General features: G+C 45.9%; 200 protein-coding genes, 5 tRNA genes, 3 pseudogenes and 1 riboswitch (2 of these 209 cut by a window edge). Of the genes and pseudogenes, 107 read left to right on the forward strand and 101 right to left on the reverse strand.

Features of this window, described 5'->3' with window-relative positions:
* Together M1D72_RS16985 and M1D72_RS16990 are read right to left on the reverse strand one after the other, a co-directional pair.
* Nucleotides 1-1919, reverse strand: partial view of a glycosyl hydrolase family 28 protein gene (locus M1D72_RS16985; RefSeq protein ID WP_456295963.1) — the 5' portion only. It extends 163 nt beyond the left edge of the window; the window shows 1919 of its 2082 coding nt (coding positions 1-1919); its start codon is at nt 1917-1919; the stop codon falls past the left edge of the window.
* A gap of 326 nt (nt 1920-2245) precedes the next feature.
* Nucleotides 2246-3373, reverse strand: a complete 1128-nt coding sequence (locus M1D72_RS16990) for a 2Fe-2S iron-sulfur cluster-binding protein (RefSeq protein WP_456295964.1) — start codon at nt 3371-3373, stop codon at nt 2246-2248.
* Nucleotides 3374-3695: 322 nt separating this feature from the next.
* Between M1D72_RS16990 and M1D72_RS16995 the strand changes: the two genes are divergently transcribed.
* On the forward strand, nt 3696-4961 hold the full coding sequence (locus M1D72_RS16995) for an aromatic ring-hydroxylating oxygenase subunit alpha (RefSeq protein WP_390189194.1): 1266 nt from the start codon (nt 3696-3698) through the stop codon (nt 4959-4961).
* Nucleotides 4962-5266: 305 nt separating this feature from the next.
* Complete coding sequence (gene tnpA / locus M1D72_RS17000) at nt 5267-5728, forward strand: IS200/IS605 family transposase (protein ID WP_456295965.1); 462 nt, start codon at nt 5267-5269, stop codon at nt 5726-5728.
* A 122-nt stretch (nt 5729-5850) separates the two neighbouring features.
* Here the strand turns inward: tnpA (M1D72_RS17000) and M1D72_RS17005 are convergent, their stop codons facing one another.
* From M1D72_RS17005 to gbdR, 9 genes are all read right to left on the reverse strand, one after another.
* Nucleotides 5851-6075 (reverse strand): hypothetical protein, encoded by a 225-nt coding sequence (locus M1D72_RS17005; protein ID WP_390189192.1) that lies wholly within the window; start codon nt 6073-6075, stop codon nt 5851-5853.
* Nucleotides 6076-6107: 32 nt separating this feature from the next.
* Nucleotides 6108-7703: a BCCT family transporter gene (locus M1D72_RS17010; protein WP_390189191.1), complete on the reverse strand. Its 1596-nt coding sequence runs from the start codon at nt 7701-7703 to the stop codon at nt 6108-6110.
* Nucleotides 7704-7848: 145 nt separating this feature from the next.
* A complete protein-coding gene (gene etfB / locus M1D72_RS17015; RefSeq protein WP_456295966.1) occupies nt 7849-8640 on the reverse strand; it encodes an electron transfer flavoprotein subunit beta in 792 nt (263 codons plus the stop codon).
* Nucleotides 8630-9874, reverse strand: a complete 1245-nt coding sequence (etfA, locus tag M1D72_RS17020) for an electron transfer flavoprotein subunit alpha (protein WP_456295967.1) — start codon at nt 9872-9874, stop codon at nt 8630-8632. Before etfA ends, etfB begins: the two co-directional genes overlap by 11 nt.
* 9 nt (nt 9875-9883) lie before the next feature.
* On the reverse strand, nt 9884-11851 hold the full coding sequence (locus tag M1D72_RS17025; RefSeq protein WP_456295968.1) for a (Fe-S)-binding protein: 1968 nt from the start codon (nt 11849-11851) through the stop codon (nt 9884-9886).
* A gap of 12 nt (nt 11852-11863) precedes the next feature.
* The gene (dgcA, locus tag M1D72_RS17030) at nt 11864-13927 is read right to left on the reverse strand and encodes a dimethylglycine demethylation protein DgcA (protein ID WP_456295969.1); all 2064 of its coding nucleotides are present in this window, start codon (nt 13925-13927) and stop codon (nt 11864-11866) included.
* Nucleotides 13928-14009: 82 nt separating this feature from the next.
* Nucleotides 14010-14543: a DUF5943 domain-containing protein gene (locus M1D72_RS17035; protein WP_456295970.1), complete on the reverse strand. Its 534-nt coding sequence runs from the start codon at nt 14541-14543 to the stop codon at nt 14010-14012.
* Between the two features lie 66 nt (nt 14544-14609).
* Nucleotides 14610-15587 (reverse strand): dipeptidase, encoded by a 978-nt coding sequence (locus M1D72_RS17040; RefSeq protein WP_390189181.1) that lies wholly within the window; start codon nt 15585-15587, stop codon nt 14610-14612.
* A gap of 246 nt (nt 15588-15833) precedes the next feature.
* Entirely contained in the window at nt 15834-16994 is a 1161-nt protein-coding gene (gene gbdR, locus M1D72_RS17045) for a choline metabolism transcriptional regulator GbdR (protein WP_456295971.1), read from the reverse strand.
* Between the two features lie 805 nt (nt 16995-17799).
* Between gbdR and M1D72_RS17050 the strand changes: the two genes are divergently transcribed.
* Nucleotides 17800-19386: an RICIN domain-containing protein gene (locus M1D72_RS17050; protein ID WP_456295972.1), complete on the forward strand. Its 1587-nt coding sequence runs from the start codon at nt 17800-17802 to the stop codon at nt 19384-19386.
* Between the two features lie 217 nt (nt 19387-19603).
* Nucleotides 19604-21604, forward strand: coding sequence for a methyl-accepting chemotaxis protein (locus M1D72_RS17055; RefSeq protein ID WP_456295973.1), 2001 nt, complete (start codon nt 19604-19606; stop codon nt 21602-21604).
* A gap of 55 nt (nt 21605-21659) precedes the next feature.
* Here the strand turns inward: M1D72_RS17055 and M1D72_RS17060 are convergent, their stop codons facing one another.
* From M1D72_RS17060 to M1D72_RS17080, 5 genes are read right to left on the reverse strand one after another with little or no spacing between them, the layout of a single operon-like run.
* A complete protein-coding gene (locus M1D72_RS17060) occupies nt 21660-22502 on the reverse strand; it encodes an ABC transporter ATP-binding protein (RefSeq protein ID WP_456295974.1) in 843 nt (280 codons plus the stop codon).
* 58 nt (nt 22503-22560) lie between these two features.
* A complete protein-coding gene (locus M1D72_RS17065; RefSeq protein ID WP_456295975.1) occupies nt 22561-23415 on the reverse strand; it encodes an ABC transporter ATP-binding protein in 855 nt (284 codons plus the stop codon).
* An 8-nt stretch (nt 23416-23423) separates the two neighbouring features.
* The gene (locus M1D72_RS17070; RefSeq protein WP_456295976.1) at nt 23424-25259 is read right to left on the reverse strand and encodes an extracellular solute-binding protein; all 1836 of its coding nucleotides are present in this window, start codon (nt 25257-25259) and stop codon (nt 23424-23426) included.
* A gap of 30 nt (nt 25260-25289) precedes the next feature.
* Entirely contained in the window at nt 25290-26333 is a 1044-nt protein-coding gene (locus M1D72_RS17075; protein ID WP_456297418.1) for an ABC transporter permease, read from the reverse strand.
* A 4-nt stretch (nt 26334-26337) separates the two neighbouring features.
* Nucleotides 26338-27360: an ABC transporter permease subunit gene (locus M1D72_RS17080; RefSeq protein ID WP_456295977.1), complete on the reverse strand. Its 1023-nt coding sequence runs from the start codon at nt 27358-27360 to the stop codon at nt 26338-26340.
* Between the two features lie 820 nt (nt 27361-28180).
* Between M1D72_RS17080 and M1D72_RS17085 the strand changes: the two genes are divergently transcribed.
* The 7 genes from M1D72_RS17085 to M1D72_RS17115 all read left to right on the forward strand — a co-directional run bounded on the left by M1D72_RS17085 (nt 28181) and on the right by M1D72_RS17115 (nt 35785).
* Complete coding sequence (locus M1D72_RS17085; RefSeq protein WP_456295978.1) at nt 28181-30751, forward strand: TonB-dependent receptor plug domain-containing protein; 2571 nt, start codon at nt 28181-28183, stop codon at nt 30749-30751.
* Nucleotides 30752-30821: 70 nt separating this feature from the next.
* Nucleotides 30822-31586 carry a DUF3450 domain-containing protein gene (locus tag M1D72_RS17090; protein ID WP_456295979.1) on the forward strand — a complete coding sequence of 255 codons (765 nt, stop codon included), beginning with the start codon at nt 30822-30824 and terminating at the stop codon, nt 31584-31586.
* On the forward strand, nt 31586-32947 hold the full coding sequence (locus M1D72_RS17095; RefSeq protein WP_456295980.1) for a MotA/TolQ/ExbB proton channel family protein: 1362 nt from the start codon (nt 31586-31588) through the stop codon (nt 32945-32947). Before M1D72_RS17090 ends, M1D72_RS17095 begins: the two co-directional genes overlap by 1 nt.
* Before the next feature lie 9 nt (nt 32948-32956).
* The gene (locus tag M1D72_RS17100) at nt 32957-33484 is read left to right on the forward strand and encodes a MotA/TolQ/ExbB proton channel family protein (RefSeq protein WP_456295981.1); all 528 of its coding nucleotides are present in this window, start codon (nt 32957-32959) and stop codon (nt 33482-33484) included.
* 25 nt (nt 33485-33509) lie between these two features.
* Nucleotides 33510-33917 (forward strand): ExbD/TolR family protein, encoded by a 408-nt coding sequence (locus M1D72_RS17105; protein WP_456295982.1) that lies wholly within the window; start codon nt 33510-33512, stop codon nt 33915-33917.
* Nucleotides 33918-33921: 4 nt separating this feature from the next.
* Nucleotides 33922-34554, forward strand: coding sequence for an energy transducer TonB (locus tag M1D72_RS17110; RefSeq protein WP_456295983.1), 633 nt, complete (start codon nt 33922-33924; stop codon nt 34552-34554).
* Nucleotides 34555-34564: 10 nt separating this feature from the next.
* On the forward strand, nt 34565-35785 hold the full coding sequence (locus tag M1D72_RS17115; RefSeq protein WP_456295984.1) for a tetratricopeptide repeat protein: 1221 nt from the start codon (nt 34565-34567) through the stop codon (nt 35783-35785).
* 122 nt (nt 35786-35907) lie between these two features.
* Here the strand turns inward: M1D72_RS17115 and M1D72_RS17120 are convergent, their stop codons facing one another.
* The 3 genes and pseudogenes from M1D72_RS17120 to M1D72_RS17130 form a co-directional block, all read right to left on the reverse strand.
* A complete protein-coding gene (locus M1D72_RS17120) occupies nt 35908-36465 on the reverse strand; it encodes a methyl-accepting chemotaxis protein (protein WP_456297419.1) in 558 nt (185 codons plus the stop codon).
* A 27-nt stretch (nt 36466-36492) separates the two neighbouring features.
* Nucleotides 36493-37209, reverse strand: a pseudogene (locus M1D72_RS17125) (PAS domain-containing protein); the annotation flags it as partial.
* A gap of 166 nt (nt 37210-37375) precedes the next feature.
* Nucleotides 37376-38296 (reverse strand): histone deacetylase family protein, encoded by a 921-nt coding sequence (locus M1D72_RS17130; RefSeq protein ID WP_456295985.1) that lies wholly within the window; start codon nt 38294-38296, stop codon nt 37376-37378.
* A gap of 186 nt (nt 38297-38482) precedes the next feature.
* Here M1D72_RS17130 and M1D72_RS17135 point away from each other — a divergent pair, with 186 nt between their 5' ends.
* Nucleotides 38483-39169, forward strand: a complete 687-nt coding sequence (locus M1D72_RS17135) for an SDR family oxidoreductase (protein ID WP_456295986.1) — start codon at nt 38483-38485, stop codon at nt 39167-39169.
* A 66-nt stretch (nt 39170-39235) separates the two neighbouring features.
* Here the strand turns inward: M1D72_RS17135 and M1D72_RS17140 are convergent, their stop codons facing one another.
* The gene (locus tag M1D72_RS17140) at nt 39236-41182 is read right to left on the reverse strand and encodes a DNA topoisomerase III (RefSeq protein WP_456295987.1); all 1947 of its coding nucleotides are present in this window, start codon (nt 41180-41182) and stop codon (nt 39236-39238) included.
* 86 nt (nt 41183-41268) lie between these two features.
* Nucleotides 41269-41604: a Grx4 family monothiol glutaredoxin gene (locus tag M1D72_RS17145; protein WP_390189170.1), complete on the reverse strand. Its 336-nt coding sequence runs from the start codon at nt 41602-41604 to the stop codon at nt 41269-41271.
* 269 nt (nt 41605-41873) lie between these two features.
* Between M1D72_RS17145 and sodB the strand changes: the two genes are divergently transcribed.
* The 3 genes from sodB to M1D72_RS17160 all read left to right on the forward strand — a co-directional run bounded on the left by sodB (nt 41874) and on the right by M1D72_RS17160 (nt 43957).
* Complete coding sequence (gene sodB / locus M1D72_RS17150; protein WP_456295988.1) at nt 41874-42458, forward strand: superoxide dismutase [Fe]; 585 nt, start codon at nt 41874-41876, stop codon at nt 42456-42458.
* A 131-nt stretch (nt 42459-42589) separates the two neighbouring features.
* Nucleotides 42590-43093: a VC2046/SO_2500 family protein gene (locus M1D72_RS17155; protein WP_456295989.1), complete on the forward strand. Its 504-nt coding sequence runs from the start codon at nt 42590-42592 to the stop codon at nt 43091-43093.
* A gap of 195 nt (nt 43094-43288) precedes the next feature.
* Entirely contained in the window at nt 43289-43957 is a 669-nt protein-coding gene (locus M1D72_RS17160; protein WP_390189167.1) for an SDR family oxidoreductase, read from the forward strand.
* Here the strand turns inward: M1D72_RS17160 and M1D72_RS17165 are convergent.
* Nucleotides 43954-44424, reverse strand: a complete 471-nt coding sequence (locus M1D72_RS17165; protein WP_390189166.1) for a low molecular weight protein-tyrosine-phosphatase — start codon at nt 44422-44424, stop codon at nt 43954-43956. The two genes, M1D72_RS17160 and M1D72_RS17165, sit on opposite strands and share 4 nt — an antisense overlap.
* Before the next feature lie 388 nt (nt 44425-44812).
* On the opposite strand from M1D72_RS17165, the gene M1D72_RS17170 reads away from it, so the two are divergent.
* Nucleotides 44813-45859: a hypothetical protein gene (locus M1D72_RS17170; RefSeq protein ID WP_456295990.1), complete on the forward strand. Its 1047-nt coding sequence runs from the start codon at nt 44813-44815 to the stop codon at nt 45857-45859.
* Nucleotides 45860-45907: 48 nt separating this feature from the next.
* Here the strand turns inward: M1D72_RS17170 and M1D72_RS17175 are convergent, their stop codons facing one another.
* Nucleotides 45908-46270 (reverse strand): EF-hand domain-containing protein, encoded by a 363-nt coding sequence (locus M1D72_RS17175; RefSeq protein ID WP_456295991.1) that lies wholly within the window; start codon nt 46268-46270, stop codon nt 45908-45910.
* Nucleotides 46271-46437: 167 nt separating this feature from the next.
* Between M1D72_RS17175 and cobO the strand changes: the two genes are divergently transcribed.
* Complete coding sequence (gene cobO, locus M1D72_RS17180; protein ID WP_456295992.1) at nt 46438-47043, forward strand: cob(I)yrinic acid a,c-diamide adenosyltransferase; 606 nt, start codon at nt 46438-46440, stop codon at nt 47041-47043.
* Between the two features lie 101 nt (nt 47044-47144).
* Here the strand turns inward: cobO and M1D72_RS17185 are convergent, their stop codons facing one another.
* The 3 genes from M1D72_RS17185 to apbC all read right to left on the reverse strand — a co-directional run bounded on the left by M1D72_RS17185 (nt 47145) and on the right by apbC (nt 51281).
* Nucleotides 47145-49280 carry an AsmA family protein gene (locus tag M1D72_RS17185; RefSeq protein ID WP_456295993.1) on the reverse strand — a complete coding sequence of 712 codons (2136 nt, stop codon included), beginning with the start codon at nt 49278-49280 and terminating at the stop codon, nt 47145-47147.
* A 104-nt stretch (nt 49281-49384) separates the two neighbouring features.
* Nucleotides 49385-50026 carry a uridine kinase gene (gene udk / locus M1D72_RS17190; protein WP_390189160.1) on the reverse strand — a complete coding sequence of 214 codons (642 nt, stop codon included), beginning with the start codon at nt 50024-50026 and terminating at the stop codon, nt 49385-49387.
* Between the two features lie 175 nt (nt 50027-50201).
* Nucleotides 50202-51281: an iron-sulfur cluster carrier protein ApbC gene (gene apbC, locus M1D72_RS17195; protein WP_456295994.1), complete on the reverse strand. Its 1080-nt coding sequence runs from the start codon at nt 51279-51281 to the stop codon at nt 50202-50204.
* Between the two features lie 293 nt (nt 51282-51574).
* Here apbC and metG point away from each other — a divergent pair, with 293 nt between their 5' ends.
* Nucleotides 51575-53647, forward strand: coding sequence for a methionine--tRNA ligase (gene metG, locus M1D72_RS17200; RefSeq protein ID WP_456295995.1), 2073 nt, complete (start codon nt 51575-51577; stop codon nt 53645-53647).
* Between the two features lie 223 nt (nt 53648-53870).
* Complete coding sequence (locus tag M1D72_RS17205) at nt 53871-54680, forward strand: hypothetical protein (protein WP_390189157.1); 810 nt, start codon at nt 53871-53873, stop codon at nt 54678-54680.
* A gap of 48 nt (nt 54681-54728) precedes the next feature.
* Here M1D72_RS17205 and udp read toward each other — a convergent pair whose 3' ends face one another.
* The 8 genes from udp to moaA form a co-directional block, all read right to left on the reverse strand.
* Nucleotides 54729-55487, reverse strand: coding sequence for a uridine phosphorylase (gene udp / locus M1D72_RS17210; RefSeq protein ID WP_390189156.1), 759 nt, complete (start codon nt 55485-55487; stop codon nt 54729-54731).
* A 228-nt stretch (nt 55488-55715) separates the two neighbouring features.
* The gene (locus M1D72_RS17215; protein WP_456295996.1) at nt 55716-58019 is read right to left on the reverse strand and encodes a zinc/cadmium/mercury/lead-transporting ATPase; all 2304 of its coding nucleotides are present in this window, start codon (nt 58017-58019) and stop codon (nt 55716-55718) included.
* A 125-nt stretch (nt 58020-58144) separates the two neighbouring features.
* Entirely contained in the window at nt 58145-58561 is a 417-nt protein-coding gene (locus M1D72_RS17220) for a CBS domain-containing protein (RefSeq protein ID WP_390189154.1), read from the reverse strand.
* 222 nt (nt 58562-58783) lie between these two features.
* On the reverse strand, nt 58784-59239 hold the full coding sequence (gene moaE / locus M1D72_RS17225; protein WP_390189153.1) for a molybdopterin synthase catalytic subunit MoaE: 456 nt from the start codon (nt 59237-59239) through the stop codon (nt 58784-58786).
* 1 nt (nt 59240) lies between these two features.
* A complete protein-coding gene (gene moaD / locus M1D72_RS17230) occupies nt 59241-59486 on the reverse strand; it encodes a molybdopterin synthase sulfur carrier subunit (RefSeq protein WP_456295997.1) in 246 nt (81 codons plus the stop codon).
* Nucleotides 59483-59962 (reverse strand): cyclic pyranopterin monophosphate synthase MoaC, encoded by a 480-nt coding sequence (gene moaC, locus M1D72_RS17235; protein WP_456295998.1) that lies wholly within the window; start codon nt 59960-59962, stop codon nt 59483-59485. Before moaC ends, moaD begins: the two co-directional genes overlap by 4 nt.
* A 10-nt stretch (nt 59963-59972) precedes the next feature.
* Nucleotides 59973-60485: a molybdenum cofactor biosynthesis protein B gene (moaB, locus tag M1D72_RS17240; RefSeq protein ID WP_456295999.1), complete on the reverse strand. Its 513-nt coding sequence runs from the start codon at nt 60483-60485 to the stop codon at nt 59973-59975.
* A 69-nt stretch (nt 60486-60554) separates the two neighbouring features.
* Entirely contained in the window at nt 60555-61544 is a 990-nt protein-coding gene (moaA, locus tag M1D72_RS17245) for a GTP 3',8-cyclase MoaA (protein WP_456296000.1), read from the reverse strand.
* Nucleotides 61533-61670: riboswitch (molybdenum cofactor riboswitch) on the reverse strand. Its footprint overlaps the gene before it by 12 nt.
* Nucleotides 61671-61836: 166 nt before the next feature.
* On the opposite strand from moaA, the gene M1D72_RS17250 reads away from it, so the two are divergent.
* Nucleotides 61837-62724: a YvcK family protein gene (locus tag M1D72_RS17250; protein WP_456296001.1), complete on the forward strand. Its 888-nt coding sequence runs from the start codon at nt 61837-61839 to the stop codon at nt 62722-62724.
* Here the strand turns inward: M1D72_RS17250 and luxU are convergent.
* The 3 genes from luxU to uvrB all read right to left on the reverse strand — a co-directional run bounded on the left by luxU (nt 62713) and on the right by uvrB (nt 66756).
* Entirely contained in the window at nt 62713-63051 is a 339-nt protein-coding gene (luxU, locus tag M1D72_RS17255; RefSeq protein ID WP_390189146.1) for a quorum-sensing phosphorelay protein LuxU, read from the reverse strand. The genes M1D72_RS17250 and luxU overlap by 12 nt on opposite strands.
* 6 nt (nt 63052-63057) lie before the next feature.
* Nucleotides 63058-64452, reverse strand: a complete 1395-nt coding sequence (gene luxO / locus M1D72_RS17260) for a quorum-sensing sigma-54 dependent transcriptional regulator LuxO (RefSeq protein WP_456296002.1) — start codon at nt 64450-64452, stop codon at nt 63058-63060.
* Between the two features lie 270 nt (nt 64453-64722).
* Nucleotides 64723-66756, reverse strand: a complete 2034-nt coding sequence (gene uvrB, locus M1D72_RS17265) for an excinuclease ABC subunit UvrB (RefSeq protein ID WP_456296003.1) — start codon at nt 66754-66756, stop codon at nt 64723-64725.
* Nucleotides 66757-67298: 542 nt separating this feature from the next.
* Between uvrB and M1D72_RS17270 the strand changes: the two genes are divergently transcribed.
* Nucleotides 67299-67374: transfer RNA gene (locus tag M1D72_RS17270), tRNA-Asn, on the forward strand.
* Between the two features lie 80 nt (nt 67375-67454).
* Here M1D72_RS17270 and M1D72_RS17275 read toward each other — a convergent pair.
* Genes M1D72_RS17275 through M1D72_RS17290 form a run of 4 tightly spaced genes read right to left on the reverse strand, consistent with a single transcriptional unit; the run spans nt 67455 to nt 73520 of the window.
* On the reverse strand, nt 67455-68120 hold the full coding sequence (locus M1D72_RS17275) for a 4'-phosphopantetheinyl transferase family protein (RefSeq protein WP_456296004.1): 666 nt from the start codon (nt 68118-68120) through the stop codon (nt 67455-67457).
* Nucleotides 68121-68168: 48 nt separating this feature from the next.
* Nucleotides 68169-71123 carry a condensation domain-containing protein gene (locus tag M1D72_RS17280; RefSeq protein WP_456296005.1) on the reverse strand — a complete coding sequence of 985 codons (2955 nt, stop codon included), beginning with the start codon at nt 71121-71123 and terminating at the stop codon, nt 68169-68171.
* A gap of 32 nt (nt 71124-71155) precedes the next feature.
* Nucleotides 71156-71404, reverse strand: a complete 249-nt coding sequence (locus M1D72_RS17285) for a phosphopantetheine-binding protein (protein ID WP_456296006.1) — start codon at nt 71402-71404, stop codon at nt 71156-71158.
* 52 nt (nt 71405-71456) lie between these two features.
* A complete protein-coding gene (locus tag M1D72_RS17290) occupies nt 71457-73520 on the reverse strand; it encodes a TonB-dependent receptor (protein ID WP_456296007.1) in 2064 nt (687 codons plus the stop codon).
* Between the two features lie 459 nt (nt 73521-73979).
* Between M1D72_RS17290 and M1D72_RS17295 the strand changes: the two genes are divergently transcribed.
* Nucleotides 73980-75329 carry a condensation domain-containing protein gene (locus M1D72_RS17295; RefSeq protein WP_456296008.1) on the forward strand — a complete coding sequence of 450 codons (1350 nt, stop codon included), beginning with the start codon at nt 73980-73982 and terminating at the stop codon, nt 75327-75329.
* A gap of 106 nt (nt 75330-75435) precedes the next feature.
* Here M1D72_RS17295 and M1D72_RS17300 read toward each other — a convergent pair whose 3' ends face one another.
* Nucleotides 75436-79899 (reverse strand): amino acid adenylation domain-containing protein, encoded by a 4464-nt coding sequence (locus M1D72_RS17300; protein WP_456296009.1) that lies wholly within the window; start codon nt 79897-79899, stop codon nt 75436-75438.
* Nucleotides 79900-80157: 258 nt separating this feature from the next.
* On the opposite strand from M1D72_RS17300, the gene M1D72_RS17305 reads away from it, so the two are divergent.
* Nucleotides 80158-81228, forward strand: a complete 1071-nt coding sequence (locus tag M1D72_RS17305) for a 3-deoxy-7-phosphoheptulonate synthase (protein WP_456296010.1) — start codon at nt 80158-80160, stop codon at nt 81226-81228.
* Nucleotides 81229-81306: 78 nt separating this feature from the next.
* Here M1D72_RS17305 and M1D72_RS17310 read toward each other — a convergent pair whose 3' ends face one another.
* Nucleotides 81307-82083, reverse strand: a complete 777-nt coding sequence (locus M1D72_RS17310; RefSeq protein ID WP_456296011.1) for a 2,3-dihydro-2,3-dihydroxybenzoate dehydrogenase — start codon at nt 82081-82083, stop codon at nt 81307-81309.
* A gap of 177 nt (nt 82084-82260) precedes the next feature.
* Between M1D72_RS17310 and M1D72_RS17315 the strand changes: the two genes are divergently transcribed.
* Together M1D72_RS17315 and M1D72_RS17320 are read left to right on the forward strand one after the other, a co-directional pair.
* The gene (locus M1D72_RS17315) at nt 82261-83448 is read left to right on the forward strand and encodes an isochorismate synthase (protein ID WP_456297420.1); all 1188 of its coding nucleotides are present in this window, start codon (nt 82261-82263) and stop codon (nt 83446-83448) included.
* A gap of 6 nt (nt 83449-83454) precedes the next feature.
* Nucleotides 83455-85083 (forward strand): (2,3-dihydroxybenzoyl)adenylate synthase, encoded by a 1629-nt coding sequence (locus M1D72_RS17320; protein WP_456296012.1) that lies wholly within the window; start codon nt 83455-83457, stop codon nt 85081-85083.
* Between the two features lie 106 nt (nt 85084-85189).
* Here the strand turns inward: M1D72_RS17320 and M1D72_RS17325 are convergent, their stop codons facing one another.
* Complete coding sequence (locus M1D72_RS17325) at nt 85190-86011, reverse strand: siderophore-interacting protein (protein ID WP_456296013.1); 822 nt, start codon at nt 86009-86011, stop codon at nt 85190-85192.
* 36 nt (nt 86012-86047) lie between these two features.
* Entirely contained in the window at nt 86048-86929 is an 882-nt protein-coding gene (locus M1D72_RS17330) for an isochorismatase family protein (RefSeq protein ID WP_456296014.1), read from the reverse strand.
* A gap of 246 nt (nt 86930-87175) precedes the next feature.
* On the opposite strand from M1D72_RS17330, the gene M1D72_RS17335 reads away from it, so the two are divergent.
* The 10 genes from M1D72_RS17335 to M1D72_RS17380 all read left to right on the forward strand — a co-directional run bounded on the left by M1D72_RS17335 (nt 87176) and on the right by M1D72_RS17380 (nt 96694).
* The gene (locus M1D72_RS17335; RefSeq protein ID WP_456296015.1) at nt 87176-88531 is read left to right on the forward strand and encodes an MATE family efflux transporter; all 1356 of its coding nucleotides are present in this window, start codon (nt 87176-87178) and stop codon (nt 88529-88531) included.
* Between the two features lie 225 nt (nt 88532-88756).
* A complete protein-coding gene (gene rsxA / locus M1D72_RS17340) occupies nt 88757-89338 on the forward strand; it encodes an electron transport complex subunit RsxA (RefSeq protein ID WP_390189128.1) in 582 nt (193 codons plus the stop codon).
* Nucleotides 89338-89928: an electron transport complex subunit RsxB gene (gene rsxB / locus M1D72_RS17345; protein WP_390189127.1), complete on the forward strand. Its 591-nt coding sequence runs from the start codon at nt 89338-89340 to the stop codon at nt 89926-89928. Before rsxA ends, rsxB begins: the two co-directional genes overlap by 1 nt.
* 8 nt (nt 89929-89936) lie before the next feature.
* Entirely contained in the window at nt 89937-92663 is a 2727-nt protein-coding gene (gene rsxC, locus M1D72_RS17350) for an electron transport complex subunit RsxC (RefSeq protein WP_456296016.1), read from the forward strand.
* Nucleotides 92663-93709 carry an electron transport complex subunit RsxD gene (gene rsxD / locus M1D72_RS17355; RefSeq protein ID WP_390189125.1) on the forward strand — a complete coding sequence of 349 codons (1047 nt, stop codon included), beginning with the start codon at nt 92663-92665 and terminating at the stop codon, nt 93707-93709. The genes rsxC and rsxD overlap by 1 nt, the downstream gene beginning before the upstream one ends.
* A gap of 3 nt (nt 93710-93712) precedes the next feature.
* Nucleotides 93713-94348, forward strand: a complete 636-nt coding sequence (gene rsxG / locus M1D72_RS17360) for an electron transport complex subunit RsxG (protein ID WP_456296017.1) — start codon at nt 93713-93715, stop codon at nt 94346-94348.
* Nucleotides 94341-95030 carry an electron transport complex subunit E gene (locus tag M1D72_RS17365; protein WP_390189123.1) on the forward strand — a complete coding sequence of 230 codons (690 nt, stop codon included), beginning with the start codon at nt 94341-94343 and terminating at the stop codon, nt 95028-95030. Before rsxG ends, M1D72_RS17365 begins: the two co-directional genes overlap by 8 nt.
* Before the next feature lie 43 nt (nt 95031-95073).
* Nucleotides 95074-95715 (forward strand): endonuclease III, encoded by a 642-nt coding sequence (gene nth, locus M1D72_RS17370; RefSeq protein ID WP_456296018.1) that lies wholly within the window; start codon nt 95074-95076, stop codon nt 95713-95715.
* Nucleotides 95716-95724: 9 nt separating this feature from the next.
* Nucleotides 95725-96141, forward strand: coding sequence for a lactoylglutathione lyase (gloA, locus tag M1D72_RS17375; protein WP_390189099.1), 417 nt, complete (start codon nt 95725-95727; stop codon nt 96139-96141).
* Nucleotides 96142-96256: 115 nt separating this feature from the next.
* Nucleotides 96257-96694 (forward strand): DUF2753 domain-containing protein, encoded by a 438-nt coding sequence (locus M1D72_RS17380; protein WP_456296019.1) that lies wholly within the window; start codon nt 96257-96259, stop codon nt 96692-96694.
* 29 nt (nt 96695-96723) lie between these two features.
* Here the strand turns inward: M1D72_RS17380 and motY are convergent.
* A pseudogene (motY, locus tag M1D72_RS17385) lies at nt 96724-97542 on the reverse strand (flagellar protein MotY); the annotation flags it as partial.
* A gap of 247 nt (nt 97543-97789) precedes the next feature.
* Here motY and rnt point away from each other — a divergent pair.
* Nucleotides 97790-98443 (forward strand): ribonuclease T, encoded by a 654-nt coding sequence (rnt, locus tag M1D72_RS17390; RefSeq protein WP_390189095.1) that lies wholly within the window; start codon nt 97790-97792, stop codon nt 98441-98443.
* A 24-nt stretch (nt 98444-98467) separates the two neighbouring features.
* The gene (locus tag M1D72_RS17395) at nt 98468-99796 is read left to right on the forward strand and encodes a Na+/H+ antiporter family protein (RefSeq protein ID WP_456296020.1); all 1329 of its coding nucleotides are present in this window, start codon (nt 98468-98470) and stop codon (nt 99794-99796) included.
* A gap of 70 nt (nt 99797-99866) precedes the next feature.
* Here the strand turns inward: M1D72_RS17395 and sucD are convergent, their stop codons facing one another.
* The 8 genes from sucD to sdhC all read right to left on the reverse strand — a co-directional run bounded on the left by sucD (nt 99867) and on the right by sdhC (nt 109470).
* The gene (gene sucD / locus M1D72_RS17400) at nt 99867-100739 is read right to left on the reverse strand and encodes a succinate--CoA ligase subunit alpha (RefSeq protein WP_456296021.1); all 873 of its coding nucleotides are present in this window, start codon (nt 100737-100739) and stop codon (nt 99867-99869) included.
* On the reverse strand, nt 100739-101905 hold the full coding sequence (sucC, locus tag M1D72_RS17405; RefSeq protein WP_390189092.1) for an ADP-forming succinate--CoA ligase subunit beta: 1167 nt from the start codon (nt 101903-101905) through the stop codon (nt 100739-100741). Before sucC ends, sucD begins: the two co-directional genes overlap by 1 nt.
* A gap of 194 nt (nt 101906-102099) precedes the next feature.
* The gene (gene odhB / locus M1D72_RS17410; RefSeq protein WP_456296022.1) at nt 102100-103308 is read right to left on the reverse strand and encodes a 2-oxoglutarate dehydrogenase complex dihydrolipoyllysine-residue succinyltransferase; all 1209 of its coding nucleotides are present in this window, start codon (nt 103306-103308) and stop codon (nt 102100-102102) included.
* 28 nt (nt 103309-103336) lie between these two features.
* Nucleotides 103337-106147: a 2-oxoglutarate dehydrogenase E1 component gene (gene sucA / locus M1D72_RS17415; protein WP_456296023.1), complete on the reverse strand. Its 2811-nt coding sequence runs from the start codon at nt 106145-106147 to the stop codon at nt 103337-103339.
* A 100-nt stretch (nt 106148-106247) separates the two neighbouring features.
* Entirely contained in the window at nt 106248-106958 is a 711-nt protein-coding gene (locus M1D72_RS17420; protein WP_390189089.1) for a succinate dehydrogenase iron-sulfur subunit, read from the reverse strand.
* A 14-nt stretch (nt 106959-106972) separates the two neighbouring features.
* Nucleotides 106973-108739, reverse strand: coding sequence for a succinate dehydrogenase flavoprotein subunit (sdhA, locus tag M1D72_RS17425; RefSeq protein ID WP_390189088.1), 1767 nt, complete (start codon nt 108737-108739; stop codon nt 106973-106975).
* On the reverse strand, nt 108740-109084 hold the full coding sequence (sdhD, locus tag M1D72_RS17430; protein ID WP_456296024.1) for a succinate dehydrogenase, hydrophobic membrane anchor protein: 345 nt from the start codon (nt 109082-109084) through the stop codon (nt 108740-108742).
* Entirely contained in the window at nt 109078-109470 is a 393-nt protein-coding gene (gene sdhC, locus M1D72_RS17435) for a succinate dehydrogenase cytochrome b556 subunit (protein WP_390189086.1), read from the reverse strand. The genes sdhD and sdhC overlap by 7 nt, the downstream gene beginning before the upstream one ends.
* Before the next feature lie 396 nt (nt 109471-109866).
* On the opposite strand from sdhC, the gene M1D72_RS17440 reads away from it, so the two are divergent.
* On the forward strand, nt 109867-111156 hold the full coding sequence (locus M1D72_RS17440) for a citrate synthase (protein ID WP_390189085.1): 1290 nt from the start codon (nt 109867-109869) through the stop codon (nt 111154-111156).
* 82 nt (nt 111157-111238) lie between these two features.
* Here the strand turns inward: M1D72_RS17440 and M1D72_RS17445 are convergent, their stop codons facing one another.
* A complete protein-coding gene (locus tag M1D72_RS17445) occupies nt 111239-111994 on the reverse strand; it encodes a Nif3-like dinuclear metal center hexameric protein (RefSeq protein ID WP_456296025.1) in 756 nt (251 codons plus the stop codon).
* A 93-nt stretch (nt 111995-112087) separates the two neighbouring features.
* Here M1D72_RS17445 and M1D72_RS17450 point away from each other — a divergent pair, with 93 nt between their 5' ends.
* A complete protein-coding gene (locus tag M1D72_RS17450) occupies nt 112088-112852 on the forward strand; it encodes a DUF1853 family protein (RefSeq protein WP_456296026.1) in 765 nt (254 codons plus the stop codon).
* A gap of 80 nt (nt 112853-112932) precedes the next feature.
* Here the strand turns inward: M1D72_RS17450 and pgm are convergent, their stop codons facing one another.
* Nucleotides 112933-114579: a phosphoglucomutase (alpha-D-glucose-1,6-bisphosphate-dependent) gene (gene pgm / locus M1D72_RS17455; protein WP_456297421.1), complete on the reverse strand. Its 1647-nt coding sequence runs from the start codon at nt 114577-114579 to the stop codon at nt 112933-112935.
* A 96-nt stretch (nt 114580-114675) separates the two neighbouring features.
* Nucleotides 114676-115239 carry a replication initiation negative regulator SeqA gene (gene seqA, locus M1D72_RS17460; protein WP_390189081.1) on the reverse strand — a complete coding sequence of 188 codons (564 nt, stop codon included), beginning with the start codon at nt 115237-115239 and terminating at the stop codon, nt 114676-114678.
* A gap of 94 nt (nt 115240-115333) precedes the next feature.
* Between seqA and M1D72_RS17465 the strand changes: the two genes are divergently transcribed.
* The 3 genes from M1D72_RS17465 (at nt 115334) to fldA (ending at nt 117026) form a co-directional block, all read left to right on the forward strand.
* Nucleotides 115334-116101: an alpha/beta fold hydrolase gene (locus tag M1D72_RS17465; RefSeq protein WP_456296027.1), complete on the forward strand. Its 768-nt coding sequence runs from the start codon at nt 115334-115336 to the stop codon at nt 116099-116101.
* A 124-nt stretch (nt 116102-116225) separates the two neighbouring features.
* On the forward strand, nt 116226-116447 hold the full coding sequence (locus M1D72_RS17470) for a DUF2788 domain-containing protein (RefSeq protein ID WP_456296028.1): 222 nt from the start codon (nt 116226-116228) through the stop codon (nt 116445-116447).
* A gap of 45 nt (nt 116448-116492) precedes the next feature.
* Complete coding sequence (gene fldA, locus M1D72_RS17475) at nt 116493-117026, forward strand: flavodoxin FldA (RefSeq protein WP_390189078.1); 534 nt, start codon at nt 116493-116495, stop codon at nt 117024-117026.
* A gap of 55 nt (nt 117027-117081) precedes the next feature.
* Here the strand turns inward: fldA and M1D72_RS17480 are convergent, their stop codons facing one another.
* Nucleotides 117082-117576, reverse strand: a complete 495-nt coding sequence (locus M1D72_RS17480) for a DUF4442 domain-containing protein (protein ID WP_390189077.1) — start codon at nt 117574-117576, stop codon at nt 117082-117084.
* A 197-nt stretch (nt 117577-117773) separates the two neighbouring features.
* Here M1D72_RS17480 and fcrX point away from each other — a divergent pair, with 197 nt between their 5' ends.
* Nucleotides 117774-118223 (forward strand): ferric iron uptake transcriptional regulator FcrX, encoded by a 450-nt coding sequence (fcrX, locus tag M1D72_RS17485; protein ID WP_390189076.1) that lies wholly within the window; start codon nt 117774-117776, stop codon nt 118221-118223.
* 72 nt (nt 118224-118295) lie between these two features.
* On the opposite strand, the gene glnS is transcribed toward fcrX, so the two are convergent.
* Both glnS and nagE read right to left on the reverse strand, forming a co-directional pair.
* Complete coding sequence (gene glnS / locus M1D72_RS17490; RefSeq protein ID WP_456296029.1) at nt 118296-119960, reverse strand: glutamine--tRNA ligase; 1665 nt, start codon at nt 119958-119960, stop codon at nt 118296-118298.
* A gap of 303 nt (nt 119961-120263) precedes the next feature.
* A complete protein-coding gene (gene nagE, locus M1D72_RS17495) occupies nt 120264-121763 on the reverse strand; it encodes an N-acetylglucosamine-specific PTS transporter subunit IIBC (RefSeq protein WP_390189074.1) in 1500 nt (499 codons plus the stop codon).
* Between the two features lie 466 nt (nt 121764-122229).
* Between nagE and nagA the strand changes: the two genes are divergently transcribed.
* From nagA to asnB, 4 genes are all read left to right on the forward strand, one after another.
* On the forward strand, nt 122230-123360 hold the full coding sequence (gene nagA / locus M1D72_RS17500) for an N-acetylglucosamine-6-phosphate deacetylase (protein WP_456296030.1): 1131 nt from the start codon (nt 122230-122232) through the stop codon (nt 123358-123360).
* A gap of 9 nt (nt 123361-123369) precedes the next feature.
* Nucleotides 123370-124584 carry a DNA-binding transcriptional regulator NagC gene (nagC, locus tag M1D72_RS17505; RefSeq protein ID WP_390189072.1) on the forward strand — a complete coding sequence of 405 codons (1215 nt, stop codon included), beginning with the start codon at nt 123370-123372 and terminating at the stop codon, nt 124582-124584.
* 83 nt (nt 124585-124667) lie between these two features.
* Nucleotides 124668-126254, forward strand: a complete 1587-nt coding sequence (locus M1D72_RS17510; RefSeq protein ID WP_390189071.1) for a cation:proton antiporter domain-containing protein — start codon at nt 124668-124670, stop codon at nt 126252-126254.
* A gap of 244 nt (nt 126255-126498) precedes the next feature.
* A complete protein-coding gene (gene asnB / locus M1D72_RS17515) occupies nt 126499-128175 on the forward strand; it encodes an asparagine synthase B (protein ID WP_390189070.1) in 1677 nt (558 codons plus the stop codon).
* Nucleotides 128176-128262: 87 nt separating this feature from the next.
* On the opposite strand, the gene rfaH is transcribed toward asnB, so the two are convergent.
* A complete protein-coding gene (gene rfaH / locus M1D72_RS17520) occupies nt 128263-128757 on the reverse strand; it encodes a transcription/translation regulatory transformer protein RfaH (protein ID WP_390189069.1) in 495 nt (164 codons plus the stop codon).
* Between the two features lie 281 nt (nt 128758-129038).
* On the opposite strand from rfaH, the gene M1D72_RS17525 reads away from it, so the two are divergent.
* On the forward strand, nt 129039-130433 hold the full coding sequence (locus M1D72_RS17525) for a peptide MFS transporter (protein WP_390189068.1): 1395 nt from the start codon (nt 129039-129041) through the stop codon (nt 130431-130433).
* A 65-nt stretch (nt 130434-130498) separates the two neighbouring features.
* On the opposite strand, the gene hemH is transcribed toward M1D72_RS17525, so the two are convergent.
* The 3 genes from hemH to htpG form a co-directional block, all read right to left on the reverse strand.
* A complete protein-coding gene (hemH, locus tag M1D72_RS17530) occupies nt 130499-131464 on the reverse strand; it encodes a ferrochelatase (protein WP_456296031.1) in 966 nt (321 codons plus the stop codon).
* Between the two features lie 125 nt (nt 131465-131589).
* The gene (gene adk, locus M1D72_RS17535) at nt 131590-132234 is read right to left on the reverse strand and encodes an adenylate kinase (protein ID WP_390189066.1); all 645 of its coding nucleotides are present in this window, start codon (nt 132232-132234) and stop codon (nt 131590-131592) included.
* 306 nt (nt 132235-132540) lie between these two features.
* The gene (htpG, locus tag M1D72_RS17540) at nt 132541-134445 is read right to left on the reverse strand and encodes a molecular chaperone HtpG (RefSeq protein WP_456296032.1); all 1905 of its coding nucleotides are present in this window, start codon (nt 134443-134445) and stop codon (nt 132541-132543) included.
* 254 nt (nt 134446-134699) lie between these two features.
* Here htpG and M1D72_RS17545 point away from each other — a divergent pair, with 254 nt between their 5' ends.
* The 3 genes from M1D72_RS17545 (at nt 134700) to M1D72_RS17555 (ending at nt 136483) form a co-directional block, all read left to right on the forward strand.
* Nucleotides 134700-135602 (forward strand): winged helix-turn-helix domain-containing protein, encoded by a 903-nt coding sequence (locus M1D72_RS17545; RefSeq protein ID WP_456296033.1) that lies wholly within the window; start codon nt 134700-134702, stop codon nt 135600-135602.
* 11 nt (nt 135603-135613) lie between these two features.
* Entirely contained in the window at nt 135614-136129 is a 516-nt protein-coding gene (locus tag M1D72_RS17550; RefSeq protein ID WP_456297422.1) for a regulatory protein ToxS, read from the forward strand.
* Nucleotides 136130-136192: 63 nt separating this feature from the next.
* Nucleotides 136193-136483, forward strand: a complete 291-nt coding sequence (locus M1D72_RS17555) for a SelT/SelW/SelH family protein (protein ID WP_456296034.1) — start codon at nt 136193-136195, stop codon at nt 136481-136483.
* Nucleotides 136484-136509: 26 nt separating this feature from the next.
* Here M1D72_RS17555 and yfcE read toward each other — a convergent pair whose 3' ends face one another.
* The 5 genes from yfcE to M1D72_RS17580 are packed head-to-tail and all read right to left on the reverse strand — an operon-like array spanning nt 136510 to nt 139384.
* Complete coding sequence (gene yfcE / locus M1D72_RS17560) at nt 136510-137067, reverse strand: phosphodiesterase (protein ID WP_456296035.1); 558 nt, start codon at nt 137065-137067, stop codon at nt 136510-136512.
* Nucleotides 137068-137111: 44 nt separating this feature from the next.
* On the reverse strand, nt 137112-137486 hold the full coding sequence (locus M1D72_RS17565) for a CBS domain-containing protein (protein WP_456297423.1): 375 nt from the start codon (nt 137484-137486) through the stop codon (nt 137112-137114).
* A gap of 32 nt (nt 137487-137518) precedes the next feature.
* Nucleotides 137519-137869, reverse strand: a complete 351-nt coding sequence (locus M1D72_RS17570; protein ID WP_456296036.1) for a P-II family nitrogen regulator — start codon at nt 137867-137869, stop codon at nt 137519-137521.
* Nucleotides 137859-138650, reverse strand: coding sequence for a DUF1538 domain-containing protein (locus tag M1D72_RS17575; protein WP_456296037.1), 792 nt, complete (start codon nt 138648-138650; stop codon nt 137859-137861). The genes M1D72_RS17570 and M1D72_RS17575 overlap by 11 nt, the downstream gene beginning before the upstream one ends.
* On the reverse strand, nt 138647-139384 hold the full coding sequence (locus tag M1D72_RS17580; RefSeq protein ID WP_456297424.1) for a DUF1538 family protein: 738 nt from the start codon (nt 139382-139384) through the stop codon (nt 138647-138649). Before M1D72_RS17580 ends, M1D72_RS17575 begins: the two co-directional genes overlap by 4 nt.
* Before the next feature lie 212 nt (nt 139385-139596).
* On the opposite strand from M1D72_RS17580, the gene M1D72_RS17585 reads away from it, so the two are divergent.
* The 3 genes from M1D72_RS17585 (at nt 139597) to M1D72_RS17595 (ending at nt 142523) form a co-directional block, all read left to right on the forward strand.
* Nucleotides 139597-140511, forward strand: coding sequence for a TIGR01777 family oxidoreductase (locus tag M1D72_RS17585; protein WP_456296038.1), 915 nt, complete (start codon nt 139597-139599; stop codon nt 140509-140511).
* 19 nt (nt 140512-140530) lie between these two features.
* Nucleotides 140531-141373, forward strand: a complete 843-nt coding sequence (locus M1D72_RS17590) for an SDR family oxidoreductase (protein WP_456296039.1) — start codon at nt 140531-140533, stop codon at nt 141371-141373.
* 292 nt (nt 141374-141665) lie between these two features.
* Nucleotides 141666-142523, forward strand: a complete 858-nt coding sequence (locus M1D72_RS17595) for a co-chaperone YbbN (RefSeq protein ID WP_456296040.1) — start codon at nt 141666-141668, stop codon at nt 142521-142523.
* Between the two features lie 532 nt (nt 142524-143055).
* On the opposite strand, the gene M1D72_RS17600 is transcribed toward M1D72_RS17595, so the two are convergent.
* The 4 genes from M1D72_RS17600 to zipA form a co-directional block, all read right to left on the reverse strand.
* On the reverse strand, nt 143056-143865 hold the full coding sequence (locus M1D72_RS17600) for a hypothetical protein (RefSeq protein ID WP_456296041.1): 810 nt from the start codon (nt 143863-143865) through the stop codon (nt 143056-143058).
* 74 nt (nt 143866-143939) lie between these two features.
* Complete coding sequence (gene chiP / locus M1D72_RS17605; protein ID WP_456296042.1) at nt 143940-144977, reverse strand: chitoporin; 1038 nt, start codon at nt 144975-144977, stop codon at nt 143940-143942.
* Nucleotides 144978-145468: 491 nt separating this feature from the next.
* A complete protein-coding gene (ligA, locus tag M1D72_RS17610) occupies nt 145469-147478 on the reverse strand; it encodes an NAD-dependent DNA ligase LigA (RefSeq protein ID WP_456296043.1) in 2010 nt (669 codons plus the stop codon).
* 152 nt (nt 147479-147630) lie between these two features.
* Nucleotides 147631-148500 (reverse strand): cell division protein ZipA, encoded by an 870-nt coding sequence (gene zipA / locus M1D72_RS17615; RefSeq protein ID WP_456296044.1) that lies wholly within the window; start codon nt 148498-148500, stop codon nt 147631-147633.
* A 218-nt stretch (nt 148501-148718) separates the two neighbouring features.
* Between zipA and cysZ the strand changes: the two genes are divergently transcribed.
* From cysZ to crr, 5 genes are all read left to right on the forward strand, one after another.
* Nucleotides 148719-149474, forward strand: coding sequence for a sulfate transporter CysZ (gene cysZ, locus M1D72_RS17620; protein ID WP_456296045.1), 756 nt, complete (start codon nt 148719-148721; stop codon nt 149472-149474).
* A 163-nt stretch (nt 149475-149637) separates the two neighbouring features.
* Nucleotides 149638-150606 carry a cysteine synthase A gene (gene cysK, locus M1D72_RS17625; RefSeq protein ID WP_390189050.1) on the forward strand — a complete coding sequence of 323 codons (969 nt, stop codon included), beginning with the start codon at nt 149638-149640 and terminating at the stop codon, nt 150604-150606.
* 301 nt (nt 150607-150907) lie between these two features.
* A complete protein-coding gene (locus tag M1D72_RS17630; protein WP_390189049.1) occupies nt 150908-151165 on the forward strand; it encodes an HPr family phosphocarrier protein in 258 nt (85 codons plus the stop codon).
* 135 nt (nt 151166-151300) lie between these two features.
* Nucleotides 151301-153025 (forward strand): phosphoenolpyruvate-protein phosphotransferase PtsI, encoded by a 1725-nt coding sequence (gene ptsI / locus M1D72_RS17635; RefSeq protein ID WP_456296046.1) that lies wholly within the window; start codon nt 151301-151303, stop codon nt 153023-153025.
* A 104-nt stretch (nt 153026-153129) separates the two neighbouring features.
* Nucleotides 153130-153639, forward strand: a complete 510-nt coding sequence (crr, locus tag M1D72_RS17640) for a PTS glucose transporter subunit IIA (RefSeq protein WP_390189046.1) — start codon at nt 153130-153132, stop codon at nt 153637-153639.
* Nucleotides 153640-153716: 77 nt separating this feature from the next.
* Here the strand turns inward: crr and M1D72_RS17645 are convergent, their stop codons facing one another.
* Nucleotides 153717-154871 carry a 2-octaprenyl-3-methyl-6-methoxy-1,4-benzoquinol hydroxylase gene (locus M1D72_RS17645; RefSeq protein ID WP_456296047.1) on the reverse strand — a complete coding sequence of 385 codons (1155 nt, stop codon included), beginning with the start codon at nt 154869-154871 and terminating at the stop codon, nt 153717-153719.
* Between the two features lie 249 nt (nt 154872-155120).
* Between M1D72_RS17645 and miaB the strand changes: the two genes are divergently transcribed.
* The 5 genes from miaB to lnt all read left to right on the forward strand — a co-directional run bounded on the left by miaB (nt 155121) and on the right by lnt (nt 160785).
* On the forward strand, nt 155121-156545 hold the full coding sequence (gene miaB, locus M1D72_RS17650; protein WP_456296048.1) for a tRNA (N6-isopentenyl adenosine(37)-C2)-methylthiotransferase MiaB: 1425 nt from the start codon (nt 155121-155123) through the stop codon (nt 156543-156545).
* A 71-nt stretch (nt 156546-156616) separates the two neighbouring features.
* Nucleotides 156617-157729: a PhoH family protein gene (locus M1D72_RS17655; protein ID WP_456296049.1), complete on the forward strand. Its 1113-nt coding sequence runs from the start codon at nt 156617-156619 to the stop codon at nt 157727-157729.
* Complete coding sequence (gene ybeY, locus M1D72_RS17660) at nt 157729-158193, forward strand: rRNA maturation RNase YbeY (RefSeq protein ID WP_456296050.1); 465 nt, start codon at nt 157729-157731, stop codon at nt 158191-158193. The genes M1D72_RS17655 and ybeY overlap by 1 nt, the downstream gene beginning before the upstream one ends.
* A gap of 125 nt (nt 158194-158318) precedes the next feature.
* On the forward strand, nt 158319-159218 hold the full coding sequence (gene corC, locus M1D72_RS17665; protein WP_390189041.1) for a CNNM family magnesium/cobalt transport protein CorC: 900 nt from the start codon (nt 158319-158321) through the stop codon (nt 159216-159218).
* A 28-nt stretch (nt 159219-159246) separates the two neighbouring features.
* A complete protein-coding gene (gene lnt / locus M1D72_RS17670) occupies nt 159247-160785 on the forward strand; it encodes an apolipoprotein N-acyltransferase (protein ID WP_456296051.1) in 1539 nt (512 codons plus the stop codon).
* A gap of 39 nt (nt 160786-160824) precedes the next feature.
* On the opposite strand, the gene M1D72_RS17675 is transcribed toward lnt, so the two are convergent.
* Nucleotides 160825-161295 (reverse strand): zinc ribbon-containing protein, encoded by a 471-nt coding sequence (locus M1D72_RS17675; RefSeq protein ID WP_390189012.1) that lies wholly within the window; start codon nt 161293-161295, stop codon nt 160825-160827.
* A gap of 142 nt (nt 161296-161437) precedes the next feature.
* On the opposite strand from M1D72_RS17675, the gene leuS reads away from it, so the two are divergent.
* From leuS to M1D72_RS17740, 13 genes are all read left to right on the forward strand, one after another.
* Complete coding sequence (leuS, locus tag M1D72_RS17680) at nt 161438-164011, forward strand: leucine--tRNA ligase (protein WP_456296052.1); 2574 nt, start codon at nt 161438-161440, stop codon at nt 164009-164011.
* Nucleotides 164012-164172: 161 nt separating this feature from the next.
* Nucleotides 164173-164805, forward strand: a complete 633-nt coding sequence (locus M1D72_RS17685; protein WP_456296053.1) for an LPS-assembly lipoprotein LptE — start codon at nt 164173-164175, stop codon at nt 164803-164805.
* 9 nt (nt 164806-164814) lie between these two features.
* Complete coding sequence (gene holA / locus M1D72_RS17690; RefSeq protein WP_456296054.1) at nt 164815-165834, forward strand: DNA polymerase III subunit delta; 1020 nt, start codon at nt 164815-164817, stop codon at nt 165832-165834.
* A gap of 54 nt (nt 165835-165888) precedes the next feature.
* Complete coding sequence (gene rsfS, locus M1D72_RS17695) at nt 165889-166206, forward strand: ribosome silencing factor (RefSeq protein WP_390189008.1); 318 nt, start codon at nt 165889-165891, stop codon at nt 166204-166206.
* A gap of 3 nt (nt 166207-166209) precedes the next feature.
* Nucleotides 166210-166680: a 23S rRNA (pseudouridine(1915)-N(3))-methyltransferase RlmH gene (gene rlmH / locus M1D72_RS17700; protein ID WP_390189007.1), complete on the forward strand. Its 471-nt coding sequence runs from the start codon at nt 166210-166212 to the stop codon at nt 166678-166680.
* Between the two features lie 6 nt (nt 166681-166686).
* Complete coding sequence (gene mrdA / locus M1D72_RS17705; RefSeq protein WP_390189006.1) at nt 166687-168573, forward strand: penicillin-binding protein 2; 1887 nt, start codon at nt 166687-166689, stop codon at nt 168571-168573.
* A complete protein-coding gene (rodA, locus tag M1D72_RS17710) occupies nt 168573-169694 on the forward strand; it encodes a rod shape-determining protein RodA (protein ID WP_390189005.1) in 1122 nt (373 codons plus the stop codon). Before mrdA ends, rodA begins: the two co-directional genes overlap by 1 nt.
* Nucleotides 169695-169697: 3 nt before the next feature.
* Complete coding sequence (locus M1D72_RS17715; RefSeq protein WP_390189004.1) at nt 169698-170486, forward strand: septal ring lytic transglycosylase RlpA family protein; 789 nt, start codon at nt 169698-169700, stop codon at nt 170484-170486.
* Between the two features lie 96 nt (nt 170487-170582).
* The gene (locus tag M1D72_RS17720; RefSeq protein WP_390189003.1) at nt 170583-171764 is read left to right on the forward strand and encodes a serine hydrolase; all 1182 of its coding nucleotides are present in this window, start codon (nt 170583-170585) and stop codon (nt 171762-171764) included.
* Nucleotides 171765-171904: 140 nt separating this feature from the next.
* Nucleotides 171905-172183 (forward strand): DUF493 family protein YbeD, encoded by a 279-nt coding sequence (gene ybeD / locus M1D72_RS17725; RefSeq protein WP_390189002.1) that lies wholly within the window; start codon nt 171905-171907, stop codon nt 172181-172183.
* 175 nt (nt 172184-172358) lie between these two features.
* On the forward strand, nt 172359-173021 hold the full coding sequence (lipB, locus tag M1D72_RS17730; protein WP_390189001.1) for a lipoyl(octanoyl) transferase LipB: 663 nt from the start codon (nt 172359-172361) through the stop codon (nt 173019-173021).
* Nucleotides 173018-173983, forward strand: a complete 966-nt coding sequence (lipA, locus tag M1D72_RS17735; protein ID WP_390189000.1) for a lipoyl synthase — start codon at nt 173018-173020, stop codon at nt 173981-173983. Before lipB ends, lipA begins: the two co-directional genes overlap by 4 nt.
* 151 nt (nt 173984-174134) lie before the next feature.
* The gene (locus M1D72_RS17740) at nt 174135-174461 is read left to right on the forward strand and encodes a hypothetical protein (protein WP_456296055.1); all 327 of its coding nucleotides are present in this window, start codon (nt 174135-174137) and stop codon (nt 174459-174461) included.
* A 51-nt stretch (nt 174462-174512) separates the two neighbouring features.
* Here the strand turns inward: M1D72_RS17740 and glyA are convergent, their stop codons facing one another.
* Entirely contained in the window at nt 174513-175763 is a 1251-nt protein-coding gene (gene glyA, locus M1D72_RS17745) for a serine hydroxymethyltransferase (RefSeq protein ID WP_390188998.1), read from the reverse strand.
* 346 nt (nt 175764-176109) lie between these two features.
* Here glyA and M1D72_RS17750 point away from each other — a divergent pair, with 346 nt between their 5' ends.
* Nucleotides 176110-176709 carry a YitT family protein gene (locus tag M1D72_RS17750; RefSeq protein WP_456296056.1) on the forward strand — a complete coding sequence of 200 codons (600 nt, stop codon included), beginning with the start codon at nt 176110-176112 and terminating at the stop codon, nt 176707-176709.
* A 68-nt stretch (nt 176710-176777) separates the two neighbouring features.
* Here the strand turns inward: M1D72_RS17750 and vexH are convergent, their stop codons facing one another.
* Complete coding sequence (gene vexH / locus M1D72_RS17755; RefSeq protein WP_456296057.1) at nt 176778-179888, reverse strand: vibriobactin export RND transporter permease subunit VexH; 3111 nt, start codon at nt 179886-179888, stop codon at nt 176778-176780.
* Nucleotides 179888-180940 (reverse strand): efflux RND transporter periplasmic adaptor subunit, encoded by a 1053-nt coding sequence (locus M1D72_RS17760; protein WP_456296058.1) that lies wholly within the window; start codon nt 180938-180940, stop codon nt 179888-179890. Before M1D72_RS17760 ends, vexH begins: the two co-directional genes overlap by 1 nt.
* Nucleotides 180941-181220: 280 nt before the next feature.
* Here M1D72_RS17760 and M1D72_RS17765 point away from each other — a divergent pair.
* The 7 genes from M1D72_RS17765 to M1D72_RS17795 all read left to right on the forward strand — a co-directional run bounded on the left by M1D72_RS17765 (nt 181221) and on the right by M1D72_RS17795 (nt 186398).
* Nucleotides 181221-181305: transfer RNA gene (locus tag M1D72_RS17765), tRNA-Tyr, on the forward strand.
* Nucleotides 181306-181384: 79 nt separating this feature from the next.
* Nucleotides 181385-181469 (forward strand) — tRNA-Tyr (locus M1D72_RS17770).
* Nucleotides 181470-181549: 80 nt separating this feature from the next.
* Nucleotides 181550-181634, forward strand: a tRNA-Tyr gene (locus M1D72_RS17775).
* Nucleotides 181635-181714: 80 nt separating this feature from the next.
* Nucleotides 181715-181799: transfer RNA gene (locus tag M1D72_RS17780), tRNA-Tyr, on the forward strand.
* Between the two features lie 654 nt (nt 181800-182453).
* Nucleotides 182454-183209, forward strand: coding sequence for a trehalose-phosphatase (gene otsB, locus M1D72_RS17785; RefSeq protein ID WP_456296059.1), 756 nt, complete (start codon nt 182454-182456; stop codon nt 183207-183209).
* Nucleotides 183196-184992: a glycoside hydrolase family 15 protein gene (locus M1D72_RS17790; protein WP_456296060.1), complete on the forward strand. Its 1797-nt coding sequence runs from the start codon at nt 183196-183198 to the stop codon at nt 184990-184992. The genes otsB and M1D72_RS17790 overlap by 14 nt, the downstream gene beginning before the upstream one ends.
* Nucleotides 184989-186398, forward strand: coding sequence for an alpha,alpha-trehalose-phosphate synthase (UDP-forming) (locus tag M1D72_RS17795; RefSeq protein ID WP_390188992.1), 1410 nt, complete (start codon nt 184989-184991; stop codon nt 186396-186398). Before M1D72_RS17790 ends, M1D72_RS17795 begins: the two co-directional genes overlap by 4 nt.
* A gap of 79 nt (nt 186399-186477) precedes the next feature.
* On the opposite strand, the gene M1D72_RS17800 is transcribed toward M1D72_RS17795, so the two are convergent.
* Together M1D72_RS17800 and gmhB are read right to left on the reverse strand one after the other, a co-directional pair.
* On the reverse strand, nt 186478-186819 hold the full coding sequence (locus M1D72_RS17800; protein ID WP_456296061.1) for an MliC family protein: 342 nt from the start codon (nt 186817-186819) through the stop codon (nt 186478-186480).
* Between the two features lie 58 nt (nt 186820-186877).
* Nucleotides 186878-187429 (reverse strand): D-glycero-beta-D-manno-heptose 1,7-bisphosphate 7-phosphatase, encoded by a 552-nt coding sequence (gmhB, locus tag M1D72_RS17805; RefSeq protein WP_390188990.1) that lies wholly within the window; start codon nt 187427-187429, stop codon nt 186878-186880.
* Between the two features lie 231 nt (nt 187430-187660).
* Here gmhB and metN point away from each other — a divergent pair, with 231 nt between their 5' ends.
* The 3 genes from metN to M1D72_RS17820 are packed head-to-tail and all read left to right on the forward strand — an operon-like array spanning nt 187661 to nt 190225.
* On the forward strand, nt 187661-188695 hold the full coding sequence (gene metN, locus M1D72_RS17810) for a methionine ABC transporter ATP-binding protein MetN (RefSeq protein WP_390188989.1): 1035 nt from the start codon (nt 187661-187663) through the stop codon (nt 188693-188695).
* The gene (locus M1D72_RS17815) at nt 188685-189362 is read left to right on the forward strand and encodes a methionine ABC transporter permease (protein WP_390188988.1); all 678 of its coding nucleotides are present in this window, start codon (nt 188685-188687) and stop codon (nt 189360-189362) included. The genes metN and M1D72_RS17815 overlap by 11 nt, the downstream gene beginning before the upstream one ends.
* Before the next feature lie 53 nt (nt 189363-189415).
* Nucleotides 189416-190225: a MetQ/NlpA family lipoprotein gene (locus M1D72_RS17820; protein WP_456296062.1), complete on the forward strand. Its 810-nt coding sequence runs from the start codon at nt 189416-189418 to the stop codon at nt 190223-190225.
* A 66-nt stretch (nt 190226-190291) separates the two neighbouring features.
* Here M1D72_RS17820 and M1D72_RS17825 read toward each other — a convergent pair whose 3' ends face one another.
* Nucleotides 190292-191068, reverse strand: a complete 777-nt coding sequence (locus tag M1D72_RS17825) for a Zn-ribbon-containing protein (RefSeq protein WP_456296063.1) — start codon at nt 191066-191068, stop codon at nt 190292-190294.
* Between the two features lie 2 nt (nt 191069-191070).
* Entirely contained in the window at nt 191071-191616 is a 546-nt protein-coding gene (gene syd, locus M1D72_RS17830; RefSeq protein ID WP_456296064.1) for a SecY-interacting protein, read from the reverse strand.
* 108 nt (nt 191617-191724) lie between these two features.
* Between syd and queF the strand changes: the two genes are divergently transcribed.
* The 5 genes from queF to xni all read left to right on the forward strand — a co-directional run bounded on the left by queF (nt 191725) and on the right by xni (nt 198892).
* Nucleotides 191725-192570, forward strand: a complete 846-nt coding sequence (gene queF, locus M1D72_RS17835) for an NADPH-dependent 7-cyano-7-deazaguanine reductase QueF (RefSeq protein WP_456296065.1) — start codon at nt 191725-191727, stop codon at nt 192568-192570.
* A 10-nt stretch (nt 192571-192580) separates the two neighbouring features.
* Entirely contained in the window at nt 192581-194851 is a 2271-nt protein-coding gene (locus M1D72_RS17840) for a tetratricopeptide repeat protein (protein ID WP_456296066.1), read from the forward strand.
* Nucleotides 194852-194958: 107 nt separating this feature from the next.
* A complete protein-coding gene (locus M1D72_RS17845; RefSeq protein WP_456296067.1) occupies nt 194959-196527 on the forward strand; it encodes a GGDEF domain-containing protein in 1569 nt (522 codons plus the stop codon).
* A gap of 151 nt (nt 196528-196678) precedes the next feature.
* The gene (gene ppnN / locus M1D72_RS17850; protein ID WP_390188981.1) at nt 196679-198049 is read left to right on the forward strand and encodes a nucleotide 5'-monophosphate nucleosidase PpnN; all 1371 of its coding nucleotides are present in this window, start codon (nt 196679-196681) and stop codon (nt 198047-198049) included.
* A 69-nt stretch (nt 198050-198118) separates the two neighbouring features.
* Nucleotides 198119-198892 carry a flap endonuclease Xni gene (gene xni, locus M1D72_RS17855; RefSeq protein WP_390188980.1) on the forward strand — a complete coding sequence of 258 codons (774 nt, stop codon included), beginning with the start codon at nt 198119-198121 and terminating at the stop codon, nt 198890-198892.
* A gap of 52 nt (nt 198893-198944) precedes the next feature.
* Here xni and rlmM read toward each other — a convergent pair whose 3' ends face one another.
* The 7 genes from rlmM to pomA form a co-directional block, all read right to left on the reverse strand.
* The gene (rlmM, locus tag M1D72_RS17860) at nt 198945-200036 is read right to left on the reverse strand and encodes a 23S rRNA (cytidine(2498)-2'-O)-methyltransferase RlmM (protein WP_390188978.1); all 1092 of its coding nucleotides are present in this window, start codon (nt 200034-200036) and stop codon (nt 198945-198947) included.
* Nucleotides 200033-200431 carry a DUF423 domain-containing protein gene (locus M1D72_RS17865; RefSeq protein WP_456296068.1) on the reverse strand — a complete coding sequence of 133 codons (399 nt, stop codon included), beginning with the start codon at nt 200429-200431 and terminating at the stop codon, nt 200033-200035. The genes rlmM and M1D72_RS17865 overlap by 4 nt, the downstream gene beginning before the upstream one ends.
* Nucleotides 200421-201044, reverse strand: coding sequence for an alpha/beta fold hydrolase (locus M1D72_RS17870; protein ID WP_456296069.1), 624 nt, complete (start codon nt 201042-201044; stop codon nt 200421-200423). The genes M1D72_RS17865 and M1D72_RS17870 overlap by 11 nt, the downstream gene beginning before the upstream one ends.
* Nucleotides 201025-201945, reverse strand: coding sequence for a transcriptional regulator GcvA (locus M1D72_RS17875; RefSeq protein WP_456296070.1), 921 nt, complete (start codon nt 201943-201945; stop codon nt 201025-201027). Before M1D72_RS17875 ends, M1D72_RS17870 begins: the two co-directional genes overlap by 20 nt.
* A gap of 408 nt (nt 201946-202353) precedes the next feature.
* Complete coding sequence (gene thiI, locus M1D72_RS17880) at nt 202354-203802, reverse strand: tRNA uracil 4-sulfurtransferase ThiI (RefSeq protein ID WP_456296071.1); 1449 nt, start codon at nt 203800-203802, stop codon at nt 202354-202356.
* A 163-nt stretch (nt 203803-203965) separates the two neighbouring features.
* A complete protein-coding gene (locus M1D72_RS17885; RefSeq protein WP_456296072.1) occupies nt 203966-204922 on the reverse strand; it encodes a flagellar motor protein MotB in 957 nt (318 codons plus the stop codon).
* Between the two features lie 9 nt (nt 204923-204931).
* Nucleotides 204932-205696, reverse strand: a complete 765-nt coding sequence (pomA, locus tag M1D72_RS17890) for a flagellar motor protein PomA (RefSeq protein ID WP_390188972.1) — start codon at nt 205694-205696, stop codon at nt 204932-204934.
* A gap of 270 nt (nt 205697-205966) precedes the next feature.
* Between pomA and xseB the strand changes: the two genes are divergently transcribed.
* The 3 genes from xseB to dxs are packed head-to-tail and all read left to right on the forward strand — an operon-like array spanning nt 205967 to nt 209004.
* A complete protein-coding gene (gene xseB, locus M1D72_RS17895; protein WP_390188971.1) occupies nt 205967-206209 on the forward strand; it encodes an exodeoxyribonuclease VII small subunit in 243 nt (80 codons plus the stop codon).
* Between the two features lie 23 nt (nt 206210-206232).
* Entirely contained in the window at nt 206233-207117 is an 885-nt protein-coding gene (ispA, locus tag M1D72_RS17900) for a (2E,6E)-farnesyl diphosphate synthase (RefSeq protein WP_390188970.1), read from the forward strand.
* A 21-nt stretch (nt 207118-207138) separates the two neighbouring features.
* Nucleotides 207139-209004: a 1-deoxy-D-xylulose-5-phosphate synthase gene (dxs, locus tag M1D72_RS17905; RefSeq protein ID WP_456296073.1), complete on the forward strand. Its 1866-nt coding sequence runs from the start codon at nt 207139-207141 to the stop codon at nt 209002-209004.
* Between the two features lie 53 nt (nt 209005-209057).
* Here the strand turns inward: dxs and truC are convergent, their stop codons facing one another.
* A complete protein-coding gene (gene truC / locus M1D72_RS17910; protein ID WP_456296074.1) occupies nt 209058-209783 on the reverse strand; it encodes a tRNA pseudouridine(65) synthase TruC in 726 nt (241 codons plus the stop codon).
* Complete coding sequence (locus tag M1D72_RS17915) at nt 209783-210100, reverse strand: YqcC family protein (protein WP_456296075.1); 318 nt, start codon at nt 210098-210100, stop codon at nt 209783-209785. The genes truC and M1D72_RS17915 overlap by 1 nt, the downstream gene beginning before the upstream one ends.
* 77 nt (nt 210101-210177) lie before the next feature.
* Here M1D72_RS17915 and M1D72_RS17920 point away from each other — a divergent pair, with 77 nt between their 5' ends.
* Together M1D72_RS17920 and M1D72_RS17925 are read left to right on the forward strand one after the other, a co-directional pair.
* Nucleotides 210178-211227, forward strand: a complete 1050-nt coding sequence (locus M1D72_RS17920; RefSeq protein ID WP_456296076.1) for a DUF3549 family protein — start codon at nt 210178-210180, stop codon at nt 211225-211227.
* Entirely contained in the window at nt 211217-211516 is a 300-nt protein-coding gene (locus M1D72_RS17925; RefSeq protein ID WP_390188965.1) for a DUF3301 domain-containing protein, read from the forward strand. Before M1D72_RS17920 ends, M1D72_RS17925 begins: the two co-directional genes overlap by 11 nt.
* On the opposite strand, the gene M1D72_RS17930 is transcribed toward M1D72_RS17925, so the two are convergent.
* Complete coding sequence (locus M1D72_RS17930) at nt 211476-211982, reverse strand: GNAT family N-acetyltransferase (protein ID WP_456296077.1); 507 nt, start codon at nt 211980-211982, stop codon at nt 211476-211478. The two genes, M1D72_RS17925 and M1D72_RS17930, sit on opposite strands and share 41 nt — an antisense overlap.
* Before the next feature lie 767 nt (nt 211983-212749).
* On the opposite strand from M1D72_RS17930, the gene M1D72_RS17935 reads away from it, so the two are divergent.
* A complete protein-coding gene (locus M1D72_RS17935) occupies nt 212750-213037 on the forward strand; it encodes a hypothetical protein (RefSeq protein WP_456296078.1) in 288 nt (95 codons plus the stop codon).
* A complete protein-coding gene (locus M1D72_RS17940) occupies nt 213034-213483 on the forward strand; it encodes a YaiI/YqxD family protein (protein ID WP_456296079.1) in 450 nt (149 codons plus the stop codon). Before M1D72_RS17935 ends, M1D72_RS17940 begins: the two co-directional genes overlap by 4 nt.
* Nucleotides 213484-213543: 60 nt before the next feature.
* Here the strand turns inward: M1D72_RS17940 and M1D72_RS17945 are convergent, their stop codons facing one another.
* Nucleotides 213544-215130 (reverse strand): AbgT family transporter, encoded by a 1587-nt coding sequence (locus M1D72_RS17945; protein ID WP_390188960.1) that lies wholly within the window; start codon nt 215128-215130, stop codon nt 213544-213546.
* 358 nt (nt 215131-215488) lie between these two features.
* Between M1D72_RS17945 and tsaA the strand changes: the two genes are divergently transcribed.
* The gene (gene tsaA / locus M1D72_RS17950; protein ID WP_456297425.1) at nt 215489-216184 is read left to right on the forward strand and encodes a tRNA (N6-threonylcarbamoyladenosine(37)-N6)-methyltransferase TrmO; all 696 of its coding nucleotides are present in this window, start codon (nt 215489-215491) and stop codon (nt 216182-216184) included.
* Between the two features lie 96 nt (nt 216185-216280).
* Nucleotides 216281-217996 (forward strand): proline--tRNA ligase, encoded by a 1716-nt coding sequence (locus tag M1D72_RS17955; RefSeq protein WP_456296080.1) that lies wholly within the window; start codon nt 216281-216283, stop codon nt 217994-217996.
* Between the two features lie 51 nt (nt 217997-218047).
* Here the strand turns inward: M1D72_RS17955 and M1D72_RS17960 are convergent, their stop codons facing one another.
* Together M1D72_RS17960 and lpcA are read right to left on the reverse strand one after the other, a co-directional pair.
* Nucleotides 218048-218893 (reverse strand): class II glutamine amidotransferase, encoded by an 846-nt coding sequence (locus M1D72_RS17960; RefSeq protein ID WP_456296081.1) that lies wholly within the window; start codon nt 218891-218893, stop codon nt 218048-218050.
* Nucleotides 218894-218929: 36 nt separating this feature from the next.
* On the reverse strand, nt 218930-219508 hold the full coding sequence (lpcA, locus tag M1D72_RS17965) for a D-sedoheptulose 7-phosphate isomerase (protein ID WP_390188956.1): 579 nt from the start codon (nt 219506-219508) through the stop codon (nt 218930-218932).
* Between the two features lie 310 nt (nt 219509-219818).
* On the opposite strand from lpcA, the gene fadE reads away from it, so the two are divergent.
* Nucleotides 219819-222269, forward strand: coding sequence for an acyl-CoA dehydrogenase FadE (gene fadE, locus M1D72_RS17970; RefSeq protein WP_456296082.1), 2451 nt, complete (start codon nt 219819-219821; stop codon nt 222267-222269).
* Between the two features lie 66 nt (nt 222270-222335).
* On the opposite strand, the gene M1D72_RS17975 is transcribed toward fadE, so the two are convergent.
* Both M1D72_RS17975 and dnaQ read right to left on the reverse strand, forming a co-directional pair.
* Nucleotides 222336-223586, reverse strand: coding sequence for a TIGR03503 family protein (locus M1D72_RS17975; protein ID WP_456296083.1), 1251 nt, complete (start codon nt 223584-223586; stop codon nt 222336-222338).
* Nucleotides 223587-223612: 26 nt separating this feature from the next.
* A complete protein-coding gene (dnaQ, locus tag M1D72_RS17980; RefSeq protein WP_390188953.1) occupies nt 223613-224356 on the reverse strand; it encodes a DNA polymerase III subunit epsilon in 744 nt (247 codons plus the stop codon).
* A gap of 56 nt (nt 224357-224412) precedes the next feature.
* Between dnaQ and rnhA the strand changes: the two genes are divergently transcribed.
* A complete protein-coding gene (rnhA, locus tag M1D72_RS17985; protein WP_456296084.1) occupies nt 224413-224889 on the forward strand; it encodes a ribonuclease HI in 477 nt (158 codons plus the stop codon).
* A gap of 5 nt (nt 224890-224894) precedes the next feature.
* On the opposite strand, the gene M1D72_RS17990 is transcribed toward rnhA, so the two are convergent.
* Nucleotides 224895-225608 (reverse strand): class I SAM-dependent methyltransferase, encoded by a 714-nt coding sequence (locus M1D72_RS17990; RefSeq protein ID WP_390188951.1) that lies wholly within the window; start codon nt 225606-225608, stop codon nt 224895-224897.
* Nucleotides 225609-225665: 57 nt separating this feature from the next.
* Here M1D72_RS17990 and gloB point away from each other — a divergent pair, with 57 nt between their 5' ends.
* The 3 genes from gloB to M1D72_RS18005 all read left to right on the forward strand — a co-directional run bounded on the left by gloB (nt 225666) and on the right by M1D72_RS18005 (nt 228755).
* A complete protein-coding gene (gene gloB, locus M1D72_RS17995; RefSeq protein ID WP_456296085.1) occupies nt 225666-226424 on the forward strand; it encodes a hydroxyacylglutathione hydrolase in 759 nt (252 codons plus the stop codon).
* A gap of 70 nt (nt 226425-226494) precedes the next feature.
* The gene (locus M1D72_RS18000) at nt 226495-228066 is read left to right on the forward strand and encodes a LysM peptidoglycan-binding domain-containing protein (protein WP_456297426.1); all 1572 of its coding nucleotides are present in this window, start codon (nt 226495-226497) and stop codon (nt 228064-228066) included.
* A complete protein-coding gene (locus tag M1D72_RS18005; protein WP_456296086.1) occupies nt 228063-228755 on the forward strand; it encodes a YIP1 family protein in 693 nt (230 codons plus the stop codon). The genes M1D72_RS18000 and M1D72_RS18005 overlap by 4 nt, the downstream gene beginning before the upstream one ends.
* A gap of 4 nt (nt 228756-228759) precedes the next feature.
* Here M1D72_RS18005 and M1D72_RS18010 read toward each other — a convergent pair whose 3' ends face one another.
* The 3 genes and pseudogenes from M1D72_RS18010 to glnB all read right to left on the reverse strand — a co-directional run.
* Complete coding sequence (locus M1D72_RS18010) at nt 228760-229602, reverse strand: endonuclease/exonuclease/phosphatase family protein (RefSeq protein ID WP_390188948.1); 843 nt, start codon at nt 229600-229602, stop codon at nt 228760-228762.
* Nucleotides 229603-229726: 124 nt separating this feature from the next.
* A pseudogene (tnpA, locus tag M1D72_RS18015) lies at nt 229727-230187 on the reverse strand (IS200/IS605 family transposase).
* Nucleotides 230188-230375: 188 nt separating this feature from the next.
* Nucleotides 230376-230686, reverse strand: partial view of a nitrogen regulatory protein P-II gene (gene glnB, locus M1D72_RS18020; RefSeq protein WP_390188947.1) — the 3' portion only. It continues 28 nt past the right edge of the window; the window shows 311 of its 339 coding nt (coding positions 29-339); the start codon falls outside the window, past its right edge — the gene reads right to left on this strand; its stop codon occupies nt 230376-230378.

Raw genomic sequence — 230686 nt, forward strand, 5'->3', positions numbered from 1 at the left:
CGAATGGAGACATGGTCAAACACAATGTTTTGATGGTAGTTTGCTGAATATGGCAGAGTATTAATTGACCCATCATAAGCATCACTTTGAATCACGGCTTTGGCATTACCGCTTGGGTCCACATTATCTAATGTGACATTCGTGACCGTGATATCATGAAAGTAAGCCGCCTCATTGGCATTGGTGTAGACATTATCACCTGCTGAATAAGACAGCGTAAAGATAAACGCATTCCCCTGGCCCCCTCGGTTATCGATTTCCACCCCGTTGATGTCATGTGTATTGTTGGTACCAATATCTTTCATCGCATTATCTCGAAAGACAATATCTCGCGCACCACCGCCCGTCGCCGGGGTACTTTTCAGGCGTAATCCATTGTCCGTCATAAAGGCCACATTTTCTTCAGCAAGAATGTCTTGAATCCAAGCGCCAGTATGGCTACCCGCGACCAACACTCCATGGCCCTCACGCGTGTAGTTATTAAACACCCACCCATCTTCCGTCGGATTAATCTCATCATTGGCTTGGTCATACTCTTCTCCCTGCCCAGCCGCGAAATTGATACAGTCATCGCCACTGTCAATAAAGTTCGCGTACACATGGAAGTTTGAGGTATTGCCAAACTCAACGCCATCAGCATTATTAATGTCAAAAGTCTGGGTGGTGGTATAAGCAAAGACGATGTTTTCACCTTCTAAAAACATCACGCCATGATACGCCGGGTTCCTGAAAGTAAGGTCCGCCACGTACATATTCGTTACTCCGCGAAAGGTTGTCAGGCTAGAGCGCCGGTCGGCATATAAGTCACGATTGACTTGCCCTTGGAAATCAATGTCCGCCATGCTTCCCGTCCAACTCTCAGGTGCATATTCTTGGTAACCCGCGAGCATTTGATTCATGGCCAAGACGCCAAGCGTATACACTTTCTCGCGACTACCAGGCTCATGGTAAGGCAAGGTGTTTCCCACTTCATCTTGCGTCGTTCCACTGACCACCCAACCGTTGCCATCGAGTACGCCTTTACCAACGACTCGAATGTTCTCAAACACGCCCCGTCTTCCGTCGTAGCCATCCTGAGTGCCATTGCTAGTATTACGATGATCCTCACTTAATACATTTAATAAAGAAGGTGGCCGTCTTGAGTCAGTGTCATGGGTGCGATAGCTATAGAGTTGGTAACCCTCACTCAATGGATAATCGGCGCTGCGAATCGAGCCAGCTAAGGTCGCCCCTTGTTCTATTTCAAACGTCATATTACTTTTTAAATACAGCGCGCCCGTCATGAAGACGGCACCATTCGAATTCGCCGGTATCACCACTTTGCAACCATATGCACTGGTTGAATCGCCTGAGCATTGGTCAATTGCTTGCTGAATCGCCACAGTGTTATAGGTTTCACCATCACCGACCGCACCGAAGTCGGTCACATCAACGACATGGGTAAACTGGGCAGTCGTCACGCTTACTGCTGGGCTCGGGTTTGACTCATGGCCATCAGCATAAACCGCAGCAACCGAAAACTGATAGTCAGTCGCTGGGGTTAACCCCTCAACTTTGTAATTCAAATACGTAGGGCGATGATGAAAGCCAGCACTGTCTTGCTCAGCAAATGCATCCATGTAGGGTTTGGCTGGGTTAAATTGGCTGTTGTTTTCGCTGGCCAACCCCAAAGACTCACCATTCATGTAGACACGATAATCGACGATATCGCTGTAATCACTGGGTTTGTTCCAAACAAGGCTAACACTTGTATCATCATAAGCGAGCGTCGGTACGTAAGGCATTTGCATAACACTGGATGGTGCACTCGGACTCTCAGGTGTATCAAGATCGGAATCCGTATCCAAGTCCAAATTGCATCCAACAAGGACAGTACTTGAGGTAAATAACAGTAGAGCAATCTTGTTCAACAGTTTCATTATCCCACCTTTCTAAAATATGGTTTTATAAATTATTCAACCCTATTTCATACACTAAACAGATGGATTTAAAACGGATAAAAAAAGGATATGGCGGTGCCCTCTCACTCTACAAAATGCTCTATGCCGAGTTTGTGATCAACCAGAATAAAAGATATGACCAACTGTAAAAATATCTTTTATTTTCAAATAAATAAAATTAGACAGCACATTGATAACAACGAACCATGTCACCGTTCGATGGGTCATTCATTGGATAAAAACAAAAAAGCCGAACGTTGTACGCCGGCTTTTTTACGATTCATACCAAAGGTCAAAGGTCGATATTAAAATTCCACTTTCACATCACTTAAGGGCACACTGCAGCACGAAAGAATATAGCCGTCTTCGACATCCTCATCGGTGATACCACCGTTGTGTGACATCTCTACCTCACCTTCAATTCGCTTAACTTTACACGTACCACAAATCCCCATCCCACACGCTTTAGGAATATGTATACCCGCTTTGGCTGCGGCGGAATGGACCGTTTCCCCCGGTGCCACCAACGCGCTTTTATCGGTATCTAAAAATGTAACTTCAAGCAGATCACTGGGGTGCATCGCTTCGGCGGCTTCTTCTGCGGCCTCAGCATCTTGTGCCGCCTGCTCTTCAATGGTTTCGGGGGTCGCACCAAACGATTCTTCATGGTAACGACGCATATCAAAGCCGAGGTGTTCTAACAAGAAACGGATGGCTTTCATATAGGGAGCAGGCCCACAGCAGAATACCTCACGCTCAAGAAGATCCGGCACCATGATTTGCATCTTAATGTTATCAAGGTAGCCGCGATAACCTGACCACTCTTGCCCTGACTCAATGCGCTCACAGATAAGGTGCAAGTCAAAGTTGGCTATACGTGATGACATAAACTCCAACTCATGGCGAAAGATAATATCACGCGGCGTTCTGGCACTGTGAATAAAGACCATGTCGAGATCGGTATTGGTATCGTACGCCCAGCGCGCCATCGACATCACTGGAGTAATCCCAACCCCGCCGGATAAGAACAGGGCTTTGTCTGATGGATAATCGATACTGTTAAACTGCCCCACCGGCCCGTGAGCGGCAAGATCCATCCCTTCAAACAAATTGTCATGCAGCCAGTTAGAGACCAAACCACCGGGTACACGCTTAACCGTAATCGAGAAACTGTAAGGCACGGAAGGCGAGCTGGAAATCGTATATGAGCGAAAGATCTGTTCCCCGTCAATTTCCAGTTCTAAGGTGACAAACTGACCCGGCTTAAAAAAGAACATGATCGGCTGTTCCGCCATAAAGCAATAAGTGCGTGTATCCCAGGTTTCCTGGATCGTTTTCACGCAACGAACGACATGGCGACCATTGCTCCAAGTTTGCGTTGTCACTGGGACAAACGCGTCGTTATTGACGACCGAAATATTGGCGTTGCTCATTGGGCTCGTTCCTCTCGAGACGGGGTGTAAAGTGTTTTCCCTAACACGGGTATCTTGGCGCTATTGTTGAATTAACCGCTCGATTCCATTTATCTTTTCACGACAAAAAATTATCCAAAAACAACCACTGAAAATAAAAATTCATTCCGCTGTCTCAAACAGCATGGTTTTGTGTCGTGAACAGAATCGTCAATATCATTACAACTAGGCAGGATATTGTCTCAAACTCCTTCCCCATAGCCAGCGGTTACGGGTAAGTCGTTTACGCATGGACGCCCAACAGGGCAATTTACACCCACATTACACCGGGAAGATAGCTCAAATGACACAAAACGATTTGCTTAACCTCAACTACTCCAGCATTGATGATGCTCGAGAAGAAATGACTCGATTACTCAGTGATCGCAATCCTAACTACTCTTTAGCGCAACCCTTATACAACGACCCGTATATGTTTAGAGTTGACATGGAAGAGGTTTTTCAGAAGGAGTGGTTGTTCGTCGGCATGAGCAGTGAAATTCCAACCAAAGGTGATTACTTCACTGTCGAGATTGGCCAAAATCCTGTTCTTATCGTGCGCGCGGCCGATGGCACCATTAATGCCTTTCACAATACCTGTCGTCACCGTGGGTCTCGTATCTGCTTGGAACACCGAGGAAAAGTCGCTAACCTCGTTTGCCCATACCATCAGTGGACATACGATACCAAAGGCAATTTGCTATTTGCTGGCACCGAGATGGGCGAAGGTTTTGACATGAAGCAGCACGGCTTACGCACAGCGCAGTGCAAAGTGGCGGGCGGCTTCATTTTTATTTGCCTATCGGAAGAGCCTCCAGAAAGCGATTTCGAAGAGTTCTTAGCCACACTGGAAGAGTACATGGAACCGTATGATGTGGATAACACTAAACTGGCGGTAGAATCAAACATGTACGAGAAAGCCAACTGGAAATTGGTGCTTGAGAATAACCGTGAGTGTTACCACTGTGCAGGCAGCCACCCAGAATTACTCAATACGCTTCTAGAGTGGGATGACACCAATGACCCACGGGCGACACCTGAATTTTTGGCACATTACGCCAAGCAAGCAGAGGCTTGGGATGCAGAAGGCATTCCTCATCAACACAAATCGTTCGGACACCGCAACCGTATCGTACGTATGCCGCTCAAAGAAGGCACCGAAGTGATGACAATTGACGGCTTAAAAGGCTGTGAAAAACTATTAGGCCGAATTAAGAGCCGTGAGTTGGGGTCAATGCGTATTCTTCACCTGCCGAACTCTTGGAACCATATGCAAAGCGACCACTTTATCGTGTTCCGCGTGCTGCCAATTTCAGCTCAAGAGTCATTGGTCACCACCAAATGGTTTGTGCACAAAGATGCCGTAGAAGGTATTGATTACGACCCTGAACGTCTGCGTCAGGTCTGGGATGCAACCAACGACCAAGACCGAATTCTCGGTGAGGAGAACCAGCGTGGTATTAACTCAATGAGTTACCAGCCAGGCCCTTATTCCACGACCTTTGAGTTTGGTGTCATCAACTTCATTGATTGGTATGCCAGCAGCGTTTTGAATAACCTTAATAAATAATCAGCATTGATTGGATTAAGCCTCGCGATAGCGGGGCTTTTTTACCCTTGGTGTTTTTCTTTAATCTCGCCCCACCAGGCGCGCAAAGTAAACCCATTCTCAACTTAAAAAAGCCACCCGGTTGAGAGACAAAAAAGCCAGCCCTAAAAGGCTGGCTCTGATTGTATAGAGAAAACCCCCAGCTAGGCTGGGGGTTCCGTAAAGCTTATAGCTATAAGTCAGTTATATAACCCCTTTCAATTTGATAAAAACGTCTTGTGGTCTGGCAACTGCAAGAGTTAATTAAGAATTGAAAGGGGGTCCCAATGGGGGACGAAAAGAGCTTAGCGCACACGCGCTGGAACTGTAAATACCACATAGTCTTTGCACCGAAATATAGAAGGCAAGTTTTCTACGGAGAAAAACGTAGAGCGATAGGTGAAATATTGAGGAAACTATGTGAATGGAAAAATGTGAACATTCTTGAAGCGGAATGTTGCGCGGATCATATCCACATGCTTTTAGAAATACCGCCCAAAATGAGTGTTTCAGGGTTTATGGGGTACTTGAAAGGCAAAAGTATCCTAATGCTTTATGAACGATTCGGCGATTTGAAGTTTAAATATAGAAATCGAGAGTTTTGGTGCCGAGGTTATTATGTAGATACGGTAGGTAAGAATACGAGCAAGATACAAAATTACATCAAGCACCAATTAGAACAAGATAAAATGGGAGAGCAATTATCGCTCCCGTATTCAGGTAGCCCGTTTACGGGCCGCAGGAAATAGTCATATGCAAATGTCAGATCACTACGCGCCTGCTAGGGCGCTGCCAGTAGGAGAGCCTTATAGGCGCATATGAAAAACCACCGGCTATGCCGGTGGATACTTTTTTATCCTTACAGCGGCGCTTAACGTGCTAACAAGGGCTCCACTTCGGGAAGAACCTCCGCATCAACCGCCAATTCACGGCTCATGGTTTTAAAGGCTTTGACCTCATTAGGCGTTGCGGTTGCAAGCCATTGTGTCAATTGCGCTTTCACTTGTTCGACGTTTGCATTTGGCGCAACTTCAATACCCAGTTGCTTCAACTGGAAAATGAAGTCCTCCAAGTCAACTAAATTTGCATACATCATTGTTCTTCCCTCTCTTCTCTGTGTTGAAAGATTTAACGAAGTTCAGTCTGTAAGCCGCGATATAAGCTGACACACATCAGAATCAACACTAAAGTAAACGGCAATCCTGTCGTAATTGCCCCGGCTTGTAAAGCGGTCAGCGCTTCATTACCGCCTCCTACTAACAACGCACAAGCAATAATCCCCTCAACTGATGCCCAAAATAAGCGTTGTGGAACGGGCGCATCCAGTTTTCCGCCTGCGGTAATACTATCAATGACAAGTGACCCAGAATCCGATGAGGTGACAAAAAACACCAAAACCAACACAATACCAATGATCGACAACAGTCCACTCAGGGGTAAATGTTCAAACATCTGGAACATCGCTTGCGCAACATCGCTGATACCGTCAGCCAGTTGACCAACACCGTGTGTGGCTTGGTCCATCGCGGTTCCCCCCATCACGGCCATCCATACAATGGTCACCACCGTCGGGATAAGCAGTACCGCAGTCACAAACTCTCGTACTGTACGCCCCTTTGAAACGCGGGCAATAAACATGCCGACAAACGGTGACCAAGAAACCCACCAAGCCCAGTAAAAGACAGTCCAACCGTGATACCAGGTGCTGTCATCACGGCCTATCCAGTTCGATAGCGGTAAAAAGTTTTCAGCATAGGCAGAGGTCACGGTCGCAACTGAGGAGAAAATGGTCAGTGTCGGGCCAACCACAATAATCAGTGCGATCAGGGCTGCAGCGATGATCATATTTATGTTACTGAGCAGCTTAACACCGCCATCTAAGCCTCGTGCGACCGATACCATCGCAATGGCGGTGACCAAAACAATGAACCCCACCTGAGTGGTGAGATTGTTTTCAATCCCAAATAAGAAACTTAACCCACCAGCCGCTTGCTGCGCGCCAAGGCCAAGTGAGGTGGCTAATCCAAAGATGGTGGCTAAAACTGCAAGAATGTCGATGAGATGGCCTATCGGCCCCCAACAACGGCTTCCGAGTAGCGGATAGAAGGCAGAGCGAATGGTTAATGGCAACCCTTTATTGTACGCAAAAAATGCCAAGGATAATCCAACGACCGCATAAATGGCCCAAGGGTGTAAGCCCCAATGGAACATGGTTGCGCCAAGGGCAAGTTCCATACCTTGCTCAGTACGCGCAGCAACGTTAAGCGGTGTTCCGTACCAATCGGTATAATAGGCAACGGGTTCTGCTACGCTCCAGAACATCAGCCCAATCCCCATTCCTGCGGCAAATAGCATTGAAAACCAAGAGAGGGTCGAATATTCCGCTTTTGCGGTTTCACCACCAAGGCGAATTTTACCAACGGGCAGCACAATCAGCGCCAAACAAAACAACACAAAAAGATTGCAGCCAATCATAAATAGCCAATCAAAGTTATCGATTGACCAAGTTCGAGCGCCCATAAGCACTTCTTTACTGCCAGCGGGAAACAAAAGGGTGGCAACGATAAACAGCAATATCAACCCCGCAGCAATACCAAACACCGGATTATGTACATCCATGCCAAACACCTTTACGTTGTCTTGGCCGATGACATAATCGGTATCATATTTCCCCGGGCCGCTGTTATCCTTAACAACCCGTTTTGCCTGTATAACATCTTTCATTGAAGACTCTCCTGAGACCTCCCTACCCGGTCAACCGCTATGGATATGTCGAATAAACCAGGCAGAGAGAAACTTCCTTAGTTAACTGTCATTATGGTTATGTGAGTAGACGATCTTAGTCTCCAGCGTGTTGGCTGAATCCGCTTCAGCGCACCACGCCTTCCTCCAACAACAGATCAAATACGGCCTGCGCCATTTCCTTCGCGGGCAGGTCGCGTAATACTTTTCCTTCATCTCCGGATGATTTTTGTGTCGCAGCTTTCAAGCGATCCGCTGCGGATTTCGCTTTAACCACTTTGAGACGTTTTGGTCTGTTACGCGCCGGGCTAACTTGCCACTCAGCTTGCTGCGTGTCGGTAATACTGGCTTCGGTCATGCTGTGATCAATCTGCGCACGCTGGCCAGGGCCAAAGGCACTTTGCCGCGGCTCTTTTGCCGCCATATCCACACTGGCAATAAATGGCATCGGCACTTTGAGCTTGCGACGTTGTCCACGTGGTTGAGCTTGCAGCACTTCTGCCACGCCTTTTTCAATACTGAGGATCTCGGTAATACCGCTGACCACCGTGCAACCGAGATGTTCAGCCAACAAATACGGCATCATGCCGGAGGACTCACCTCGCTCAGCTCGCACTCCGGTTAAAATTACATCTGGAACATCGGCAGCGAGGTAGTGAAGTAAGCTTTCCAGCGCGTCGTCTTGCTCGCGCTGTTCAATGACCCTTAATGATTCAAGACCCATACCTGCATAGCTGCGTAAAGTGGCATCATAAGGATTGCCAGCGTGAAGAACTTCAAGAATACCTGGCTGCAAATTCAGCCCTAGTTCAACGGCTCGAGCATCGGTTTCTGCTCGGCGCGCTCGCTGAGAGCTAGGGTGCAGACCAATTGACACCAACACACGAACATCAAGATCGGGAAAACGACTATGCGGCATGACGCGCCTCCTGTTGTCGATAGGCTTGGACCAATTCCACTAACGCTTGCATTACCTCGCTACTGTCACCAATCACACTCAGTGCCGCCCGTTTGACCATGTCACAGCCCAAATCGGTATTAATCGCGATGACCTTATCGCATTGACCAATGCCTTGTAAGTGCTGAATAGCGCCAGAGATACCAACCGCGACATACACTCGCGCCGTAACCCAAGTGCCCGTTGCGCCGACTTGACGAAAACGTGGCATATTCCCGTCATCCACTGCCACCCGGCTAGCCCCTTCCGTCGCCCCAAGCTCTTGCGCGGCAAGATGGAACAGAGACCAATCATTGACGCCATTACCCGCAGAGAGAATAAATTCCGCCTCGCTCAAAGGAATTGCGTTCGGATCAACCTCAATAAAGCCAAGATCGCGAATGCCTGTATGAATTGCCTCAGGATCATCCAGCGCCACCGTCAAGGCTTGGTGACGCGTTTCATCAATCGGTTCGGCACATTCTTCAAGCATCAATAGGATTTTTGGTGTTTGACGATGAATGTCCGTCAAACCACCAGCACCTCGCCCTGTGCATGTATTGACTTCAGCATGCCAAACTTGGGTAGCAGGTCGTTCGCCAAGTCTTGCGGCCAAACGACGACCCAGTTCAAAACCGCCAGCGCTGCTGTCAGGAAATAACCAAAAACGCGGCTGATACTGGGCATCGACTTCGCAAAGCAGTGCAGTTTTGCGCTCTGGTACATAGCTTTGAAACTCATTGCCGCTCAGGTGTAGTAAGCGATCGACTCCGGCTTTTTCAAAGCGGTCTTCTCGGTGCTCCCCAAACACAACAGCCATCACGGCGCCAGCGCCTTCACTCTCTCGCACAAGCTTGTGGGCTTGCCCCAACACATCGAGATCGTGAGAAGTGAAACGCCCACCAACCATGTCTGGAACAACGACGACATAAAAATCTGGGTCACTGACGGTATGCAGCGGTAATTCAACTTCGGCATTCGCCGCGCCGCGCATTCGGTGACCAGAAAGCGACATCGGGTGTTGAGTATTCAAGCGGTCAATACGCTTGATGCCATTCGGGCCAATAAACCCTTGTTGATGAGGATTGCGGCGTTCAAGGCCGGTTGGCCCGTATACTTTACCGCCAGCCTGCGCCAGAGCTTGATGCTCAGGATGAAGGCGATTGCGCGCAATCCATTCAAGACGCGGGTCGCGGCGAATAATATCGTCACTCATAATCTTCTCCTAAGCACTGATTGGCAGTGGTTCATTGGGATCAAACTCAATCGGTTGAGAGTGAGGTTCAACCTGCTCGACCAACGACTCAGCGACAATTTCTGCAATGTCTTTGACTTCAGGACGTGGCTCGACCACCCCTTCAAGCATGGCCGTACATTGCTGGCAACCCACGGCGACCAGTTCGGCCCCTGTCGCTCGAATGTCATCCATGCGCATGTCAGCAATTCGGCGTTCGCCTGGAATGTCGGTAATCGGAGCTCCACCGCCACCACCACAGCAGCGAGAGCGAAAACCACTACGCTCCATTTCCACCAACTCAATCCCAAGCTCAGCCAGCAGTTCACGCGGTGAATCGTATTCACCGTTGTAACGACCAAGATAACAAGGATCGTGATAGGTCACGCGTTCCGCTTTAAACGCGGTCAACGCAATTTTCTGATGTTTGACTAGCTGGTTAATAAAGGTCGTATGGTGGAGCACTTCATAATCGGCGACTTGCCCTTCTGGATAAAAATCGGGGTATTCATTTTTCAAACAATGAAATGCATGTGGATCGGTGGTAACAAGTTGCTTGAACTTATAACGGCTAAGTGTGGCGATGTTTCGTTTCGCTAAACGCTGGAAGGTCGCGTCATCACCCAAACGGCGCGCTAAATCACCACTGTCCAATTCTTCATCACCCAAAATCGCAAAATTGACGTTGGCGTTTTTCAGCACCTTGACGAACGCCCGTAAAATTCGTTGGCTACGCATATCAAACGCACCGTCAGAAATCCAAAACAGAACATCGGCTTGCTGCACGTCTTTCATCAGCGGTAAGTTTTGATCCGCGGCCCAGTTCATTCGGTGATTCGGATTAAACCCATTTGGATTATCGGTAACGATAAGGTTTTCAAGCACCTCTGCCCCTTTGTTCGGCGTTGCCCCTTTCTCTAGCGTCAAAAAGCGACGCATATCGACAATCGCATCGACGTGCTCAATCATCATCGGGCACTCTTCAACACAAGCGCGGCAAGTGGTGCATGACCATAACGTTTCGTCACTCACCAACCCGTTAGTAATCACTTGGTCTGAACCGCCTTTGGCACACCCCACTTCTTTGCCTGGATAAGGGCTGCCAGCGTATTTCGCGTCACTGCCACCGGCAAGGCCTACCACCATATCTTGAATCAGCTTTTTCGGGTTGAGTGGCTGGCCTGCAGCAAAGGCAGGACACATGGCTTCACATTTCCCGCATTGTACACACGCATCAAATCCCAGTAGCTGATTCCATTTAAAATCACGTGGCTTCTCTACACCCAGTGTCGGTTGTTCCAAATTCAGCGCTTTAAGACCCGTGGAACGGCCGCCACCAAAGCGTTCGGGGCGACGGTGAAACGCCAAGTGAAGCGCACCGGCAAACGCGTGTTTCATCGGCCCGCCCCAGGCCATACCAAACACCAGCTCGCCTAAACCGATGATGACGCCAAACGCTAAAATGGCCGAAATCAATCCATTACCAAAATGTTCAGGAAGAAGCCCTGCTGTAGGGAGCGTCAACACAATGAACGTTAAGGAAAACGTGAGCAGGCTTTTAGGCAAGCGCATCCACGGACCTTTCGATAGACGGGAAGGTGGGTTGCGGCGGCGATAATAAACAAAGCTCGCGCCAATCGTCATCAGGACCAACGCCCCAAGTAACGCCCAACTTAACCACTGTGCCTGCAAACCAAACAGATGCACAGCCAACACCAACACCATCGATAGCACAAAACCACCCGCCGTAGCGACGTGTGTGCGCGACATGTATTTGTCGCGTTCTACCACGTGATGCAAGTCTTTAAGATAGCGGCCCGGCATCGCCATTAAGCCGCCCAAAAAGTGGACTGGTTCAGGTTGACCCGCGCGCCACAATCGAACGCGGCGGACCATCCCTATCAGAGCGAGTGCCAACACTGCCACCAGCAACGTTGGAATCAACCAATCGAAAATCATGACCGGCTCCTATTACAAATCTTTGCATAACCGAAGTGCGTCATAGATAGCCGCATGGGTATTACGCTGTGACACGCAATCACCCAAACGCCATAAAATCATACTCTCGGTTTCTTGCTCCAAAATGGGTTGCGGCTTAGAGGCAAACAGCGCTTCGTTATCAATTTGACCACGATTACATGACTGCGCTTTAAGCTCGTAATACAAGCCCTCATTAGGACGAGTGCCATTTTCGACCACGATTTGGTCGACCACCCGCTCTTCTTTTTGTCCGGTATACTCGTTTTCTAGTACGGCCACGAGTTTGTCACCCTCGCGATAGACTTTCTCTAACATCAAGTCAGGGGTCATGACGACTTCTTTTTCATACAGGCTACGGTAGTACGTTGGGAAGGTAGTGCCTCCAATGCCGACGCCAGGTTTGATGTCATCGGTCACCAATTCGACCAATGAACCTTTTGATGTCAGATAATCGGCAGCGGACATACCGGAAAACTCACAGATGGTGTCGTAAATCAGCACATTTTTTCCTGGCTCAACCACACCATTGAGGATATCCCAAGTAGACACCACGAGGCCCTCTTCGGCGCCCCACGCTTTATTTTGCTCTAGGAATGGCGTTCCCCCCGTGGCAAGAATGCACACATCAGGGTTAAGCTCAGCAATCATATCGGTCGTTACATTGGTATTAAGCAACACTTCAACCCCGAGGCGATCAAGTTCCATCGCTAGCCAACGCGTAATCCCTGCCATTTGGTCACGCTGCGGCGCTTTCGCGGCGATCGTCACTTGTCCGCCAAGCTCGGCATTTTTTTCCAAGAGCGTGACTTTGTGTCCGCGCTCCGCCGCAACACGAGCGGATTCAAGCCCACCGGGTCCGCCACCAACGACCACCACATTGCGAATCGCACCTGCAGTTTTTTCAATTTGATGTGGCATGCCCATGTATTCGCGTGAGGTCGCTGCGTTTTGAATGCACAATACATCGAGACCCATATATTGACGGTCAATGCAGTAGTTCGCACCCACACATTGGCGAATTTGGTCAACTTGATTCATCTTGATTTTGGTGATGAGATGCGGGTCAGCAATGTGCGCGCGCGTCATACCGACAAAATCAACGTAACCCTGTTCCAGAATACGTTTAGCTTGGTTCGGATCCTTGATGTTTTGCGCATGGATCACCGGCACCGACACCACTTCTTTTATACCTGCGGCAAGGTGGATAAATGGCTCGGGTGGATAACTCATATTTGGAATGACATTGGCTAACGTGTTGTGCGTGTCACAACCGGAACCTACGACGCCAAAGTAATCAATCATGCCAGTTTGGTCGTAGTAAGCGGCAATCTGCTTCATGTCGTCATGGTTAAGGCCATCAGGGTGGAACTCATCCCCGGCAATACGCAGACCAACAACAAAATCATCGCCAACCGCTGCACGCACCGCTTTAAGGACCTCCATACCAAAACGCATTCGGTTCTCAAAGCTTCCGCCCCACTCGTCAGTACGCTGGTTAACGCGGGGTGACCAAAATTGGTCAATCATATGCTGGTGTACGGCAGAAAGCTCCACCCCATCTAGCCCACCTTCTTTGGCTCGCACAGCCGCTTTGGCAAAGTCACCGATCACACGCCAAATGTCTTCTTCTTCAATCACTTTACACGTCGCGCGGTGCACCGGTTCGCGAATACCCGATGGTGACATTAGGTTTGGCCAGTTTTCACCATCCCAACGCGAGCGACGCCCCATATGAGTAATTTGGATCATGATCTTACCGCCATGCTTGTGTACGGCATCGGCAAGATTCTGAAAATGGGGAATGATGCGGTCGGTGGATAAGTTCACCGAACTCCACCAGCTTTGTGGGCTATCAATAGCGACCACACTCGAGCCGCCACAGATACACAGGCCGCAGCCTCCTTTGGCTTTTTCTTCGTAATATTTAACGTATCGATCGGTGGTCATACCGCCGTCGGTGGCATATACCTCAGCGTGAGCTGTACTCACGATACGGTTACGGATAGTCAGCTTATTGATGTTCAATGGCTGAAAAAGGATATCGAACTGCGACATGATTCACTCCAACTCGTGTAAGTCGGCTTTTGGCATCCGGCCAAGCCTTATTGTTTTGTGTCTTTTTGCTAGGAATATCGAATTAGCTCAGTGGGCCAACTTCAAATACACCGTACTCACAGCCGGCTTGCGCACCGCTTTGAGTTTGTATTGCTTGGGTTTTTACGTTGTAACCGAGACTTTGTGCGATTTGATCCATCGCCCCAGCAAACCAGCCGGTAAACATGTAATCGACTTTGCGGTCGACTTTGCCGTACTGATACACAAAGGCTGAGTTCTCTAAACGGATTCGGGCTGTGCCCTGTTCAATATCCAAGTCTTCGATAATAAAGAAGCCCCAGCCGCGTTGAGAAATACGCTTCATATAATGTTCAAAGACCGCAACCCCAGACATTCCATGCAGCTCGGCTTCTTTTTCACACCAGTAGTACGCAGATTTATACCCTGCATCGTAGAGCAGTTCAGCGTATCGCTCAGGGCCAATCTCTTTCTCTATCGCCATGTGATTGTTGACGAAGAAATGGCGAGGCACGTACAGCATAGGTAGTGCATCGGTTGTCCATACGCCCGTTTCATCATCGACCACAATCGGCATTTCAGGTGCGTGTCCAGCCATGATAATTACTCCCTTAATTATTGAGTTGGTTAAGACTTTATTCAGTGTGAGTCCTAGGTATTGCGGTTATTCACCCCAAACGTCGGCTAACACCCGAACCCAGTTTCCACCCATGATTTTGCACACTTGGCGTTCACTGAATCCGCGGCGTAATAACGCGTCGGTAAGGTTGGGGAATTCGCCCAAAGTACGAATGCCTTCTGGATTGATGATTTCGCCGAAGCGAGTTAAGCGGCGTGCGTATCCTTTATCGTGCGTGAGCCACTCGAAGAACGCTTGGTCTTGCCCTTGAGTGAAATCGGTCCCGATACCGATTTGGTCCTCACCAACGAGGTTATAGATGTACTCAATCGCTTCGACGTAATCTTCAATTGAGGAATGGATGCCATTTTTCAAAAACGGCGCAAACATGGTGACCCCAACAAATCCGCCATGGTCAGCAATGAACTTCAATTCCTGATCAGACTTATTGCGTGGATGATCTTTCAAGCCACTAGGCAGGCAGTGGGAATAACATACTGGCTTTTTCGATGCCAAAATCACCTCTTCAGAGGTTTTCGCTCCGACATGGGATAAGTCACACATCACGCCCACACGATTCATCTCGGCGACAATTTCATGCCCAAACCCGGACAAACCACCATCACGTTCATAACAGCCAGTACCCACAAGGTTTTGCGTGTTGTAGCACATTTGTACAATGCCGATACCGAGGTCTTTAAAGACCTGAACATAACCGAGCTGATCTTCATAAGCATGAGCATTTTGAAAGCCCATCATGACGCCGGTTTTTCCGAGTTCTTTGGCACGGCGAATATCATCAGTACAGGTGACTTTCATAACCAGATCGCTGTTATCATCAATTAAGCGGTTCATGTCCGAAATATTGTTGACCGTGTTTTGGAACCCTTCCCATACCGACACGGTACAGTTAGCAGCGGTCAGTCCACCGCGGCGCATATCTTCAAACAATTCGCGGTCCCATTTCGCAATCACTAAGCCATCGATGACAATTGCGTCGTTATGTAACTGTGTAGAATTCATCTTTTCACCTGTCCCTAGGTTGTATGTAACCAGTAGGCTCAGAATAAAAAGAAAGCATCGTGGTCAATGTTCTGAAAGCGTCACTGACAAAACCCAAAACGTAACCACAATAAAAAAACTGAAATTCGCCACAAAGCCAGGCACAGCCTGTACTGTGAGCTAACTTATGATAGTGAAAACAACAAAAACGCCGCATTCGAAATCCGAAAGCGGCGTTATTTATGCACTGATATTTAGTCGTGAATGTTACACGGCTACCGAACCATAAGTCGGTTCAAATTGCGCTTCGACCAGCGCTTGCATCGATTTTGATTGGTGCCCCATATTGGCAGGCTCTGGGTAGAGTTCACTGAACGCATTTAACCCCGCCGCCATTGGTACAATCACGCGATCGCTGCTGCTGGCATGATACGGCGTTTGTGCAGATCCACTGCGCTCTTCCCGAGGGGGAATACCGATATGTAAACGATAACATTTGCTAAAGTGAGGTGATGATACAAAGCCACAGGCCATCGCGATCTCGATGATAGACATCGAGGTTTGCTTAAGCAATTGGCGCGCTCGAAACAGTCTCAATTTGAGATAGTACTTTGATGGCGGGCATTGCAAATATTTTTGGAATAAACGCTCAAGCTGGCGACGAGAAAGACCGACGTAGCTCGCGAGTTCATCCAACTCAATGGTTTCTTCGATATTGGCTTCCATGAGGGTTATCGCTTCAACCAATTTTGGCTGAGCTGTACCTAAAACATGTCGCAATGGGACTCGCTGGTAATCCGTTTCACTGCGTACTCTATCGCAGACAAACATTTCAGAAATACTGGAGCTAAGCTGATGACCAAAATCACGCTTGATCATATACAACATCATGTCCATCGGCACCGAACCCCCACTGCATGTCATTCGATCACGGTCGATAACAAACAGCAAGTTGGTACAACGTACACGCGGGTACGCCTCTTGAAGCGCCGCGATGCACTCCCAGTGAGCACTGCACTCGTAGCCATCAAGCAGCCCGGCCACAGCCAGCAGATAAGGCCCTGTACATACACCGCCTAGCTGAACATTTTTACGTGCTAAAGACTGGACCCAGGCTAATTGCTTGCGTGTATAACTGCGTGTGATATTGACACCACCGACGATGATAAGCGTGTCGATATCAGGTACACGCGCCATTGAGCAATCCGGAGTCACGGTAACGCCATCACTGGCGGTAACGGGGTGCCCTTCTTCACTGATGGTGTACCAATCGTAAAGATCGCGCCCACTTAATTGGTTCGCCATGCGTAGCGGCTCTACGGCAGAAGCCAATGCAATTAGCGTAAAATTATCTAGCAGAAGAAAACCGATTCGACGACCTTTTCCTTCGACAACTGACTTTTGAAGCGAATTCGTAAACTCAGACATTGCGCATACCTCAATTATAATCATTTTCCCTAGGAGGCTGTAACACACGCACAACTTCTTGCCATCCCTTCGTAACAAAATAGCAATAAATATGCCCCTCGCTGTGAGTTGTATACAAAATCGAAATCCGATGTCGCAAATAGAATGTTTTATGCCGATCTTGGCTCATGTGTGAGCCACTTACGTCACCTTTTTCATACTAAAGCACTGAATAAACAACTGGTTGCACATCGAATTTGCGTAATTTTCTGCTTTATTTTTGCACCGTTTTAAATCAGCGTGACCTAAGGTGAGCAGCCGATGCTGAAGCCTTGCTATGGCTGAATATCCTATGCACTTACTTGACAATATGTCGTTAAATTTTAGAAAACTCTCAATATATCTCCATGATTTATATAGGTTATAAATCAACCAATTCGACGCACCAAAAATGGGCATAACTGCCTGCCTCTAACCTCTCCGTAATACCAATATTAAGCAACTCGCGTTCAGCCTATAAAATTTAAAAAAGGCGATTTTTCATACAACGTAACGATGTTAACTAATTCACCAATAACCACTAGGTTATTTTTTGACCACCTTTGCAATTTTGAATCTTAATCCATTGATATGACATATATTTAACATCACCCGGTATCATATTTACGCGAAATATTCTTACAATAAGCAGTCGTATTAACTCCCCTTAATACGATTTAGAAGTAAAAAAATTGCTTCTAGTAACAAACACGAATTAGCGAAGCGATAAAGCAAGGAAATTACCCATAAAACCATAGTTAAAAATGGTCTAACTAGGAAAAAGATAATGGAAATTATAAGAAAAATACGTCGATGGCATAGGAACTTAGCAGTACTAACCCTCACTTTTGCCAGCTTTGCGGCGCTTGCAGACAACTGTACGGTAACCCCCACTTCTGGTGGTACTTATTCGATCATCAATCGAGGCTCTGGACTCGCTCTGGATATCAATACCAGCGACTCAACAACCGCCCCTAATGTCATTACCTATGAGTACTGGCAAGGCAATAACCAACATTTTGTGTTAACCAGAGAAAATGATGGTTATTGGATTATTCGCTCTGTCTACAACAATAAAGTGTTGGATGTATTGGACTCTTCCAACTCCAACGGAGCGAATGTTATTGTTTATGATGATTGGCAAGGTGATAACCAGCGTTGGGAGCTTAAAGCCTCGTCCTCTGGCGGCTTCAATATCGTCAACAAGCTCACTCAAAAATCGCTCACCGTTGCTGGGTCAGAAAACGTCTCTAATGTGTATCAAAACGACGATCAAGCAGAAAGCTCTCAGCGTTGGTATATCAATCCAATTTCTGGTGACTGTGGCAGCGGATCAGGCTCCAGTGATCTGGTGGGTTTTGCCGCGCAATCAGGTAACGATGGCCATTCAACCACCACCGGCGGCGGCAACGCGACACCCATTGTGGTCACCAGTTGTAGTGCATTGAGCTCAGCGCTGAGTTCGTCGTCTGCAGCGGTTATCCAAATCCCTGATAACACCACCATCAACTGCCACACGGCGAACCGTACCGTTCAGGCATGCCCGCTGGATTGTGCCACCTGGGGGGATAATGGCAAAACTTGGTATCGGCTTCCTGTCGGTAATCAAACCTGCAGCGAGCTAGGTAGTAGTTCGAACTCAACTGTCAGCGTTACTCGCAACGACACCACGCTCACTGTACGTTCAAACAAAACCCTAGAAGGCCTAGGGCGCAATTCGAAGATCTCTGGGGCCAGTTTAAATATTAACGGCCAAAGTAATGTGATTATTCGTAACCTAATGCTAGCAGAAATTAACCCCGCTCTTGTGGAAGCTGGTGATGCGATTTCTGTCGATAACAGCAGCCATGTTTGGGTTGACCATGTGTCCTTCAGCGAAATCAGTGATGGCTATGTCGATGTCGGTGACAGCCAAAACGTGACCCTAAGTTGGAACCGCTTTTACGGCTATAACAATCAGGTCTGTGCAAATCAGCATTGGTACACGCACTTGGTTGACAATTCGCAAGTGACTTTCCATCACAACTTTTGGGATACCGCAGCGGGACGTAATCCGAAAGTCGACGGCTCAAACGCACGAGTGCATTTGTTCAATAATTACTGGAAAGACATCACCTACTTTGCGATCGGTGCCGACCACGGTGCAGAAGTTCTGGTCGAAAACAATTACTTTGAAAACAGTGCGCGGCCACACTGGAACCAGGGTTCGGCTTATTTCAGCGCATCTGGTAATGTCTATACTGGCGTATCTGCAACCGACCAAAACCGTGACAGCGGCGCGACGGTATTTTCGGATATCTCGATGTACCCATACAGCCTAGATGATGCAAACTCACTCGGTAGCCAAGTCGATGGCGGTACTGGCCCTCAGTAAGTCGCTTAGAGACTTGAATTCAAGGCAGCCTAGGTGCTGCCTTTTTTATTAGTCATCGCCACCGTAAATTGAATGGCGTTCCTGACACAATACATTATGATTTAGTTGATATCTCAACAAAAATAGCCACGACTCCTGACTACCCTGCGAGTACGCAAACGACTCGGATAGCACGAGATGGATTGGCAGACATACCATGTATTCATAGGACTCGCCGATGTTTTTTAGTAAAAAAGCCGCCAAATCAAAGGAAGAATCGTCACAGCGACTTTCTGCCACCTGCTGCGTAAGTAGCACTCAGCTCTCTGCCGAGCATTTAAAACCTCTCGATGTAGAGGGTGGGACCGCACTGGTATTGGCTTTTGTGTCCCCGCACATTGGTTTTGAAGATGTGAGTAAAAAGCTGAAAATGGCCATGCCCTTTGCCCAGCATATCATCACCATCATGACCGCTGGGGAGCTAGGCGGGGGAACCAATAAGCTTTATCACGATACAACCACCACTTGGGATGGTATCGTGCTTCATAGCTTCTCTAAGCGAATATTTAGCCAGTTGTCTGTGCACTGCGTCCCTTTGTTCAATCAAGACGTCGTCAGTCAGCAAGATATCACTGCAGCATCCAAACAGCGAGTAAAAAAGATTCAAAGTGAATTAGACAAAATCCAAGTCCCTTTTTCCATCGACAGCAAAGATACCATTGCCTTAACTTACTTTGATGGTATCACTGGGTGCGAAGACTTTTTCACTCAAGCGCTCTATCAGAGTAAACGCTTTCCCTGCTACTTCATAGGCGGCAGTGCCGGTGGAAAACTCGATTTTCAACAGGCCGATGTTGCGTTAGATGGCGTCGTACAAAAGAATCAAGTTCTCCTTTGTTTTGCAAAAATCGCCAAGGGCTACCGATACGGTTTAATGAAAAGCCACAACTTTGAATCCACAGGTCGTGGTTTTGATGTGGTGGATTTCAACCCTTTTACTCGGACCTTACATTCCGTACTCGATGACAACATGAACCTTATGTCACCGGTGGCTTGGTTAACCCAATACTTCAACTGTACCGAATCCGATCTCACATCGCGCCTCAATAAGCATTCATTTGGCGTCGAGATCGAAGGTGATTTATTTATTCGCTCAGTTGCCTCTATTAATCCAGATGGCAGTATTTCTTTCTTTAGTGATTTCAACTTTGGTGAACACTTATGGTTGGTCAAAGCGCGTAACTTCGCGGAATCTACCAGCCGAGATTATCAAGCATTCATTAAAGGCAAACCCAGTGCACCTGTTGCTTTCATTGCCAATGATTGCATTTTACGTCGGCTCAATAATAGCAGTGAACTCTCTCAAGTTTCAGCGTTTGATGGCGTGTGTCTCTCTGGCTTCTCAACCTTTGGAGAGTTTCTTGGTGTCCACCAAAACCAGACCATTACCTCCGTGGGCTTATTTAAGGTCGATGAAGGGCAACCCTTCTTTGATGATTATGCCGATAATTATCCGTTTCACCTCGCTTCGTTCATTAATTACTACTTGAGAGCCAAATTGGTTAGCGAACAGAAAATCAACAAACTTCAGGTTAACGTCATTGAATTAATGAAAGAGATTTATCCGCAGTTACAATCAACGACGTCACAGCTACAAACCAGCGCCTCGCAGTCTTCTGAAGCCGCGAATCATCAAAAAGAACTCGCCAACCAATTTATGGTTTTTATGGAGCAAGTAAACCACCAGCAAACACAAAGACAGAGCTTAGTTGAAGATATGAGCACGCTAAAACATCAGGCAGATCGTATAGTCAATATTGTCCAATCAATAAGTGGTATTGCCGAACAAACCAATTTATTGGCCCTCAACGCAGCCATTGAAGCCGCACGCGCAGGGGAAGCTGGAAGAGGATTTGCCGTCGTTGCAGATGAGGTTCGCGCTTTATCGAAACGCACGCAAACGAGCGTTCAAGAAACAACCGACACCATTGAACAGGTGACCAATTCGATCGATGCCATTGCATCCGGTATCGATAGTATTAATAGCGTTTTGGGGGTCATCGAATCTGAATCAGCGAAATTCAGTCAAGATTTAACGGTGCTGGCGGAAAATTCACAAAACACCGCCTCGATGGCAGAGCACGATATTGCGCGCGCCAACTCGACACAGCAAAACATCGGTCATATTGAGCAAGAAACATCGCTTATCGATACCCTAAGTCAGTTCGCAAAGCGCTAGAAACCAATTTCTTAAATAGACTTAGTCAAAAAACGCCTCTAATGAGGCGTTTTTGTTAGCCCGCAATTCTCGCTTCATCAAACTGTGCGAGGCGCCGTTTCTTACGATATTTAGGGTGGGTAATAGGGATAGCAGCCAATAGTTTCTGAGTATATTCATGTTTGGGGTGGCTATATAGTGTTTTAGCATCACCTAACTCTACTATTTTGCCAAAATACATAACGGCAACCCTATCAGACACATGACGTACTACCGACAAGTCGTGAGAAATAAAAATAATAGCTAGATTCATTTCTTGCTGGAGTTGCAACAACAAATTAAGGATCTGCGCTTGTACAGAAACATCCAACGCCGATACCGATTCATCACAAATCAAGAGCTTGGGTTTCAATGCTATTGCCCGAGCAATACCAATACGCTGCCTTTGCCCCCCAGAAAATTCATGGGGATACCGCTCCATTGCCGTTTCTGGCAGCCCTACTTTTCCTAATAACTCTTTTGCCCATTCAACTCGTTGCGCAGGACTGCCAATTTTATGAATGACAAAAGGTTCTTGTAGAATCATGCCAACAGTGTGCCTTGGATTTAATGATTCCATCGGGTCTTGAAACACAATCTGCATGTCTTTACGTAAAGTCCTCATCTGCCTTGAGCTAAGGTTAGTAACATCTCTTCCTTGAAAATAAATTTTACCCTCGGTAGGTTCTATCAGCTTGAGAATAGTTCTCCCCAAAGTACTTTTACCACATCCCGATTCACCGACTAAACCAAGCGTTTCTCCTTGTTTTATAGTCAGTGAGACACCATCAACAGCCTTAACAACGTAGCCTCTTTTGAGAAGCCTCTTACCAGAAGTAAAGTACTGTTTGAGAGAGTCAATTTTAAGTAATTCAGTCATAACATCCCCTTCGTGACTGAGGCTAATCATAATGTTTGTTGCCAATACGCTAGTTATATCAACTGCACTGCTCAGAAATTGGCTTAATATAAATTCTCTGCTTCGGCTCTTTATCCAAAGTTGGCATTAACCCCATAAGACGCTCAGTATATGGATGCTTAGGCGCATCAAATAACTCGAAAATTTCTGCTTTTTCGACAATACGGCCACCATACATAACAGCAACATCATCACACACTTCGGCAACAACCCCGAGGTCATGAGTGATAAAAATCATCGCCATCCCCGTTTCCTCCTGAAGCTCATTCATCAGTTCAAGAATCGACGATTGGACCGTAACATCAAGCGCTGTGGTTGGCTCGTCACAAATAAGAATATCGGGTTTACAAGCTAAAGCCATCGCGATCATGACACGCTGACGCATCCCACCAGATAAGTGATGCGGATACTCTTGAAGTCTCTTCTCTGGCATAGGAATTTTAACTCTTTTGAGCAAATCCAACGCACAGGCATTTCGTTCTCGACGATTGAGCTCAGGACGATGTAATTCCAATACTTCATTGATCTGTCTGTGTACTGAGTGGACCGGATTTAATGCAGTCATCGGATCTTGAAAAATAACCGATATGCGGTTGCCACGCATCGCATACATTTCGCTAGCAGGAAGCGTTAGTAAATTCTTTCCCCTATATAAAATTTCGCCTTTGGTTACGACACCATAAGGCTTAGGAAGTAACCCCATAATCGACATCGCGGTAACGCTTTTACCACTCCCCGACTCACCAACTAACCCTAGAGTTCGACCTGCTTGAACGTCAAAGTTGACTCCGTGTAAAACTTCAACTTGGTGATTGTCCTCGTCGATAAAAGATACTTTTAAGTTTTTGACGCTGAGAATGACTTCATTTTTCATATCGGCCTCTAAAGCTTATATCTGTCATCGATCACAGTTACTGGGTCAAACTTAACACCATCGTCGATGGCCTTTAACGTTATCTTTTTAAGCTGGTCGTCTAACCAAAAGTTTGCGATCCCCTTAGGATCAAAAATCGAATTGGTTTGCTTAGTCATCGCCTTTTCAGGTAACTGAACCCATCGCCAATGAGCCTCTCGGCTATAAGGCACCATATAGCCCGGTACAATTAAAAACTCATTGGCTAATAATTGCTGAATTTGATGAGATATCTTTTGCTTCTTCTCAACATCAAACTCATTATTAAACTGTTCGATCAACTGGTCCATTTCTGAATTCTGGTAGTTAGTGTGATTGTTCGTTTGTGGCTTCGCATTAACCGAATGTAAATATTCCCAATAGGCAGGAATTTCTCCTCCCCCCATATGCAAAAATGCCAAATCATGTTTTTTTTCTAATATGTATTTAAAAGCTGACGATCCATCAACTAATTTGAGGACCAGTTCCAAACCAGCCTGTTTGGCTTGTTCCTTAAGGTAAGCCACTCTTGGGGTTTGAGTCGGATAACCATAGGTAATAGCAAAGCTCAGGCGCTCGCCTTGGGCATTGACCCGAATACCATCAGCCCCTACGTTGGTAAAACCAGCCTTTTCAAAATAGCTAATAGCTTTCTCAGGATTAAACTCTGGTGCTTTTTGAGCTGCAATATCGTAGTTACCATGTCCAAATCCCATACCACTTGGCATTCGAGAATAATCACCACGTAGCACGTTTTCTAACATGCCATCATAGTCTGACGCATAGGTAATCCCCGCTCTTACATCACGATTGCCCAATAGGTGTTTACCAGTATTTATCCATAAACCGCCCGCTCCTTGAACTCGCTGATTAAAACCCCAAAATTTTTCTATGTAACCGTACTGATATGGTTCAGTAGCAGACTTTTCATGCCATAAACTTGGTAATACAAGCCCAAATGTATCTAGGTTACCTTTTTCAAAGTGTTTACGTGCTATATCGTTGTCTCGAATAACTTTGATATTAATTTTTTCCACGTTATATCGATGTTGGTAATAACGATTTTTATAACCCCACCAATCTTGACCAATATGCTTAAACTGGACGCTCTTACCCTTTTTTATTTTGCTCATGTAATAAGCGGCTGTTGTGGGTTCCGATTTGAAATTAAAACGTCGAACAAAGTTATCGTCCATACCATCGTGATTTTTGTCTTGTTTAGGATTAGCAAAAAAGTGTTGTGGACGCGGCTGTACGCCATTACTGGGCAGATTGATTTGAATCATCAATTCATCATGCGTTTTTTTCGTTGACGATTTGATAGAGATCGTGAAATCGTCATACTTTGTGACATTTACAATTTTGTGGGTAAAAAAGTCGTTGTACCAAGGGTCAACGATATCTTTAGAACGGTTATAGGTCATCATAAAGAGATAATCATCAGCCGTTACCTTTTCTCCGTCAGACCAATTTGCATTAGGGTCTAACTTGAAATAAATCGTTTGATTATCATCTCCATAAGCCCAAGCGGTCGCAAGTTGAGGGATCCATTTACCAGTGTTAGGATGCCGAGCAGCAAGCTTTGGAGTACCGTCCATAAGATAACCTCGTAATCCAGCATTTGCATCCGGACCTACGCTACGTAATGTTTGCGGAAAACTCGCCATATAAGTACGCAGGGTTCCTCCAAACTTAGCATCTGGCGAGGCAAAAAGAGGTTCATTCGAATTACTGACCCAATTTAAGTTATCAGGTAATGCTTGCGCAATTACCCCCCCAGAAACCAATCCACTGACAAGCAAAATGCTACTCGAAAAATACTTCATAGTTATATCCTTATAATTACCGTGCTCTAGTTAGATGTAGCGAGTGAACTTTTTAGGATCAAACGCCGCTCGGATAGCTTCTCCAATAAACGTCACCATAACTAAAACTCCTACTATCGATGTCACAACCGAAACCACTATCCATGGCGAGTCAAGATTGGACTTACCTTGCTGAAGCAATTCTCCCCAACTCGGCGTAGGCGGCATTAGTCCCAACCCAAGGTAGTCTAAAGCAGTTAATGCCGTAATATTTGCAGCAATGGTAAATGGCGCTAAGGTAACAACCATAACCATGGTGTTTGGTAATATATGATTAAAAATTATTCTTGCAGTCGATGCGCCTAATGCTTTAGCGGCCACAACATAATCACGGGCCGATTCTTTATACGTCATGGTTCTCATATACCAAGTGATACCAATCCATCCGAACAAAACATTAATGCCCACAAATAAGCTAAAAGTCGGTTGAACAATAGACACCAAAATCATGATTACATATAGAAATGGCACCATAGACCAAATTTCTATAAATCTCTGAGCGATTAAATCAAGTTTCCCACCAAAAAATCCCATTGCGCATCCCACTGCAACGCCAATCACATAAGACGCAACCATAGTGAGCAACGAAAAACCCATGGCAGTTCGAAACCCATAGACAAGCCTAGCCAGAATATCTCGACCAATGACATCGGTTCCTAAATAGTGCTGCGATTCAAACTGAGGAGCATTCGGAGGGTAGTCTCCCGAAAAATCTTGTTCATAAGGGTTATAAGGGACCAAAGGCATCCAGACGAAGTTATCACTCCCCTCCTGGAGAAAAGTCGATTTTAGGGCTCGATAATCCGCTTCTCCATTGGTTTTCTGTCCAAATTCACTACCTAAACGAACCTCTGTAAATATAGGGAAAGAATATTCACCTTGATAGCGAACAACTAACGCCTTGCTATTAATAATAACTTCAGCAATCAGTGATAAGAACACCAACAAAGATAAAACGATAAAGGAATAATAACCGCGACGAATGTTTTTAAAGTGTTTTATTTTCTTACGTGTTAATGGGCTAATCTTCAATATCATGTTAAGCTCCAAACTTTACTCGTGGGTCAACCAAAGCAACACATATGTCTGAAATTATATTACCTATCATCAACAATAAGGCATTTATTGCCACAATTCCCATAACTACTGGATAATCTCTCTCTATAATAGATTCATACCCAAGTAAGCCAATTCCATCTATATTAAAAACCACCTCAATTAAAAATGAACCAGTCATAAAAAATAATAATGAATTACCGAAGTGACTAGCGATAGGAATAAGGCTATTACGTAATGCATGCTTGCGAACAGCACGTTTAAAGGGTAATCCCTTTGCTATGGCGGTACGAATATAATCAGACGACAAGTTCTCCATTAAATTATTTTTCATCGTCATAGTTAACGTCGCGAAATCACCAATCAAATAACAGGTAAGAGGAAGCAACGCATGCCATATTATGTCTTTAAATTGAGAATAAAAACTTTCAATATCATCAAATTCATCACTCGAGAAACCGCCCATAGGAAACCATTCTAAGTGATAACTAAACAGCGTAATCAATAAGACCCCGACGACATAACCGGGTAAAGCATAACCAACAAATATAAGAATAGATGAGGAGGAATCAAATACCGAACCATGCTTAAGAGCTTTATAATAACCTAGAGGAATAGATATGAAGTAACTTATAAAGAATGTCATTCCTCCATAAAAAAGAGATACAGGGAATCGTTCAGCAATCATTTCTGAAACAGGTTCGTAGTAACGCGTGGATTCGCCAAGGTCAAGGTGGACTAATCTAATGATCCACTCAAGATAAGCCTCGCCCATTGGTTTATCTAAGCCATAAAAAGCATTTAATTCAGCAATTTGATCTTCGGAAAGTGCAGAATTACTGCCCACAGACAAAGCTGTAGTCCCTTCTCCCTGAGACTGCATTTTAGAAATCATACGCTCAACAGGGCCACCTGGAACAAAACGAGTTATCGCGAAAATAAGAATAGTAACCCCAATAAACGTTGGGATAACTAAAGACAAACGTCGAATAAAATAAGCCAGCATACGATTAACAACTCCATGTCGAACGGCTGTTTTGCATTAAATGTAATTTATTAAACTATCAACATTTCATATTAAATAAATATCATCTTATTAAAAATAAGAATTATAAAATACAATTAAATCAATTAAAATTAATGACAATTCCAATTTGTCATGTATTTCTGTTTTTATATTTTATTCAAAAAATAATCAAGACAAAATTTTAATTAAATTATTAGTTTCATGAAGCCACCAATAATTTTAATTATCTAGAAAAAAAAGGATATGTAAATCCAATATTAGGACAAACCCAGAGTTTTAACCTTTTTAACAAAATATTAAAAAATGGAATAAATATGCAGTTCGTTAGAATTTATAACCACTTATCCAAAACTAACTTAGCCTATTGGACACCTAATAAATTCGGAAGCTAGAGACAATATGCAACAGACTTTACATAGTGCCTTATAACAAGATTTAGCTATCAATTATTCAAAAAAACCAATCAGAATATATCACTAAAAACTCACAAATATTCAGCCTATTAAACCCACAAATTAACGCAAATCCACATACTTTATTATATATCGGAAAAACAGCAAAACTTATCCTAAAAACAGAGCAAAAACACTAATACACTTAAGACAAACAGAGCAATAACCTAAAAAATTCATAATTTAAGTTATTTTCCCCATATTAAAAGCCAATTTACTGGTAAAACGCCTAGTTTGACTTTGAAAACGATACAAAGGTATACCTCTGTGCGTACCACTCAATTTTAGTGTTACCCCGAGTTTAAAAACTGGGCAGTGGATTTATTAAAATGTAATGGAGTACACGGATGTATAAGAAAAAAACAGGTCTGTCTGTTGCTGTAAGCCTTGTTCTTGGAACAGCAATTGCTATTCCAAACGCAATAGCTGAAGAACAAGTAGAGCAGCTACAAAAAATGAAAGTGACAGGTTCACGTATCTCAACGACGGATATGGAAGGACCATCCCCTATTACGGTGATTTCCAGTGATGAAATCAATGCGAAAGGATTTAACAGCGCACAAGACATCCTCAATAGTTTGACGCAAAACACCGGAGGAACTCTCAATCAAACAGACTCATTTGGTTTTACGCCAGCCGCCCAATCGGTGAACTTACGAGGTCTGGGAGCGTCACGAACTCTGATCTTAATAGATGGTCGTCGTATGCCTCAATATCCACTTGCTGAAGAAGGCGTATCTAACTTTCAAGATATTGGTCAAATCCCTATTGCAGCAATAGAAAGAGTTGAGATTATGACCGATTCAGGCTCAGCGATTTATGGCTCTGACGCAATCGGTGGTGTCGTCAACTTCATCATGAAAAAAGACTTTGATGGCGTGTCCGTTAAAGCTCGTTATGGTGATGCAACCAACGGTGGCTATCAAAATGGAAGAGTGGATATCGTCGCTGGTAATGATATGGGTGACTCTCGCATCCTATTTGTTGGGCAGTTCGCAGGCAACGAAATGTTAAAACAAACCGACCGAGACTGGGCTGGCGATGACGGCTCCTCTCGCTCTGCCCTCAGCGCCTATTCCTCCTATGGTGCCAACTTTATTGCCGATGATGGCACAGTTACAACACCTGCTGATTGTCAAGCAGTAGTAGGAAAACATGGTGTTGATAGAGCCGATGGCAAGTGTGGTTTCAACCGTTCAGCCTATCGAACTTTAACACCAAAAAACAATCAAGCCGATATCATGCTTAGAGGTGAGTTGGATATCAATGCAGATTTAACGGCAATGGCTGAAGCCCGTTTCGGTTATAAAAAAACCGAGTCGACTTTTGAACCCAACCCGTTTGATGTTGAAGTGACCTCAGCAGCCCCATTAGGGGAAGGGATGTACACACGCCGTTTAGTGGAATTTGGTCCTCGAGAAAGTAATACCGAAGCAAATTCATATGGCTTTACGACAGGTTTAATGGGCGTTCTTGCAGATACATACGATTGGGAACTATACGCTGGTTATTCTGAGCAAAAAATCGACACAAGTAATCCCGCGGTTTATGCAACTCTCGGTGATGCTGTAGAAAGTGGTGAAGTTGACCTACTGGACGTTATTTCCCAGGAAACTGTCGATGAATATAGCGGCACGTCCACTAAAGATGCCTATTCAAAACTATATTCAGTCAACGGTTCTTTGTCTGGAGATATGTTTGATATGCCGGCAGGAACTTCAGGATTTGCGCTTTACGGCGAATGGAATCGTACAGACTATTATGAGTCAGTCGACTCTGTGACAGCTGCTGGCGGTTTTTCAGGCCTAGGTGGTTCACAAGGTGGTGGAGAGCGAGACCAAATTGGTATCGGAGCGGAAATGCTATTCCCAATCCTTGATGATCTAGATGTCACCGTTGCTGGACGTTACGACCATTACTTTGATGACTCGGCGACAGGTGGAGCGTTCACACCTAAAATTTCAGCTGCATATCGCCCAACGGATACCTTACTGGTTCGAGGAAGTTATGGGTTAGGTTTTAGAGCCCCCGACCTAAAGCGTCTATTTGGCGATGAAACTCGTGCGTTTGGCTCAGGCTTCGACCCTCAACTTTGTGCTTCTGTTGGAGGAACGAGACCAGACGAAACCATCCCTGAATGTTCAACACAGTATTTTGATACAGTTAATGGTCCAAATTCGGAGTTGGAAGAAGAAGAAAGCACCAATATCAACCTAGGTATCGCTTGGGAACCAGTTGAAAACTTGGGAATGACGGTTGATTGGTATCACATCAAGATGGAGAACGTTGTTACCGCGCCTACTTATCAAGATGTGATCAATGACCCGAACAAATATGCTGGTGCAGAAGTGGTCAGAAACTCCAATGGCGAGATAGTGAGTGTTAGCTATGGACCTGTCAACCAAGCATTCGAAACCCGTTCAGGTATCGATCTTGCTGTTACATACGCATACGATACTCGTGATTTTGGTTCATTCAATTCTCGTCTTGCCGTAACTAAAATCCTTAAGGCTGAATATCAAGAAAGCTCATCAGAGCCTGTGATTGATGAGCGCGATTTCATGCCGGAATATACTGCAACACTAAACCTGGGCTGGGCATATCAAGACGTTAGCCTAAACGTATTTGGGAAATACCGTGACCGTATGTGTACCGAGTTCGCAAACCAGTACTACTTTGAAAACTGTAAAGAAGCCAAAGACGCTGGTTACAAGGCGGATATTGCGAGTATGACGACGTGGAACCTTACTGCATCGTACCAGTTTAGTGAGCAGGGAACCGTAACAATTGGCGCTATCAATGTATTTGATAAAGAACCGCCAGCGGATCCACTAAGCGATACCTCTCCTTTCTATGCAAATACCTACGATGACCCAATCGGACGTCAGGTTTACCTTGAGGCAGCATACAACTTTTAATCCTCTTTAATAACGAGGCGCGAGAGCAGACTCGCGCCTCTCTCGACTGACTTTTACACAAGGATGGAACATGAAGTTAAAGGACTTTAGACGCAGTGTATTGAGTATAGCGCTGCTCCTGAGCACCAGTACATTCGCAACAGATTCAGGGACGTTACTATCAACTCAGGCCAAAGCTGATAAATCAGCTAAAGCCTCACAAACCAAAATTGACCAATACGCTGATAAAACTGACGAAATGCTAGCTGAGTATAAAGAAGTACTCCGCCAACTCGATAGCATGGAAATTTACAACCAGCAAATTGAACGTATGGTTGACTCACAACAGTCTGAGCTCAATTCACTCAATCGCCAAATCGCGCAAATTGACCAAACCGCCATGGAGGTGGTGCCCTTAACATTAAAAATGGTCGACGCCTTAGATGAATTCGTAGCGCTCGATTTACCATTTCAAACTGAAGAGAGACAACATCGAATTGATGAACTCCGACGCTTAATGGATCGCGCAGATGTCACAACGTCAGAAAAATTTAGAAAAGTGATGGAAGCCTATCAAATAGAAGAAGGCTTTTCACGTTCAATTGAATCTTATAAGGCTAGTTTAGAGCGTGACGGTGAAGTGGTGACTTATGACTTCTTGCGCCTTGGTAGAACGGCTCTACTTTATCAATCTCCTGACGGCGCTGACACAGGAATGTGGAACCAGCAAATCGGTGAATGGCAACGTCTGCCGGAAACCTATCGTTCAGCTGTCCAACAAGGTATTCGAATTGCCAAAAAACAAGCACCACCAGCACTTATCAAGCTACCGGTATACACTGGGGGAACACACTAATGAAAAGATTCAAACTCATTACGGCATCTTTATTGTCTAGCCTGCTTTTTGCTCCAATAGCAACGGCTGAAACACCAAAAAACCTAGCTGAATTACTTAGCAACGTTAAAGCTCACAGTTTGGTTGAATCGAAACAGAATAAACAACGTGAAGCAACATTTCTCGCTGACAGAAATCAGCAAGCAAACCTTTTAAAACAAGCTAAAGAGAGACTTAACGCAGAGACATTACGTGGTGAGCAACTTAAAGCCGACTTTGATAGTAATGACAAAACGTTAACTGAACTGACTGAAACACTGCGTCAACGCTCAGGAACACTGGGTGAAATGTTTGGTGTTGTTCGACAGTACGCAGGCGAATTTAAGGGATTATTCCACGCCTCTCAAAACGCGGCACTATTTCCTCAGCGCGATGAATTATTAACAAAAATGGCCGAAAGCAAAGAGCTACCATCAACTCAGGAACTAGAGAGCTTTTGGCACACGATACTACAGCAAATTATTACCTCAGGGAAAACCAGTAGCTCTCCTGCGACGGTTGTATATGGCGAAGGAAAAGAAGCCCAAACCGAAGTCACTTTAGTCGGTGAATTCAATGCGATTGCTGACGGGAAATACGTCACTTATGTGCCTGAAACAGGTAAGTTCGAAGAGTTATCACGTCAGCCGTCAAAAGCAATGACCAGTCTTTTGAATGATTTTCAAGGTCAAACTGATAGCTATCAACCTTTGTTTATTGATCCTTCTCGAGGTGTGATTCTTTCCCTTTTAGTACAAAGCCCTACTGTTCAAGAACGTGTAGACCAAGGTGGAATCGTTGGTTATGTCATTTTAGGGATGGGAGCTATTGGTGTGTTAATCGCTTTAGTCTGTTACCTACGTCTACTTGTCATTGGTGGCAAAATGCGTAAACAAGCCAAGAGTGATGATGTCATACAAGGAAATCCTTTAGGTGAAGTTATCGAAGCCTACCAGGGACATAAAGGCAACGACCTAGAAGACCTTGAAGCAAAACTAGACGAGATCATTTTACGCCACGCACCACGTATTCAACGTTTCGTCAGCTCAATTAAGTTATTTGCTTCAGTAGCACCACTGCTAGGTTTGCTCGGTACCGTTATGGGAATGATTGGAACTTTCCAAGCAATTACCTTGTTCGGCACTGGTGACCCCAAATTGATGGCAGGTGGTATTTCTGAGGCGCTCGTTACTACCATGCTTGGACTGGTCGTCGCTATCCCACTTCTATTCCTTTATACCTTGGTCAACAGTAAAGGTCGACGTCTAGTACAAATGCTCGAAGAGCAAAGTGCCGGATTCATTGCTCGTTACCAAGAAAAACTGCATACCGCGCAAGCCTAGGAGGCAGATATGTGGTGGTTAATGGAAGAACTCGAATCGATTCGACGGTTCTTAGGTATGGGGGGCGATGTATTAATCGCCATCTTTATCCTCGGTCTCATGCTTTGGATTGTCATGCTAGAACGGTGGATATATTTCGCAACCGTAGCACCGAAGGCTCGAAACGCAACAATAAACATATGGAATGAACGCCAAGACCGTCAAAGTTGGAATGCGAAAGTTATACGCCAAGAACTGGTTTCGATGCAGGACATTGAGAACAAAAAAGGACTGCCGATCATTAAAGTGCTTATTGCTTTGTGTCCTCTACTTGGATTACTCGGCACTGTAGTAGGTATGATCCATGTTTTTGACATTCTTGCTGTTGTCGGTACAGGAAGTCCTAGAGCAATGGCTTCTGGGATTTCCAAAGCAACGATTCCAACTCTTGCTGGTATGGTTGCTTCACTATCTGGACTCTTTTTTAGTTCACGACTTGATCACTTGGCAAAAATAACAACTCAGAAGTTGGAAGACCAACTTAAACATTCGGCCTGAATCAAAGGAATGAGAGGTAAAGGTCATGAAAAGACGCTTTAGCGCAGAAGAAAATGATGAAGCAGCCATTGATATGACTCCTATGCTTGACATCGTTTTCATTATGTTAATTTTCTTTATTGTTACAACGTCCTTCGTTAAAGAAGCAGGGATAGATGTCAATCGCCCTAGTGCAAATACGGCTCAAACCATCTCCAAAGGAAATATTATGGTAGCGGTCGGCGCTGCTGGAGATGTTTGGGTTGATAAACGTCGAATAGAGGTCGACGCAGTGCGGGCCAATGTAGAACGTCTTCGCGCAGAAAGTCCAGATGGTGCGGTGGTAATCCAAGCGGACGAAGAGGCCAATGCAGGAGTCGTTGTAAAAGTGATGGACCAGATACGAATGGCCGGAGTTCAAAACATCTCCATTGCAGCCACGAATAAGGGTTAAGCCTATGCGTTATCTGGCCTCAATTGCACTGGCGCTCATTGTCTCTCTCGGGTTATTTTGGGGAATGGACAAGCTAGTAAATAAAGAGCGCCACGAACTGGCATCTAATGATGATAACCGAATGGTTGAATTCATTCGTGTCAAGCCACAGGAACAAATACAGGAGAAAAAACGCGAGTTACCTAAACCTCCACCGCCTAAAAAGCCACCTCCACCACCAGAAATGAAGGTGACATCAACGGTTAAACCGGTCATGGAACAAATTCCTATGGACATGCCAAAGCTCGATCTACCAGTTAACGTCACAGGTGGCTCAGTATTAGGCCACTACAGCCAAGGGGGAGGAACTGCTCTATCAGGCAATGTGGGGCCAACACCTCTAGCCACGTTCCAGCCTCAAATGCCACGCAAAGCGGCAAGAGCTGGCATAGAGAAAGGCTTGGTATTGCTGGAGTTCACTGTTAACGAACGTGGTGGGGTCGAAGACGTCAAGGTTCTCAAGGAATCACCTAGACGTTTAGACCTCGGAAAAACGGCTCGTAGAACGGTTTCAAAATGGACATTCAAACCCAAGATGGTTGACGGAAAACCAACCCGTGCCCGTCTGTCACAAGAAATTGAGTTTTCAATTAACTAAGGAGACTACAATGAAAAAAACCAGAAGTTTTTTGTTAGCTGCCTTGGTCATAACAATCGGGAGTTACACTCTCCCGGTATTGGCAGACAACTCACCACAGCTCTCGGACCGAACGTTTCGAACGGTAAATAAAGTTCAAGAGTTGATAGCAGAGGAAAACTATTCTGCTGCAATCGAACGCCTGTCTGACGCACTTGAAAGCACTTCTTCACGTAAATATGACCATGCGGTTTTGCTTCAGCAAACAGGATTTTTATATTCACTGAAGAATGACTACACCAAAGCAGCTACCTACTTCGCAAAGGCATTGCAGGCCGAAGCGCTGCCAGTACCTGTCGCTCAACAAGTTCGTTACAGTTTGGCACAACTCTACTTAAGCGAAGAGAAGTTTACTCAATCGGTTAGTACTATGAAGCAATGGTTTGATATCGCCAAAACAACCAAGGAGAAACCACAACCGCATGCGTACATTACACTAGCAAGCGCATATATACAGTTAGAAGATTTCAACCAAGCTATTCCAGCTATAAAGCAGGCAATCTCACTCTCTGAGAATCCTAGTGAATCGTGGTACTTGCTATTGGTCGCTTCATATTATGAACTGAAACAATATAAAAACACTGCCAGTGTATTAAAAACACTGACAACTAAGTACCCACAAAATAAGCGGTATTGGATGCAACTTTCCGGTACTTATATGGAACTCAATCAAGAGCAAAATGCTTTGGCTGCGTTAGAAATGTCCTATTCACTAGGGCTTTTCGATAATGCCAAAGAGTACCTTAGGCTGGCTAATTTTCAGGCATATCTAGGAATTCCATATCGCGCAGCCTCTACGTTAAAAGGCGCGATAGAAAAAGGTATCGTGGTAAAAGATGCAGAAAACGTAGAGCAACTTGCCAATTTTTATCACCAAGCTAAGGCTCTCAATAAAGCCATTGAGTATTATCAGTTAGGATACAAACTCGCGCCAACTTGGGATAAACAAAAGCGTATTGCAACGTTGATGATGCAAGCTAAGCAATTTCAGCAAGCTATAGAATTTACTCAACAAGTATCGCTCGACGCTCAGCGAGATCAAAAAGCCGAACTGAACTATTTACAAGGCATGGCACAATATGAGTTAGACAATCGAAATGCGGCTTTACAATCAATGAAACGCGCAGCCCAGTCCGCCAAAATTAAACCAATGGTGGCTCCGTGGATAGCTTATTTAGAAAATCAGGGTTAAGAAAATGCAGACACTGTCTATTTTAGTGTGAGTCAGTCGCACACCCAGGGAAGCTTCGGCTTCCCTTTTTCATCCCCTAAAAAACGCCTCATTAGAGGCGTTTTTTAGGGGATTCCAACGAATTAAATCGATAAGCGTTTGATGGTATCCACCACTTTGCCAGCATCGTTTTCTATATTTTCAATCACACTGGCGATTTCATTCGTTTGCTGTTCACCCGCTGACGATTTTTCAAAGACCACTTTGATTTGCTCATCGATCTTAGCGGTAATCTCACTGTTTTTGGTTATGACGGCGGTAATTTCGCTGGTCGACTCTGAAGTCCGAGCCGCCAGTTTCCTGACCTCATCAGCAACAACCGCAAAGCCTCGACCTTGTTCGCCTGCTCTCGCGGCTTCAATGGCTGCGTTGAGGGCCAATAAATTGGTTTGTTCAGCAATTCCGCTAATGGTTGAAATAATCGCCTCAACACTTCGAGATTGTTCATTGAGGTTACCGATCATTTGTGAGACTTGCTCTACCGCTTGATTAATCTCGATTGAGTTAGACAATAGGCTCTTAATTGAACTCTTACCTTCCTGGGCACTGGTAACCGTTGCGTTAGCAATGTCTAAGGATGTCTCTGCCGCTTCACGCACGGTCATCGCCTGTTCGACTCGCTCGGTGATATCACTGGCCATCTTAATAATTCGCACAACTTTACCCTCGTGATTAAACACGGGGTTATAGGTCGCTTCTAGCCAAATCCGTCGTCCATAATGATCAACTCGGTTAAACAGACCGTTTTTGTGTTTACCTTGCGCCAACTCAGCCCAGAAGTTGGGAAACTTCTGATAAAAATCATCGTCGCAAAACATGCGATGATGCTTACCTTGAATTTCCGATAACTTGTAACCCATGCACTTTAGAAAATTATCATTGGCTTCCTGAATATGGCCATCTGGAGAAAACTCAATCACCGCTAACGATCGCTCTATCGCTTCTTGCTCTGCAGTAACACGTTCTAACTGAACCTGCTCCTCGGTAACATCAGAGGCAACTTTGATCACCGATGTCACTTTACCCGAGCTATTCATAATAGGTAGATAGGTCGCCGCGAGCCACACCGCGTTATCCGCCTTATTCTTGCGAATAAAGTTGCCCTCTTGCGGGCGTCCTTTACCAAGATCATCCCAAAACTTTTTGTATTCTGGTTTCGCGGCATCTTCAGGAAAACACAATATGCGATGATGCTGTCCCTTCACCTCGCTCAAGGTATAACCGACAACACTGAGAAGTAGTTCATTGGCATACAGAATATGACCATCAGGGGTAAACTCGATAAAAGGCACTTGCGATTTTATGGAAGCTTTAAATGCCGCTAAGTCCTCCATATCATGCTCTAATGACGCAATTCGTTTTGTCAGCTTTTTTGAGTTGAACATTGATTCCTCCACAAGTGTTCACTTGCTTTCAGCTCCGACCTTTAGAGCTGAAAAATACCGTACTAAAAAAGAATAGAACAATATCGGCATCCTCGTTGATTACTAAAGTCACTATTTGGGAGAGAGTGTCGCTCTTAATGACGAATCGCGCTTTGCATCCAATGAACTAAAGAAAAACCGCCTCCGCGGCTTCAAGTAATGACATATGAAGAGGAACCAAAGTTTGGTGATCGCTGCGATACCCACCACCCACCACGCAGGCAACAGGAATATCCTCCTGCTGGCATAAACTGAGCATGAAAATATCCCTCTGCTTTATGGCTTGATGAGAAACATTCAAGTAACCAAGCTCATCGTCTTGATGGATATCTACCCCTGCATCATATATGACGAGATCCGGCTGATACAGATGAAACGCTGTCGTCACTGCCGAGCAAAATTCGGCGAGAAATTCATCGCCATTTGCTTGCTTGGGAAGCGCAATATCAATCGTCGAATTCGGTTTACGCGCTGGGAAGTTTTTATCGCAATGAAACGACAATGTAATGATCTCATGGTGAGACGCACACAATGTCGCGGTTCCATCCCCATGATGCACATCACTATCGACGATCAAAACTTTGCCAATCATAGGGAGTTCCAAGGCTGCGGTAGCAGCAAGTGCTAAGTCGTTAAACAGACAAAAGCCGCTACCAAAATCATGATGCGCATGGTGATACCCACCACTTAAGTGGATGGCAATGCCGTGCTGAGCAGCAAGTGTTGCCGTTAAACAGGTTCCTCCTGCGGAAATGCGGGTCCGCTCAATAAGTTTTTCACTCCATGGGAAGCCAATACGCCGCATCTTAGCCGCAGGCAATGTCCCCGTAACGAGTGCATCAACATACTGTGCGTCGTGCACTTGCTTGATGGTTTCTATATCTAGCGGCTTAGGTTCAAAAAATGAAAAGCCTTGTTCCCATAACGCATTTTGACGACGACGCTCAACAACTGCTTCATGCAATAAGCGATATTTGTTGATTGGGTATCGATGTTGAGATGGCAGCATCAATTGAGAGTAAATTTGGTGGTAAATCAAAGGTATCATGCAGTTCGCCAATATTAATCGTTGCATTTATTTATATAGTTTATTTTTACTATTCATACAGTTAGCATATTTAACATTTCGTTAAAAAATGAGTTCAAAACTGTGATGCGAAGAAAACTTGTGAGTTGCGTTTAACCGTCATGCCACGCAGAATAGCAGAATAATAAGTGCGAAAAGGAGTCCACTATGAACCGCGTATTTATTACCGGCGCAAATCGAGGCATAGGTTTGAGCCTTACTCAACAATACCTCAACTTAGGCTGGCACGTACACGCTACTTACCGCTGTATTGAATCTTCACAGGCACTGATTGATTTGGCTGAGCACCACTCTAACCTAAGTTGCCACCAATTGGATATTACCGATTATCCTTCCGTCCAAGCACTTGCTAGTCAGCTTCCGAACTTGGACTTACTGATCTCTAACGCAGGTTACTACGGCCCTAAAAATTATGGTTTTGGTCATACCGATGTCGACGAGTGGCGCAAGGTTTTCGAAATCAACGCGATTGCACCGCAAAAGTTGGTTGAAGCATTTTATCCACTACTTGAAAAAAGCTCGCAACCTAAAATTGCTTGTATCTCGTCTAAAGTTGGCAGTATGACTGAAAACACAGCAGGAGGTGGTTATCTTTATCGCTCATCAAAAGCCGCGCTGAATTCGGTCGTCAAAAGTTTAAGCAATGATCTCAAGCCCGTTGGCGTCACTGTACTGGCTCTTCACCCAGGTTGGGTACAAACCGACATGGGCGGCAGCAATGCCCCGATTGATACCAAAACCTCCGCGCTCGGATTAATTGAAGTGATAAAGCGCAGTGATATTGAGCAATCCGGTCATTTTATTAGCTACGATGGCACCCAGCTACCGTGGTAGCGTATTGTTCAACTTGGTGAAAATAAAAAACCGGCTTTGCCCGGTTTTTTATTTATCGACAAAGCATTAGCTTTTCGACGAACGCGGCTTTTTCGGTGTGCTACGTTTTCGACGCTTATAGGCAGGCCTCTCAACGGCAGGTAATGACCGCAGTGAATCAGGCACAGGCGAACTTTTCACTTGAGTAATCAGTTGATCAATTTGCTGTTGCAGCGCTTGCATGAAAGGCTGATACGCTTGGTTTTTCTCTGCCATCCCTTGAAGCTGATGCTCCCAATGGGCAGTCATATCGGGATAGGTCGACTCATTGGGCAAAGCATGAATCAAACCGCGACCAGCAGCACTACTGACAATACTTTTGCTTTGCCTCGTCAGCAATTGACGCTTGAAGAGAATATCGAGAATACCCGCTCGAGTTGCTTCGGTACCTAAACCGTCAGTCTCTCTCAGTATTTTCTTGAGCTCTTTATTTTCAACAAAGCGTGCTATCCCCGTCATTGCTTGCAGTAATGTGGCTTCGGTAAAGTGTCTTGGCGGTTCGGTTTTACGGTCTTTAATCTCTCCTTCACGACACGTTAAAACCGTTGCTTTTTCAAGTGGAGGAACTTGATCAACGCCTTCTTCCTGCTGATCCTTGTTTCCACCCATGAGAGCTTTCCAGCCTGGAGATACCAGTTGGCGTCCTTTAGCAATGAACACACCGCCTGCTATATCAAACACGAGCTTCGCTTCTGCAAATACGGCGGCGGGATAAAACTGAACCAAATATTGGCGGGCAATCAATGTATAAATTTTCATTTCATCACCAGACAAGCCATTAACAGCAGACTTTTTCGGTGTTGGAATAATCGCATGGTGCGCATCCACTTTACTGTCATTCCACGCCTTCGACTTGAGCGACAAATTGGCATCTTCAACGGCGCTAGTTAGCTCTCTAGCGTTATTCGCAATGGCCTCAACGACTTTAGGCGCTTCAGAAAAGTGTGCTTTGGGTAAATAACGGCTGTCGGAACGTGGATAAGTAATCAGCTTATGTTTTTCATACAAAGACTGACAGGTATCTAGCACACGCTGAGCACTCATTGAGTAGCGTTTCGCTGCATCAATTTGCAGAGACGAAAGTGAATATGGTAGCGGCGGGGCTTGCTTGGTTTGCTTTTGCTCGGACTCGGTGACCGTGGCCGGTTGGTTAGCGATTCGGCTAGCCACATTTTCCACCAGCTTTCGGCTGAGCACGCGCCCTTCGTCATCTTGCCAAGGCAGGCAAGCTTCACTCGGCTTCCAACGCGCGCGAATATCAAATGACTGGCCTGCATGTTGATACGGGATCAAAGCGTGTAACGTGAAATAGTCCTTGGGAACAAAATGCTCGATCTCTTCATCACGGCGCACCACAAGCCCGAGAACAGGGGTTTGTACTCGGCCAACAGATAACACCCCTTGGTATCCTGCCTTTTGACCCAGCAAGGTATAAGCGCGAGACATATTCATGCCATAGAGCCAATCTGCGCGAGAACGCGCTAAGGCAGAAATGGAAAGGGGGATAAAGTCGCGGTTGCTACGCAGTTGACTAAGCGCGCGCTTGACTGCGGGCAAGTTTAAATCGTTGATCAGCAGACGCTGGGTTGATGCTTTTTTAGTCTGGCTCAGCTTGCAGTAATCCAGAACTTCATCGACCAATAACTGCCCTTCGCGGTCAGGGTCGCCTGCATGAATCACTTCATTGGCTTCTTTGAGCAGTTTACGAACGACGGTCAATTGTTTGCTGGCTGACTTTCTCGGCCTTAATTGCCACTGCTGAGGGACGATGGGTAAATCGGCTAAATTCCACTTTTTGTAGCGTTCATCGTAAACATCAGGCTCAACCTGCTCAAGTAAATGGCCAATACACCATGTCACCACGTCACCATTACCACAGCGAATAAAGCCTTGATCTTTCTTTTGTGGGCCAGGCAGCGCTGCCGCAATAGCTCGACCAAGGCTGGGTTTTTCAGCGATAAATAGACGTGTCATAGCAAAGGTTTAGACAAAGAATAAAGGCCACATTATGCAATGTGGCCTTTAACAAAAGCAAGTTGTAACTGTAAATATAAACAGTATTACTCTTCGCTGGTTCCTGCTCGAGCAGCCGCTTCTTTAATTAATGGCTGCAATTCACCTTTTTGGAACATTTCAATGATAATGTCACAACCACCAATCAGTTCACCTTCGACCCAAAGCTGAGGGAACGTTGGCCATTGAGCGTAAATAGGTAGCTCTGCGCGAATGTCTGGATTTTGCAGAATGTCTACGTATGCGAATTTTTCGCCACACGCCATAAGCGCTTGAGAGGCTTGAGATGAAAAACCGCAGCTTGGAAGTTTTGGCGAACCTTTCATATAAAGAAGGATCGTGTTTTCTGCGATTTGCTGTTTAATTTTGTCGATAGTTTCCATTGCTTCCTCGTTATCGGAGTTACTGCCGTATAACCGATCATTCTAAACGATCGTCACAGAATAAAAAGCATATAATGTTTAAGGTTTTGTATATAACTATCAATCATAGAGAAATTTTAGTTGCCCCCTTTTAATAAAGTAAAAAGTTGCTAAAATAAATTCCAAGTCAGTCACATCACACAAAGTGGCGACAAAGAGCACTTACAAATAAAAAACACTGGAAGCAATCGAAAGAGGCAACTCTTTCAAAAATAACGGAGAATCGAGTAATGGCATTTGAACTACCAGCACTTCCTTACGCGAAAGACGCACTAGAACCACATATCTCAGCAGAAACTCTAGATTACCACCACGGCAAGCACCACAACACTTACGTTGTGAAGCTAAACGGCCTAATTCCAGGTACTGAGTTTGAAGGCAAAACGCTAGAAGAGATCATCAAAACTTCTACTGGTGGCGTATTCAACAACGCAGCTCAAATCTGGAACCACACGTTCTACTGGCACTGCCTATCTCCAAACGGTGGCGGTGAACCAACTGGCGCAGTTGCTGAAGCAATTAACGCTTCGTTTGGTTCATTTGATGCATTCAAAGAGAAGTTCACTGAATCAGCAATCAACAACTTCGGTTCATCTTGGACTTGGCTAGTTAAGAAAGCAGATGGTTCTCTAGAAATCGTTAACACTTCTAACGCTGCAACACCACTAACAGATGAAAGTGCAACACCACTTCTTACTGTTGACTTGTGGGAACACGCGTACTACATCGATTACCGTAACGTTCGTCCAGATTACATGAATGGTTTCTGGTCACTGGTTAACTGGGACTTCGTTGCAGAAAACCTAGCAAAATAATCGCTGAATTCACTTCAGGCATACAGCCTGAACGAATTGGTCAAAAAGCCTGCTCTCGAGCAGGCTTTTTTATTATTTTTCTAAAGATTAGCCTGGCTTCGCCGTTAAGAAAACACTGAGCGAGGAGCACAATGCAAGTACATACTTTAGATAAAGCGACGATCATTAACGAACTTCAATTTGGTGTGGGAATAAACCACGCAGTCCATGAAGGTCGTCGCTCTGATTTTGCATTTATTCTCTCCATGTTTTCTGATGACGTGCGTGACAATACACCTGTCGAAGTGGTGCAAGAGCCTCAAACCACAGATGAAATTCTACGTCAGCGCTTTGAGTTGCAAGCCCCGCAAGCATTGCGTTCTGACCAAAGCTCATATTCAATTTCTGCTCAGCAAGCCACTCAATTTCACCAAAGCGGGCTTGCCAGTGCGAAACTCACTCACTACCTCACCCCTGAACCGCTGACTTATCTGCCCGAGCAAACTTTTGATCTTCCAGAAGAGGTTTACCACAACCTATCCGGGCATCAACGTCGACATCTCGCAGAAAAAGCCCCACGCCAAGTCATTCCAGCCGATCTCTATAACCAACTGATCAGTGCCCAACGTCACGATCAAATACGAACTCAAATCTGATCACTTAACTGTGACATACATATTATCGATGTAATGAGAGCTAAAACACTATTCATGGTTATGTGAAACAGGACAAAGAATCAAACCCCAATAAAGTTATCAACACGTAATTTGACCTTATTCACATCTAAGACACAGCTAATCAACCATGATAGTTGGACAATTTAGAATCAGTTGATTCTTTGGGAGGGAGAAATGGATATAAAATCTTCTTTGATTTTAATCACTTCTGCGGGAACACGCTTTGGTGCAACTCTGGCAATGCATTTTATAAGCTTGGGCGCGAAAGTGGTTCTCTGTGATAGTAATAAGTCAGAATTACATAAAACCTATCAGTGCTGCCGAACACTATCTCATCGCGTCTACCAGTACCCGTTAAGTGATCACGCCTATGAATCCATACATCAATTATTTGATGATATCGAAAGTGATTTGGGGCAAGCGCCTGATGTGTTGATTAACCACTTTACGCCGGATGCGATTCCTCCTTTGATGGACGCGCACAGCGCCGCAACTGCTGGGCAAAGTATGTCGACGTTGGCTTCAATGCTCTTTAGCTACAGCCAGGCGACGGCAGAAAGGCTACGCCGTAATCAGAGTCAAGGCGTGATAGTCAATGTCATTTCTCAGGATAATTCACCCAATATTGCAGGGTTTGAAAATGCAGCATCAGTGGTTTCTGGTTTTACCCAGAGTTGGGGAAAAGAACTTAACCCGTTTAACATACGCGTCGGCGCAGTCATCCCCTCTTACGACGACTGTTTAGAACAACTGCGCTGGGGTGAGTTACAAGACGAATTAATTCGTAATATCGAGTACATTGTTAGCAACGATTACTTCAGTGGGCGGGTGATGGCCGCTTAGCAAGATAAGCTGCGCAAGACGTTTTCTGCCGCGTCTTCAATCATATCCAACACCAGTTCAAATCCTTGCTCACCACCGTAGTATGGGTCAGGGATTTCATCTCGACCTGCTGAGCCATAGTTCATAAATAACTTCAATTTATGCTGATATTGACTGGGGCATTGCGCTTGCAGATCAGCGAGATTGTCATTATCTGCGGCTAAGATTAAATCGAATTTGGCAAAATCTTCCGCGCTTACCTGTCTTGAGTAAATCCCAGCAAACGAATAACCCCGTTGTTCGCCAGCTGCTTGCGCACGCTTATCTGGTGGGTTGCCAGTGTGGTAACCAATTGTCCCTGCCGAGTCGATCTCAACATCAATGCCCATGTCTTGGGCTTTGGCACGTAATATCGCTTCACCGGTTGGTGAACGACAAATATTACCCATACAGACAACAAGAATAGAAGGTTTAGTGGTTGAATTCATCACTTCTCCAAAACAGCTTTAACGGAAATCACTACTTACCTACGCTACTAAAAAGCCGGGGATTTGCCAAATCCCGTCTAGATTTATCTCGATACTTATCGCTCTACCACCTCAGCCCTTTCCAAAGTGAGCGGTTTTGAATGTGCCCTTCGCTCTTATCGGCTACCAAAATCAGTATTACAAGCTTTAAGCGCTCAATACATGCTCAATTACATTGAACCAGTGCCATATTGCAATGTCAGATTTGACTTAAAGTGACCAAATTGCGATAGATCTATCGGTAACGAGATAAACCATTCGTTAGTTTATGCGCGTAAACGATTTAACTAAGGCAACTGCTATGACACGCTGGTATACACGACAAGGCCCCAGCCATATTGAAATTGTAATGACCAAAAGAACCCCTTTGGTCAGTCAACTGAGGGCCACTCTTTATACTGCTGATAATCATCCCATTGCGTTGAATATGACGTTAAAATACGCCTATCATCCCGATGAAGATGATAAAATTCTGGATTCAATTCGCATTGATGATTTAACTGGCAATGGTGACAGCCACCCAGCCTACCGCAATAAAGGATTGGGCAGCGCTTTAGTATCAACAACCTTAAAGTTTATTGGCGACCACACCTTCGAACTATCTTCGAACCCATGCTCGATTACCGGACAAATGGGCGCTCACGATGACCGTCACTTTGATTCAATTGTACGGCGCAGCGTATTTTGGCAGAAAATGGCGATGCAACTGCATGATCCAAGTGATCCCATGTCAAAATTCACTGGGCAACTGTTTGACGATAAACGAGACAAATTCGCTTGGAATAGCAAGTGGCATCAGGATACTGACGATATGATGGCTTGGAATCAAGAAGATGAAACGGGTCTCAAACAGTTACTTGCTATCAAACAAGATTGCGATTTAAGCCAACAAGCCTCTCGTTATATCAATCAGCAAGAACAGCGTGTCGACAAACTCACCAATATCGCCTGCTTAGCGCTATTTATTGGCCTGACACTGATAACTGTACCGCTGATTTGGAGCTTGAAACTCACGGCACTGTGGTTATTGCTCTCAACCGGGGTTGCTTTAGGCGTGAGTTATAGCCTAAGCCAAATCATCATCGGAGTCATCGAGCAACGTTACATGCGACAATTACTCCGCGTTAAACAGCATCAACAGAGCGACGAGGAAACAGCATTTATTCAATCGCTTAGTGATATCTCACAGCGCTACTACCATTTGCTTCCACGGGCATGTGAACGCTACCTGCGCACCACCATCACGGATCCAGAGCTCAATGGGAAATGTATCCCGAGCACGCTTAGCCAAAGTAGCAAAATGTCATTGCAACATCTTGTCGCCTTGATTCGTCAAGAGCGTGAAACCGCACGTAAAACAAGGCCAAACGCCCACTATTCACATCCTTTAACATGACCTTACCCGTCAGGTCTGAAAGCAGGTCAGGCCTGACGGAAGGAAACGCTATATACGACCGCCCCGCACGCCTTTATGCATGCCACGCTCGCTCTGCCGTGATTGCGAAAACGGGTGACGACCAAGCTCTTGGGCCGTGAGTACTCCGTCTTTATTCGCATCGAGCGTCGCGAAGCTGACCGCATTCACCACATTTTCCATCATTCTTCCCTGCTCACTGCGCTGTTTAATACGTGCACTGCGGACAGCGTTAAACTCTTGTTCCGTTACTTGCCCGTTACCATCCTGATCAAACTGCGCAAACGCAGGTGCTTGACGCAGTGTTTGTTGCGGCCCATTGTTCATTCCAGCAGCCATTGCACCTGTAGCGACCACCATCGATAACATAATCATCATTGCGGTTTTCATCATTCTTTCCTCTCTCTCAACACATTCAATATCAGCATAAGCTAATATATGTAAAGCAACGTAAGGCGTCGTAAAGTTGCTTAAAGAGTGGAAGGACAAAAACAGATTAGCCATCAGGTGAGATTTTTCGTTATCATTCGCAACATATTATTAATACAAAGGAAAGAAAGATGTCAGCGCACAACCACCAGCAAGAGCGTCATAAAGCTCGCCAGCAAAAAGTGAAGGAACAAGTCGATGCGAAAATCGCGGCAGCAACCGAAGAGAAAGGCTTAGTACTGATCATTACCGGTAATGGCAAAGGTAAATCCACGTCTGGCTTTGGCACCATTACTCGCGCCGTCGGTCATGGTCTGAAGTGCGCGGTTGCTCAGTTTATCAAAGGGACTTGGGATAATGGCGAACGTAATGTACTGGATAAATTGGGCGTCGAGTTTCAAGTTATGGCAACGGGTTTCACTTGGGAGACCCAAAATAAGGAAACCGACACAGCAGCAGCTCAACAAGTGTGGAAAGAGTGTCAACGCATGCTGCAAGACGAATCATTAAATGTCCTATTGTTTGATGAACTGACTTACATGGTGAACTACGGCTATATCGAACTTCAGGAAGTGATTGATGCACTGAAACAGCGTCCACCAATGCAAACCGTGATCATTACCGGACGCGCCGCACATCGGGAATTGGTTGAATTAGCCGACACGGTCTCTGAAGTTAAAAACGTGAAACACGCATTTCAAGCTGGCATCAAAGCGCAAAAAGGCATTGATTGGTAGTCACGCTTCCAATCCCAAATAAAAAAGAGGCTTGTTATCCAAGCCTCTTTTTTCACGTTATATCCATGACCACAATGTCAGGACATGAGTTAATCAAAACATTAATTAAATAACCCCTTGAGCAGATTGTTAACCGCCTCTTTGGTTTTTTCATCTTTAATTTTATCGTCAAGTTTCTTATCTAGCTTTTCTAAACCGCGGTCGATCTCTTTCTTGGCTTTTTCTTTTAGAACGTCATCAAACACCAGCTTGTATTTCAGATCCGTCCATGAGCCCGAGATATTAATTGGAATCGTTAAATCGCGCAGTTCATCGATATCTTTGCCGCCTTGGCCTTCTAACGTGCCAACAATCGACGTATCAATCAGAAAGTCGATGGTTTCATTGATGTAATTCGCAGACCCTTGGCCGTGAATACGTAAAAGCGGTGACTGCATCGACAAATTGTTGGTCGACACTTTACCCTGATTCAACGTCAAGGTTGAAGACACCGCACTAAAGTCAGTTTTTTGTACGCCTTGTTTGTCATCAATGGATTTGCCTTTGATGCGCGCATAATTTTTGCGAATCAATTGCGCAACGTTAATACCGTGCACTGCACCATCATTGAAAACGATATCCACGGTTCCTTTGAGGTTTTGCTTGATTTTATCCATCACTAAACCTGATCCAGTCAGATTGGCCGTGATGTTCCCAGTTCCCTCTAAAATGTCTTTGTCGGCCACATCAACTAACAGTGGCTGAATTTTGACATTGTCCACTTGGCTGCGGATCGAGTAGGTTGCTGGTGTTTTATTGACATTCAGCTCAGCGCTCGCTTGTACCGTGCCTTGATATAAATTAGCGCTCAAACGGTTCAACTTGGCGACGCCTTTATTCACCGAAAACTGAGTGATGACATTATCTAAATGCGCGCCCGATGCCTTCAGTTTATCAATACTGACTTTGCCTTGAACATCGAGTGTTTTCAGTGCAGAAAGGTCCGGCTCACTCTGGCTGGCTGATGATTGAGAGTTTCCGCCGTCACCGCCAGAAGCCGCACTACTGCTTGATGCAGGCTTAGACGCTTCATTTTGACTTGCCAGCAAGCTGTCCACATCAAGATTAGGGCTATGCAAATCAATCCGGATTTTTGGAATATCACCTAAAGTAACATTGGCATTACCGTCAAGAGCGATATCATTCGCCTTCAGTGAATTAAGCTCTAGGTCCAGTTGGTTCTGCTGGACGTCGAAGCGAATATCAGCAGCCATATCGAGGTTCATCGGTGACTGAGGCAACGCACTGCCTTCAATATCCCCTTTTAATGTTAACGTCTTCACTTGAGCCAGAGTCAATTCGCTATCAACGGCGACACTCCCTTGACCTGAGAGATCAAGCGCCATATCTGCCACGCGTCCTGTGACTGCGTAACTCAGTACATTATCTTGGTCAAACGCAAAGCTTTCGAGTTCCAGCTTGGCTGAATCAATATGATTGCTTTCATCAGCGTACTCAGCATCGACACTGACTTGACGCAATTCATACTGTTTGAATCCAGGCGCCAATTTGAAATCGGCTTGGCCTTGGGCAGAAAAGGTTTGTTGATTGATTTGCCCTTTGGCAGCAAACTGGGCGTGGGTCCATGCGTCAAATTCAAACTCAGACAGATTCAGCGAGACATCATATAACTTGGTAAGGCTGCCAGCTTGTTTGTCATCCACTTCCAACATCGCGTTATTAATATCCACCCCAGCGAGATTAATCGTCCAAGGCTCATTGGAATCTGACGATGACGCTTGAGCGGGAGATTCTTCCGGTTGTGAATTGGCAGTGTCTTGAGACGAAGGGGCTTCTTCATTTTGCGCTTTACTCAGCGCATCAATATTACGGCGACCATCTTTTAACGTTTCGACGTAGAATTCTGCGCCATCGAGCGAAATGCTGCCAATTTCCAACTGGTGACTGAGTAGAGGCATAACAGAAACATCGATACCCACAGCATCGACTTTAAACAGATTCGGTTGGCTGAACCCTTGTGGGTTCTTCAACTCTGTTTTACCCAGTTCAAATCCGAGTGATGGGAAGAACTGCCAACTAATGTCGCCCTCAATCACCAAATCCAAGCCAGTTTGTTGCTTAGCCTGTTTAACAATCAGCGGTTTAAACTGGTTTGGATTCACCAATACCACTAGCGCAGTAATCGCAATAATCACCACAACCACTAAGCCCGCTAAGAATAAAAGTAGTTTCTTCATTCGCCTGTTCCCTTACTTCACTCGATCCTGTAAGAATAGGATTCTAAAACGAAAAATGGCACCCAAGGTGCCATTTATCAATGAAAAAATAAAGCGGTTACGCGTTAAGCTTTCAAAAGTCTTGCAATGTGAGCTTTTAGTACATCAATCGCGATACGGTTTTTACCACCACGTGGCACAATAATATCCGCATACTGCTTTGAAGGCTCAATAAACTGCATGAACATAGGACGAACCGTCGCCTGATATTGCTTAAGCACAGAATCCATTGTACGACCACGCTCTTCTACATCACGTTTAACACGGCGCAGCAAACAAATGTCTAACGGTGTATCCATAAAGACTGTTGCGTGCATTAAGTCACGTAAACGAGGATCGGTAAGAAGCAGAATACCTTCTAAGATAATCACCTTTTTAGGCGTCAATGTTCTGCTGTTCGATGTGCGGGTATGCTCTGTGTAGCTGTATTCTGGGACTTCAACTGCCTCACCACGAATCAATTGCTGAAGGTGTTCACACAAAAGATCATGGTCTAAGGCATTCGGGTGATCATAGTTGGTTTTTACACGCTCTTCCATGCTCAAGTCGCTTTGATCATTGTAGTAACAATCTTCCGTAATCACACCAATTTGATGATCGCCGACTTTCTCTCGAAGCTCGTTATAGATGGTACTCGCGATAAGACTCTTTCCTGAAGCGGAAGCGCCAGCGATACCGACTATGACGCACTGATTTTTATCAGACATTATTCTTGCACCCGATGCTGTAACTCGATAAACCGCCTGATTATAGGGGCACAGCCCCGTCGATACTAGTCGCGAATGACGGAAAATGTCAGGTTTTCCTGAAATAGAACAATAATCCGTCAAGCAATCGATTACATGTTAATAACTTACGCAATAAGCAAAAATAAACTTTTGATTAAGAATCCACCATAGTGAACAAGATTTCATCGGGCTTCGCTTTTCCTTGCCAAAATAATCGGCTGGTTATCGCGTCGGCAAGCTCGACGTAGTGCTTGGCATGTTGTGATTCTGGCCTTGCAGTCACCGTTGGGCAGCCATTATCAATATCTTGGCGCATTTCAATATGCAGTGGTATTTGTGCTAGCAGAGCCATGCCGTAATCCGTCGCCATTTGCGCAGCGCCGCCTTCACCAAAAATGGCTTCGTGATGACCACAATGGCTACAAACGTGGTAGCTCATATTTTCCACCAGCCCAACCACAGGGACTTCGACTTTTTCAAACATATTGGCCCCTTTGCGTGCATCCGCTAACGCTAAATCTTGTGGCGTTGTTACGATCAGCGCTCCGGTCACCGGAATTTGCTGTGCCAGCGTTAACTGGATATCACCAGTACCAGGAGGCATATCAATCACTAAATAATCCAGCTCCGGCCACTCAGTTTCATTGAGTAACTGAGAAAGCGCTTTAGACGCCATCGGTCCACGCCATACAGCCGCCTCTTGCTTATCAACTAAAAAGCCGATTGATTGCGTCACAATGCCATGCGCAGCAACGGGCTGCATCCATTTATTATCACGTACCGCGAGTTCTGCCTCTTGCTGGCCAAGCATCATGGGGACGGATGGCCCATAAATATCCGCATCCAATAACCCAACGCTGGCGCCTGAACGCGCAATGCCAAGCGCTAAGTTCACCGCAGTGGTCGATTTACCCACACCGCCTTTGGCGGACGTCACCGCGATGATATTTTTGACCTTGGTCAGGGATGACTGGACTTGTGTCTGCAATGCTTTGATTTGGCAACTCACTGCATAACGAATATCACCAATAATCTGATCACGCTTGGCTTGCTCGATCCACGCAACCAGTTGGCTTGGCAAGTCGTTGGCCGCAAATGGTAATTGGATTTGATACACGCCTTGTTCATCGAGCGTCACGATATTCGCGTGATCAGCCCACTCATTGATAAGACATGGATGTTCAAATTGATTCAACCACGAGCAGAAATCTTGTTTGGATGTGAATTGGTGCATAGCCCCTCCTTGTTATCGTTATGCTAACACTGAGCGAGAGTATGCAGAACCCCAAAAACGCGCTGGATGATGCTTCACCACGCCATTCCGACAACGAGACAATGAGTCGTTGAAGTGGGTTGCCGTCACGTAATAGCGACACCCAAGATAAACCTGCTGATTTAGCACAAAAATTCATCAATACAGTTAGTCAATCAAACCAAGATTGATCGCCCTCACAGCTTGGAGTTGAGACATGGATCGGGTAATATTGGCTTTTATTTTATACCTATCAAGAAAAGCGAAAATTAAGTATGGCAAACGATCCAAGAAATACTACTGCAAGGAAACTGTTGGTAACTTGTGCTCTTCCGTACGCTAATGGTTCGATCCACCTTGGTCACATGCTTGAACATATTCAAGCTGACATTTGGGTCCGTTATCAGCGTCTGCGTGGCAACACAGTTAATTTCATTTGTGCTGATGATGCTCACGGCACACCGATCATGCTTAAAGCTCAACAGATGGGTATCACACCAGAACAGATGATTGCTGAAGTCAGCGAAGAGCACCAAAAAGATTTCGCCGGTTTTGATATCAGCTTTGATAACTACCACAGCACACACTCCGATGAAAACCGCGAGCTGGCTTCTCACATCTATTTGGAACTGAAGAAAAATGGCTTTATCTCAAGCCGTACCATCTCTCAATTGTTTGACCCAGAGAAAGAGATGTTCCTGCCTGACCGTTTTGTCAAAGGCACGTGCCCTAAGTGTAAGTCTGAAGATCAATACGGTGATAACTGTGATGCATGTGGTGAAACCTACAGCCCGACAGATCTGATCGACCCTAAATCAGCAGTCTCTGGCGCCACACCTGTTATGAAAGACTCTGAGCACTTCTTCTTTGATCTTCCGCAGTTTGAAAGCATGCTCAAAGAGTGGACGCGTTCTGGATCTCTACAAAATGAAACCGCCAACAAGATGCAAGAGTGGTTTGAGTCTGGTTTGCAGCAGTGGGATATCTCCCGCGATGCGCCTTACTTCGGTTTTGAAATCCCAGGTGAAACAGGCAAATTCTTCTACGTTTGGCTAGACGCACCTATCGGCTACATGGGTTCGTTTAAAAACCTGTGCGACAAGCGTGATGATTTAAACTTTGACGAATATTGGAACAAAGACAGCAGCGCTGAGCTTTATCACTTTATCGGTAAAGACATTGTCTACTTCCACAGCCTGTTCTGGCCAGCCATGCTTGATGGTGCTGGTTACCGTAAGCCAAACAACGTTTTTGTTCATGGCTACGTCACAGTGAATGGCGCAAAAATGTCAAAGTCGAAAGGCACTTTTGTTAAAGCCAGCACCTACCTTGAACACTTAGACCCTGAATGTCTGCGTTACTACTACGCTGCGAAACTGAACAGCCGCATTGACGACCTAGATTTAAATCTAGAAGACTTTACTCAACGTGTTAATGCGGATGTCGTGAATAAGATCGTAAACCTTGCGTCACGTAACGCAGGTTTCATTGCTAAGCGTTTTGACGGCAAATTATCAGATAACGTTGCGCAGCCAGAACTGTACAACGAATTCGTTGCAGCAGCAGAGCGCATCGGTGAATTGTACGAAGCGCGTGAATTTGGTCGTGCGATTCGTGAAATCACAGCGTTGGCCGATAAAGCCAACCAATATGTCGATGAAAAAGCCCCTTGGGTCATCGCCAAAGAAGAAGGTAAAGACCAAGAGCTACAAGACATCTGCTCTGTGGGTATTAACCTATTCCGTGTGCTAATGACCTATTTGAAACCGGTAATGCCAGCACTGGCTGCGCGTTCAGAAGCGTTCTTAAACGAGGAACTCTCTTGGGGGCGCATTGCTACACCTCTTGTTAGCCATGAAATCACCAAGTTCAAAGCGTTATTTAACCGTATCGATCCGAAAAACATCGAGGCCATGATTGAAGCGTCTAAAGAAGACGCCGCGGCAGAAATGGCCGCGAAACAAGAAGCAGAAGCGAAACTGGCTGGCGAAGAAACGGAGCTGAGTAAAGATCCGATTGCGGATGAAATCGAATTTGATGATTTTGCCAAAGTTGATTTACGAATCGCTAAGATAGTCTCTTGCGAGGAAGTTCCAAAAGCCAATAAGCTTCTGAAATTCCAATTGGATATTGGCGGTGAAATGCGCCAAGTGTTCTCTGGCATTAAAGCGGCCTACAAACCTGAAGACTTAGTGGGTAAGTACACGGTTGTGGTTGCAAACTTGAAACCTCGTAAAATGAAGTTTGGTATGTCAGAAGGCATGATCCTAGCGGCAGGCCCTGGTGGCAGTGAGCTGTGGATTTTGGAACCACATGACGGTGCTCAGCCAGGTATGCGTGTAATGTAATTTACGGTTTGCACCAAGACAAAGCCCTAACTTTTACCAGGTTAGGGCTTTTTTATTTCCATTGTCCTTTTTAAGACAAAGCGCCCCAATTTAGTGCAATAAACAAAAGGAAAAACACGTAAGGTGCTGTTAAATAAAGTTATTTTATTTGGCTTAAAGTTTGCTTCTATTATTCCATTGTTTGCTCATTATCGAGTAAATCAGACTATAGGAGTGAGTCGTTATGTTTGTTGTCCTCTCGTTGCTGCTTTCATGCGCCATTCTTGCTCTGCTTGTCTATCTGTCTAAACAACGTCAAAGTGCTCAGCAACAACACTATGATGTCCTAGTCGTATTACGAGAGATTCTCTATTTATGCCGTCAACACCGGCGCATTAGCCATCATGCGCTGATCCACAGTCAAACTGACAATGACGAACTCAACCATTTACAAGATTTGATGATAGAGAAAAGTAATCATTTGATCGCCAACGCGCCATTTGAAAGCAAAGCAATGTATCGAATTTTGCAGCTGAAGCTCAAAAGCTTAATTAAGGAATGGCAATATCGCAGTGTTGCTCGCAATCAGATGATTCATGGAAAAACCATTCGTCATTGCCTATTTTTGATGGACGAAGTCGCCCTGGCTTGGTTAATTGAATCAGACAGAGAAGACCTCAGTGATGAATATCACCTACAGTGGCAACAAGTGCTTGATAGCATGGAAGTGCTGACCCAACTACGCATTTCAATTCAAGATGTAAACAGTTATGAGGGCACGCAGCGGATAAAATATCACAGTGATAAAATGCGAAGAAAAATGAATCAGCTGTCCTTGATAAGCCCCCTTTCGATTGCATCACCAAGTTGTACTGACGCACTGCTTAAACTTGGAGAAGTATGTGATGCCAGTGAGATAAAATTGAGTAATGAAGAGCTTTATCAACTGACGACCGAACTATCGCTGAGTATTTCCCAAGTCTATGATCAAATGCTCTCGGATCTGACCGAAACGCTGTATTTACCACTTCCCAAACCCGCAATAAACTCATAAACAAAAAAAGAGCCACCCTGTGGGTAGCTCTTTTTTAAACCTGTATGATTAAAGAAGCTTACGTGCAGCTTCAACCACCACTTTGATGGAGCGAGTTTCCGCTTCTTTGAGTGTCGCGTGATCTGGCGTTTCTTTTTGAGTACGGTTGATAATCACACCGGCAACACAACCAGCACGTAAGCCGGAACTTGCACACATAGTTAATAGCGTTGCAGATTCCATCTCAAAGTTCAGCACGCCCATGTCTTGCCACTCTTTCATCGAACCTTGGAAGCGACGTACCACACGACCACTAAACGTATCGTAACGTTCTTGACCTGGGTAGAACGTATCACTCGACGCCGTGACCCCCATATGAACCGTCGCGCCCGCTTCTTCGACCGCTTCTTTCATTGCTGTTGCCACCGCGAAGTCAGCAACCGCTGGAAACTCCATGGGTGCAAAGTGCAAACTTGCACCATCAAGACGAACCGAGCCGGTTGAAACAATCATATCACCCACATTTACGTGCGGTTGAATCGCTCCTGTTGTCCCTACACGAAGGAAAGTACGTACACCTAATTGAGCAAGTTCTTCAACCGCAATAGAAGTTGATGGGCCACCGATACCGGTTGAGCACACAACAACAGACTTACCATCTAACTCTGCGCGGTATAAGGTGTATTCACGATGACTGGCAAGAAAAACTGGGTTTTCCATAAGCTCGGCAATTTTTTGTACTCGAGCTGGATCGCCTGGAATAATTGCTAGCGTCGCGCCATTGAGATCAGATTCAGTGACTCCAAGATGGAATACTGCTTGAGACATAAGGGACTCCTTTAATCGCGCTTACAGGTTGGACATTTAGCCTGTTTATACGCACTCTGTATTAATTAGCGTTAAGTATACAATACCCAACCTAAACGCAACAATTAGTGATTCACATCACAATGAAAAAAGTAACAATTATACGCATTTCAAATAAAAACGGTTTGCATCACACTTTTACCCCTAAACCACCTCAAGCAACATTTCATAAGCATTCAAATAAAAGTGTTATGCGTGATATTTTGCTTTATAACGAAGTAGACGCAACGCGTTTACCGTCACCAATGCTGTCGCACCGCTATCTGCCAATACCGCTAACCATAATCCAGTGATGCCAAGTAAACTGGTCACTAAGAACACGGCCTTTAAGCCAAGTGCCAAACTCACGTTTTGACGAATATTTCGCGATGTTGCTTTGGATAAATCAATAACATTAGCCAATTCAATTAAACGGTTATGGGTTAACGCCGCGTCTGCGGTTTCTAACGCAACGTCACTCCCCCCACCCATCGCAACACCAATGTGTGAAGCCTTCATCGCTGGCGCATCATTGATACCATCACCAACCATGGCGACGCGTTGGCTAGAACTCATCGACTCAATCCAACGAACTTTATCTTCGGGTAACAAGTTCGCTTGGTAATCAATACCCATTTGTTCACTGAGCGCTTTGGCGCTGACTGGGTTATCACCTGTCAGCATGACGGCTTGAATATCCATCGCTTTAAGCGCCTGAACCGCTGCTGCTGCATCGTCGCGAATTTGATCTTGCCAAGCCACAAGCCCTAGCGGAGTCTGATTTTGATCGACCAATACCGCCAATGTTTTACCTTGGGCTTCAAGCGCTTCAAATTGCGTTTTATGTGAATGATCGACAGTCAGCTTGGACGGGGCAATCAACTGATAACGCTGCCCTTCAACCAGCGCCTGAACGCCACGCCCAACCAGTGCTTGTTGCTCAGTCGCAACAGGAATATCGGCTTGTTGTGCCTGTGCATGATTGACCAGCGCCACTGCCAACGGATGGCGAGAACCCTGCTCAACACCAGCGGCAATGCGAAGAACTTGTGACTCATTTAAGTTGTCATTTAACGGCTCAATATCCGTAACTTGAGGCTTTCCTAAGGTTAATGTTCCCGTTTTATCAAATGCAATTCGCTCAATAGAACCGAGCTGTTCAAGCGCCGCTCCTCCTTTGATTAATGCACCATGCCGTGAGGCCGCCGCAAGTCCAGACGTGATCGCGGCCGGGGTAGAGATAACCAATGCGCATGGGCAGGCAATAAGCAGAGTCGCCAGCCCGCGATATACCCAAGTATCCCAAGCTTGAGCAAACAGTAGCGGAGGAACCAAGATCACCAGCAGCGCGACCAACATCATCAACGGTGTATACCAACGGCTGAAACGATCTAAAAAGCGTTCTATGGGCGCTTTTCGAGTATCGGCTTCTTCGATCATGTGCAAAATACGATCGATCGCATTTTGCCCTTGCTTGGACGTAATTAGAATCTCAACGACTTTGTCGACGATCACCGTGCCAGCCATTACTTTGTCATTCGCAAGCTTTTCTACCGGTACGGACTCGCCAGTAAGCGCACTCTCATCAACATTCGCTGACGACGTCACTAACTGGCCATCGGCAGGCAAACGACCGCCAGGAGCGACTTCGATTCGATCTCCCGGCTGTAAACTCGCAACAGGGACGTCAACTCGCTCACCATCCACCCATTTGGTTGCGTTTTCAGGCACCAATGCCATTAACGCCTTCACGCCACTGCGCGCTTTGGTTGCGGCAAAACCTTCCAGCTCTTCGCCGATAAGAAATAACACCAGCACCATGCCCGCTTCCGCCGTTTCGCCAAGATAGAGAGCCCCGAGCGCGGCAACTGTCATTAAGCTCTCGATGGCAAATGGCGTTCCTGATAACGCCAACTGCAGTGCTTTACGTCCTATAGGATAAAGCCCAACCAGACAGGTCACAAAAAACAGCCAATGACTCAGATTTGGCAACAGAGGATTAAGCACAAAGCCTAGTAACATCGCGGCACTAATACTAATAATGTATTGATACTGCTTTATTTTTTCAGGAAACGACGTGTTATTTGTCTGGGAGGAAGCCGCGGTTTGACTAAATGAGAATCCGCTTTGCGTAATGGCCTGTTCCACTGCAGGTTCAAGTCCACTGTATTCCGTTTTAACCACCAGTTTTTCCGTCGCAAATAGAACTTGAGCCTGCTCGACGCCGCGAACACGGCTTACCGCACTTTCGATTTTTCGAGCGCACGACGGGCAATCCATGCCTAACAGATGCCAAGTGTAGGTTAGGAGCGTAGACGAACTGGGGTCGGGGTCATCATCCTCTTGGTTCGGGTCAGCACTTGAGTGTGAACCTGGGTGTTCACAACCATATTGGGACGTAGATTGCTGAGAGCAGCAAGATGACGCTTGCTGGTGATTGTCACAACATTGGTGAGTGGGTTTGGCTTTTTGAGAGGGGGTTTCAGAGCAACACCCTTGATGTTTAGTACACATAAACGCGCCTCCTGATCACGGTTTAAGCTCAGCATAGACCTTGGAGTTAACTCCAAGGTCAAGACAATCGCTAAAAAAGTGGAGAATAAAAACGTTTTATCAAGAAATTGCGTTGTCGATTAAGGTTATACCGGATGTTGGAAACACGTCGTCAAACTCTTACCGATGGCTCGAAGCACATCTCGGCGAGTAATAATGCCAACGAGAATACCATTGTCGACCACCGGATAGACTTTCGGTTTGCCAATTTTCATCATATCAGCCAGCGCTAGTATCGACGTCTCGGGTGAGACCGACAACACTTCGGTGTGCATGCATTCGGAAACTAGGTTGGTATCTTCACAAAAATAGGAAGCCTTAACTAACTTATCCAGCAGGTCTTGTTCGGATAAAAAACCAATAACATTGTGTTTTTCATCGATAACCGGACCGCCTAAATGCTCTGAACGAACCACTTTTTCAAGGGCTGCACTCAGTGACATATCAGGCCGAAAGGTAATCGCCTGCTTGGTCATATAATCTTTTACTTTGGGTGATTCCATCGCCATCTCCTTCATACGCCGGTGCGTCGTTTTGATAACGTAATTGTTGTCCAATTTGCTGTTTTTACTAAATTGGAAACAGCGATTTTTTTGATAGAAGAGATCAATGGCACGTTACCGAAAAGTAACGACATAATACTTACTATCCAGTGCCCCCCTAAAACAAAGGCACCAACAGTCTTGTTAGTGCCTTAGGATACATTCACGCAGAGAACAATGACGCTACTCTTGCCACCGCTTTGCCGCATCATGGTCACTCTCACGTGACTCGACCCAGCGCGTTTGGGTGGTGGTGCGCTCCTTTTTCCAAAACGGAGCCTGCGTTTTTAAATAATCCATAATAAATTCACACGCTTCAAACGCCGCTTGGCGGTGCGCACTGCTGACACCGACATAAACGATTTGATCGCCAATATCTAAGTCGCCCACTCGGTGAATCACACGGACAGCCAAGAGTGGCCAACGCTGCTCGGCTTGATCGCAAATCGATAACAGTGATTTTTCGGTCATTCCGGGATAGTGCTCTAAAGACAGACCGGTGACATTATCACCCAAGTTCATATCACGGACTTTACCAACGAACGTAACAACGGCACCGGCGGCACTGCCTTGAGCAAGATATTGATATTCTTTGCCAACATCAAAGTCTGGATGTTGAACAGACACACGAGAGTCCATACTATCCCCCCGTTACAGGAGGGAAAAAAGCCACTTCATCCCCATCATTGATTTCGGTCTCCATCGGCACAATGGCTTGATTGACTGCCGCTAATATTTTCCCTTGTTCTAGCGCAAGTGACCACTTACCTTCTTGTTCAGCAAGATGAGCACGCAGTGTCTCCACATCACCAAATGTTGACTCGAGTTCGATTTCGTCAACGCCGACTAACTCACGTGTTTGGGCAAAGAAAAGAACTTTAATCATGGCTCCACCTTGAAATGTCCGGATTTACCGCCGGTTTTTTCTAACAAACGAAGCCCGCTGATCTCCATGTCTTTCTGCACCGCTTTACACATATCGTAAATCGTTAATGCCGCGACGGAAGCCGCCGTTAATGCTTCCATTTCAACACCGGTTTTGCCCGCCAGTTTACAGACAGATTCAATACGAACTTGATTTTGCTCTTCCAACGCTTCGAGTTGCACTTCAACTTTGGATAGCAATAGCGGATGACATAACGGAATAAGATCCCAGGTTTTTTTCGCAGCTTGAATACCTGCAATTCTGGCGGTCGCGAACACATCACCTTTATGATGTTGACCTGAGATAATGAGCGTTAACGTCTCGGGTGCCATGCTCACGTACGCTTCGGCACGCGCTTCACGTACGGTTTCATTTTTGGCAGAAACATCGACCATATTTGCCTCTCCAGAGGCATTAATGTGTGTCAGTTGACTCATAGTTCCTCACTTATACGGCAAGATGAGGCATGAAATTACACGGACGATGGCTGGCATCCAGTTGCTGCTGAATAATTTTCGTCCAGCCTGTTTTGCATGCGCCAGTAGAGCCTGGCATCGCAAAGATCACTGTGTGATTGGCAAAGCCAGCAATCGCGCGAGATTGAATGGTTGAAGTACCAATCTCTTCATACGAAACCATGCGAAACAGCTCACCAAAACCTTCTACTTCTTTATCAAACAACGGTTTGAGCGCTTCGGGGGTGCTGTCACGGGAAGTGAATCCAGTACCACCGGTAATCATCACCGCTTGCACACCTTCATCGGCAATCCACTGTGAAACAATGGCGCGAATCTTGTACATATCATCAATGACAATCTGTTTATCCACCACGTTGTGGCCCACGGCTTTGGCTTGCTCAGCCAAATATTGGCCAGAGGTATCGTTCTCTTCAGTGCGCGTATCAGAAACGGTTAATACCGCAATATTTGCTGCTTGAAATTTGCTTTCTGCGTGACCCATTTGCTCACCTGTAAATCATATTAAATCGTGCGGCTTCAGCAACGTAACGCTACTGAAGCAAAAAGAAGATTATCCGCCAATAGAGGCAAGATGCGGCGTCATGCCACTATCCCCATCGTGAAGAAAGTGGCTAACACGCTTGGTTTGAAGTTGCTGTTCAATACGAGCGATCAACTCACCATGCTGCTCGTCTTGTTGCAATAAATCACGTAACTCTAGCCCTTGTTCACCAAACAAACACAGGTGCAACTTACCGAGCGCAGAGATGCGAAGGCGATTACAACTATCGCAAAAGTGTTTTTCATACGGCATGATTAAGCCGATTTCGCCTTGGTAGTCGGGATGTACAAACACTTGAGCGGGACCATCGTTCGCCGCTCGTACCTTGAGTAACCAGCCATTGGCGATCAAATGATTGCGAATCGCCACACCGGAGACATGGTGACGGTCAAATAAGTCGTCCATTTCGCCAGTTTGCATCAGCTCAATAAAACGCAGTTGAATCGGCTTATCTTTTATCCACTCAAGAAACTGGGGCAATTGATGATGGTTGAGGTCCTTCATCAAGACCACGTTCACTTTGACTTGCTCGTAGCCGACTTCAAACGCGCGCTCAATGCCCGCCATCACTTGATGGAATTTGTTTTCGCCAGTGATTTGGTGAAACAAACTCGGATCTAAACTATCAACGCTCACGTTAATATGCGTCAGCCCCGCCGCTTTCCAGTCAGCCACCTGTTTTTCCATTCGATAGCCATTGGTTGTGGTTGCCACTTTACGTATACCCGGCGTTTGGGCCACGGTTTCAATAATCTGGTTAAAATCTTTACGCAAGCTTGGCTCACCACCTGTGATTCGAACTTTGGTGGTTCCACAATCGGCAAACGCAGTAACCACGCGCCGAATTTCATCAAGGCCTATAAATGATGAATTTTTCTTGCCCGACGGTTTGTAACCATCAGGAAGGCAATATGTACACTTGAAATTACAGACATCTGTAACCGAGAGACGTAAGTAATAAAACTTACGATTGAACTTATCTTCGAATTGTTGCGCCACGGAACACCTTTCCAAACACGGGAGGCAACACCATTTCCAATGCAGCCCTTGTGATCAAATGTCACTGGCTTATCACGCATATCAATGAATGACTTAGCGAAAATAAGCTCGGAGTTATGGCAACTAGCCCTCAGACCAGCAGCTGATAGTAAAAATACTGAATAACAGTACGTGTTTCTAGCTCTATCGCGAAAAAAACGTGCCTTTCGCGCAAAATACCTCATTATGAGTATCAGCTATTATCTAATTAAACTAAATTATAAGCGTTTTGAAAATACGATAAGAAAAATTTATGCCTTTATACACTTCAAAAAAGGTAGTGGCCATTGGCGGTGGTCACGGGCTAGGACGTATGCTTGCGGCGCTGCGCAGCTTTGGCTCAAATGCTACAGGCATAGTCACCACAACCGACAATGGTGGCTCCACCGGTCGTATTCGCGACTGCCAAGGGGGAATCGCTTGGGGTGATACTCGCAACTGTATCAACCAGCTGATTACCGAACCTTCCATCAGTTCGATGATGTTTGAATACCGCTTTCGAGGCTCCGGCGAACTCAATGGTCATAACCTTGGCAATCTGATGTTAACTGCGCTGGACAACCTTTCCGTACGTCCGCTTGATGCCATCAACCTGATTCGCGATATGCTCAACGTGGAAGTTAATATTCTTCCTATGTCAGAACACCCGTCCGATTTACGTGCGCTCTCAACGAGTGGTGAGTGGGTTACAGGGGAAACCAACGTTGATGAAATGGAACAAGATCTATTAAGACTGGATCTCGAACCTGAAGTCCCTGCCACTCGTGAAGCCGTCGTCGCACTGCAAGAGGCAGATTGCATTATCCTTGGGCCAGGCAGCTTTTTAACCAGCGTCATGCCACCGCTACTGCTACCAGAAATCGCCAACGCAATTAATCAAAACCAAAAAGCGACATTAGTGTTTGTTGCCAACCTTGCGTTTGAATATGGTCCTGCAGGTAGAATGACCCCAAAACAAAAGCTCCAATGGTGTGAGAGAGCATGTAAGGCGAGAAAAATTGATGTCGTGCTTGGAGAAAAGGCCCACCCTGACCTAGCAGAGTGGAACTGTATTACAGAAGATTTGGCGTCGCCGAACCGAGCTTGGCGTCATGACCGGTTGAAACTGAAGAACGCCATTGAGAGTCTATTAAACGATTAACTGCTGGTAGCGCATTTTTGTGGTTTCTAACAGTTCGATCATCGAAGCGGCGTATGTCGCTTCGATTTGCGATTGACCCGCTTTCGCCGCCGCGTCCACTTCCGCTGCGTAAGCGCAGAGCTTATCCGCGCCAAAACTGGCCGCACTGCTTTTCAGCGCATGACTAATTTCTTTTAAATACTGCCCTTTATCTAGAGTTTGGCTGGAGTTCAGAGACTCAAGATACGTATTTAATTCACCTAAAAAAATGTCCAACAATACCGGAACGTTTTCTTGTCCGATCTCACCACTCAGGCGCTCAATCTTTTGCTGATTTAAAACTTCCATTAATACCTACTGTTTTTCTTTTATATTCCAAGCTTGTAACTTGCGATATATCGTTGAAGGGCTGACATCCAAATACCCAGCGGCTTTGGGAATGTTGCCTTCACACGCTTTTATCGCTTGTTCTATCGCGTGTTTTTCAGTCATCCATAATGGAAAAATATCGTGCACGGAAAGAGCTTCTTTCTCCATAATAGGAACTCGAATTTCTCTTTCGTGTGGTTTATTCAACGGTGGTGGTAACATTTCAATGGTAATATCCTTACCGTTGTTCAACACCACCACGTTGCGCAGCACGTTCTGCAATTGCCTTACGTTACCCGGCCATTCATAGTGAATAAATCGTTCAACGACTTCCGGGGATAAACGCACAAAGTTTTTGCCCTCTTCTTTGGACATGAAACCCAATAACGAGTATGCAATTTCTATGACATCTTCTCCTCGCTCACGCAGAGGCGGTAAGTGCAAAGGAATGACATATAAACGATAGTACAAATCTTCACGGAACCGCCCTTCTTGTACTTCTTTCCATGGGTCACGGTTGGTCGCACAAACGAAGCGAACATCGACGCTTTTCATTTTTGATGAGCCGACTTTTTGAAACGTGCCCGTTTGAATAAAACGCAGCAGTTTGGTTTGCAGGTCAAGGTCCATCTCACACAGTTCATCAAGGAACAAGGTGCCACCATCGGCCAATTCTGCTGCCCCTTGTCGGTCGGTCGCGGCGCCAGTAAATGCGCCTTTTACATGCCCGAACAACTCACTTTCAATCAGGTCTTTGGGAATGGCCGCACAGTTGATGGCGATAAAGGGTTTGTCTCCTCGCTTGCTGGCGGCGTGGACCGCTTCTGCACATACTTCTTTGCCGGTACCACTTTCTCCGGTGATAAAAATACTCGCCTTACTTGAAGCAGCAGAGTCAATGGTGCGATACACCGCTTGCATCGTGTGGCTACTGCCAATGAAACCTTGGTACGATTGATTACCCGGATCATCCGCTTCATTCTTCAATTTCGTCGCTTTACGAATCGCATTATTAACGGTTACACGCAGACGGTCGGCTTCGCAGGGTTTAATGAGAAAGTCTTGTGCCCCATAACGCATCGCTTCCACTGCAATATCAATCGAGCCATGAGCGGTCATAAAAATAACCGGTACATCAGGGTGCTCAGATTTGACTTGATACAGGACGTCCATCCCGGTCATATCAGGGAGACGTAAATCGAGAAGAATCAAATCCGGAGTGCGGACATTTAGACTGTCGAGTGCTTCGCGCCCACTGCCCACCACATTGATGTCAATGCCGAGCGGCATAAGATAAGAGCGATACAGCGCCGCAACAGATGCTGTATCCTCAACCATTAAGAGGTATTTGTTTTTTTTGTTTTGATCGTTGGATTGCATACTCTAGCCAATTAGTTTGCATTTTGTGCAAATAATCGCACTACGCATTGCATTTTGCAAATTTCAAGTAAGTGAAATGCAAAAAAACCGTAAAAATAATGACTTAAAAAATCATAGAAAATGGCACAGATAGTGCTATACCTATAGTGAGACCCTAACGGGTCCCTAGCCAACTGACGTTGTTAGTGAATATGATGTTCACAAAATGAAGCCAATAGTGTGTTTACTATTGGCTATTTTTTTATCTAAGCGTCGCAATCAACAGAACTATCAACTATTTACAATGAATTGCTCTCTCAGTTTTTCAAGCTGATCACGCATCTCTGCGGCCAATTCGAACTCAAGATCTTGTGCATGTTTGTACATTTGCGCTTCAAGCTTAGCGATCTCTTTCTCCAGCTCTTGCGGCGTGAAGGCTTGATAAGTTTGCGAAGACTCAGCCACTTTTGACAGCGGAACTGGCTTATTGGTGTTGCGCTGGCTTTTGGCTTTCGTTGCATCACCCAGCTCCATAATATCTTTGATATTACGTTTTAACGCTTGAGGTACAATGCCCATCGACTCATTATACGCTTGCTGCTTTTCTCGGCGGCGATTGGTTTCGTCCATCGCTTTTTTCATCGATTTGGTAATAGAGTCCGCATAAAGAATTGCTTTCCCTTTAAGGTTACGTGCGGCGCGGCCAATAGTCTGAATCAATGAACGTTCAGAGCGCAAGAAGCCTTCTTTATCTGCATCCAAAATGGCCACCAGCGAGACTTCTGGCATATCCAGCCCTTCTCGTAGCAAGTTAATCCCGACGAGAACGTCAAACTCTCCTAAGCGCAAATCACGAATAATTTCCACTCGCTCAACGGTATCAATGTCTGAGTGCAGGTAGCGCACTTTCACATCATGCTCATTCAGATATTCAGTCAAGTCTTCGGCCATACGCTTAGTCAGCGTGGTCACCAAAACTCGCTCATCAATCGCGGCTCTTAAGCGAATTTCAGAGAGTAAATCATCAACCTGCGTTGCCACAGGACGCACTTCTAATTCAGGATCAAGCAATCCGGTAGGACGAACAACTTGATCAACTACATCGCCACCGGATTTCTCAAGTTCGTAATTACCAGGCGTTGCCGAAACGAAAATCGTTTGTGGTGCTAACGCTTCAAACTCTTCAAATTTGAGAGGACGGTTGTCCAGCGCCGAAGGCAGGCGAAATCCATATTCGACTAGGGTTTCTTTACGTGAGCGGTCTCCCTTATACATTGCGCCAATTTGTGGAACAGTCACGTGTGACTCATCTATTACCAACAAACCATCCTGAGGGAGATAGTCAAATAGCGTTGGTGGCGGCTCACCCTCTTGGCGTCCACTGAGGTAACGTGAATAGTTCTCTATCCCTGAGCAAAACCCAAGCTCATTCATCATTTCAATGTCAAATTGAGTGCGTTGGGTCACGCGCTGCTCTTCAAGCAGTTTGTTGTTATCTCGCAGGTATTGCTGACGTTGATGCAGCTCTTTTTTAATCTGCTCCACCGCTTCCAGCATTCGGTCACGAGGGGTTACGTAGTGCGTTTTGGGGTAAATGGTGTAACGAGGCAAATCACGTTGCTTTACCACCCCCGTTAATGGGTCAAACACACTGATACAATCCACTTCGTCATCAAACATTTCAACCCGCACCGCATCTTGCTCAGATTCAGCAGGAAAAATATCAATCACTTCGCCACGCACACGAAATTGACCACGCTCAAACGCAACATCATTACGCGAATACTGCAGCTCAGCTAAACGGCGTAACATATCACGTTGGTCTATGACATCACCACGTCTCAAATGCAGCATCATTTGTAGATAAGACTGAGGATCACCCAAACCGTAGATTGCAGACACCGAGGCAACAATAATCGCATCTTTACGCTCCAATAATGCCTTGGTGGCGGAGAGTCGCATCTGCTCAATATGCGCATTCACAGAGGCATCTTTCTCGATAAAGGTGTCTGTGGTCGGCACGTATGCTTCAGGCTGGTAATAGTCATAGTAGGAAACGAAATACTCCACGGCGTTATTCGGAAAGAAAGATTTCATTTCTCCGTATAACTGCGCAGCCAGCGTTTTATTCGGAGCCAGCAGAATTGCCGGCCTTTGCGCCTGAGCGATAACATTGGCCAAGGTAAACGTCTTACCGGACCCCGTCACTCCGAGCAAGGTTTGGTGGGCTAGACCAGAATCTAAGCCATCTAACAATTTATCAATCGCCGCAGGTTGATCCCCTGATGGTTGATAGTCTGAGACGAGATCGAATACTTTACTCATGGTCACCTTCTACACAGACATGGGTCGAGAATGGATTCTGTATGAATATACAGATTAAATGCGCAAAATAAAATTAAACCCTCTTTTTTCACTTTACTGATCATACGGCTGGAATGTCTTTTGTTACTCTGATATTATCCTTCGCCCTAGCGGATCTCCTCCTAAAACCCCCTCTACTTTCATCCACAACCTATACACAATTTTTCTATTTTTATCATGTAAATGATGATCGTTTCGTTTAAGCGTTAAACTTGAAATCGATTGCAAAAATGAAACATATCATTAGATAACAAAGAGTTAGCAAAGTTACGCACATAAAACGCACTCACTCTAAAGGGTGAGTGGTGAATAACATTCATTTTGCGCAAGATTCATCAACACACTTATCCACAATTTTGGTGGATAAGTAAATGCACGCTTTAGCGCGCAAGGCATACAGGAAAGTAAAGGATTTTTTTTCAAAAATAATTTCGCAATTCTTCTGCTCTGAGTATTGACAGCTTTTCGTGTTCTAGCTAACATTCGCACCGCTTTACAGCAATTCCCCCTTAGTTCAGTTGGTAGAACGGCGGACTGTTAATCCGTATGTCGCAGGTTCGAGTCCCGCAGGGGGAGCCAAATTTAGAAAGCCCAGCTATTTAGCTGGGCTTTTGTCGTTTTTCGGTCTAGCGGCCACTAAGTCTTGCTTTGAAGTAAACCTATGCCCACTTCGCTAATGTAAGCAATGTGGTGTTCAACCACTGATAATACACATCCAATTCAATCGATAGCTGCGAACACTCAACTCGAACCCTTAATTGGTTGTCAGTCACCGATAACACCTTGGCATGATGAAACTCTAAATAGCACTGAACCTGAGGATAGACTGCTTTAAATACACTCTCTTTGGCAGAAAACAGCAAGGTAATGAATTGAGCCGCACTCCCAAGTTGACGATGGTACAGTGCATACTCTTCATCGCTGGCCAGTAGTGTTTTGATTGCACTGGCTGTTTTACTGTCAATCATGGATTCAACATCAACACCGAGTCCTTGATGCTCGGCGTCAAACCTTGCAACACTGACGGCTAAACGCTGAGTGTGCGCAATCGAGCCGCACACTCCCTCTGGCCACACCGGCGCACGGTGTTGACCAATAGCCACCACATGATCATCGATACCGATGGATGATAACGCGCATTGGGCTGCCATGCGTCCAGCAACAAACTCTGCTTTCCGAGAATTCACCGCCGAACGTAGACCACGATATTCCGGTTTGCTCAGTAACCTCTCATGCTTGGGCGTCCATAAATGAGAGGCAAACTGGCAACAATAGAGCATTTCACCGCCCAGTTGGTACTGAGGATAGGCTTGAATAAATCCCATAACAAATCCAGCCTGCGCAGCCTGCCGCGAAGACAGGCCACACGTAGATTAGACGATATAAGGATTGGTGGTTTTGAGCTCAGTCCGTAACGCAGACAGAGACAAGTCACCATCACCCAAGGTTGCAAATCGAGTCAATACGTCACTGGTGGTATTCGACAATAATTCAACTTGGGCTGGGCTATAATGCTTTGCAAGATAACTCATCAGAACGCGAACCCTTGGCTCACCACTGATCATCTCTTCCATCACTTCAAACTGCAGCCCTAAGCCACCTTCACTCTTATCAGGGTCAACCTGCTGAAACTCAATGGTTTCCCCTGAAGCGCCAGCCAAATAACCATTTAATTTGTTTTTGGCATGCAACTGAATAAACACTTCAAAAATATGATTTTCTCGCTCTTCACCCGGTGCCAGTAGCGCTTCTTCGATAAGATCGATGGGAATATCGGTGTATGGCATTGAGCCATTAATGGTCTGCTTAACCTGCTCAATGATATCAACCACACTCAGAGACTCTTCGACTCGATTCATGTGCACGACCATGGTGGTAAAATAACCAACGGTATCAAAGAACTCTGCGTCAAGACGGCCTGACGCTGGCGTACCGACCACCAAGTTTTGCGGAGCACCCAGTAACCGCAAGGCGGTAATGATTCCTGCGTACATCACGTTAAACAAAGAGGCGCTACGACACTTGGCTAACTGATACAACTGCTCAGAGACCTGAGGTTCAATTTTAAACTCAACCCAACCGCCTTGGTTATCATCTTCCTCGTACACCACACTCAGTGGATGGTTATGGTCAAAAATCGGCGAGCTCCAAGTTGCGTCATGCAAGTGCTGCTTCCAAAAAGCTTGGTGCTGTTGATTCATGCCTGAGGCATGCTGCTTTTGTGCATACTGATGGAATGGTAACGGCTCAAATGACCACTCGGGCTCTCGCCCTTGAATACGCGCTTGATAAGCTTGATTAAGTTCATCCATCAGAATGTTAACTGACCATTCATCGAGTACGATATGGTGGAAAAGCAGTGACAGATATTGCTGTTTTGATTGCGCATCGCGAATAAATTTAAGCCGAAGTGGCAGCTCATTGGCTAAATCAAACCCATGCCCCGACTCCTGCTTTAGCGCAGCAGCATGAGGTTCGCTTGGTGTTTCATCGCTGGTCCAAAACCACTGATATTCATCAAGCTCAGCAACCGGGACCACGCGTTGTAATGGCTCACCGTTTTGCTCGAAAAACTGGGTTCGTAACCCGGGATGACGAATGAGAAGATCGTTAAACGCTTGACCAAATACTTGCTCATCCACCGGGTCGATAAAGTGCAAAGCAAAGGGAATATTGAAGATGTGATGTAAACCAAACTCTGCGTATTTCTGCTTCGCTTTCCACAACGAGTTTTGCGCTAACGACAGCGGAAAAGCGTCGTCGTCGCTGCGAGTTTGCTCGTCTAAATGAGGCGTTGTGACCTCAGTTTGATGAACGGTTGCCTTTTGAGCCAGGGCCGCCGCCGAGGAATAACTAAACAGATCATTAATATGAATTTCGACCTGATGCTGTTTCAGCAAGCGTCCAATCACACGAGTGGCAATCAACGAGTGACCACCCATATCAAAAAAGTCATCATCGACACTCATTTCTGGTTTGCCGAGTGCATCACGAAACTCGTTCACAATGAGCTGAGCAATGTCTTTCTCTGGTTGTTGCTCAGAGGTCGCTGGGTTTTGCGTGACCTCCTGAGATAAAATGTCGATTGGAGAAATAGCGTCTGTCGGCACAGTTAACGAACGCAACTGTAATTCGTTATGTGGCTGACCATCGAGAGCCTTAAGCAGACTTTCCAGCATCCACCCACCTGCATAAGCTGACAAATTAGGCGCTGTGGTCAACTCAATAACCCCTTCTTGGCGGCAATTGACACCCATAGCCAACGACAGCTCGAAACGACAATCGGTAGTTGGCAGAGCAACGCGGTCAACGCTTACGCCATCAAACCTTAAAAAGGTTACCGGGTCTGCCAGCCAAGAGACCAACACATGAGGCATAGTCGTCTCGCTGCTGAGCTGGGCGGTTTGTTGCATTTGTGACTCGATTTGCGCCACGATATAAGCGGGATCATCACGGCTGCAATCCAGCTCCACGCAGACTAAGTTGGACTCGATCATGGTGGCGCCCAATTCAAAGAATCGGTCATCCAACTCACGAGGCAAGCTGACTTTCACCATCGGACGGTCAGTCACTTGGCTTATTTGTTTGGCAAATAAAGCCGCAACGCCATTGAGAACATTGCGCTTTGCAAGTTCATCACCACTGAGTTTGGTTAACTGCTCTATGTCTAAACACGCACTGAAAGTATTGGCTACCGTAGGCTCACTCGGTGAATGTTTTGTCGTGACATCAAGCGCGGCCCTTTCTAACCCAGGCACATGACACTTCACCCTATCGAGATTCATAAGCTCCGGCTGCAAGTGACTTGCTCGAATCGATGCATCGAATGGCTGTTGTTGATAGGCGCGGCTGATCGCACTAAACACATCACGCCAACACATTTGCTGTTGCAAGATCGGATGCACCACGGCTCCAAGAATGACTTCTCCTTGATTTAAAAGATAAACATGGAATTGCAAGCCTGGCTGGTGATGAAGGTCAATCGCGGCGGCTTGGCACTGTCGTAGACGCTCAATCGCCTGTTGCTCGAAAGAGACACTATCTAAGCTGATAATATTGGATACCGTGGGTGCAAACGCCTTTATCAGCCCAAGTTCATCGTCAAATTGGTACAGGGTTTTCAACTCAGGATAATGTGCACATGCCCGTTCGATTGCCGTCAATAATTTGCTGCGATCAATGTGATGGGAGAGTTTTATCGCGATGGCATATTGATGGATGCCCTGCTCACACTGTTGATGACGTAGCCAAGTGAGTTCTTCATATTCGTTAAGCGCTTCGCTCTTAGCGTCCCGCGTTTGAGGTTGAGTGATATTTTCCATCATCATTTCGTTCCAACTGACTGGTTGTTAATTGTTAACTAGTAAGCGGTTTGGTCCGCTTTATTGTGACGTTGTAATAAATGTGTCCAAGCAGCGATGGTGGGCTGCTGGGCTAACTGGGCGTAAAGCAAGGAAGAGTGGGTAATGCGTTGGCAATGCTCTAACATTCGCATCATGTGAAGAGAGTGGATCCCATGTTCAATTAAGTTGGCATTAGCATCTAATTGATTAAATTCATCACCTGTAATGCTCGCCAGTCGCTCTCTAATCCAAGTATCAAAGTTCATGACTAACTCCAATATAAAACGCCACCAGCTGATAACGCTGGTGGCATCGTGTTTAGAAATGCATTTCTACTGAGACACCAATTTGACGTTCTGGAAGTAAAACTGGGGAATCTTGATCGATGGAATTACGCACGGAGCTATACAGTACTTCATCATCAGCATCAAAGACATTATTGGCATACAGCTTTGCTTGGCCCATGTCGAAGTTATAGGCTAACGACAGATTGGTGGTTGAATAGCCTGAAATCTTACCGTCTTCGTCGTTGTCTGCGGTTGAGTAGTAATCATCAATGTAGTTGACGTTACCGCTTAGCTCAAAATCACCAAGCCAGTAACGAGCACCGACTGACCCTGTAAACGCAGGAGAACGTGCGAGATCTTTACCATCAAACGCAGTCAATTCTGGTGATGAATCTGATAGTTCCGTTTTCAACAAACCTAAGTTGGCATAAAGCTGCACATCTTGAGTCGCAAACCAGTTGACCGTCGCTTCTGCGCCGTAGGTTTGCGCTTGTTCGGCATTCATTACTGTATTACCACTTAGAACCTGCAAATCATCGTAGTCGTTGTAGAACAAGTTCGTGGTGAGCTGCAGCGTATCATCGAACAAGCGATGACGACTGAACAGCTCATAACTCCACACCGATTCCTCACCAAAGATATAGGTGACCATATTGGTGAAATCGACACCGCCACTCCCTGCTCGATAACCTTTAGAAACACTTGCGCCATAGGTACTGTTCTCGGTCGCCTTCCAAGCCAATGAGACTTTAGGCATAAAGTCGCTAAAGGTTTCGTCAAAATCAATGGCAAACATACCATCGCCCCCTTTACGCTCACGATCTTCGTGCTCGTAACGACCAACTGCCGTTAAGTCTAAGGAAGACGTCAAACTCTGTTTGACTTCAACATAGGCAGATGCAGTTTGTGTTTCGTCATGGTAGTCACCCATACCATCGACAAAGTCATCATGTTCATCTTGATAGTAACGAACGCCGACCAATACGTTGGTCGCTTGGCTATCTGATACATAACGAACCGCGGGTTCAATAAAGAACTCTTTCCCATCGATATGCGCAGTAAAAAATTGACCTTCTTCAACGAAGCGATGCACTTCAAAATCGGTATAGTTGGTCTTCGCGGTAAACACCGTGTTGTTGTTGATGTCGTAATCCACATCCCAAATCACATTGTTAGATTTGCTTTCAAATACAGGGCGATTAGCGGAAAATGAAGAGCCTGCAGCATCACTTGGCTGATTCTCACCTTGCGGTGCACGGCTGTCATAATAGGCGTAGGTAAGCATCGAGGACAAAGCGGGAATCTGTGCGGGTTCGACAAGTAATTTGGCACGAACTGCATTGGATTCGATCTCGCGAGAGTTCCCTGCCGGAGAGTAAGTACCAAGGTCAACACTGCTTTCGCGAGTTTGACGGTCCGCGCTCAGGCGAAACGCTACTTGATCTTCGATGATGGCATCTGAAATATACGCAGCAGTTTGCACGTACTCGTGGTTACCAACACCAAGTTTCACGCCACTTTGGAAGTCGTAGGTCGGATCGTTCGATTTTAGAACCATTGAGCCAGCAATCGAGTTACGTCCTTGAATAAAGCTTTGTGGACCAAGATAAATTTCCGCTTGCTGCATGTCCCACATCGACAGTGGACCAAACGCTAACTCGTTATACGTCAATGAACGCCCATCGACCGAAATATTTAAACGTGGACGAGTTCCTGCAAAAAAGGCCACGGCGCCAATACCTGGGCCTGCGCCATCAATACCACGGATGGTTGGCACCGTATTGCCGTAACCTGTTTCTACAACGTTGGGGGTCATTTTAAGTAAGTCACGCGCTTCATTAGCGTTGCGAGATTTGATCTCATCTTCATCAAACACCACGACACTAGAGCTGGTTTCTTGCAACGAGCGCTCGGTTTTTTCACCGTAAACAACCACGTCTGCGACTTTACCGGCATCGCCATTTTGTCCCTCTTCTGCCCCATAGGCAGAAGGTAAAACCCCAAGACACGCCAAGGTCACCGCGGCAGAAAGCGCATTGATTTTAAGCTTAGTGCTGGTGTTGTTTTTCATTTGCACAGTGGGCAAAAGTTCCATTTTTATTCTCCTATGAAGCACACCAACGGACGCTTATCCAAGCACCTTTAAAAGAGGACTCATATTGTATTTTTTGATGCTAAGCGCTGCCGATAAGGCAATAGAGTGTGCTGTAAACTAATAAATGAGCACTGACTTGCATGCGCATGCAAGTTCGGATTGATACTCTATTGTCAAAAACCACAAATGTAAAGCATTCTCATTTGCATGTGTTAACAATAATCATTTGTAGTGAAATTTTATGAGTCAAGTACCACTTTGTGACCAAGATTCCACTCGCGATATTTCGTAGGGACGATGACGTCAATTAGGGAGAAAAAATAGAATTCGCTATTCACTTAGCGAAACTCAATAATGATATTGATTCTCATTACATATTGAGTTTATGATAAATCATGGAAATCAATCGAAGGTAATTAGGGTCTTATCAACCCGATTAAACGTGCTATGCAGCAGACCATGACATTAGCTCAGACCCCATTTTGGCAACGTTTTACGCTTCAGCCTAACGCCAGCGTCGACACCGTCGCGCACTGCTCAGTCATTACTGGTGAGTTAAATATCGAGGTTTTTCGTCAAGCACTGCTGCACACGCTGAATGAAACCGATGTGTTTCGTGGTTACTTCACGGCCCGCGGAACATGGACGCTCGCACCCGAAGTCGCGGGGATTGATGTTCGCGACTATCGAGCAGTGCAACATGGCGAAAAGCAAGCTTGGGCAGAGATGGAAAAAGATGCGCAAAGCGCCGTTGATTTATATCGCTCCCCCATTACCTTACTTCGTTTGTACCGATTATCAGCCAACAAAACCCTCTGGTATACACGCGCTCATCATATCGTGATTGATGGCTACGGCATGATGCTCTTCGAGCAGCGCTGTTGTGAGTGGTACCATCACCTGACGTCATCAGCGCCCCTTAGCTCCGCTTTCAAGCCCTACTCTGATTTTATTCAAGAAGAGCAACGTTATGTGTCAAGCAAACAGTATTTGGCCGATCAGTTATTTTGGCGCTCATATTTGCCTGAGCAGCCTCCCCTGACGCTTACAGAAGATGATTACGACCCAACGCAAAGCGAGGAAGTCTGCTATCAGGTAGTCTTTGACACGCTCTGCTCAAAGCGTCTGGCTTTGATTTGCGAGCAACTGGCAATTGGCTGGCCCGATGCATTAGTCGCCATCACTTGCCTGTATTTGCAACAATCCAATCTCAGTGATGAGCCCGTTGTTTGGCTACCATTCATGAATCGCTGGGGCAGCGTTGCCGCTAAAATCCCCGGTTTGATGGTCAATATCTTGCCTTACTGTCATCAACAGATTCCATTATCAAACATCACGCTACAGGGGTATTTGAAACAAAGTCGACAGCAGCTCAGAAAACTCTATTGCCACGGCCGCTACCGTGTTGAACAAATAGAGCAAGACCACAACCTGCCAAGCGGGAAAAACTACTTTATGACTCCCTTTATTAATGTGATGCCATTTGACTCCCCCGCCATTGAAGGTTGTCAGGTGGAGCAACACGTTCTCGCGTCGGGTTCGTTGGAAGGGCTGAATATTACGTTTCGTGGCGCCCCCAACTCGGAACAGTTTTGTGCCTTCATTGAGGCCGACATCAACAGTTACCCTCAGCAAGATGCCATCGAACATGCGACCCATTTACAGGATTTTTTCCAGCGTTTAATGCAGGTTGATCACCCGACCTGCTCACTCACCTCGCTGCTCAATCAACCGCTCGTGAATGTGATTGATCAACCTGTTGTTACCTCTCCAGATTCGCCATCGGACTCCCTCAAGTTCAGCGCCTAATCCCCCGGTTAAAATAGATAAATACTCGCAGTCCCCGCCATAAAAAACATCACCGCCAAAGACGGTGATGTTGCACTAACAAACCAATGGGCCTACTGGACTATGTTTATTGGCTAAGCAGGTCGGCCACTTGCTCAACGTTGTGGCATCGAGCTAACTGCACCGGCTTAAGCTCGGCGCCAAAGTGACGATTTAGCTCTGTTGCAAGCGGTTTAAGGTGTGATGGGATTAACCCCAAATCCATAAATCGGCTCTGTTGATTAAGCAAAGCTTGCTCGACACCCAATACCTTGGCGTAAATCGCTAAAATAGGCGAAAAATCACCAGTGAATGTTGAGGTTGAAACGGTCTCTTTCGCACCTTGAGAAGTTTGAAGCCATTCGGTCTTCGCGCGATTGCGGTCAATTTTACCATTCGCAGAAAGAGGGAATGCTGGAATTTGCACCATTTGGCTTGGTAAATGGGACACCGGAAGTTGTGATTTTAACTGCTCACGAAGCTGATTTTGGCTTAAAGATTGCCCCGCCGTCAGAGTGTAAAGTGCGCATAATGCCGTATCCCCTGTGAGGGGTTCCTGATAATCAAATACAATAGTATCTTGTATCGCGTCTATTTGACGCAGCACTTTTTCGACATCCGGCATCGACAGACGAACCCCGCGAACTTTGACGTATCCATTCACCCGAGTAGCAAAAATAATCGTCCCATCGGCGCGAAAATACCCCATGTCTCCGGTTCTAAATGCACGGACAGACTCACCTTCGGGCGTGTCTAATTCAATGAAATCCGTTTGCTGAAGCTCACCATGTTGCAAATACCCTAAACTCAAGCCAACGCCGGCCGTTACAATTCGTCCCACTTTATAAGGAGGGCAATGTGAGAGCGTCTCATCGACAATATAATATTGAGTTGCAGGGAGCGGATGACCATATGGAATCACTTCAATATCCTGCGCTTCGAGCGGATGCCAAATACTCCAAATCGTCGTTTCCGTCGGGCCACCTAGAGAATAGAGGGACAGCGCAGGCAGATGCTGACGTAAATACGCAATGGTTTTAGGCTTAATATAGTCGCCCCCTTGAGCCACTAAACGAAGTGACGCCAAGTCGTCACTCATCTCACACGCCAACAGCATTTCTAAAATCGCAGGCACGGAGCACCAAATCGTGACTTGATGGCGCTTCACCAGTTGATTCCACAACAACGCGTTTTTGTCCTGCTCAGCATCAGGTAATACTAACGATGCGCCAACGGTCATGGTCCCCAGCAAATCAAACACCGACATATCATGATGCAACGGGGTCACCGAAATGCCCACATCGCGACGTGTCATTTGCCATTGCGCGATAGTCGCGCCAATCACGTTCGAAGTGGCTTGGTTATTGACCACCACACACTTGGGCTGGCCAGTGGTACCAGACGTATAGAGATAATAGCCAGCAGTCAACGCGCTGCTAGCGGCGGCATAATCTCGCTCTGGAAGCGTCTGTGCCCGTGGCAAAGATAGCAATAAATCATCAACCAATTTCACAGACGCATGGCTCGCGCTAATCGCTTGATTCGCCAAAATTAACTGAGGGTCACAATGTGTCAGCAGGTAATCAAGCCGCTCACTTGGCGAGCGAGCATCGATCGGTACCCAGATTAATCCCGACAGCGCGCACGCCAACGTCATAACAACATGTTCCGGGCTTCGTGGTAAGCAGATTGCCACCACATCGCCTTGCTTCAATTGCAAGTCAACAAAATGACGACGAACTCGATCCACTTGTTCACCCAAGTGCTGATAGCTGATCGCGGACTCATTATGCCAAAGCGCGATAGCCTGACTGTGTTGCCCGTAGAGGTTGTCATAAATGCGCTGCAAAAATTGCGAACACTGGAACTGTTCATTCGCAGAATTACGTGTCAGGTGTTGGCGGCTGATAAAGTCACCAGGCTTCAATTCCAGAGTTTGACGCTCGCGCACTTGGCTCATTACATGCTGAAGAGAACCTAAAAATGCCGTAACTAATCCATCCTCAATCGCTTGAGTAGCATAATCAACACTGATGATTAGATTGCGTTGCTGATCAAAACTGAGGCGTAAATCCATTGCCACTTGCGGTGTTTGAGTCATGGCTGAGACCAACTCAACGCCGGATTGCAAAGATGGTAAGCTCCAGCTTAATGCATTGGTTAGCACCACTGGCAGCGCCACACTTTGCTCGGCATTTTTACTGAGTAATAAACGAGCCAGATCGACACCAGAAAACTGCAGATGTTCGAGGCCGTTCATCACATCTTGTTGCAACTGCTTAGCCCTATCGATAAACGAGCCGTGATTAGGCTGATAGACAACGGTGACAAAAGTTGAATCGTTGGTCAGCGCTTTATTCGGGTCAGGAATTGCCACAGGAACACCAACGCACAGCGGCGTCTCATCGGTACGCCATTGCGCTAGAGTCTCGAGCAATAAAGCGCTCAGCAGTGAATTTTGAAAGAGCCGTTCTCCCGCACCAACCCGAGTTAAGCTCATCAACTGCGCTTTATCTATCGCGATCGATTGACGCTGATAGGTGGCATTACGAATCGAAACCAACGGCATTTTCCATGGCAAATGCGGCGCATCAGTGACATCGGACAATTTCTGCTGCCAATATGTCTTGTCAGCCTCAATTCGCGGTGCATCATCCTGGTTGGCGTTTATGACCACTTTTTGCTCAAGGCGTGGCTGCTGACGTTCAAACAGCAATGTCAAAATATGCGAAATTGCCTGCCCATCGGCAATCAAGGCATCAAAGCTCGTAAAGATAATTGACGGTGCCGCTTGCCCATCTTGGGCTGGCATCTTCATGATGCAAATTTGCCATGGTGACTGAAGCTCAAGGTCATAGAGACGCTGCTGATAGCGTTGACGCACTCGCTCTGCTCTTTGCGCCGCATGTTGGGGCGAAAGATGCGAGACATCAACCTGCTCAATGTTCATCACGCCTTGTGGGTAAATCACACTTTGCATCTTTTCAACATCAATTCGAGTACGTAACAGCGGATAATGCGCCACCAATTCACTTAACGTTTGCCGTAACTGCGCTTCCTCTACATGCCCGTGAAACTCTCGAAAATCATGCATCGCTACGCCGCCAAGTGGCATTTGTGGATCACGCCCGATCAAGTACGCTTTTTGCAGTTCATTGAGAGGCATTGTGACGGGCTCGTTGAACTGCATTCGTTCACTGGCGCTATGCGTCATCACATCGGGGTTGGCAGCAAGACGAGTTAAACGTTCGGTATAATCATCAAACACCCCCTCGATGAACCCGGCAGGAAAGACATCCATACGAACATCCCAGTTGATCAACAGCCCTTGGTTGAGCTCGGTAATTTGAGCATCTAAGGTCACCTGAGCACCTTGGGAAATGGCCCACACCATTTCTCCGAACACCTTATCAACTTGCTGTGATAACAAACTGCCTTGCGGTAGATTGACTCCAGAAGTAAACACGACGGGGGAGCTTTGCAGCTCACCAGTATGGCGTGATAAATCGCGCATCACATTCACGCCCGGATAATCACTGTAACTCAAAAGGGTTTGCATTTGCGTTGCCAGATCGCTGGCAAATTCACTCAAGCTCTGGCCATCTTTAACTTCGACACTGAGGAGCATAAGACGCGAAAAGTCACCCACGACCCTTTGCACATCAACCCCATTTCCAGGCCGAAAAAATGCGGGCACATTCAGCCTAAATCGGCGCTGACAGGTTGCCTTTGCGAGGGATTGAGCAAATAAGGCCAAACATACGGTGGTGAGTGTTAGCCGCTGCTGTTTGGCAACCTGTTGTAACTGCTGATGCTGTTCACAAGACATTAGCTTAGCGAAACGCTCCGTCTGACACTGCGCGGCGCTCGCGTTATTCGTGAGGTATGGTAAATCGGGGGCGGGCGCAACCTGACTCAACCTTTTCTGCCACCAGTCGCGGCTGACCTTAAACCCATTGGAGCCAGAAGTTTGCTGGGTTAGAAAGCGAAAGAATGGGCAAGGCGCCTCATTATCTTGCTCAGGAACATCGCCTTCATACAGCCGTGCCAAGTCCTCCAAAACAATGCGAAAGCTTTGTGCATCTGCGGCAATCATATCAAGATCGACATGCAAACGGCATCGCCCATTCCCGAATAACGTCAAACGAAAATCTGCAGCCTTGCCTTGGCTAAGATCGAGCTTTTGATGTGACATCTGCTCGCGCAGAGAGCGCAGTTTTTGCTGTACTTCCTCGTCACTGAGTAACGTTAAATCATGAATCGTTAAATCATGCTGGGACGTCAACGGAGCAATAGTTTGCCTGCCCTCTTGATTCACTTGCACCCGTAACATGGGATGAAGTGTAAACAACTGTTTGACCGCAACAGCTAAGCGCTGTGGGTCGAGGTGTTGTGTGTCAAATTCGGTGTATAAATGGGCAGCCATGCCACACAAAGCCTGCTTCGACTCTCGTCCAACCCAGTATGCCGCCTGCATCGGTGTTAGTTCGATTGACTCTAATTGTTCCAATATCACGGTCTCAACTCCCTGAATTCCCGTCAGTTCGTCCATTCAAGCTAGATTTTATTGATCATCGGAAACCAAAAGCAGTGAAACACCATACGGCCGCCTCACTGCTCTCACTCTCAAACCAAACAACCGAGTTTGCAAAATAACGATTGACAAAGGTGAAAATGTTACACAATATTTCGTAATGAAATTAATAATAATTATCATTTCGATTAATGTAAACAAGACAGTTGCATATCCGTAAGCAAATTTGCGTTTAGCAACATTGTACGTCCGTTGGCTAACCATGTTGGAAAACTCATGTCTCATTTAACTCAAATATTCAACACTGAGAAAATTCAACCTCTCCCCAGTGTTGAAGACCTCGCAAATCGCTATTCACTCACTCAGCAGCAGCAAAGGTTTGTCGAACAAACCCGTGAGGATATTAAACGTATATTGAATGGCGATGATGATCGCTTACTGGTGATTATTGGCCCCTGTTCCATACACGACCCTCAAGCAGGGCTCGACTATGCGAAGCGCATCGCTGAGTTACAAACGCGTTATCGTGACCAATTGCTTATTGTGATGCGAACCTACTTTGAAAAACCACGTACTCGCACAGGTTGGAAGGGGTTGATGGTTGATCCCAACCTTGACGGTAGTCAGGACCTCTTTCTGGGTCTGCATACTGCACGCCAGTTTCTCACGCAGGTATTGGCGTTAGGTGTGCCCACCGCGACCGAGTTTCTCGATACCAATCTCGCACCCTATTTAGCCGACTTGATCTGTTGGGGCGCGATAGGTGCTCGCACCGCAGAGTCTCAACCTCATCGCCAACTGGCATCCGCCCTTCCCTTTGCCGTGGGGATTAAAAACGGTACTCAGGGTGATATCAACATTGCGATCAATGCAATTCACGCCATGCAAGAACCGCAACTTTTGCCTCTGTCGAGTTCAATCCATGGCTCGGTAAGCGTCACGACAAGTGGTAATCCAGATGGACACCTGATTTTGCGCGGCGGCGCTCAGCCTAACTATCAGACTGAACATGTCATCCAAACCGCTCGAGCACTGACCGAAAGTCAATTACCGAGTCGATTGGTTATCGACTTCAGCCACGGAAATAGCCAGAAGTACGCTAAAAACCAGATTGTTGTTGCACGTGATATCGCACAGCAACTCATTTCAGGTGAGCAATGTATCGCCGGTGTCATGTGCGAGAGCTTTTTGGTCGCAGGTAGCCAAGCGATCGAACCGGGACAATTAGTTTACGGTCAATCGGTGACAGATGAGTGTTTGTGCTGGCAGGACTCCGTTGAGGTGTTAGACACCCTCGCTCAAGCCGTAGACCAAGCCGGTGAAGTTCGCTACTCAACGGTCGCTTAATTTGGCGTCAATACGCGATAAAAATCAAAAACCTATGGAATAAAAAAAGCTGACCACAGGCCAGCTTGTTAAGAGGGATCAGTTATCTAACGTGGCACCGCCATCAACACGTAAATCGTGCAGGGTGATGTGGTTTGCCGCCTCGGACATCAGAAACAGAACGGTTTGAGCAATATCACTGGGCTCCGCAATTTTATTGAGTGGAATGCCGAGACGAAATTGACTTGCATCGCCAGCAATCACCTGTGCTTCGCCATATTCCTCGGTCCAAAGCTGACGCTGCATGTCGGTGCGAGTAGAACCAGGGCTGACAATATTGCAGCGAATGCCATATGGCGCTAACTCCATCCCCATGCATTTTACCAGCATGTGCAGCGCGGCTTTGGAGGAGCCATAAGCACCAATACCGTTACGCGGTGTATTGGCGGCGTTTGAGCCAATGATGACCATGTTGCCTTTAGCTGCCAGTTTCATGCTTGGCGCGACAGCTTGCATCGCAGCAAGTACGCCAAAGGTGTTGACGTCATACGTCTGTTTCACTTGTTCAAGCGGCATCTCATGAAGCATGCCCGGTTTAAGGATGCCCGCGCAGCACACGAGGTGATCAAACTGACCGAGCTCTTCAACCCAGTGCTGTATTTGCATGCTCACAGCGTGGTGATCGCCGAGATCCAGAGAGTGACAAACGAGCTGATTCGCCGCAAACGGTATTGATTCACTGTTGGCGAGCAAAGTATCAAGCTGGTTATCTGCGGCGACCACTTGCGCCCCTTGGGACAATAGATGTTGAAGTACGGAGAGACCAATGCCCGTTGCAGCACCGATAAGAAGAACACGTTGATCAGTTAATGACATAACTATCCCTTTTTAAATTGAGCATTTATCAACGCCGCAGTCGGCCTCACTGATAGATGCTTTTATTGAGAAAAATTAACACATGGAATTAATAAGCATTCTCATTTGTGTAGTATCAAATGTAAAGGGTTGCCCAATAAAGCGCAACCAGACACCACTCAACATTGATAGAAGGAACTGGTAATGAAACGCGAAGTTGTCGGATATACTCGTATGTCCACTGAACTGATTGATGAGAATCTCAATTCATCGCCTTTTTTCTTTGCCTCCGCAAATACCTCTATGCTTGGCAAAGGGATACAACACCACTTTAAACAAGCCATCCCGTTCTCACAGCTTGCGGAACAAGCCCAAGCTCTTCTTGAACAGAGCAAAACTGCTGACTGTGAAAATCCCGTCTTGTTTGGGGTCGTACCGTTTAATCAAGAAAACCCAACTCAGTTTGTTGTGCCGCAGACGCTGTATGTCTCAAGCAGTCCTCGAGCAAATGGCGCTCGCCACCACAATCAATCCCAAGCCAAAGTCATTTCTTCACCGACAGGCGGTCACTATAAACAAGGGGTCTCCAGCTTACTTGAGATGTTCGCTAACGCCGGACTATCGAAAGTGGTGCTTTCGCGTGCCGTGGAGGTGGCGACGGACCAAGACATCAATCAAACCGAGCTATTGCATAACCTTTTGGCCATCAATGCCAAAGGTTATACCTTTGCAGCACGCATTGATGACGATAGCCGGCTAATGGGAGCCAGCCCTGAACTGTTGGTTGCTAAACGTGGTAACCATCTCATCTCAAATCCATTAGCTGGTTCTCGTCCTCGTTCGCTGTCCGAGCACGAAAATGACGCACATCGCGCTTCACTGCTCAATACCGCAAAAGACTTGCACGAGCATGGTCTTGTGGTTGAAGAAGTTGAGCGCGTATTGGCTAAGTACTGCCACAATTTGTACACCCCAATGGTGCCGTCTGTGATTGAAACTGAAACCATGCTCCATCTCTCGACTGTTCTTGAAGGACAAGTGAGCGATTCCAGCGTCAGTGCACTAAAAGTCGCTGCTGACTTGCACCCAACGCCCGCCGTGTGCGGGTTTCCACGTCAATCGGCTTACGATGCGATTAAAAAGCTCGAAGGCTTTGACCGTGGCTATTTTACCGGCATGGTCGGCTGGTGTGATGCTCGCGGCAACGGTGAATGGGTGGTCACTATTCGTTGTGCTGAAGTCAAATCTCGACAAATGAAAGTGTTTGCAGGTGCGGGCATCGTCAATGAATCCTCACCACAAAGTGAGCTCGATGAAACCGGCGCCAAAATGCGTACGATTTTGTCCGCAGCAGGCATCCAATTGAATGAACACCTTACAGCCTAGGAGCCAATGATGAGCCTTGAATCTGTAGAATTTACCCCTTGGCCACCAGCATTAGCGGATCAATATCGAGCTTTAGGCTACTGGCAAGACAAAACCTTACTCGACTATCTACGAGACAGTGTTGAACGCCACCCCGATCAAACAGCCATCATTTGTGGGGAGCGGCATATCAGCTATCGCGAGTTCCATCAGAAAATCGCAGAACTCGCGAGCGGATTCAGTCAGCTTGGTTTGCAAGCAGGCGATAATGTCGTCCTGCAAATGACCAATGTCGCTGAGTTTTACTTTTGCTTTTTTGCCTTAGTACAAAAAGGCATTCGCCCAATAATGGCTCTGCCAGCGCACCGTTTAGCCGAAGTCCGCTTCTTTTGCCAACACACCGAAGCAAAAGCGTATATTATCAACGGTGAAGAGCGCCAATTTGACTATCAGCAGCTAGCCGCTCAAGTTGTCAACGAATGCCCTTCCGTGAAACACGTAATTGTTAAAGGCCCAGTCAACGCCGCTCACCAAGATAAGTTCATCGCGCTTGACACTTGCTACCAAGGCGCAGACTACCAGCAAACAGCAAACCCAACCCAAGTGGCCTTCTTTCAGCTATCGGGAGGCACCACTGGCACACCCAAGTTGATTCCAAGAACCCACAATGACTACGCCTATAGTGTGGTGGGCAGCAATGATATTTGCCATTTTGACCATCACACTATTTATCTCTGCGCACTACCCGTTGCGCATAATTTCCCCTTTAGCTCGCCGGGGGCGTTAGGGGTATTTTGGGCTGCCGGTACCTTGGTACTCAGCAAAGATCCGACACCACAGTGTGCATTTGAATTGATTGAACGACATCAAGTTAATGTGAGCGGCCTCGTCCCTCCCCTTGCTCTGCTTTGGATGGATCACGCCAGTCAAACCGAGCGAGACATCTCGAGCTTAGCATTGCTGCAAGTCGGCGGTGCAAAGTTCAGTGAAAGCGCCGCGAGACGAGTACCTCAAGCGCTCAAATGCCAACTACAACAGATTTTTGGTATGGCGGAAGGCTTGGTGAACTACACACGCCTAGACGATCCTGACGAAGTGATCTTTACCACCCAAGGTCGGCCAATTTCACCGCATGACGAAGTGATGGTCGTCGACGAAGACGGTCAGCCCGTGAAACCCGGTGAAGAAGGCTTTTTACTAACTCAAGGCCCATATACGATACGGGGGTATTATAAAGCGCCGAAGCACAACCAGCGCGCATTCAACCAGCAAGGATTTTATGCCACCGGAGATATTGTAAAACGGACATCACAAGGCAATATCATTGTCACTGGACGCGATAAGGATCAAATCAATCGCGGCGGAGAAAAAATTGCGGCAGAAGAAGTCGAAAACCAAATGCTACGCCATACGGCAATTCATGACGCGGCGTTGGTAGCAATGCCGGATGAATACCTTGGAGAACGCAGCTGTGCAGTGGTCGTACTCAAGCCCGAGCAGACGCTAAAGCCTATTGCACTAAAGCGATTTTTGCGCGATGCAGGGTTAGCCGATTACAAAATCCCAGACCAAATTCAGTTTGTTGACCTGTTGCCAAAAACATCCGTCGGCAAAATTGATAAGAAAACGCTAAGGCAGCGCTTTGTCTCAGCGTAACCAAGTAATTCTCAAATAGAAATACACGAACAATAAAAACCGATTTCATTAGAAATCGGTTTTTATTTAAAACGAACAGCCGCTGTAGACGACTTGAGAGCGACAACTAATACTCTTCATCCATAATTTCATGGCGCTCTTCATGGTATTTCTCTTCGTCCTTGCCTCGCTTCCAATAAGGAATGGCATAAAGGCTCTTTTTCTTGAGTTGATAGTCAGCAATTAACTTATTGCGGCATGCAACCACCGACGCATTTTCTCCAGCGACAAACGCAGATACTGACGTTACACCTTGTGGCGCTGCAACTTGACTTATCGCCGTTAACAGCGGCAGTGGATCTTTCGACGGTTCACGGACCAACCAACACACTTCAATACCAGAAGGGTGCGATAAAGGATGCTCATCGTCCGGGCTATCCACTTCAATGAAAGTATAACCCTGAGCTTCCTCTGGTAACTCCTCTAAAATGGCACTGATCGCAGGTAACGAGCTCAAATCCCCGGCTAAGATATGCCAATCAGCCGGCGTCAACAGAGGGTCTGGGCCTCCAGGCCCTGCCAAGCCGATAACATCGCCAGGCTCGCATCGCATCGCCCAACCAGAACCAGGGCTTTCTAGACCATGGGCAACAAAATCAATGTCTAACTCATTAGATTCTGGGCGATATTTTCTCACCGTATAAGCACGCGATACCGGTTTATTTTTCGGCCAACAGATCCGGTCGCCTTCGCGCCATGGTAACTCCAAAGTTCCGGTCTTACGGTTGGCAAAAAACAGTTTAATCAACCCACCATTTTTATCGGCAGGAAAACCAATAAGATCGTCACAACTAAACGTGACCCTAAGTAAATTCGGCGTCACATAGTGTTTACGCACGCACTCAATCAAGCGCGGCTTTAGCCTATCATCGTAACCACTTTCGCTCATATTATTATCCTTGTGTAGTAAAATGAAACTCGCCGTCTACGCGGCTTGCGTCTCTTGGCTTGGTTGAGCTTCAATCAATCGCCACCACTCGGCGAGCGTGACGCTTTCCATCATTTGGGCGAATGAAATATTCGCGCCTTTGGCTTTCCATTTTTCAAGCAGGGTCATTGCGCGAATCGAATCTAAGCCTAGAAACAGCAGATTCTCATCGGCTTCGACATCCTCGAGATCCAGCTCCAAAATGGCCGCCACATCTTGGCGCATTACCTCAAGCGATAATTGCGTTTGATCACTGTTCATTTCGCACAGCGTCTGCTCGGTTGATTTCACTGCACCTGCTCGCCCGACAATATACTTAAGCGTGAAAGCATGCTCTTCTGCCGAAAAGTCGGCTATCGCATCACCCACCACAAACGGTTGAACATCAAGCATGAAGGCCTCAAGCGTGGTAGACAAAATGCCAATATGACCGTAAACACCAGAAATAATGATTTGATCGCGTCCTGTCTCATGTAAGTAATCGAGTAACGGACTTTTCTTAAACGCGCTATAACGCCATTTCGTCAATTGAACATCTCCTTGCTGCGGCGCTAATTCTGAAACGATGGCAGTCTCTTCTGTTAGGCCTGGCCCCCAGAAATCCGTCAGTAGCGCACGCTCGTTAAGATCTTGATTGGCAGGTTGCGCGGTATAGATCACAGGTATGCCTAATTCACGGGCCTTAGATTGAAGCTGGGCGATATTATGAATTAACTGTGGAACTGGCTGAGCACTCGTATCAAAGAAGTTCAAAAAGTATTCTTGCATGTCATGAACCAATAATACTGCCCGGTTTGGGTCAATCGTCCAGTTCACTTTGTTCTCTGGGAAATACTCTGTCTCGGGAAGCGTATATGACGCAATTTTGGGAATAGCCATAATGTATCCTTGTTGGTAGCCAACCGCCGTTGTTGTGGATCTGAGCCTTTGGCGGCGTAACGTGATTCCTAGGGTTAAGTCGTGCGGCTTAACCTCTTATTAGTCAGTAAATCAATTAACTCACCAATACTAGCAACCACACCTTTACAAGTAAATAATAATGGTTATCATTTGCGTTCAAATACTAAAAATTCGCTCTTTTGCATGACCAACGTCATATTGAGCACCTGTTGGCAAGGACCGCATATGGCTTCAACTTCCATTTATCAACCATTAATTAAAATCGCGATACCGATCATTTTCATCCAAGTCTGCCAAGCATCACTCGGCTTGTTTGATACGCTTATTGCTGGGCGATACCACTTCCAGCATCTGGCTGGTGTCGGCCTGGGCAGTAATTTGTGGACACCGGTTATCACCCTCGCAACCGGCGTGCTTTACGCTTTGGTTCCTAAAATCTCGTCAAGCGCAAGCCAACGAGATTATTTTCAAATGAAAGCTCTTTATCAACACGGCAAAAACAACGCGATCAAGTTAATGATTTTTGGCTTCATTACGATTCATCTTTTGGCGTTAAGCTGTCACTGGTTTATTGAAGACCCTGAGGTGGCAAAAGTCACTCGTGGCTACTTACACTTTGTCGCGTTTGCCATGCCCGGCCTTTTGTATATGGTGCTCACACGCTTTTTCTGTGAGGGAAATAGCCAATTTACGCCCGTGGTACTCACCACCGTGGTGATTACGCTTCTCAATCTTGGGCTAAATATGGTGTTGGTTAACGGTCTGATTGGTTTTCCTGAGCTCGGCGGAGCTGGCTGTGGGTTGGCAACCGCCATTTCGGTCACAGTGGGCGCCGTGATGATTCACTTTCTTGCCAGACGTCAACTGCGCTTTGCGTTTCCTGAACACGCCTTCGCGGTAGACCAACAGCAAACGAAAGCGATGTTTAAGGAAGGCCTACCGATTGGTATCGCCATTGTTGTCGAAATTCTTGCGCTGTGCTTACTGGCGTTTTTCGCCTCATCGCTGGGAACGAAAGTCATCGCGGCTCATCAGGTAGCGATTAACATTGCGATTGTCATATTTATGATTCCTCTTGCGCTTGGTAGCGCCGCGACCATTCGTATTGCTCATTTTCGCGCCCAACAAAACTGGCACGATCTCGCCAAAACACGCAATGCGTCATTGTTGTTCTCACTGATTTACGGCGCTCTGATGGCATTCGCCATTCTCTATCTGCTTGAACCATTTGCTGCGCTATTTAGTCATGATCAGCAAGTCGTAGTACTGATTACTGCACTATTTGGTTATATTGCCGCGTTCCAATTTGTCGATGCGGTGCTTATCGTGGCATCCAGTATTTTGCGTGGTGTCGAAGAGTTCGTGAAACCCTTAGCAGCGATCTTCTTCTGCTACTGGCTGTTTGTTTTACCCATGAGTTACGTGGTTGGCGTCAAAGGCTGGTGGTTTGGTGAATCAGGTATCACAACCATTTGGAGCATTTTAATCGTTGGCCTTGCTGCCGCTGCGGGCGTTCTAACGGTGCAAGCCCATCGTTCAACGCGGCAAACAAAGACGACACAAACCGCGGACAGTTTCTAACTGACTCATAGCAAAACGCATTAACCTCAAGATCAACGTCATTTGGTCTTGAGGTTACTTTTCTCTCGATGAACTCCCTTGCTCTCAAGCCCCTTTGTCACTCGAAGATGATTGAATTCTCAAGCTTTGATTTTCCGAACAAGATAAAACCTTAAGTTTCCTTGGTTGTTATTCAGCGCTCAAAACGAGATAATACCGCGCTCGGAATGTCTACAATATATAATTATGACCGAATATCTTTTGTTATTGGTTGGCACTGTGCTGGTCAATAACTTCGTACTGGTAAAGTTCTTGGGCTTATGTCCGTTCATGGGGGTTTCTAAGAAGCTAGAAACCGCAATAGGTATGGGGTTAGCAACTACTTTCGTTCTAACCTTAGCGTCCGTGTGTGCGTATCTTGTTGAAACCTATATTCTGGCCCCGCTTGGGCTTGAATACTTACGCACTATGAGCTTTATTTTGGTCATCGCGGTCGTGGTCCAGTTCACCGAAATGGTCGTCCATAAAACCAGCCCGACACTCTATCGGCTCTTAGGTATCTTTCTGCCCCTGATCACAACCAACTGTGCTGTACTCGGGGTTGCATTACTCAATATCAACCAAAATCATAACTTTATCGAATCCATCATTTATGGATTTGGCGCCGCAGTCGGCTTTTCACTGGTATTGATCCTCTTTGCATCAATGCGTGAACGAATTGCCGCTGCCGATGTTCCTTCGCCCTTTAAAGGCGCTTCGATTGCCATGATTACCGCAGGCTTAATGTCGCTTGCCTTTATGGGCTTCACCGGTCTAGTGAGTTTATAATGAATGCCATTATTATCGCGATAATCGCACTTGCAGTACTGGCGGCGATTTTTGGTGCTATTCTCGGCTTTGCTTCGATTCGGTTTAAAGTCGAGGCCGACCCTATCGTCGACCAGATCGACAGTATTCTTCCGCAAACCCAATGTGGTCAATGTGGCTACCCAGGTTGCCGCCCGTATGCCGAAGCCATTGCCAATGGTGATGACATCAATAAATGTCCTCCAGGCGGACAAGTCACCATTGAAAAACTTGCAGATTTAATGGGCGTTGAAGTCCAAGAGTCTGCTCATGATCTTGATAACGCAGTAAAAAAAGTCGCTTTTATCCACGAAGACATGTGCATTGGCTGCACAAAATGTATTCAAGCCTGCCCGGTGGATGCCATTGTTGGTGGCACTAAAGCACTGCATACCGTCATTAAAGATGAGTGCACGGGTTGCGATCTGTGTGTTGCTCCGTGCCCAACCGACTGCATTGAAATGATTCCAGTCGAAACCACGCCGGAAAGTTGGAAGTGGCAATTGGACGCCATTCCTGTTGTTGATATTACCGATTCTGCTCAATCGACCGAGCAGAATGGTGTGCATTAAGGACTGGTATGCTGTCATTAATCGAACAAATTAAAAATGGCGCTCTGTGGGATTTCCCTGGCGGCGTGCATCCACCAGAAAATAAAACTCAATCGACATCCACCCATTTAGCATGGGCAAGTATTCCACAAGAAATTGTCTTGCCGATAAAACAGCATATTGGTAAACCCGGTATCTTGTTGGTTGCTGTTGGTGACGAAGTCAAAAAAGGCCAACCGCTCACTCGTTATGACACCAACTTCAGCGTGCCCGTTCATGCACCAACGTCTGGTGTGATTACCGCTATTGAAAATCGAACCACCGCTCACCCTTCTGGGCTACGCGATATGTGCGTCGTGATTAAACCCGATTTCAAAGATACCTGGATTGAACGTTCACCCGTCACTTCTCTGGATGACCATACTCCGGATGAATTGATTGAAATGATTCGTCAAGCCGGCGTTTCCGGGATGGGCGGAGCCGGCTTTCCGACTGGACGAAAAGTTCAGTCAGGCCTCTCACGCGTCGAGATGTTGATTGTGAACGCTGCAGAATGTGAGCCTTACATTACCGCCGATGATGCCTTAATGCGCGAGCACGCCGAAGAGATTGTGGCTGGTATCGAAGTCGTAGAGCACATTCTAAAACCAAAACTCACCATTATTGGCATTGAGGACAATAAACCACAAGCCATCGAAGCATTAGAGCGTGCGACCGAAAATAAAGACATAGTGATTCGTGTCGTGCCGACGAAATACCCTTCTGGGGGGGCAAAGCAGCTCATTAAGCTTTTAACTAATAAAGAAATCCCTTCCGGCCAGCACTCTGCAGATATCGGTATGGTGGTGTTAAATGTTGGCACACTGCAAGCCATTAAATCGGCCATTTATGATGGCGAACCATCAATTCGCCGTGTCGTCACATTAACTGGCAACACCTTTAAACAGCCACGCAATGTATGGGCACTGATCGGGACTTCAGTACAAGACCTCTTGGATGAATTCGGTTACCAGCCGGACAAAAAGCTGCCGCGACTGATCATGGGCGGCCCGATGATGGGCTTTACCTTGCCGCACGCAAATGTGCCCATCACGAAAATTTCGAACTGTATTTTAGCGCCAACACGAAAAGAAATTGCTCCAGCCCGACACGAGATGGCTTGTATTCGTTGCGGTGATTGTGCAGAGGTTTGCCCTGCTTCGTTGTTACCGCAACAGTTGCAGTGGTACGCCAAAGCGCAAGACTACGACAAGTGTGAAGAACTTGATCTTAAAGATTGTATTGAATGCGGGGCGTGCGCTTACGTTTGCCCAAGTGAAATACCGTTGGTGCAATATTACCGTCAAGCCAAAGCAGAAATTCGCGCTCAAAAATGGGAAGCGGAAGCGGCAGAGCGAGCTCGTCAACGCTTTGAAGAGAAAAAAGCGCGTATGGAGCGCGATAAAGCCGAGCGTGAAAACCGTTTCAAGAAAGCGGCAGAAGATCGTCGTAAAGAGATGAAGTCGTCTTCTGGCGACGACGCCATTGCAGCCGCGATCGCACGAGTTCAATCTCAGAAAGCGACATCGACAGACGGTGAGCCTCAAGTTAAGCCTGCTGTCGCAGCGGCAATAGCCAAGGCCAAAGCCAAACAAGCACAAGCCTTGCAGCAAGGAAAAGAGCAGCCAGATAATAGCGAAATGGCAAAACTTCGTGAAGAGCGTAAGCGTCAAGCACGCGAGCGTAAAGCCGAGCAACAATCGTCCGAAAGCAATGAGGCCAATGAGAACAAGAAAGATGCGGTAGCCGCAGCTGTAGAGCGTGCTAAAGCTCGGAAGGCTGCCCAACAAACCACTCCTTCATCGTCCGAGCAAGCGCAAACTAGCGATGGCAACGAGACGAAAAAAGCCGCGGTTTCTGCTGCCGTAGAACGCGCTAAGGCCCGAAAAGCAGCGCAGAAACACGCGAAGGAAGAGACGTCCGCGGTTCAACAAGATGACGCAGACGATCCCAAAAAAGTCGCCATCGCAGCAGCGGTAGAACGAGCAAAAGCGCGCAAAGCTAACCAACTAGAGAAATCAGAAGCTTCATTGGTTGAAGATAACGCTGAACCTGCTGATTCGAAACAAGCCGCTGTCGCCGCCGCCGTCGAGCGAGCTAAAGCACGTAAAGCTGCGAAGCAAGCGCAAAGTACTGCTGACTCAACCGATGATGATAACGCCGAGCCTGCTGACCCGAAAAAAGCCGCTGTCGCCGCCGCCGTTGAGCGAGCCAAAGCACGTAAAGCTGCGCAGCAAGCGCAAAGTACTGCTGACTCAACCGATGACGACAACGCCGAGCCTGCTGATCCGAAAAAAGCCGCTGTCGCCGCAGCCGTCGAGCGAGCCAAAGCACGTAAAGCCGCGCAGCAAGCGCAAAGTGCTGACTCAACCGATGATGACAACGCCGAGCCTGCTGATCCGAAAAAAGCCGCTGTCGCCGCCGCCGTCGAGCGAGCCAAAGCACGTAAAGCTGCGCAGCAAGCGCAAAGTACTGACTCAACCGATGAAGACAACGCCGAGCCTGCTGACCCGAAAAAAGCCGCTGTCACCGCAGCCGTTGAGCGAGCCAAAGCACGCAAAGCCGCGCAGCAAGCTCAAAGTGCTGACTCAACCGGTGATGATAACGCCGAGCCTGCTGACCCGAAAAAAGCTGCTGTCGCCGCCGCCGTCGAGCGAGCCAAAGCACGTAAACTCGCGAAGCAACAACAAGATAATAAGATTGAGGAGAACAAATAGTGGCTTTTTTTATCGCCAGCTCCCCCCATACTCACAGCCGTCGAAGTACACCTGATTTGATGAAATGGGTAGCGCTTTGCGCACTGCCCGGCTTAGCAACTCAGACCTACTTTTTTGGTTGGGGCACGATTATTCAGCTACTGTTTGCCATTGTCCTTGCCTTTAGCTTAGAAGGCATCGTGATGTTGGTGCGCAAACGCCACCCGATGTCTGCGCTTAGGGACAACAGTGCCTTGGTCACTGCATGGTTATTAGCGGTATCGATACCCCCTTTGTCACCATGGTGGATTGTCACTATTGGCTTGGTGTTTGCCATCGTCATCGCCAAACACTTATACGGAGGCATGGGGCAAAATCTATTTAATCCGGCGATGGTCGCCTACGTGGTGTTACTCATTTCGTTCCCGGTCCAAATGACCAGTTGGATTGCGCCATCAACGCTGCAGCCAGCCACAATTTCAATAGGTGATTCATTTGCACTGATCTTTAGTGGCTTTAACTTGGATGGCCTATCGTTGCAACAAGTGCGTACTGGTATTGATGGCGTGACCATGGCGACTCCGCTGGATGCATTTAAAACCGGGCTTCGAGCTGGGCAAACGAGTCAGGAGGTCTTATCACACTCGCAGTTTTCTGGCCTCGCGGGTGTCGGTTGGGAATGGGTTAATATTGCCTACCTTTTAGGAGGGCTACTGATGCTCAGACTGCGGATTATCGCTTGGCATATCCCGGCAGCGTTTTTAGTTAGCCTCGTGGTGTTCAGTGGTGCCTTTTTCTTGTTTACGCCCGGTGAAACCGCCTCTCCGGTTTTGCACTTATTTTCAGGTGCTACCATGTTAGGCGCCTTCTTTATCGCGACCGACCCTGTGTCGGCATCAACTACGGTCAAAGGTCGTTTGGTATTTGGTGCTATGATCGGGGCCCTCGTGTTTATCATTCGCAGTTGGGGCGGGTTCCCTGATGGCGTCGCATTTGCCGTACTACTCGCCAACATGTGTGTACCTATGATTGATTACTATACAAAGCCTCGAACTTACGGACACTAAGTGATGTTAAAAGCGATTCAAAAAAATGGTCTGACTTTGGCGCTATTTGCTTGCGCTTCCACTGGGCTCGTAGCAATCACTAACGCGCTCACAGAGGACCAAATCGACCAACAGCAAAAAGCTCAGCTCAAATCGGTTCTCAATCAAGTCATTTCGCCGCGCATGCATGATAATGATTTAGCAAATGCGTGTACTCTCGTCACGCACCCTTCTCTCGGGAGCGATAAGCCAATGCCCGTCTATATCGCCACGCTCGATGGCCAACCGAGCGCGGTGGCCATCGAGTCGGTGGCACCTGATGGCTATAACGGCGCAATCCAATTAATTACTGGAATAACCGCAGATGGCACAGTGTCAGGCACTCGTGTTCTCGCTCATGCCGAAACACCCGGGCTTGGTGATAAAATTGATCTTCGGGTCAGCGACTGGATTTTGAGCTTTACCGGAAAAACCGTGACACCGGAAAACGAATCAAGTTGGAAAGTACGTAAAGACGGCGGACAGTTTGATCAATTTACTGGCGCAACGATAACGCCTCGCGCAGTGGTAAAAGCCGTAAAACACACCGTTGAATATGTGAATAGTCACTGGCAAACCATTGTTAACCAACCTCAAACATGTGGAGGTTCCAATGAGTGAACATAAAGTGTTAATGAAAAATGGCATGTGGGATAACAACCCGGCCCTCGTTCAGTTGCTGGGGTTGTGCCCACTGCTTGCGGTGTCATCAACCGTTACCAATGCCTTAGGCCTTGGTATTGCAACGATGCTCGTGCTTGTTGGATCAAACGTTATCGTCTCATTAGTTCGAGATTATGTACCTAAAGAAGTACGTATCCCTGTGTTTGTGATGATCATCGCCGCACTGGTAACCTGTGTTCAACTATTGATGAATGCCTATGCCCATGGCTTGTACCTCTCTTTAGGGATCTTTATTCCTCTGATCGTAACGAACTGTATCATCATTGGTCGCGCTGAAGCTTACGCATCAAAAAATGCCCCGCTTCCTTCTGCGATTGATGGATTTTGGATGGGACTTGGCATGACCAGTGTTCTGGTCGTCCTTGGGGCGATGCGTGAAATTCTTGGTCAAGGTACCCTATTTGACGGTGCTGACCTATTGCTGGGCGATTGGGCGACCGCTTTGCGTATTGAAGTCTTCCATTTTGATACCAGCTTTTTACTTGCGCTTATGCCACCAGGCGCTTTTATTGGTGTTGGATTGTTAATCGCATTGAAAAACATTATTGATAAATACATTGCAGCTCGCCAACCAAAACAAGAAAAACCGAACATCGAACGGGTTCGCGTGACCAACTAATGGCGAAATTTGATTAAACATATTTACGGAAGCTTTGTGACTCATGAACAATACCAAACGCGTTCAAATATTGGAGCGACTGAGGGAAAATAACCCGAACCCACAAACTGAACTGAATTGGAGTTCACCCTTTGAGCTCTTAATTGCGGTTTTGTTGTCGGCACAAGCCACAGATGTTAGTGTCAATAAAGCGACGGATAAACTCTACCCTGTTGCGAACACACCACAATCTATCTTGGATTTGGGTGTCGATGGGGTTAAAGAGTACATCAAGACTATTGGATTATTTAATTCTAAAGCTGAAAACGTCATTAAGACCTGCAAAATTTTGGTTGAACAGCACGGTGGTGAAGTCCCTGAAAACCGCGAAGCTTTGGAAGCGCTTCCCGGGGTTGGTCGTAAGACCGCCAATGTGGTACTGAACACAGCCTTTGGCTGGCCGACCATTGCCGTCGATACGCATATTTATCGCGTATCTAATCGCACTAAGTTTGCGATGGGCAAAACCGTAGACGACGTTGAAGCAAAACTGCTAAAAGTCGTCCCTAAAGAGTTTAAACTCGATGTACACCACTGGTTGATTCTTCATGGCCGCTATACTTGCGTGGCACGTAAGCCCCGTTGTGGCAGCTGTATTATTGAAGACTTGTGCGAGTACAAAGATAAAATCTATCCAGAAAACTAGGAGCAAATCATGTCAAACGGTCGTGTTTTACACACCATGCTGCGCGTTGGCGATCTTGATCGTTCAGTCAAGTTCTACACCGAAGTTATGGGAATGAAACTTCTTCGCACTAGCGAGAACAAAGAATACGAATACACCCTAGCGTTTGTTGGTTACAGCGACGAATCAGAAGGCGCAGTGATTGAGCTAACCTACAACTGGGGCACGTCGGAATACGATTTGGGTAACGCATTTGGTCACATCGCGATTGGCGTCGATGACATTTACACTACTTGTGATGATATTAAAGCAGCGGGTGGCAACGTGACTCGTGAGCCAGGCCCAGTCAAAGGCGGCACAACACACATCGCCTTCGTTAAAGACCCTGATGGCTATATGCTTGAACTTATTCAAAACCGCCAAGCTTCAGCAGGCCTTGAAGGCTAAGCCGAAGATAAGCTTGTACCTAAAAGGATGGCTTAGCCATCCTTTTTATTTATGCTTTACTTGAGAATGATTACCATTTAATATTAAACCACTTTGTTAACACGGAGTGACAACAATGGATATTCGTGATTGGGAAAACCACACTCTCCTTGCCGATACAGCACTAAAAGATAACGATCCACTGCGCAGTATTCTTCATTATCAACAAGCGTTAACCGTCAGTGACTTACTGTCTGAAGTCGCTGAAATTGAACTCGAAGAGCGGCTAATGATTTCGGTCATCTCTTGCCATAATTTGGCCAGTTTTTGGCGTAGCGTCGGTGATGATGGTTATGAGTTAAAATACCTACAGCTCGCCTCTGAGAAAGTTCTAACGATGGTACCGCAGTGTCCGAACTCTGAATGCAGCGCATTTATCGACTCAGTCGGTTGCTGTAAAAAAGCGCTGGTGGAGTTTATGAAACGCCACCCAAACCCCACTATCGCACGTTTGGTACAAGACATAGACACGGCAACCAACTGCAACCTCATCGCGAAATTTAAACTCAATTAAAAAAGCCTGCATAATGCAGGCTTTCATTTCTAGATTTGAGTGCGCCCTAACGAAATGACGACGCGTCGGTTACGGTCTTTACCTAATGGTGAAGCATTATCGGCAACCGGCCGGCGCTTACCATACCCCTGCACTTGAATTCGATCTTCCGGCAAGCCCAGAGATTTAAAATAGCGTTGCAGCGCTTCAGCCCGTTGCTCTGACAAGCTCTGGCTAACGCTTTTACTATCGGAATTATCGGTGTAGGTCGACACCAATACTAAGTCGATATCTTGATTGTATCGAATGTATTCTGCAATTTGCGCCAACCGTTTTTGTGAGGTTTTATTCAGTTCGACACTGGTTAGGTCGTAGTGAAGGATAGTAAATGCGATATCTTCAAAACTGTATGGCAATAAATTGGCAAGACAATCACTGAACGTGTTGTATTTGGCTTGAAACTGAACGGACGATAACGCGACTTCAATTCGCTCGTTTCGCCCTTGCCACTCTTGGTAACTGAATGTTGGATAACGTCCTTTCTCCAGCTCAGTCAAAATGCTCCACGCCATTTGACCACCGACATAGCCATCAAACTGTTTAAAAAACGTCAGATTCGTTAATCTCTCGGCACTGTCTCCTGGGCGCCATACAGGAGGCATAGAAACAAGGGTAACATTACGGCTTTCTCCCATTGGTCGGCGCATCTTAAGCTCAAAATCCAAATTGATTTTCTTGCTGGCGTGAGATGTAAACTGCGCTTCACCAAAATTTGGAATCCGATGTGAGAGACGACACTCCAAAGGCGTATCGACAATCATCTGCCACGACGACTGCTGCGGCGTAGCCACATAATGCCGTTCAAGCGCTGCTGCTGGAAGGTTAACTGCCAGTGGCATGATGGCAAATAATAAGTAAGCTAAGGGGTTTCGTTTCAATGTCATCTCTATCTGTACCGCTAAAAAAAGTGGCGACTTATTGCCGCTTAACACGTTTCCTTGACCAAGGATGCAAAAAGCTCGCCAATACATGAGAATCACTTTCTTGTGCTCGATAGTTTTTCTTACTGGAAGAATCTGCAATAATGCCGAGCTTGTCACAATAATCTGGACTCTCATGACTGAACAGAATGACCAACTGACCCTTAAAAAGCGCTTTCGAGGCTATTTTCCTGTGGTGATCGACGTGGAAACAGCCGGTTTCAATTCTCAGACTGATGCACTGTTGGAAATCTGCGCTGTGACATTGAAAATGGATGAGGAAGGCAACCTACACCCAGCGTCTACTTTACATTTTCATATCGAACCGTTTGAAGGTGCCAACCTTGAAAAGGAAGCGTTAGAGTTTAATGGTATTCTCGACCCGTTTAGCCCATTACGCGGAGCCGTCACAGAAGAGCATGCTTTAAAAGAGATCTATAAACAGATCCGTAAAGAGCAAAAAGCAGAAAGCTGTAGCCGAGCAATCATGGTCGCCCATAATGCGAACTTTGATTTAAGCTTTGTCATGGCAGCCAGTGAACGTGCCAAACTCAAGCGCATTCCTTTCCACCCCTTTGCCGTGTTCGACACCGCGACGTTAAGTGGCCTTGCCTATGGGCAAACGGTGCTCGCACGCGCTTGTAAAGTGGCAGGAATGGAGTTTGATAATAAAGAAGCACACTCAGCGCTTTATGATACTGAAAAAACTGCTGAGCTCTTCTGCGGTATCGTCAATAAGTGGAAAGCTTTGGGTGGCTGGCCATTGACCTCTGCACAAGAGAACGAATAATCCCCAATAAATATTGAGCCGAACATGAATCCTGTCGTAATTTCTGTATGTATAATGCTGTTGCTCGCGCTGATGCGGGTCAACGTTGTGGTCGCGCTAACCTTTAGTGCGATTGTTGGCGGTTTAGTTGCCGGAATGCCGCTTGTTGAGACCGTATCTGCATTTGAGAGTGGTCTTGGTGGCGGTGCGACGATAGCACTGAGTTATGCCATGCTAGGCACCTTTGCTGTTGCCATCTCCAAATCGGGTATCACCGATCTTCTCGCTCGTAGCGTGATTAAGCGTATCCATGGTAGAGACGCCGGTGCCGCAAGCACAGGGTTAAAATATACCGTGCTGATCGCGTTGATCCTGATGACCATGTCATCGCAAAATGTCATTCCTGTGCATATCGCGTTTATCCCTATTTTGATTCCACCTCTATTAGGCGTGTTTGCCAAATTAAACGTTGACCGCCGTTTGATCGCTTGTGTCTTAACCTTTGGTTTAATCACGCCTTATATGGTTCTACCTGTTGGGTTTGGTGGTATTTTCCTCAATAACATTCTGCTTAAGAACCTGCATGACAACGGACTTGCCAGCGTTGATGCAAGCCAAGTTCCTACCGCAATGCTACTGCCAGCGGCTGGCATGTTGTTTGGCTTGGTGACCGCGATTTTCTTTAGCTATCGTAAACCTCGTGAATACCAAGAGACTGGATTAACCCAAGTTGATGAAAACCCGACACATCATATCCAAGGTAAAAACATTGCTGTCGCCGTCGTCGGCATTGTTGCGGCACTGAGCGTCCAATTAGTGACAGGCTCGATGATTGTTGGCGCACTGGCTGGCTTTATGGTGTTTACTTTTGGCGGTGTGATTGCTTGGAAAGAGACTCATGATGTGTTTACTAAAGGTGTACACATGATGGCAATGATTGGCTTTATCATGATTTCTGCGGCGGGTTTCGCTGCTGTCATGAAACAAACTGGTGGTGTCGAATCGCTGGTACAAGCCCTTTCAACCAGTATCGGTGATAACAAGCCAATGGCAGCACTACTGATGTTAGTTGTTGGCCTGCTAGTGACCATGGGTATAGGCTCTTCATTCTCAACGATTCCTATTATCGCCACTATTTATGTCCCACTTGCGGCAGCGTTCGGCTTTTCTCCGATGGCTACCATCGCACTGGTAGGAACTGCAGCAGCGCTGGGTGATGCCGGGTCACCCGCTTCTGACTCGACATTAGGCCCAACATCTGGTCTTAACGCAGATGGTCAACATGAGCATATTTGGGAAACTGTGGTTCCAACCTTTATCCACTACAACATTCCACTCATCATATTTGGCTGGATTGCGGCAATGACGCTTTAGTCCATCCATCGCATAAAAAAGGTCTGGCATTTGCCAGACCTTTTGCTTTAACTCAGTCTGCGTACGAAAATTACCAACCGGTAACTTCACGTAGCCCTTGACCAATTTCCGCTAGCGACTTAACGGTTTTCACACCAGCCGATTCAAGCGCTTCAAACTTATCTTCTGCCGTTCCTTTACCACCAGAGATAATCGCACCAGCGTGACCCATGCGTTTACCTGGAGGCGCAGTCACACCCGCAATGTAAGATACCACTGGCTTGGTGACATTCTCTTTAATGAACGCTGCTGCTTCTTCTTCCGCTGTTCCGCCGATTTCACCAATCATCACGATGGCTTCCGTTTCAGGGTCTTCTTGGAACAGTTTTAGGATATCAATAAAGTTTGAACCAGGAATTGGGTCACCACCAATACCAACACAGGTAGACTGACCAAAACCTTCGTCAGTGGTTTGCTTAACCGCTTCGTAAGTCAATGTTCCACTACGAGAGACGATTCCAACTTTACCTTTCTTATGAATATGACCTGGCATAATACCGATCTTACATTCGTCAGGCGTGATAACACCCGGACAGTTCGGACCAATCATACGAACGCCAGTTTCTTCAAGCTTAACTTTAACGTCGATCATATCCGTCGTCGGGATACCTTCAGTGATCGTAACGATGAGTTCAATACCGGCATCGATCGCTTCTAAGATTGCATCTTTACAGAAAGGCGCTGGGACATAAATGACCGTCGCAGTTGCTCCAGTAGCTTCAACCGCTTCACGTACTGTGTTAAATACAGGCAGACCTAAATGCGTTTGACCACCTTTACCAGGGGAGACGCCTCCTACCATTTGTGTGCCGTAAGCGATTGCTTGCTCTGAGTGGAAAGTGCCTTGACCACCAGTGAAACCTTGGCAGATTACTTTCGTGTCTTTGTTAATTAATACAGACATTATTTCGCCTCCGCAGCAGCAACAACTTTCTGAGCAGCATCAGTGAGCGACTCAGCAGCAATGATATCAACATCAGAATTAGCCAGAACTTCGCGACCTTTATCCGCGTTCGTACCTTCAAGACGAACGACAACAGGGACGCTGACTCCAACCTCTTTAACCGCACCGATAATGCCTTCTGCGATCATGTCACAGCGAACAATGCCGCCGAAGATATTAACCAGTACCGCTTTTACGTTGTCATCAGAGAGGATAATTTTGAAGGCTTCGGCAACACGTTCTTTCGTTGCACCGCCTCCCACATCGAGGAAGTTCGCTGGTTTACCACCATGTAGGTTAACAATGTCCATTGTTCCCATTGCAAGACCTGCACCGTTAACCATACAGCCAACGTTACCATCAAGCGCCACATAGTTAAGTTCCCACTGTGCGGCATGCGCTTCACGCTCGTCTTCTTGAGAAGCATCGTGCATTTCACGCAGTTTAGGCTGGCGGTACATAGCATTAGAGTCAATGTTGATTTTGCCATCGAGACACAGCAAGTTGCCTTCACCCGTAATCACTAACGGGTTGATCTCAAGTAATGCAAGGTCATATTGAGAGAACATAGTGCCAAGACCCATAAAGATCTTCACAAACTGTTTAATTTGATCGCCTTGCAGTCCAAGTTTGAATGCCAGTTCACGGCCTTGATAAGCTTGAGGGCCAACTAATGGATCGATCGCCGCTTTGTGAATTAATTCAGGGGTTTCTTCGGCGACTTTTTCAATTTCAACACCACCTTCTGTGGATGCCATGAAAACAATGCGACGCGAACCGCGGTCAACAACAGCACCAAGATACAGTTCATTAGCGATGTTAGAAGCTTCCTCTACGAGGATTTTAGAGACCGGTTGACCATTCGCATCTGTTTGATAAGTCACTAGGTTTTGACCTAGCCATTTTTGGGCGAATTCACGGATGCCATCTTTGGTGTCATGCAGTTCTACACCGCCCGCTTTACCGCGGCCGCCAGCGTGGACCTGACATTTTACGACCCATTTTTCTCCGCCAATTTTACCCGCTGCTTCCGCCGCTTCTTGTGGCGTATCACATGCGTAACCTTCCGGCACTGGCAAACCGAATTCTGCAAACAGCTGTTTGGCTTGATATTCATGCAAATTCATTGTGTTATTCCGTAAGTTTATATCCTTTAAAGGATTTATTATTTCCATTTAGCCCTAAAGGGCTGATGACTTTTACGTCTGTAGGGTGCTTCTCAAATTCAGCCGTTGTATCGGCTCAAATGAAGGCCAGAGGTTGAGCAATCTAGCCGTTGAAGTAATCGGTGCTTAAGTGATTAAGCACCGATTAGCTTCGATTACACGTCAAGCAGAAGACGTGCAGGATCTTCTAGAAGTTCTTTAATGGTCACCAAGAAGCCAACCGACTCACGACCATCAATCAAACGGTGATCGTATGAAAGCGCCAAATACATCATTGGCAAAATCTCTACCTGACCATTGACTGCCATTGGACGTTCTTGGATTTTATGCATACCCAAAATTGCCGATTGTGGCGGGTTGATGATAGGCGTCGACATTAATGAACCAAAAACACCACCGTTAGTGATAGTGAAATTGCCGCCCATTAGCTCATCGACGGTCAACTTGCCGTCACGTCCTTTAATCGCAAGGTCTTTAATGCCTTTTTCAATGTCGGCAAATCCAAGAGTATCACAATCTTTGAGCACTGGCGTAACCAAGCCGCGAGGGGTAGAAACCGCCATGCTAATGTCAAAATAGTTGTGATACACGATGTCATCACCATCAATCGATGCGTTCACTTCAGGGAAACGCTTTAGTGCCTCGGTAACGGCTTTCACGTAGAAAGACATAAAGCCAAGACGAATACCATGACGCTCTTCGAACACATCTTTATATTGCTTGCGAAGATCCATGATTGGCTTCATGTTAACTTCGTTGAATGTCGTTAGCATCGCCGTGCTGTTTTTCGCTTCAAGAAGACGATTTGCAACCGTTTTACGCAAACGTGTCATTGGAACACGTTTTTCACTGCGAGCGGCAGCAGGCGCTTCAACCGCCGCTGGAGCATCGGATTTCGGTGCCTCTTTTGCTTTGGCAAGATGCGCTTCGATATCTTCACGTGTAATACGACCACCCACACCCGTGCCTTTGACTTGGCTAGCCTCAAGACCATGTTCGCCTAATAAGCGGCGTACCGCTGGGCTTAACGCATCATTGCTTTCTTCGGTCAAAGACGCTTTGTGGCGTTTATCAGGAGAAGATTGTGATTCTGCCGTAGTATCTTTTGTCGGTTCGCCGGCCACAGCGCCAGGTTTAAGCTTAGCTAAAAGCTGTTTAGACAGAACCGTTGCGCCTTCTTGCTCAACGATCGATTCTAAAACACCGGATTCAGGCGCAGGCACTTCCAGCACCACTTTATCGGTTTCAATATCAACTAAAACTTCGTCACGTTCTACAGCATCACCGGGTTGTTTGTGCCATGTTGCCACTGTTGCATCTGCAACCGACTCGGGTAAGTCCGGAACCAGAATTTCAATTGTCATATCTGTTTCATCCTTTTTACTTCTAGTTCTAATCTAGGGTCAGAGCGTCATCAACCAACGCTTTTTGTTGTTTCAAGTGGACTGACATATAACCCACCGCCGGAGAAGCGGATGCTGGGCGTCCTGCGTATTTAAGGTCCGCACCTTTAGGAATTGCCGCTCGGAAGTTATGTTGGCTGCTATACCAGGCGCCTTGGTTTTGAGGCTCTTCCTGACACCATACATAGTCCACAACGTTCGGATACTTCTCAATTGCCGCTTTCACGTCGTCAAGTGGGAACGGATACAACTGCTCAATACGAACAATAGCAACATCGTCCTGTTCGTTGTTGCGGCGCTGTTCGAGTAAGTCGTAATAAACTTTACCCGCACAGAAAACAACACGCTTGACTTGCTCAACAGGAAGTTCTTCCACTTCTGGAATCGCAGCTTGGAAACCACCTTCCGCGAGGTCTTCCAAAGAAGATACACAGAGTGGATGGCGAAGCAGTGACTTAGGAGACATCACAATCAAAGGTCGACGCATTGGGCGAACCACTTGGCGACGAATCATGTGATAAACCTGCGCTGGTGTTGAAGGGACAACCACTTGCATGTTTTGCTCTGCACAAAGCTGTAAGTAACGCTCTAGACGTGCTGAAGAGTGTTCAGGACCCTGTCCTTCGTAACCATGTGGTAACAGCATTGTTAGACCGCATAAGCGCGCCCACTTCTGTTCCCCAGATGAAATAAATTGGTCGATAACCACTTGAGCACCGTTGGCAAAATCACCAAACTGCGCTTCCCAAAGAGTGAGTCCGCCCGGCTCTGCCGTTGCATAACCATACTCAAACGCCAATACCGCCTCTTCAGACAACACAGAGTCAAACACTTGGAATGGCCCCTGCTTATCGTGAATATTACACAGCGGAATATAGGTGCTGGCATCACTTTGGTTGTGGAGTACAGCATGGCGATGGAAGAACGTACCACGACCTGAGTCTTGACCTGAGATTCGAATGCGTTTGCCATCATCGACCAGCGTAGCGTAAGCCAAGATTTCTGCCATCCCCCAGTCAATCGCTTTTTCACCGGTCAACATCGCATTGCGATCGTTATACAGCTTATTAACTCGACTTTGCAGTTTATGGCTTTCAGGATACTGACAAGCACGCTGACCTAACTCAATCAAGCGCTTACGATCAAATTGATTCGCCCATTTTTCATCCCACTCATGGCCGATATATGGAGACCAATCCACCGAATGCATTGCCATCGGACGCCACTCTTTCACCACGACTTCACCTCGGTCCAAGGCGTCACGGTATTCGTTAATCAGTTGAGTGGCGGTTTCGATATCGCTTTCGTTTTTATCAATCAAGACATCTGCATACAACTTACGTGGCGTTGGATGCTTCTTGATTTTCTGATACATCAACGGTTGCGTTGCATTAGGTTCATCCGCTTCATTGTGACCATGACGGCGGTAACAGACAAGGTCAATCACCACATCACGTTTAAACTCATTACGGTAATCAAGCGCAATGCGAGTCACAAAGGCGACGGCTTCTGGATCATCGGCATTAACATGGAAAATAGGTGCCTGAACCATCTTCGCGATGTCAGTACAGTACATCGTGGAGCGAGTATCCTTCGGGTTTGATGTTGTAAAGCCCACTTGGTTATTCACCACAATACGAACCGTACCACCAACTTGGAAACCACGCGCTTGAGACATATTAAAGGTTTCTGCAACGACACCTTGTCCAACCACAGCGGAATCACCATGAATGGTAATCGGCAGTACTTTGCTACCGTCTGAATCTTCGAGGCGATCTTGACGAGCACGTACAGACCCCATAACCACAGGGTTAACGATTTCTAGGTGCGATGGGTTAAACGCAAGCGCTAAGTGGACATCACCACCTGCCGTCGCGAAGTCTGCCGAAAAGCCCTGATGGTACTTCACATCACCCGTACCCCAGGTTTCATCGTGCTTACCAGCAAACTCATCAAACAAATCTTGCGGCTTTTTACCCAACACGTTCACCAACATGTTTAGACGCCCACGGTGTGCCATTCCCACAACCACTTCACGCATACCGCTTGAGCCTGCGTGACGAATTAATTCTTTTGTCATTGGAATAAGCGCATCGCCCCCTTCAAGGGAGAAACGCTTCGCGCCTGGGAATTTAGCACCGAGATAGCGTTCAAGACCTTCTGCCGCGGTCAATTCTTCTAAAAAGGTCAGTTTTTCTTCAGGGGTAAAAGAAGGTTGACCAACAACAGATTCAAGGCGTTGTTGAATCCAACGCTTTTGCTCTGTGTCTGTCATATGCATATATTCAGCACCAATCGAACCACAGTAGATCTTATTTAACGCGGCGTGAATATCTTTAAGTTGCATTGTGTCTTGACCAATAGCGAAAGAACCGACGTTAAACGTCTCTTCGAAATCGTCTTGGGTCAAATTATGAAATGCTGGGTCTAGTTCAGCCACTGTTGGGCGGATCCATAGACCTAGAGGATCTAATTGAGCTGCTTCATGTCCGCGGAAGCGGTACGCATTAATCAGCTGTAGGACTTTTACTTGTTTCGCATCGACATCAGGATCACTAACTTGGACACTGTAATGCTTCGTTTCTTGAGCGAGTCTCCGGAAGTAGTCACGGACACGTGAGTGTGGCTGTTCAGCGACACTGTCTGAGTTTTTTGGTAACTCATCAAAAACACGTACCCACTCCTCACTTACCGAGTCGGGATCACTTAGATACAGTTCGTAGAGGTCTTCTACGTACGTTGCATTGGCGCCAGCCAAGTGTGAAGACTCGAGCCATGCCTTCATCACGCCGTTGTGCATATTTTCCCTTTACCAGTAGTTTTCACGTTTGCTGCGGTCTACGCCGAGCTCTATTTAACGTCGGCGACGTTAGCCATCGCCGACCAAGATGTTGCAGTCATTAAACCGAACGGTTCACCAGCATTGACTTAATATGGCCAATCGCTTTGGTTGGATTCAGTCCCTTTGGACACACACTGACACAGTTCATAATGCCGTGGCATCGGAAAACACTGAAAGCGTCGTCCAAATTTGACAAACGTTCGTCAGTTGCCGTATCGCGACTGTCAATCAACCAGCGGTAAGCTGCAAGCAGCCCAGCAGGACCAATAAATTTATCCGGATTCCACCAGAATGACGGGCACGATGTCGTACAACAAGCACACATAATACACTCATATAAGCCATCTAAATGCGCGCGCTCTTCCGGCGATTGCAAATTTTCTCGAGACGGTGGTAAATCGCCGTCAGAAATCAAGAAAGGCTTAACTTTTGCATAGTTATCGTAAAATTGTGTCATGTCAACGATAAGATCTCGCACAACCGGTAAACCGGGCAATGGACGGATAACAATCTTACTTCCAGATAAAGCTGAAAGTGGTGTAATACAGGCCAACCCGTTCTTACCATTCATGTTTAAACCGTCTGACCCACATACGCCTTCGCGGCATGAACGACGAAACGCAATAGATGGGTCTTGCTCTTTCAGCAAAATAAGTGCGTCCAACACCATCATGTCAGAGCCTTCTTTCACCTCAAGCTCATAATCCTTCATATACGGCTTTTTATCGACGTCCGGATTATAACGATACACAGAGAAGTTCAGTTTCATTGTCGTGTCCTCCCTTAGTATGTACGTACTTTCGGTGGAAAGGCATCACGGTGAACGGGTGTCATATTGACATCACGCGTGCTCATTTCTCCGGTTTCTGGATTATAAATAGAGTGGCATAGCCATTTCTCGTCATCACGTTCAGGATAGTCGAAACGAGCGTGAGCACCACGGCTTTCCGTTCTAAAGTTTGCGGCAACCGCTGTTGAGATTGCTGTTTCCATCAAATTATCCAGCTCCAGACACTCAATACGCTGGGTATTGAACTCTTTCGATTTATCGGATAGATGACCTTGCTGTAGACGCTCACGGATTTCTCTAAGCTCATTGAGCCCTGTCGCCATTGCGTCACCTTCACGGAATACCGAGAAGCTATTTTGCATACATGTTTGTAGATCTTTACGAATCTGTGCTGGGTCCTCACCACTGGTGCTGTTCTCCCAGCGCATAGTGCGGGCCAATGACGCCTCAATATCAGATTCGGTTGCCGGGCGAGCTTCTGCTTGAGCGGCTAAGGTTTCGCCTAAATGCAAACCCGTTGCACGGCCAAATACCACTAAATCTAGCAACGAGTTACCACCGAGACGGTTTGCGCCATGCACAGAGACAGATGCAATTTCGCCACAGGCAAACAAGCCTTGAACTTCAACATCTTGACCTTGCGGGTTTTGCTTCAACGCTTGGCCAGAGACTTGTGTTGGTACGCCACCCATCATGTAGTGACAAGTTGGGATTACAGGAATCGGCTCTTTAACTGGATCAACGTGAGCAAAGGTACGTGACAACTCACAAATACCAGGAAGACGTGATTCAAGTACATCTTTACCTAAATGATCGAGTTTCAATTTAATGTGAGGCCCCCAAGGACCATCGCAGCCACGGCCTTCACGAATTTCGATCATCATCGAGCGTGCAACAACATCACGTCCTGCCAAATCTTTGGCATTCGGTGCGTAACGTTCCATAAAGCGCTCGCCATCTTTATTAAGAAGATAGCCACCTTCACCACGGCAACCTTCAGTTACCAGTACCCCAGCGCCAGCAATGCCGGTGGGGTGGAACTGCCACATTTCCATATCTTGCATTGGCACACCTGCACGCAATGCCATACCAACACCATCACCGGTGTTAATGTGGGCATTGGTGGTTGAGGCGTAAATGCGACCTGCCCCACCTGTAGCGAGGATAGTTGCTTTCGACTTGAAGTAACAGATCTCTCCGGTTTCCATGCAGATTGCAGTACAACCGAGAATCGCGCCGTCTTGGTTTTTCACCAAATCCAGTGCATACCACTCAGAGAAAATTGTGGTTTTATGTTTAATGTTTTGTTGATACAAAGTATGCAAAAGCGCATGGCCTGTACGGTCAGCGGCAGCGGCAGTACGCGCCGCTTGCTCACCACCAAACTCTTTTGACTGACCGCCAAACGGACGCTGATAAATAGAGCCATTTTCAAAACGAGAAAATGGTAATCCCATTTTTTCAAGTTCAATGACTGACTCTGGGCCCGTTTTACACATGTATTCGATGGCGTTTTGGTCACCGATATAATCAGAACCTTTCACGGTATCGTACATGTGCCACTGCCAGTTATCTTGGTGAGAATTGCCTAAGGCAACGGTAATCCCGCCTTGAGCAGACACCGTATGAGACCGTGTCGGAAAAACTTTAGACAGCAAAGCACAAGTAAGGCCTTGCTCAGAGATTTGCAGTGCAGCGCGCATACCTGCACCACCAGCGCCGATTACAACGGCGTCAAATTCGCGAACTGGAATAGTCACTTACGCACCCCACAGAATAAATAGACCAGAGAAAAAATAACCAAATAGCACAGCAATCACACCTAGCTGAAGAAACGCGCGAAGCTTGGAACATTTGATATAGTCAGTAAGAACTTGCCATAGGCCGATCCACGCGTGGATAAGCACACATACCAGAGCAAGCATGGTGAACACCTTAGTAAAAGTGCCGCCAAAAAACTGGGTCCAGGAAGCGTAATTGATGTCTGCGAAGGCGAAAAAGCCAACCAGATACACGGTATAAAGCGTCATGATGATCGCAGTGGCACGAATTAACAGATAATCGTGTACCCCATTACGACCAAAAGAAGAGATGTGTTTTACCATACCATTACCCCCGCAAGAACAGATAGGATGATTGTTACACCGAAAGCGACTTTCGCGCTCATTGCGCCAGATTCAAGCTCTTCGAAATAACCGAGATCCATGAGGAGGTGACGAATACCACCAGCGATATGGTAAGCAAGGGCAGTAAGAATGCCCCATAAAATGAACTTAACAAAAAAGCCTTCTACAATTTCAGAAGCTTCCATAAAGCCCATTTGGGACGAGAGGGATGTGGATAGTAACCAAAGCAATATACCGATCGATACAAACGTTATCACACCTGACACGCGGTGAAGGATAGAAGCGATTGCTGTGATCGGAAAGCGAATGGTCTGCAAATCTAAATTAACAGGTCTTGACTTTCTTTCTTTCACGGGCTTGCTCACTCTGCTCTATCGAGCATTTATAGTTATCAACGAAAATCAGGTTGAAAACCCACAAAAGTTACATTTAATTAACATTTAATCGCCCATATGAGCGCACCATTTTGTAAAATAAATGTTAACAACAAGATTAAAAACAGCCTTCATGATTTGTTTCTAGCCTTGAATTTATAAGGTTTTCACCATAATTCACTACGCCACTATACGGCTCGCAACATTCTAATACAATTGATGTAACAATTTTTGCTACACAGAACAGATTTTTAACTTTATACGTTCAAAAAATCATAACAAGTGCACACATCCGAGGAGAACAATTGACTTTGCTTGCGAAGGCACGTAAAAAAATGGCACACAAAACATCCTGGACGGATTAAATAATAAACAAAGGAGATTGTTATGGCAGATAAGAAAGCGACCCTTCATATTGAGGGCAAAGCGCCAATCGAACTGCCGATTATGGACGGGACACTCGGTCCGCAAGTAATCGACGTTCGTAAACTTGGAGCCAATGGTTTCTTTACCTTTGACCCAGGTTTTCTTGCCACTGCATCTTGTGAATCTCAAATCACTTATATCGATGGTGCCAAAGGTGTGCTTTTACACCGTGGGTTCCCAATCGATGAATTGGCGAATAACGCTGATTATTTAGAAGTCTGCTACATCCTTCTTTATGGGGAAGCCCCTACACGTGAGCAATACGAGAAGTTCAAAAAGACAGTGACTCGTCATACGATGGTTCACGAACAAATCGCCAGTTTTTTCCACGGCTTCCGCCGCGACGCACACCCAATGGCAGTGATGTGTGGTGTGGTTGGAGCACTGGCTGCGTTCTATCATGACTCGCTCGACATCAATAACGATTCACACCGAGAAATCGCTGCGTATCGCTTGATTTCAAAAATGCCGACCTTAGCGTCAATGTGTTACAAGTACTCTATTGGTCAACCATTCATCTACCCACGTAACGACTTAAGCTACGCAGAAAACTTCTTACACATGATGTTTGCCAACCCATGTGAAGAATACGAAGTGAATCCAATCGTCGCTCGCGCTATGGATAAAATCTTTACTCTGCATGCTGATCATGAACAAAATGCGTCAACATCAACGGTTCGTCTCGCCGGTTCTTCTGGTGCTAACCCATTTGCGTGTATCGCAGCGGGTATTGCATCACTTTGGGGGCCTGCACACGGCGGTGCAAATGAAGCATGTTTGAGAATGCTGGAAGAAATCGGCAGTGTCGATAAGATTCCTGAGTTTGTTGCGCGAGCAAAAGACAAAGATGACCCATTCCGCCTGATGGGCTTTGGTCATCGCGTTTACAAAAACTACGACCCACGAGCCACGGTGATGCGTGAAGCGTGTCATGAAGTACTTACTGAGCTTAATATTCAAGATCCACTGCTTGATGTGGCAATGGAACTGGAAAAAATTGCCTTATCTGATGAGTACTTTGTTGAGAAGAAACTATACCCGAATGTGGACTTCTACTCAGGGATCATTTTGAAAGCGATTGGTATTCCTGTCTCCATGTTCACCGTTATCTTTGCGATGTCACGTACTATCGGTTGGATTGCACACTGGAATGAAATGCACAGTGACCCAACTAATCGTATCGGTCGTCCTCGTCAACTTTATACCGGTAAGCAATCACGTAAATTTAAGCCATTGCACGAACGTGAATAACGACTTGGTCATCAAAAAAAGCGAGCTTCTAAGCTCGCTTTTTTATTGCTAGGGATTGCATCCAATCTCAAGATAGTCGTCATCAAACTGGATTATCGATATCAATAAATTCCACGTCCAAATCATACGTTTGACTTAACCACTCACCCAACGCTTTCACCCCATAACGCTCAGTCGCATGGTGCCCTGCCGCAAAATAATGAATATTTTGTTCACGTGCACTGTAAGTCGTGCGTTCAGAGATTTCACCGGAAAGATAAGCGTCTAAATGATTCGCTGCCGCAAGCTCAATAAAGTCCTGTCCTCCTCCGGTGCACCAACCGATGGTTTCAATCTGATTTCCGTTGCCACTCGCAATATGCAGCGGCTGTCGATTCAGCACCTGAGCAATCTTTTGGCCAAACTGCTCTGCGCTCATCGGTTGTTTTAATCGCCCTTGCATCACCACAGATTGAGGCGTCGGCTCAAGGCCACCAAGCACTTCAATATCCAGCAACTGAGCTAATTGTGCGTTGTTGCCCAATGTCGGATGAATATCAAGCGGCAAATGGTACGCATACAAGTTAATATCATGTTTGATTAATTGACGAATACGCGTCCCTTTCATGCCTCGAATAGGCTCGGCCTCGCCTTTCCAGAAATAGCCGTGATGGACCAATATCGCATCTGCATTTGCTTCAATTGCTCTCTCAATGAGCGCCTTAGACGCCGTTACCCCGGTAATGACTTTTCTCACTTCAGATTTGCCCTCAACCTGAAGTCCATTCGGGCAATAATCTTTGATTAAATGCGGTGAGAGTTCCGCATTGAGTCGCTGTTCGAGTTCTAAATGATTCATTCGGGCTTCCCATCTTGTTCAATGTGAGAGGTTATAGCAATTTCAGGTTACAATGTCGAAATTATCCATTCAAGAGTGTAGCCGCCACATCGCATGCAGCATTTTTATCAGTGGGTCATTGAAACCCCAGCTCTATTTGAGCTTGAGCAATCAGCACCTTTTACCAGTTTCGAGCACTTAGGCTTATCTCAACAGCGCCCCGAAGCCATGGTTTATCAAGGTAACCCTCGCTTAGGGTTCGTATATCAGTACCTATGCGACCAAGTCTTGAAACATTCATCACAATTCGAGGTTGTCGAGCAAGAAATTCAACTCAATCAAAATGGTAAGACTCTCGGCGCAATTGATTTCATCGTTCGCGATCATCAGCAACCACAATTGCAGCACTGGGAAGTCGCGATTAAGTTTTACCTTCTGCACGGAGATAGTTGGTATGGCCCAAATGCGCACGACCGTTTAGATAAAAAGCTTCAGCGAATGCTCGAGCATCAACTGACTTTGACGCAGCATCCCGCCTTTATCGAGCAATACCCTGACTATCAGCACCTATTTACCCAATTACTCATGCAGGGACGACTGTATATCAACCCGTTTTCTGCTCAAGCAGTTCCTCAATATTGTCTTGGCCATAAACTGAACTCAAGCCAAATCCAAGGCTATTGGTGCTACTCACATCAATGGCATCATATTGGAGAACCTCTCTTCGCACTTGAAAAACATCAATGGGCAACAGGGCTAGAGCCTCAACATCAACACACGCCAATCACTGAATTTTCCGGGCGATTTATTCATGCTCAAAGCGCAAGTGGTCAATTTTGGTTTATCGTTAATCAACAATGGCCACATGACAATAACTAATCACGTGATCGGCTAAACGAAAAAACAAAAAAAGGCGACACAGTAACCTGTATCGCCTTCATGTTATTAATCAGCCTGTGTTATAAACCGGCTTCTGCAAATACTTGATTCACAATCTCTTGTGCTTCTTGTTCAATTTGCTTGAGGTGCTCACCACCCTTAAAGCTTTCACAGTAAATTTTGTACACGTCTTCAGTACCTGACGGACGAGCAGCAAACCAGCCATTTTCTGTTGTTACTTTAAGGCCACCAATTGCCGCATCATTGCCTGGCGCATGAGTTAAACGCGCGGTAATGGCATCGCCGGCTAAAGTATCGGCTTTCACCATTTCTGCTGACAACTTTTTTAATACGTCTTTTTGTGGACCATTGGCGACGGCTTGAATTCGGTTGTATTGAGATTCACCGTGTTTCGCGGCCAACTCTTCATAATACTGCTGTGGGTTTTTGCCAGTCACTGCAGTGATTTCAGCAGCAAGAAGGCAAAGAATGATACCGTCTTTATCTGTAGACCATGGCGTACCGTCTTTACGCAGGAATGAGGCTCCCGCACTTTCTTCGCCGCCAAAGCCAAAGGTGCCGTTATATAAACCGTCGACAAACCATTTAAAGCCAACCGGGACTTCACACAACTGGCGGCCAAGATCCGCGACCACGCGATCGATCAATGCACTAGATACAAGGGTCTTACCTACCGCAACGTCCTTATTCCATCCTTGACGATGACGGAATAAGTAATCAATACATACGGCAAGGTAGTGATTTGGATTCATCAAACCTTTTGGCGTAACGATACCGTGACGGTCGTAATCGGGGTCATTACCAAATGCCAAGTCATATTGGTCCTTTAATGCCAGTAAACCTGCCATGGCATACGGTGATGAACAATCCATGCGAATCGCACCGTCTTTATCCAACGACATAAACTGGAAGGTTGGATCAATGGCTTCGCTCACCAAAGTGATATCGAGCTTGTACGTCGCCGCAATTTGGCGCCAGTAATCAATACCGCTACCGCCAAGAGGATCAACTCCGATTTTAAGCCCTGACTTTTGAATCGCTTCGATATCGATGACATTGACGAGGTCATCAATATAAGGCTTAACTAAATCACGCTCACTATAAAGCTCACTCGCTTTTGCCTCAGACAGTTCCATGCGTTTCACGGCGGCTAGGTTGTCTGCAATTAAAGCATTGGCGCGATCTTCAATCGCTTGAGTCAGCTCTGCTTCGGCAGGGCCACCGTGAACGGGGTTGTATTTAATACCACCATCTTGTGGTGGGTTATGAGATGGCGTAATCACAATACCATCCGCTTTTTCGGCGTGAGTTTGGTTGTAGGTTAAGATTGCATGAGAGATACCCGGAGTTGGTGTGTAGCCACCCTCTTGTTGGGCAATCACTTGAACACCATTTGCAACCAGAACTTCGACCACGTTAGCAAACGCCGGTTCAGACAAAGCATGGGTATCTTTACCCACAAACAGAGGGCCAGTTGTTCCCTGCTGCGCGCGTATTTCTGCTACCGCTTGAGCGATCGCCAAAATATGATTTTGATTAAATGTAGATTTGTCCGCGCTACCACGGTGACCAGAAGTACCGAAAACAACTTTATGTTCGGGGTTGCTTGAATCAGGTTGAAGTAGGAAATAGTTCGAAACCAAAGCTGGAATATTATGCAGGTCTTGCTGCTGCGCTTTTTGGCCCGCTCTAGGGTGGTTAGCCATCATGACATCCTTTCTTGAAAATAATGATGAGAAATCAAAAGCCTCATAATAACCAGATGTACTGTATCATTAATGAGGCTTTTGTCAGACTTTTCATTAAATCGATTGGGTCACTTTCTCAATAAGCTCCGCAGGGAAGTTCATACGCGTCATGACTTGGTCGATCATTTGACGTTTACGGCTGGTGTTGGTATTCGTGATAACCCAAAAAGGCGAGTTAGGAATCGCTTTTGGTTTCGTGGTATTGCCACTTGTCAGTAGGGTCTGTTCGTTATCGGCAAAGTAGACTCGCTTGCGTCCTTTCACTTGAGCCGCTTCAGAAAAACCTTGGGCATCCAATTTATACAAAGTCGAAAGAACCAACATAAAACGGTCAATGGCTTTCTTAAGACCCGCAAACTCATCCGAAATCAATAAACCACGCATCTCTTTGACTAAATCATACGTGGTCTCTTGTCCTGCATCTTTGCTGACAACAATCCCTTTGGTTGGTGCAGATGTCAATTCTGCCACTTGGGCTTGCGGCGCTACGTAAGGCGCTTGCGCTTGACCATCGACATTTAACAGACGGCGCAGAATATCCGACGCGCTCTCACCAATATGCTGGGTTTGACCTGCGATGTAACGGTATAGATCCTCATCAACCTCTATTGTTTTCATTCGCTTTTCACAATCTCTATGTTTAAACTCGGATGAATTATAACGAGATCTTCGCCGAGACTCTACGATAAACCAGTCACGAATAAGATAAAAAATGTCACAGCAGCTCAACTATAAAATTCAAGGTGAGGGTCACACCATTGTTTTGATCCATGGACTCTTTGGTAATTTAGACAATTTAGGCCTTTTAGCACGTGATTTAGTCCTTGATCATCAAGTGCTGAGTGTCGATCTTCGAAATCACGGTCAGTCCTTCCACAGCCAAACCCATGATTATGCTTCAATGGCGAAGGATATCGTGGAACTCCTATCGAATCTTGGCATCAAAACGTATACGTTGGTAGGCCATTCAATGGGTGGCAAAGTCGCGATGCAAGTCGCCAACTTGTCTCGTCAAAATACTTCAGCGCTGATTGTGTTAGATATGGCGCCAGTACAATATCACCAACGACGCCACGATGACGTATTCGCGGGGTTGTTTGCGGTATTAGACCACAAGCCCGCTTCGCGGAAAGAAGCGATGGCGATTCTGGAACAACATATTGACACCGATGGTGTACGTCAATTTCTGAGTAAATCCTTATATAAGGAGGAGCAACATATGACATGGCGCTTCAATGTTCATTCCTTATACCAAAATTATCTGAACATTCTGGCATGGGAAACTCAGGCAAGTAACACCGTGCCAACCCTTTTTATTAAAGGCGCAAACTCCGATTACTTAACCCCTGAGTACCAACCACAGATTCAAGCTCAATACCCGATAGCCAAAGCTCATGTAATCGCCAACACCGGACACTGGCTACACGCGGAGAAACCCGCGGAAGTATTGAGGGTAATGCGCCGTTTTCTTAGTAAATAACGTATATTTCGGTGTTAAACGTAAAAAATCCTGCGAATATTCTGCTTGTCATTACGCACTGAATTAACTTTGTGGATTAACAGTGGTATAGTTCGCGCAATAAAATTAGGCATAAAGGGATTCCATGCTTTACGACTATATGAACGTCATTGAGTCTATTGGATTAGACTTACTGTTTGCTGCGATATTCTTTTTAATTGGTATGGCAATTAAAGATGTATTGAAATCCGGCAATGTTCCTCCTTTTGGGCGTCGTATTGTATGGTTGGTTTTGTTTCTCGGCTGTGCTGGGTTTATCGTCAAAGGGATAATTCAGTTAAGTTGGGAAGGAACGGGCTTAGGCTAATCCGTTTTATCGCTAATCACAGACAAGAGTAAAGGTAACGAATCTATGGCAAGTGTAGGTATCTTCTTTGGTAGCGACACAGGTAACACTGAAGCCGTTGCGAAGATGATTCAAAAGCAACTCGGCAAAAAATTAGTTAATGTCCAAGACATTGCGAAAAGCAGTAAAGAAGACATCGATAATTTCGATCTGCTTCTGCTTGGCATTCCAACGTGGTATTACGGCGAAGCACAGTGCGATTGGGATGATTTCTTCCCTGAACTTGAGCAAATTGACTTCTCGACCAAACTCGTTGCTATTTTTGGCTGCGGAGACCAAGAAGATTACGCTGAATACTTTTGCGATGCGATGGGCACGGTACGTGACATCGTTGAAGCAAAAGGCGGCACTATTCTAGGTTATACATCAACCGAAGGTTATGAATTCGAAGCATCTAAAGCGGTGCTAGAGGATGACGATAGCCAATTTGTTGGATTGTGTATCGATGAAGACCGTCAGCCTGAGCTAACCGAGCAACGTGTCAACACGTGGTGTGAGCAGATTTACGAAGAGATGTGTCTCGCTGAGCTCGAAGACTGATAACCATCCCCTGACTGTTCAGGGGATTTTTTTATCTACTTTCAACCGCTAAAGGTTATTCCGCGGTGGTTAACTCTCGGTAAGCCGTCTTTTTTCTGACATAAAGCGTTCGCTGTACTTGCGAGACGACTTCGCCTTGAACATTTTTTATATGGATATCAAATATCGGGAAGTATTTATCGCCAGTTACAGTCTGTTGCAAAATGGCGTCAAGCTGCCCCTGAGAAATCACAAATTCAGCAAACAAATCCGTAGTACCCGGTTTAATAAAGTTGATGCTTGCTTGTTTATCCCACACATAATATTGATGGCCTAAAATACGCATCAACATCAGGGCATAAATCGGGTCAGTTAACGAAAAAATGCTGCCGCCATATTGCGTTCGATTGGCATTTTTATTCCACCAGCGCAGTTTGAGTTTAACGTTAACTTGCCGAAAATCCTGACTAATTTCAGTAATTTTAATTCCCGCTCCCCAGAAAGGCGGCCAACTGTTTAACAAAAATTTTGCCACGCTTGGGGTTAAAAGCTTAGATAGCGAAGAATTCATCCCTGTACTCCATCCAAATTGATTAAGTTAATAAATTGTAACTGGTCGGATGTTTGCAATCAGTGATTATCGTACAATTTTATGACGACCCTCTAGTAACCCCTTGAAGTTCGTGGTTTATTGTTCCCTTATACTAACCTATAATATTCGGAATAGTGAGTGCTGTTTATCGCTGCAGATCATCAACAGGAATGTATATGTCAGACAACAACCAAGCGTTGAAGGATGCTGGTCTCAAAGTAACCCTTCCAAGGCTAAAGATTTTAGAAGTACTACAGCAGCCTGAGTGCCAACACATCAGTGCAGAAGAGCTGTATAAAAAGCTGATTGATCTCGGCGAGGAGATTGGTCTTGCCACGGTGTACCGTGTATTGAACCAATTTGATGATGCGGGCATTGTTACTCGTCATCATTTTGAAGGGGGTAAATCCGTCTTTGAACTCTCAACCCAACATCACCACGATCACCTAGTGTGTTTAGACTGTGGCGAGGTGATTGAGTTTTCAGATCAATTAATTGAAGACCGTCAAAAAGAGATTGCGGCACGTTACAATGTTAACTTGACCAACCACAGTCTTTATCTCTACGGCAAGTGTGGTGATGGGAGTTGTAAAACTAACCCTGACGCACATAAAGAGAAGAAATAATAAAGGCGCTTATAGCGCCTTTTTTGATCGACAAACCTATTTAAAAGGCACATTTCTGTGCCTTTTTAGTTTCTAATCACCAATCTTTGCCCACGTATCACGAAGGCCAACGGTACGGTTGAATATTAACTTGTCCGCGCTTGACGTTGTATCAGCACAGAAGTAGCCCGTACGTTCAAACTGGTAGCCGGCTTGCTCTTGCGCCTGACCCAGGCTTGGTTCCACATAGCCGTGTTTAACAACCAAAGACTCTGGATTAATGGTTTCAGCAAAGTTATCAGACGCCGCTGGGTTTGGTACGGTAAACAGACGATCGTACAAACGAATTTCAGCAGGCAGCGCTTTATCCGCTGATACCCAATGAATAACGCCTTTCACTTTTCGACCATCGGCTGGATTCTTGCCCAACGTTTGGTCATCGTAGCTACAGTAAATCGTTGTGATATTGCCTTGGTCATCTTTTTCAATGCGTTCAGCCTTAATCACATAAGCGCCACGTAAACGCACCTCTTTACCCAACACTAAACGTTTGTACTTTTTATTGGCTTCTTCACGGAAGTCTTCACGCTCAATCCAAACTTCACGAGTAAACGGAACTTCACGGCTGCCCATCTCAGGTTTGTTTGGATGATTTGCCACGTTCAAGGTTTCGACTTTACCTTGCTCGTAGTTTTCAATCACTAACTTAACTGGGTCAATAACCGCCATTGCACGTGGTGCATTTTCATTCAAATCATCACGAATACAAGACTCTAACGAGCTCATTTCAATCATGTTATCTTGCTTGGTGACACCAATGCGTTTACAAAACTCACGAATCGATGCAGCAGTAAAGCCACGACGACGCAAACCAGAGATGGTTGGCATACGTGGATCATCCCAACCATCAACCAGTTTCTCGGTCACAAGTTGGTTCAATTTACGCTTAGACATCACCGTGTACTCTAAATTCAAGCGACTGAATTCGTACTGATGTGGCGTGCAATCAATCGTAATGTTTTCAAGAACCCAATCATAAAGACGGCGGTTGTCTTGGAACTCAAGCGTACACAATGAGTGAGTAATGCCTTCCAATGCATCTGAAATGCAGTGAGTAAAATCGTACATTGGATAAATGCACCATTTATCACCAGTCTGATGATGCTCGGCAAAGCGCACACGATATAAGACAGGATCGCGCATAACCATGAACGACGAACCCATATCGATTTTCGCACGTAAACATGCACTACCTTCAGCAAACTCACCTGCTCGCATTTTTTCAAATAGTGCAAGGTTCTCTTCCACACTGCGATCGCGATACGGGCTTGGTTTACCTGGCGCTTTTAAAGTGCCACGGTATTCACGAATTTGATCTGGGGTTAACTCTTCAACGTAAGCAAGGCCTTTATTAATAAGCTCAATCGCATACTCGTAAAGTTTATCGAAGTAATTGGACGAATAGCAGATATCGCCACTCCACTGGAAACCTAACCAGCTTACGTCATTCTTAATCGATTCAACGTATTCCACATCCTCTTTTTCAGGGTTGGTGTCGTCAAAACGTAAGTTACATTGTCCCTGGTAATCCTGAGCAATACCAAAGTTTAAGCAAATGGACTTGGCGTGCCCGATATGCAGATAGCCATTCGGCTCTGGCGGAAAACGAGTATGCACGCTTGTGTGTTTGCCATCCGCTAAATCTTTATCGATGATTTGGCGAATAAAATTCGATGGACGAGCTTCAGCTTCACTCATCTATAGCACCTCAATTGTTTTAGTATTGTCAGAGAAAGGGTTTGTACCTGTAATTAGGCCACAAATTATATTAGCGGTAATGATCCACAATTCTTTGCGAATGCACAACTATATCTCGAGTTTTCTTGAAAAATAATCACGACCAACGCTTAAACCACCACCAACTTGATGTTTGTGCCACTATGATTAATCCACGCCAGCACAATACGTGACAATTAAGTCGGCAAATGTCGTTCAATTTCTATACGTTTTTACAAAAAAAGCCCCCTAAATAGGAGGCTCTATGATGGATAACCAAAGGTATTATGAGGAAGTTGAAACCTCAGATAAATCTTCGTTTTGGTCAATATTTTTCATTTCACCGGCAATGATTTCCGCAAGCGGTCCCAAGATAACTTGTAGGTTGTTAGAGCCAAGTTTAACCACGCCCATTGCACCTAAATCTTTGAGCTGCTGCTCATCAATCACTGACATGTCTTTTACTGTCAAACGAAGGCGGGTAATACAAGCATCAATGTTCGATAGGTTTTGATGACCACCAAGCACTTTTAAATACTGTTTAGCCAATTTATTTGACTCTTTTGCCCCTTGCAATGGTTGACCAGCGCGACCTTCAACCTCGTCTTCACGTCCTGGTGTTTTGAGGTTAAAGCGCACGATAACCGTTCTGAACACAACGTAGTAGATAGCGAAGAACACCAATCCTTGGATAATCAACATATACCACTGAACCGCCAATGGGTTACGCGTAGAAAGGAATAAGTCGACAAAACCTGCGGAGAAACCAAAGCCTGCAATCCAGTGCATGGAAGCGGCAATAAACACCGAAATACCCGTTAACACGGCGTGCAGCACATAAAGCAGTGGCGCAAGGAACATGAATGAAAACTCAAGTGGCTCCGTTACCCCTGTAAAGAAAGAAGCAAATGCAGCCGCAATCATGATGCCTGCCACTTTTTCTTTGTTCTTGGCGGTCGATGTATGGTAAATCGCAAGAGCAGCACCAGGTAGACCAAACATCATAATTGGGAAGAACCCAGCTTGATACATACCCGTTACACCGGCAACGGCGGTTCCTTCTGCAATGGATTTTGCGCCACCTAAGAAATTAGGAATATCATTAATCCCTGCAACATCAAACCAGAACACTGAGTTTAATGCGTGATGAAGACCAACAGGAATCAATAAGCGGTTAAAGAAGGCATAAATCCCCGCACCTGCAGACCCCATGCCTTGAATCGACTCACCAAAATGTACAAGCCCACCATAAATCGCTGGCCAAATATACATAAGAACAAAAGAGAGAAGGATACCAACGAATGAAGTTAAGATAGGAACAAGGCGCTTACCTGAGAAGAAAGCCAGCGCTTTATGCAATTCAACTGTCGAATAACGGTTATAAATTTCGGCAGAAATGATGCCCACTAGAATACCTACAAATTGGTTTTGAATTTTACCAAATGCGGCAGGAACTTCTGAAGGGTCAATACCTTGGATTTGTGCAACTGCACCAGGTGACAGCAGGGTTGTAACCACATACATACACACCAAACCGGCCAGTGCGGAAGCACCATCTTTGTCTTTCGACATACCGTAAGCGACACCGACAGCAAATAACCATGACATGTTGTCAATAATCGCTGCACCCGCTTTAATGAGGAACCCCGCCAATGCAGAGTTAGCACCCCAGCCGGTCGGGTCAATCCAGTACCCTACCCCCATGAGGATGGCCGCGGCGGGCAAAGTTGCCACCGGAACCATCAGCGCTTTACCTACGCTTTGAAAATAACCAAGAATATTCACCTTATAGTTCCCCCTATAGGATATTTATTATCTTGAACGACTTTTTTTATCCGCTCAATTTAGTTCCCCCAGTTTATGGTTTTAATTTTGCTCCGCAAATTAAAACCTTATCTTTTGTGATCATTATCACCGCAAAGTTCTGCAATATAGGGTTTTTGCTAGCAAGATCATAAAACTTATTTCATGTTGTAAAAAATGATAATATAATCTCGTAAACCGCGTTATTCTTGACATTTAGCGTCATCAATACCCAAAAAATTTATAAACAATGAAGAAAACAGCCCTAGGTCTTGTCATAAATATCGCATAATGTGAAAAAACCGAAGATTTTATCACCTAAAAGTTACTTTTCTTCATTTTATTTTGCCTGACCATGTAAACAAACAAGAGACAATCTGCCATTGTTGTTTGACGGAAATTTTAGGCGTAACCAAAGAACAAGAATCGATAAAAGGATTAGCTGACCATGTATGCGCTAACGAACTGCAAAATATTCACCGGCTCTGACGTATTGCTTCACCATGCGGTCGTCGTAAAAAATGGGGTCATTGAACAAGTCTGCCGTGAAGAACAACTGCCGCACAACATTGAAAAGAAAGATTTGGCGGGCGCAAATTTAAGTCCTGGCTTTATTGATTTACAACTCAATGGTTGTGGTGGTGTGATGTTTAACGACGACATCACGCCTGCCGCGCTAGAAACAATGCATCGCGCCAATTTAAAATCTGGATGTACCAGCTTTCTTCCTACCTTGATCACCTCATCCGATGAGGATATGCGGCGGGCTATCGCGGTCACACGTGAGTATCAACGCCTAAACCCAAACCATTCACTTGGCTTGCATCTTGAAGGGCCCTATCTTAACGCCGCGAAAAAAGGCATTCACAATGTGGATTACATTCGCCCTTCAAACCAAGCAATGATTGAGACAATTTGTGACAATGCGGATGTCATCGCCAAGGTGACCCTAGCACCAGAAATCAACGATCATTCACATATTCAACGCCTTCACCAAGCGGGTATTGTTGTGTCAATTGGTCATACCAATGCAACCTACATCGAAGCCCGTCAAGGGTTTGAATCCGGTATTCGTTTTGCGACTCATCTATTCAATGCGATGACACCTAGTGTTGGCCGTGAACCTGGAGTGGTGGGCGCTATCTTTGATACTCAAGACGTCTATGCTGGTATTATTGCAGATGGCTTCCATGTTGATTACGCGAACATTCGTATCGCCCACAAAATTAAGGGCGAAAAATTAGTATTAGTGACGGATGCCACAGCTCCTGCAGGCGCTAATATGGATTACTTTATTTTTGTTGGTAAGAAAGTATATTACCGAGATGGTAAGTGTGTTGATGAGAATGGCACACTAGGCGGCTCAGCGCTCACGATGATAGAAGCGGTTAAAAATACCGTTGAGCACGTCGGTATCGCGTTGGATGAAGCGCTGCGAATGGCAACATTATATCCTGCCAAGGCAATCGGTGTAGACAGTAAACTCGGCCGTATTCGAGAAGGAATGGTCGCAAACCTCACCGCATTTGACCGCGACTTCAACGTTGTAAAAACGATAGTTAACGGACAAGACGAGTAAACATAAAGCATGAATGGCGGACAGATAGGTAACGTAGATCTAGTAAAACAACTTAACAGCGCAGCTGTGTATCGCCTGATTGATCAACAAGGCCCGATATCACGAATTCAAGTTGCGGATGTTAGCCAATTAGCCCCCGCCAGTGTTACCAAGATTACCCGTCAGCTTCTAGAGCGCGGTTTAATCAAAGAAGTAGCGCAGCAAGCCTCTACAGGCGGTCGACGCGCTATCTCGCTCACGACTGAAGTGGAGCCTTTCCACTCGATTGCCGTGCGGCTTGGGCGAGACTATATCCACCTCAGCTTATATAACCTCGGTGGTAAAGAACTGGTGTCTGAACACCAAGAATTTTACTACACCAGCCAAACGCAACTTACCGACGGATTGATCACGCACATTCGCCAATTTATCGATAATCAGCAGGGCTTCATTAAACAACTGATCGCGATTGGCGTCTCATTACCAGGTTTAGTTAATCCTGAATCTGGTGTGGTGGAATACATGCCTAACGTTGCAGTGAGCAGCTTAGCCATTTCTGATTTGATCGTAGAAACCTTTCAAGTACCGTGTTTTGTCGGCAATGATGTTCGTGGTATGGCGCTTGCTGAGCACTATTTCGGAGCCAGCCAAGATTGTCAGGATTCGATTTTGGTTAGCGTTCATCGAGGCACCGGTGCAGGTATTATCGTCAATGGACAAGTTTTTCTTGGCCACAACCGTAACGTTGGCGAAATTGGTCATATCCAAATCGATCCACTCGGCGAACAATGCCAGTGCGGTAACTTTGGCTGTTTAGAAACAGTGGCTGCCAATCCTGCGATTGTAGAGCGGGTAAAAAAACTGATCGCCCAAGGCTATGAATCAAGCTTATCTCAAGCAGAGCACATTACAATTACCACGATTTGCCAGCATGCCAACCAAGGCGATGAGTTGGCTAAACAAAGCTTAGTGAGGGTCGGAAACCAGTTAGGAAAAGCGATTGCGATCACCATTAACTTATTTAACCCACAGAAAGTGGTGATTGCCGGCGATATTATTCAAAGCCAAGACATTGTTTTTCCTGCAATACAACGTAATGTCGAAAATCAATCCTTGAAGACATTTCATCAACAGTTACCGATTGTGGCGTCCGAAATCGATACTCAACCGACCATTGGAGCTTTTGCAATGATTAAGCGGGCAATGTTAAATGGGGTTTTGTTACAAAAGTTACTTGAAAATTAACAACAAACTCTCACAGTTAGATAAACTTAAGGGCTAAGTATACTACCTAGCCCTTTTTTGTATTAAGCGAGTAAACGTCAGCCATGGATCTCATTCTTATTAGCGCCGCCTTTGTCGCGGGTTTCATTGCGTTAAAGTGTCACCTTCCTCCTCTGGTCGGCTTCTTACTTGCAGGGTTTGGCTTGCATGCTTTCGGCTACACCACCAATGACACCATTATTGAATTGGCGGATCTTGGGGTCACTTTATTGTTGTTTACCATCGGCCTGAAGCTGGATGTCAAAGTCTTGATGTCCAAAGAAATATGGGCTGGCGCAACCCTGCATAATCTCCTTTCTACCGCGCTGTTTAGTGTTGTCCTCGTGGGCCTTAAAGTGCTTGGAGTGAATGCGTTAGCATCAATGGACTTTGCACAATTGGCCTTACTTGGCTTCGCTCTGTCATTTTCAAGTACGGTCTTTGCGGTAAAGTCATTGCAAGAACGGGGTGATATGAATGCTACCTTTGGCACCATCGCGATCGGGATTCTTGTTATGCAGGACATCTTCGCGGTGGTGTTTCTAACCGCATCAACCGGAAAGTTACCTCATTGGTATGCGATTGCCCTATTTGCCTTACCACTGGTTCGCCCGCTATTTTTCAGATTGATGGATAAAGTCGGCCACGGCGAAATGTTGATCTTATTAGGCGTTTTCCTCGCCTTAGTCGTTGGCGCCGGACTGTTTGAATTGGTCGGAGTGAAGCCGGATTTAGGCGCGTTGATTCTGGGTATGTTACTCGCTCAACATTCAAAAGCGTCAGAACTCTCGAAGTCACTCTTCAACTTAAAAGAGCTGTTTTTGATCTGTTTCTTTCTTAATATCGGACTGTCGGCACAACCAACCTTATCCGGCCTCGTCCTCGCTCTATTAGTGTTGTTACTCTTGCCGTTGAAAGGCGTTCTTTACTTTTGGGTATTGAACCGATTTAAATTTCGAGTCCGAACGTCTTTAATGGCCTCTTTCAGCCTACTCAATTACAGCGAGTTTGGCCTAATACTGGGTGGGCTTGCGTTTAAGATGGGATGGATGAGTGACGACGTACTGGTCGCACTCGCGCTTGCGGTGTCAATGTCATTTATCATCGCATCGCCAATTAATCGTAAAGGCCATGAACTCTACCAAAAATCCGCCAAATGGTTAAAAGAACAGGCGGCGGAAAATCTCAATCACCGCGATCAGCGTATTAACCCAGGACATGCACAAATTCTCATTCTGGGCATGGGGCGTATTGGATCGGGAGCCTATGACGAACTTCGAGCTCGCTATGGAAAAATTAGCTTAGGAATCGAAGTACGGGAGGACGCAGCGCATGAGCATCGCAGTTTAGGTCGTAATGTGATCTGTGGCGATGCGACAGACTCTGATTTTTGGGAACGAATTTTAGATACCGCTAACGTCAAATTGGTTTTGCTCGCCATGCCTCACCATCAGGGTAATCAAATAGCCTTACAACAGCTTCAAGCGCGCGGATTTAACGGTCAAATCGCGGCCATTGCCGAATACCCCGACCAAGTGGAGGATTTAATGGAATCAGGCGTTGACGCCGCGTTTAATATTTATCGCGAAGCCGGGGGCGGGTTTGCTCGCCACGTTTGTGACCAACTGAAGCCAAACTTTAATCAACCCTAAAAACTCAATCATGCTAAGGCGGTCATAAGACCGCCTTATTTGTCCCCTTTTCTCACTTCCTTACACCAAAAGTGGCTAAAATCTACCCCGAGTTAGATTTCATTTAATTATTTTCAATATAATTAAAAATAATTTACCACAAAGCATTTTAAGTATTATTTTGACCACTTTCTGGTTGCATTTATTAATCAAAGTGGCAAATTATCTTCAAAGCAGTAAAAAACGTTCAACAAAGGAATTGGTTATGTGTTCTATCTTCGGCATTTTAGACATAAAAACAGACGCGCAAGCGCTTCGTCCTGTTGCATTGGAAATGTCTAAAAAATTGCGTCACCGTGGTCCTGATTGGTCAGGAATTTACTCATCAGAGCGTGCGATTTTAGCACATGAGCGCCTTGCGATTGTTGGTCTCAACAGTGGCGCTCAACCAATTTATAGCCCTGATAAAAAACTGGTTCTTGCAGTTAACGGTGAGATCTATAACCACAAAGAAATTCGTCAACGCTACCAAGATAAATACGATTTCCAGACCGACTCTGACTGCGAAGTGATCTTAGCGCTGTATCAAGAGATGGGTGCGGATCTATTGGAAGAGTTGAACGGTATTTTCGCTTTCGTTCTTTACGATGAAGAAAAAGACCAATTCCTAGTCGGCCGTGATCACATCGGGATTATTCCTTTGTACCAAGGTTATGATGAACATGGTAACTATTATGTGGCATCAGAAATGAAAGCCCTAGTGCCGGTATGTCGTACCATCAGTGAATTCCCTCCGGGTTGCTACTACGGCTCGCAAGATTCGTCTCCGGTTCGTTACTATCTACGCGACTGGAATGAATATGCAGCGGTTCAAGGCAACACCACCAGCAAAGAAGAGTTAACAGAAGCACTAGAAGCCGCCGTTAAACGTCAATTGATGACCGATGTACCTTATGGCGTGTTATTGTCTGGTGGTTTAGATTCCTCCATCACTTCGGCAGTGGCTAAACGCTTTGCGGCAATGCGTATCGAAGATGACGATAAATCAGCTGCTTGGTGGCCCCAGCTACACTCATTTGCCATTGGCCTTGAAGGCGCCCCCGATCTAAAAGCGGCACGTGAAGTGGCCGAGCAAATTGGTACGGTTCACCATGAAATGACCTACACCATTCAAGAAGGGTTAGATGCGATTCGTGACGTTATCTATCATATTGAAACTTATGACGTCACGACGATTCGAGCATCAACACCTATGTTTTTGATGGGACGTAAAATCAAAGCCATGGGGATTAAGATGGTGCTTTCCGGCGAAGGCGCTGATGAAATTTTTGGTGGTTACTTGTACTTCCATAAAGCACCTAATGCCCAAGAGTTCCATGAAGAAACGGTTCGTAAATTGTTAGCTCTGAACATGTTTGACTGCGCGCGAGCTAATAAATCATTGGCCGCATGGGGCGTCGAAGGTCGTGTTCCATTCCTTGATAAAGAATTTATCGATGTCGCGATGCGCTTAAACCCAGCCGATAAAATGTGCGGTAACGGCAAAATGGAAAAACACATTCTTCGCGAATGTTTTGAACATTACCTGCCTGAATCTATCGCATGGCGTCAAAAAGAGCAGTTCTCTGACGGTGTCGGTTATGGTTGGATTGATACTCTTAAAGCGGTTGCAGCGGAGCGTGTTACGGATCAACAGATGGAAACGGCTTCTTTCCGCTTCCCATACAACACACCAACCACCAAAGAAGGCTACATGTACCGCGAGATTTTTGAAGAATTATTCCCGCTTCCATCTGCCGTTGAGTGTGTTCCAGGTGGGCCATCGGTCGCTTGTTCTTCTGCTAAGGCAATTGAATGGGATGAATCGTTCAAAAACTGTGTTGACCCATCAGGCCGCGCGGTTCAAAACGTACACAACGACGCCTATGCCGAAGGGGCTTAATCGTTAACTCAGTTTTACATTGAACGTAAAAAGCGCAGAGTCATCAACTCTGCGCTTTTTTATGTCAGTGAGTAATATGCCAACGTCTCAGTCGAATTCAATATCGTGATTATCAATACTCATTTCAACAGGAGTGCTCAAAAGCGTGACCAGTAGAATAGAGCGTGTTTCACCGTCAGGTTCTTGATAGATAGCATCTATCCCCGCAAATTGCCCGCTCTTGACACGAAGCGACTGTCCCTTTTTCGGCACTTCACTTTGCATTTGCTCATCGAGCTGTTCCATTTGCTTGAGCGACACGACTAAATCGCCTTGCAACTGCTGAGGCATCGCACCTTGCCGAACAAAGTCGATCACTCCCCGTGTTGAACGAATCGTGGTAAACGTGGGGCCGATTTCACAATCAAACCGAATAAAAATATAAGAAGGAAACAGAGGCTCTTGTTTCAGCTGACGCTTACCGCGAACTATTTTCTCGACACTTATTTGTGGGTAGTAACATTCAACACCTTGATGTTCAAGGTTGAGCTTGGCTCTTAACTGCTCTCCCCGCTTGCAGTAAACCAAATACCAGTTTTTCATAGACATCAACCAGTGCAAAATTTTGCTTATACTAACATTTCTCAAAAACGCAGCAAACTGCTCCAAGTTAAGTCCAACGCCACCGACAGCACAATTCCATTTATGAAATCATAGATTTCGAACCACTCATTGAGATAAAGATCACGCAAATTTCTTTTTGTTTCAAACAATTACAGCACAATGTAGGCAATACCGCACAAATGCGAATTTACAATATATTTATCTAGTCAGTATAAATAAAGTAAAATATTCAGCTCACATAAGATCCATAAGCAGAATATATGTCAAACCAACATCATCAAATCATGGGCCACCCACGCGGCCTATTCCTTCTTTTTGGTACCGAACTTTGGGAACGCTTTTCCTACTACGCAATGCGTGCAATTTTGGTACTTTACCTGACCGATGCAACGATCAATGGCGGTATGGGTTGGAGTACTAAAGATGCTCTCGATCTATACGGAATATACACTGGGCTCGTTTATATCACCCCGCTGATTGGTGGATGGTTGGCTGATAACTATTTAGGTCAACGTCGCTCTGTGTTAATTGGTGGTGCGTTAATGGCCATCGGCCAGTTCACGCTGGCACTGCCTCATAACGCAGTATTTGGTTTAAATGACGTCCACGCATTCTATCTCGGTCTCGGCCTTCTTATTACCGGGAATGGCTTATTTAAGCCGAATATTTCCACTATGGTTGGTGATCTCTATGATGAAGGTGACCACCGTCGTGATGGCGCATTCACTATTTTCTACATGGGCATCAATTTAGGCGCGCTCCTTGCTGGTGTCATTGCAGGTTCAGTTACCGACAGTTTTGGTTGGAAATATGGCTTTGTCACAGCTGGAATCGGTATGGTCATTAGCTTGATTATGCAAATGATGTTTGCGGGTCGTTGGTTGGGTAAAATTGGCGTCGTTCCAGCTGCAAAAAGAGATCTGGATAAAAAGCACGCAAAAAGCAAACAACCCTTAACCAAGCAAGAACGCGATCGACTCAAAGTTATTCTAATTATGGGCCTATTCGTCATTGTCTTCTGGGCTGGCTTTGAACAAGCAGGTGGCCTGATGAATATCTATACCCAAGAATATACTGACCGTATGATTGGTGGGTTTGAAGTGCCAGCCGCATGGTTCCAGTCTCTCAATCCATTCTTCATTATTACTCTTGCTCCAGTACTGGCTGCACTCTGGGTGAAAATGGGGAAACGCGAACCGAGCTCACCGGTTAAATTTGCTGTTGCTTTACTCTTCTTAGCGCTTGGGTTCTTGTGCATGGTTGGTGCCGTAATGGAGCAAGGGGGCGATGTTACTGTCAAAACGTCGATGTTGTGGCTTGTTGGCGCTTTCTTCTTCCATACTCTTGGTGAGCTTTGCTTGTCTCCAATCGGGCTTTCAATGGTAACTAAGTTAGCCCCGCTACGTTTAGCCTCTCTAATGATGGGTGCTTGGTTTGGTTTTAATGCGATTGCCAATTACGTCGCTGGGCTAATCGGTTCACATGTCGGCGAGCTTGGCGCGATGTCAATCTTTGGCGGTATTGCCATTGCAGCAACCATTAGCGCCGTACTACTTCTTCTGTTTTCTAACCAGTTAGTGAAATGGATGCATGGCGCAGAGGGTGGAGAGCACGATGAAAATGAGCAGCCTCAAGCAGAGGTCCAAACTGCGTAATCTATGATCATCAATAAAAAAGGCACCACTTCGGTGCCTTTTTTATTTCGCCATCAATGAATCAATTAGGCATTCTTCTCACGAATTAATTGCGCCATTAAATCAACATGCGCGGCATCCGCATTTAGGCATGGCACGTAATTAAACCCCTCGCCTCCAGCTTCCATGAATAGCTCCTGATTTTGCTCACATATCTCTTCCAACGTCTCCAAACAATCGACAGAAAATGCTGGGCAGATAACGTCCAATGTCTTAATACCCTGGTTTGGAAGCGTTTCAATGGTTTTGTCCGTGTAAGGCTGTAACCACTCTTCTTTGCCAAATTGAGATTGATAAGTCATCTTAATTTGCTGCTCAGAGAGCCCCAATTCAATCCCCAATAAACGAGTCGTTTCGGCGCAGTGTTGAGGATAAACATCGCCGTTATCCGCATAGCGCTTTGGTATGCCATGGTATGAACACAGTAATAAGTCACCGCGCCCATGTGTTTGCCAAGACTCACGCACTTTATCTGCAAGCGCTTTAATAAACAGTGGGTGGTTATGATAATCACCAATAAAATAGAGCTCCGGCAAATAGGCCGATTGGTTGAACACTTTCGCAAGCCCATCAAATACCGCTGCCGTTGTTGTCGCTGAATACTGAGGATATAAAGGCAGGACGACCAACCGTTCAACCCCCTGGGCGAGTAGCGCTTCCACGCCTTGTTTTAGGCTAGGTTCGCCATACGTCATACCTAGCTCAACAGGGAGATTTAACTGTTCATGCAAGGCGTCACGTTGCTGCTGAGAATACACCATCAATGGCGACCCTCCTTCCATCCAAATCGATTGGTACAGCTTGGCAACTTTCGGGGAGCGGATCGGTAAGATGATGCCATGTAAAATGGGACACCATAACCAACGACTCATATCAACAACCCGATGGTCATGAAGGAACTCGCTCAAAAACGATTTGACTCCGGAGGCGGTTGGTGCGTTTGGGGTACCTAAGTTGGCAAGTAGCACACCCGTCTTTTTATGTTCGTTCATCTCACCCTTTTCTATTTGTTATCGTCGCCTTTTCTCTACGCCAAACACGCTCGGCAAGATCAAAAAAAGCGACTCTTAAAGTCGCTTTTTACTATAACAATTTCATTCAAATACGGGTAGACGAATTACGCCAATGCCTTCTCAATATCTGCACTGACTTCATCAACTGGCTTCGTACCGTCAAACTGAAGGTATTTAGTATTACCCTGCTCAGCTTCTTTGCCGTAGTACTGAATAAGAGGAGCTGTTTGCTCATGGTAAACACCAAGACGTGCACGAACTGTTTCTTCTTTGTCGTCATCACGGATCACTAAGTCTTCACCAGTAATATCATCTTTACCATCGACTTTCGGTGGGTTGTACACCAAATGGTAAGTACGTCCTGAAGGTAAGTGCGCACGACGACCAGCCATACGTTCAACGATCACATCATCTGCCACGTCGAATTCGATCACGTAGTCGATATCCACGCCCATTGCTTTCAAACCGTCAGCTTGAGGAATGGTGCGAGGGAAACCGTCTAGCAAGAAGCCTTTTTCGCAATCGTCTTGAGCGATACGCTCTTTGATAAGCCCGAGAATAATGTCATCAGACACTAGTTGTCCGGCATCGATAACAGCTTTCGCTTGTTTACCTAACTCAGTTCCTGCTTTGATTGCAGCACGTAGCATGTCACCGGTTGAGATTTGTGGAATGCCGTATTTTTCTTGAATGAACTGAGCTTGTGTGCCTTTACCTGCACCTGGAGCACCTAGAAGAATGATGCGCATGTGTAATCCTCTTTAGATAAAAGTTTTATACCGAAGCTCACTGTGTCGCGACCACAAAAAGGTAGCTACGATAAGTTTCGGTATAAGATGACTTAAATTAGGCGTGCAAAATACACGCGTTGCTGTTCACATTCAAGTCTTGGATTTTATCACAACTTCAGGTAAAGAGGCGGCGTTTAAGACTAAAGAATGCCTTTTGATATCGATTTCACGACATAAACACCGAATTTAGCCGAAGATGTGTAAATTTCATTTAAAAACAAGATAAAAGCCCGCTTTATGCGGGCTTTTGCTTATTAATTTAGCTTATGACTTAGCCAAAAGTTGGTTAATGGCCCCAACGAATTGAGTTGGATCTTCCATAGAGCCACGTTCCGCTAACATTGCCTGACCTAGCAGAACTTCAACCCAACGCCCAAAGGCTTCTTGATCCGGTTCATCTGCCATGCGCTTAACAAGATCATGATTTGGGTTAATTTCAAGAATGTACTTCACTTCTGGCGCAGCTTGGCCAGCCGCTTCTAGTAGCTTGGCCATTTGCGTTCCCATCTCAAAATCATCGGTAACCACAACGGCTGGGGTTGATGCCAGTTTGAACGTGGTGCGGACTTCTTTCACGCGCTCACCCAAGTACTCCTTGGTACGCTCAACCACAGACTTAAACTCTTCCTCGGTTTCTTTCTGCTTCTCTTTTTCCGCTTCGTCTTCAAACTTGCTGAGATCCAAACCGGCTTTGGTGATGGACTGGAACTGCTTACCATCAAACTCGGTGAGGTAGTTCATCAGCCACTCATCAATGCGGTCATACATTAAGATGACTTCCAAACCTTTGGCTTTAAACTGTTCAAGGTGTGGGCTATTTTTCGCTGCTGAGTAGCTATCCGCGGTGAGATAGTAAATCTTATCTTGTCCTTCTTTCATGCGCTCGACATAAGAAGCAAGCCCGACATTTTGCTCAGACGACTCATTTTCGGTCGATGCAAAACGCAGTAGTCCCGCGACTTTCTCTTTGTTAGAGAAGTCTTCCGCTGGGCCTTCTTTCATAACCAAACCAAACTCTTTCCAGAAGGTTTGGTATTTTTCTGGATCGTTTTTCGCTAAACGCTCAAGCGTGGTGAGAACACGCTTAGTACAAGCGTTACGCAGTGATTGGGTCACTTTGTTATCTTGAAGAATTTCGCGCGATACGTTGAGCGGCAAATCATTAGAATCAATTAAGCCACGAACAAAACGCAGATAAGATGGCATAAACTGCTCAGCGTCATCCATAATGAAGACGCGCTGAACATACAGTTTCAAGCCACTCTTATGGTCGCGATTCATCATATCCCAAGGTGCTTTCGCCGGGATATAGAGTAAGCTGGTGTAATCGTTTTTACCTTCAACACGGTTATGTGCCCAAACGAGTGGTTCAGCAAAATCGTGTGAAACGTGTTTGTAGAACTCTCTATACTCTTCGTCGCTGATGTCCGATTTAGAACGAGTCCAAAGCGCTTGTGCTTTATTGACTTGCTCCCAGGTTTTTTCGTCGGTTTCGTTACCTTCGTCATCTCTAACTGTGGTCTGAATAAAGACTGGAATACCAATGTGATCAGAATATTTGTTGATCACTTCGCGTAGGCGCCACTCGTTAAGGAACTCTTTACCTTCGTCACGCATATGCAAAACGATGTCGGTACCTCGAGACTCTTTGCTTACCGTCTCGATGGTGTAATCCCCTTCACCGGCAGAGTGCCACTGAACCGCTTGATCAGCTGCAAGACCCGCAGCTCGAGTTCTTACAGTTACAGCATCAGCGACAATAAATGCCGAGTAGAAACCAACACCAAACTGACCAATCAATTGCGAATCTTTACTCTGATCATCGGATAATTTGGAAAAGAATTCTGCGGTTCCTGATTTGGCGATGGTACCAAGGTGTTCAATAACATCTTCTCGGCTCATACCAATCCCGTTATCAGAAATGGTCAGTGTGTTGGCCTCTTCGTCAAACGAGACTTTCACACCAAGATCCGCATCACCTTGGTATAGATCGGGGTTAGATAACGCTTGAAAGCGCAATTTGTCAGACGCATCCGAAGCGTTAGATATCAGTTCTCGTAAAAAAATCTCTTTATTGGAATATAAAGAGTGAATCATCAAGTGAAGTAGTTGTTTCACTTCTGATTGAAAACCACGAGTTTCTTTATTGTTAGTAACAGTTTCGCTCATGTTTGCTCCATAACCTAGTTACATAGCCATCACTTGAAATCGCACAAGTGATGAGTCGGAATGAGTTTGGTACTAAAAGTGAGGGTGCTAAATGTAAATTCAAGGTCAAACAGCATAAAAACATTGTTTTTTTGACATAAATTTTATTATTCTTGGGATCTAAAAAAATATAAATTCTCCTAGGGTTTCGTTTATTCCTACAAGGAGTAGACTTAGCCCAGCATTAAATATAAAAACATGTAGTGGTCTTACCCATGAGTCAAATTGGCACCAAGTTTAATCTGGCAAATCGTTTCATCTTCGACCCCAACAGCAATTCTCTTGTCGATTTAAACAACGAAAGTGATGTTATCCGTTTAGGAAGCAATGAAAGCCGCATCCTATTACTGCTTGCCGAAAAACCTAATGAAGTGGTAACTCGTAACGAGTTGCATGATTTTGTATGGCGCGAACAAGGCTTTGAAGTCGATGATTCAAGTCTCACTCAAGCCATTTCTACGCTACGTAAAATGCTTCATGATTCCACGCGTTCACCGGAGTTTGTAAAAACCGTCCCTAAGCGTGGCTACCAGCTAATTTGCCTGGTCGAGCAAACCAATGAACTTCAAGATACAACCCCAAGCGCGCCACCGAGCATCTCATCAATAAGCGAACCCCCTGAAGAAACGCCGACTTCGCAGAATGCGCCATCATCTGTAGATGAAACGGCGGTATCCATGCCTCAGGTGGAGAGTATCAATTCAACCGATATCGAATTGAGTAAACCCACGTACGAGGCACAGCCAGAAACGGAAAAGTTCTCATGGTTAAGTAAAACATTACTCGTATTGGCGGTGTTGCTACCCGTTTGTGTGCTTCTTTTTTCGCAGCCCAGCCAATCCACATTTCGTGACATAGCCGTTTATCATGATGTCCCGGTGAAAACACCGATTAGCCATCCATCATTACAAAATTGGCTGGGTTCGATTGAACGTTGTATCAATCAGTACAATGAGAGGTCTCACATCAACGGTGTTGCCCCTGAAGAAATCATCGCTACTGGAGGCCAAAATAATCAGCTTGTTCTCAACTACATTTATCCTCTCAATCATTCAGAGAACAATGTGACCTTAAGAATCTTCACCGATGAGAGCGGTCTTAATAGGGTGTGCCAATAAGGATGAAAAATATTAATCAAAAGATTGTTGGGTTAGTCATTCTGCTTTCGGTCGGTTTTAGCGCTTGGTTGTATTGGGGAAGCGACTTGAAAATGGAGCAGGTATTAACCTCTCGAGAGTGGCAATCAAGAATGGTCACCATCATCAACGAGCAAGAACAAAATGAGGGTGTTGGCCCACTTCAAAAGGCGATCGCTACCTCCAACGTAAAATACCTGCCGAACGGTCATTACATTCGTGTCGCAGCTATTACGCTATACGCAGAGAACAGCGAGGAAACCAGTGTTTTACGCTTTTCTGAAACCGGTGACTGGGGCATCAGTGATAACTATTTGCTGGTCTCCCCCACTGAGTTTAAAGATGTGTCGGCACAAACCGCAAAAAACTTCTCTCAATCTCAGTTAGCCTTGATTACTCAACTGTTTAAAGTGGATGCTCAGCAAAGCCGGCGCATCGATATCGTCAATGATAAAACCTTATTGCTGACCAGTTTAAGCCATGGGTCAACGGTGTTATTCTCAAACTAATCCCTCTAGGAGGTTCACTACGGTGAGCCTCTTTTTTATCATCGTCTTAGTGAAAGAGAAACCATGACAAAAGCTAAAATTGATATCTATTATTGTCGTCAATGTAACTGGATGCTGCGCGCAAGTTGGTTAAGCCAAGAGCTATTACATACTTTTAGTGAAGACGTAGAGCAGGTGGCTCTTCATCCTGATACGGGTGGGCGTTTTGAAATTTTCTGCAATGGGGAGCGCATTTGGGAGCGCAAACAAGACGACGGGTTTCCTGAAGCGAAAGTTTTAAAACAACGCGTTAGAGATGTGATAGACCCTGAGCGAGATTTAGGACATTCTGATAACCATAATAACCGAGCTTAAAAGCTCGGCTGTTATGCTCACTATCTTCAACCATCCAATGAATACGTCATCAAGGTTTGACCATCAAAATCTCGAACGAAAAGTTGTTGGCTGTCCATGTCGACTTCGCCATAACTTGGTACATACTCCTGACGTGGAAATGTCGTTGAGCCCGGATTAAAAATCACACAGTCATCGTCTAATTGAGCCACAGGAATGTGCGTATGCCCATGAACAATGACATCCCCAGCTCTGAGTGCTGGTCGTTTGGCGCTATTGTAGAGATGACCGTGGGTTAAAAACAGACGACGACCATTCGCCAGCAATACCCAAGCGTAGTCCGCAAGCATTGGAAAACCTAAAAGCATTTGATCGACTTCGCTATCACAGTTTCCCCTCACCGCAATAATACGCTCAGAGTAACGATTTAAACACTGAGCAACCTCGGCTGGTTGATAGCCATCCGGAATCGGGTTTCGAGGTCCGTGGTTGAGTAAGTCCCCTAATAAAATGAGCGTCTCAGCACCACTTTGTTCAAAGGCAGCAAGCATCTTTTCGGTGGCTGGTAAACTGCCATGCAAATCGGAAGCAATAAATAATTTCACAGCGCCTTCTCCTTTAAATTCCTAAGGACATTGTACCGATTTTGCTACCCATCGTCATCGGTCACCATGCCGTTCAAGACAATGTTGTTATAGCTCACCATTCCGATAACCTCACCCGATTCAATGACAGGTGCCCGACTGATACCAAAGCGCTCAAACAAACGAGCGCAATATTTCAGTTCCATATCAGGACTCACCGATAATGCCGGTTTCGTCATAATTTCATAAATATTAGTGCGTGTGGTCGCCCGATTTTGCGCCAACACCTTCTTAGCGATGTCATTCATTAAAACCAAACCAAATTCATCATGCTCATGGCGCTTATTAACAACCAAAGCTTTAACTTGATGCTTTTTCGCTAACAAGATGCCTTCTTTAACCGTGGTTAACCCATCCACCATTACGTAACTGTTCGCCATCACATCCCGCACACAGATTGCTTTATGCTCCTTCACAACTCATCCTCCACGACTTTGGTTAGACGCTCGACTTGGTGACTAACCCCCACGGCATCTTCTATATCGATTTGAATCGCAATTCCCTGCCCAGATTGGCTTTCAAATTCCCCGACCTGATTGATAGTTTCTAATATGTGCCGAGCAAGATGCTCTTCAACCACAAACAGCAAAACGTCTTTTTGTACCTCTAATGTCAGTCCTAAAAACGTCGGCTTTTGATTGAGACCTTGACCTCGCGCATTGTTGATGACGGTCGCCCCCGTTGCGCCAGCCTCACGCGCAGCATCAAGTACCGCATCGGTCCTACTGTCTTCAACAAATGCTACCAATAATTTAAATCGCATCGTGTTTCTCCTTTTGCTCAATACGTTGAGTCCACCACTGAGTGATCTGCGCATAAGCCATGACGGATATAATCGGAAATAAGCTCGCAAAGGCGATAAGACCAAAACCATCAATCATCGGACTGCGCCCAGGCACGGTTGATGCAAGCCCCAAACCTAGTGCTGCGACAATCGGTACAGTCACGGTTGACGTAGTGACACCGCCAGAATCATAAGCCAGAGGAATGATCATTTTAGGTGCAAAGTAGGTTTGCACCACCACCACTAAATACCCAGTAATAATGTAATAATGAATAGGGTCGCCAACCACAATGCGATAGCAGCCCAAAGCAATCCCAATGGCAACACCAAATGCAACGGATATTCGTAAGCCGTTCACTCGTATGCTGCCCCCTGAGACTTGGTTGGCTTTAATCGCAACGGCGATCAAAGCCGGTTCAGCGATGGTGGTGCTAAACCCGATACAAAACGCAAATAAATACACCCAGTAGTAATCTATCGCTTTTAATTGATGTGAAGGAACCCATTGCATCTCATGTAAAAACTTGGTGTCTGTTAGCTGCTTTGCCATCGTATCACCAAGTGGAAATAAGGCTTTCTCAAGCCCAATCAAAAAAAGTGATAACCCGATTACTACATAAACAAAACCCAGTATGACCTTGGGTAAATTCGCCACAGGCTTTCTCAAAATAACCCACTGGAAAACCACAATCATCGTCACTATTGGCGCCACATCCCCCAGCGTTCCGAGCAATGATGCCCACCACGACAGCCAGATCATACAACCACCCACATGCCGTAAAGCATGACGAAAATCATCGGTAACAAGGACGCAAAGGCAATTAAACCAAAGCCATCAATCATTGGATTGCGACCTTTTATCGCTGAAGAGAGCCCGATGCCGAGCGCGGTCACTAGAGGGACCGTAATCGTTGACGTTGTGACCCCTCCGGAGTCATAAGCAATGCCAATAATAGATGGAGGTGCCACCAGCGTTAGAGCCACAACCGCCAAATAACCACTAATAATGAACCTTTGAATGGGCCAGCCTTTCACAATACGTATGACTCCAAGAACAATGGCTACCCCAACGGACAATGCGACGGTTAATCGCAGCCCTAACGCATAACTCTCTATGTCCTCAATCCCGCTATGAATCATTCCCCCGTGAGCCGCGACTTCACTCGCTTCATCAGCGATGGCAGTGAGCGCCGGTTCTGCCACCGTGGTACCAAACCCCAAACAAAATGCAAAAACCAATAACCACATTAACGACCCTTTGCGAGCAAACGTTTGCGCCATCGTTTCTCCAATTGGAAATAGCCCAAGTTGCAGTCCGAAAACAAACAGCGTCAACCCCAACACAACCAAAAAAAGCCCACTTAGAATTGATAGCAAATTAGGTAGAGACTGCCCAAGCACGCCCCATTGGAAAAATGCGATGACAACCACAATCGGCAATAGATCTTTAAGGCTTGAAAGCATCGCTTTTAATAATGAAAAAAATCCGCCCATTCCTTCCTCACTTAGCTGACCTTCAAAGCTTGGCACAGCGCAGGTAAAGGGGTGTGATCCGACACTGAGCTTGGACATTTTTATGACTCGTCATGGGCTGTTTTGTTAACTCGAGACTTTGAAAGCACGAATCGACATCAACGGTTGACAAATTTATGTGTGTGAGTTTGTCTAAGTGACTATAATTCAAAGACTAAAGAAAGGAGGTGCGAATGGATATCTTGATCACCGGTGGTACAGGTTTCATTGGACGAGAACTGTTAAAATTGCTTTCGACCCATCGTATTACACTTGTTACACGCCAGCCCTCCAGAGCTAAACAGACGCTTGCGCATGCTGACATGGGAAATATCCACTATATTTCCAGTCTCGATGAATTCAGTGATTTTAATCAATTTGACGCGGTGATAAACCTCGCCGGAGAACCCATCGCCGATAAACGTTGGACCGCGGCGCAAAAAAGCAAGATTTGTCAAAGTCGTTGGCAACTCACCGAGCAGTTAGTTGAACGTTTCCATGCGAGCACAGAAGCGCCTTCGGTCTTTATCAGCGGGTCAGCCGTTGGCTATTACGGTGACCAACAGCAGCATCCTTTTGATGAGAGCCTGCAGGTGAATAACTCTCAATTTCCTCACCAGGTTTGCGCTCGCTGGGAAGAAATCGCGTTACGAGCGCGCTCTGAGCAAACTCGAGTATGTTTATTGAGAACAGGCGTTGTATTAGACCCCAGCGGCGGTGCATTACAAAAAATGCTTTTACCTTACAAAATGGGAATTGGAGGTCCTATTGGTTCAGGAAAGCAATACATGCCATGGATACATCGCCAAGATATGGTTAAAGCGATTGAATTTCTACTCAACACCCCACATGCTCAGGGAGCGTTTAATTTATGCGCTCCTCATCCTGTCACTAACCGCGAATTTAGTCACCAATTGGCTAAAGCTCTTAGAAGACCACATTTCCTTTTTACCCCTAAATGGGCAATTCGGTTGCTAATGGGAGAAAGTTCAGTACTGCTTTTTGACAGTGCGCGTGCCAAACCCAAAAAGCTCACCGAGTTAGAATTCACCTTCACGTACTCAAGACTAAAACCCGCACTGCATAATTTATTTGCACATACCGAATAACTTCAGCCATGACGAGATTATGACTTCACCATTAAATACAAAAATTGTCTTTATCACTGGGTGCTCCACCGGAATTGGTTATCAACTGGCTCAACAGCTCAACCAACGCGGATACCGGGTGATTGCCTCATGCCGAAAAGCCCAAGACGTTGAACGTTTGAGAAAACAAGGCCTCCATTGCCTACAACTTGATCTAAATAGTAGCCAATCAATCCAATCCACTGTTGAGTACTTATCACTGATTAAAGATGGGGACCTGTACGCATTAATTAATAATGGTGCATATGGTCAACCTGGTGCACTTGAGGACTTGCCAACTCAAGCGCTACGCGAACAGTTTGAAACGAACTTCTTTGGCTGGCATGAGCTCACAACCGGTTTACTCCCGATTTTACTGCGTCAACCTGACGCAAGAATAATTCAAGTGAGTTCGGTACTCGGCTTTGCAGCGATGAAATACCGCGGCGCGTACAACGCATCAAAATTTGCACTAGAAGGATGGACCGACACTCTCCGTATCGAGCTTGCCAGCACCAATGTGCAAGTAAGTTTAATCGAACCAGGCCCCATAGAAACGCATTTTCGTGCTAATGCGCTTGCGGCATTTAAACGCTGGATACAACGTGAAGGAAGCCGACATCAAACTCAGTACGAACGAGAACTAGAGCGACTCTCAAAAGCTACCTCAAAAAATCGCTTTGTCCTCCCTGCACAAGCATGTGTTCCACCTGTTATCGATGCACTCGAAGCAAAGCGTCCAAAAATTCGCTATCGAGTGACCACGCCAACAAAAGTATTTGCTTGCTTGAAACGCCTGCTTCCCGCTCGAATGCTGGATAGGATCTTGAACAAGGCCGCATAACACTTGCTCAAAATGTAATCAAATCGTAATACTGAGAATTTAAACTCATCTCCAATCACACTTCACGGCGTTGCATTTGGAGAACAAAATGACACTAAACCAATTAAATTGGCTTGGCGTGGGCATTGCTCTCACGATTTTATTACTGATTTAATCAGCGATGTGCGCTTACTTGTATTTCTAAAACACTGCGTTAGGCGGTGTTTTTTGTTTCTTTTGCTCGCCTACTCCTTGAATCTTTTTTTATTTTCCCCCACATAGAAAGAAACAGCCACTGATTTAGGATAACAAGATGCAATCCCCTTTTATTGTCGAGCTTAATGAACAGAACTTTCGAGAAGTCCTTGAGGGTTCAATGCAAACGCCCGTTCTGATTCACTTCTGGGCTTCTATGAGCCAAGAGAGTGCGGATTTGATCACGCCACTGCAAACATTGGCTCAGCAATATAACGGCGCATTCACACTTGCGTTATTGGACTGTGAGCAACAGCAAATGATCGCCAGTCAGTTTGGCGTTCAAGCACTGCCAACTATCGCGTTGTTTGTTAACGGCCAACCTGTTGATGGTCTAGGCGGTCCTCAACCCATAGAGGCCATTGAGCAAATGCTAACCAAACATCTGCCAAGTCAGGACGAGCTTCAATTGCAGAATGCGCAGTCCATGATTGCTCAAGGCAATTACGTGGATGCGCTTACTGTCTTACAATCGCTTGCCGAAGAACTCAAAAACCACGGCGAAGTAAAGCTACTGATTGCCGACTGTTTATTAGAGACTCAGCAGTTTTCACAAGCGGAAGCCCTGCTTGAGACCATTCCGCTCGAATACAAAAATCACAATGAGTACAAACAGTTAGTTTCTAAATTAGAATTACACCAGCAAGCCGCTGACAGCCCTGAAATTCAAGCACTTGAAGCACAATTACAAAGTGATGGCAATAACCCTCAATTAGCCCATGACTTGGCGGTTCAATATCATCAAGTAAGCCGTGATGAGGAAGCACTCGCTCTACTGTGGAGTTATGTATCGAAGGATCTCAATGTATTAGATGGTGAACTGAAAAAAGTATTTATGGACATTTTAACAGCGTTGGGGCAAGGCAATGCCATCGCCAGTAAATATCGCCGTCAATTATATTCTATCCTTTATTAATAGGATTTTCTTGTTATCACATAGAAAGGCCAGCTATTTGCTGGCTTTTTTATTTACACATGTCATTAAAAAACATTTAAATCAAAAAATTAAATAACTTAATGTGTAGAATTAAGTAAGTAATAGAATAAACATTTCCCCTATTACATTTTCAGCATCATCGACAATTTAGGGTTTATTTCGACATCAACCAAAGATATTTTCTCACTTATTTATTATCAATAAATTTGATTTTGTAAATTTTTTTGATCTTTTCTTGATTAAAAACATACTTATTAACGCATGTTTCACTATCTCAATCGAGGTTATTATGAAATTATTAAGTATGATGTCGGCGCTCGTTCTCTCACTACTTTTTAGCTTTTCAGCCGTTGCTGCTCAAAATGCAGGAAGCTCAGCGACTGGGCCTAATGTAGATTGTAAGATGGCAGATGGAAGCATAAAGACTTTTCCAATGGTCATCTGCAAATATTACCGAGGAATATAATAATCAATTGAATAGCGTAGAATAAGGAGCCGATGCTCCTTATTTTTATTCTGTATCTAATAACCACGCTAATATTTGTTTTTTCTCTTCGCTGCTTGCTTGCTCATACCAATAACTCAGCATTTGTGTTGGTTGTGATTGGGTTACCATCTTGGTGTTAATACTATTACGATTTACGAAAGCCCAATCTCTAAACTTACCTTGCTCAGTCGTCGACGCTTTGTCATACCAATAAGTGATCATTTCCTGAGCACGGCTGACTTGCGAAGTAACTTGTGCCGACTGGGATTGAATATTGTCGTGATTGGGCGATTCATTCAGATAGGTGGCCTCTTTCCGAACAGCGGAGAAATAGGCTTTAGGTATCGAAAACTTGACCGTATGTTGGTGATTTTCAGCCGTTAATGTGAATTCAACAAACTCCGACGGTTCGCTATCAATATATTGCTCAGAAATGGGGAATGTAAACCACTGACTGACTGTGCAGTGCTCTGTGCATGTTTCCGCTATAGGGCGATCATTGGTGAGTTGATAACGCTTTTGCCCGATTTGTACATAAGAAAAATGATCGTAATTTTTAAAATAGCTGACTTCCCCCGAAATGGATGATGACTTGGTGGTTTCCTGCCCTGATTTTGGAAAAACGCCAATATAACTTAATTGTGATTTAACAATATTTTGCCCAGATAAAGCCTGAGTCTCCGGAGTGATCGATTTACCCGTAACTTGTACAAAGTCCCGCCTCTCTGTTGTACTTTTGATTACATCAGTAAACTCGCTTGTACTGTTCAGTGTACTGCATCCGCCAGCACCAAACATAACAGCCAAGACAATCCAAGCTTTTAATTTATTCATACAACGTATCCTTTGTCATTTATGAAAACACCGACCTGAGGCCGGTGTTTTGTCAAAAAGGTAGAGGCTAACTCTTAGAATCCGTATTCAAGCCCGACACGTACGAATGCCAATTTATCACTCGCATTGTAAGCGTCATGCTGACCTACGCGCAGATATGGCACAAACCCATTATGAACATACATTAACTGTGCAGATAAGACTTCATCATCGTCATTCTGCTCAACACTGTTAACTTCTGATTCTAAGTTTGCTGCATAACCTAGTTTAAAGCCCCAAGGCCCATTCCAATATTGACCGATAATCGAGTATTGGCCTTGCTCGCCAGTTTCTCCACCAACAACTTTCGATGCGCCCTCTGTATACTTATATGCACCAGCTAGGCCAAAACCAGCAGGCAAAGGTAGTTCGAAGCCAATAATGTAGGCTTTAGCATCCACAAGATAGGTAGCATCCGCTTCTGCAGCGTCTTTATAGTCAAACTTGAATTTTGAGTTATTTTCAAAACCTGCATGCAGTGTTACAACATCAGCAGCATTATAATGTACGGCAGCACCTAAATGATTAGAGCCATCAGTGCCAGTATCACCACGACCAGCAGAAAGACTGAACGTTAAACCTCCAAACGCTGGAGAATCATAACGAGCAATATCTCCCTTACGGTCATAATGACCAGCAACATCACCACCCCAGTCAAATACACGTCCGAGACCTGGGTTTGAGTATGGCCAGTCAACGATTTCATACATTGGAGTGAGCATACGACCAAAGCGAACCTGCCCCCAGTCACCACGAAGACCTAAGAAAGTATCACGAGCACCAAGTGTCGATCCCGATCCATCCTCACCAACGTAACCAGATTCAATTTGCATAAACACATTCACATTATCGAACATGTCTTTACTTGCACGAAAACCAATCCGTGACTCGTTTTCGTAGTCGTAACCATTACCATCTTCTTGATAGAAAGCAGAAATTGCTGCGACACCGTATACATCAACTTTAAAATCAGAAAGAACGCCAATTTGACCTGTTTCTCCCGCCGCCATTGCGCCTGTTGAAGCAAAGGCGACTACTGCGCCAAGTAATGTGCGTTTAAACATTTTGTCCATGGAAAAGAACTCCTAAATATGGATATAGCTGTTTAGATTGCTTTTCTCCTTAAGTTGGCCGCCGAAGGGAAAAGCGCTCCTTTATTGAAAATCAGGCCTCTGTCGGTACCTGTTTTCCTTATCTGCATACACCTCGTGTATCCATGTCTAAGAGATTATCCGGGAGAGAATAAACATCAACGTATACTTATTTTTTTACTAAAAAAATATGAGTCACTACAAATTTTAAACCGCAGATTGATCTGCCTCGAAAGTATTGACAAAAACAACGATATAAAAATAAAATCATTAAATTTCAATAGTTTATTTAATCGTTAATATTGGATACTTTGAAGTCACTCGCAGAGTAATAACCATATAATCGATGATTATCAGATTATGAAGTGAATCACAGTGTTATTCACAACGATGAATTAGCTACTTATTTCTTTAAAAAAATAAAGGCCCATTCATGATGAATGGGCCTTTCAATCCTCAAAATAGGATGACAATTATAGTAAGTCGACTAAGTCTTGCTCTGTTTTGATTTCTACACCCAGTTCTTGGGCTTTAGCCAGTTTGGAGCCAGCGTTATCTCCGGCAAATAAAATATCCGTATTTTTTGATACACTCCCCGTCACTTTCGCGCCTAAGTTCTGTAGCGCTTCTTTTGCTTGAGTTCGAGTTAACTGCGTTAACGAACCAGTAAGCACGACCGTTTTTCCTGCTAACGGCTGCGGGGTGGATTCATCTGGAACTTCAATATCAGGCCAGGTCACGCCCAGTTCGATAAGATCTTGAATCACTTTCTGATTCTGCTCTTCGGCAAAGAACGCAGTGATGTGGCTGGCCACAATTTGGCCGATGTCTTGAACCTCAACCAATTGTTCTAAACTTGCCGCCTGAATCGCATCAAGAGTTTTGAAATGATTGGCAAGATTTGATGCTGTCGCTTCTCCGACTTCTCGAATACCCAATGAGTATAAAAATTTAGCCAGTGTCGTTTGCTTAGCCACATTTAATGCGTTGACAATATTCTGAGCCGACTTAGGTCCCATTCGCTCAAGTACTGTAATCACGCCAGCACTCAAGCGGAAGAGATCCGCGGGTGTCGTCACCATTTCACGTTCAACAAGCTGCTCAATGACTTTGTCACCAAGGCCATCGACATCCAACGCTTTACGAGAAACGAAATGCTTCAGCGCTTCTTTGCGCTGCGCGCCACACACCAACCCTCCAGTGCAACGGGTGACCGCTTCTCCTTCGACGCGTTCGACTTCAGAATCACACACTGGGCAGTGAGCCGGAAATATAATATCTTTGACCTCTTCTGGACGTCGCTCTAGTACCACCGAGACGACTTGCGGAATCACATCTCCCGCACGGCGAATCACGACGTGATCGCCAATTTTTACGCCCAACCGGTCGATTTCATCCCGATTGTGCAGTGTTGCATTACTAACCGTCACACCGCCGACAAACACGGGTTCCAATTTGGCAACAGGTGTAATCGCCCCAGTTCGTCCAACTTGAAACTCAACGTCACGTAATAGCGTAATTTCTTCCTGAGCGGGAAACTTATAAGCAATCGCCCAGCGTGGCGCTCGAGCAACAAAGCCTAGCTGCTGCTGAATCGCAATATCATCGACTTTGATAACCACACCATCAATTTCGTATGAGAGTTGGTCTCGACGCTCAAGAATATCTTGATAAAAGGCTTTAACTTCTTGCATAGAACCAACACGTCGAGTTTCTGGACACATCGGCAGTCCCCAACGTTTTAGTTGTAGAAAGCGATCATAATGGCTGGGGGCTAGCTCAACGCCTTCAACAACACCAACACTGTATGCGTAGAAGTTGAGGGGGCGCGTTGCGGTAATGCGTGAATCTAACTGTCTCAAGCTCCCTGCGGCTGCATTACGCGGATTGACAAAGACTTTTTGTCCTTTCTTCAACGCTTGCTGGTTGAATTGCTCAAATCCCGCTTTAGGCATAAATACTTCACCGCGCACTTCCAAACGCTGAGGCCATCCCTCACCTCTCAGTTTCAACGGTATGGCCTTAATGGTACGAACATTCTCTGTAATATTTTCGCCATTAGCCCCATCCCCACGGGTAGCAGCACGTACCAAAACACCATTTTCATATAAGATACTCACCGCTAAGCCATCCAGCTTAGGTTCACAGCAGAAACCATCAAGCGCTGCCGCAGGAATTCGGTCTTGCATCCGCTTGTAGAAACTATCGATCTCTTCATCATCAAAAGCATTATCGAGAGAAAGCATCGGTATTTCATGGGCAACGGTTTCAAACCCGTCAAGAGGAGCCCCTCCCACTCGCTGTGAAGGTGAATCTATCGTTATAAGATCGGGATGTTGTGCTTCAATCTCCTGTAGCTCACGCATTAAACGGTCGTATTCTGCATCTGGTATCTCGGGGGAATCTTCAACGTAATACTTTACCGAATGGTAATGAAGGGTCTCTTTTAATTGATTGAGCTTTTCTTGAATCTCTGTCGACATAACGAACTCTAGTCTTAATAATTTATCTTGGTCTATTCGGCATCAGCGCTTGAATAAGTTGCTTGCAGTATCATACCTTAATCTGAGCGCGATACCGATAACAAAAAAGGCCCCATAACTAGGAGCCTTTCGAAGTATTACTGCGATGAATTTTATGCGCTTTGCTGCGCTTTAAACTTCTGAATTTGAGCACGATAGGTGTCAAGCTTATCAGGCGTTATCAAGTTACGTTTATCATCCAGCACATTGCCACTGAGATCATCCGCAATTTGCTGCGCCGTTTTCAGCATCAGTTTAAAGTTTTGCTCTGGATCGCCATAGCAAGGCAATGTCATAAAGAATGAGATACCTTTGGTGGTAAAGGTCTCAGGATCATCATGCTTGAGAGTACCAGGTTGCATCATATTGGCGACGCTAAATAATACTTTGCCCGTCCCCGACATGTCGGCATGGCGATGAAAAATATCAAGCTCTCCGTAGAGCAACCCATTTTGCTGCATGCTATCAAACAGCTTGGTTCCCACAAAGGGCTCACTGCCAGAACAATGGACATTAAGCACAATCACTTGCAGGTCATCTTCGGGGGTTGCTTTCGAATCATCTTCAGTGCTTGGTGTCGCCACTGGCTCTTGTCGCGGCTCAGGCTCAGGCTGAATCTCAACCGAAGGTAGCTCTTCTTCGACGGGCTCACGACGAGCACGAATAAATGGCGGCGGCGTTTTATCCTGCTCCTCATCATCATGTGACGTCATTTTTTCGCCAGTGAGCGGATCGATATCTGTTTGAGTCGCACTAAAGTCAGGCTCTTTCCGTTCTTTACGAATGATCTCAAAATCATCTTCTGGCGCAAATGTGGGCTCAGCAATGTCATCTTGCTCATCTTTGTTGATTTTTAATTTGCCAAGCGGTTTATCACCAAACTTCGCCTTTCCTTCTTTTTTGCTGGTCCACAAACCGTGGAACAATAGTGCGGCTATCGCTAAGGCACCAACAATAATGAGTACGAATCGCAGTTCCTGCATTGCTTGCTCTCAGTTGCTCGAAAAGAAAATTAAGTCAGTAATTAAAACAAGTTACTAACAATAATAAAATACGCGTTATTTACTTACTTTACCAAAACTAACCACTGTTTTAGAACAACTTAATGTTAGAAGTTCCCATGATGTTGTGATTTTGAACACGCTTTTTTTCTTGTAAGATGCATATTCGCTCAATCAATCACAACTTAGTAGTGACACATATGGATAATCAATTAAAACAAAGAACCGGATTTGGTTACTTTTTCTACGGCTTAGAAATTGCCATGATGCCCAAAATTCGTCGTTTTGTGCTCCTACCTCTTCTTGCCAATATTATTTTGGTCGGCGGCGCGCTGTTCTATTTATTCTCCCACCTTAATGGTTGGATAGAACAATTAATGGGACAGTTACCAGGGTTCCTTGCCTGGCTCAGCTACATTATCTGGCCGCTACTGGTATTAACCATTCTTGCGACCTTCTCTTATTTTTTTAGTACTCTGGCCAACTTTATTGCCGCGCCGTTCAATGGGCTATTAGCCGAAAAAGTTGAAGAACGTCTCACCGGAAAAAAAGTGAGTGATGACGGTTTCATGAGCGTGGTCAAAGACATTCCTCGAGTCTTAGCCCGTGAATGGCGTAAACTGGTTTATCTACTCCCAAAAGCGATTGGCTTATTCATTCTGCTGCTCATCCCGGCATTGGGGCAAACGGTGGGTCCCATCCTTTGGTTTATATTTACCGCTTGGATGCTGGCCATTCAATATTGTGACTATCCATTTGATAATCATAAAGTCAGCTTTAACGACATGAGACACAATTTGAAACAAAAACAAGGCAAGGCTTATGGGTTTGGAGTTTTAGTGTCTATCTTTACCACCATTCCCGTGCTGAACCTAATCGTCATGCCTGTTGCTGTGTGCGGCGCGACCGCAATGTGGGTGAATGAATTTCGTCATCAGCATGACAAAATCCAGTAACTGAGAGCTAAGTCAAAACGACTAATCTAGCTTCTATATCTTATAACTTTTTAATCCTTTTCAGGTTTTTTACGCTGTCTTATGCTGATTCCTGTTAAGTGATGAATATACACATGCTGGCGCTCAACTCACACAGCGTCGGTAAACTGAAGGATCTAATACCATGAGCAAAATCTACGAAGATAACTCTCTTACCATTGGTAATACACCGCTTGTTCGCCTAAACAAAGTCAGCAAAGGCAATGTGTTAGCAAAAGTTGAAGCTCGTAACCCAAGCTTCAGCGTTAAATGCCGTATCGGCGCTAACATGATTTGGGATGCAGAAAAACAAGGCAAACTAAAGCCTGGCGTTGAGCTTGTAGAACCTACAAGTGGTAACACTGGTATTGCCCTCGCATTTGTTGCCGCTGCACGTGGATACAAACTGACACTCACCATGCCTGAATCAATGAGCCTAGAACGCCGTAAGCTTCTTAAAGCGCTTGGCGCCAACCTTGAGCTTACTGAAGCAGCAAAAGGCATGAAAGGAGCGATTGATAAAGCAGAACAAATCGTTGCTAGCGATCCAAGTAAATACTTGCTGCTTCAACAATTTAACAACCCAGCTAACCCAGAGATTCATGAAAAAACAACGGGCCCAGAAATCTGGGAAGCAACCGATGGTGAAGTAGACGTATTCGTCGCGGGCGTGGGTACTGGCGGTACATTGACAGGAACCAGCCGCTATATCAAAAACCAAAAAGGCAAAGCCATTGTTTCTGTTGCGGTTGAGCCAGCCGAGTCTCCAGTGATTGCTCAAGCACTTGCGGGTGAAGAAATCAAACCCGCTCCACACAAAATTCAAGGTATCGGCGCAGGTTTCATCCCTCAAAACTTGGATTTGGACCTGATTGACCGTGTTGAGCCCGTCACTTCTGAAGACGCGATTGCTATGGCTCGTCGCCTGATGGAAGAGGAAGGCATTCTTGCGGGTATCTCATCAGGTGCCGCCGTTGTTGCAGCAAACCGACTTGCAGAACTCCCTGAGTTTGAAGGAAAAACCATTGTAACCATCTTGCCAAGCTCAGGTGAACGTTACCTAAGTACCGCGCTATTTGCAGGCATCTTCACTGAGAAAGAGAACCAGCAATAATCTGTGGTCAAATCAATTTTTAGTCTAAAAAAGCCCCTTTGAGGGGCTTTTTTGTTGATCCTATCCGAGCCTTTGGTAATATCACGGTGTTTTATTTTTAGCTTCAAAATAAAGAAGCTGCATAAGGTTTCATATAAAGCAACTGCTTAGAATATTACTTCTAAGACTGTTGTAAAAATCATAATTAGTATCAGTTCTGACACACAAACCTCATTAACCTTCTAGCGGAAATGTGGGTTACCAGTTAAGCTGAATCTGATTAAGAAATTAACAAATATAAATCAATATTGGGGTATAAAACATGTACGAGAAGCAAGTAGAAATCACTGCAGAAAACGGTCTTCACACTCGTCCAGCTGCACAGTTCGTTAAAGAAGCTAAAGGTTTTGATGCGGACATCACTGTGACTTCTAACGGTAAAAGCGCTAGTGCAAAAAGCCTATTCAAACTGCAAACTCTTGGCCTAGTAAAAGGTACTTTAGTGACTATTTCAGCTGAAGGTCCTCAAGCTCAGCAAGCAGTTGACCACCTAGTTGAACTTATGGATCAACTACACTAATTGGGTCTCCTATTCTGAAGCCATTTTGCCCTCGCAAAATGGCTTCGTTGGCAATAGGCCCAAAACTAAGCTACAAGTATCGTTAGCGCGATTCAATAATCTCCCGTTTAAAGTTGACCAGTTTAAGGTAAGGCTATGATTTCAGGTATTCTGGCATCTCCTGGTATTGCTATTGGTAAAGCACTACTCCTTCAAGAAGATGAAATTGTCCTAAACACACACAAGATTTCTGATGGCCAAGTAGAAGCCGAAGTTAAGCGTTTTTATGACGCTCGTGACAAATCGGCTGCGCAACTTGAATCAATCAAGCAGAAAGCTTTAGAAACATTTGGTGAAGAAAAAGAAGCGATCTTTGAAGGTCACATCATGCTTCTTGAAGATGAAGAGCTAGAAGAAGAAATCCTAGCATTGATCAAAGACGAAAAACTTCACGCAGATAACGCCATTCATACTGTTATCGAAGAGCAAGCGACCGCGCTTGAGTCTCTTGATGACGAGTATCTAAAAGAGCGTGCAACAGACATTCGTGATATCGGCTCTCGTTTTGTGAAAAACGCACTCGGTATCAATGTCGTGTCCCTAAGCGATATCTCAGAACAAGTTATCCTAGTGGCTTACGACCTAACGCCTTCAGAAACCGCGCAAATTGACCTTGACTACGTTCTCGGTTTTGCGTGTGATATCGGCGGCCGTACTTCTCATACGTCTATCATGGCTCGCTCTCTTGAGCTTCCAGCGATCGTTGGTACGAACGACATCACTAAGAAAGTACGTAATGGCGATACTCTGATTTTGGACGCGATGAACAACAAAATCATCGTTAATCCTTCTGAAGCGGAACTTGAAGAAGCGAAAAAAGTTCAAGCTGACGTTATTGCTGAAAAAGAAGAACTTGCAAAAATTAAAGATCTTCCAGCAGAAACCACTGACGGACATCGCGTAGAAGTTTGCGGTAACATCGGTACCGTAAAAGACTGCCAAGGTGTATTACGTAATGGTGGTGAAGGTGTCGGCTTGTACCGCACTGAGTTCCTCTTTATGGACCGTACTTCGCTTCCGACTGAAGAAGAGCAATACGAAGCCTACAAAGAAGTGGCTGAAGCGATGCACGGCGAAGCTGTGATCATTCGTACTATGGATATCGGCGGTGACAAAGACCTTCCATACATGGATTTGCCACAAGAAATGAACCCATTCTTGGGTTGGCGTGCAGTCCGCATCAGCTTAGACCGTCGTGAAATCCTACGCGATCAATTACGCGGCATTCTGCGCGCGTCTGCACACGGTAAGCTTCGCGTCATGTTCCCAATGATCATTTCCGTCGAAGAAATTCGTGAACTGAAGGACGCCATTGAAGGTTATAAAGCGGAGCTTCGCGAAGAAGGCCTAGCGTTTGACGAAAACATCGAAATCGGTGTGATGGTTGAGACGCCAGCGGCAGCAGCGATTGCTCACCACCTAGCCAAAGAAGTGGCATTCTTCTCTATCGGTACCAACGACTTGACTCAATACACATTGGCAGTTGACCGTGGTAACGAAATGATTTCACACCTATACAACCCACTGTCTCCTGCAGTACTAAACGTGATCAAACAAGTGATTGATGCGTCTCACGCTGAAGGTAAATGGACAGGTATGTGTGGTGAGCTTGCTGGTGATGAGCGTGCGACTCTACTTCTTCTCGGTATGGGCTTAGATGAATTCTCAATGAGCGGCATTTCTGTCCCGAAAGTGAAGAAAGTCATCCGTAACTCGAACTTCGCTGAAGTGAAAGCAATGGCAGAAGAAGCTCTGTCACTGCCAACAGCAGACGAAATTCAAGCGTGCGTTGATAAGTTTATCGCTGAAAAAACAAAATAATCTGATATGCCAATACATTAGACGACGAAAATTGTCGTCTAATGATCTATATTGGTATAGTATAATTCGCACAGAATAAATCAAAACGTTAGGAGCATGACACAATGGGTCTGTTTGACAAACTTAAGAAGCTTGTATCTGATGACAGCGCTGACGCAGGTGCCATCGAGATTATCGCGCCACTTTCTGGTGAAATCGTAAATATCGAAGATGTGCCAGATGTCGTATTCGCTGAGAAGATCGTTGGTGACGGCATCGCGATCAAACCATCTGGTGATAAAATGGTAGCTCCTGTTAACGGTACTATCGGCAAGATCTTTGAAACCAACCACGCGTTTTCAATTGAATCTGACGATGGCGTTGAGCTATTTGTTCACTTTGGTATCGATACTGTTGAGCTTAAAGGCGAAGGTTTCACTCGCATCGCTGAAGAAGGTCAAACAGTGAAAGCTGGTGACACTATCATTGAATTCAACCTTTCTGTTCTAGAAGAGAAAGCGAAATCAACGTTGACACCTGTTGTTATCTCTAACATGGATGAAATCAAAGAGCTGAATAAGCTTTCTGGTTCAGTCACTGTTGGTGAAACGCCTGTTCTGCGCGTAACTAAGTAAACATCGCTTTTACTTAGCAAAGAATACGAAAACGCTGCTCATTGAGCAGCGTTTTTTTGTTGTCTCGTCGTATATTTCTAAGCTAAGCCTAGTGCGTATTTAAGTACTTGCTGCTTAACTGGGCCGGAATGCTCAGCCAACTTCAATGCCGCATTTCGAATAAATTTCACTGGTGGTAGAGAATTACTGAATCCTTTGTAAAACATATCCATTCCCGTTTGCATCATCAAGTTATCCCCACGACGGCGGCGTTGATACTGAGCCAGCGCACCTTCAGACAGCGATTTATCTTGACTGGCTTGCAACAATGCAATCACATCTTTAAAGCCTAAGTTGACGCCCTGCCCCGCAAGAGGATTAATAGTGTGCGCCGAATCACCAACTAATACGCAGTTGTTTTGATAATAACGCTGCGCATGTCGCCTAGTCAGTGGGAAAGCACCGTGACTTAGTACTTTGATATCACCCAACTCTGCCGGAAATGTCGATAATATTTCCTCACGTAACGCTTGTGTTGACAGACGACTTAGCTGCTTTATTTTACTCGGTGAGTCGTACCATACGAGCGAACCTTGATGCCCACATAGAGGTAAAAAAGAACGAGGCCCACGAGGCGTAAATTGCTGCCAAGTAATGTCTTGTTGAGGTAACTCCGTTTCCACAGCGATCAACATGCAGTGCTGACGATAATCCCAAGCGGTGACACCGATATTCGCGATCTCTCGAACTTTTGAGTTTGCTCCATCAGCGCCAACAATCCAAGTGGCGGTATGTACTTCTCCTGACGTTAGCTTTAAACGCGGATATTGCTCACCCAACTCAATACTCGCCAATGTGTCTGGGCACTTGAGCGTCAGATTAGGGTATTGGTTGAATTGCTGCCATAGGCCAAGCTGCAACACTCGGTTTTCAACAATAAACCCTAACTGGTCAAGGTTTAGAGAGTCCGCATGAAAACGAGTGCGACACGCTTGCGTTTCCCAGGTTTCTAAGCGGCGATAAGGGCATACACGCATTGCTTCAATGGCGCTCCAAGCTCCTAGCTGCTTAAGCAACGCGACTGAAGTGTCAGAAATGGCAGAGACACGAATATCCATCGTTTGATCGCTCGAAAACGCCAACGGTTCACGGCCCTCGACCAATAAAACACGTTGCCCTTGCTTTGCAAAACCAATGGCTGTCGCCGCACCGACCATGCCGCCACCAATAACCGCGATATCATATGCGCTCATTTTTTACACTTCATCATGTTGATTTTTGAACAGTTTTTAATTGTACTTTTTCATCACTCAAATGTAACGAAAAACCTTAAGTCCGATAAGGGCAAAGTCCTTACAATACATAGTGTTTGACTGTTTTTCTTTCAACACTAGTCAGTGGGTTTTGAAAGCAGTACAATACGCCGCCTACCGCCGAGAGGGCGGCTATAATTTGAACGAAATGTTCATGGTTTATTGAGAATTAACACGAGCGAAAGTGAGATGAGTAAGAAACTGCTAATTAAGACCTGGGGCTGCCAGATGAACGAGTACGATTCATCAAAAATGGCAGATCTGCTTAACGCCGCGAACGGCTACGAGCTTACTGAAGTTCCAGAAGAAGCAGACGTCCTACTATTGAACACCTGTTCGATCCGTGAAAAAGCGCAGGAAAAGGTGTTCCATCAGCTTGGTCGTTGGAAAAACCTTAAAGATACCAAACCCGGTGTGGTCATTGGTGTCGGCGGTTGTGTTGCCACTCAAGAAGGTGACCACATTCGAGAGCGTGCACCTTACGTTGACGTCATTTTCGGTCCACAAACATTGCATCGCCTTCCAGAGATGATCAGACAATCTCAAAATGATGATGCGCCAGTGATGGATATCTCGTTCCCAGAAATTGAAAAATTTGACCGCTTACCTGAGCCTCGTGCTGAAGGTCCGACGGCGTTTGTTTCAATTATGGAAGGGTGTTCTAAATACTGTACTTACTGTGTAGTGCCTTATACGCGTGGTGAAGAAGTCAGCCGTCCAATGGATGACGTCTTGTTTGAAATCGCTCAACTGGCAGAACAAGGTGTGCGTGAAGTTAACCTTCTGGGTCAAAATGTGAACGCTTATCGTGGTCCAACGTTTGATGGTGATATTTGCTCATTTTCAGAGCTACTGCGCCTTGTCGCATCTATCGATGGTATCGATCGTATTCGTTTCACCACCAGCCACCCGATGGAATTCACCGATGATATTATCGCTGTGTACGAAGACACACCAGAACTCGTGAGCTTTTTACACCTACCGGTACAAAGTGGCAGTGACCGCATCTTAACCATGATGAAACGTCCGCACACTGCGATTGAATACAAATCAACGATTCGTAAACTGCGTAAAGCTCGTCCTGATATTCAAATCAGTTCAGACTTTATCGTTGGTTTCCCCGGTGAAAGCGATAAAGACTTCCAAGATACAATGAAGTTGATTCGCGACGTAGACTTTGACATGAGCTTTAGCTTTATTTTCTCACCTCGTCCTGGTACGCCGGCAGCAGATTACCCTTGCGATGTCAGTGAACAAGAGAAGAAAGAACGCTTGTATGAACTGCAACAGCAGATCAACACTCAGGCAATGCGCTATTCGCGCTTGATGCTCGGCACAGAGCAGCGTATTTTGGTAGAAGGTCCGTCGAAAAAGAACCTCATGGAACTTCGCGGTCGTACCGAAAACAACCGTGTCGTAAACTTTGAAGGCTCGGCTGATCTAATCGGTCAGTTTGTCGATGTGAAAATTTTGGACGTTTTCCCGAACTCTTTACGTGGCGAACTACTGCGTACAGAGAAAGACATGAACCTTCGCGTTGTCACTTCACCAACAGAAATGATGGAGAAGACTCGACGTGAAGACGAACTGGGTGTTGCAACCTTTACGCCTTAAGTTCGTATAAACTGCCATTGGGAACCTGGTCGAGCTCAGGTTCCCTTAAATGGCCATATTGAGAGGCAACATTGAGCAATAAAATTGTAACGCTAGAAATCGATCTAGAACCTTCAGATAACCGCCGACTTGCGAGTCTCTGCGGTCCTTTCGATGACAACATCAAACACTTAGAACGCCGTTTAGGTGTTGAAATTAGCTACCGAGGTAACTTCTTTACGATTGTGGGTAAACCTCACACCTCTGCGGCAGCCCTTGACATCCTCAAGACACTTTACGTCAGTACCGCGCCAGTTAAAGGTCATATTCCTGATATTGATCCTGAAGAAATTCATTTGGCGGTAAAAGAATCTGGTGTCCTTGAGCAAAACACTGAGTCAGAGTTTGACCATGGCAAAGAGGTCTTTATTAAGACCAAAAAAGGGGTCATCAAGCCTCGAACGCCAAACCAAGCTCAATATCTCGTGAATATGGTAACGCACGACATTAGCTTTGGTATCGGCCCTGCGGGTACGGGTAAAACTTACCTTGCCGTAGCAGCTGCCGTAGATGCTTTAGAGCGCCAAGAAGTTCGCCGTATATTATTAACTCGACCGGCGGTTGAAGCGGGAGAGAAATTGGGTTTCCTACCCGGTGACTTAAGCCAAAAAGTCGATCCCTACTTGCGACCGTTGTACGACGCACTATTTGAAATGCTCGGCTTTGAACGCGTCGAAAAGCTGATCGAACGTAATGTTATCGAGGTGGCACCGCTGGCTTACATGCGTGGTCGAACGTTGAATGATGCCTTTATCATTCTGGATGAAAGCCAAAACACCACGGTAGAGCAAATGAAAATGTTCTTAACCCGTATTGGCTTCAACTCTCGAGCCGTCATTACTGGTGATATTACGCAGATAGACTTACCTCGCGGAGCGCGTTCAGGCCTTCGCCATGCGATTGAAGTACTTGGTGAAGTCGATGAAATTTCGTTTAACTTCTTCCAGTCAGACGATGTGGTTCGCCACCCGGTGGTGGCACGTATCGTTAATGCCTATGAAAAATGGGAAGCGCAAGATCAAAAAGAGCGTAAAGCGTATGAGCAGCGCCGACGCGAAGAGCGGGAAGCGAAGTTAGTTGAGAGCCAAACGGCAACCACTCAAGCCCCAGAGAACTCTGATACCATTGAGGAAACCAGTAAATAATGAGTATCGAACTTGATCTGCAACTTGCGGTCGAAACAGAACTTGGTCTGCCACAGGCAGACCAAGTACAACGCTGGTTAGAAGCCGCAATATTGCCGATAAAAGATGAGGCAGAAGTCACAGTTCGCATCGTCGATAGTGAAGAGAGCCAGTCTCTAAACCGAGACTACCGAGGAAAAGATAAACCAACCAATGTGTTATCTTTTCCTTTCGAGGCCCCTCCGGGCATTGAGCTCTCACTATTAGGTGACTTAGTCATTTGTCGACAAGTCGTTGAAAAAGAGGCAGATGAGCAACAAAAACCGCTCATATCTCACTGGGCTCATATGGTTGTACATGGTAGCTTACATCTGCTAGGTTATGATCATATTGAAGATGATGACGCTGAAGTGATGGAATCACTTGAGAGTAAAATCATGCAAGAAATGGGGTTTGACGACCCTTACCTTGCTGAAAAAGAGTAACTTTACTCTTCGCGGATGTCCCCAACACCGCTAAGTTCTTTCACCGAAACCGTGAAATGTAACGATCGTTGGTGACGTCTATGTGTGCTATCACACGTTTGATAGCGAAACGTAAATGAGAAACAATGAACGACGATAATTCGCCCTCTGCGGCAGCAGAAGGAAAAGAAAAGTCTGAAGGTCCGAGTAGAAAGTCCTTCTTTGAACGCCTAAGCCAACTGTTTCAAGGTGACCCAAAAGACCGCCAAGAACTGGTTGATGTGATTCGAGATTCCGAATCAAACGATCTGATAGACCACGACACGCGAGGTATGCTCGAAGGCGTTATGGAAATATCAGAGATGCGAGTGAGAGACATCATGATCCCTCGTTCGCAAATGGTCACCGTCGATCGTGGCAACGATCTCGACGCTCTGGTCACGCTTATTACAGATGCACAGCACTCTCGCTACCCTGTCATAAGCGAAGACAAAGACCATGTTGAAGGCATTCTACTAGCGAAGGACTTACTCAAATATTTGGGCTCCGACAGTGCTGAATTTAACATCGAAGAAGTGATTCGGCCTGCAGTTGTTGTTCCCGGCAGTAAACGGGTTGACCGTCTACTGAAAGAGTTTCGCGAAGAGCGTTACCACATGGCGATCGTGGTTGACGAATTTGGCGGCGTTTCGGGTCTGATCACCATCGAAGATATTCTCGAACAGATTGTTGGGGAGATCGAAGATGAATTTGATGACGAAGAAGAAGTCGAAATTCGTAAACTGTCTAAACATACCTACTCGATCAAGGCGCTGACCACCATCGACGAATTTAACTCGACTTTCGGCACTGACTTTAGCGACGATGAAGTCGACACGGTTGGCGGTTTGGTGATGACCTCGTTTGGCCACCTACCATCTCGTGGTGAAGTTGTTGAAATCGCAGGGTATAGTTTCAAGGTTACCTCCGCCGATAATCGACGTGTTGTCCAGTTGCAAGTCACGGTTCCAGACCAAGAGTCGCTACCAGAGATTGCCGAAGACTAACCCTATCATTCAGCTTAAAAGACTCTCGATGAAAAAAACGCTCTTTCATCGCCTATGGCGGCCCATTGTGGCCGCTTTTGTTGGCGCTAGCACCACTCTTTCTTTTGCCCCTTACCATCTTTGGCCTTTTGCTCTATTAAGCCCATTTATTCTGTTACTGTTGATTTCGCGTCAGAGCCCGAAAGCAGCACTTTGGACGGGGTTTACCTGGGGCCTAGGCCAATTTGCCACCGGCATCAGCTGGGTACATATCAGCATTGATACCTTTGGTGGAATGCCTAAAGCCGCCAGTGTATTGTTAATGACGCTGCTAGTCAGCTATCTTGCCCTCTACCCTGCGTTATTTGCTTGGCTGAGTAACCGCTTTTTTCCACGCCTTTCGCGACACCGCTACTTTTTGGCGATTCCGGTTTTATGGCTAATCACAGATTGGCTACGCGGCTGGGTGATGACGGGATTTCCTTGGCTATGGCTCGGATACAGCCAACTAGAGACGCCTCTTGGTAACTTTGCGCCGCTGGGTGGTGTTGAGCTAGTCACTTATGTGATCATGCTCTGTGCGGCTTCTTTGAGCTACAGCGTTTTGCGTAAGCAGTGGATCACGCTACTGATTCCACTGGTTGTTTTCGCTACTGGCTTTGGCTTAAATGGCGTTGATTGGATCACAACCAGTGAACGTTCGACTAAGTTTGCGCTTATTCAAGGGAATATCGATCAGGCACTTAAATGGGTGCCAAGCCAACGCTGGCCGACCATTTTAAAATATACCGATTTAAGTCGAGAGAATTGGGATGCGGATATCGTTATTTGGCCGGAAGCCGCAATCCCCGCTTTTGAATTTGAAGTCTCTTCATTTCTGGAAACCTTAGACAGTGCAGCTCGTAATAACGACACCGCCCTCATCACAGGCGTGGTTAATCGTGATGAAGATAAACGCTTTTTCAATAGCGTCCTCACTCTTGGCATGACGCCTGAAGAGCCCTATCAATATGATGTTGGGCAGCGGTATCATAAACACCATTTGTTACCATTTGGCGAATTTGTACCTTTTGAAAGTATACTTCGTCCACTCGCGCCATTTTTTAATTTGCCAATGTCTTCCTTTAGTAGTGGCGATTATATCCAGCCAAACTTGATTGCGCATGATCGGCAACTTGCAGCGGCGCTATGTTATGAAATCATTTTCAATGAGCAAGTGCGTGCCAACGTGACTGACGATACCGATTTTATTTTAACACTGTCTAATGATGCTTGGTTTGGACGCTCTATTGGCCCGCTACAGCATATGCAAATCGCGCAAATGCGGGCACTCGAGCTTGGTAAGCCCGTCATTCGCTCAACCAACAATGGCCTAACTGCCGTGACCGATTACAAAGGGCGCATCACCGCGAAATTACCACAGTTCGAAACCGGTGTGCTCAAAGCAGAGGTTCATTCAACCACCGGGCAAACGCCGTACCATCAATTGGGTTCTTGGCCACTTTATCTGCTGTGTTTACTTGCCTTTGTCGTCGCCTGGTGGCGAAGCATTCTTCCTGCCAAGCTCAATGCGAAGCAAGTTAGCTAAGCACTTGATAAAAAAGGCTCCGTTCGGAGCCTTTTTTATTTATGGTTTCAGAGGTTGCCGTGAGAAGTGGTCATTACCACATTCAACACAAGGGGAGATTTCCGTTGGATGAGTGTATTGTGTTTTGTGTCCACAGCGTTCACACACCAAAACACCGAGAGCAATCATATCACCAGTTTGGTACAGGCCCTGATGCTCTAAATCTGAAGAAAGCTCCATCCATTCCAGACGTGTTCTGTCAGTAATATCAAGTAACCCTTGCCAAATGGAATTCGACAACGCCAAATAAAATGGCCCGGATTTGCTCTCTTCATAACTGTCGGTGAACTCTTTCAAGTCTGATTTCAGGTAAGCAGAAATCAGAGCGAGTTCATCTTTAGTGAGGTCATTTGCCGCTTCGACCACTTTACCGGATTGCTCCACCACATGGTTAAGCTCCTCGGGACTCTTTTTTAACGTATCCACTACATTTTTCAACATAGCTTCGTATCCGGTTTTACGATTTGGCATCTTAACCTCCTTTCACTCAAGCTTGAATACGCCGAATATTGCCTGAGCTATTGTTGTACTCGGCGCCTTTAGGTATTCTATGACGATCTATTAGTATCTGTTCAAATTGAACTCACAAATTCCAAGATAATGGATATCATCGATGCAAGACCAATATAACCCGCAAGATATTGAACAAAAAGTTCAACAGCACTGGGAAAACAACAAAACCTTTGTTGTGCAAGAAGACCCAAACAAAGAAAAATTCTACTGTCTCTCCATGTTCCCATACCCAAGTGGTCGACTCCACATGGGGCACGTGCGTAACTATACTATCGGTGATGTTGTTTCTCGATTCCAGCGTCTGCAAGGTAAAAATGTCATGCAACCAATCGGTTGGGATGCCTTTGGCCTACCAGCGGAAAATGCTGCAGTAAAAAACAAAACCGCGCCAGCACCTTGGACCTACGAAAACATCGAATACATGAAAAACCAGCTAAAACTGCTGGGTTTCGGCTACGACTGGAATCGTGAATTCGCCACCTGTACCCCAGAGTACTACCGTTGGGAACAAGAATTCTTCACCAAATTGTACGAAAAAGGCTTAGTTTACAAGCGTACCTCTTCTGTTAACTGGTGTCCAAACGACCAAACCGTACTAGCCAACGAACAAGTTGAAGATGGTTGTTGCTGGCGTTGTGATACTCCTGTAGAACAAAAAGAAATCCCTCAGTGGTTTATTAAGATCACCGCGTACGCTCAAGAACTACTGGATGATCTGGATAACCTAGATGGTTGGCCTGAAATGGTCAAAACCATGCAGCGTAACTGGATTGGTCGCTCTGAAGGTGTTGAGCTTAAGTTTGACGTCAAAGACGGTGGCGAACTCGAAGTGTATACCACGCGCCCTGACACCCTGATGGGCGTTACCTATGTTGGCATTGCCGCTGGCCACCCTCTGGCAGCAAAAGCAGCGCAAAACAATCCAGAGCTTGCCGCCTTTATCGAAGAATGTAAAAACACCAAAGTCGCTGAAGCAGAGTTGGCAACAATGGAGAAAAAAGGCATGGATACGGGCTTAACAGCAATCCATCCTTTAAATGGACGTGAAGTACCTATTTACGTGGCTAACTTTGTGTTGATGGATTACGGCACAGGTGCGGTCATGGCGGTACCAGCCCACGACCAACGAGACTTTGAGTTCGCAACCAAATATGGCATTGAGCTACAACCTGTCATTCTTGCAGCCGACGGCAGTCAACCAAACATCAGCGAAGCCGCTCAGACCGAAAAAGGTGTACTGTTCAATTCTGGTGAATTTGATGGCCTCGATTTTGAACAAGCGTTTAAAGCGATCGCGTCGAAGCTCGAATCCATGGGGAAAGGTAAAACCACGGTGAATTTCCGTCTACGTGACTGGGGCGTTTCGCGTCAACGTTACTGGGGTGCACCAATCCCAATGGTCACCACCGAAGATGGCCAAGTTCACCCGGTACCTGCAGACCAACTCCCAGTTATCTTGCCAGAAGATGTGGTTATGGACGGCGTTACCAGCCCAATCAAAGCAGATAAAGAGTGGGCAAAAACGACCTTTAACGGCGAACCTGCCCTACGTGAAACCGATACGTTTGACACCTTTATGGAATCGTCTTGGTACTACGCCCGTTACTGTAGCCCACAAGCAGATGATATCCTTGATCCAGAAAAAGCCAACTACTGGCTGCCAGTCGACCAATATGTAGGCGGTATCGAACACGCTTGTATGCACTTACTTTACTCGCGTTTCTTCCATAAATTGCTGCGCGATGCTGGTTATGTAAAATCAGATGAACCGTTCAAACAGCTTCTGTGTCAAGGCATGGTATTGGCAGATGCTTTCTACCATACCAACGAAAAAGGCACAAAAGAGTGGGTTTCACCGACTGATGTACGTGTTGAGCGTGATGGTAAAGGCCACATAACGTCAGCCATTGATCACCAAGGCCGTCAAGTTGAGCACTCAGGCATGATCAAAATGTCTAAGTCCAAAAACAACGGTATCGATCCACAAGAAATGGTTGATAAATACGGTGCCGACACCGTACGTCTGTTCATGATGTTTGCATCACCGGCTGACATGACCCTTGAATGGCAAGAATCTGGCGTTGAAGGCGCAAACCGCTTCCTAAAACGTGTTTGGAAATTGGTAAAAGAGCACACCGATAAAGGCGTTGCAGAGAGTGTCGATACATCGGCCTTAAGCGGTGACCAGAAAGCGCTGCGTCGTGATGTTCATAAAACTATCGCAAAAGTGTCTGATGATATTTCACGTCGTCAAACCTTTAATACTGCGATTGCAGCGATCATGGAACTAATGAACAAGTTAGCCAAAGCGCCGCAAGAGTCTGCTCAGGATCGTGCCATTTTAGACGAAGCCCTGAAAGCGGTTGTTGCAATGCTATACCCAATTACTCCGCACGTATGTTTTGAAATGTGGGTCGCATTGGGCGAAAGCAACATCGACAGCGCGACATGGCCTTCATATGACGAAAAAGCCTTAGTTGAAGATGAGAAACTGATCGTCGTTCAGGTTAACGGTAAGCTACGTGCGAAATTGACGGTTGCTGCAGACGCCAGCAAAGAGCAAGTAGAAAGCCTTGGTCTAAATGACGAAAACGTTGTGAAGTTCACAGAAGGAAAAACTATTCGTAAAGTGATTTACGTACCGGGTAAACTTCTGAACATCGTTGCGAACTAATCACGTAAAATAACGTCTATGACTAAGACCTTGCGGCAGCAACTTCCGCAAGGTGAAAGTGATTCAACAGGGTGGCAAGTCCGCCCTGTTTATTTATCTTAGTTTATTGCATCACCAGTAATTTAAGATAAATAATGCCTAACACAGAGAGCCATTAATTCATGCGACTGATTTCTATGCCTGCCATTAAGTTAACCTGTATTCTGATATTGTCTTCCCTCCTCACCGCATGCGGCTTTCACCTAAGAGGTGACTATTCAGTTCCAAGCGAACTGCACGCGATGTCACTGACGAGCTATGACCAATACAGTGCCTTTACGCGCATGGTACGTAGCCAACTTCGCATGAACGAAATAGACATCGTGTCACCAGGTAAAGACATTCCTAATTTACACTTGATCAGTGAAAGTGTCGGTGAACGTACGCTATCGCTGTACCAAAATACACGAGCAGCAGAAAAAGAGCTGACGCTAAGAACCTCATACCGAGTTACAGTACCGAATTTGGGTAGCAAAACCCTTTCGACCAGCGTAACGCGAAGCTATCTAGATAACCCTTTGACAGCCCTTGCTAAATCCGTCGAACGCGACATGCTTGAGGATGAAATGCGCCAAGTGGCGGCTTCGCAAATTATTCGTCAAATGGCGCGCCTTAAAGCCGATATTTCTGCGAATGAAATTCAAACCGATATTCAAGAGAAGCAGATTGAATTAAATGACGAACAATACGACGTGAAGACCAGTGCAGGCTCAGAGTCCGTTGAACCCGAAACTCCGTCAGAGACGCAGCAATAAGAGGTCACGATGCGAATTTTCGCCGATCGATTAGCTGAACACCTGAGCAAATCGCTGCAGCCAGTTTATCTACTGTTTGGTAACGAGCCGTTGCTACTTCAAGAGTCAAAAGAAGCGATCCGCCACACCGCGATGGCTCAGGGTTTTGAAGAACGTCACCGCTTTGGCGTCGATACCAGTTTTGATTGGAACTCACTCTACGACTGCTGCCAAGCCATGAGTCTATTTTCTGCTCGGCAGTTAATCGAAGTGGAACTCCCTGAAACGCTCACCACGGCAATGACCAAAGAATTGGTTGCGTTAGCCGATATGTTGCACCAAGACATTACCTTGGTCGTTATCGGTACCAAGCTGACCAAAGCGCAGGAAAACAGCAAGTGGTACAAAGCGTTAATGGTCAATGGCTGCCACGTAAACTGCTTATCTCCTGACCAACAACGCTTACCACAATTTGTTCAGACCCGCTGTCGACAACTCGGACTCCAAGCGGATGCCCAGGCCGTTCAAATGCTCGCACAGTGGCATGAAGGAAACCTGCTTGCGCTAGTACAGAGCCTTGAAAAGCTGCTGCTACTCTATCCGGATAAGCAGCTCAATTTGGTTCGGCTTGAAGAGTCGCTGAGTCGCCACAACCACTTCACCCCTTTTCACTGGTCAGACGCATTGCTCGCCGGAAAAGCGAAGCGTGCTCAGCGAATATTACGTCAGTTGGAGGCGGAAGGTGTTGAAATCACGATCTTGGCGCGAACCATTCAAAAGGAACTTATCCTTCTTACTCAACTACAGAGCCAAGCTCGGCATACCCCGTTGGCGCAACTGTTTGAACGTCATCGAATTTGGCAATCTAAGCGCCCGATTTATTCAGCGGCCATAAACCGCCTTTCGGTTACACGTTTACACCAATGCTTACAAACCCTCGCGCAATTAGAGATCGTCAGCAAAACTCAATATGAGGAGTCGGCTTGGCCATTACTCCATCAATTGAGCACCGAGATCTGCATGCCACAAGTGCAATTTACTAAAGCATGATATACTGCGCCGCCGCAAAAAAGTGGGTAAGTTAAGTCATTAGAGGATCAGATATTGTTACATCAAGATTTAAAAAACTTTCTAGCAGACAAAGCAGACGACATGAAAGCGCAAAACATCGTTACCCTCGATGTAACTGACAAGTCGAGTGTTACTGATTACATGATTATCTGCACCGGTACATCTAAGCGTCATGTTGCTTCTATCGCCGACCATGTGGCCAGCGAAGTGAAACAGGCAGGCCTTGAACCGCTGGGTATTGATGGCGAAAAAGAAGGCGAATGGGTCGTTGTTGATATGGGCAGCGCCATGTTGCATGTGATGCAGGAAGAGTATCGCGAGTTATACCAACTTGAGAAACTGTGGAACTAAAGCATGAAAATCCAGCTAATCGCGGTGGGAACCAAAATGCCCAAATGGGTTGAAGAAGGTTTTCAAGAGTATCGCCGCCGCTTTCCCCATGACATGCCACTTGAACTTATCGAAATTCCGGCTGGCAAACGAGGGAAAAACGCGGATATCGCGCGGATTTTGCAAAAAGAAGGTGACGCGATGCTGGCAGCGGTACCGAAAGGCAACCGCATCGTCACGTTGGATATTCCCGGAAAGCGCTGGGATACCGAACAATTGTCTCAGCAGCTTGAAGCGTGGAAGTTAGATGCCCGTGATGTATCAATTCTTATCGGCGGTCCGGAAGGTCTGTCACCGGCATGCAAAGCCGCAGCGGATCAGAGCTGGTCATTGTCCCCCCTGACGCTGCCTCATCCCCTAGTGCGTATTGTGATGGCTGAAAGCCTATACCGCGCATGGAGCATTACCGCTAATCATCCATATCATCGAGAATAGCCTTATATGTTACGTCGGCGTAGCCAAATTCGAGATTATCAAGAAGAAGCACGACTGTTTACACGTCGTGCTATTGTCGCGTTTATCGGCATCGTTTTCTTGGTCGGCGTATTAGTCGCTAACCTCTACAACATTCAAGTTAACCAATTTCAAGATTATAAAACGCGGTCGAATGACAACCGTATCAAGGTTGTTCCTATCGCGCCTAATCGCGGCCTTATCTATGACCGTAACGGTGTGCTTCTCGCGGAAAACCGGCCAGTATTTAGCCTGGAAGTCACTCCTGAAAAAGTGCCGAATATGGATGAAACCCTCAAGCGGTTACAAACCATCCTGCCAATTTCCGAAGATGACATAGAGCAATTTGACAAAGAGCGCCGTCATAGCCGCCGTTTCAATGCCGTTCCACTAATGACGCAACTTACACAGCAGCAAGTTGCGAAATTTTCTGTTCGTCAGCATGAGTTTCCGGGCGTCACCGTCAATGCAGCACTTAAACGCTATTATCCGTATGGTAATGTATTAACTCACGTCATCGGTTATGTCTCTCGCATCAACGACCGAGACATGCAACGCCTAACCCGTGAAGGCAAAGACTCAAACTATCAAGCTTCACGCGACATCGGCAAACTCGGTATTGAACGCTATTATGAGGATATGTTACACGGCACTGCGGGCTACCAAGAAGTGGAAGTCAACAGCCGTGGACGCGTTATTCGTACACTGAAATACGTGCCTCCCGAACCGGGCAAAGATATCGTGTTGAACATTGATATCAACCTGCAGCTCTACGTCGACAAATTGCTTGAAGGCCGCCGCGGTAGTGCGGTGATTTTGGATCCGCACGATAACGGCGTACTCGCCATGGTATCGAGCCCAAGTTATGATCCCAACGCTTTTGTACACGGTATATCGAGTAAAGCCTACTCTGCCCTGCTCAATGATAAAAACCGCCCTCTAGTTAACCGAGCAACGCTAGGCATCTACCCACCAGCCTCAACCATTAAGCCATTAATGGCGGTAGCTGCGCTTACCGAAGGCGTGATTACTCCAAATACAACCCGTAACGATCCCGGTTACTGGCGCATTCCAAACTCCAAGACCAAACCGTTTCGTGACTGGCTACGCTGGGGACATGGAAAAGTAAACGTAACCAAAGCAATTGAAGAGTCAGTAGATACATTCTTCTATCAAGTGGCTTATGACATGGGTATCGATCGTATATCGCGCTGGATGATGATGTTTGGATTTGGTGACTACACGGGGATCGATATCCTTGAAGAAAGCAAAGCGAATATGCCAACCCGTGAATGGAAGATGCAGCGTCACCGCACACCTTGGTATCAAGGTGACACCATTCCTGTCGGTATCGGACAAGGGTATTGGACCGCGACCCCGATGCAGATCACCAAAGCGATGTCGGTACTTGTGCATCACGGTGAAGTCCTGGCGCCACACTTTTTACGCGCAACTATCGATAACGGCCGCAATTTAAGTGAACAAGTAACAGCGGAAGTCGAAACTTACCCGCCGATTGCTGGCGTTCCTGAGCGTTACTGGAATATCGCCATTAACGGAATGTATTTAGTCAACAACGGTAAACGCGGTACCGCGCGCCGTTCATTCAGTGATGCGCCGTATAAGAGTGCAGGTAAATCAGGTACCGCTCAGGTCTTTGGTTTAGGCGAAGATGAAGAGTACAACGCCGATGAAATCGCTGAGCATCTACGTGACCATGCATTATTTACTGGGTTTGCACCTCTCGATTCACCAAAACTGATTGGTACCGTGGTATTAGAAAACGCCGGTGGTGGTTCAAGCCATGGCGCTCCCGTATTAAGAAAGATTTTTGACCATGTATTGCTTGGTGCACAACATAAGGACAATGACTAATGGACTTTGATCCGGCTACTGGGCAAAACCGCTCAGCGTTTGAGCGATTTCATATAGACCTTCCGCTACTGCTTGGCATTTTGGTACTCATGGGCTTTGGTCTGGTGATCATGTACAGTGCCAGTGGTCAAAGCTTAGCCATGATGGATCGTCAAGCGATGCGCATGGCGTTGTCTCTGGGTGTGATGTTACTGTTGGCACAAATCCCGCCAAGAACTTATGAGTCTTTAGCACCGTTTATGTTCTTTATCGGCGTGGGATTACTGCTGGGTGTCCTCCTGTTTGGTGAATCATCAAAAGGGGCGCAGCGCTGGCTTAACCTCGGCTTTGTGCGCTTTCAACCTTCCGAACTGCTCAAGCTTGCCGTGCCGTTAATGGTGGCACGATATATTGGTAAGCGCCCCCTTCCTCCCTCATTCAAAACTTTAGTCGTTTCGTTAGTAATGGTATGCGTTCCGACTATTTTGATCGCCAAACAGCCGGATTTAGGGACCTCCATTTTGATTGCGGCTTCCGGTATCTTCGTGATCTTTTTGGCTGGCATCAGTTGGAAAATCATTATTGCCGCAGCAATGGCACTGGGAGGGTTTGTACCGGTACTTTGGTTCTTTTTGATGCGTGAGTACCAAAAAGTTCGCGTTCGGACGCTATTTAACCCTGAGTCCGATCCGCTTGGTGCCGGTTACCACATCATTCAAAGTAAAATTGCCATTGGTTCTGGCGGTATGGCAGGTAAAGGCTGGCTGCACGGCACCCAGTCTCAGCTCGAATTTCTTCCAGAGCGCCACACTGACTTTATTTTTGCTGTCATTGCCGAAGAATGGGGGCTGATTGGAATTTTGGCGCTACTCAGTGCGTATCTATTTGTGATCGGGCGCGGATTATACCTTGCTAGTCACTCACAAACGGCCTTTGGACGTATGATGGCAGGTAGTATTGTTCTAAGCTTCTTTGTTTATGTATTTGTAAATATTGGTATGGTGAGTGGAATTTTACCTGTTGTTGGCGTTCCTCTGCCTTTAATCAGTTATGGTGGCACCTCAATGGTCACCCTTATGGCTGGCTTTGGTATGTTAATGTCCATTCACACGCACAGAAAAGCGTTCTCGAAGGCAACCTAATTCATGAATTTTAAACAACTGCTGAGCATCTCTGCGCTGATCTTATTCCTCGCAGGTTGCTCTTCTTCATCGGGAAGATACGATATTAATGACGATATCGCACCTTCATCGCCAATTTCAGTCGATCACATTGAAGATGCAATTCCTAAGTTTGAACCCTACAGTTTAGGGGGCAATAAAGATTACACGTTACGCGGTGCCGACTATCAAATCGTCAAAACGACCGAAGGCTTTCGCGAACGCGGACAAGCGTCTTGGTACGGAAAGAAGTTTCATGGCCACTTAACTTCTAACGGTGAAATCTATGACATGTATTCGATGTCTGCCGCACACAAAACATTGCCGCTACCGAGTTATGTTAAGGTCACCAACTTGGATAATGGAAAAACCGCTATTGTCAGAGTGAACGACCGTGGCCCTTTCCACCCAGGACGAATAATCGATTTAAGTTATGCGGCAGCAAAAAAATTAGATGTCCTAAAAACGGGGACAGCCAACGTTGAAATTGAAGTTATAAACGTTGGTAAATCAACGAGTAAACCCAAGACGACTGGCCACCCAAGTTACGTCATTCAAGTGGCTTCATCAAAACAATTGCAACCTTTGCGAACTTTAGTGGCAAATTTGAGTCAGAACTTATCGGTGAGTAGTTTTGTCAACAGTGAGCAAAATCTTCACCGAGGTTTCCTTGGGCCTTTTGACGATTACGCAACGACTCAGGAAACCCTTGAAAAAGTAAAACAATTGGGCCATCCCACTGCCTTCATACGAAAGCAATCAACAGAGCAGTAACCTGAAAGGAAAAAACACGCTAAGGCAAATGCCTAGGGTGGTTTGGGACTCGGTTTCTGGTAAGATACATTCAGTTTAAACAAAAATATAATCATCATGAAAAAAACAACGCTACTAAACTCTTTTTTCGTTACATCAGCTGTCGCGTTTTCTGCAGTGTTTGCAACTTCGACTTTCGCTTCTCCTGTTGTTGTTCCTGATGCGCCTCAAATCGCCGCTAAAGGCTACGTTTTGCTTGATTACCATTCAGGCAAAGTGCTGGCAGAAAAAAATATGGATACCAAACTTTCGCCAGCAAGCTTGACCAAAATGATGACCAGTTACGTCATCGGTCAAGAGCTTAAGCAAGGTAACATTTCCAAAGAAGACGATGTTACGATCAGTAAAAACGCTTGGGCGAAAAACTTCCCTGAATCATCAAAAATGTTCATCGAAGTCGGAACCACAGTTAAAGTTAAAGATCTTAACCACGGTATCATTATCCAATCAGGTAATGACGCGTGTGTCGCGATGGCAGAGCACATTGCCGGTTCTGAAGATGCATTTGTCGACTTGATGAACGCATGGGCAGAAAGCATTGGTATGACCAACACTCATTTTGCCAACGTTCACGGGTTAGATAACCCAGAACTGTACTCAACACCTTATGATATGGCGCTGCTTGGTTCTGCTCTGATTCGTGACGTTCCTGACGAATACGCTCTCTATGCTGAGAAGAAATTTACATACAACGGCATTACCCAATACAACCGTAATGGTTTGCTTTGGGATAAAAGCATGAACGTTGACGGCATTAAAACCGGCCATACCAGCAAGGCGGGTTACAGCCTAGTAAGCTCAGCAACTGAAGGTCAGATGCGTTTGGTTTCCGTTGTGATGGGAACCAAAAGTTCCAATGCCCGTAAGTCAGAAAGTAAAAAGCTACTAAGCTACGGCTTCCGTTTCTTTGAAACTGTAGCGCCACATAAAGCTGGCGAAACTTTTGTTGACGAAAAAGTATGGATGGGTGACAAAGACACTGTTGCTTTAGGCGTCGATAAAGATACTTACGTAACACTACCTCGCGGTCAGGCGAAAAACCTTAAAGCGAGTTTTGTACTTGAAAAAGAACTGGAAGCGCCAATCCAAAAAGGCGATGTCGTCGGTAAACTTTACTACCAACTCAATGATGAAGACGTAGCAGAATACCCATTGATGGCGCTTGAAGATGTTCATCAAGGCAGCCTATTTAGCCGTCTGTGGGACTACATTGTTCTACTATTCAAAGGCTTGTTCTAAACTTGAACATTGTTTGCTAACAAAGGCCGCTCTCGCGGCCTTTGTTGATCGTCAGTTAAAGTGCCGCATAACTTGAGTTCCACATCAAGAGACAGTACTATTCGCCCCGTTTACTTAATAATCGTAACTGGAGTTCCTCTATGCTAACAATCAACTCAGACGCAAAATTGAAAGACCTGCTTGAGTTTCCTTGTTCTTTTACTTACAAGGTCATGGGTTACGCAAAACCAGAGCTTCCAGATCTTGTGTTAGAAGTTATTCAGCGTCACGCGCCAGGTGATTACAACCCGCAAGTCAAACCTAGTGCAAAAGGCAACTACCACTCGGTATCGGTTACCATTAAAGCCACCTCAATTGAGCAAGTCGAAGTGCTTTATAAAGAGCTGGGTGACATTGAAATCGTGCGCATGGTTCTGTAATTTTTTTAAAAGTTAAATTTTTTTTGAAAGCAGCGTTTGCTGCTTTCTTTTTATAATCAATAAGATAAAAAACCTTTAGCCTTTCTAAGGTTAAAAATGTGTTATCAACGTATAGTTCATGACGGCTAAGACGTTTATAATCGCAGCCACTTGTTGATTGAAGATGGATACCCGCATGCAAAACCAGCTGATCGTCAAAAGGCTTGGTCAATGTGATTACTTGCCGATATGGCAAGCCATGCATGACTTTACCGACAACCGCACTGACGAAACCCTAGATGAGATATGGCTTGTCGAACACAATCCCGTGTTTACTCAGGGTCAAGCAGGCAAAGCAGAACATCTTCTCAATACCGGCGATATCCCCGTGGTTCAAAGTGACCGTGGCGGTCAAGTGACTTACCACGGCCCCGGGCAATTGGTTGTCTATTTTTTGATTAACCTTCGCCGCAAAAAACTTGGCGTGCGTGATCTGGTCACGCACATCGAAAATCTTGTCATCAACACGCTTGGTTCGTTTGATATCACAGCAAGCGCAAGGCCGGATGCACCAGGTGTGTATGTTGATGGCAAAAAAATCTGCTCTCTGGGACTGCGCATCCGCAAAGGTTGTTCGTTTCACGGTTTGGCGCTGAACGTCAATATGGATTTGACCCCGTTCTTGCGTATTAATCCATGTGGCTACTCAGGCATGGAGATGGTGCAAGTTAGCCAACTCGGCGGGCCAAGCGACATAGATACCGTTGAACAGCAACTCATTGAACACCTCGTCGAACGATTAGCGTACGAGCACGTAGAATTCAGTACAGAAGCACCTTTCACAGGTAAAGAAGCATGAGCAAACCTATCCAGATGGAAAAAGGCGTTAAATACCGTGACGCTGATAAAATGGCATTGATTCCTGTTAAGAACATGCCAACCGAACAAAAAGAAATCCTGCGTAAACCGGATTGGATGAAAATCAAATTGCCGGCGGATAGCCAACGCATTCAAGACATTAAGTCTGCAATGCGCAAAAATAATTTGCATTCAGTGTGTGAAGAAGCATCGTGCCCTAACCTCGCTGAGTGTTTTAACCATGGCACGGCGACATTTATGATTTTGGGTGCTATCTGTACACGTCGTTGCCCTTTCTGTGATGTTGCCCATGGTCGTCCGTTGACCCCAGAAGCCGATGAGCCGAAAAAGCTCGCCAAAACAATCCAGGATATGAAGCTAAAATACGTGGTGATTACGTCGGTAGACCGTGATGATTTGCGTGATGGCGGCGCTCAACACTTTGCAGACTGCAACCGTGAGATTCGAGCGCTGAACCCAGAGATTCGTATCGAAACACTCGTACCAGATTTCCGTGGGCGCATGGACGTTGCACTGGATTTACTTAAAGACAATCCACCGGATGTGTTCAACCACAACCTAGAAACCGCACCGCGCCTTTACCGTAAGGCGCGTCCTGGCGCGAACTACAAGTGGTCTTTACAACTGCTACAAAAATTTAAACAGCAACACCCTGATGTCCCGACTAAATCAGGTTTGATGATGGGCCTTGGGGAAACCAAAGAAGAGATCGTCGAAGTCCTGAAAGATTTACGTGCCCATGGCGTCACCATGCTGACCCTTGGTCAATACCTTGCGCCAAGCCGTCACCACTTGCCGGTAGAACGTTATGTGCCGCCATCAGAGTTTGATGAATTAAAAGACATTGCTCTGGAACTGGGTTTCACACACGCTGCCTGCGGGCCATTTGTACGTTCTTCGTACCATGCTGACCTTCAAGCAAAAGGTGTAGAGATCAAATAACCAATTCGATCTCTGCCACAAGCTTCGAAAAGGGTTAGTCATTCGACTAACCCTTTTTAGTATTCATCTTGAAAAGGTCGCACAGTGTGGATAGTCTTAATTTAAAACCTCGTGACTAGAAACCTAATTCACGCCATTTCAAGGAACTATTATGAAAAAGCTTGGACTTGCTATGGTGGTTATCGCCGCCTCAGTGGCTGGATGCTCATCCACAACTTCACAAGATAACTACCGCGAAGCCTCATTTGAACTGTGTAACACAGAAGTTGACCTCTATTCTGTAAGCGACGATGGCCGCATTCGTATCGCCTGTGCTGACGGCGCTAAATTCGCACTCGACAGTGAAGACACCTTAACCACAATGCGCGATATCAACATTGACTACTGTGACGGCGAAGGGTTAGGGAAGTTTAATGAAACCAGCAAGTATTACTCGTTTAAGTGCAAATCAGGCACCTTACTAAACATTAATAAGTAACCACAAAAAAGCCCGCGAGTATCGCGGGCTTTTTTATACGAGCCTTTACTGTTAAGCGTAAACAGGTAGACGCTTACAAATCTCAAGCACTTTTTGCTTAGTCTCTTCAATCACCGCTTCACTATTGATGTTATCTAGAACATCACACATCCAATTAGCCAGCTGCTTGGCATCTTCTACGGTAAAGCCACGGCGAGTAATCGCTGGCGTACCAACACGGATACCAGATGTCACAAACGGGCTGCGAGGGTCATTAGGCACTGAGTTTTTGTTCACAGTGATGTTTGCCGCGCCAAGAGCCGCATCCGCCTCTTTACCTGTGATATCTTTGTCGATCAAATCCACTAGGAACAAATGATTTTCTGTGCTGTTAGAGACGATTTTGTAGCCACGCTCTTGGAATTGAGCAACCATCGCTTTTGCATTTTCAACAACACGAGCCTGATAGGCTTTGAATTCAGGTTCCATCGCTTCTTTGAACGCGACGGCTTTACCAGCAATCACGTGCATCAAAGGACCACCTTGGCCACCAGGGAATACCGCTGAGTTCAGTTTTTTATACATGTCTTCGCCAGCGTTTGACAAAATCAAACCACCACGAGGGCCTGCTAATGTTTTGTGAGTTGTGGTGGTCACAACGTGTGCGTGAGGTAGTGGCGTTGGGTAAACACCCGCAGCAATTAGACCAGCAACGTGCGCCATATCAACAAACAGGTAAGCATCAACCTTATCGGCAATGTCACGCATACGTTTCCAATCAACGATTTGCGAATAAGCCGAGAAACCACCAATGATCATCTTTGGTTTGTGCTCTAGAGCAAGCGCTTCCATCTCGTCGTAATTGATTTGACCTTGGGCATCAATACCGTAAGGAATAACGTTGTAGTGCTTACCAGAGAAGTTCACTGGAGAACCGTGAGTCAGGTGGCCACCGTGCGCAAGGCTCATACCTAAAACCGTGTCGCCTGGGTTAAGTAGCGCCATATACACTGCACTGTTTGCCTGCGAACCAGAGTGTGGCTGCACGTTTGCGTATTCACATTCAAACAGTTGGCATGCGCGATCGATCGCGAGAGCTTCTGCTTTGTCGACGTATTCACAACCACCGTAGTAGCGCTTGCCTGGATAGCCTTCAGCGTACTTGTTAGTAAGCTGAGAGCCTTGTGCTTCCATTACACGTGGACTGGTGTAGTTTTCTGAAGCGATAAGTTCAATGTGTTCTTCCTGGCGAAGTGTTTCTTCCTGGATTGCTGCAAACAGCTCGGCATCATAATCTGCGATGTTCATATCACGCTTTAGCATCTGTATCTCCTGACTCAGATTTTTACTGAAAATTGCGAAAAAACCATTCAACGACCAAAAGCAAACGTTTTCGTCACCGTAATATGGCGCGCATTCTACAGAATATACTTAAGGTCATAAAGCGAAAATTTCACTTTTTGTCATGCAGTTTTTTCATGATGACTTACGTCCAGTATAAAGCAATTAAGCTGGGTATATCCCTATTAGCAGAAGTGTCAACTTAGACCTTTACACTGCGTAAAATCATAATTACATAGGTTTACCTTAATTTTCCCTTCCAAGCTACCGAAAATCTGAGGTTTTCCTTAGTATGCTCGTCATATTTCTCATACTTAAATTAAAATTGATGGAAAAACATTCAATAAAGGAAGATTGGATCGCCATTGCAACGGGCACCTTTCTTGTTGCCCAAGGGGTATTCTTTTTAAAATCTGTTGGCTTACTGACTGGAGGAACCACAGGTTTAGCCCTACTCGCGACCCATTTTGTTCCACTCTCTTTTGGCAGTTTGTACTTTTTAATTAATAGCCCATTTTACTTAATGGCTTGGCGGCGATTTGGAGGCACCTTTGCTCTGAATAGTGCGGTGGCAGGCGGCTTAGTGTCGATTCTGGTCGATCATTCTGACTTGGTCATCCATGTCGATATGATTAATGAGATATATTGCGCCGTGATTGGAGGCTTGTTGATGGGCCTCGGTATGCTGATTCTATTTCGCCATCGTGCGAGTCTTGGCGGGTTTAATGTCTTGTGCCTTTACCTTCAAGATAAATTTGGCCTCTCAGTCGGCAAGTCACAAATGGTGTTGGACTGCGCGATTTTGGTGGCGTCATTTTTCTTTGTTTCCTCTCTGACTATCGCCCTCTCGGTACTTGGCGCAGTGGTACTCAATATTGTACTGGCCATGAATCATAAACCAACTCGTTATACCGTTACCTACAGTTAGAGTGGCGATGTCATAATGCAAAAGCCCGCAAACGCGGGCTTTTTAGTCCTCCAAACACACACATGCCGCTAATGTGTCGAACGAGCTTTAACATCATGACTCAATTCAAGATTAAGCTCGGCTTCCACATGACCAGGAGAACGCGTCGAGGCGGAAATGAGGCGATACATTGCAGGAATCACAAACAAGGTAACTAACGTCGCAAATCCCATTCCAAAGAAGATGACCGTCCCGACCGCGACTCGGCTTTCATAGCCAGCCCCTTGAGAGGTAATTAATGGAATCGCGCCAGCTAACGTGGTAAAGGCTGTCATCAAAATTGGCCGCAATCGACGCGCAGCTGCATCCACTATCGACTTTTCAAACTCAATCCCACGATCACGAAGTTGGTTGGCAAACTCAACAATCAAAATGCCATTTTTGGTGACCATGCCAATTAACATAATCATGCCAATTTGGCTGTAGATGTTCATCCCCTCACCCATTAGCCACATGCCAAGAAAGCCGCCAAACACTCCCATCGGAACGGTAAACATCACCACCAGTGGGTTAATGAAGCTTTCAAACTGAGCCGCTAGCACTAAATAAGCGACCAACAAGGCCAAAGCGAAAACCACCAGCACACTCGATTGATTCTCTTTAAAGTCTTTCGACTCCCCTGAATAGCTAACACTGACATCGCCAGGCAACACCTCAAGCGCTTGCTGATCAAGAAAATCGAGCGCCGCCCCTAACGTCGCACCTTGCGACAAATTAGCAGTAACCGTAATCGCTTTCTGTTTATTGTAGTGAGAAAGACGAATCGCAGACGCCACTTCATCAATTCGAGTTAATGCATCCAAGGTCACCAACTCACCTCGCTGGGTACGCATGTATATTTGACTCAGATCGGCAGCATTATTGAAGCTGTTTTCATCACCACGCAGATAAACGTCATACTCTTCACCACGTTCAACAAACGTGGTTTCTTTTTTCCCACCGAGCATCACCTCTAAGGTGTTGGAGATATCGGCGACACTGACTCCCAGCTCTGCAGCGCGCTGTTTATCCACAGTAACCACCAGCTCTGGTGTCTTTTCAGAATAATTAATGTCCGCCCCTTCCATCAAAGGGGAGTCTTCCGCACGTTGTTTGAGTGTCTCGGCTAAACCTTGTAACTCTTGATAGTCCGACCCTCCGATCACAAACTGCACAGGTTCACTCGATCCCCCACGAAACCCGGGCATAAACGGAAACACACGAACATCCGGAATCCCAGCGAGCGCCTTACGTACTTCGCCTAAGGCATTTTGCGCGGTAATATCACGTTCGTTCCAATCATCCAAAATCATGATCACGAACCCCGTTTGATCACCCGCATTACCTCCAAACGCCGGAGATTGAATGCTAAATGACTTTAAGAAACCTTGGCCGAGTAATGGCAACAGTCGCTCTTCGACTAAATCCATATTGGCAGACATACGATTATAACTGGTCGCATCTGCACCACGTACAAAGGCAAAGATAACCCCTCGGTCTTCTGACGGAGTCAGCTGAGCAGGCACCAACTTCAGCAAGCCAAAACTGCCCGCAATACAGGCCAAAATAATCACCGGAGCCGCCCATTTCCAGCGCAGAGCATAGCCAAGCACGCGGCGATAGCCCGTTTCTAAGCGAGAAAATAGATCATCAACCACACGATTAAACCGATTCGGTTTGACATTGGCACTCAGGATTTTGCTGCCTAAAACAGGCGTCAACGTGAGCGCAATGAGAGAAGAGAAAATCACCGACATCGCCAGTAACACCGAGAACTCGGTGAACAGTAATCCAACCATACCATCCATAAAGGATATTGGTAGGAACACCATCACGAGCACCAATGTTGTCGCTATCACAGCAAACCCAACTTCACGAGCGCCTTTATAGGCGGCAAGCAGTGGCTTTTCGCCTCGTTCAATGTGATGGAAAATATTTTCAACCACCACAATTGCATCATCGACGACCAGCCCGATGGATAAGATCAGCGCCATCAAGGTAATCAAGTTGATAGAAAAGCCAAAATAATAGGCCGCAACAAATGAAGAAATGAGAGACACAGGTACCGTGACAGCTGGAATTAAAGTCGCACGTGCTTGACCGATGAAAATATACAGCACCAAAATCACCAAACCGCCCGTGATAAATAGTGTGCTGTAGACTTCAGAGATGGAACGCTCGATAAACACCGTCGAATCATAGTCAATCGCTAAACGCGTTCCTTCGGGCAGAAAGCGCTGCGCTCTATCGACCTCGGCATGCACGGCTTTGGCCACATCCAAAGGATTGGCATCCGATTGAGGAATGACCCCCATGCTCACATTTACCACGCCATCACTTTTAAACGTCGAACTCTCGTTTTCAGCACCGATATAAACATCCGCGATATCTTTGAGATAAATCGGTGAGTTATCACTGGCACGTTTTACCACGAGATACTGGAAATCTTCTGGTGTTTTATAGCTACGAGCCGTGCGTACGGACATAACAATCTGATCATTACGCACTTCTCCACCAGGGCTTTCTAAGTTTTCTTGACGCAAAGCGGTGGTGATATCACTGGTGGTCACGCCACGGCCTGCCATTAATTCGGGCTTTAATTTTACGTACATGACTTTGTACAAGCCACCAGAAATATCCACCGAACTGACGCCCGAAATCAGGCTGAATCTATCCAACAACACGCGCTCAGCGTAATCCGTCAGTTGCGTTCGGTCCATTAGAGATGAACTTAGGTTGATATACACCGAGGCTTCGCCAGAACCGTTATTTTTGAACACAATCGGATCATCTGCCTCTTCAGGTAACGAACGCTGAGCTCGAGCAACCGCATCTCGCACATCGCTCACTCCAATCGTTAAGTCGTAGCCTAAGTCAAAGGTAATGGTTATTCGTGAACTGCCATTACGCGTAGTCGAGGAAATTTCATCAATGCCGCTGATGCCAGACAATTGATCTTCCAGTACCGACGTGATTTGGCTTTCAATGATGGTGGCGGACGCGCCTTCATAACGAGTAGATACCGAAACAACCGGGCTTTCGATATCCGGCATTTCACGTACTGCCAACTTGGAAAACGAGACAAAACCAAAAACACATAGCAGCAAACTTAAAACGATGGCGGCAATTGGCCGTTTAACAGAAACATCAGACAACAACATTACTGATTATCCTCTTGCGCAACCGGGCGTCCATCCTTACCCACTTCAACCACAGCCGCACCATCGCGCATATTAACAATGCCTTGCACAACCAGCTTTTCACCAATTGTCACGCCTTTTTCAATGACCACTTGGTTTTCCACTCGCGCGCCAAGAACCACCTCTCGGCGGTGTGCAATGTTGTTCTCATCCACCACATAAACATAGCGTTTGGTGCCTGAATACTCTAAAGCTTGGACAGGAATAATCGCCGCCTCTAGCGCAGGAAAAGCCAAGGTGGCCGATAGCAGCATTCCTGGTTTTAAAGCTTCATCTTGATTATCAAAATGGATACGTACGCGTAAATTTAGCGTTTCCGCGTTAATGCGGGTATCGACGCCAACAACATGCCCATAAAACGTGCGATCGCCCCACGCACTCGTGCGGGCGGTAACCGCCATTTGTTGTTTGATCAAATTAAGATAACGCTCTGGGACTTGCAGATCCAGTTGCATCACAGACAGGTCATCTAACGTCAACAACGCTTCTCCGCTACTGACCATTTTGCCGCGGCTAAAATCGATGAAGCCAATGCGCCCAGCAAACGGGGCTCGAATATTAAGATCGGCCAAATTGGCGTCAGATGCCGCAAGTCTTGCCTGAGCAATCTCAACGCTCGCCTTTTGAGCGTCAATTTCCGTTTGAGTGATTGCGTTGCGTTTCACCAAACGTTCAAATTCACGCAGCTTTCGCTGCTCATCATGTAAGTACGCTTGGGCTTCTGCTCGTGCCGCGCGAATTTTATCTTCATCCAGCTGGATCAGCAGTTGATTTTTGGTCACCAACTGATTTTCTTTAATTGCGATACGGTCGATTTTCCCGGTCACTTCAGGTGAAATCACGACCGATTGCTCAGCGTCCAATTTGCCCACTAACGTTAATGCTTGGGAAACTTCGTGCATTTCAACCATCTCGGTAATCACCGAAATTGCACGGTTTGCAGCCGCAGTAGAGAAGGTTAAAGTCGAGAGCGCCAATGTAAGTAAAGTCGTTATTGTCGTTTTTGTTTTCATTATGATGGATCTGCGAGTTAAAAACTGATGTTAGTGTAGCGAGATAACAGGGTTTTAAACGTCAAGGAGTGTAAATACAACCAGCAAAAGTGTAAGTAACTTCTCATTACTCTACATCAATTGGACTACAATCGTCCGCTTTGACGAAAAAGGCAGCATTCGGCTCTAATTTCTACAAAAACTCTTTACAGCGTTGCCGAGTTTGTTATGATGCGCTCCGCACTTAGCCAATGTGTTGGGAAAACGTTGGTTGAGCCTATTTTAGATAGGAAAAAACCCTGGAGGGGTTCCCGAGTGGCCAAAGGGAGCAGACTGTAAATCTGCCGGCTCCGCCTTCGATGGTTCGAATCCGTCCCCCTCCACCATCTTCTTCTCAGTAGAGAAAACCTTAATTGACTGTGTTGGGAAAACGTCGATTGAGCCTATTTTAGATAGGAAAACCCTGGAGGGGTTCCCGAGTGGCCAAAGGGAGCAGACTGTAAATCTGCCGGCTCCGCCTTCGATGGTTCGAATCCGTCCCCCTCCACCATCTTCTTCTCAGTAGAGAAAACCTTAATTGGACGTGTTGGGAAAACGCCGATTGAGCCTATTTTAGATAGGAAAAACCCTGGAGGGGTTCCCGAGTGGCCAAAGGGAGCAGACTGTAAATCTGCCGGCTCCGCCTTCGATGGTTCGAATCCGTCCCCCTCCACCATCTTCTTCTCAATAGAGAAAACCTTAATTGACTGTGTTGGGAAAACGTCGATTAAGCCTATTTTAGATAGGAAAAACTCCGGAGGGGTTCCCGAGTGGCCAAAGGGAGCAGACTGTAAATCTGCCGGCTCCGCCTTCGATGGTTCGAATCCGTCCCCCTCCACCATCTTGAAAAGACCCGCTTTTTTAAGCGGGTCTTTTTTTTATAGGTTCTTTCCATCTTACTCCACGTTCTTCCTTTGCTCTTCATGTATTTCATTGAGCAAAAATCAACCAAAAATAATAATTTTTGCGTACTTTCCTTGCTCCTATCTCTATTACAATTTAATCGTCTTCTTAGATAAAAACTGGCTAAAAACCAGACAAAAGCAACAACAAATAACATCAGTAACCAACTGATATTTAAGAAATAATAATACCATTATTTACTTTAAATCCTCTCTAATCCAATATTAATTTAAAACTTAAAAAAACAAATATACAAAATAATAAGCGATTAGGAATAATAAAAAATAAATAACCTCCGCATTCCACTTTAAATAATAAAATAATTACATACTGAGCATGTAATTATTACACTCACCTAGTTGAAATTATTTAATTAAGTTAACAACAGGAAAAGAAAAAAACAAAACCCTTTTAACCATTGATATGACTCGCCTTACTCACCATTTAGCATTAAAAAAACCACTTTATAAAAGTTAAACTTTTAATTATATAAAATGTCCCAATATTAATATAAGCCCTTGTATCAATGTACTTGTTTTATTTTTTTAGACGCGTTAGGTTAAATATAACGCTTAGATAAGAGAGTCTCTACATGCAAAATAAATTGCCGGATCTAGATTTTAATAAGGCTGCAATATTTTTGGATTTTGACGGTACACTTGTCGACCTACAACCCACTCCTGATGCTGTGATCGTCAGCGACTCTTTACGAAAAATGCTGCTACAGTTAAATGAGCACACTCAACATGCACTAGCACTTGTTAGTGGGCGCAGCATTGAATCGATCGATCAGTTGTTAGCACTTCCAGACATCGCCGTCAGTGGTAGTCATGGAATGCAATATCGTTGGGAGTCAACCCAATCCATTCAACACCATCCACAGGTGTCTGCAGTGCCCGACGCACTGGTTCAACAGTGTCAACAGTTTTGCCAACAGCATGGACTTTTGCTGGAACAGAAACCGCTATCGATAGCGATACATTATCGGAGTCACCCCGACATGGAACGTCAGGTTGAAAACTTTTTGAGCACGCTAATCGGCAGCGCGACGCAGCTCGAAATTCAAACAGGCAAATTTATTCGCGAAGTCAAGCCGCGAGGCATTGATAAAGCCTCAGCGCTCGCTCAGTTTATCCAATCATCCCCTTTTGCTGGACGTATCCCTTGGTACTTTGGCGATGATGTCACTGACGAACATGCTTTTGCTTGGGTCAAGCAGCACAATGGTATTTCGGTCAAAATTGGCGATGGAGACAGCTGTGCTGACTATCACCTGTCCTCACCGCAACACGTCCTTGAATATTTTCTTAAGAATTTAACCAGCGAGGAAGACTATGCACGACAATAACCTAGAACTAGCACTGATCGGTAACTGTAGAATTAGTGCACTCGTCAACAAAATGGGGGAAATCGTCTGGTGCTGCATGCCTCGTTTTGACAGCGACCCCGTATTCGCTTCATTGCTGAAAAGCGGAAATAAAGAAGATTTAAACGGTACTTATGGTATTGACGTTGATGGATTTAGTCACAGCGAGCAACAATACCAAAAAAATACGGCGATTTTAAAAACCACCCTCTACGATCAAAGCGGTAATGGCGTGGTGATCACTGACTTTGCTCCGCGCCTTTGGCAATACGGCCGTACCCATAGACCAGTCACGATTATGCGCATTCTTGAGCCCATTGGCTCACCCAAAATTCGCGTACGTATTCGCCCAGCGGATAACGAGCAAGACACCGCATATCAACGTCTTGAAGGCAGTAATCACATCAAATTCAATGGTGCGACCCAATCGCTTCGCCTCACGACCGATATTTCCGTGACCAGCATTCTTGATGAAAAGTGGTTTATACTCGACCGTAAATCACATCTTATTTTTGGCTCCAACGACAGCATTGAAGAGCCGATTCAACAGCTAACCCAGCGCTTTTTGCATGAAACCGAGACAAGCTGGCGAGAGTGGGTGTGTAACCTCGCCATTCCTTATGAGTGGCAAGATGCGGTTATTCGCTCGGCAATCACTCTTAAACTCAGTGCTTTTGAAGATACCGGCGCTATTGTCGCGGCAATGACCACCTCTATTCCCGAAGCTAAAGACACCGAACGTAACTGGGACTACCGCTTCTGCTGGCTACGCGACAGTTACTTCACTGTTCATGCCTTGAATCGCCTTGGTGTCACCGGGACTATGGAGCAATACCTTCATTACTTGGTCAACCTTGCGGCAACCGTTGATGATGAATACCTACAGCCGGTATTTTGCATCAATGGTGATAAAGAAATGGAAGAGCGCATTATCACCAAGCTTGATGGTTATCGAGGCATGGGTCCTGTGCGTTTTGGTAACCAAGCGGCGGACCAAATTCAGCATGACGTCTATGGTGCGATTGTACTCTCAGCGACTCAAATGTTTTTTGATGAACGCATTCGCAAACCCGACGATAAACGCTTATTCCCACTGCTAGAGACCGTGGGAGAGAAAGCCGTGAAGTACTACAATCAGCCAGATGCTGGCTTGTGGGAGCTGCGTGGCAGTCAACATATTCATACGTTCTCCAGCATGATGTGCTGGGCCGCAGCAGACCGCTTAGCCAAAATCGCCAAGTCCCTGCAACTTCATGGCCGTCAAGAATATTGGCAACGTCATGCGGACCAAATCCGTCAGGATATCGACCAACACGCCTTTAATACTGAGTTAAATAGCTACACCGCAACGTGGGGCGGTGACACTATGGATGCAAGCTTGCTACTTGCTTGCTCATTAGGCTATGTCAAAGGTGACGATCCGCGCTTTGTCGGTACAGTGGAATCAATCGAAGATCAGCTGCGTCCGCAAGGCAGTAAATATATTTTCCGCTATGTGATTGAAGACGATTTTGGCGCGCCAGAAAATGCCTTCACCATTTGCTCCTTCTGGTACATCGAAGCACTGGCAGCGATTGGTCGCGTCGAAGAAGCCCGAGAGTTATTTGAAGACTTACTTGAGCGCCGTAACCACGTTGGATTGTTATCTGAAGATTTAGAGCCGAACACAGGTGAATTGTGGGGTAACTTCCCGCAAACCTACAGTATGGTCGGCATAATTAATTGTGCACGTATTTTGAGTCAACGTTGGGAGGATGAACTATGAGTCGATTAGTCGTGGTATCCAATCGGGTCGCGAGGCCCGATTCTCTAAACAGTGGGTCGCAAGGCGGCCTAGCTGTTGGAGTGCTTGCTGCAATGGCAGAAGCAGGAGGATTGTGGTTCGGCTGGAACGGAAGAATTGAAAACCGCCCAACCACAGAAGTTCGTGAAGAGCGACGCAACAATATTGATTTTGTCACTATTGGTTTACGACAAAACGAATACAACAATTTTTATCTAGGCTATGCCAATAGCGTCCTTTGGCCACTGTTTCACCAACGGCCGGATTTGATGGCGTATCGTCATAACTATCGTATGGGCTATCTAGGAGTGAACCGCAAATATGTCAACCAGTTACTGCCTTATTTAAAACCGGATGACACAATTTGGATTCATGACTATCAGTTAATTCCAATGGCGCAAATGCTGCGCGAAGCTGGCGTAAAATGCCCAATTGGTTTTTTCCTACATACCCCATTCCCATCTTATGACCTGTTAAGAGCACTGCCCGACTACAAGCAGATGCTCAATGAACTGCTTCATTACGATTTAGTGGGTTTTCATACCAAAATCGATGAACACAATTTCCATGAATCGATTCGCTATGGGCTCGGTGGTACAGTGCCACCTTCTGGTCTGGTTGATTGTAAAGGCCACAATGTGCAAACCGGGGTTTATCCCATTGGCATTGAAGCCGATGAGATGTCACGCTTAGTTCAAGTCGGTAAAAATTCCAAAGAGTACCAACAGCTGGAAGAGGAGCTTGGCGAACGCAAGTTAATTATGGGCGTCGATAGGCTAGATTACAGTAAAGGTATTTTCCGCCGCATTCAGTCCTATGAACAATTGCTTAAAAACCACGCTGAAATGCATCGCAAAATCGTATGTATGCAGGTTGCACCAACGTCTCGTGGTGATGTAAAAGCGTACTCAGAATTAGCTCAGCGTATTGACCAAGTCGCAGGCCACGTTAACGGTACGTACGCAGACTTCGACTGGACACCTCTAAGATATATAAACCGCGGTTTTCGTCGACGTACTATTCTCGCTTTATATAACTTGGCTCATGTCGGCTTTGTGACGCCATTACGCGATGGGATGAATCTTGTCGCCAAAGAATATGTGGCTTCGCAAGATCCCGAAGATCCAGGCGTTCTTGTTCTATCAGAAACCGCGGGCGCTGCGGCAGAGTTAACCGATGCGGTTATCGTTAATCCATACGATACTGAAACGGTTGCTAAACGCTTGGCCGAAGCGATACAAATGCCACAAGACGAACGTGTAGATCGCTGGCAAAAAATGATGGCCATTCTGCGTAAGAATGATATTCACGCTTGGCAGAAAAACTTCCGTTCCGACCTTAAGGCGCTGCCTCACCCGGCTCCAGAGCAATCACTCGTCGTCAGCTGATTCATTCCCAGCCCGCGTAAAACTACCGAACTCAGCCAGTCCTTGCCTTACAAAGACTGGCTTTTTACCGCATTAAATTCTAATTATCTACAGCGCAGTTTTTAAAGATTGTGCCTTTAAATTCCAATCGCGCTTCATTCCCTTTGGTAAAGAGCATGATCGGGTGATAGGTATCCGGCGTATCATTGGCTAAGATGTAGCGAGCCCCTGAGCCCGAGCGAATACGTTTTAACGGATAGACTTTCTCTGATAACCCTAATTCAGCGATGTGGCCATCCGGCGCATAGCCTACCGAGAAGCGTTCACCTGATTCACATCGATAAATCAGTGGAGCACCATAAGTATGCTGCTCGAAAGAGCTGCAGGCCGTTAAGTAAAAAGACACCAGTAACCCAATTACTAAAGAAGACTGTTTTCTCATTCCCACTCCTTAGCCGTTAGCAATAAAAAAGGTCGCTTTGCGACCTTTAAGTATAATGCTATTTGCTGAGATAACCGGGCACGTCAGCCAAACTGTTTAACACCGCATCGGCCAGTGCTTCTCCTTGCTCGGTTATGGGTTTACCGGTTTTGACCAAAATTTTCGTACCAACGTCTGCCGATGCTGCCGCCATAAGGTCTTCTGCTTTGTCCCCAACCATCACCGAGTTGGCCATATCGATTTTCAAAAAATCCCGAGCCGAAATGAACATGCCTGGTTTAGGTTTTCGGCAATCACACTCTTCTTTATATTTGCCTTGACCAAATTCAGGATGATGCGGGCAGTAGTAAATACCATCGAACTCAACGCCATTATCAACGAAGTTCCAGTCCATCCATTGGGTTAATGACAAGAAACGGTCTTCGCTAAACTTACCGCGCGCAATTCCTGACTGATTGGTGACTAACACCAACTGATAGCCCATTTGCTTAAGCTGTTTACACGCTTCAAATACCCCTTCGATAAATTCGAAGTCGTGTTCATCATGGACGTATCCGTGGTCAACATTAATCACGCCGTCACGGTCTAAAAACACTGCTGGTTTAGCCAAAACTTACTTCTCTTTCTTAACTCAAAATGGTTGTTAGGAATTATTGCACGCTTTATTTCTTTCATCACTATCTAATTCCGAAAAGACAGTGCATTCTGCTGCATTTAGCCGTCTAGACGTCAAAATATCTATTGACTTGAATCCTTGAAACCCCTAGCATCTGCTAACAAATGAGATTTAGCTCAAAATATTCTACTGAATTCCCTGTACAACGAATGAACAGGTTGTTAAATGATTGAAATTAATCAAGTAAACAAAGTCTTTTACCAAGGCCACAAAGAAATTCACGCATTACGAGACATCAACTTGAAAATCACTCAAGGAACGATTTTCGGTGTCATCGGTTCATCAGGTGCAGGGAAGAGTACACTGATCCGCTGTGTGAACATGCTAGAAGCGCCAACCACTGGCGATATTATCGTCGACGGTGTGAACCTGACAACACTATCAAAACGTGAGTTGAGTGAAGCTCGTCGTAACATCGGGATGATCTTTCAGCATTTTAATTTGCTGTCGTCACGCACTGTGTTTGAAAACGTTGCTTTACCCTTAGAGCTCGCCGGTAAAGAGAGTTCGCACATTGAAACCAAAGTGGCAGAGCTGTTAGCCCTTGTTGGTCTTGCCGATAAACGCGATACCTATCCAGCCAACCTTAGTGGTGGACAGAAGCAACGTGTGGCCATTGCGCGAGCACTGGCATCTGATCCGAAAGTATTGTTGTGTGATGAGGCGACCAGCGCGCTTGACCCGGCAACAACCCATTCCATTTTGGAACTACTAAAAGAGATCAACCGCAAGCTGCACATCACTATTTTGCTGATCACGCATGAAATGGATGTCGTAAAAAGCATCTGTCATGAAGTCGCGATCATCGGTGATGGTGAATTGGTGGAAAAAGGCACAGTCGGTGAAATCTTCGCTCATCCTAAAACGGCTTTGGCGCATGAATTCATTCGTTCAACCTTGGACCTTTCAATTCCTGAAGACTACCAAGCTCGCCTGCATCAACAACCTGTTGAAGGGAGTCATCCGCTGGTTCGCTTAGAATTTACTGGTGCCACAGTAGATGCACCGCTTATGTCGCAGATAGCGCGCAAATTCAATATCGACGTCAGCATTCTGAGTTCTGACCTTGATTACGCTGGCGGCGTTAAGTTCGGCATGATGGTGGCAGAGCTGTATGGTGCAGAACAAGATGGCAATAGCGCTCTGGTTTTCCTAGATGAACATAACGTAAAAGTAGAGGTATTAGGTTATGTCCTTTAATGACATTGCAACATGGATGGATTTGAACTCTAAGCTGCTTCTTACTGCAACTTGGGAAACCCTATATATGGTCGCCGTTTCTGGCCTCGTGGGCTTTGCGTTAGGGATTCCTCTCGGTGTTATTCTTCACACCACCAAGAAAGGCGGTTTGTTGGAAAACTCAAAACTCAATAACGTGCTTGGTGCCATTGTTAACATTGGCCGCTCCGTACCTTTCTTAGTGCTAATGGTTGCCATCATTCCAGTCACCAAAATGTTGGTTGGCACGTTTATTGGCACCACGGCGGCCATTGTTCCCCTCACCATCGGCGCCATCCCGTTTGTTGCCCGCTTGATTGAAGGTGCACTGCTAGAAGTGCCTACGGGCTTGGTGGAAGCGGCACAATCTATGGGAGCGACTCCCATGCAAATTATTCGCAAAGTATTGCTGCCAGAAGCGATGCCGACCATTATTAATAGCGTAACCATCACACTTGTTACCTTAGTCAGCTATTCCGCAATGGCGGGGACGGTCGGGGGCGGTGGCCTTGGCGACGTGGCGATACGCTATGGCTTCCATCGCTACGATGTCGTGATTATGGCCGTGACCGTAGTCATGCTTATCGTACTGGTTCAAATTATTCAATCTATCGGTGATGCCATTGTTCGCCGTGTCGATCATCGATAATCAAAGCTATATAACAACAATATATTTTATTTAAAGTTTAACAGGAGATAGTCATGAAATTTTCACTCAAGGGTTTTCTAGCCATTGCTGCTACTGCATCTGCGTTAGTCCTTACAGGCTGTGGCGACGATGCCCAAGACAACAGCAAAATCAAAGTCGGTGTCATGGCGGGTGCAGAAGCACAAGTTGCCGAAGTTGCAGCAAAAGTTGCTAAAGAGAAATACGACCTTGACGTTGAGTTGGTGACTTTTACTGACTATGTAACACCAAACGCAGCACTAGACGACGGCTCTGTCGACGTCAACGCTTTCCAACATAAGCCTTACCTTGACCAGCAAATCGCTGACCGTGGTTACAAATTGGCTGTCGCAGGTAACAGCTTTGTGTACCCAATCGCGGGCTACTCTAAGCAAGTAAAATCGGTTGACGAGATTCAAGACGGTGCACGTATTGCTGTGCCAAATGATCCAACCAACCTAGGCCGTTCATTGCTGTTACTAGAACAACAAGGTCTAATCACACTGCGTGATGACGCGGGCTTACAAGCAACCGTACGAGATATCGTCGAAAATCCAAAGAATATCTCAATTGTTGAGTTGGATGCCGCACAGCTTCCGCGCTCTCTAGACGATGTAACTTTGTCTATCATTAATACCACTTACGCAAGTTCTATCAACCTAACACCAGAGAAAGACGGTGTGTTTGTTGAAGATAAAGAGTCACCATACGTAAACCTTATCGTTGCTCGTGAAGACAACGTTAATAATGAAAACGTGAAGAACTTTGTGAAAGCTTACCAAACTGAAGATGTTTACCAAGCAGCATCAGACATCTTTAACGGCGGTGCGGTTAAAGGCTGGTAATCTCTACGCAGATTTCAGCAGTGATAAAAAGGCCCCTACCTAGGGGCCTTTTTTGTTGTTCACGATTTACTTCAAATGATCCCAAGAGATGTTGGACACGATTCGGCAACTCTCACACTTAAAATGAAAGATATCATGCAATGGTTCATCCAGACGCCAATCGCCTCCGCATTTCGGGCAAGGGCGCGCTTGTTCGTCCGACAAACTACTGCCTCCAACTCGATACTGATAGTAGTAGGTAGGAATCTGCGTTAGATATTCGATTCGTCCACGTAAATCCCAGCCACGACGAAAGAGTACACTGTCTGCATCACAGATTTCATGCAGCGCTGCATGCTCTGCTCGGCAGCCTCCCGCCATCTGCAATTCATCGCAAGCTTGCCATTCTGTTTGCCACTTAATAACTGCTTTGTGGTCACCATTAAAGGTCGGCGGGTTGCGATACAAAGGGATCGGCAGTAAGGAATCACCACTGCGTAACGGCGAACAGGTGTGCACATAGGTGGTATACAGAATCTGCCAACTAGGTGCTTGTGGTTCAGCCGCTTGTTCTGAGTTCATATCACGGCCGAGCAATCGCATCTTAGGCATTAACAGCGCCGCATCACTTAACCGAGATAAACATGTTTTAACAAATCCCGAATGATTCCTAGGATGCAAACTCTCTTCTTCCGGACATACCACACGTACAAAGAATTCCCCCTCGCCCATCACGATGGGAAACTCTCGCCCTAAAACCTGACCGTTATAACGTAGTGCGTCCATCAGGCCATTGATGGCTTTGTCGACGGCATTTATCGTGGTGTTATCAAAACACTCAAACTGTAATTCAACGACGTACATGGTTACACCATCGGTTGGAGTTGTTCGAGAAACTCAGCGAGATTATTCGCCAAATGTACACGTTTTTTTGTACCTAAGGTTTCCAGAATCACTTCACCGCTTAAGTTACAGATAGACACGACATCTAAGTCAGCATCTGTAGCCGCAATAAACACCGTTGGCTTGAGTTTCAAACGGCGCTGCATCACCAAGTGGCCAAGAACATTTTCTTGTAGGCGTTCAAAATCATCGTCACTCCACACTTGAAGTATTGTTAATTCATGGTGCTCAAAACGTGCGGGCATATCAGCACTGTATTGCGCGCCGTAAAAGGTTTTAATATCGTCATGCAGGGTTAACTCAATACCGCGTTCAATATTCGCTAAGTCATTGGCCTGCTCACGAGGTGTCGCTTGCCACTCCACACCGTTGCTAAGCTTTTGCACTACACAGGGGGATGGCAGTTCAGCCAACTCTTCACTAATAGGAAGGCTTTGATGAATTTGTTGATAAGATTGCTGATAACGCTGGCTAAACGAAAATAATGCTTGCAAGGCACTGTTGGCCATAACACACTCCAACTTGATGAGTTTGCGTAGCGCCATGATTTGAGCTAATGACAGCCACGTCGGTATTGCGTAAAATTCTCGGTATTCTAATCGAAAACAATACAAATTATGAGTAAATATTCTGGTGCGAAAGAGCTCGCAGGCCTTACTTTAGGACAAAAAACCGACTATGCCTCTGAGTACGATCCTTCACTACTGCAACCCGTGCCACGCAGTTTAAATCGCGATGACTTGGATCTTGGTGAATCACTACCGTTTAAAGGCTGCGATATTTGGACCTTATATGAGCTGTCTTGGCTTAACCAGCATGGTCTTCCACAAGTTGCTGTCGGCGAAGTGACCATTCCTGCCACCAGTGCTCATTTGATTGAGTCTAAGTCGTTTAAGCTCTACCTCAATAGCTTTAATCAAACACGATTTGATGACTGGCAACAGGTTGAAAAAACACTCACTGACGATCTCTCTGTGTGTGCTGGCGAGCCGGTGAAGGTGGTCTTAAATCGTGTTCAACACTACACTCAGCAACCTATCGTCACCATGCAAGGTGAATGCATTGACGAGCAAGATATCGAGATCGCTGATTATCAGTTCAATTCGGCCTACTTAGAAAACGCCACCAGCGATCAGCAGGTCACTGAGAGCCTACATAGCCACTTGCTAAAATCGAACTGCCTGATCACCAATCAACCGGATTGGGGCAGCGTTGAAATTCAATATCAAGGCCGCAAAATTAATCGTGAAGCTTTACTGCGTTACATTGTTTCCTTTCGTGAGCATAATGAGTTCCATGAACAATGTGTCGAGCGTATTTTTACTGACATTATGAAATACTGTCAGCCAACCTCTCTCACCGTGTATGCACGCTATACACGACGTGGCGGTCTCGATATCAACCCATACCGCTCGACTCAACAGGCGAAGCCTTTACACAATCAACGCATGGCGCGTCAATAAGGATTTTTACATGCTACCTTTTCGCTGGATATTCATCATCCTGTGGTGTGCGTTAAGTGTTACTCACGCTGCGCGAGCAGCTATTCTTTATTCGTCTCCCGTCCTCAACGAAGCTGCGGGGCTGCTGGATATCGTTCCGGAACAATCTAAACAGTTAGCGAGTAGTTACTTAACCCAGCGAACCTTAACCGCAAAAGAGGAGAAAAGCCCCTCTTCCGTGGGACGTGAAGATACGGACAGTCGAATTCGTACGCCAGGAGGCACCGTTGAAGCGCTACAAATTCTCGCTCAAGCGGAATACAATCTTGATAACCATAAAATAGCGATGCAAAGGCTAGAGCAAGCAGAGCAACTTTCCTCGCGCCATACATTGCCGTTTCAACATTTGAGAACTCGATTACTGATGATTCGTCTACGCTGGTTGGACGATCATAACTCTCGTCAGGCGCAGAAAAGCCTAGCCTCCGTTGAACAAGAATTTCGTCAAATCGAAAACACCGAGCAACTAGCCAAAGGCATTCAGTATCAAATGAGCATGCTTGCCGCTGAAATTGCCTCGTATGACAACGACATTCTTGCAGCCGATCGCCTGTATGCCGCTCAAGCAGACTACATCAGTCATGTGCAATCACCGAGCATCATTATTGACTACCACACAGCCATTGGTCGCCACCTTCTCAATCACAAACTGTATAACAAAGCGTTGTCTGAGTTACTGCTCGCCTACTGGAGCGCGATTGAGGAAAATGCCAGTGCGGAGTTGGCTAAGGTCAACCAATTATTGGCTCAGCTGTTCTACGAACGCAAAGTGCTCGACAAGGCACTGGATCATCTATTGCAGGCCGCCGATTTCTATGACAATTACGAGAAATCGCCGGCTCTCCCCCATGTCTTGAAATTAATGGGCGATGTTTACTACCATCAAGGAAAATACAACCTTGCTTTGGTTCATTATTTTAATGTCATTGATCATGAAGACGAACGCAGTGATATTCGTAATGTCATTGATATTCGGCTTTCGCTGGCGAAAACCTACCTCCATCTGTACAACATCCCTTTGGCCGAGCAATATCTCAATCGCGCAAACGAACTGTTAGCGGTCGCTCACTTCCCTGAATTAAAGGCCGAGGCGTTACTTCTCGAGTCCGGGCTGGCGTATAATCAAAAGCTCTCTTCGCAAGCAATCCGCAGCGCACAACATGCTTTGGATATCGCAACCGAAGAAAAAGACGTTGGCTTACAACAAAATGCTTATCGTTTATTGTATTTAGCCTATGAACAAGCTGGCCAGTACGACAAAGCCCTTAGCAACATTGAGCAATATAATGCGTTGGCGACCATTGAACAGCGCCAGCTTAACCTGATTAGCGAAGACGCGTTTCGTCAACAAAAAGAATTTATCGAGCAGCGTTTACACTTAACCGCACAGCAAAAACAGTTGGATAAAGTCAGCAGCGACTTTCAAAAATTCCAGAAAGTGTCGTTTGTGCTATTCATCGGTGGCACCTTATTCTTTTTGTTAATGCTACGTCGCGGCCAATTGCTTAAAGACAGCCAAGAAAGCATCGATGCCCTAACCAACCGGTTATTTACTCACTCACGCTCAGGCCTCAACAACCTCAGAATGCTCAACATCAAATTGCCGCAATCTCTTGAGCAGAGCAGTGACAAATTTGAACGCTGGCACATTGGTGAACTGATTAACGAACCACTCAATGACCGCCTTCAATTCGCGATGATAGATGTTCCATTCATGCGTAACATTTACCTTAAACATGGATACGAAGAAGGCTTGAAATTAGAAAAAGCGTTCGGCGACTACATGAAAGAACATATTGAAGAGCCCGCGCGAATTTATCATTTTTCCGATTCCAATTTTTTGTATATCGAACCCAACACCGACCGCGACCGCGACCCAGCGCAATTAGTCGATAAAATTCAAAAGTGGATTGAGGAGTTTCTTCCTCAGCGCAACTTAGACAGAATTATTCGGGTTGGTCTCGCAGATTATCCGTTTTTGCCGCGTGCTTATACGGCGATCAACGACCGCGAACTCCTCGATATTTTGCTGATGGCGACGAGCGCAGCGCGTACTTTGGCAATGCAAGAGCAAACCAGCCAGTGGGTTTATCTCAAAGCGATTGAAAATGCACCTGCGGCAAGCTTAGCCACCGGAAATATTCGCAAAGCGTGTAAGCATTCACTCAGTCAGGGGTTAATAAAAGTGCATTCTTCATTCCAGAATGAGGAAACGCTCAAAAAACTGTTAAAAGATGACTAAAAGGGCATCAAACAATCGTACAAACGGGTGACGAAGCGTTTTTATTTGATATTATCGAATATCAGTCGGCAGAGATGTCAGTGATTTAGTGGTTAAAAAGTTTATAAATGAGCGGTTTAGAACAAGACCTTGATCAACAGCTAAAAATGCTGAAACAGCAGCTTGAGCAAGTGCGGCTGACACAAAGGGATAGCTCATTTAAATACCAGCGCGAGCAAAAAGTACTCACCCGAATGATTGCATCGTTATGCCATTCTCAACGTGATCGGGCCAACTTGCGTCTAAACCAAAGACTTGATGAACTGTGCCAATCTCTAGAACAAAATAAGGATGTCAGCCTCCTTATTCCTAAGATTTCCGTTGTCGAGCGGCTATTGCGTCAGCAATCGATAGCCAACGAAAAGCACGGGCAACACTTGGATACCCAAGTCAAACAAAGCGGTGAAACACTGCTACGGATAACGGGCTTACCCGCTAAGTTAAAACGCGACTTAAGAGATCTACTGAGTTACTCACACGGCACTTCCCTCTCCCATTCTGAACACATCACTAAACTTCTTTCTGTCTATGAACGAGCGCTAAAGGTTGTTACCGCCAACCCCGAAGCCACGGTTGAAGAATTCCATAACAGTGCAGAAAAAGAGTTATTAGCTCGGCTATCCAATGAACTTCAACACCTCATCACCGAGCTCGATTTTGAAGGCGAATATGGTGAACGGTTGCTGGACATTCGTGCGAAATTACTGCTTGGCTTAAATACTCACTCATTGCTTGAAATTACCTTGCAAACTTTGCGTTTGGTCGTTGAAGGCACCAAATTTGAACGTAAGACCTCCGAGCAATTTGTTGATACGGTCAATCAGACGTTATCTCATCACTTGGCCAATTCGGGGCACAATCTCGACCAAACGCAAAGTTACTTTCAGCAACGTGTTGCCACCAATCGTGAAATTCAACAAATCGTTCAACAGTCACACCGAACGGTGTCATCAGCGTCGACCCTTGAAGGGTTGCAGATGAACATTAGTCCGCTACTGGAGAAAATTGCCCAATTATCAGAACGATTGCAGTTAACCGAAGAGCGTGAACAAGCCCTGATTGAGCGTGTCAGCCATAGCCGAAGTCAGATAGAATCGCTGTACGAAGTCAGCCAAGATTATCGCCGCAGGCTTGAACTTCAAGCCCAGAAAATGCAGCGCGATCCACTCACCAAAGCATTGAACCGTAATGCTCTACTTGAACGTTTAGATATCGAATATCGTAAATGGATCCGTCATCAAAACTTGCTGCGCGTGGTACTGTTAGATATCGATAACTTCAAAGTGATTAACGATAATTTTGGCTACACCGCCGGCGATAAAGCATTGAAAATCATCGTTCGCACCATTTCTAAAGAGTTACATGCCTCAGAGACTCTCGCGCGTTTTTCTGGTGAAGAGTTCGTTCTGATTTTGCCAGAGCGCAACAGTAGTGACGCTCATAAACTAGTTAAAAACCTTCAAAATCAAGTCTCTAAACTTCCATTCAAATTTAAAGATCAAAACATCATGATTACCTTCACGGCCGCCGTTACCATGTTTGCTGACAACGACACGCCAGAAGTCGTGATGGATCGCCTCAACCATCTACTCAATCAAACCAAACAAAAAGGTCCCAACCAATTGGCGTGGCAATAAACGTCTCAACACATCATCAATATCTATAGATTGATTCAGTAATATCAAGAAGTTATGTTGTCCGATTCAAGCTTTGTCTGCTAAGCTAGGTTATACACCAACAATAACAGCATCAGTCAGGTGCGTTTTCCTGCTTAGGGAGGAGGTCATAATGATCACTCATATCAGTCCCGCTGGAAGCATGGATCTGCTTTCACAACTTGAAGTTGAACGTCTAAAGAAAACCGCAACCAGCGATAAAGACTTATACCAGCTATATCGAAATTGCACACTTGCGGTACTTAATTCAGGTAGCCATACCGATAACTCAAAAGAGCTTCTCGATAAATATCAATCTTTTGATGTTAATGTCTTAAGCCGAGAGCGTGGAATTAAGCTGGAACTTATTAATCCGCCAGAACATGCGTTTGTCGATGGTGACATCATTAAAGGTATCCAAGAGCACCTGTTTTCCGTATTGCGCGATATCGTCTACGTCAACATGCACTTGGCTGACAGCCAACGTCTTAACTTAACCAATTCAACGCACATTACGAACTTAGTGTTTGGAATACTGCGCAATTCAGGCACCATCCGCACCGGGATCATTCCTAATATGGTGGTGTGCTGGGGTGGTCACTCGATCAATCCTATCGAATACCAATATACGCGAGAAGTCGGAAATGAGCTTGGTTTACGCGAGCTAAACATCTGTACTGGATGCGGCCCTGGTGCAATGGAAGGCCCAATGAAAGGTGCTGCGATTGGTCATGCCAAGCAGCGTTACACCGAACAGCGTTATCTCGGCCTAACCGAGCCGTCGATTATTGCCGCTGAGCCACCCAACCCTATCGTCAATGAACTGGTGATCATGCCAGACATCGAGAAACGTCTTGAAGGATTCGTACGCCTTGGTCATGGCATCGTTATCTTCCCTGGCGGCCCAGGCACAGCGGAAGAGCTTCTTTACATTCTGGGTATTATGATGCATCCAGAAAATATCGATCAACCGATGCCCATCGTGCTGACAGGACCAAAAGAAAGTGAAGCTTACTTCCGCTCAATTGATGAGTTTATTGGTGACACCTTAGGCCCCGAGGCACAAAAACATTACCAGATTGTGATTGATGACCCGGCTCAAGTCGCTCGCATCGTCAAACAAGCGATGCCAAAAGTTCGTGAGCACCGTAAGATCAACAGTGATGCTTACAGCTTTAACTGGTCACTTAAAGTCGATGCAGATTTTCAGGTACCGTTTGAGCCGACCCATGAAAGTATGGCCGCGCTGGATTTGCACTTGGAGCAACCACCTGAGAAGCTGGCCGCTGCGTTGCGTAAGGCGTTCTCTGGAATTGTGGCTGGTAATGTCAAAGCCGAAGGCATTCGTGAAATAGAGCAATTTGGTCCATTTGAAATTGATGGCGACGCCCGTTTGATGCGTAAAATGGATAAACTACTTCGCGACTTTGTTGAGCAAAACCGAATGAAACTACCGGGTGGTAGTGACTATGTGCCTTGCTACAAAATTGCCTCGCAACTCTAACGGGTTGAAGGGCTGCGCATTTCTTTTACAATAGGGGCCAATTAACTGGCCCCTTTGCTTTGGAATTTTATGTCTATTCATCTTGTGATCATCGATGCGCTGAATCTTATTCGTCGAGTGCACTCGGCGCAGCCCGATCCAAACGATATTCCTCGCACCATTGAAACCACATCGCGCACCCTGAGACGTATTTTGTCTGAAGCTCAGCCAACCCATATTATCGCGGTGTTTGATCACCACCTTCAAGACCGAGGATGGCGGGCTGAGATCTTGCCAACCTACAAACAAAATCGTAAACCAATGCCCGAACCGCTACTCCATGGACTTGATACCATACAGCAAGCCTGGTGGGAGCTTGGTATTGACTCACTGTTGTCCGACGGTGATGAGGCCGATGACTTAGTGGCAACCCTGGCAGTCAAAGTGGCACAACACAACGAGAAGGTGACGATAATTTCAACCGATAAAGGCTACTGCCAACTGCTGTCACCCACATTGCAAATTCGTGATTACTTTCAAAACCGCTGGTTGGACGCGCCCTTCATCGCCAAAGAATTTGGCGTCGAGCCCAATCAACTCGCTGACTATTGGGGATTGACCGGCGTAAGTTCTAGCCAAGTTCCCGGTATACCCGGCATCGGCCCCAAAGCAGCAAAAGAGATATTAGGCCAATATCATGATATTGAGCAGGCATACGCAGCACCTGAACTCGCGACGAAATATCGTAAAAAATTCGATGAACATATTGAAATGGCGCGAGTTTGCAAGCAAGTCGCCATGCTCAAAACGGATATCGAGCTGGGGTTTAATTTGCAGGATATTCGGCTTCAATCGCCAAGCTAATCAGCGCCAAACAACAGACATAAAAAAGCCGACCTGTGGGCCGGCTTTTTTATTATTGAGGTGAGATGTTGGATAAACACTGAACATGCACCGTGATCTCTTCTCGATCGTGATAGAGGTGCTTAGCTTGCAGTTTAAACTTCACATCATGCTCTTTAAAAAACAGCTTTAAATTATCAATGTCTTCCGCCACCTCTTCGTAGCGCCCTTTCATTGGTAATTTGAGGTTAAAAATCGCCTCTTTCGCCCAGCCACTGATGATCCATTCTCCCATCAATTGTGCTACTCGTGACGGGCGCTCGATCATATCGCAGATCAACCAAGTCACGTTCTTGCGTACAGGCTCAAACTTAAAGCCATCCACTTGATGATGCGTAACTTGTCCTGTTTCCATCAGGCTATCCGCCATCATACCGTTATCCACGGCATGTACGAACATTGAACGTTTAACCAGTTGGTAAGTCCAGCCTCCAGGGCACGCTCCGAGATCAACGCCCCACATGCCTGGTGCCAAGCGATCATCCCATTCATTACGAGGAATAAACACATGGAACGCTTCTTCTAATTTCAACGTTGAGCGGCTTGGAGCATCGGCTGGGAACTTCAGGCGCGGAATCCCCATAAAGAAAGCGGAGTTATTACCCGGTATCGAGTAACCGACAAAGCAATGGCCTGGCGCGACAAAACAAATGTGTATTACTGGTTTCTTACTGTGTTCTTTTTTCAGCAAAAGACCTTTTCCGCGTAATGCTTGACGAGTTGGTACCGTAAACTTACGACAAAACTTTAACAACTCTTTGGCTTCGTTAGTGTCTGGCGTTTCAATTCGAAGATCACCACAAACAGGTAACCCATCACACTCGGCCAACGCGTCCAAAATCGGAGACAAGCGGTCACCACTTGGTAACTCACTCAGCTCTGCAGCGACCACAAACATCTGACGAGCGAAGATTAAGCTTTGAAAATCAAGCTGTTCAAGTAAGGCTTTTGCATCCCCTTCTTGATAGCATTCAAACAACACATAGCCTGAATGAACTTTTACACGAGGAAATCCAAAGATCTCTAGTTGATTAGCTCGGTCTTGGATTTCGCCAGCGCAGTCTTTTTCAAAACCTGCGCGGCAGTAAAGCATAAGGTGTTTCACTGCTTATCCTCTTTGATTTGTAGTGCTGCGAATATAAAGAGCGCCCAACCAACCATAAATAGCAAACCGCCAAATGGAGTAATGGGCCCAAACCATTTAATGCCAGTCAATGCCAACGCATACAAACTGCCACTAAAGCAAAAGACGCCGATGATAAAGCAAATCGCTGCCGCAAAAAATGCTTTTCGTGCTTTTGTAGGCAAAGAGAAGTTAAGTAAAACCGCACACACTAAAATAGCCAGCGCGTGAATAAACTGATAATGGACACCAGTTTTGAAAACCTCAAGCAGGTACGCAGAAAGCTGAGCTTTCAAACCATGAGCGGCAAACGCACCTAAACCAACACCAATCCCCGCGAACGCGCCACCAAAAACCAATAAATTTTTACTTGTCATTGTAAACCTCAAAAATAAAATCACTAAGCTCGGCTACGGCGGCCTTGATATTGTCCTGTTCGCTTAATCCAGAGCGTTTACGTGGTTTGAAACTATGGTCGCCATCCGTAAGGAATGTTAACCGTACTTGGTCTGAGAAAGGATATTGTAAACACTCTTGCTGAGTTCCAAACGTATCGCGCTCGCCTTGCAAAATTAAGCACGGTTTTTCAATCTTCGCTAAGTGTTCACCTTTAAAGTTCTCGGGTTTACCCGGCGGGTGAAATGGAAACCCTAAACATGCCACCCCAACAACCTGCGGCAGATGAGCGAGATGGCTCGCCATGCGTCCACCCATGGATTTACCACCAATAACCACCTTGGCGCCTGAATGTTGTTCAATCACTTGCTGATAAGCCTCAAGCAATTTAGGAGCACGATCTGGCGGACGCTTTTTCCCATCTTGTTCGCGTTTTTCCATGTAAGGAAAGTTAAAACGCAGAACCTGAATGCCTTTGGTTGCTAATCCGCTCGCAACTGCCGTCATAAACTCGTGATCCATCCCCGCCCCGGCTCCATGGGCAAAAATAAATAATGGCTGATTGGTTTCACCATTATGGCGTATTTGTGTCATCTAAAAGCTCCTCTTGCTCGCTTTGTGCTTTGGCTAGCATCCAATCTCGGAATGTCGCGATACGCCCAGTATCCGCTTGTTTTTCATGGCAAACCACGTAAAACGCATTGTTGGTCATCAATACTTCATCAAAAGGGGCAATCAAGCGCCCGGCATCCATTTCTGGTTGCGCCAACACGTTATTTCCAAGGGCGATTCCCTGCCCATGCGCCGCAGCTTGCAATACCATGGTCGAGTGGCTAAAGATCGGACCATGATTCACGTTCACCCCTTCAAGGTGATTTTGTTTGACGAACTGTTTCCAATCTTTGCGCGAAGTATCATGCAGAAGGGTATGCAGTTTCAAGTCTGCGAGGCTTTCCAAAGGCTTAGCGCCCAAAAGCAGAGAAGGAGAACACAAAGGTATGAGAAACTCTTGATAGAGCTTATCCGCACGTAGCCCAGGCCAGTGACCTCGACCATAATAAATGGCCACATCCACATCATCGGTCAGTGAACCCTCTTCGACATCCGCGGCTTTGATTCGTACATCAATATCCGGCTCTTGCTGATTGAAATCAGCAAGACGAGGAACCAACCATTGAATCGCAAAACTGGGCGGTAAACTGATGGTCAAGGTCCCTTTTTCACTGCGCTCAAGGACTTTATCTGTCGCTTCAGCTAATGAAGAAAAGATATCTTTAATATCGAGGAAGTAGCCTTGCCCTTCCTCAGTAAGTAGCAAAGAACGATTGCGTCGGCGAAATAATTTTAATCCTAGAAATTCTTCTAGCGCTTTAATTTGATGACTTACCGCCGCCTGTGTCACAAACAGCTCTTCCGCGGCACGCGTGAAACTCAGGTGCCTTGCAGCCGCTTCAAACACGCGCAGCGAATTTAGAGGTGGCAATCTTCTGGACATAGGTCACTCTTTATTATGGATTAGTTTTTTTTATCTGAAACATTATAAAATGTCCGTTGCTTAGCAGCCAGAGAAATTCTATATTTCACCCCGCAACGCTAACCCAGAACGGCTTGGTTCTTCGAATCAATTGGCTTAGTTGTTGCGATGTTGTGTTTGCAAACTCGTATTTCGAGTTAGGTAGATTTCTACCATTGTTTTGTTTCTTTAAATCCGGGAAACAAAACAAATACTTCCTGTATTTATTTTGACCTGTCTGTCAAATATTTTTAGCACCGCCAATAGGCGGTGTTTTTTTATCACATGTTCACTGCCGAACACCCTTTTACCGCCCTAAGCCGAATTTGGGCCAATAAAAAACCGCTTACCTGACGATAAGCGGTTATTGATTGGTTCGAAGCGTTACGTTTACGGGCGGTATACTTTTACGTTACCAAAGCCTTGCTCTTGCAAATACAACGCCTGCAAGCGACTCATCACCCCACGCTCACAATAGAGTAAATAGGTTTTACTCTGATCCAAGTCACCAAACTTAGTACCAAGCTTGTAAAACGGTAGGTGCCGCACTTCAACACCATCGATTTCCAGCGGATTATGCTCTTCTTCTTCAGGGCCGCGAATATCCAGCACAACCGCGTGCTCTTCCACCGCTTCCACCAACTCAACCTCAGGCGCGACTTGCTGCGACTCTTTGGCGATGTCACGAATATCCATTACGCGAGCGTCATACACCACCTGCTCAAGAACGGAGAAGTCGAAGTTTTGCTCTTCTGCTTCGAGCTTACGTTTAACCGCCTTGACTGTTGGCTTCTTAGAAATCACACCACAGTATTCAGGCATGGTTTTGGCGAAATCTTCAGTGCCGATATCACGCGCTAAATTGATGATGTCTTCTTTATCCCAGTTGATAAGTGGGCGTAAAATCAGAGTATCCGTTACGCCGTCGATATGGCGTAAGTTGGTTAGCGTCTGGCTAGAAACTTGCCCTAGCGCTTCACCAGTAACCAATGCTTCAATACCAAATTTATCCGCAACCATACCCGCTGCACGCATAAACATCCGCTTGAGCACTACGCCCATCTGACCATCATCGATGTTTTCTAAAATCTGTGCGACGACAGGTTCAAAATCGATAGAGATAAACTTCACTTTGGCCGACGAACCGTATTTGTTCCACAAGAAATGAGCGACTTGCTTCACGCCAATTTCATGAGCAGGGCCACCTAAATTAAAGAAACAATAATGAACTTTTGAGCCTCGTTTAATGTGCAAATAGCTAGAGACACCAGAATCGAAACCACCTGAAATTAGGCTCAGTACATCTTCCTGAGTTCCCAGAGGGAAACCGCCCAAACCTTTATGGCGCGCAATGATTTGATTAAGTTTGTCACCAGAGACTTCAACATTGACGGTCACATCGGGATTCTTCAATTTAACCGATGCAGATTCAACGGCTTGATTTAAACCACCACCGACATAACGCTCGAGTTCAATCGAGGTGAAATCGTGTTTACCACGACGCTTAGCACGGACAACAAACGTCTTGTTTTCGATGTTTTTGCCGTTGAGCTCCAGTACTTGCTCAAAAATATCATGTAAGTCTTTGAACTCGGACTGCTGAACTTCCAACACGTGGTGAATACCCGGCGTACGAGTGAGAACACTCAATGCTTGTTGGTAATACTCTGAGGACTCTGACGTAACTTCAATATGATCACGACGGTTAAATACCGCGACAGACTGGGTCTCACGCTTGATGATATTGCGAATATTGCATTCAAGAATCTTCGTGAAGCGCTTGCGCACTGATTCACTTTTAACAAAAATTTCCGGATGTGGCTTAACAATAAATTTCATAGTTTCTTCGCAAGTTAGTTTCGCAAACAGTCAACCGTGCGTCAGAATCGCTTGCTGACGATCACGCGCCTTTAAGGGCGCAGGATTATACATGATCAATCGCACATAAAAAAGACGAGTCGCTGACTCGTCTTTGTATTTCATGTTATGGGCCTGCCTTTGACTATTCGCTCGGCGCCGGAACCGAAGGCACTTCATCGCTGTACAAAGGCTCGCCTTGCATGATGCTAATTTCAACACGGCGATTTCTCGCGCGCTGAATATCGGTATCATTCGGGACCAGTGGCTCTGTATCCGCCATTCCTCGCACTCGCAAACGCTGATGTGATAAGCCACGCACCTGCTCCATTTCTTGAGCAACCGACACAGCACGCTGCGATGATAAATCCCAATTTGAGCGGTATAACTCTGAGTCAAGACGCTGATTATCGGTATGCCCGGACACTCGCACAATACCCGGCACGTCTTTAACTAAATCGGCGATTTGCCTCACCAAAGGACGGAACTTGGGTTGTAAGAACGCGGAGTTTTCAGGAAAGGCGCCCTTTTCACGAATTCGAATAACCAGTTGCTGACCTAAATTTTCGACTTCAATCGCACCTTGATCGATCTCTTGCTGTAGCGCTTTCTTAATTTTTTCTTGCAGCTCTTCCATCTCTTGTGATTGAGATTCCGATTGCTGCTGCGGTTGATCCGATTCAGAGTTCTGGTTGGTCTGAGTCGACGTTTGCGGAGAGTCACCACCGGTCAGTTTGCCCGCTTCACGTTGCGTACCACCAGCACGGTCAGACTCCCCTTCATGAAACTCGAGCGTTTGCTGAGTGATATCCATGGTTTGCTGCATGATAACGTCAATTGGCGTTGGTTCTGGACGACCAGGACGAAATTCTTGTGCGATAATGCTTGTCCCTTTCGGGATGTCTTTTACCTCTAAGCGATTTTGTACACCAAAGGCGAATTTCATTGAGCCCGCAATCTGCTTAAACTTAAGGACATCCATCTCAGAGAACGAAAGAAGCAGAACGAAAAAGCACATCAGCAATGACATCAAATCAGCAAACGTCCCCATCCATAATGGAAGGCCGGGTGGCGGACATTTTTTGTCATTTTCTTCTTCCATGCCGCTTACCTACTCGTTGTCAACGTCAAGCGCACGTTTGCTTTCATTGAGATAGTTTTTCAGATAGCCGTCGATAACTCGTGGGTTTTGGCCATCTTGAATCGCCAAGACACCATCCATAATCAAGCGGCGATTTAGTTTCTCTTGTTCACGGCGAAGCGACAGTTTGTCGGCGATAGGGAAAAACACCATATTAGACAGGACCGCACCATAAAGCGTGGTCAACAAAGCCACCGCCATCGCCGGCCCAATGGATTTTGGATCATCCATGTTTGACAGCATCGCCACCAGACCGATCAAAGTCCCGATCATTCCCATGGCTGGCGCTACATCGCCAAAGGCACGAAATACCCCCGCACCCGCTTCATGTCGCTCATCGGTAAGTGCAATGTCTTTTTGCAGTGCGGCGCGCACGACATCGGCGTCATGGCCATCAACCAATAAATCAATGCCTTTTTGCATGAAGCTGCTGCTGATTTCCATTTCTTCCAAAGCGAGAAAACCGCCCTTACGCGCGGCATCGGCCATTTCAACCACTTTGGCAATCAAGTCTTCTGGGTCATCGGCCTTAAACATAAAGGCTTTACCGGCAATTTTGGCTGCACCAAAGAACTGCCCCATGGTAAATTTCATCAACACCACAAAAGTGGAGCCGCCGACGACGATCAAAATAGAAGTGACGTCGATAAACATCATAATGCTTCCGCCTAGCACCATCGCCATAATCACGAAAGCAAAACCGCCAATGAGCCCTATCAGCGTTGCTAAATCCACAAAGCACTCCTCATGCACAAAATTAAACGTCTCATTCAGTATATCGGCAACATCTTAAGATCTTTAATGTTTTATTAAATTCTGTAGCCTATGCCAAACACCGCCATCCTAACACTATAAACCACCACAGATGAATTTCCTCACGGTGATGGATTGTCATCTTCAATCCATCAAGCGAGGTCGAATTTTATGGTAAATTTACATGGTTACATTTGACCATCCTCTATGCCTAAGGTAACTTTCGTCCATCTTTCTAAATCAAGAATTATTATGGCAAGCAAAAAACCGGAAAACATGACCTTTGAAGCTACCATCGAAGAACTCGATACGCTGGTTGAACAATTGGAAACGGGCGATTTGTCCCTTGACGATGCTTTAAAGAAGTTTGAACGTGGCATTGCCTTAGCACGCTCAGGACAAGTGAAACTGACGGAAGCGGAACAACGTGTTAGCATTCTCTTACAAAATGATGATGACGCCCCTTTGAGTGATTTTGACACTCCGTCTGAATAATCAAATGAAAGAAGTCCCGTTCCATGATTGAGTCTTTAACTGCGCTTCAACACCGTAATAGCGCTCAGCTTGACCAATGGTTAAGCCAACTCCCTCAACAAGAGGTTCCGCTAATCCAAGCCATGCGTTATGGGTTGCTGCTTGGCGGAAAACGTGCTCGTCCTTACTTAGTCTATATTACAGGCACCATGTTAGGTTGTGAGCTTGAAGCGCTGGATACTCCGGCCTCTGCCGTTGAGTGTATTCATGCCTACTCACTGATTCATGACGATCTTCCAGCAATGGACGACGACGAACTACGCCGTGGTCAGCCAACTTGCCATATCAAGTTTGATGAAGCGACTGCCATTTTAACTGGCGATGCCCTGCAAACGTTAGCCTTTACCATTTTAAGTGAAGGTCGATTGAGCCAACAAGGTGAGTCAAATCGTATAAAGATGATTCAGACCCTAGCCAACGCCTCGGGTATTGGTGGTATGTGCTTGGGGCAAGCACTTGATCTGGCAGCGGAAAACCGCAGAGTATCACTGGAAGAATTGCAGTTAATCCATCGCAATAAAACTGGCGCGCTGATGAAATGTGCCATACGCTTAGGCGCATTGGCTGCCGGAGAAAAAGGCCTTGCTGTCTTACCTCAGCTTGACAAATTTGCTGACGCGATTGGCTTGGCGTTTCAGGTTCAAGACGATATTCTGGATATAATCAGTGACACTGAAACCCTCGGAAAGCCGCAAGGCTCAGACCAGGAACTGAACAAAAGTACCTACCCAGCATTGCTGGGTTTAGAAGGTGCAATCAATAAAGCTCAAACTCTGTTAGAGGAAGCACTTCAAGCATTGTCGGCAATCCCTTACAATACTGAGCGTCTAGAAGAGTTCGCCCGATATGTCATCGAGCGCAAGAACTAACACTATAAGCGCGCATTTTATATGACTCTTGATATTTCAAAATATCCAACATTGGCATTGACCAACACACCGGATGAATTACGCAAGCTCCCAAAGGAGACATTGCCGAAGCTGTGTGACGAATTACGCACCTACTTACTGAACTCTGTGAGTCAGTCGAGCGGACACCTTGCGTCTGGACTCGGCACGGTTGAGCTCACCGTGGCGCTTCATTACGTCTACAACACGCCATTTGATAAATTAATTTGGGATGTAGGCCATCAAGCGTATCCACACAAAATCCTGACAGGGCGCCGTAGTAAAATGTCGACCATTCGCCAAAAAGAGGGGCTCCACCCTTTTCCATGGCGTGAGGAAAGCGAGTACGATACCTTATCTGTCGGTCACTCCTCGACCTCGATCAGTGCTGGGCTTGGTTTGGCCATCAGTGCGGAAAAGGAAGGTCAAGATCGTAAAGTGGTCAGCGTTATCGGCGACGGTGCGATTACTGCCGGGATGGCGTTTGAAGCCATGAACCACGCGGGTGATGTCCACCCTGATATGCTGGTGATTCTTAACGACAACGAGATGTCGATCTCTGAGAATGTGGGCGCGCTGAATAATCACTTAGCTCAATTGTTATCTGGCAATTTTTACACTTCCATTCGTGAAAGTAGTAAAAAAGTGCTTTCCGGTGTTCCGCCGATTAAAGAATTGGTTCGTCGCACCGAAGAGCATTTAAAAGGTATGGTAGTGCCGGGGACGCTATTTGAAGAGCTCGGTTTCAACTACATTGGCCCGGTTGATGGCCATGATGTCAATGAACTGGTCAAAACATTAAAGAACATGCGAGAGCTTAAAGGTCCGCAGTTTTTGCATATTATGACTAAAAAAGGCAAAGGCTATGAGCCAGCGGAGAAAGATCCCATTGGCTATCATGCTGTGCCGAAGTTTGCACCAAACAACGATTGCTTGCCCAAAAATACCAGCGCGAAACCAACATTTTCCAATATCTTTGGTGACTTCCTCTGCGATATGGCCGCCGAAGACCCTAGCCTTATGGCGATTACTCCAGCCATGCGCGAAGGTTCAGGCATGGTGCGTTTCTCTAAGGAATACCCATCGCAATACTTTGACGTTGCGATAGCTGAGCAACATGCTGTGACATTGGCATCAGGAATAGCGATTGCAGGTAATAAACCGATTGTGGCTATCTACTCCACCTTCTTGCAGCGTGGTTATGACCAGTTAATTCACGACGTGGCAATTATGGATCTCCCTGTGATGTTTGCTATTGACCGCGCCGGGCTAGTCGGTGCTGATGGTCAGACTCACCAAGGTGCATTTGATTTGAGCTTTATGCGCTGCATTCCGAACATGGTGATCATGACGCCAAGTGACGAAAATGAATGCCGTCAAATGCTGTATACCGGCCATCAACATCAAGGGCCAAGTGCGGTGCGCTATCCACGAGGAAGTGGCTGTGGTGCCAAAGTGGAAACTCAGTTCACGGCGCTTGAGATTGGTAAAGGCCGCATCGTTCGTGAAGGTCAAAAAGTCGCGATATTAAACTTTGGTACGTTCTTACCAAACGCACTTGAAGCAGCAAACAACCTCAACGCAACTGTCGCCGACATGCGTTTTGTTAAGCCGCTGGATACCGCACTAATCAAGCAGCTTGCCGAACAATACGACGTATTGGTAACACTGGAAGAGAATGCCATTGCCGGCGGCGCGGGTGCGGGTGTCGTCGAGTTTATGATGCAAAATAAACTGATTAAGCCGGTGCTCAATCTTGGCCTGCCTGACCAATTTATCGAGCAAGGGACTCAAGATGAGCTTCATCAGCAACTCGGCCTTGATAGCCAAGGTATCGAACGTTCGATTCGCGAGTATTTAGACAAGTAGTCTTCGATAAAAAGGCCCTTTAAGGGCCTTTTTTCATATTGATGATTGCTACGTTAGGTAAGCGGGTTGTGCCAGCTAAATTGATCAAATAAGCGCAGCCAGACGTCATCAAATCCGGCTTTTATTGTGAGCGATTGCTCAGTAAACGGATGGATAAACGTCAACTCTGAAGCATGTAGCATTAAACGGTGCGCATCATACTGCTCTCGAAATAGGCGATTGTGTTTGCCATCGCCATGAGTCGTATCACCAATGATTGGGTGGCTCAAGTGATGCATATGACGTCGTAACTGATGCTTACGCCCGGTTGTTGGTTTCATCTCCAGTAATCCATAACGACTGGTAGCAAAACGACCTGTCGAATAGGGCACTTCGACTTTCGCTAACGGCTGGTAAGCAGTGACAGCGGACTGCGGTGGTTTATCTTCACTGGCAAACTTATCGGCGATTTTATCCAACTCCACTTTGAGCGGATAATCCAGTACATCCCCTTGCTCAATCCAACCACGAATGATCGCATGATAGGTTTTCTCCATATCGTGATTGGCAAACATTGGCATCACTTGAGATGCTATCTCACTTGATAACGCAAACAGCAGTACACCGGATGTCGGACGATCGAGACGATGCAGTGGGAACACATGCTGACCCAGTTGATCACGTAGCGTTTGCATGACAAATTGCGTTTCGTGTTTGTCCAACCAACTGCGGTGGACCAGCATACCTGCGGGTTTATTCACCGCCACGAAGTAAGGGTCTTGATAAATAATCTCTAGCATTATTTGTGACTCTCTTGATCAATTCGCTGGAGTATCGTCAGCACATTGGCATAGCCGGGCTGTTGTTGCCATACCTGCTCAAAGTACGGTGTGACCTCAAAACCACTAGGTAGCCCATGGTTCGCTTCAATCAACGCCCCCATTTTAGGAATAAAGATCCACTGTAACCATTGTTGCGGTGTTAGAATATCGACCGAAAAGGGCTCTCGGCTGCTCAATTGCTTCAGCGTAGGAGATTCAGTTTGCCATACCCCTAAAGCCTGTAATTCTCGCTCTAGCTCTTCAAGCAGTAACGCCATTGTTTTGAGTGTTGCCATTGATATTTTAAGAATTGACCTTGAAAAAGGGCCATAGAGTACCATTTATACTGGAAAGAAAGTTAGGACAAATTTCCATGGAAACCATTAATACTTTGACCCAGCTGTTAACTAACAGCGATTGCGAGTTTCGCATCTTTGATTTGGGTCGCCGCATCACACCGATAGACGCTAAGGTGTTTTCTGACGTAGAGCAAGGGCTTCAACCCTATCCTTACCCACTACAACGCAAAGCTCACATCGCTATTGCCTATTGGAATGCGCAGCAACAACCGTGGATTTGGTTTTTGAAGTTTGACCTTGATGAGCGCGGTTTACTCAAACAAGCGGAAATCGGCCAATTTATTAAATACGTTCTAGAGGCAATGGGGACGCGTTTAAACCAAGAGATTGATGAAGAGCAGCAGCAGAAGCTCGCGAATAATCCATATACTTTTAAACCATCAGAAGACAAGATGGCGGTGTTTCATAGCCAAGTTCGTGCGCTACTCGATCTCGCGACCAGTCAATACTACGAACACGCGCAGCACTATTTCAGTGGTGGCTTGGGTTGGCAAAACTGGCAAACAGTTGGCCTACAAGGCATCACTGATATCTGTGCCCGCTTAGACAAAGAACAGAATCAAGTCACGCTGCGTAAGTCACTCCCACATCTTCCTAATGAGCCTTTGTATGCGCTGCTTGGCGCATTGGAACATGTCGAATTACCCGCAAAGTTAGCGCTGCGCCTTCAAGAGTTAGCCGATGAACAGATAACAAGCTCCGACCCAGACCTGTTTTTGCTTGCTGCCTTAGCCCGCGCTCTTTCAGGTGCAGATAATAAAACGTTAACTGCAATGGTTAATGCCATTCTTGCCAGCCCACGTCTAAGCCATCAAGAGGTGCTTATCGGAATTGCAGGCCGCTCTTGGCACGCACTAAGCGATGCCGCAGTGGCTGAACAGTTTCTATTGCGTCTTGCCCAAACTGGCAACCAAGCACTATTTAACCAATTGTTTGCTGATTTAGTGATGATTCCACAGCTACGCATGGTTTTATTGCCCTTACTGCATAGCAATCCATCGCCACAATTGGCACAAGCGCTGACAGAGCTGCAACGTAGCGCCAAAGGTCAGCATGATGGATAACTTGTTGATGATTCTTGGTGTCAGCTTAGCGTGCTGGCTTTTTTGGCAACAGCGACGTCAAGCGGAAATCGCAAGAACAACCATCACTCAAAAATGCAAGCAACTCGACCTGCAGTTGGTGAGCGTTGCGTTTGGCGCTCACAAATTAAAAACGCCAGCAGGAGCCTGGCGTTTTCATACTGTTTACCACTTTGAATTTTCTTCTTTGGGCGATGATTGCTACCCAGGAAGTCTGACCATGTGGGGCTTTAGGCCTGGCGAGTTTCATTTATCGCCGCATCGGCTCTAAACACATACTCATAAAATGGCCCAAAACTATCACTGCGCTGTGCGCTATTCATGAATCCAAGCTTGTGCAGAATGCGTATTGATGCCTGATGATTGACATTCACAGTCGCACTCACGGTTTCAAGCTGACACTCATACAGCGCTTTAGGGAAGAAAGCCTTTAATGCTTCACTGGCGATTCCCCTGCCCCAATACGCTTTGTCAAAGATAAAACCAAGCTCAGGTTTTTTATCAAGATGGCACACAAAAACATGCCCAATAAATTCGCGAGTGGTTTGATCAAGAACCGCCATCGAATACAAACTAGAATCATGCATCACTTGATGAAAAAGCTGTTTTGCCGCAGTTACGGTTAGCGGTCCATTCATCTCAGCACGGTTTTTTGAGCAGCAATTTAACATTAAAAAATCAGATTGAAGCGACTCATTATAAGGGATAAGGAGTAATCTCCTTGTTGCTATTGTCACGCCACATCCTTGGTAGTGATTTATTATTACGGTAAGTAAAGCCGATTAAAGTGTTAGCCAAATAGTGTTTATGTTATTACCAGCGTTGCTAATGTGGTGTGGGCCACGGGAAGGCGAAAATTAATAGTTATTGATAGAACAATAAAAGGCCTATCGCTCACAATAAGAAAAGCCCTGACACGTAAGTATCAGGGCTATAGTCTTACTCGCAGCAGTCCGGCTACATTATAATGCTCCATGCATCATCCATAATAGTGGCGACTCCATGTGCCTTATCCTGACTTCGCCATCCTAGCGGTGTCCTGTTCGTCCTGATAGCTAACTATCCTCGTTAGCTGTCATCACTTGTTCCTTGAGCGGTGTCCCTTGTGCCGTCCCAGCACTGTCCTTAATCCTTTAACACTCACATCCTGTTCGTGTTTTTGCATCCTGCTTGACCACTCATCCTGAGCCATCAAACTTTGATTCCTTACCATCCATCCTTGATGTTTGGCTTCAGCATCCTGCCGACAGAGATAAATTTACCCTATTCCGTAAAAGAAACAATCCTTGTCAGTTCACGTTTTTTATTCAAAAAACGATGAAACAAAGTGAATTATATAAATTTCAATAGATTACACATAATAACTCAGTAAAACACACCAATGAAAAGCGCTATATCTCACGCTCGTGTGAGAGATATCGCACAATATTCATAATAAGAAAAAAGTCGATAAACGACGCTAAGTCAGTATGATTAACCTATCGCCTTAAATTGATGGTGCATTATGCTAACCAAAAACATCACAGACGAACTCGAATCCGTCTTACAAGCTCTCCATGATGAGGGAAAAACACCCACCGTTGCGTTGGTAAAAGCCCGTTTAACGACTCAGGTTCCAATGCCGGCCTTGGTCTCTACGTTGAAAAGCTGGAAAAGCAAAAAGCGAGTTCCTAAAGTCGAAGTCGCTACACAGCCAAACAACGAGCCAACCATCGCGCAATTGATGGAAAAAATTGATGCGTTAACCGAGCGTGTTATTGTTCTGGAAGATCAATTGAGAAAAACATCATGAAAATATGGATTGATGCTGATGCCTGTCCGAAAGTGATTCGCGAGACCATCATTCGAGCAGCAGAGCGCACTGGTGTGGAATGCACATTTGTTGCCAATCATGTGGTGCCAATTCCGAAACGTGATAACTTGCGGTCATTGCAAGTACCTGCTGGTTTTGACATCGCAGATAACGAAATCGTCAAGCGCACTGAAGCCGGTGATTTGGTGATTACCTCCGATATTCCACTGGCCGATGAAGTCATTACTAAAGGCGCATTTGCTTTGAGTAGTCGCGGTGAGTTGTACACGAAAGACACGATAAAAGCGCGACTTAATATTCGTGACTTTATGGATACCATGCGTTCAAGCGGTATTCAAACTGGTGGACCAAGTGCATTATCACAAACCGAGCGTCGTGAATTCGCTAATCATTTGGACCGATTCCTCGCCAAGTACCACCGCTAAATTTAGAAAAAAAGCCTGCATTAATGCAGGCTTTTTCGTCTCTAACTCTCGCGTTAACCACTAAGGCGTATAATACGTAGCGGCCCCAGGCCCTACAGGTAACCCGAAAATAAACACCCAAACGTAGAACAATACACTCCAACCCGCGATAAAACAGATTGAATATGGCAGCATGGTCGCAATCAACGTACCGATACCTAGGTTTTTCATATAACGCGTTGCAACCGCTAGAATTAAACCAAAGTAGCTCATCATTGGCGTAATAATATTGGTGGTCGAGTCACCAATACGATATGCCGCTTGAATGGTTTCCGGTGCGTAACCGACCAACATCAGCATAGGTACAAAAATGGGTGCTGTGACCGCCCACTGCGCGGATGCTGAGCCAATCATTAAGTTGATAAAGCCACACATCAAAATGAAGGCAAAGAATAAACCTGGTCCAGTTAAGCCAACATTTTGTAAGAAGTCGGCACCAGCCACGGCAAAAACTTGTCCAAAGTTTGTCCATTTAAAGAACGCAACGAATTGAGCAGCGAAGAATACTAATACGATGTACATACCCATTGATGACATTGACTTAGACATTGCGTCAATCACATCACGGTCAGTTTTCATCGTTCCCGCAATACGCCCATACACAAACCCGGGAATCGCAAAGAAAACGAAAATAAACGCCACGATACTCTTAAGGAAAGGAGACCCCGCAACGGTACCTTGCGCCGAACGAAGAACGCCATCTTCAGGGACAATGGTCCAAGCCAAGAGCGCAGAAACAACCAGTACCGCAACACCTGCCCATTTTAGAGCCTTCTTCTCGATGGCGGTCAGTTTGCCCATACTGTCTTTAGAGAGATCCTCCGCCGCATCTTCATCTTGGTAAGCTCCCAGTTTTGGCTCAACGATTTTCTCAGTAACAAATGCCCCCATTCCTGCGATGAAGAAGGTCGAAATGAACATAAAGTACCAGTTCGATTCAGGCCCAACCGTATAGGTTGGATCAATCACTTGTGCCGCCGTTTGGGTAATCCCCGACAATAGAGGGTCAACCGTACCGATCAGCAGATTCGCTGAATAACCGCCAGAAACACCAGCAAAAGCCGCTGCTAGGCCCGCTAAAGGGTGACGTCCTAATGAGTGGAACAACATCGCAGCCAGTGGTATTAACACCACATACCCGAGCTCTGATGCCGTATTTGAAATAATACCAGCAAAAACAACGGTGACCGTTACCATACGCTTAGAAGCGCCCATGACAAGGCCGCGCATAGCCGCTGACAGTAAACCTGAATGCTCGGCAATCGCCACACCTAACATGGCAACCAACACTGTCCCAAGCGGTGCAAAACCAACAAAGTTTTTCACCAAGTTAGTGACGATCAGCTGTAAACCTTCGGCATTGAGTAGACTTACTACGTAAATCATCCCATCCGCAGAACGTCCTTTTGCTCCCTCAGGACGAGGGTCGACAACAGAAACATCGAAATAGCCCGCAACCCCTGACATCACCAAAATGGCTAAACAGAAAATGGCAAACAAAGTGATTGGGTGGGGCAATAAATTCCCTAAGTACTCGACAGAATCAAGAAAGCGCGTAAACAGTGGCTTCTTCGGCGAGTTTTGTTTTATTGAAGTTGATGAACTCATCAAATTCCTCCTTGTAATTATCCTTAGCTCCCAGGGGGTTAGCACTGAGAAGGCGGGATAATACAAAACAGGGAGAGCATGCGGTAAATAAAAGTGTTACAAAAGTTTATAATATCAAACTAAATAACTATTATTAGTAGATAAATTAAATTTTACCTCCAATTAAATTTATTTTTCCAGCATATAAAATCAAAATGAATAACACCAGGTTCATCACCAGCAGTGATTACTGGCGCGGCATTTCATAACGCAGGCCTATCTGACTCTTGCAATGCATTGATCGACGAACGCACGCTTTGCTCTAAAACTAGCTGAAATGTGTTATTTTCTTGCCATTCCAACTCGAACAAATACCGATATGCATATCATCACTCCTATTGGCTACGTTGACAGTCCATATAAAGAAAAATTTGCTGTCCCTCGCCAACCTCGATTAGTCCCGAGTGCCACGGCGAAAATTCAGTTATGTGGCGAAGCGAATTCACCACAAGCCATTCGAGGAATCGAACAATTTAGTCACTTGTGGCTACTGTTTTTGTTTGACCAGAACTTAGAGCAGGGCTGGAAGCCGACGGTGCGTCCGCCCCGTCTTGGTGGCAATGAAAGAATGGGCGTTTTCGCGTCACGCGCAACATTTCGCCCTAATGGCATTGGCATGTCTGCCGTGGAGTTACTCGGCAGTGAAATCAACGGTGACCAAGTTTCCTTATTAGTCGGAAGTGTCGATTTAGTCGATAAAACCCCGATCGTCGATATTAAGCCGTATATCCCCTACTCTGACGCGATTTCAGATGCGACCGGTGGCTACGCGGGTAGCCAACCAGAAACCATTGAGGTCATGTTTTCACAACGCGCCCTAGACGCGTTAGATCAACATAGTGATGCCAGCATGATCAAAAACGTCATCGCACAGGTATTGGCTCAAGATCCAAGGCCTGCGTACAAAAAGAACAAACCCGACAGTAAAGAATATGCCGTAAATTTGTTCGACTTGAACGTAAAATTCACGATCACTGACAACTTAGCGACCGTAACCGACATACAAGGCTTTTGACAAACGCATTTGGCTGATATTATTAGCGGCTACAGAAATTTGCGCCAGCCCACGGGTATGGCGAGTTATTATCACCTTAATAAACGGATACCATAAATGCGTACCAGTAATTATCTTCTTTCAACTCTGAAGGAGACCCCAAACGACGCAGAAGTTGTGAGCCACCAGCTCATGCTACGTGCCGGTATGATCCGTAAGCTAGCTTCAGGTCTTTACACTTGGCTACCTACAGGTCTGCGCGTAATGCGTAAAGTCGAAAACATCGTTCGCCAAGAAATCGATAATGCTGGCGCGATTGAAACGCTAATGCCTGTCGTTCAGCCGTTTGAACTGTGGGAAGAGACAGGTCGCTCAGAAAAAATGGGCCCCGAGCTTCTGCGCTTTACTGACCGCCATGAACGTCCGTTTGTTTTGAGCCCAACCGCTGAAGAAGTGATCACCAGTTTGGTACGTAACGAGGTCAGCTCCTACAAACAACTTCCGCTCAACTTGTACCAGATTCAAACCAAATTCCGTGATGAACGTCGCCCTCGCTTTGGTGTGATGCGTGCGCGCGAATTTTCAATGATGGATGCTTATAGCTTCGACATTGATAAAGCGGGTCTGCAGCAATCTTACGACACAATGCATGACGCATACTGCAAAGCGTTTGATCGCATGGGCCTCGACTACCGTCCAGTATTAGCGGATAGCGGTGCGATTGGCGGCAACGGCTCGCAAGAATTCCATGTGCTTGCCGAAAGCGGTGAGGACTTGATTGCTTTCTCGAGTGAATCAGATTATGCAGCCAACATTGAAAAAGCTGAGGCAGTAGCACCAAGTGGTGAATTAGCTGAGCCGACTCAAGACATGCACTTGGTCGACACGCCAAATGCGAAAACCATCGCCCAATTGGTTGAGCAACACGGCCTAGATATCGAGAAAACGGTCAAAACTTTGTTCTTCAAAGCCTCTGACCAAGTTGATGCCCCAATCATTGCTCTAATGGTTCGTGGCGATCATGAGCTCAATGAGGTGAAAGCAGAAAACCTACCTCAAGTTGCGGCACCACTTGAGATGGCAACCGAAGAAGAAATTCGGGAGTTAGTGGGGGCAGGCCCTGGCTCTCTCGGCCCTGTTGGTCTGAAACTGCCATTAATCGTTGACCGCTCAGTCGCAATGATGAGCGATTTCGGCGCTGGCGCTAATATCGACGGTAAGCACTATTTCGGCATTAACTGGGGACGTGATGTTGAACTCGGTCAAGTTGAAGACATTCGTAACGTGGTTGAAGGTGATCCAAGCCCATGTGGTCAAGGCGTTATTCAGCTAAAACGTGGTATCGAAGTCGGCCATATTTTCCAACTGGGCACCAACTACTCAGAGAAAATGAACTGTGGTGTGCTTGGTCCTGATGGTAAAAATGTGATTTTGGAAATGGGCTGTTATGGTATCGGTGTATCCCGTGTTGTCGCTGCCGCCATTGAGCAGAACCACGATAAGTACGGCATTATCTGGCCAGATACCATCGCGCCATTCCAGATCGCCATTGTGCCAATGAACATGCATAAATCTGAGCGTGTACAACAAGCCGCTGAAAAACTGTATGCAGAACTGACTGCTGCTGGTTTCGATGTATTGTTTGATGATCGTAAAGAACGCCCCGGCGTCATGTTCTCTGATATGGAACTTATCGGCGTACCACACACCGTCATCATTGGTGACCGTAGTATGGATGAGGGTAACTTCGAATATAAGAATCGTCGTAGCGGTGAGAAATCTGCGGTGGCCATCGATAACATCATCGAGCACCTCTCATCACAAATCGCTTAGTGATTGAAATAAAAAAGGTTGATGCTCGCATCAACCTTTTTTTTTGACCATTTATATCAGCGGTTCAGCAGGCGCCTGATTCCCAGGCTTGGCCTCAGCGTAGTCAATATGCGAAAGCGCATTGGTATTACTGGCAATACGCTCCCCCAAATAGAATACCCCATATTCTCCCGGCTTCATTCTGCGCCAATCTTCGTTGTCCGTTAAAGGCTGGGTGGCAATCACCGAGACAATATCATTCGGCGTGGTCTCTTCCTGAAAGTTAATCGTGACATCTTCATCAATTAACGTGGCTTTACCAAAAGGCGCACGGCGGGTAATCCAATATAAATGGTTGGTGCAGTACGTCATCACATACTCACCATCAGACATCAACATATTGAACACCCCTTTCTCACGCAACTGAGTACAACAATCTGCAAGGTATTCAAATACCTCCACCATATTGCTCGGCGGCATTGGATATTTCGTTTCCAGCTGATTTAGCAGCCAACAAAAGGCATGTTCACTATCGGTTTGACCGACAGGTCGGTGACGCCCAGTTTCCAAACTCTCATAGCCCGTCATCTGTCCATTGTGGGCAAACGTCCAATATTTACCCCACAACTCACGGGTAAAAGGGTGCGTATTTTCAAGGTTGATCGCTCCGCGATTTGCCTGACGAATATGGCTGATCACCGCACAGCTTTTGATGGGATAGTTTTGTACAAGCTCCGCTATTTTTGACTCGGAACTGGGCGCAGGATCTTTAAAGTTACGAAAGCCTTTACCTTCATAAAAGGTAATCCCCCAGCCATCGCGATGAGGGCCAGTATTGCCCCCACGCTGCATCAAGCCTGTGAAGCTAAAACATATGTCAGTGGGCACATTGGCACTCATACCGAGCAACTCACACATGATTTCATTGTCTCCTTTTTCATTCACCGCTGTGAATTACTTTTCCATTTCTTTTTCAATTAATTGAATCACGATATGGATGATTTTAATGTGTACTTCTTGAATACGATCCGCGTAGCCAAAATGTGGAACGCGAATTTCGACATCCGCTAAACCCGCCATTTTTCCGCCATCTTTACCGGTTAACGCAATAGTTTTCATTCCTTTTGCTTGCGCCGCTTCTATCGCTTTAAGAATATTGCCTGAGTTACCCGAGGTCGATAAACCAAATAACACATCGCCTTTACTGCCGACCGCTTCAACGTAACGAGAGAAAACAAAATCGTAACCAAAATCGTTACTCACGCAAGAAAGATGACTAGGATCTGAAATCGCAATCCCTGGGTAACCAGGACGGTTTTCTCGATAACGACCCGTTAATTCTTCTGCAAAATGCATAGAATCGCAGTGGGAACCGCCGTTACCACAAGAAAGCACCTTACCACCCTGCTTAAAAGAGTCTGCAATCGTTTTTGCTGCCTTTTCTATTTGGGCAATATTGTGGTCATCGCTTAAAAATGCGTTCAGTACTTCAGCCGCTTCCGTCAATTCGTTCTTAATTAAGTCGTGGTACATAGCTAATGTCTCTGGTTATCGATCTAAAAAATAGCTCTGAATAGAGGCTAGTGGTTATGGGGTGAGTTTACCCGAACTCCAGATAGTGTCGATAGTTATACTCCAAGATTTATCTCAAACTTAGCTTTTATGACTTTCGTTCCTTTGAACTAAGCAGTCAAAGTTAGACTATTAACTCTACTTGGATCACTTTTTACTCAATTGATCATTTTACAAACCATTAATAATCTGTTTACACTCTTCTGGTCTGACCTCTAATTAAAATCATAACGTATAACTCCTACACCACGTCCAAAAAAGGAACATGACTATGGACTTGCTTCTTTCACTCTTTACTCTCGCTCTGGTACTGGGTATCTGCCTCTACCACCGTGCATCAATGATGACCAGCCTTATTACGTTAGCGGTATCCATGCTAGCGCTGACATTGGTTGGCATAACCTCATCATTAGGATGGCTGATTTTTATTGTCATGGCGAGCATCGTCGCGATCCCAAACCTGCGCCAATCCTTAGTTAGCGCAAAGGCATTAAAGCTGTTCAAATCCGTACTCCCTGCCATGTCTCAAACCGAGAAAGAGGCCCTTGAGGCTGGGACAGTATGGTGGGAGGCAGACCTGTTTAAAGGCAAACCGGATTGGCAAAAAATGCACAAAATTGGCGCACCAACACTCAGCGCCGAAGAGCAAGCCTTTATCGATGGTCCGGTCAATGAAGTGTGTGCGATGGCTAGCGATTTTGAAATCACTCATGAACTCGCCGACCTTCCTCCACAAGTATGGCAATATCTCAAAGACAATAAGTTCTTTGCGATGATCATCAAAAAGCAATATGGCGGTTTAGAGTTCTCCGCCTATGCTCAATCGGTTGTATTGCAAAAACTATCCGGTGTATCGGGCGTTTTATCTTCTACCGTTGGCGTGCCTAATTCATTGGGCCCAGGTGAACTGTTACAACACTACGGTACTGAAGAACAAAAAAATTATTACCTGCCTCGTCTTGCACAAGGCATTGAAATTCCATGCTTTGCCTTAACCAGCCCAGAAGCAGGCTCTGACGCGGGCTCGATTCCAGATTATGGCGTTGTTTGTGAAGGAGAATGGGAAGGTAAAAAAGTGTTGGGGATGCGCCTGACTTGGAACAAACGCTATATTACATTAGCTCCTGTTGCCACTGTACTGGGCTTAGCGTTTAAGTTACGTGATCCTGATGGGCTGCTTGGCGAACAACAAGACTTAGGTATTACCTGTGCGCTAATTCCAACTGACCTCAAAGGGGTCGAAATTGGTCACCGCCACTTCCCGTTGAATGTCCCGTTTCAAAATGGCCCAACACGTGGTAATGATATTTTCGTCCCACTTGATTTCATCATTGGTGGCGCAGCCATGGCTGGTCAAGGCTGGCGTATGTTGGTGGAATGTTTATCAGTCGGTCGCGGCATCACGTTACCCTCAAACTCAACAGGCACCACAAAAGCAGCGGCACTGGCGACCGGCGCTTACGCTCGTATACGCCGTCAATTTAAACAGCCTATTGGTCATATGGAAGGGGTAGAAGAACCGCTAGCTCGTCTTGCGGGGAACGCCTACATGATGGATGCGGCAAGCAACTTTACCGTTGCGGCGATCGATCTCGGCGAAAAACCTTCCGTAATCTCAGCAATTGTCAAATACCACTGTACTCATCGCGGTCAACGTGCCGTCATTGATGCAATGGATATCGTCGGTGGTAAGGGTATTTGCATGGGACCATCTAACTTTTTGGCGCGTAGCTATCAAGGCTCCCCCATCGCGATCACTGTCGAAGGGGCCAATATTCTTACTCGCTCGATGATCATCTTTGGCCAAGGGGCTATTCGTTGTCATCCCTATGTCCTCAAAGAGATGGAGGCGGCTTATTCACAAAGCCCAAATGCCGTTAACGACTTTGACCAAGCACTTGTCGGTCATATTGGTTTTACCCTCAGCAACTTTGCTCGTAGTTTATGGCTGGGATTAACCGATGGTCGAGGGTCTGCAAGCCCCGTCAGTGATAGCACCAAACGTTACTATCAACAACTCAATCGCTACAGCGCGAACTTGGCGCTGCTCGCGGATATTTCCATGGCGGTACTTGGCGGTTCATTGAAGCGTAAAGAGCGCTTATCAGCACGGTTGGGGGATATTCTCAGCCAACTCTATTTAAGTTCTGCGGCCCTCAAACGGTTTGATAACGATGGACGCGTCAGTGATGATTTAGCCTTGGTTCACTGGGGATTACAAGACAGCTTATACCAAGCGGAACAAGCAATTGATGCCTTCTTAGCAAACTTCCCGAATAAATTGCTGGCAAAAGCGCTGCGTGTTGTGATTCTACCTTTTGGCAAAGTTCGCCGTTTGCCCAACGACAAACTTGATAGCAAAGTGGCGCGAATCCTTCAAATGCCCAGCGCGACTCGTTCACGCATTGGACGCGATCAATACCTTGAGCCCACAGAGCACAATACTGTTGGTCGTATTGAGCAAGCTTTGGACGTCATCTTACAGGCCGAACCTGTATTTGATAAAGTATGCCAAGCCCTTGAACAACGCAGACCTTTTACCAACCTGGATAAAGTTGCAGAGTTAGGGTTAGAGCAGCAAGTGATTGACCAACAAGAAGCAGATCTGTTAATCACGGCCGAACGGCTACGTTTATATGTCATTAATGTCGATGACTTTAAACCAGAGCAATTATCGGCAAACCAATCATTAACACATCCGGCGATGGGCAACGTGGCGTAAATTAGGTCACGTTCAACATAAAAAAGGCAGCATCATGATGCTGCCTTTTTGTTTGTCGATACATGATCAACTCTTGGGCATGTCCAGTTGCATTTCAGGAACTTTTGCTTTGCTGGCTTTAATTTTACGCACAACAAACCAGCCTAAAATTCCCAGTACAAGAGCAACCAAGTTGCCGATGATTAAAATCAGCATATTACGTTGGCGTGCATCTTCACGCGCCTGAATAATACGAATTTCTTGCAAGCGCTGCGCCTGCTTCGCTCGCTCCTCTTCCTGAAGACGCCGGCTTTCAGCGATATCGAGCTCTTGGACAACACTGTAGGTATGATTGGTTATTGGGAAGATCAATGGGCGTTTTGATGCCAGATCCGTTGCGTACATCATTCCAGACCAAGAGTAATTACCGAGTTGGCCGTCATAGGGAACATCTAAACTCGCTTTTAAAGAGCCATTCTCGGCGCGAGTTTCAACGGCCAGTTTATCGCCATCCGGGCCTTGATGATCAATATGCGCCGCCACGGAACCCGGCTCAATCATGCCCTGTTCACCAGAAAACACGATTTGATGCGGTGTGCCTTCATTGCGTGATTGAATAAACGTACTTTCCATCGGTGGTGGATAGACCAACACTTCCTGCTCTAAAGCACGTAAAAATACCCCGTTGCCTGAGGTGATACGAACACGATATTTGTTTGGTTGCGCGGTGATCGGCAATGAAACCGTAAACACCCCATCGCCAGCTTGTTCATCAAGCCCTAGCCCATCATCTTCAAACACACCAAGTTCAATCGGAATCGGCCTCGCGTCTTTAGAAAGGCTTTCAACACTCTCAATATACTTGGTAAAGGTCACTTTTAAGTTCACTCGATCCAGAAAGTCTCTCAACACGAGTGGCTGATCATCAGAGGTCAATCGAGCGGTAAATTTCAGCTCTTCACCTTCAAAAAGACGTTCGGGCAATGGCTGTGCTTCCAGCTTGAGATTAGAGATTAACTTAATTTTGTTTTTAGGCGTGACTTTACCGATCGCTTGCCATGGACCTGGCATGGGATTATCGACCGAGATAATGTCCATTGACGATTCCTGATACCAACGAACGTTATCAGGAAAACGCGAAGCATAATATTTTTTGCCATCGGGGCGCACCAGAACCACCGGCTGTGAATTATCCGCGCGATATATCACAAAGGTCATCTGCTCTACAGATGGGTCGACACGAAAACGATTATCGAGGAGCGACATTGAGGACTCTTGGCTCGCAAACCCGCTTGCACTAACAAGTAATCCCAATATGGACACCAGCTTCCTCAACATGTTCTCTCCTACTCGATTTTACTTAGTTACGATCGCCACAGGCAGTTGCCACCTTTAGCCACTAAATCTAAACGTTCATTATGCGCTGCTATTTCATCGGCAGAAGCAGGGATAACCTTTAGCGATTTTCGTCCGACATCCGCTCGTTTTATCGACTCACCTCCCACTTCACCGCTGCTATTACCATTGCCACCAAACTGAATTGACGTTTGGCCGCCAGTCATCATTAAGTAAACGTCCGCTAATATCTCCGCATCGAGCAAAGCGCCGTGCAGCGTACGATGTGAGTTATCAATCCCGTAACGCTCACAAAGAATGTCCAAGTTGTTACGCTTACCGGGGAAGATTTTCTTTGCCATCGCCAAGGTATCAGTCACTTGACAGAAATCCTCTGTCTTACCGATTGAGCGATTAAGCATTTCAAACTCGTTGTCCATAAAGCCAACGTCAAACGGCGCATTGTGTGCGACAAGTTCGGCGCCTTTGATAAATTCGAGAAACTCATCATGGACATCACGATACTCTGGCTTATCAGCCAAGAATTCATCGGTAATACCGTGAACTTCAATCGCTTGTTCTTGAATCAGACGATCAGGTTTAATGTAAACGTGAAAATGACGCCCCGTCAGTTTACGGTTAACGATTTCCACCGCACCTATTTCAACGATGCGATGGCCTTGATAATGTGGACCACCTTCAAAGTTCATACCTGTGGTTTCGGTATCGAGAACCACAATGCGGTGGTAGTAAGAATTGTTGCTAGTATTCATAACAAATTTTGTGTCAGACTATGCCAATAATGTGCTTAACCCAATAGTATCAAATCATGACGAAACAGGTGGAAATTTTCACTGATGGTTCTTGCTTAGGCAATCCAGGGCCCGGTGGCTATGGCATTGTAATGCGCTATAAGCAGACCGAAAAAACGTTAGCCAAAGGCTTTCGACTCACCACCAACAACCGGATGGAAATGTTGGCAACTATTGAGGCACTGCGGGCGCTGAAAGAGCCATGTAAAGTGAGCTTAACCACCGACAGCCAATATGTTCGTCAAGGTATAACCCAGTGGATTCATAACTGGAAAAAGCGTGGTTGGAAAACATCCGACAAGAAACCAGTAAAAAATGCCGACCTTTGGAAAGCGTTAGATGCTGAAACACAACGCCATGACATAGAATGGCATTGGGTTAAGGGCCACGCGGGCCATCGCGAAAATGAGATGTGTGACGAGTTAGCACGCACCGCCGCCGAAAACCCTACCCTTGATGACCAAGGTTATATAGACGCAACTCAAGCGAACTAAATCGTTCATCCATTGACGCTTACCGGCGTCAATTTTCGTTTTAACTTCCAGTGCGGTTTGATCGGTTTCAACGGGTAACTGCGTTTTCTGGCCACAATAAAATACAGGCTACCAAATGGTGACGCCCATTCACCGATGCCATTTTCCACCCAAGTCCAAAAGGTTCGATGGTACTGGAAAGGAAACAGCGCGTAACTGTCCGCTTCAACCACTTGATAATTGAGAATACCGAGCCAATCTTTGACACGGTTGGGCGTAAACATTCGCCCACACCAAGGAAAATTATTTTTCCGCCATGGCATTAAACTCGACAAGCCCGTCAGGCTAAAGGGATTAAACCCCGTGATGATAAGATAGCCATCGTCAATCATGACCCGATCCACCTCGCGCAGTAAGCGATGCGGATCGCTGACATAATCCAACTGATGAGAAAGAATCACAACATCAATACTTTTTTCACAAATAGGTAAATCGTAACAATCAGCGATGACGTTGTGTAATGGATTCTGGATATCTAGGTTTACTTGATGTTGAATGGTAGAGTTAAGCGTAGAAAGTTCACAGCTCAATCCACCGAGTTTGAGCATGTGGTAACCAAAGAGTTTCGGGCACCATTCATCGAGGCGAGTTTGAATCGATTCACTCACCCACTGTCCATTTTTCAGCTGAGACCAAGAATGCGGCTTTTCAATTTTTCTTTTGCTGCGTGCTGGCTTCATGGATAACCTGCTCACTTAAAAAGGGTCAACAGCCCCTAATAAACTGGAGACTCAACAATGTTAGATATCAAAAGCATACCTGCATTTAATGATAATTACATCTGGCTAATTGAAAATAACCAACAGTCGTGCGCTGTGGTTGACCCAGGTGACGCCAAACCCGTTTTAGATTACCTAGAAGCAAATGATTTAGCGCTTGACGCGATTCTGATTACCCATCATCACAATGACCACACAGGCGGCGTTGCCGAGTTGGTCCGCCACTTTCCTAAAGCTCAAGTGGTGGGGCCCAAAAATGATCCGGTGTCTTCATTAAATCTTTCTGTCAGCGGCGGCGATCAAATTGAGTTGTTTGGCGAAGTGTTCTTTGTGCTTGACCTCGCAGGGCACACACTCGGTCATATCGGCTATGTCGGCGATGGTAAACTTTTTTGTGGGGATGTCCTATTTTCTGCAGGATGTGGACGTGTGTTTGAAGGCAGTATGGCACAAATGCATGACTCATTGAGTAAACTGGAAAAGCTGCCTGAAGAGACCTTGGTCTATTGCGCTCATGAGTATACGGCCAGTAATGTCGCATTTGCATTAGCGGTCGAACCGGACAATCAACTCCTGCATAAGTACCGTGATGAGGTGAATCGCCTGCGTGCGCAAAATCATCCCACGTTACCAACCACCATTCGCCAAGAGAAATGGATTAACCCTTTCCTACGAGTGGATCAGCCAAGTGTGATGAAATCCGTCTCCAATCGCACCTTGAAAACAGATCCTCTTTCAATTTTTACTGCTTTACGTGAGTGGAAGAACGAATTTTAACGATTTCTTACTTGTCACCTACACACGGTGGCAAGTATTATCAGCAGCCGTTTAAAAAAAGGGCTGTATGATGCGAGTAAAATACAGCTGGGTGTTGGCGCTTTTTATCGCTGGATGTCAACTAACCCAGCCCCAACAAGAGACAACAAACACCGATTCGATTGATGACACTAATCATCCACAAGTTGCAGAAAAAAAGATCGACGCAACTGATTTAAGTAGTGAAAAAGTCATAGAAGAACCGGTTGTCACGCCCCAATCTCAGCAAGACGTTTGGCGTCGTATTGGTATGCAGTTAGAGCTACCAATACCGGATAATAAACGCGTAAACTACTATCGTAACTGGTACTTAAAACACCCAGGTCATTTAGCGATCGTATCAAAGCGCGCTGAACCATTTCTATACCTAATTACCGAAAAAATAGAGCAAAAAGGTTTACCCCTTGAACTCGCTCTACTGCCTATTGTTGAAAGTTCATTTGATGCTTTTGCGTACTCTCATGGTAGTGCTGCCGGTCTTTGGCAGTTTGTACCTGCGACAGGCAAAATGTATGGATTGAAGCAAAACTACTGGTATGACGGTCGTCGTGATGTGGCGGCGGCAACAGATGCAGCTCTCGCGTATCTCGAAAACCTTTCTAAGCGTTTTGATGGTGACTGGGGACACGCAATTGCCGCATATAACAGTGGTGGTGGCAGAGTTTCAAGCGCCATTCGTAAAAACCGCAAAGCAGGCAAACCGATTGACTTCTTCTCTTTAGAGTTACCTGAAGAGACCAGTGGCTATGTGCCAAAACTCTTAGCCTTAGCAGATATTGTCGCCAATCAAGACAAATATGGCCTGCACCTCCCAGCCATTGCCAACCAGCCAAAGGTGGAACTTGTGGATCCTCAAGAGCAGCTGGATTTAGCCATTGCGGCAAGCTACGCGGGCATTTCGGTCAAAGCATTACAAAGCTTGAACCCGGCCTACAACAAATGGTCCACAGCGCCTGAAGGGCCACATCAATTACTGCTGCCAGTCTACGCTGTCGAACGTTTTAATCAGCAAGTACTCGCCAATCAAGGGCAAGGGATTAAAACCATTCGCTACCGTGTTCAGTCTGGCGATACCATCAGCACTCTCGCGGTAAAATACAACACCAGCAGTAAAGTCATTCGAGCCGCCAACAGTTTAACCAATAACGAAATTCGTATTGGGCAGTATTTACTGATTCCTACCTCAGCCAAAGATGATGATGCTTACGTATTGAGCGCGGCGAATCGTCTTGCTAAAAAGCAGTCCATTGCCCGTGGTCAGTACAAACTTGAACATCGAGTCACCAGTGGTGAAAGCTTATGGACCATTGCTCGCCGTCATAAAGTGTCGACGGCCTCATTAGCCAAGTGGAACGGCATGGGGCCACGCGATACCTTACGAGTCGGACAGAAATTAGTGATTTGGAAAAAGCCGACTGACGGAGCCATCATTCGAACCGTATTTTATCGAGTACGCAATGGTGACACGATTAGCGGAATTGCCAGTAAATTCAGAGTTAAGAGCCATGATATTGTAAAATGGAACGATTTGAGCCGCAGTAAGTACTTGCAACCGGGTCAAAAGCTCAAGCTCTATGTTGATATCACGAAGGTAAGTGTATGACCGTTTCCGCCTCCAGCAATCCATTAACGTTATTGTTGGATATTTTCCGCAGCCCAAGCGCCTGCTTTCTCGCCCTTTACGAACGAGGTTTATGGGGCTGGCAACCGTTTATCGTGCTATTGGTTACCCCCTTTTTATTTTGGGGTAGCTACTTTGATATGGTCGACTTTGTTTGGCTTAAAGCCGAACTGGTCAAACAAATGCCAACGGCAGCAGCGGTAGAGCTGGATCGTATTGATGCCAATACTTTGATGGCAACCGAAATCATCACCGATACCGTTGGACGTCTAACCACTGTGTTAATGCTTGGTTTATGGTTTTTGCTCGCCACTCGAAGTAACCAACAGCAACATGGTTACTGGCGTTGGGTCGCGGCAAGCTGTGCGATTTTGTTTCCTGCAGTACTGGGGGACTTAGCCAGTTATGTGAGCCTGGTACTTAACCAAGGACACGTACTTAACTATGCCGCAGACCTCAACACATTAAACGGGTTGTTGAAGCTACCAATGACGCATCCTTGGTCCGAGTTTTGTCGCTCACTGCCACTATTGATGCCATGGTACATCGTGCTCGGCTACGCTGCCGTCATCACATGGACAACAATAGAACGCGGGCAAGCGCTAGTGATCGCCGCCCTTCCCTGGGTTGGTTATTACGCAGCTTGGGCGCTGTATTTACTGGTGATGTAGTCGGTTAAAGCGTAAAACTCACCATCAGTGGATTATGATCAGAGGCGTCGGTTTTCGGCGCCTTTGCCGTTTTAAGGGTCAAGCCTCGAAAAAAGACATGATCAAGCGCGAGTCCAGTCATAAAGCGCTTACGCTCATCAGGCATAAAACTGACTTCTTGCATCTCCAATGAGTCGAGTGCTTGTCTCATCGCGCTCAATCTAGATTCACTCCACGAGTTAAAATCTCCCGCAACAATAAGCGGCCCGCGATGCTGTATCAGTTCTTGTTTGAGCTGTTGCAACTGCTGCCTATACGCTTTGACTCCTAGCGTAAAGTTCACGGCGTGAATGTTGACCACCGCCAACGTTTCTCCATTGGACAGAGGATAACGCGCGTAAATCGCCGATTTGGGCAACCTTAGCCAAGGTTCGACCGTCATGTAGGCACAAGCCAACAAGGGGTTATCCTTACTCAAGTTCAATACGCCTGCAGGCGTATCAAAAGCCTTAAAGGCGTTGGCTTGATTACCATACCATTTCGATTGGGTAATCCACTGCTTCATTTCCGTGGTCATACTCGCTTCTTGAAGTAAAACCAACTGTTTGTTATTCGATAACTGACTCAGTGCTCGCTGCCAATTCTGGCGATTTTGTTTGTAGATATTCCACACCAAGAGATTTAATTCACCGTTGTCATCAAGAAACGTGTCACTTTGTGAATGAAAGCAGTGCAGCTCGGGGGATGAAACAGACTGGTGGTCAAAGTGAGTAATCATCGGCTCATCATTCAAGGTAAAAATTTGTGAGAAACTAAAGTACGCGGCGAAACCGGCAACTGCGGGATAAAGAAACGCTTTTTTCTTCATAAACAACTACAACTCAAAAAAAAAGTATCCACCGGCATAGCCGGTGGTTTTTCATATGCGCCTATAAGGCTCTCCTACTGGCAGCGCCCTAGCAGGCGCGTAGTGATCTGACATTTGCATATGACTATTTCCTGCGGCCCGTAAACGGGCTACCTGAATACGGGAGCGATAATTGCTCTCCCATTTTATCTTGCTCTAATTGGTGCTTGATGTAATTTTGTATCTTGCTCGTATTCTTACCTACCGTATCTACTAATAACCTCGGCACCAAAACTCTCGATTTCTATATTTAAACTTCAAATCGCCGAATCGTTCATAAAGCATTAGGCTACTTTTGCCTTTCAAGTACCCCATAAACCCTGAAACACTCATTTTGGGCGGTATTTCTAAAAGCATGTGGATATGATCCGCGCAACATTCCGCTTCAAGAATGTTCACATTTTTCCATTCACATAGTTTCCTCAATATTTCACCTATCGCTCTACGTTTTTCTCCGTAGAAAACTTGCCTTCTATATTTCGGTGCAAAGACTATGTGGTATTTACAGTTCCAGCGCGTGTGCGCTAAGCTCTTTTCGTCCCCCATTGGGACCCCCTTTCAATTCTTAATTAACTCTTGCAGTTGCCAGACCACAAGACGTTTTTATCAAATTGAAAGGGGTTATATAACTGACTTATAGCTATAAGCTTTACGGAACCCCCAGCCTAGCTGGGGGTTTTCTCTATACAACAAATAAGGAGCCATCTGGCTCCTTATCATTAAAATCGATTGTTTTAAATCGCGTCGTCGTCTTCTTCACCAGTTCGAATACGAACAACACGTTCAACGGCAGTGATGAATATCTTACCGTCACCGATTTTACCTGTTTGTGCGGTTTCAATAATGCTGTCGACACATTGCTCTGCAACATCATCAGTAACCACGATTTCGATTTTCACTTTTGGAAGAAAATCGACCATATATTCGGCACCACGGTATAATTCCGTATGACCTTTTTGACGACCAAAACCTTTAACTTCTGACACCGTCATACCTGTAATGCCAACATCGGCTAAGGCTTCACGAACATCATCCAACTTAAACG

This window comes from Vibrio sp. AK197 (genome assembly GCF_053903115.1).

Bases quoted from the DNA above. Each gene is read 5' to 3' on its own strand.
- M1D72_RS16990 (WP_456295964.1), bottom strand. From the start codon at position 3,373: ATGAGCAACGCCAATATTTCGGTCGTCAATAACGACGCGTTTGTCCCA.
- M1D72_RS16995 (WP_390189194.1), top strand. From the start codon at position 3,696: ATGACACAAAACGATTTGCTTAACCTCAACTACTCCAGCATTGATGAT.
- tnpA (WP_456295965.1), top strand. From the start codon at position 5,267: ATGGGGGACGAAAAGAGCTTAGCGCACACGCGCTGGAACTGTAAATAC.
- M1D72_RS17005 (WP_390189192.1), bottom strand. From the start codon at position 6,075: ATGATGTATGCAAATTTAGTTGACTTGGAGGACTTCATTTTCCAGTTG.
- M1D72_RS17010 (WP_390189191.1), bottom strand. From the start codon at position 7,703: ATGAAAGATGTTATACAGGCAAAACGGGTTGTTAAGGATAACAGCGGC.
- etfB (WP_456295966.1), bottom strand. From the start codon at position 8,640: ATGCCGCATAGTCGTTTTCCCGATCTTGATGTTCGTGTGTTGGTGTCA.
- etfA (WP_456295967.1), bottom strand. From the start codon at position 9,874: ATGAGTGACGATATTATTCGCCGCGACCCGCGTCTTGAATGGATTGCG.
- M1D72_RS17025 (WP_456295968.1), bottom strand. From the start codon at position 11,851: ATGATTTTCGATTGGTTGATTCCAACGTTGCTGGTGGCAGTGTTGGCA.
- dgcA (WP_456295969.1), bottom strand. From the start codon at position 13,927: ATGTCGCAGTTCGATATCCTTTTTCAGCCATTGAACATCAATAAGCTG.
- M1D72_RS17035 (WP_456295970.1), bottom strand. From the start codon at position 14,543: ATGGCTGGACACGCACCTGAAATGCCGATTGTGGTCGATGATGAAACG.
- M1D72_RS17040 (WP_390189181.1), bottom strand. From the start codon at position 15,587: ATGAATTCTACACAGTTACATAACGACGCAATTGTCATCGATGGCTTA.
- gbdR (WP_456295971.1), bottom strand. From the start codon at position 16,994: ATGTCTGAGTTTACGAATTCGCTTCAAAAGTCAGTTGTCGAAGGAAAA.
- M1D72_RS17050 (WP_456295972.1), top strand. From the start codon at position 17,800: ATGGAAATTATAAGAAAAATACGTCGATGGCATAGGAACTTAGCAGTA.
- M1D72_RS17055 (WP_456295973.1), top strand. From the start codon at position 19,604: ATGTTTTTTAGTAAAAAAGCCGCCAAATCAAAGGAAGAATCGTCACAG.
- M1D72_RS17060 (WP_456295974.1), bottom strand. From the start codon at position 22,502: ATGACTGAATTACTTAAAATTGACTCTCTCAAACAGTACTTTACTTCT.
- M1D72_RS17065 (WP_456295975.1), bottom strand. From the start codon at position 23,415: ATGAAAAATGAAGTCATTCTCAGCGTCAAAAACTTAAAAGTATCTTTT.
- M1D72_RS17070 (WP_456295976.1), bottom strand. From the start codon at position 25,259: ATGAAGTATTTTTCGAGTAGCATTTTGCTTGTCAGTGGATTGGTTTCT.
- M1D72_RS17080 (WP_456295977.1), bottom strand. From the start codon at position 27,360: ATGCTGGCTTATTTTATTCGACGTTTGTCTTTAGTTATCCCAACGTTT.
- M1D72_RS17085 (WP_456295978.1), top strand. From the start codon at position 28,181: ATGTATAAGAAAAAAACAGGTCTGTCTGTTGCTGTAAGCCTTGTTCTT.
- M1D72_RS17090 (WP_456295979.1), top strand. From the start codon at position 30,822: ATGAAGTTAAAGGACTTTAGACGCAGTGTATTGAGTATAGCGCTGCTC.
- M1D72_RS17095 (WP_456295980.1), top strand. From the start codon at position 31,586: ATGAAAAGATTCAAACTCATTACGGCATCTTTATTGTCTAGCCTGCTT.
- M1D72_RS17100 (WP_456295981.1), top strand. From the start codon at position 32,957: ATGTGGTGGTTAATGGAAGAACTCGAATCGATTCGACGGTTCTTAGGT.
- M1D72_RS17105 (WP_456295982.1), top strand. From the start codon at position 33,510: ATGAAAAGACGCTTTAGCGCAGAAGAAAATGATGAAGCAGCCATTGAT.
- M1D72_RS17110 (WP_456295983.1), top strand. From the start codon at position 33,922: ATGCGTTATCTGGCCTCAATTGCACTGGCGCTCATTGTCTCTCTCGGG.
- M1D72_RS17115 (WP_456295984.1), top strand. From the start codon at position 34,565: ATGAAAAAAACCAGAAGTTTTTTGTTAGCTGCCTTGGTCATAACAATC.
- M1D72_RS17120 (WP_456297419.1), bottom strand. From the start codon at position 36,465: ATGGCCAGTGATATCACCGAGCGAGTCGAACAGGCGATGACCGTGCGT.
- M1D72_RS17130 (WP_456295985.1), bottom strand. From the start codon at position 38,296: ATGATACCTTTGATTTACCACCAAATTTACTCTCAATTGATGCTGCCA.
- M1D72_RS17135 (WP_456295986.1), top strand. From the start codon at position 38,483: ATGAACCGCGTATTTATTACCGGCGCAAATCGAGGCATAGGTTTGAGC.
- M1D72_RS17140 (WP_456295987.1), bottom strand. From the start codon at position 41,182: ATGACACGTCTATTTATCGCTGAAAAACCCAGCCTTGGTCGAGCTATT.
- M1D72_RS17145 (WP_390189170.1), bottom strand. From the start codon at position 41,604: ATGGAAACTATCGACAAAATTAAACAGCAAATCGCAGAAAACACGATC.
- sodB (WP_456295988.1), top strand. From the start codon at position 41,874: ATGGCATTTGAACTACCAGCACTTCCTTACGCGAAAGACGCACTAGAA.
- M1D72_RS17155 (WP_456295989.1), top strand. From the start codon at position 42,590: ATGCAAGTACATACTTTAGATAAAGCGACGATCATTAACGAACTTCAA.
- M1D72_RS17160 (WP_390189167.1), top strand. From the start codon at position 43,289: ATGGATATAAAATCTTCTTTGATTTTAATCACTTCTGCGGGAACACGC.
- M1D72_RS17165 (WP_390189166.1), bottom strand. From the start codon at position 44,424: ATGAATTCAACCACTAAACCTTCTATTCTTGTTGTCTGTATGGGTAAT.
- M1D72_RS17170 (WP_456295990.1), top strand. From the start codon at position 44,813: ATGACCAAAAGAACCCCTTTGGTCAGTCAACTGAGGGCCACTCTTTAT.
- M1D72_RS17175 (WP_456295991.1), bottom strand. From the start codon at position 46,270: ATGATGAAAACCGCAATGATGATTATGTTATCGATGGTGGTCGCTACA.
- cobO (WP_456295992.1), top strand. From the start codon at position 46,438: ATGTCAGCGCACAACCACCAGCAAGAGCGTCATAAAGCTCGCCAGCAA.
- M1D72_RS17185 (WP_456295993.1), bottom strand. From the start codon at position 49,280: ATGAAGAAACTACTTTTATTCTTAGCGGGCTTAGTGGTTGTGGTGATT.
- udk (WP_390189160.1), bottom strand. From the start codon at position 50,026: ATGTCTGATAAAAATCAGTGCGTCATAGTCGGTATCGCTGGCGCTTCC.
- apbC (WP_456295994.1), bottom strand. From the start codon at position 51,281: ATGCACCAATTCACATCCAAACAAGATTTCTGCTCGTGGTTGAATCAA.
- metG (WP_456295995.1), top strand. From the start codon at position 51,575: ATGGCAAACGATCCAAGAAATACTACTGCAAGGAAACTGTTGGTAACT.
- M1D72_RS17205 (WP_390189157.1), top strand. From the start codon at position 53,871: ATGTTTGTTGTCCTCTCGTTGCTGCTTTCATGCGCCATTCTTGCTCTG.
- udp (WP_390189156.1), bottom strand. From the start codon at position 55,487: ATGTCTCAAGCAGTATTCCATCTTGGAGTCACTGAATCTGATCTCAAT.
- M1D72_RS17215 (WP_456295996.1), bottom strand. From the start codon at position 58,019: ATGTGTACTAAACATCAAGGGTGTTGCTCTGAAACCCCCTCTCAAAAA.
- M1D72_RS17220 (WP_390189154.1), bottom strand. From the start codon at position 58,561: ATGGAATCACCCAAAGTAAAAGATTATATGACCAAGCAGGCGATTACC.
- moaE (WP_390189153.1), bottom strand. From the start codon at position 59,239: ATGGACTCTCGTGTGTCTGTTCAACATCCAGACTTTGATGTTGGCAAA.
- moaD (WP_456295997.1), bottom strand. From the start codon at position 59,486: ATGATTAAAGTTCTTTTCTTTGCCCAAACACGTGAGTTAGTCGGCGTT.
- moaC (WP_456295998.1), bottom strand. From the start codon at position 59,962: ATGAGTCAACTGACACACATTAATGCCTCTGGAGAGGCAAATATGGTC.
- moaB (WP_456295999.1), bottom strand. From the start codon at position 60,485: ATGGGTCACGCAGAAAGCAAATTTCAAGCAGCAAATATTGCGGTATTA.
- M1D72_RS17250 (WP_456296001.1), top strand. From the start codon at position 61,837: ATGCCTTTATACACTTCAAAAAAGGTAGTGGCCATTGGCGGTGGTCAC.
- luxU (WP_390189146.1), bottom strand. From the start codon at position 63,051: ATGGAAGTTTTAAATCAGCAAAAGATTGAGCGCCTGAGTGGTGAGATC.
- luxO (WP_456296002.1), bottom strand. From the start codon at position 64,452: ATGCAATCCAACGATCAAAACAAAAAAAACAAATACCTCTTAATGGTT.
- uvrB (WP_456296003.1), bottom strand. From the start codon at position 66,756: ATGAGTAAAGTATTCGATCTCGTCTCAGACTATCAACCATCAGGGGAT.
- M1D72_RS17275 (WP_456296004.1), bottom strand. From the start codon at position 68,120: ATGGGATTTATTCAAGCCTATCCTCAGTACCAACTGGGCGGTGAAATG.
- M1D72_RS17280 (WP_456296005.1), bottom strand. From the start codon at position 71,123: ATGATGATGGAAAATATCACTCAACCTCAAACGCGGGACGCTAAGAGC.
- M1D72_RS17285 (WP_456296006.1), bottom strand. From the start codon at position 71,404: ATGAACTTTGATACTTGGATTAGAGAGCGACTGGCGAGCATTACAGGT.
- M1D72_RS17290 (WP_456296007.1), bottom strand. From the start codon at position 73,520: ATGGAACTTTTGCCCACTGTGCAAATGAAAAACAACACCAGCACTAAG.
- M1D72_RS17295 (WP_456296008.1), top strand. From the start codon at position 73,980: ATGACATTAGCTCAGACCCCATTTTGGCAACGTTTTACGCTTCAGCCT.
- M1D72_RS17300 (WP_456296009.1), bottom strand. From the start codon at position 79,899: ATGGACGAACTGACGGGAATTCAGGGAGTTGAGACCGTGATATTGGAA.
- M1D72_RS17305 (WP_456296010.1), top strand. From the start codon at position 80,158: ATGTCTCATTTAACTCAAATATTCAACACTGAGAAAATTCAACCTCTC.
- M1D72_RS17310 (WP_456296011.1), bottom strand. From the start codon at position 82,083: ATGTCATTAACTGATCAACGTGTTCTTCTTATCGGTGCTGCAACGGGC.
- M1D72_RS17320 (WP_456296012.1), top strand. From the start codon at position 83,455: ATGATGAGCCTTGAATCTGTAGAATTTACCCCTTGGCCACCAGCATTA.
- M1D72_RS17325 (WP_456296013.1), bottom strand. From the start codon at position 86,011: ATGAGCGAAAGTGGTTACGATGATAGGCTAAAGCCGCGCTTGATTGAG.
- M1D72_RS17330 (WP_456296014.1), bottom strand. From the start codon at position 86,929: ATGGCTATTCCCAAAATTGCGTCATATACGCTTCCCGAGACAGAGTAT.
- M1D72_RS17335 (WP_456296015.1), top strand. From the start codon at position 87,176: ATGGCTTCAACTTCCATTTATCAACCATTAATTAAAATCGCGATACCG.
- rsxA (WP_390189128.1), top strand. From the start codon at position 88,757: ATGACCGAATATCTTTTGTTATTGGTTGGCACTGTGCTGGTCAATAAC.
- rsxB (WP_390189127.1), top strand. From the start codon at position 89,338: ATGAATGCCATTATTATCGCGATAATCGCACTTGCAGTACTGGCGGCG.
- rsxC (WP_456296016.1), top strand. From the start codon at position 89,937: ATGCTGTCATTAATCGAACAAATTAAAAATGGCGCTCTGTGGGATTTC.
- rsxG (WP_456296017.1), top strand. From the start codon at position 93,713: ATGTTAAAAGCGATTCAAAAAAATGGTCTGACTTTGGCGCTATTTGCT.
- M1D72_RS17365 (WP_390189123.1), top strand. From the start codon at position 94,341: ATGAGTGAACATAAAGTGTTAATGAAAAATGGCATGTGGGATAACAAC.
- nth (WP_456296018.1), top strand. From the start codon at position 95,074: ATGAACAATACCAAACGCGTTCAAATATTGGAGCGACTGAGGGAAAAT.
- gloA (WP_390189099.1), top strand. From the start codon at position 95,725: ATGTCAAACGGTCGTGTTTTACACACCATGCTGCGCGTTGGCGATCTT.
- M1D72_RS17380 (WP_456296019.1), top strand. From the start codon at position 96,257: ATGGATATTCGTGATTGGGAAAACCACACTCTCCTTGCCGATACAGCA.
- rnt (WP_390189095.1), top strand. From the start codon at position 97,790: ATGACTGAACAGAATGACCAACTGACCCTTAAAAAGCGCTTTCGAGGC.
- M1D72_RS17395 (WP_456296020.1), top strand. From the start codon at position 98,468: ATGAATCCTGTCGTAATTTCTGTATGTATAATGCTGTTGCTCGCGCTG.
- sucD (WP_456296021.1), bottom strand. From the start codon at position 100,739: ATGTCTGTATTAATTAACAAAGACACGAAAGTAATCTGCCAAGGTTTC.
- sucC (WP_390189092.1), bottom strand. From the start codon at position 101,905: ATGAATTTGCATGAATATCAAGCCAAACAGCTGTTTGCAGAATTCGGT.
- odhB (WP_456296022.1), bottom strand. From the start codon at position 103,308: ATGACAATTGAAATTCTGGTTCCGGACTTACCCGAGTCGGTTGCAGAT.
- sucA (WP_456296023.1), bottom strand. From the start codon at position 106,147: ATGCACAACGGCGTGATGAAGGCATGGCTCGAGTCTTCACACTTGGCT.
- M1D72_RS17420 (WP_390189089.1), bottom strand. From the start codon at position 106,958: ATGAAACTGAACTTCTCTGTGTATCGTTATAATCCGGACGTCGATAAA.
- sdhD (WP_456296024.1), bottom strand. From the start codon at position 109,084: ATGGTAAAACACATCTCTTCTTTTGGTCGTAATGGGGTACACGATTAT.
- M1D72_RS17440 (WP_390189085.1), top strand. From the start codon at position 109,867: ATGGCAGATAAGAAAGCGACCCTTCATATTGAGGGCAAAGCGCCAATC.
- M1D72_RS17445 (WP_456296025.1), bottom strand. From the start codon at position 111,994: ATGAATCATTTAGAACTCGAACAGCGACTCAATGCGGAACTCTCACCG.
- M1D72_RS17450 (WP_456296026.1), top strand. From the start codon at position 112,088: ATGCAGCATTTTTATCAGTGGGTCATTGAAACCCCAGCTCTATTTGAG.
- pgm (WP_456297421.1), bottom strand. From the start codon at position 114,579: ATGGCTAACCACCCTAGAGCGGGCCAAAAAGCGCAGCAGCAAGACCTG.
- seqA (WP_390189081.1), bottom strand. From the start codon at position 115,239: ATGAAAACAATAGAGGTTGATGAGGATCTATACCGTTACATCGCAGGT.
- M1D72_RS17465 (WP_456296027.1), top strand. From the start codon at position 115,334: ATGTCACAGCAGCTCAACTATAAAATTCAAGGTGAGGGTCACACCATT.
- M1D72_RS17470 (WP_456296028.1), top strand. From the start codon at position 116,226: ATGCTTTACGACTATATGAACGTCATTGAGTCTATTGGATTAGACTTA.
- fldA (WP_390189078.1), top strand. From the start codon at position 116,493: ATGGCAAGTGTAGGTATCTTCTTTGGTAGCGACACAGGTAACACTGAA.
- M1D72_RS17480 (WP_390189077.1), bottom strand. From the start codon at position 117,576: ATGAATTCTTCGCTATCTAAGCTTTTAACCCCAAGCGTGGCAAAATTT.
- fcrX (WP_390189076.1), top strand. From the start codon at position 117,774: ATGTCAGACAACAACCAAGCGTTGAAGGATGCTGGTCTCAAAGTAACC.
- glnS (WP_456296029.1), bottom strand. From the start codon at position 119,960: ATGAGTGAAGCTGAAGCTCGTCCATCGAATTTTATTCGCCAAATCATC.
- nagA (WP_456296030.1), top strand. From the start codon at position 122,230: ATGTATGCGCTAACGAACTGCAAAATATTCACCGGCTCTGACGTATTG.
- nagC (WP_390189072.1), top strand. From the start codon at position 123,370: ATGAATGGCGGACAGATAGGTAACGTAGATCTAGTAAAACAACTTAAC.
- M1D72_RS17510 (WP_390189071.1), top strand. From the start codon at position 124,668: ATGGATCTCATTCTTATTAGCGCCGCCTTTGTCGCGGGTTTCATTGCG.
- asnB (WP_390189070.1), top strand. From the start codon at position 126,499: ATGTGTTCTATCTTCGGCATTTTAGACATAAAAACAGACGCGCAAGCG.
- rfaH (WP_390189069.1), bottom strand. From the start codon at position 128,757: ATGAAAAACTGGTATTTGGTTTACTGCAAGCGGGGAGAGCAGTTAAGA.
- M1D72_RS17525 (WP_390189068.1), top strand. From the start codon at position 129,039: ATGTCAAACCAACATCATCAAATCATGGGCCACCCACGCGGCCTATTC.
- hemH (WP_456296031.1), bottom strand. From the start codon at position 131,464: ATGAACGAACATAAAAAGACGGGTGTGCTACTTGCCAACTTAGGTACC.
- adk (WP_390189066.1), bottom strand. From the start codon at position 132,234: ATGCGCATCATTCTTCTAGGTGCTCCAGGTGCAGGTAAAGGCACACAA.
- htpG (WP_456296032.1), bottom strand. From the start codon at position 134,445: ATGAGCGAAACTGTTACTAACAATAAAGAAACTCGTGGTTTTCAATCA.
- M1D72_RS17545 (WP_456296033.1), top strand. From the start codon at position 134,700: ATGAGTCAAATTGGCACCAAGTTTAATCTGGCAAATCGTTTCATCTTC.
- M1D72_RS17555 (WP_456296034.1), top strand. From the start codon at position 136,193: ATGACAAAAGCTAAAATTGATATCTATTATTGTCGTCAATGTAACTGG.
- M1D72_RS17565 (WP_456297423.1), bottom strand. From the start codon at position 137,486: ATGGCGAACAGTTACGTAATGGTGGATGGGTTAACCACGGTTAAAGAA.
- M1D72_RS17570 (WP_456296036.1), bottom strand. From the start codon at position 137,869: ATGCGATTTAAATTATTGGTAGCATTTGTTGAAGACAGTAGGACCGAT.
- M1D72_RS17575 (WP_456296037.1), bottom strand. From the start codon at position 138,650: ATGATCTGGCTGTCGTGGTGGGCATCATTGCTCGGAACGCTGGGGGAT.
- M1D72_RS17580 (WP_456297424.1), bottom strand. From the start codon at position 139,384: ATGGGCGGATTTTTTTCATTATTAAAAGCGATGCTTTCAAGCCTTAAA.
- M1D72_RS17585 (WP_456296038.1), top strand. From the start codon at position 139,597: ATGGATATCTTGATCACCGGTGGTACAGGTTTCATTGGACGAGAACTG.
- M1D72_RS17590 (WP_456296039.1), top strand. From the start codon at position 140,531: ATGACTTCACCATTAAATACAAAAATTGTCTTTATCACTGGGTGCTCC.
- M1D72_RS17595 (WP_456296040.1), top strand. From the start codon at position 141,666: ATGCAATCCCCTTTTATTGTCGAGCTTAATGAACAGAACTTTCGAGAA.
- M1D72_RS17600 (WP_456296041.1), bottom strand. From the start codon at position 143,865: ATGAATAAATTAAAAGCTTGGATTGTCTTGGCTGTTATGTTTGGTGCT.
- chiP (WP_456296042.1), bottom strand. From the start codon at position 144,977: ATGGACAAAATGTTTAAACGCACATTACTTGGCGCAGTAGTCGCCTTT.
- ligA (WP_456296043.1), bottom strand. From the start codon at position 147,478: ATGTCGACAGAGATTCAAGAAAAGCTCAATCAATTAAAAGAGACCCTT.
- zipA (WP_456296044.1), bottom strand. From the start codon at position 148,500: ATGCAGGAACTGCGATTCGTACTCATTATTGTTGGTGCCTTAGCGATA.
- cysZ (WP_456296045.1), top strand. From the start codon at position 148,719: ATGGATAATCAATTAAAACAAAGAACCGGATTTGGTTACTTTTTCTAC.
- cysK (WP_390189050.1), top strand. From the start codon at position 149,638: ATGAGCAAAATCTACGAAGATAACTCTCTTACCATTGGTAATACACCG.
- M1D72_RS17630 (WP_390189049.1), top strand. From the start codon at position 150,908: ATGTACGAGAAGCAAGTAGAAATCACTGCAGAAAACGGTCTTCACACT.
- ptsI (WP_456296046.1), top strand. From the start codon at position 151,301: ATGATTTCAGGTATTCTGGCATCTCCTGGTATTGCTATTGGTAAAGCA.
- crr (WP_390189046.1), top strand. From the start codon at position 153,130: ATGGGTCTGTTTGACAAACTTAAGAAGCTTGTATCTGATGACAGCGCT.
- M1D72_RS17645 (WP_456296047.1), bottom strand. From the start codon at position 154,871: ATGAGCGCATATGATATCGCGGTTATTGGTGGCGGCATGGTCGGTGCG.
- miaB (WP_456296048.1), top strand. From the start codon at position 155,121: ATGAGTAAGAAACTGCTAATTAAGACCTGGGGCTGCCAGATGAACGAG.
- ybeY (WP_456296050.1), top strand. From the start codon at position 157,729: ATGAGTATCGAACTTGATCTGCAACTTGCGGTCGAAACAGAACTTGGT.
- corC (WP_390189041.1), top strand. From the start codon at position 158,319: ATGAACGACGATAATTCGCCCTCTGCGGCAGCAGAAGGAAAAGAAAAG.
- lnt (WP_456296051.1), top strand. From the start codon at position 159,247: ATGAAAAAAACGCTCTTTCATCGCCTATGGCGGCCCATTGTGGCCGCT.
- M1D72_RS17675 (WP_390189012.1), bottom strand. From the start codon at position 161,295: ATGCCAAATCGTAAAACCGGATACGAAGCTATGTTGAAAAATGTAGTG.
- leuS (WP_456296052.1), top strand. From the start codon at position 161,438: ATGCAAGACCAATATAACCCGCAAGATATTGAACAAAAAGTTCAACAG.
- M1D72_RS17685 (WP_456296053.1), top strand. From the start codon at position 164,173: ATGCGACTGATTTCTATGCCTGCCATTAAGTTAACCTGTATTCTGATA.
- holA (WP_456296054.1), top strand. From the start codon at position 164,815: ATGCGAATTTTCGCCGATCGATTAGCTGAACACCTGAGCAAATCGCTG.
- rlmH (WP_390189007.1), top strand. From the start codon at position 166,210: ATGAAAATCCAGCTAATCGCGGTGGGAACCAAAATGCCCAAATGGGTT.
- mrdA (WP_390189006.1), top strand. From the start codon at position 166,687: ATGTTACGTCGGCGTAGCCAAATTCGAGATTATCAAGAAGAAGCACGA.
- rodA (WP_390189005.1), top strand. From the start codon at position 168,573: ATGGACTTTGATCCGGCTACTGGGCAAAACCGCTCAGCGTTTGAGCGA.
- M1D72_RS17715 (WP_390189004.1), top strand. From the start codon at position 169,698: ATGAATTTTAAACAACTGCTGAGCATCTCTGCGCTGATCTTATTCCTC.
- M1D72_RS17720 (WP_390189003.1), top strand. From the start codon at position 170,583: ATGAAAAAAACAACGCTACTAAACTCTTTTTTCGTTACATCAGCTGTC.
- ybeD (WP_390189002.1), top strand. From the start codon at position 171,905: ATGCTAACAATCAACTCAGACGCAAAATTGAAAGACCTGCTTGAGTTT.
- lipB (WP_390189001.1), top strand. From the start codon at position 172,359: ATGCAAAACCAGCTGATCGTCAAAAGGCTTGGTCAATGTGATTACTTG.
- lipA (WP_390189000.1), top strand. From the start codon at position 173,018: ATGAGCAAACCTATCCAGATGGAAAAAGGCGTTAAATACCGTGACGCT.
- M1D72_RS17740 (WP_456296055.1), top strand. From the start codon at position 174,135: ATGAAAAAGCTTGGACTTGCTATGGTGGTTATCGCCGCCTCAGTGGCT.
- glyA (WP_390188998.1), bottom strand. From the start codon at position 175,763: ATGCTAAAGCGTGATATGAACATCGCAGATTATGATGCCGAGCTGTTT.
- M1D72_RS17750 (WP_456296056.1), top strand. From the start codon at position 176,110: ATGGAAAAACATTCAATAAAGGAAGATTGGATCGCCATTGCAACGGGC.
- vexH (WP_456296057.1), bottom strand. From the start codon at position 179,888: ATGTTGTTGTCTGATGTTTCTGTTAAACGGCCAATTGCCGCCATCGTT.
- M1D72_RS17760 (WP_456296058.1), bottom strand. From the start codon at position 180,940: ATGAAAACAAAAACGACAATAACGACTTTACTTACATTGGCGCTCTCG.
- otsB (WP_456296059.1), top strand. From the start codon at position 182,454: ATGCAAAATAAATTGCCGGATCTAGATTTTAATAAGGCTGCAATATTT.
- M1D72_RS17790 (WP_456296060.1), top strand. From the start codon at position 183,196: ATGCACGACAATAACCTAGAACTAGCACTGATCGGTAACTGTAGAATT.
- M1D72_RS17795 (WP_390188992.1), top strand. From the start codon at position 184,989: ATGAGTCGATTAGTCGTGGTATCCAATCGGGTCGCGAGGCCCGATTCT.
- M1D72_RS17800 (WP_456296061.1), bottom strand. From the start codon at position 186,819: ATGAGAAAACAGTCTTCTTTAGTAATTGGGTTACTGGTGTCTTTTTAC.
- metN (WP_390188989.1), top strand. From the start codon at position 187,661: ATGATTGAAATTAATCAAGTAAACAAAGTCTTTTACCAAGGCCACAAA.
- M1D72_RS17815 (WP_390188988.1), top strand. From the start codon at position 188,685: ATGTCCTTTAATGACATTGCAACATGGATGGATTTGAACTCTAAGCTG.
- M1D72_RS17820 (WP_456296062.1), top strand. From the start codon at position 189,416: ATGAAATTTTCACTCAAGGGTTTTCTAGCCATTGCTGCTACTGCATCT.
- M1D72_RS17825 (WP_456296063.1), bottom strand. From the start codon at position 191,068: ATGTACGTCGTTGAATTACAGTTTGAGTGTTTTGATAACACCACGATA.
- syd (WP_456296064.1), bottom strand. From the start codon at position 191,616: ATGGCCAACAGTGCCTTGCAAGCATTATTTTCGTTTAGCCAGCGTTAT.
- queF (WP_456296065.1), top strand. From the start codon at position 191,725: ATGAGTAAATATTCTGGTGCGAAAGAGCTCGCAGGCCTTACTTTAGGA.
- M1D72_RS17840 (WP_456296066.1), top strand. From the start codon at position 192,581: ATGCTACCTTTTCGCTGGATATTCATCATCCTGTGGTGTGCGTTAAGT.
- M1D72_RS17845 (WP_456296067.1), top strand. From the start codon at position 194,959: ATGAGCGGTTTAGAACAAGACCTTGATCAACAGCTAAAAATGCTGAAA.
- ppnN (WP_390188981.1), top strand. From the start codon at position 196,679: ATGATCACTCATATCAGTCCCGCTGGAAGCATGGATCTGCTTTCACAA.
- xni (WP_390188980.1), top strand. From the start codon at position 198,119: ATGTCTATTCATCTTGTGATCATCGATGCGCTGAATCTTATTCGTCGA.
- M1D72_RS17865 (WP_456296068.1), bottom strand. From the start codon at position 200,431: ATGACAAGTAAAAATTTATTGGTTTTTGGTGGCGCGTTCGCGGGGATT.
- M1D72_RS17870 (WP_456296069.1), bottom strand. From the start codon at position 201,044: ATGACACAAATACGCCATAATGGTGAAACCAATCAGCCATTATTTATT.
- M1D72_RS17875 (WP_456296070.1), bottom strand. From the start codon at position 201,945: ATGTCCAGAAGATTGCCACCTCTAAATTCGCTGCGCGTGTTTGAAGCG.
- thiI (WP_456296071.1), bottom strand. From the start codon at position 203,802: ATGAAATTTATTGTTAAGCCACATCCGGAAATTTTTGTTAAAAGTGAA.
- M1D72_RS17885 (WP_456296072.1), bottom strand. From the start codon at position 204,922: ATGGAAGAAGAAAATGACAAAAAATGTCCGCCACCCGGCCTTCCATTA.
- xseB (WP_390188971.1), top strand. From the start codon at position 205,967: ATGGCAAGCAAAAAACCGGAAAACATGACCTTTGAAGCTACCATCGAA.
- ispA (WP_390188970.1), top strand. From the start codon at position 206,233: ATGATTGAGTCTTTAACTGCGCTTCAACACCGTAATAGCGCTCAGCTT.
- dxs (WP_456296073.1), top strand. From the start codon at position 207,139: ATGACTCTTGATATTTCAAAATATCCAACATTGGCATTGACCAACACA.
- truC (WP_456296074.1), bottom strand. From the start codon at position 209,783: ATGCTAGAGATTATTTATCAAGACCCTTACTTCGTGGCGGTGAATAAA.
- M1D72_RS17915 (WP_456296075.1), bottom strand. From the start codon at position 210,100: ATGGCAACACTCAAAACAATGGCGTTACTGCTTGAAGAGCTAGAGCGA.
- M1D72_RS17920 (WP_456296076.1), top strand. From the start codon at position 210,178: ATGGAAACCATTAATACTTTGACCCAGCTGTTAACTAACAGCGATTGC.
- M1D72_RS17925 (WP_390188965.1), top strand. From the start codon at position 211,217: ATGATGGATAACTTGTTGATGATTCTTGGTGTCAGCTTAGCGTGCTGG.
- M1D72_RS17935 (WP_456296078.1), top strand. From the start codon at position 212,750: ATGCTAACCAAAAACATCACAGACGAACTCGAATCCGTCTTACAAGCT.
- M1D72_RS17940 (WP_456296079.1), top strand. From the start codon at position 213,034: ATGAAAATATGGATTGATGCTGATGCCTGTCCGAAAGTGATTCGCGAG.
- M1D72_RS17945 (WP_390188960.1), bottom strand. From the start codon at position 215,130: ATGAGTTCATCAACTTCAATAAAACAAAACTCGCCGAAGAAGCCACTG.
- tsaA (WP_456297425.1), top strand. From the start codon at position 215,489: ATGCATATCATCACTCCTATTGGCTACGTTGACAGTCCATATAAAGAA.
- M1D72_RS17955 (WP_456296080.1), top strand. From the start codon at position 216,281: ATGCGTACCAGTAATTATCTTCTTTCAACTCTGAAGGAGACCCCAAAC.
- M1D72_RS17960 (WP_456296081.1), bottom strand. From the start codon at position 218,893: ATGTGTGAGTTGCTCGGTATGAGTGCCAATGTGCCCACTGACATATGT.
- lpcA (WP_390188956.1), bottom strand. From the start codon at position 219,508: ATGTACCACGACTTAATTAAGAACGAATTGACGGAAGCGGCTGAAGTA.
- fadE (WP_456296082.1), top strand. From the start codon at position 219,819: ATGGACTTGCTTCTTTCACTCTTTACTCTCGCTCTGGTACTGGGTATC.
- M1D72_RS17975 (WP_456296083.1), bottom strand. From the start codon at position 223,586: ATGTTGAGGAAGCTGGTGTCCATATTGGGATTACTTGTTAGTGCAAGC.
- dnaQ (WP_390188953.1), bottom strand. From the start codon at position 224,356: ATGAATACTAGCAACAATTCTTACTACCACCGCATTGTGGTTCTCGAT.
- rnhA (WP_456296084.1), top strand. From the start codon at position 224,413: ATGACGAAACAGGTGGAAATTTTCACTGATGGTTCTTGCTTAGGCAAT.
- M1D72_RS17990 (WP_390188951.1), bottom strand. From the start codon at position 225,608: ATGAAGCCAGCACGCAGCAAAAGAAAAATTGAAAAGCCGCATTCTTGG.
- gloB (WP_456296085.1), top strand. From the start codon at position 225,666: ATGTTAGATATCAAAAGCATACCTGCATTTAATGATAATTACATCTGG.
- M1D72_RS18000 (WP_456297426.1), top strand. From the start codon at position 226,495: ATGCGAGTAAAATACAGCTGGGTGTTGGCGCTTTTTATCGCTGGATGT.
- M1D72_RS18005 (WP_456296086.1), top strand. From the start codon at position 228,063: ATGACCGTTTCCGCCTCCAGCAATCCATTAACGTTATTGTTGGATATT.
- M1D72_RS18010 (WP_390188948.1), bottom strand. From the start codon at position 229,602: ATGAAGAAAAAAGCGTTTCTTTATCCCGCAGTTGCCGGTTTCGCCGCG.